This window comes from Streptomyces sp. NPDC090994 (assembly GCF_044768905.1).
Taxonomy (GTDB): domain Bacteria; phylum Actinomycetota; class Actinomycetes; order Streptomycetales; family Streptomycetaceae; genus Streptomyces.
In genome coordinates this window covers 1-225,739 of sequence record NZ_JBIVWS010000002.1, presented here as the reverse complement: position 1 = coordinate 225,739, position 225,739 = coordinate 1, and the positions used below count along the sequence as shown (strand labels likewise).

Annotated in this window: 201 protein-coding genes and 5 pseudogenes (1 of these 206 cut by a window edge); 100 read left to right on the top strand and 106 right to left on the bottom strand. The window is 72.3% G+C overall.

Annotated features, from left to right (window positions below; genetic code table 11):
* The 3 genes from ACIQR3_RS05545 to ACIQR3_RS05535 all read right to left on the bottom strand — a co-directional run.
* On the bottom strand, window positions 1-626 hold the 5' portion of the coding sequence (locus tag ACIQR3_RS05545; RefSeq protein ID WP_403534509.1) for an alpha/beta hydrolase. It extends 106 nt beyond the left edge of the window; only the first 626 of its 732 coding nucleotides appear in the window; the start codon lies at window positions 624-626; the stop codon falls past the left edge of the window.
* A 90-nt stretch (window positions 627-716) separates the two neighbouring features.
* Window positions 717-3,461: an ATP-binding protein gene (locus ACIQR3_RS05540; protein WP_403534506.1), complete on the bottom strand. Its 2,745-nt coding sequence runs from the start codon at window positions 3,459-3,461 to the stop codon at window positions 717-719.
* Window positions 3,462-3,765: 304 nt separating this feature from the next.
* Window positions 3,766-4,422, bottom strand: a complete 657-nt coding sequence (locus ACIQR3_RS05535; RefSeq protein ID WP_403534504.1) for a response regulator — start codon at window positions 4,420-4,422, stop codon at window positions 3,766-3,768.
* Between the two features lie 426 nt (window positions 4,423-4,848).
* On the opposite strand from ACIQR3_RS05535, the gene ACIQR3_RS05530 reads away from it, so the two are divergent.
* From ACIQR3_RS05530 to ACIQR3_RS05520, 3 genes are all read left to right on the top strand, one after another.
* Complete coding sequence (locus ACIQR3_RS05530; RefSeq protein WP_403534501.1) at window positions 4,849-5,757, top strand: NADP-dependent oxidoreductase; 909 nt, start codon at window positions 4,849-4,851, stop codon at window positions 5,755-5,757.
* Window positions 5,758-5,840: 83 nt separating this feature from the next.
* The gene (locus tag ACIQR3_RS05525) at window positions 5,841-6,917 is read left to right on the top strand and encodes an NADH:flavin oxidoreductase/NADH oxidase (protein WP_403534498.1); all 1,077 of its coding nucleotides are present in this window, start codon (window positions 5,841-5,843) and stop codon (window positions 6,915-6,917) included.
* A gap of 48 nt (window positions 6,918-6,965) precedes the next feature.
* Window positions 6,966-7,589 (top strand): DUF998 domain-containing protein, encoded by a 624-nt coding sequence (locus tag ACIQR3_RS05520; RefSeq protein ID WP_403534495.1) that lies wholly within the window; start codon window positions 6,966-6,968, stop codon window positions 7,587-7,589.
* A gap of 30 nt (window positions 7,590-7,619) precedes the next feature.
* On the opposite strand, the gene ACIQR3_RS05515 is transcribed toward ACIQR3_RS05520, so the two are convergent.
* Window positions 7,620-8,126, bottom strand: coding sequence for an NUDIX hydrolase (locus ACIQR3_RS05515; protein WP_403534493.1), 507 nt, complete (start codon window positions 8,124-8,126; stop codon window positions 7,620-7,622).
* 111 nt (window positions 8,127-8,237) lie between these two features.
* A complete protein-coding gene (locus ACIQR3_RS05510) occupies window positions 8,238-8,471 on the bottom strand; it encodes a hypothetical protein (protein WP_403534490.1) in 234 nt (77 codons plus the stop codon).
* Between the two features lie 146 nt (window positions 8,472-8,617).
* On the opposite strand from ACIQR3_RS05510, the gene ACIQR3_RS05505 reads away from it, so the two are divergent.
* The 5 genes from ACIQR3_RS05505 to ACIQR3_RS05485 all read left to right on the top strand — a co-directional run bounded on the left by ACIQR3_RS05505 (window position 8,618) and on the right by ACIQR3_RS05485 (window position 12,839).
* Window positions 8,618-9,160 (top strand): MOSC domain-containing protein, encoded by a 543-nt coding sequence (locus ACIQR3_RS05505; RefSeq protein WP_403534487.1) that lies wholly within the window; start codon window positions 8,618-8,620, stop codon window positions 9,158-9,160.
* A 315-nt stretch (window positions 9,161-9,475) separates the two neighbouring features.
* Window positions 9,476-10,768, top strand: coding sequence for a YeeE/YedE family protein (locus ACIQR3_RS05500; protein WP_403534483.1), 1,293 nt, complete (start codon window positions 9,476-9,478; stop codon window positions 10,766-10,768).
* Window positions 10,769-10,978: 210 nt separating this feature from the next.
* Window positions 10,979-12,172 (top strand): cytochrome P450, encoded by a 1,194-nt coding sequence (locus ACIQR3_RS05495; protein WP_403534481.1) that lies wholly within the window; start codon window positions 10,979-10,981, stop codon window positions 12,170-12,172.
* Window positions 12,173-12,270: 98 nt separating this feature from the next.
* Window positions 12,271-12,501, top strand: a complete 231-nt coding sequence (locus ACIQR3_RS05490) for a DUF2945 domain-containing protein (protein WP_403534479.1) — start codon at window positions 12,271-12,273, stop codon at window positions 12,499-12,501.
* Between the two features lie 5 nt (window positions 12,502-12,506).
* Window positions 12,507-12,839 carry a DUF3140 domain-containing protein gene (locus ACIQR3_RS05485; protein ID WP_403535433.1) on the top strand — a complete coding sequence of 111 codons (333 nt, stop codon included), beginning with the start codon at window positions 12,507-12,509 and terminating at the stop codon, window positions 12,837-12,839.
* 25 nt (window positions 12,840-12,864) lie between these two features.
* Here ACIQR3_RS05485 and ACIQR3_RS05480 read toward each other — a convergent pair whose 3' ends face one another.
* Complete coding sequence (locus ACIQR3_RS05480) at window positions 12,865-13,959, bottom strand: AI-2E family transporter (protein ID WP_403534477.1); 1,095 nt, start codon at window positions 13,957-13,959, stop codon at window positions 12,865-12,867.
* Window positions 13,960-14,275: 316 nt separating this feature from the next.
* Between ACIQR3_RS05480 and ACIQR3_RS05475 the strand changes: the two genes are divergently transcribed.
* Window positions 14,276-15,013 (top strand): sulfotransferase family protein, encoded by a 738-nt coding sequence (locus ACIQR3_RS05475; RefSeq protein WP_403534474.1) that lies wholly within the window; start codon window positions 14,276-14,278, stop codon window positions 15,011-15,013.
* Window positions 15,014-15,071: 58 nt separating this feature from the next.
* Here the strand turns inward: ACIQR3_RS05475 and ACIQR3_RS05470 are convergent, their stop codons facing one another.
* Window positions 15,072-15,599, bottom strand: a complete 528-nt coding sequence (locus ACIQR3_RS05470; RefSeq protein ID WP_403534471.1) for a GNAT family N-acetyltransferase — start codon at window positions 15,597-15,599, stop codon at window positions 15,072-15,074.
* A 227-nt stretch (window positions 15,600-15,826) separates the two neighbouring features.
* Here ACIQR3_RS05470 and ACIQR3_RS05465 point away from each other — a divergent pair, with 227 nt between their 5' ends.
* Complete coding sequence (locus ACIQR3_RS05465; protein ID WP_403534469.1) at window positions 15,827-16,873, top strand: LacI family DNA-binding transcriptional regulator; 1,047 nt, start codon at window positions 15,827-15,829, stop codon at window positions 16,871-16,873.
* Here ACIQR3_RS05465 and ACIQR3_RS05460 read toward each other — a convergent pair.
* Entirely contained in the window at window positions 16,854-17,228 is a 375-nt protein-coding gene (locus ACIQR3_RS05460) for a VOC family protein (protein ID WP_215166462.1), read from the bottom strand. The genes ACIQR3_RS05465 and ACIQR3_RS05460 overlap by 20 nt on opposite strands.
* A gap of 405 nt (window positions 17,229-17,633) precedes the next feature.
* Here ACIQR3_RS05460 and ACIQR3_RS05455 point away from each other — a divergent pair, with 405 nt between their 5' ends.
* From ACIQR3_RS05455 to ACIQR3_RS05430, 6 genes are all read left to right on the top strand, one after another.
* A complete protein-coding gene (locus ACIQR3_RS05455; RefSeq protein ID WP_403534466.1) occupies window positions 17,634-18,971 on the top strand; it encodes a family 43 glycosylhydrolase in 1,338 nt (445 codons plus the stop codon).
* A 98-nt stretch (window positions 18,972-19,069) separates the two neighbouring features.
* Window positions 19,070-19,540, top strand: coding sequence for a MarR family winged helix-turn-helix transcriptional regulator (locus ACIQR3_RS05450; protein WP_403534463.1), 471 nt, complete (start codon window positions 19,070-19,072; stop codon window positions 19,538-19,540).
* A gap of 198 nt (window positions 19,541-19,738) precedes the next feature.
* Window positions 19,739-21,334 (top strand): MFS transporter, encoded by a 1,596-nt coding sequence (locus tag ACIQR3_RS05445; protein ID WP_403534460.1) that lies wholly within the window; start codon window positions 19,739-19,741, stop codon window positions 21,332-21,334.
* A gap of 73 nt (window positions 21,335-21,407) precedes the next feature.
* A complete protein-coding gene (locus tag ACIQR3_RS05440; RefSeq protein ID WP_403534458.1) occupies window positions 21,408-21,707 on the top strand; it encodes a hypothetical protein in 300 nt (99 codons plus the stop codon).
* 202 nt (window positions 21,708-21,909) lie between these two features.
* On the top strand, window positions 21,910-22,902 hold the full coding sequence (locus tag ACIQR3_RS05435) for an endonuclease/exonuclease/phosphatase family protein (protein WP_403535431.1): 993 nt from the start codon (window positions 21,910-21,912) through the stop codon (window positions 22,900-22,902).
* Window positions 22,903-23,038: 136 nt separating this feature from the next.
* Complete coding sequence (locus ACIQR3_RS05430) at window positions 23,039-24,007, top strand: C45 family autoproteolytic acyltransferase/hydolase (RefSeq protein ID WP_403534456.1); 969 nt, start codon at window positions 23,039-23,041, stop codon at window positions 24,005-24,007.
* A gap of 1 nt (window position 24,008) precedes the next feature.
* Here ACIQR3_RS05430 and kdgD read toward each other — a convergent pair whose 3' ends face one another.
* Both kdgD and ACIQR3_RS05420 read right to left on the bottom strand, forming a co-directional pair.
* On the bottom strand, window positions 24,009-24,935 hold the full coding sequence (gene kdgD / locus ACIQR3_RS05425) for a 5-dehydro-4-deoxyglucarate dehydratase (RefSeq protein WP_403534453.1): 927 nt from the start codon (window positions 24,933-24,935) through the stop codon (window positions 24,009-24,011).
* Window positions 24,936-25,028: 93 nt separating this feature from the next.
* The gene (locus ACIQR3_RS05420; protein WP_403535429.1) at window positions 25,029-26,192 is read right to left on the bottom strand and encodes a mandelate racemase/muconate lactonizing enzyme family protein; all 1,164 of its coding nucleotides are present in this window, start codon (window positions 26,190-26,192) and stop codon (window positions 25,029-25,031) included.
* A gap of 83 nt (window positions 26,193-26,275) precedes the next feature.
* Between ACIQR3_RS05420 and ACIQR3_RS05415 the strand changes: the two genes are divergently transcribed.
* From ACIQR3_RS05415 to ACIQR3_RS05405, 3 genes are all read left to right on the top strand, one after another.
* Window positions 26,276-27,151 (top strand): LysR substrate-binding domain-containing protein, encoded by an 876-nt coding sequence (locus ACIQR3_RS05415; RefSeq protein ID WP_403534450.1) that lies wholly within the window; start codon window positions 26,276-26,278, stop codon window positions 27,149-27,151.
* A 165-nt stretch (window positions 27,152-27,316) separates the two neighbouring features.
* Window positions 27,317-28,654: a gluconate:H+ symporter gene (locus tag ACIQR3_RS05410; protein ID WP_403534447.1), complete on the top strand. Its 1,338-nt coding sequence runs from the start codon at window positions 27,317-27,319 to the stop codon at window positions 28,652-28,654.
* Between the two features lie 31 nt (window positions 28,655-28,685).
* A complete protein-coding gene (locus tag ACIQR3_RS05405; protein ID WP_403534444.1) occupies window positions 28,686-30,020 on the top strand; it encodes an enolase C-terminal domain-like protein in 1,335 nt (444 codons plus the stop codon).
* Between the two features lie 16 nt (window positions 30,021-30,036).
* Here ACIQR3_RS05405 and ACIQR3_RS05400 read toward each other — a convergent pair whose 3' ends face one another.
* The 5 genes from ACIQR3_RS05400 to ACIQR3_RS05380 form a co-directional block, all read right to left on the bottom strand.
* Window positions 30,037-30,822: an alpha/beta fold hydrolase gene (locus tag ACIQR3_RS05400; protein ID WP_403534441.1), complete on the bottom strand. Its 786-nt coding sequence runs from the start codon at window positions 30,820-30,822 to the stop codon at window positions 30,037-30,039.
* Between the two features lie 6 nt (window positions 30,823-30,828).
* On the bottom strand, window positions 30,829-31,680 hold the full coding sequence (locus tag ACIQR3_RS05395; protein ID WP_403534438.1) for an endo alpha-1,4 polygalactosaminidase: 852 nt from the start codon (window positions 31,678-31,680) through the stop codon (window positions 30,829-30,831).
* Window positions 31,681-31,820: 140 nt separating this feature from the next.
* Window positions 31,821-34,127 carry an FdhF/YdeP family oxidoreductase gene (locus tag ACIQR3_RS05390; protein WP_403534435.1) on the bottom strand — a complete coding sequence of 769 codons (2,307 nt, stop codon included), beginning with the start codon at window positions 34,125-34,127 and terminating at the stop codon, window positions 31,821-31,823.
* Between the two features lie 31 nt (window positions 34,128-34,158).
* Complete coding sequence (locus ACIQR3_RS05385) at window positions 34,159-34,644, bottom strand: SRPBCC family protein (protein WP_403534432.1); 486 nt, start codon at window positions 34,642-34,644, stop codon at window positions 34,159-34,161.
* Between the two features lie 88 nt (window positions 34,645-34,732).
* Window positions 34,733-35,911 (bottom strand): family 16 glycosylhydrolase, encoded by a 1,179-nt coding sequence (locus tag ACIQR3_RS05380; RefSeq protein ID WP_403534430.1) that lies wholly within the window; start codon window positions 35,909-35,911, stop codon window positions 34,733-34,735.
* 77 nt (window positions 35,912-35,988) lie between these two features.
* Here ACIQR3_RS05380 and ACIQR3_RS05375 point away from each other — a divergent pair, with 77 nt between their 5' ends.
* The 3 genes from ACIQR3_RS05375 (at window position 35,989) to ACIQR3_RS05365 (ending at window position 40,500) form a co-directional block, all read left to right on the top strand.
* Entirely contained in the window at window positions 35,989-37,293 is a 1,305-nt protein-coding gene (locus ACIQR3_RS05375) for an ATP-grasp domain-containing protein (RefSeq protein ID WP_403534428.1), read from the top strand.
* Between the two features lie 12 nt (window positions 37,294-37,305).
* The gene (locus tag ACIQR3_RS05370; protein ID WP_403534425.1) at window positions 37,306-39,339 is read left to right on the top strand and encodes a CocE/NonD family hydrolase; all 2,034 of its coding nucleotides are present in this window, start codon (window positions 37,306-37,308) and stop codon (window positions 39,337-39,339) included.
* Between the two features lie 108 nt (window positions 39,340-39,447).
* Window positions 39,448-40,500, top strand: coding sequence for a YncE family protein (locus ACIQR3_RS05365; protein WP_403534423.1), 1,053 nt, complete (start codon window positions 39,448-39,450; stop codon window positions 40,498-40,500).
* A gap of 4 nt (window positions 40,501-40,504) precedes the next feature.
* Here ACIQR3_RS05365 and ACIQR3_RS05360 read toward each other — a convergent pair whose 3' ends face one another.
* From ACIQR3_RS05360 to ACIQR3_RS05345, 4 genes are all read right to left on the bottom strand, one after another.
* Window positions 40,505-41,275, bottom strand: coding sequence for a GNAT family N-acetyltransferase (locus ACIQR3_RS05360; RefSeq protein WP_403535427.1), 771 nt, complete (start codon window positions 41,273-41,275; stop codon window positions 40,505-40,507).
* Between the two features lie 177 nt (window positions 41,276-41,452).
* Complete coding sequence (gene dacB / locus ACIQR3_RS05355) at window positions 41,453-42,811, bottom strand: D-alanyl-D-alanine carboxypeptidase/D-alanyl-D-alanine-endopeptidase (RefSeq protein WP_403534420.1); 1,359 nt, start codon at window positions 42,809-42,811, stop codon at window positions 41,453-41,455.
* A gap of 311 nt (window positions 42,812-43,122) precedes the next feature.
* Window positions 43,123-43,671, bottom strand: a complete 549-nt coding sequence (locus ACIQR3_RS05350) for a DinB family protein (RefSeq protein WP_403534417.1) — start codon at window positions 43,669-43,671, stop codon at window positions 43,123-43,125.
* A gap of 84 nt (window positions 43,672-43,755) precedes the next feature.
* Window positions 43,756-44,766: a helix-turn-helix transcriptional regulator gene (locus ACIQR3_RS05345; protein WP_403534413.1), complete on the bottom strand. Its 1,011-nt coding sequence runs from the start codon at window positions 44,764-44,766 to the stop codon at window positions 43,756-43,758.
* A gap of 159 nt (window positions 44,767-44,925) precedes the next feature.
* On the opposite strand from ACIQR3_RS05345, the gene ACIQR3_RS05340 reads away from it, so the two are divergent.
* The 4 genes from ACIQR3_RS05340 to ACIQR3_RS05325 all read left to right on the top strand — a co-directional run bounded on the left by ACIQR3_RS05340 (window position 44,926) and on the right by ACIQR3_RS05325 (window position 49,557).
* Window positions 44,926-45,348 (top strand): VOC family protein, encoded by a 423-nt coding sequence (locus ACIQR3_RS05340; protein WP_403534410.1) that lies wholly within the window; start codon window positions 44,926-44,928, stop codon window positions 45,346-45,348.
* 156 nt (window positions 45,349-45,504) lie between these two features.
* Window positions 45,505-46,536: an aldo/keto reductase gene (locus tag ACIQR3_RS05335; RefSeq protein ID WP_403534408.1), complete on the top strand. Its 1,032-nt coding sequence runs from the start codon at window positions 45,505-45,507 to the stop codon at window positions 46,534-46,536.
* A 4-nt stretch (window positions 46,537-46,540) separates the two neighbouring features.
* Window positions 46,541-47,674 (top strand): winged helix DNA-binding domain-containing protein, encoded by a 1,134-nt coding sequence (locus tag ACIQR3_RS05330; protein ID WP_403534405.1) that lies wholly within the window; start codon window positions 46,541-46,543, stop codon window positions 47,672-47,674.
* Between the two features lie 209 nt (window positions 47,675-47,883).
* Entirely contained in the window at window positions 47,884-49,557 is a 1,674-nt protein-coding gene (locus tag ACIQR3_RS05325; protein ID WP_403534403.1) for an RICIN domain-containing protein, read from the top strand.
* Between the two features lie 44 nt (window positions 49,558-49,601).
* On the opposite strand, the gene ACIQR3_RS05320 is transcribed toward ACIQR3_RS05325, so the two are convergent.
* The 4 genes from ACIQR3_RS05320 to ACIQR3_RS05305 form a co-directional block, all read right to left on the bottom strand.
* Window positions 49,602-51,419, bottom strand: coding sequence for a glycoside hydrolase family 2 protein (locus ACIQR3_RS05320; protein ID WP_403534401.1), 1,818 nt, complete (start codon window positions 51,417-51,419; stop codon window positions 49,602-49,604).
* A gap of 64 nt (window positions 51,420-51,483) precedes the next feature.
* Window positions 51,484-52,377 carry a carbohydrate ABC transporter permease gene (locus ACIQR3_RS05315; RefSeq protein WP_403534398.1) on the bottom strand — a complete coding sequence of 298 codons (894 nt, stop codon included), beginning with the start codon at window positions 52,375-52,377 and terminating at the stop codon, window positions 51,484-51,486.
* Between the two features lie 2 nt (window positions 52,378-52,379).
* Complete coding sequence (locus tag ACIQR3_RS05310) at window positions 52,380-53,330, bottom strand: carbohydrate ABC transporter permease (RefSeq protein ID WP_403534395.1); 951 nt, start codon at window positions 53,328-53,330, stop codon at window positions 52,380-52,382.
* Between the two features lie 21 nt (window positions 53,331-53,351).
* Complete coding sequence (locus tag ACIQR3_RS05305) at window positions 53,352-54,719, bottom strand: extracellular solute-binding protein (protein ID WP_403534392.1); 1,368 nt, start codon at window positions 54,717-54,719, stop codon at window positions 53,352-53,354.
* 272 nt (window positions 54,720-54,991) lie between these two features.
* Here ACIQR3_RS05305 and ACIQR3_RS05300 point away from each other — a divergent pair, with 272 nt between their 5' ends.
* From ACIQR3_RS05300 to ACIQR3_RS05285, 4 genes are all read left to right on the top strand, one after another.
* A complete protein-coding gene (locus ACIQR3_RS05300; protein ID WP_403534389.1) occupies window positions 54,992-56,089 on the top strand; it encodes a LacI family DNA-binding transcriptional regulator in 1,098 nt (365 codons plus the stop codon).
* 63 nt (window positions 56,090-56,152) lie between these two features.
* A complete protein-coding gene (locus ACIQR3_RS05295; protein WP_403534386.1) occupies window positions 56,153-56,686 on the top strand; it encodes a cell envelope biogenesis protein OmpA in 534 nt (177 codons plus the stop codon).
* Window positions 56,687-56,772: 86 nt separating this feature from the next.
* Window positions 56,773-58,671 (top strand): molecular chaperone HtpG, encoded by a 1,899-nt coding sequence (gene htpG / locus ACIQR3_RS05290; protein ID WP_403534383.1) that lies wholly within the window; start codon window positions 56,773-56,775, stop codon window positions 58,669-58,671.
* Window positions 58,672-58,751: 80 nt separating this feature from the next.
* Window positions 58,752-58,994: a hypothetical protein gene (locus ACIQR3_RS05285; protein WP_403534381.1), complete on the top strand. Its 243-nt coding sequence runs from the start codon at window positions 58,752-58,754 to the stop codon at window positions 58,992-58,994.
* Window positions 58,995-59,010: 16 nt separating this feature from the next.
* Here ACIQR3_RS05285 and ACIQR3_RS05280 read toward each other — a convergent pair whose 3' ends face one another.
* Together ACIQR3_RS05280 and ACIQR3_RS05275 are read right to left on the bottom strand one after the other, a co-directional pair.
* Window positions 59,011-59,274, bottom strand: coding sequence for a hypothetical protein (locus ACIQR3_RS05280; protein WP_403534379.1), 264 nt, complete (start codon window positions 59,272-59,274; stop codon window positions 59,011-59,013).
* A gap of 120 nt (window positions 59,275-59,394) precedes the next feature.
* Window positions 59,395-59,856 carry a MarR family winged helix-turn-helix transcriptional regulator gene (locus ACIQR3_RS05275; RefSeq protein WP_403534376.1) on the bottom strand — a complete coding sequence of 154 codons (462 nt, stop codon included), beginning with the start codon at window positions 59,854-59,856 and terminating at the stop codon, window positions 59,395-59,397.
* A gap of 92 nt (window positions 59,857-59,948) precedes the next feature.
* Here ACIQR3_RS05275 and ACIQR3_RS05270 point away from each other — a divergent pair, with 92 nt between their 5' ends.
* Window positions 59,949-60,323 (top strand): VOC family protein, encoded by a 375-nt coding sequence (locus ACIQR3_RS05270; protein ID WP_403534373.1) that lies wholly within the window; start codon window positions 59,949-59,951, stop codon window positions 60,321-60,323.
* A gap of 405 nt (window positions 60,324-60,728) precedes the next feature.
* Window positions 60,729-61,631 (top strand): alpha/beta fold hydrolase, encoded by a 903-nt coding sequence (locus ACIQR3_RS05265; protein WP_403534371.1) that lies wholly within the window; start codon window positions 60,729-60,731, stop codon window positions 61,629-61,631.
* 54 nt (window positions 61,632-61,685) lie between these two features.
* Here the strand turns inward: ACIQR3_RS05265 and ACIQR3_RS05260 are convergent, their stop codons facing one another.
* The 5 genes from ACIQR3_RS05260 to ACIQR3_RS05240 form a co-directional block, all read right to left on the bottom strand.
* On the bottom strand, window positions 61,686-61,934 hold the full coding sequence (locus ACIQR3_RS05260; RefSeq protein WP_403534368.1) for a hypothetical protein: 249 nt from the start codon (window positions 61,932-61,934) through the stop codon (window positions 61,686-61,688).
* Between the two features lie 18 nt (window positions 61,935-61,952).
* Window positions 61,953-62,420, bottom strand: a complete 468-nt coding sequence (locus ACIQR3_RS05255; protein WP_403534366.1) for a hypothetical protein — start codon at window positions 62,418-62,420, stop codon at window positions 61,953-61,955.
* Between the two features lie 37 nt (window positions 62,421-62,457).
* Window positions 62,458-62,598, bottom strand: coding sequence for a hypothetical protein (locus ACIQR3_RS05250; protein WP_403534365.1), 141 nt, complete (start codon window positions 62,596-62,598; stop codon window positions 62,458-62,460).
* Window positions 62,599-62,779: 181 nt separating this feature from the next.
* Window positions 62,780-63,682 carry a serine hydrolase gene (locus ACIQR3_RS05245; protein WP_403534362.1) on the bottom strand — a complete coding sequence of 301 codons (903 nt, stop codon included), beginning with the start codon at window positions 63,680-63,682 and terminating at the stop codon, window positions 62,780-62,782.
* Window positions 63,679-64,653 carry a LysR family transcriptional regulator gene (locus ACIQR3_RS05240; RefSeq protein ID WP_403534359.1) on the bottom strand — a complete coding sequence of 325 codons (975 nt, stop codon included), beginning with the start codon at window positions 64,651-64,653 and terminating at the stop codon, window positions 63,679-63,681. The genes ACIQR3_RS05245 and ACIQR3_RS05240 overlap by 4 nt, the downstream gene beginning before the upstream one ends.
* Window positions 64,654-64,737: 84 nt before the next feature.
* Between ACIQR3_RS05240 and bla the strand changes: the two genes are divergently transcribed.
* Window positions 64,738-65,667, top strand: a complete 930-nt coding sequence (gene bla / locus ACIQR3_RS05235) for a class A beta-lactamase (protein ID WP_403534356.1) — start codon at window positions 64,738-64,740, stop codon at window positions 65,665-65,667.
* Window positions 65,668-65,692: 25 nt separating this feature from the next.
* Here the strand turns inward: bla and ACIQR3_RS05230 are convergent, their stop codons facing one another.
* Window positions 65,693-66,304 (bottom strand): TetR/AcrR family transcriptional regulator C-terminal domain-containing protein, encoded by a 612-nt coding sequence (locus ACIQR3_RS05230; protein WP_403534353.1) that lies wholly within the window; start codon window positions 66,302-66,304, stop codon window positions 65,693-65,695.
* A gap of 81 nt (window positions 66,305-66,385) precedes the next feature.
* Between ACIQR3_RS05230 and ACIQR3_RS05225 the strand changes: the two genes are divergently transcribed.
* The 7 genes from ACIQR3_RS05225 to ACIQR3_RS05195 all read left to right on the top strand — a co-directional run bounded on the left by ACIQR3_RS05225 (window position 66,386) and on the right by ACIQR3_RS05195 (window position 75,211).
* Entirely contained in the window at window positions 66,386-67,852 is a 1,467-nt protein-coding gene (locus tag ACIQR3_RS05225) for an FAD-dependent monooxygenase (RefSeq protein ID WP_403534351.1), read from the top strand.
* A gap of 54 nt (window positions 67,853-67,906) precedes the next feature.
* Window positions 67,907-68,851: an RNA polymerase sigma-70 factor gene (locus tag ACIQR3_RS05220; RefSeq protein ID WP_403534348.1), complete on the top strand. Its 945-nt coding sequence runs from the start codon at window positions 67,907-67,909 to the stop codon at window positions 68,849-68,851.
* A 142-nt stretch (window positions 68,852-68,993) separates the two neighbouring features.
* Complete coding sequence (locus ACIQR3_RS05215) at window positions 68,994-70,193, top strand: NAD(P)/FAD-dependent oxidoreductase (RefSeq protein ID WP_403534345.1); 1,200 nt, start codon at window positions 68,994-68,996, stop codon at window positions 70,191-70,193.
* A gap of 148 nt (window positions 70,194-70,341) precedes the next feature.
* A complete protein-coding gene (locus ACIQR3_RS05210) occupies window positions 70,342-70,686 on the top strand; it encodes a DUF2218 domain-containing protein (RefSeq protein ID WP_403534342.1) in 345 nt (114 codons plus the stop codon).
* A 24-nt stretch (window positions 70,687-70,710) separates the two neighbouring features.
* On the top strand, window positions 70,711-71,556 hold the full coding sequence (locus tag ACIQR3_RS05205; protein WP_403534340.1) for an alpha/beta fold hydrolase: 846 nt from the start codon (window positions 70,711-70,713) through the stop codon (window positions 71,554-71,556).
* An 81-nt stretch (window positions 71,557-71,637) separates the two neighbouring features.
* Window positions 71,638-73,152: a coagulation factor 5/8 type domain-containing protein gene (locus tag ACIQR3_RS05200; protein WP_403534338.1), complete on the top strand. Its 1,515-nt coding sequence runs from the start codon at window positions 71,638-71,640 to the stop codon at window positions 73,150-73,152.
* Window positions 73,153-73,420: 268 nt separating this feature from the next.
* The gene (locus tag ACIQR3_RS05195) at window positions 73,421-75,211 is read left to right on the top strand and encodes an FAD-binding dehydrogenase (RefSeq protein WP_403535424.1); all 1,791 of its coding nucleotides are present in this window, start codon (window positions 73,421-73,423) and stop codon (window positions 75,209-75,211) included.
* A 24-nt stretch (window positions 75,212-75,235) separates the two neighbouring features.
* Here ACIQR3_RS05195 and ACIQR3_RS05190 read toward each other — a convergent pair whose 3' ends face one another.
* Window positions 75,236-76,090: a hypothetical protein gene (locus ACIQR3_RS05190; protein WP_403534335.1), complete on the bottom strand. Its 855-nt coding sequence runs from the start codon at window positions 76,088-76,090 to the stop codon at window positions 75,236-75,238.
* A 161-nt stretch (window positions 76,091-76,251) separates the two neighbouring features.
* Between ACIQR3_RS05190 and ACIQR3_RS05185 the strand changes: the two genes are divergently transcribed.
* Window positions 76,252-77,373, top strand: coding sequence for a lipid II:glycine glycyltransferase FemX (locus ACIQR3_RS05185; RefSeq protein WP_403534333.1), 1,122 nt, complete (start codon window positions 76,252-76,254; stop codon window positions 77,371-77,373).
* A 53-nt stretch (window positions 77,374-77,426) separates the two neighbouring features.
* Here ACIQR3_RS05185 and ACIQR3_RS05180 read toward each other — a convergent pair whose 3' ends face one another.
* The 6 genes from ACIQR3_RS05180 to ACIQR3_RS05155 all read right to left on the bottom strand — a co-directional run bounded on the left by ACIQR3_RS05180 (window position 77,427) and on the right by ACIQR3_RS05155 (window position 84,312).
* Window positions 77,427-78,116 carry a GntR family transcriptional regulator gene (locus ACIQR3_RS05180; protein WP_403534330.1) on the bottom strand — a complete coding sequence of 230 codons (690 nt, stop codon included), beginning with the start codon at window positions 78,114-78,116 and terminating at the stop codon, window positions 77,427-77,429.
* Between the two features lie 127 nt (window positions 78,117-78,243).
* Window positions 78,244-79,401, bottom strand: a complete 1,158-nt coding sequence (locus ACIQR3_RS05175; RefSeq protein WP_403534327.1) for an ROK family protein — start codon at window positions 79,399-79,401, stop codon at window positions 78,244-78,246.
* A gap of 99 nt (window positions 79,402-79,500) precedes the next feature.
* A complete protein-coding gene (locus ACIQR3_RS05170; protein WP_403534324.1) occupies window positions 79,501-81,000 on the bottom strand; it encodes a glycoside hydrolase family 36 protein in 1,500 nt (499 codons plus the stop codon).
* Between the two features lie 52 nt (window positions 81,001-81,052).
* On the bottom strand, window positions 81,053-82,402 hold the full coding sequence (locus ACIQR3_RS05165) for an ABC transporter substrate-binding protein (RefSeq protein ID WP_403534322.1): 1,350 nt from the start codon (window positions 82,400-82,402) through the stop codon (window positions 81,053-81,055).
* Between the two features lie 31 nt (window positions 82,403-82,433).
* Window positions 82,434-83,348, bottom strand: a complete 915-nt coding sequence (locus tag ACIQR3_RS05160) for a carbohydrate ABC transporter permease (RefSeq protein WP_403534319.1) — start codon at window positions 83,346-83,348, stop codon at window positions 82,434-82,436.
* Window positions 83,349-83,358: 10 nt separating this feature from the next.
* Window positions 83,359-84,312 (bottom strand): carbohydrate ABC transporter permease, encoded by a 954-nt coding sequence (locus tag ACIQR3_RS05155; protein WP_403534316.1) that lies wholly within the window; start codon window positions 84,310-84,312, stop codon window positions 83,359-83,361.
* Between the two features lie 136 nt (window positions 84,313-84,448).
* On the opposite strand from ACIQR3_RS05155, the gene ACIQR3_RS05150 reads away from it, so the two are divergent.
* Together ACIQR3_RS05150 and ACIQR3_RS05145 are read left to right on the top strand one after the other, a co-directional pair.
* Entirely contained in the window at window positions 84,449-86,464 is a 2,016-nt protein-coding gene (locus ACIQR3_RS05150) for a DUF4832 domain-containing protein (protein WP_403534313.1), read from the top strand.
* Window positions 86,465-86,522: 58 nt separating this feature from the next.
* Window positions 86,523-87,143: a TOPRIM nucleotidyl transferase/hydrolase domain-containing protein gene (locus ACIQR3_RS05145; protein WP_403534310.1), complete on the top strand. Its 621-nt coding sequence runs from the start codon at window positions 86,523-86,525 to the stop codon at window positions 87,141-87,143.
* A gap of 18 nt (window positions 87,144-87,161) precedes the next feature.
* On the opposite strand, the gene ACIQR3_RS05140 is transcribed toward ACIQR3_RS05145, so the two are convergent.
* A complete protein-coding gene (locus tag ACIQR3_RS05140) occupies window positions 87,162-88,400 on the bottom strand; it encodes an FAD-dependent monooxygenase (RefSeq protein WP_403534307.1) in 1,239 nt (412 codons plus the stop codon).
* A 164-nt stretch (window positions 88,401-88,564) separates the two neighbouring features.
* Between ACIQR3_RS05140 and ACIQR3_RS05135 the strand changes: the two genes are divergently transcribed.
* The gene (locus tag ACIQR3_RS05135; RefSeq protein ID WP_403534304.1) at window positions 88,565-89,161 is read left to right on the top strand and encodes a TetR/AcrR family transcriptional regulator C-terminal ligand-binding domain-containing protein; all 597 of its coding nucleotides are present in this window, start codon (window positions 88,565-88,567) and stop codon (window positions 89,159-89,161) included.
* A gap of 304 nt (window positions 89,162-89,465) precedes the next feature.
* Here the strand turns inward: ACIQR3_RS05135 and ACIQR3_RS05130 are convergent, their stop codons facing one another.
* The gene (locus ACIQR3_RS05130; protein WP_403534301.1) at window positions 89,466-90,251 is read right to left on the bottom strand and encodes an AraC family transcriptional regulator; all 786 of its coding nucleotides are present in this window, start codon (window positions 90,249-90,251) and stop codon (window positions 89,466-89,468) included.
* An 85-nt stretch (window positions 90,252-90,336) separates the two neighbouring features.
* On the opposite strand from ACIQR3_RS05130, the gene ACIQR3_RS05125 reads away from it, so the two are divergent.
* On the top strand, window positions 90,337-91,140 hold the full coding sequence (locus tag ACIQR3_RS05125; protein WP_403534298.1) for a TSUP family transporter: 804 nt from the start codon (window positions 90,337-90,339) through the stop codon (window positions 91,138-91,140).
* Window positions 91,141-91,257: 117 nt separating this feature from the next.
* Here the strand turns inward: ACIQR3_RS05125 and gap are convergent, their stop codons facing one another.
* The 5 genes from gap to ACIQR3_RS05100 form a co-directional block, all read right to left on the bottom strand.
* Complete coding sequence (gap, locus tag ACIQR3_RS05120; protein WP_215166412.1) at window positions 91,258-92,256, bottom strand: type I glyceraldehyde-3-phosphate dehydrogenase; 999 nt, start codon at window positions 92,254-92,256, stop codon at window positions 91,258-91,260.
* 192 nt (window positions 92,257-92,448) lie between these two features.
* Window positions 92,449-93,405 (bottom strand): GlxA family transcriptional regulator, encoded by a 957-nt coding sequence (locus ACIQR3_RS05115; protein ID WP_403534295.1) that lies wholly within the window; start codon window positions 93,403-93,405, stop codon window positions 92,449-92,451.
* Window positions 93,406-93,414: 9 nt separating this feature from the next.
* Window positions 93,415-93,651, bottom strand: coding sequence for a non-oxidative hydroxyarylic acid decarboxylases subunit D (locus ACIQR3_RS05110; protein ID WP_215166414.1), 237 nt, complete (start codon window positions 93,649-93,651; stop codon window positions 93,415-93,417).
* A gap of 52 nt (window positions 93,652-93,703) precedes the next feature.
* On the bottom strand, window positions 93,704-95,128 hold the full coding sequence (locus tag ACIQR3_RS05105; RefSeq protein WP_403534292.1) for a non-oxidative hydroxyarylic acid decarboxylases subunit C: 1,425 nt from the start codon (window positions 95,126-95,128) through the stop codon (window positions 93,704-93,706).
* 31 nt (window positions 95,129-95,159) lie between these two features.
* Window positions 95,160-95,741, bottom strand: coding sequence for a non-oxidative hydroxyarylic acid decarboxylases subunit B (locus ACIQR3_RS05100; RefSeq protein ID WP_403534290.1), 582 nt, complete (start codon window positions 95,739-95,741; stop codon window positions 95,160-95,162).
* A 120-nt stretch (window positions 95,742-95,861) separates the two neighbouring features.
* On the opposite strand from ACIQR3_RS05100, the gene ACIQR3_RS05095 reads away from it, so the two are divergent.
* Window positions 95,862-96,737: a helix-turn-helix domain-containing protein gene (locus ACIQR3_RS05095; protein WP_403534287.1), complete on the top strand. Its 876-nt coding sequence runs from the start codon at window positions 95,862-95,864 to the stop codon at window positions 96,735-96,737.
* Window positions 96,738-96,750: 13 nt separating this feature from the next.
* Here ACIQR3_RS05095 and ACIQR3_RS05090 read toward each other — a convergent pair whose 3' ends face one another.
* The 5 genes from ACIQR3_RS05090 to manD form a co-directional block, all read right to left on the bottom strand.
* Window positions 96,751-97,737 (bottom strand): sugar kinase, encoded by a 987-nt coding sequence (locus ACIQR3_RS05090; RefSeq protein ID WP_403534285.1) that lies wholly within the window; start codon window positions 97,735-97,737, stop codon window positions 96,751-96,753.
* Window positions 97,738-97,769: 32 nt separating this feature from the next.
* Window positions 97,770-98,846: an L-idonate 5-dehydrogenase gene (locus ACIQR3_RS05085; protein ID WP_403534282.1), complete on the bottom strand. Its 1,077-nt coding sequence runs from the start codon at window positions 98,844-98,846 to the stop codon at window positions 97,770-97,772.
* Entirely contained in the window at window positions 98,843-100,237 is a 1,395-nt protein-coding gene (locus ACIQR3_RS05080; protein ID WP_403534280.1) for an MFS transporter, read from the bottom strand. The genes ACIQR3_RS05085 and ACIQR3_RS05080 overlap by 4 nt, the downstream gene beginning before the upstream one ends.
* A 70-nt stretch (window positions 100,238-100,307) precedes the next feature.
* Window positions 100,308-101,753, bottom strand: a complete 1,446-nt coding sequence (locus ACIQR3_RS05075) for a mannitol dehydrogenase family protein (protein WP_403534277.1) — start codon at window positions 101,751-101,753, stop codon at window positions 100,308-100,310.
* A 5-nt stretch (window positions 101,754-101,758) separates the two neighbouring features.
* Window positions 101,759-102,979 carry a D-mannonate dehydratase ManD gene (manD, locus tag ACIQR3_RS05070; protein ID WP_403534274.1) on the bottom strand — a complete coding sequence of 407 codons (1,221 nt, stop codon included), beginning with the start codon at window positions 102,977-102,979 and terminating at the stop codon, window positions 101,759-101,761.
* A gap of 79 nt (window positions 102,980-103,058) precedes the next feature.
* On the opposite strand from manD, the gene ACIQR3_RS05065 reads away from it, so the two are divergent.
* Window positions 103,059-103,772, top strand: a complete 714-nt coding sequence (locus tag ACIQR3_RS05065) for a GntR family transcriptional regulator (protein ID WP_403534272.1) — start codon at window positions 103,059-103,061, stop codon at window positions 103,770-103,772.
* A 281-nt stretch (window positions 103,773-104,053) separates the two neighbouring features.
* Here ACIQR3_RS05065 and ACIQR3_RS05060 read toward each other — a convergent pair whose 3' ends face one another.
* From ACIQR3_RS05060 to ACIQR3_RS05035, 6 genes are all read right to left on the bottom strand, one after another.
* A complete protein-coding gene (locus ACIQR3_RS05060; RefSeq protein ID WP_403534269.1) occupies window positions 104,054-104,482 on the bottom strand; it encodes a hypothetical protein in 429 nt (142 codons plus the stop codon).
* Window positions 104,466-104,954, bottom strand: coding sequence for an RNA polymerase sigma factor (locus tag ACIQR3_RS05055; protein ID WP_403534268.1), 489 nt, complete (start codon window positions 104,952-104,954; stop codon window positions 104,466-104,468). Before ACIQR3_RS05055 ends, ACIQR3_RS05060 begins: the two co-directional genes overlap by 17 nt.
* A gap of 28 nt (window positions 104,955-104,982) precedes the next feature.
* Window positions 104,983-105,615 carry a class F sortase gene (locus tag ACIQR3_RS05050; protein ID WP_403534265.1) on the bottom strand — a complete coding sequence of 211 codons (633 nt, stop codon included), beginning with the start codon at window positions 105,613-105,615 and terminating at the stop codon, window positions 104,983-104,985.
* Window positions 105,612-106,010, bottom strand: a complete 399-nt coding sequence (locus ACIQR3_RS05045; RefSeq protein ID WP_403534263.1) for a sortase-dependent protein — start codon at window positions 106,008-106,010, stop codon at window positions 105,612-105,614. Before ACIQR3_RS05045 ends, ACIQR3_RS05050 begins: the two co-directional genes overlap by 4 nt.
* Window positions 106,011-106,133: 123 nt before the next feature.
* Window positions 106,134-106,793, bottom strand: a complete 660-nt coding sequence (locus tag ACIQR3_RS05040) for a response regulator transcription factor (RefSeq protein ID WP_215166426.1) — start codon at window positions 106,791-106,793, stop codon at window positions 106,134-106,136.
* Between the two features lie 21 nt (window positions 106,794-106,814).
* Window positions 106,815-108,080, bottom strand: coding sequence for a sensor histidine kinase (locus ACIQR3_RS05035; protein ID WP_403534260.1), 1,266 nt, complete (start codon window positions 108,078-108,080; stop codon window positions 106,815-106,817).
* Between the two features lie 162 nt (window positions 108,081-108,242).
* Here ACIQR3_RS05035 and ACIQR3_RS05030 point away from each other — a divergent pair, with 162 nt between their 5' ends.
* Genes ACIQR3_RS05030 through ACIQR3_RS05020 form a run of 3 tightly spaced genes read left to right on the top strand, consistent with a single transcriptional unit; the run spans window position 108,243 to window position 111,811 of the window.
* Window positions 108,243-108,518, top strand: a complete 276-nt coding sequence (locus ACIQR3_RS05030; protein WP_403534257.1) for a hypothetical protein — start codon at window positions 108,243-108,245, stop codon at window positions 108,516-108,518.
* On the top strand, window positions 108,515-109,267 hold the full coding sequence (locus tag ACIQR3_RS05025; RefSeq protein WP_403534254.1) for an ABC transporter ATP-binding protein: 753 nt from the start codon (window positions 108,515-108,517) through the stop codon (window positions 109,265-109,267). Before ACIQR3_RS05030 ends, ACIQR3_RS05025 begins: the two co-directional genes overlap by 4 nt.
* Before the next feature lie 3 nt (window positions 109,268-109,270).
* Window positions 109,271-111,811, top strand: a complete 2,541-nt coding sequence (locus tag ACIQR3_RS05020; RefSeq protein WP_403534252.1) for an FtsX-like permease family protein — start codon at window positions 109,271-109,273, stop codon at window positions 111,809-111,811.
* A 221-nt stretch (window positions 111,812-112,032) separates the two neighbouring features.
* Here ACIQR3_RS05020 and ACIQR3_RS05015 read toward each other — a convergent pair whose 3' ends face one another.
* Complete coding sequence (locus ACIQR3_RS05015) at window positions 112,033-112,920, bottom strand: LysR family transcriptional regulator (RefSeq protein WP_403534249.1); 888 nt, start codon at window positions 112,918-112,920, stop codon at window positions 112,033-112,035.
* Window positions 112,921-113,003: 83 nt separating this feature from the next.
* Between ACIQR3_RS05015 and ACIQR3_RS05010 the strand changes: the two genes are divergently transcribed.
* The 3 genes from ACIQR3_RS05010 to ACIQR3_RS05000 are packed head-to-tail and all read left to right on the top strand — an operon-like array spanning window position 113,004 to window position 115,545.
* Window positions 113,004-114,209 carry a thiolase family protein gene (locus ACIQR3_RS05010; protein WP_403534246.1) on the top strand — a complete coding sequence of 402 codons (1,206 nt, stop codon included), beginning with the start codon at window positions 113,004-113,006 and terminating at the stop codon, window positions 114,207-114,209.
* On the top strand, window positions 114,206-114,874 hold the full coding sequence (locus ACIQR3_RS05005; protein WP_403534243.1) for a 3-oxoacid CoA-transferase subunit A: 669 nt from the start codon (window positions 114,206-114,208) through the stop codon (window positions 114,872-114,874). Before ACIQR3_RS05010 ends, ACIQR3_RS05005 begins: the two co-directional genes overlap by 4 nt.
* Window positions 114,871-115,545, top strand: a complete 675-nt coding sequence (locus ACIQR3_RS05000) for a 3-oxoacid CoA-transferase subunit B (RefSeq protein WP_403534240.1) — start codon at window positions 114,871-114,873, stop codon at window positions 115,543-115,545. Before ACIQR3_RS05005 ends, ACIQR3_RS05000 begins: the two co-directional genes overlap by 4 nt.
* A 77-nt stretch (window positions 115,546-115,622) precedes the next feature.
* Here the strand turns inward: ACIQR3_RS05000 and ACIQR3_RS04995 are convergent, their stop codons facing one another.
* Window positions 115,623-116,510: a helix-turn-helix domain-containing protein gene (locus ACIQR3_RS04995; RefSeq protein WP_403534237.1), complete on the bottom strand. Its 888-nt coding sequence runs from the start codon at window positions 116,508-116,510 to the stop codon at window positions 115,623-115,625.
* A 116-nt stretch (window positions 116,511-116,626) separates the two neighbouring features.
* Between ACIQR3_RS04995 and ACIQR3_RS04990 the strand changes: the two genes are divergently transcribed.
* A complete protein-coding gene (locus tag ACIQR3_RS04990; RefSeq protein WP_403534234.1) occupies window positions 116,627-117,424 on the top strand; it encodes an SDR family oxidoreductase in 798 nt (265 codons plus the stop codon).
* Window positions 117,425-117,443: 19 nt separating this feature from the next.
* Here the strand turns inward: ACIQR3_RS04990 and ACIQR3_RS04985 are convergent, their stop codons facing one another.
* On the bottom strand, window positions 117,444-117,938 hold the full coding sequence (locus ACIQR3_RS04985) for an Lrp/AsnC family transcriptional regulator (RefSeq protein WP_403534231.1): 495 nt from the start codon (window positions 117,936-117,938) through the stop codon (window positions 117,444-117,446).
* A gap of 73 nt (window positions 117,939-118,011) precedes the next feature.
* On the opposite strand from ACIQR3_RS04985, the gene ACIQR3_RS04980 reads away from it, so the two are divergent.
* Window positions 118,012-118,977, top strand: coding sequence for a DMT family transporter (locus ACIQR3_RS04980; protein ID WP_403534229.1), 966 nt, complete (start codon window positions 118,012-118,014; stop codon window positions 118,975-118,977).
* Window positions 118,978-119,150: 173 nt separating this feature from the next.
* On the opposite strand, the gene ACIQR3_RS04975 is transcribed toward ACIQR3_RS04980, so the two are convergent.
* Both ACIQR3_RS04975 and ACIQR3_RS04970 read right to left on the bottom strand, forming a co-directional pair.
* On the bottom strand, window positions 119,151-119,618 hold the full coding sequence (locus ACIQR3_RS04975) for an SRPBCC family protein (RefSeq protein WP_403534227.1): 468 nt from the start codon (window positions 119,616-119,618) through the stop codon (window positions 119,151-119,153).
* Window positions 119,619-119,703: 85 nt separating this feature from the next.
* On the bottom strand, window positions 119,704-121,287 hold the full coding sequence (locus ACIQR3_RS04970; protein ID WP_403534224.1) for a hypothetical protein: 1,584 nt from the start codon (window positions 121,285-121,287) through the stop codon (window positions 119,704-119,706).
* A gap of 329 nt (window positions 121,288-121,616) precedes the next feature.
* Between ACIQR3_RS04970 and ACIQR3_RS04965 the strand changes: the two genes are divergently transcribed.
* The 5 genes from ACIQR3_RS04965 (at window position 121,617) to ACIQR3_RS04945 (ending at window position 128,236) form a co-directional block, all read left to right on the top strand.
* Window positions 121,617-122,105, top strand: coding sequence for a 5-carboxymethyl-2-hydroxymuconate Delta-isomerase (locus ACIQR3_RS04965; RefSeq protein ID WP_403534221.1), 489 nt, complete (start codon window positions 121,617-121,619; stop codon window positions 122,103-122,105).
* Between the two features lie 208 nt (window positions 122,106-122,313).
* The gene (locus tag ACIQR3_RS04960; protein ID WP_403534219.1) at window positions 122,314-122,526 is read left to right on the top strand and encodes a hypothetical protein; all 213 of its coding nucleotides are present in this window, start codon (window positions 122,314-122,316) and stop codon (window positions 122,524-122,526) included.
* Window positions 122,527-122,620: 94 nt separating this feature from the next.
* Complete coding sequence (locus ACIQR3_RS04955) at window positions 122,621-123,235, top strand: restriction endonuclease (RefSeq protein ID WP_403534217.1); 615 nt, start codon at window positions 122,621-122,623, stop codon at window positions 123,233-123,235.
* Window positions 123,236-123,600: 365 nt separating this feature from the next.
* Window positions 123,601-126,873: a GH92 family glycosyl hydrolase gene (locus ACIQR3_RS04950; protein WP_403534214.1), complete on the top strand. Its 3,273-nt coding sequence runs from the start codon at window positions 123,601-123,603 to the stop codon at window positions 126,871-126,873.
* 139 nt (window positions 126,874-127,012) lie between these two features.
* Window positions 127,013-128,236: a Gfo/Idh/MocA family protein gene (locus ACIQR3_RS04945; protein WP_403534211.1), complete on the top strand. Its 1,224-nt coding sequence runs from the start codon at window positions 127,013-127,015 to the stop codon at window positions 128,234-128,236.
* Between the two features lie 26 nt (window positions 128,237-128,262).
* On the opposite strand, the gene ACIQR3_RS04940 is transcribed toward ACIQR3_RS04945, so the two are convergent.
* Window positions 128,263-128,892 carry a response regulator gene (locus tag ACIQR3_RS04940; protein WP_403534208.1) on the bottom strand — a complete coding sequence of 210 codons (630 nt, stop codon included), beginning with the start codon at window positions 128,890-128,892 and terminating at the stop codon, window positions 128,263-128,265.
* The gene (locus ACIQR3_RS04935; protein WP_403534205.1) at window positions 128,889-130,169 is read right to left on the bottom strand and encodes a sensor histidine kinase; all 1,281 of its coding nucleotides are present in this window, start codon (window positions 130,167-130,169) and stop codon (window positions 128,889-128,891) included. The genes ACIQR3_RS04940 and ACIQR3_RS04935 overlap by 4 nt, the downstream gene beginning before the upstream one ends.
* Window positions 130,170-130,367: 198 nt before the next feature.
* On the opposite strand from ACIQR3_RS04935, the gene ACIQR3_RS04930 reads away from it, so the two are divergent.
* The 4 genes from ACIQR3_RS04930 to ACIQR3_RS04915 all read left to right on the top strand — a co-directional run bounded on the left by ACIQR3_RS04930 (window position 130,368) and on the right by ACIQR3_RS04915 (window position 133,424).
* Window positions 130,368-131,147: a class I SAM-dependent methyltransferase gene (locus tag ACIQR3_RS04930; protein WP_403534203.1), complete on the top strand. Its 780-nt coding sequence runs from the start codon at window positions 130,368-130,370 to the stop codon at window positions 131,145-131,147.
* Between the two features lie 125 nt (window positions 131,148-131,272).
* Window positions 131,273-132,283 (top strand): dihydroxyacetone kinase subunit DhaK, encoded by a 1,011-nt coding sequence (locus ACIQR3_RS04925; RefSeq protein WP_403534200.1) that lies wholly within the window; start codon window positions 131,273-131,275, stop codon window positions 132,281-132,283.
* Window positions 132,280-132,924 carry a dihydroxyacetone kinase subunit DhaL gene (gene dhaL, locus ACIQR3_RS04920; RefSeq protein WP_403534197.1) on the top strand — a complete coding sequence of 215 codons (645 nt, stop codon included), beginning with the start codon at window positions 132,280-132,282 and terminating at the stop codon, window positions 132,922-132,924. The genes ACIQR3_RS04925 and dhaL overlap by 4 nt, the downstream gene beginning before the upstream one ends.
* Before the next feature lie 296 nt (window positions 132,925-133,220).
* Window positions 133,221-133,424, top strand: coding sequence for a cold-shock protein (locus tag ACIQR3_RS04915; protein WP_037622929.1), 204 nt, complete (start codon window positions 133,221-133,223; stop codon window positions 133,422-133,424).
* Window positions 133,425-133,510: 86 nt separating this feature from the next.
* On the opposite strand, the gene ACIQR3_RS04910 is transcribed toward ACIQR3_RS04915, so the two are convergent.
* The 7 genes from ACIQR3_RS04910 to ACIQR3_RS04880 all read right to left on the bottom strand — a co-directional run bounded on the left by ACIQR3_RS04910 (window position 133,511) and on the right by ACIQR3_RS04880 (window position 141,463).
* Window positions 133,511-134,392 carry an anchored repeat-type ABC transporter permease subunit gene (locus ACIQR3_RS04910; protein WP_403534194.1) on the bottom strand — a complete coding sequence of 294 codons (882 nt, stop codon included), beginning with the start codon at window positions 134,390-134,392 and terminating at the stop codon, window positions 133,511-133,513.
* On the bottom strand, window positions 134,389-135,138 hold the full coding sequence (locus tag ACIQR3_RS04905) for an anchored repeat-type ABC transporter ATP-binding subunit (protein WP_403534191.1): 750 nt from the start codon (window positions 135,136-135,138) through the stop codon (window positions 134,389-134,391). Before ACIQR3_RS04905 ends, ACIQR3_RS04910 begins: the two co-directional genes overlap by 4 nt.
* On the bottom strand, window positions 135,131-136,678 hold the full coding sequence (locus tag ACIQR3_RS04900) for a TIGR03773 family transporter-associated surface protein (RefSeq protein ID WP_403534188.1): 1,548 nt from the start codon (window positions 136,676-136,678) through the stop codon (window positions 135,131-135,133). The genes ACIQR3_RS04905 and ACIQR3_RS04900 overlap by 8 nt, the downstream gene beginning before the upstream one ends.
* Window positions 136,678-138,210 (bottom strand): anchored repeat ABC transporter, substrate-binding protein, encoded by a 1,533-nt coding sequence (locus tag ACIQR3_RS04895; protein ID WP_403534186.1) that lies wholly within the window; start codon window positions 138,208-138,210, stop codon window positions 136,678-136,680. The genes ACIQR3_RS04900 and ACIQR3_RS04895 overlap by 1 nt, the downstream gene beginning before the upstream one ends.
* A gap of 44 nt (window positions 138,211-138,254) precedes the next feature.
* Window positions 138,255-139,931, bottom strand: a complete 1,677-nt coding sequence (locus ACIQR3_RS04890; protein WP_403534184.1) for a choice-of-anchor M domain-containing protein — start codon at window positions 139,929-139,931, stop codon at window positions 138,255-138,257.
* On the bottom strand, window positions 139,928-140,572 hold the full coding sequence (locus tag ACIQR3_RS04885; RefSeq protein WP_403534181.1) for a choice-of-anchor M domain-containing protein: 645 nt from the start codon (window positions 140,570-140,572) through the stop codon (window positions 139,928-139,930). Before ACIQR3_RS04885 ends, ACIQR3_RS04890 begins: the two co-directional genes overlap by 4 nt.
* A 141-nt stretch (window positions 140,573-140,713) precedes the next feature.
* Window positions 140,714-141,463, bottom strand: coding sequence for an SDR family oxidoreductase (locus tag ACIQR3_RS04880; RefSeq protein ID WP_403534179.1), 750 nt, complete (start codon window positions 141,461-141,463; stop codon window positions 140,714-140,716).
* Between the two features lie 163 nt (window positions 141,464-141,626).
* On the opposite strand from ACIQR3_RS04880, the gene ACIQR3_RS04875 reads away from it, so the two are divergent.
* Complete coding sequence (locus ACIQR3_RS04875; protein WP_403534177.1) at window positions 141,627-142,253, top strand: TetR/AcrR family transcriptional regulator C-terminal ligand-binding domain-containing protein; 627 nt, start codon at window positions 141,627-141,629, stop codon at window positions 142,251-142,253.
* A gap of 86 nt (window positions 142,254-142,339) precedes the next feature.
* Here the strand turns inward: ACIQR3_RS04875 and ACIQR3_RS04870 are convergent, their stop codons facing one another.
* Window positions 142,340-143,614, bottom strand: a complete 1,275-nt coding sequence (locus tag ACIQR3_RS04870; protein ID WP_403534174.1) for an MFS transporter — start codon at window positions 143,612-143,614, stop codon at window positions 142,340-142,342.
* A 261-nt stretch (window positions 143,615-143,875) separates the two neighbouring features.
* On the opposite strand from ACIQR3_RS04870, the gene ACIQR3_RS04865 reads away from it, so the two are divergent.
* Entirely contained in the window at window positions 143,876-145,327 is a 1,452-nt protein-coding gene (locus ACIQR3_RS04865) for a hypothetical protein (protein ID WP_403534171.1), read from the top strand.
* Between the two features lie 4 nt (window positions 145,328-145,331).
* On the opposite strand, the gene ACIQR3_RS04860 is transcribed toward ACIQR3_RS04865, so the two are convergent.
* The 3 genes and pseudogenes from ACIQR3_RS04860 to ACIQR3_RS04850 form a co-directional block, all read right to left on the bottom strand.
* Window positions 145,332-146,414 carry a hypothetical protein gene (locus ACIQR3_RS04860; RefSeq protein ID WP_403534168.1) on the bottom strand — a complete coding sequence of 361 codons (1,083 nt, stop codon included), beginning with the start codon at window positions 146,412-146,414 and terminating at the stop codon, window positions 145,332-145,334.
* Between the two features lie 710 nt (window positions 146,415-147,124).
* Window positions 147,125-147,520 (bottom strand): peptidase inhibitor family I36 protein, encoded by a 396-nt coding sequence (locus ACIQR3_RS04855; RefSeq protein ID WP_403535422.1) that lies wholly within the window; start codon window positions 147,518-147,520, stop codon window positions 147,125-147,127.
* A gap of 258 nt (window positions 147,521-147,778) precedes the next feature.
* A pseudogene (locus tag ACIQR3_RS04850) lies at window positions 147,779-149,187 on the bottom strand (alpha/beta hydrolase family protein); the annotation flags it as partial.
* Window positions 149,188-149,665: 478 nt separating this feature from the next.
* Here ACIQR3_RS04850 and ACIQR3_RS04845 point away from each other — a divergent pair.
* On the top strand, window positions 149,666-149,848 hold the full coding sequence (locus ACIQR3_RS04845) for a hypothetical protein (protein ID WP_403535479.1): 183 nt from the start codon (window positions 149,666-149,668) through the stop codon (window positions 149,846-149,848).
* A gap of 43 nt (window positions 149,849-149,891) precedes the next feature.
* Here ACIQR3_RS04845 and ACIQR3_RS04840 read toward each other — a convergent pair whose 3' ends face one another.
* The 5 genes and pseudogenes from ACIQR3_RS04840 to ACIQR3_RS04820 all read right to left on the bottom strand — a co-directional run bounded on the left by ACIQR3_RS04840 (window position 149,892) and on the right by ACIQR3_RS04820 (window position 153,965).
* Window positions 149,892-150,242, bottom strand: coding sequence for a UBP-type zinc finger domain-containing protein (locus ACIQR3_RS04840; RefSeq protein ID WP_403534165.1), 351 nt, complete (start codon window positions 150,240-150,242; stop codon window positions 149,892-149,894).
* A 181-nt stretch (window positions 150,243-150,423) separates the two neighbouring features.
* Window positions 150,424-151,395 (bottom strand): alpha/beta hydrolase, encoded by a 972-nt coding sequence (locus ACIQR3_RS04835; RefSeq protein WP_403535419.1) that lies wholly within the window; start codon window positions 151,393-151,395, stop codon window positions 150,424-150,426.
* A 387-nt stretch (window positions 151,396-151,782) separates the two neighbouring features.
* Window positions 151,783-152,319 (bottom strand): annotated as a pseudogene (locus tag ACIQR3_RS04830) (dihydrodipicolinate synthase family protein); the annotation flags it as partial.
* A 54-nt stretch (window positions 152,320-152,373) separates the two neighbouring features.
* A complete protein-coding gene (locus ACIQR3_RS04825; protein WP_403535417.1) occupies window positions 152,374-153,081 on the bottom strand; it encodes a B3/4 domain-containing protein in 708 nt (235 codons plus the stop codon).
* 47 nt (window positions 153,082-153,128) lie between these two features.
* Window positions 153,129-153,965, bottom strand: coding sequence for an EamA family transporter (locus ACIQR3_RS04820; protein WP_403534163.1), 837 nt, complete (start codon window positions 153,963-153,965; stop codon window positions 153,129-153,131).
* A 118-nt stretch (window positions 153,966-154,083) separates the two neighbouring features.
* Here ACIQR3_RS04820 and ACIQR3_RS04815 point away from each other — a divergent pair, with 118 nt between their 5' ends.
* On the top strand, window positions 154,084-154,668 hold the full coding sequence (locus ACIQR3_RS04815) for a helix-turn-helix domain-containing protein (protein ID WP_403534161.1): 585 nt from the start codon (window positions 154,084-154,086) through the stop codon (window positions 154,666-154,668).
* A gap of 69 nt (window positions 154,669-154,737) precedes the next feature.
* Here the strand turns inward: ACIQR3_RS04815 and ACIQR3_RS04810 are convergent, their stop codons facing one another.
* Window positions 154,738-155,376, bottom strand: a complete 639-nt coding sequence (locus ACIQR3_RS04810) for an HD domain-containing protein (protein WP_403534159.1) — start codon at window positions 155,374-155,376, stop codon at window positions 154,738-154,740.
* A 102-nt stretch (window positions 155,377-155,478) separates the two neighbouring features.
* On the opposite strand from ACIQR3_RS04810, the gene ACIQR3_RS04805 reads away from it, so the two are divergent.
* Window positions 155,479-156,438: a GlxA family transcriptional regulator gene (locus tag ACIQR3_RS04805; protein ID WP_403534156.1), complete on the top strand. Its 960-nt coding sequence runs from the start codon at window positions 155,479-155,481 to the stop codon at window positions 156,436-156,438.
* 129 nt (window positions 156,439-156,567) lie between these two features.
* On the opposite strand, the gene ACIQR3_RS04800 is transcribed toward ACIQR3_RS04805, so the two are convergent.
* On the bottom strand, window positions 156,568-159,240 hold the full coding sequence (locus tag ACIQR3_RS04800; protein WP_403534153.1) for an erythromycin esterase family protein: 2,673 nt from the start codon (window positions 159,238-159,240) through the stop codon (window positions 156,568-156,570).
* A 781-nt stretch (window positions 159,241-160,021) separates the two neighbouring features.
* Here ACIQR3_RS04800 and ACIQR3_RS04795 point away from each other — a divergent pair.
* A pseudogene (locus ACIQR3_RS04795) lies at window positions 160,022-160,201 on the top strand (helix-turn-helix transcriptional regulator); the annotation flags it as partial.
* Window positions 160,189-162,258: a telomere-associated protein Tap gene (tap, locus tag ACIQR3_RS04790; RefSeq protein ID WP_403535414.1), complete on the top strand. Its 2,070-nt coding sequence runs from the start codon at window positions 160,189-160,191 to the stop codon at window positions 162,256-162,258. The pseudogene ACIQR3_RS04795 and the gene tap (ACIQR3_RS04790), both read left to right, overlap by 13 nt.
* A 208-nt stretch (window positions 162,259-162,466) precedes the next feature.
* Here tap (ACIQR3_RS04790) and ACIQR3_RS04785 read toward each other — a convergent pair whose 3' ends face one another.
* Window positions 162,467-163,942 (bottom strand): magnesium transporter MgtE N-terminal domain-containing protein, encoded by a 1,476-nt coding sequence (locus ACIQR3_RS04785; RefSeq protein ID WP_403534152.1) that lies wholly within the window; start codon window positions 163,940-163,942, stop codon window positions 162,467-162,469.
* Window positions 163,939-164,232, bottom strand: coding sequence for a hypothetical protein (locus tag ACIQR3_RS04780; RefSeq protein WP_403534150.1), 294 nt, complete (start codon window positions 164,230-164,232; stop codon window positions 163,939-163,941). The genes ACIQR3_RS04785 and ACIQR3_RS04780 overlap by 4 nt, the downstream gene beginning before the upstream one ends.
* A gap of 409 nt (window positions 164,233-164,641) precedes the next feature.
* Between ACIQR3_RS04780 and ACIQR3_RS04775 the strand changes: the two genes are divergently transcribed.
* Genes ACIQR3_RS04775 through ACIQR3_RS04765 form a run of 3 tightly spaced genes read left to right on the top strand, consistent with a single transcriptional unit; the run spans window position 164,642 to window position 168,074 of the window.
* Window positions 164,642-165,388, top strand: a complete 747-nt coding sequence (locus ACIQR3_RS04775) for a TnsA-like heteromeric transposase endonuclease subunit (protein WP_403534147.1) — start codon at window positions 164,642-164,644, stop codon at window positions 165,386-165,388.
* Window positions 165,389-165,405: 17 nt separating this feature from the next.
* A complete protein-coding gene (locus tag ACIQR3_RS04770) occupies window positions 165,406-167,514 on the top strand; it encodes a helix-turn-helix domain-containing protein (protein WP_403534144.1) in 2,109 nt (702 codons plus the stop codon).
* Complete coding sequence (locus ACIQR3_RS04765; RefSeq protein ID WP_403534142.1) at window positions 167,511-168,074, top strand: hypothetical protein; 564 nt, start codon at window positions 167,511-167,513, stop codon at window positions 168,072-168,074. The genes ACIQR3_RS04770 and ACIQR3_RS04765 overlap by 4 nt, the downstream gene beginning before the upstream one ends.
* Before the next feature lie 50 nt (window positions 168,075-168,124).
* Here the strand turns inward: ACIQR3_RS04765 and ACIQR3_RS04760 are convergent.
* A pseudogene (locus tag ACIQR3_RS04760) lies at window positions 168,125-168,894 on the bottom strand (transposase).
* A 61-nt stretch (window positions 168,895-168,955) separates the two neighbouring features.
* Here ACIQR3_RS04760 and ACIQR3_RS04755 point away from each other — a divergent pair.
* The 3 genes and pseudogenes from ACIQR3_RS04755 to ACIQR3_RS04745 form a co-directional block, all read left to right on the top strand.
* A complete protein-coding gene (locus ACIQR3_RS04755; protein ID WP_403534139.1) occupies window positions 168,956-169,225 on the top strand; it encodes a YrhB domain-containing protein in 270 nt (89 codons plus the stop codon).
* 42 nt (window positions 169,226-169,267) lie between these two features.
* Entirely contained in the window at window positions 169,268-169,843 is a 576-nt protein-coding gene (locus ACIQR3_RS04750) for a hypothetical protein (RefSeq protein WP_403534137.1), read from the top strand.
* Window positions 169,844-169,979: 136 nt separating this feature from the next.
* Window positions 169,980-170,276, top strand: a pseudogene (locus ACIQR3_RS04745) (TniQ family protein); the annotation flags it as partial.
* 173 nt (window positions 170,277-170,449) lie between these two features.
* On the opposite strand, the gene ACIQR3_RS04740 reads toward ACIQR3_RS04745, so the two are convergent.
* Window positions 170,450-170,902 (bottom strand): hypothetical protein, encoded by a 453-nt coding sequence (locus ACIQR3_RS04740; RefSeq protein ID WP_403534135.1) that lies wholly within the window; start codon window positions 170,900-170,902, stop codon window positions 170,450-170,452.
* Window positions 170,903-171,199: 297 nt separating this feature from the next.
* Here ACIQR3_RS04740 and ACIQR3_RS04735 point away from each other — a divergent pair, with 297 nt between their 5' ends.
* From ACIQR3_RS04735 to tpg (ACIQR3_RS04725), 3 genes are all read left to right on the top strand, one after another.
* Window positions 171,200-172,189: a hypothetical protein gene (locus ACIQR3_RS04735; protein WP_403534133.1), complete on the top strand. Its 990-nt coding sequence runs from the start codon at window positions 171,200-171,202 to the stop codon at window positions 172,187-172,189.
* 76 nt (window positions 172,190-172,265) lie between these two features.
* Window positions 172,266-172,802 (top strand): hypothetical protein, encoded by a 537-nt coding sequence (locus tag ACIQR3_RS04730; RefSeq protein ID WP_403534130.1) that lies wholly within the window; start codon window positions 172,266-172,268, stop codon window positions 172,800-172,802.
* 146 nt (window positions 172,803-172,948) lie between these two features.
* Window positions 172,949-173,506, top strand: coding sequence for a telomere-protecting terminal protein Tpg (gene tpg / locus ACIQR3_RS04725; RefSeq protein WP_403534127.1), 558 nt, complete (start codon window positions 172,949-172,951; stop codon window positions 173,504-173,506).
* 32 nt (window positions 173,507-173,538) lie between these two features.
* On the opposite strand, the gene ACIQR3_RS04720 is transcribed toward tpg (ACIQR3_RS04725), so the two are convergent.
* Window positions 173,539-174,066, bottom strand: coding sequence for a 2'-5' RNA ligase family protein (locus ACIQR3_RS04720; protein ID WP_403534124.1), 528 nt, complete (start codon window positions 174,064-174,066; stop codon window positions 173,539-173,541).
* Between the two features lie 353 nt (window positions 174,067-174,419).
* Between ACIQR3_RS04720 and ACIQR3_RS04715 the strand changes: the two genes are divergently transcribed.
* Window positions 174,420-174,995, top strand: a complete 576-nt coding sequence (locus tag ACIQR3_RS04715) for an AAA family ATPase (RefSeq protein ID WP_403534122.1) — start codon at window positions 174,420-174,422, stop codon at window positions 174,993-174,995.
* 39 nt (window positions 174,996-175,034) lie between these two features.
* On the opposite strand, the gene ACIQR3_RS04710 is transcribed toward ACIQR3_RS04715, so the two are convergent.
* Window positions 175,035-175,976, bottom strand: coding sequence for a LysR family transcriptional regulator (locus tag ACIQR3_RS04710; RefSeq protein ID WP_403534119.1), 942 nt, complete (start codon window positions 175,974-175,976; stop codon window positions 175,035-175,037).
* A gap of 137 nt (window positions 175,977-176,113) precedes the next feature.
* Between ACIQR3_RS04710 and ACIQR3_RS04705 the strand changes: the two genes are divergently transcribed.
* The 8 genes from ACIQR3_RS04705 (at window position 176,114) to ACIQR3_RS04670 (ending at window position 184,302) form a co-directional block, all read left to right on the top strand.
* Window positions 176,114-176,197 carry a putative leader peptide gene (locus tag ACIQR3_RS04705; RefSeq protein WP_351532065.1) on the top strand — a complete coding sequence of 28 codons (84 nt, stop codon included), beginning with the start codon at window positions 176,114-176,116 and terminating at the stop codon, window positions 176,195-176,197.
* Window positions 176,198-176,402: 205 nt separating this feature from the next.
* The gene (gene sfnG, locus ACIQR3_RS04700; RefSeq protein ID WP_403534116.1) at window positions 176,403-177,521 is read left to right on the top strand and encodes a dimethylsulfone monooxygenase SfnG; all 1,119 of its coding nucleotides are present in this window, start codon (window positions 176,403-176,405) and stop codon (window positions 177,519-177,521) included.
* A 67-nt stretch (window positions 177,522-177,588) separates the two neighbouring features.
* A complete protein-coding gene (locus ACIQR3_RS04695) occupies window positions 177,589-178,806 on the top strand; it encodes an acyl-CoA dehydrogenase family protein (RefSeq protein ID WP_403534113.1) in 1,218 nt (405 codons plus the stop codon).
* A gap of 55 nt (window positions 178,807-178,861) precedes the next feature.
* Complete coding sequence (gene ssuE / locus ACIQR3_RS04690; RefSeq protein WP_403534111.1) at window positions 178,862-179,416, top strand: NADPH-dependent FMN reductase; 555 nt, start codon at window positions 178,862-178,864, stop codon at window positions 179,414-179,416.
* A 5-nt stretch (window positions 179,417-179,421) separates the two neighbouring features.
* Window positions 179,422-180,606, top strand: coding sequence for an SfnB family sulfur acquisition oxidoreductase (locus tag ACIQR3_RS04685; RefSeq protein WP_403534109.1), 1,185 nt, complete (start codon window positions 179,422-179,424; stop codon window positions 180,604-180,606).
* Between the two features lie 39 nt (window positions 180,607-180,645).
* Window positions 180,646-181,788, top strand: coding sequence for an LLM class flavin-dependent oxidoreductase (locus ACIQR3_RS04680; protein WP_403534107.1), 1,143 nt, complete (start codon window positions 180,646-180,648; stop codon window positions 181,786-181,788).
* A 148-nt stretch (window positions 181,789-181,936) separates the two neighbouring features.
* The gene (locus ACIQR3_RS04675) at window positions 181,937-182,701 is read left to right on the top strand and encodes a DUF6250 domain-containing protein (RefSeq protein ID WP_403534105.1); all 765 of its coding nucleotides are present in this window, start codon (window positions 181,937-181,939) and stop codon (window positions 182,699-182,701) included.
* A gap of 260 nt (window positions 182,702-182,961) precedes the next feature.
* Entirely contained in the window at window positions 182,962-184,302 is a 1,341-nt protein-coding gene (locus tag ACIQR3_RS04670) for a PLP-dependent aminotransferase family protein (RefSeq protein WP_403534102.1), read from the top strand.
* On the opposite strand, the gene dpgC is transcribed toward ACIQR3_RS04670, so the two are convergent.
* The 6 genes from dpgC to ACIQR3_RS04640 all read right to left on the bottom strand — a co-directional run bounded on the left by dpgC (window position 184,241) and on the right by ACIQR3_RS04640 (window position 191,972).
* The gene (gene dpgC / locus ACIQR3_RS04665) at window positions 184,241-185,614 is read right to left on the bottom strand and encodes a (3,5-dihydroxyphenyl)acetyl-CoA 1,2-dioxygenase DpgC (RefSeq protein ID WP_403534100.1); all 1,374 of its coding nucleotides are present in this window, start codon (window positions 185,612-185,614) and stop codon (window positions 184,241-184,243) included. The genes ACIQR3_RS04670 and dpgC overlap by 62 nt on opposite strands.
* The gene (gene dpgB / locus ACIQR3_RS04660) at window positions 185,605-186,318 is read right to left on the bottom strand and encodes an enoyl-CoA-hydratase DpgB (RefSeq protein ID WP_403534097.1); all 714 of its coding nucleotides are present in this window, start codon (window positions 186,316-186,318) and stop codon (window positions 185,605-185,607) included. Before dpgB ends, dpgC begins: the two co-directional genes overlap by 10 nt.
* A 63-nt stretch (window positions 186,319-186,381) precedes the next feature.
* The gene (gene dpgA / locus ACIQR3_RS04655; RefSeq protein WP_403534094.1) at window positions 186,382-187,482 is read right to left on the bottom strand and encodes a 3,5-dihydroxyphenylacetyl-CoA synthase DpgA; all 1,101 of its coding nucleotides are present in this window, start codon (window positions 187,480-187,482) and stop codon (window positions 186,382-186,384) included.
* A gap of 21 nt (window positions 187,483-187,503) precedes the next feature.
* Window positions 187,504-188,664, bottom strand: coding sequence for a glycine amidinotransferase (locus ACIQR3_RS04650; RefSeq protein WP_403534091.1), 1,161 nt, complete (start codon window positions 188,662-188,664; stop codon window positions 187,504-187,506).
* A complete protein-coding gene (locus ACIQR3_RS04645; protein ID WP_403534089.1) occupies window positions 188,655-190,016 on the bottom strand; it encodes a peptide ligase PGM1-related protein in 1,362 nt (453 codons plus the stop codon). The genes ACIQR3_RS04650 and ACIQR3_RS04645 overlap by 10 nt, the downstream gene beginning before the upstream one ends.
* A gap of 39 nt (window positions 190,017-190,055) precedes the next feature.
* Window positions 190,056-191,972, bottom strand: a complete 1,917-nt coding sequence (locus tag ACIQR3_RS04640; RefSeq protein WP_403535410.1) for a KedN5 family methylcobalamin-dependent radical SAM C-methyltransferase — start codon at window positions 191,970-191,972, stop codon at window positions 190,056-190,058.
* A 387-nt stretch (window positions 191,973-192,359) separates the two neighbouring features.
* On the opposite strand from ACIQR3_RS04640, the gene ACIQR3_RS04635 reads away from it, so the two are divergent.
* From ACIQR3_RS04635 to ACIQR3_RS04595, 9 genes are all read left to right on the top strand, one after another.
* Window positions 192,360-193,406 (top strand): methyltransferase, encoded by a 1,047-nt coding sequence (locus ACIQR3_RS04635; RefSeq protein WP_403534086.1) that lies wholly within the window; start codon window positions 192,360-192,362, stop codon window positions 193,404-193,406.
* 26 nt (window positions 193,407-193,432) lie between these two features.
* Entirely contained in the window at window positions 193,433-194,821 is a 1,389-nt protein-coding gene (locus ACIQR3_RS04630) for a DUF6002 family protein (RefSeq protein WP_403534083.1), read from the top strand.
* Window positions 194,818-195,930 (top strand): hypothetical protein, encoded by a 1,113-nt coding sequence (locus ACIQR3_RS04625; protein WP_403534080.1) that lies wholly within the window; start codon window positions 194,818-194,820, stop codon window positions 195,928-195,930. Before ACIQR3_RS04630 ends, ACIQR3_RS04625 begins: the two co-directional genes overlap by 4 nt.
* Complete coding sequence (locus tag ACIQR3_RS04620) at window positions 195,927-197,066, top strand: hypothetical protein (RefSeq protein ID WP_403534077.1); 1,140 nt, start codon at window positions 195,927-195,929, stop codon at window positions 197,064-197,066. Before ACIQR3_RS04625 ends, ACIQR3_RS04620 begins: the two co-directional genes overlap by 4 nt.
* Entirely contained in the window at window positions 197,063-198,424 is a 1,362-nt protein-coding gene (locus tag ACIQR3_RS04615) for a hypothetical protein (protein ID WP_403534074.1), read from the top strand. The genes ACIQR3_RS04620 and ACIQR3_RS04615 overlap by 4 nt, the downstream gene beginning before the upstream one ends.
* Window positions 198,421-199,341 carry a TauD/TfdA dioxygenase family protein gene (locus tag ACIQR3_RS04610; protein WP_403534071.1) on the top strand — a complete coding sequence of 307 codons (921 nt, stop codon included), beginning with the start codon at window positions 198,421-198,423 and terminating at the stop codon, window positions 199,339-199,341. The genes ACIQR3_RS04615 and ACIQR3_RS04610 overlap by 4 nt, the downstream gene beginning before the upstream one ends.
* Before the next feature lie 43 nt (window positions 199,342-199,384).
* Window positions 199,385-200,695: an MFS transporter gene (locus ACIQR3_RS04605; RefSeq protein ID WP_403534069.1), complete on the top strand. Its 1,311-nt coding sequence runs from the start codon at window positions 199,385-199,387 to the stop codon at window positions 200,693-200,695.
* 990 nt (window positions 200,696-201,685) lie between these two features.
* A complete protein-coding gene (locus ACIQR3_RS04600; RefSeq protein WP_403534066.1) occupies window positions 201,686-202,894 on the top strand; it encodes an NAD(P)/FAD-dependent oxidoreductase in 1,209 nt (402 codons plus the stop codon).
* A complete protein-coding gene (locus tag ACIQR3_RS04595; protein ID WP_403534062.1) occupies window positions 202,891-203,811 on the top strand; it encodes an RNA polymerase sigma-70 factor in 921 nt (306 codons plus the stop codon). The genes ACIQR3_RS04600 and ACIQR3_RS04595 overlap by 4 nt, the downstream gene beginning before the upstream one ends.
* A 470-nt stretch (window positions 203,812-204,281) precedes the next feature.
* Here the strand turns inward: ACIQR3_RS04595 and ACIQR3_RS04590 are convergent, their stop codons facing one another.
* The 7 genes from ACIQR3_RS04590 to ACIQR3_RS04560 all read right to left on the bottom strand — a co-directional run bounded on the left by ACIQR3_RS04590 (window position 204,282) and on the right by ACIQR3_RS04560 (window position 212,714).
* Window positions 204,282-205,058, bottom strand: a complete 777-nt coding sequence (locus tag ACIQR3_RS04590) for a TniQ family protein (protein WP_403534059.1) — start codon at window positions 205,056-205,058, stop codon at window positions 204,282-204,284.
* 71 nt (window positions 205,059-205,129) lie between these two features.
* Window positions 205,130-206,110 carry a TniB family NTP-binding protein gene (locus ACIQR3_RS04585; RefSeq protein ID WP_403535407.1) on the bottom strand — a complete coding sequence of 327 codons (981 nt, stop codon included), beginning with the start codon at window positions 206,108-206,110 and terminating at the stop codon, window positions 205,130-205,132.
* Window positions 206,111-206,160: 50 nt separating this feature from the next.
* Entirely contained in the window at window positions 206,161-208,296 is a 2,136-nt protein-coding gene (locus ACIQR3_RS04580; RefSeq protein ID WP_403534057.1) for a transposase, read from the bottom strand.
* Entirely contained in the window at window positions 208,290-210,074 is a 1,785-nt protein-coding gene (locus ACIQR3_RS04575; protein WP_403534054.1) for a transposase, read from the bottom strand. Before ACIQR3_RS04575 ends, ACIQR3_RS04580 begins: the two co-directional genes overlap by 7 nt.
* Window positions 210,071-210,211, bottom strand: coding sequence for a hypothetical protein (locus ACIQR3_RS04570; RefSeq protein WP_403534051.1), 141 nt, complete (start codon window positions 210,209-210,211; stop codon window positions 210,071-210,073). Before ACIQR3_RS04570 ends, ACIQR3_RS04575 begins: the two co-directional genes overlap by 4 nt.
* A 41-nt stretch (window positions 210,212-210,252) precedes the next feature.
* The gene (locus tag ACIQR3_RS04565) at window positions 210,253-211,089 is read right to left on the bottom strand and encodes a TnsA-like heteromeric transposase endonuclease subunit (protein WP_403534048.1); all 837 of its coding nucleotides are present in this window, start codon (window positions 211,087-211,089) and stop codon (window positions 210,253-210,255) included.
* Window positions 211,090-211,325: 236 nt separating this feature from the next.
* Window positions 211,326-212,714 (bottom strand): DNA-binding protein, encoded by a 1,389-nt coding sequence (locus tag ACIQR3_RS04560; RefSeq protein ID WP_403534046.1) that lies wholly within the window; start codon window positions 212,712-212,714, stop codon window positions 211,326-211,328.
* A gap of 187 nt (window positions 212,715-212,901) precedes the next feature.
* Here ACIQR3_RS04560 and ACIQR3_RS04555 point away from each other — a divergent pair, with 187 nt between their 5' ends.
* Both ACIQR3_RS04555 and ACIQR3_RS04550 read left to right on the top strand, forming a co-directional pair.
* The gene (locus ACIQR3_RS04555) at window positions 212,902-213,510 is read left to right on the top strand and encodes a hypothetical protein (protein WP_403534043.1); all 609 of its coding nucleotides are present in this window, start codon (window positions 212,902-212,904) and stop codon (window positions 213,508-213,510) included.
* Entirely contained in the window at window positions 213,507-214,928 is a 1,422-nt protein-coding gene (locus tag ACIQR3_RS04550) for a hypothetical protein (protein ID WP_403534040.1), read from the top strand. The genes ACIQR3_RS04555 and ACIQR3_RS04550 overlap by 4 nt, the downstream gene beginning before the upstream one ends.
* A gap of 176 nt (window positions 214,929-215,104) precedes the next feature.
* Here the strand turns inward: ACIQR3_RS04550 and ACIQR3_RS04545 are convergent, their stop codons facing one another.
* The 6 genes from ACIQR3_RS04545 to ACIQR3_RS04520 all read right to left on the bottom strand — a co-directional run bounded on the left by ACIQR3_RS04545 (window position 215,105) and on the right by ACIQR3_RS04520 (window position 225,170).
* Entirely contained in the window at window positions 215,105-215,656 is a 552-nt protein-coding gene (locus ACIQR3_RS04545) for a hypothetical protein (RefSeq protein ID WP_403534037.1), read from the bottom strand.
* A gap of 24 nt (window positions 215,657-215,680) precedes the next feature.
* Window positions 215,681-216,601 carry a hypothetical protein gene (locus tag ACIQR3_RS04540; RefSeq protein WP_403534034.1) on the bottom strand — a complete coding sequence of 307 codons (921 nt, stop codon included), beginning with the start codon at window positions 216,599-216,601 and terminating at the stop codon, window positions 215,681-215,683.
* 155 nt (window positions 216,602-216,756) lie between these two features.
* Window positions 216,757-219,957 (bottom strand): Helicase associated domain protein, encoded by a 3,201-nt coding sequence (locus ACIQR3_RS04535; RefSeq protein WP_403535405.1) that lies wholly within the window; start codon window positions 219,955-219,957, stop codon window positions 216,757-216,759.
* Window positions 219,958-220,063: 106 nt separating this feature from the next.
* Window positions 220,064-220,624 carry a telomere-protecting terminal protein Tpg gene (gene tpg, locus ACIQR3_RS04530; protein ID WP_403534031.1) on the bottom strand — a complete coding sequence of 187 codons (561 nt, stop codon included), beginning with the start codon at window positions 220,622-220,624 and terminating at the stop codon, window positions 220,064-220,066.
* 3 nt (window positions 220,625-220,627) lie between these two features.
* On the bottom strand, window positions 220,628-222,736 hold the full coding sequence (gene tap / locus ACIQR3_RS04525; RefSeq protein ID WP_403534028.1) for a telomere-associated protein Tap: 2,109 nt from the start codon (window positions 222,734-222,736) through the stop codon (window positions 220,628-220,630).
* A 55-nt stretch (window positions 222,737-222,791) separates the two neighbouring features.
* A complete protein-coding gene (locus ACIQR3_RS04520) occupies window positions 222,792-225,170 on the bottom strand; it encodes a Helicase associated domain protein (RefSeq protein WP_403534026.1) in 2,379 nt (792 codons plus the stop codon).
* Window positions 225,171-225,739 lie beyond the last annotated feature (569 nt).

The following is a 225,739-nucleotide window of genomic DNA, read 5'->3' as shown; positions in this document are numbered from 1 at the left end:
CGCTGTGCCATGAAGCGCTGGGCCGTGGGGTTGAGCATCCGGTCGGCGGTCGCGATGGCGTACCAGGACGGCCTGGAGGCCCAGGCCGGCGGTCCCGCTCGACCGGTCAGCGCACCGCACGCGATCGGGCGCTGTGCCACGGACAGCGACTCGCTCACGGCGGGCGACAGGTCAGCGGCGTAGACCTGCGGGAACAGTTCGGCGCGGAGGTACAGCTCGCTGTCCGGGCCGCCGGGGGACCGCGTGGGCAGAGCGACGGCGCGGGTCGCGCCGGCGGCCGGGGCGGGGGCGAAGCGGTTCAGGATGTCCAGGACGCACTCGCCGGCGTCGAGGCCGAACGCCGCGACGTAGCACAGGGCCACGACGTTGTCGGCGTCGGCGGCGGCCTGGGTGATGACCGCGCCACCGTAGTCGTGGCCGACCAGGACGACCGGCGCGTCGATGTCACGCAGCGTGCTCCTGAGGCAGGCGGCGTCCTGCGCCAGACCGCGCAGCGGATTCGCCGGGGCGCGCACGGTCAGTCCGTCGGCGTGCAGCAGACCGACGACCTCCGCCCAGCAGGAGGCGTCCGTGAACGCGCCGTGCACCAGCACGACGGCCGGCGGTGCGGAGCTGGGTCCGTGCATGCCTGGTGACCTCCGACGGCGTGGGAATGTCCCAGTCATACGCGTCCGGGCCCGGTACGGCATCGCGTGAACGTACCAACGGAGACGCCCTCAGCTGTCGGGCAGGGCCATGACCACGTGGGCCAGTTGCACCCGGGAGTTGATCGCCAGTTTGCGGAAGACCGCCGTCAGGTGCGTGTTGACCGTGTGCGGGGACACCACGAGCAGGTCCGCGGCCGACCGGTTGGTGTGGCCCTGGGCGATGAGGCGCGCGATCTTCTTCTCCGAGGCCGTGAGAGCATCCCACCCCTGTACCGGGCGCTGTACGGGCGCTGCCCCGCGGCCGGCGGCCCCCGCGTCCCGCAGGGCTCGCTGGACCCGTGCCGCCGCGGCGTGGGCGCCCGACTCGGCGAACGTGGCACGGGCGTCGGTCAGCGCGGCCACCGCCCGCCGCTTCCGGCCCGCCGCCAGGAGGGCCTGTCCCAGATCCGCGGACGCGGCCGCCCGGACCAGCGGGCGGGGGCTCGCGCCGAGCAGCTCCACGGACCGTTCGAGCAGGGCGGGATCGTTCCGTACGAGCCCGAGGGCCTGGGCCGCGAGGCCCGTGGCGGTCGGCACGGCGGGGTTGCGTCCGGCATGGGCGCCGGCCTGTGCGGCGAGGTCCTCGGCCAGCTCCTGGTCCGCCCCGCGCAGGGCCATGCGTATCGCGGAGTCGACCCAGTCGCGCAGCAGCCGCCAGCGCATGAAGGCCCCCTCCCGCTGCACCTGCCGCACCCTGTCGACGGCGAGGCCGAGGTCCCCGTCCGCCTCGGCGTGGACGGCTTCCAGGAAGCGCACCGCGGCCGTGTTGCCCGGGTTGGGTCTGGCCGCCAGTCTCTCCCGCGCCGCGACCAGATGCTCCCGCGCCGCTTCCCGGTCGCCGCGCAGCAGAGCGATCCGGGAGCGGATCACGCGGCCGTTCACCTGCTGGACGGGTACCCGCACCTCGTCCTCCAGGTGTTCCATGGTCGCGAAGCCGGCGTCGGCGTCGTCGAGCCGGCCCAGGCCCAGGTCGTGCTGGCCCTGGGCCCACAGCAGCATCGCCTGACGCGTCGTCCCGGCTTCCGTCGCCCGCAGGAGCAGCCGCCGCCCGGTCGCGAAGTCGTCCACATGCAGGTGCGCGACGATCTCTTCGGGCAGGAAGGCGGGGTCGATGGCGCTCAGCGCGGTGAAGCGCTCCAGCGCCACGGCGTTCTCACCCGCGTTCAGCGCGATCTCACCGAGCCCGGACAGGGCCAGGACGTGTGCCTCCCGGTCACCGACGCCGGTGGCGGCACGCAGCGCTGCCTCGCCCGCCTCGCGCGCCGCGGCCAGATCCTGCTCCCGGGACAGGGCCAGGGTGCGCAGGGCGGCCAGCCTCGCCGCGATCTCCGGGGCGGCGCCTCCCGTGGCGAGGGCGGCTTCGGTCCGGCGGCGCAGTTCGCCGGCGAGGTCCATGTTCCACAGCGTCCCGCCGAGGGCGGCCTGCAGCCGGCTGAACACCTCCAGCGGTGGCCGCCCGGCCAGCAGCCCGTCGCCGGTGGCCAGGGCCTCCCGGCTCCGGCCGGCCCGGGTCAGGCACAGGATCGCCTGTTCCCCCACCGCGAACCTCGACGGCCGTGCCGACGGCACCAGCTCCAGGGCCCGCGTCATGAGGTCGGCCGCGAGGTCCGGGGTGACCGGCAGCACGTCGTCGGCCGCGCGCCGCAGCAGCGCCACGGCTTCCTCGTCTCCGGGCAGGGCGCCCCGCAGGACGTGCGGCACCGCGTCGACCGGCCGGTGGCCCGCGGCGACAAGACCGCGCGCGGCCTCTCGGTGCAGTGCCTTGCGGGCCGACGGCAGGATGTCGGCGTAGACCGCCTGGCGCAGCAGATCATGCCGGAAGACCAGGTGATCGCCGTCGTCGTCCAGGAGCCCCGCGCGCACGGCCTCCTCCAGCGCCGCGATGAGGGTGGCGGGCGGCCGGTCGCAGAGCGCGGCGGCGTCGTGGAAGCCGAACCTGCGCCCCAGGACCGCGCCCATCCGGAGGAAGCGCAGGGTGTCGGGCTCCAGGGACCTCAGCCTGCCGCGCACGCCCACCACGAGCCCCGGGGGCACGAGGGTGTCCGAGGCCTCGGAGGTGCGCAGACCCGCGAGCATCTCGACGGCCAGGAACGGGTTCCCGCCCGCTCCGTCGAGCAGTTCCCGCACCCGCTCGCCGGCCGCCGCCCCGAGCGCGTCGTCGGCCAGTTGGGCGATCGCCGCGCCGGTCAGGGGACCCAAGGGCACGGTGACGGTCGTGAGGTTCCCGGCCGCGGCCGCGACGATCTCCTCCGACGGGCCCGCGGGCTCCCGCCGCCCGGTCAGCAGCCACAGCACCGGCGAGGTCCGCAGACGCGTCGGAAGCTGCTGCAGGGCGAACCGGCTCAGCGGATCGGCCCATTGCACGTCGTCCAGGCCGATCAGCACCGGCACGCCGCCCGCTCTGCCTTCGATCACTTCGGCCAGGCGTTCCACCAGCCAGATCCGCTGGTCGTGATGGCGGGCCAGATCGGCGAAGGCATCGCCGGACAGCAGGGGCCGCTCACCTCGCAGCACGCAGGCCGCCAACGACGACAGCGGCACGATGTGATGCAGCTCATCGGCCTTGCCGACACCGACGGAGAACCCCGCCGCCCTGGCCTTGGAGACGGCTTCGGCGAGCAGTGTGGTCTTGCCGATGCCGGGTTCGCCCTGAACGAGCGCCAACCCGCCGCCTCCGGTGCGGGCCACGGTGGCGATCAGTGCGTCGAGCTCTCCGAGCTCGGCCTCCCGGCCACGCAGACCGCTGCGGGACAGCGGACCGCCTGCTCCTGCCATCTCTACGATCCACCCCACGCGCATTGGCCCGCCGAGGCCGCTCTCCCACCGCGCCGACGGCCGGCACCACCTTCCGGGGGCCTTGTCTCTCCACGCACTCTAACCGTTCCCTGCGTGCACCCGGACGGCCGCCCGGCCGTGGCAGCGATGCGCTCAAGGGCCACACAGGGCGAGACGTCCGCCCTGGCGTGATGCCGTCCCGTGCCGCGCATGCCGCGGACGCCGGGCAGGCCCATCACCACTCCGCTCGGGCGGTGGCGCCGAAGCCGGCGCTCCTCCGGACTCGGCCCGTTCCTGGGCGGCGTCACGTGCCCAGGCCGGCGTCCCGCGCCCGGGTCATGGCGTCGTCGCGGTTGGTGACCTGGAGCTTGGCGAAGATGTGGGACACGTGGTTGCGTACCGTCTTGTCCGACAGGACCAGGTGGCGGGCGATCCGCCGATTGGTGTGCCCGCGGGCCAGCAGGTCGAGGATCTCCCGCTCCCGGTTGGTGAGGTTGGGAAAGGCGAGCCGGCCGGGGAAATCGTGGATGGCGGAGAAGTACGTGCCCAGCCGTTCGGCGATGGAAGCGCTGAAGACCGCCCCGCCCTCGGCCACCGTCCGTACCGCCCGCAGCAGTTCGTCCCGGGACACCTCCTTGGCCACATAGCCGTGGGCCCCCGCGCGCAGCGCCGCCACCACCTCGTCGTCGTCCTCGTACCGGGAGACGACGAGCACCCGCGGCCGGTGGCCGGCGGTTTCCGAGGTGATCGCGCGGATCGCCTCCACCCCCGGCATCCGCGGCAGCCGCAGGTCCATGAGGACCACCTGCACGGCGGGCCCGAGCCGGGTGACGGCCTCCACCGCCTCCTCGCCGCTGCCGGCCTCCCCGACCACCGCCAGATCGCCTTCGGAGTCCAGCGCGACCCGCAGCCCCTGGAGGAACAGGGGGTGGTCGTCGACGATCAGCACCCCGACGGTCATTCGGAATTCTTTTCGCCAAGTGTGGCCATAAGTCCCCCTTTTGTGCATGCTGCGAACAAGGCTAGATCTTCCGGCTCTCCGTCCGGAAAGTCATTTCCGGTCGGCTGCGTGGCCGTTCAAGGGCGTTTCCGGGCCCGGTGAAGGTCAGGGGAATCGAACGCCGGTAGCCAGTGGGCTCTGGTGTACGAGTGGTGTGACCGGTGCGGTCTGCTTGTCGTAGGAGTTTCCGCTGGTTCAGTTGCTCGTCGGGCGGGTGGGTCTTCCGGTGCGCTCTCCGTGTCGGGGCGCGGATGCGACGTGAATGTGACGTAGGGAACTCGCGCGGGGGAGGGCGGCCGGCGAACGCCTCGCGATGCTTGCGTGCGCGTTATATTGCGAATGCTGGTATCCGCGGAGTGGTAATATCTACGTGTGCAAGCTGTTGTGATGCGCCGATACGGATCGGCAGACGTTCTGGAGCGGGCCGACATTCCCGACCCCAAGGTCGCGCCGGGTGAGGTCCTGGTCCGGGTGAAGGCGGCCGGGGTGAACCCGGTCGACTGGAAGCTGGCCGCGGGCCACCTCGACGCGCTCATGGAGGTGCGCTTCCCCCTCGTCCCCGGTTGGGACGTGGCCGGGGTCGTCGAGGCCGTCGGGTTCGACGTCGACGAGTACGCGGTGGGCGACGAGGTGGTCGGCTACCTCCGCAAGGACCAGATCCAGTCGGGCGCGTACGCCGAGCTGGTCTCGGCCCACGTACGCCTGCTCGCCCCGAAGCCGGCCGCCCTGAGCTGGGAGGAGGCCGCCGCTCTGCCGCTGGCCGGACTCACCGCCCACCAGGCGGTCCGACGCGTCGGCGTGACCGCGGGCGACACCGTGCTGGTGCACGCGGCGGCCGGCGGCGTGGGATCGCTCGGCGTGCAGATCGCGAAGGCGCTGGGCGCCCGGGTCATCGGCACGGCGAGCGAGGCCAACCACCCCTTCCTCAGGGAACTCGGCGCCGAGCCGGTGACCTACGGACCCGGACTCGTCGACCGGGTGCGTGCCCTGGCCCCCGAAGGGGTCGACGCCGCGCTGGACTTCATCGGCGGTGACGCCGCCGACCTCTCCCTCCGCCTGCTCGGCAGCCCGCGGCGGCTCGCGTCGATCGTCGACGACGCGGTGCTCGCCAAGGGCGGTCACTACGTGTGGGTGCGTCCGGACAGTGCCGGCCTGGCCGCGCTCGGGGCCCTGGCGGACGCGGGGCGGCTGCGCGTCCCGATCGCCCGCGTGCTGCCGCTCGCCCGGGCCGCCGAGGCCTGGCGGCTCAGCCAGGAAGGCCACACCCGGGGAAAGATCGTCCTCCGGGTCGGCTGACGGCGCCGGTCCGGCGGCGTCCGCCGCCCCCGGAAGGCCGTACGACGCTTGATGTTCCTCCTCACCCCTACCAGGAGTTTTCTGTGAGTTCTCTGTTCGAGCCCTACACCCTGCGCTCGGTGACCATCCCCAACCGGGTCTGGATGCCGCCCATGTGCCAGTACTCCGCCGCCCCCGAGGGCCTGGCCGAAGGCGTGGCCACTGACTGGCACTTCCAGCACTACGGCGCCCGCGCGGCGGGCGGCACGGGCCTCGTCATCCTGGAGGCCACCGGCATCTCGCCCGAGGGCCGCATCTCCCCCCAGGACCTCGGCCTGTGGAACGAGACGCAGGCCGGCGGACTGCGCCGCATCACCGACTTCCTCAAGAGCCAGGGCACCGTCGCGGGAATCCAGCTCGCCCACGCCGGCCGCAAGGCATCCACCAGCCAGCCCTGGCAGGGCGACCGCCCGGTCGGGCCGGACGAGCACGGCTGGACCCCGGTCGGCCCGAGCGCCGAGCCGTACCCCGGTCTGAAGGTCCCGCACGAGCTCACCGTCGAGGAGATCCGCGAGACCCTCGACCAGTGGCGTGCCTCCGCCCGGCTCGCCCTCGCCGCCGGCTTCCAGGTCGTCGAGATCCACGGTGCCCACGGCTACCTGATCGGCAACTTCCTCTCCCCGCACAGCAACCGGCGCACCGACCAGTACGGCGGCGACTTCGACAACCGCATCCGCTACGCCGTCGAGGTCGTCGACGCCGTGCGCGAGGTCTGGCCGGACGACCTCCCGCTCTTCTTCCGCCTGTCGGCCACCGACTGGCTGGACGAGGGCGGCTGGACCCCGGACGAGTCGGTCGCCCTGGCCCGGGTCCTGACCGAGCACGGCGTGGACCTGATGGACGTCTCCACCGGCGGCAACGCCGGCGGCGTGACCATCCCGGTCGGGCCGAACTACCAGGTGCCGTTCGCCGCGCGGATCAAGCGGGAGACGGACATGCCGGTGGCCGCCGTCGGTGAGATCTCCGACCCCGGCCAGGCGGAGAAGATCCTCGCCGCCGGTGAGGCCGACGCGGTCCTGATCGGCCGGCAGCTGCTGCGCGAGCCCACCTGGGCCCGGCGCGCCGCCCGGGAGCTCGGCGGCGACGTGCGGATCCCCCCGCAGTACGGCTGGCGCCCCTGACCGACCCTGACCGGGCGCTGACCGACTTGTGCGCTTTATGGTGGTCCGGTGCGAATCGTTCCTCGCTGGGCTCTGCTCTCCTCCGGGTGCGCGCCCGTCCTGCTCATCGCGGGCTGGACGATCGCGGCGGCCCTGGAAGGGCCCGGCTACGACCCCCTCACCCGGACGATCAGCGTCCTGGCGGCTTACGGGGCGCCCGGGTACTGGGTGATGAACGGGGCGCTGGCCGCCCTGGGCGTCTGTCACCTGCTGACCGCCTGGGGGCTGCGGGCCGCCGCCAACGCCGGCCGCCTGGCACTGGGCGGCGGCGGGGTGGCGGCGTTCGTGGTGGTGGCGCTGCCCGCGCCGAGCAGCGGGGGGTCCCTGCGCCACGGCACCGCGACCGTGATCGGTTTCACGCTCCTCGCGGTGTGGCCGGTGCTGGCCGCGTGGGGCGGCGGCGCGGCTCCCTGGGCCCTGCGGCCCGGGCCCGCTGTCGCCGCGAGCGCCCTGATGGCGGTGGGCGGGGTCTGGTTCATGATCGAGATGCAGCGGCAGGGGGCCGCGGGGCTCGCCGAACGGGTGGTGACCTCCATGCAGTCCGTGTGGCCGTTCGTCGTGGTCACCTCGTGTCTCGCCCGCTCCGGGAGCCGCTCCCGGAGGCGGGACGAGCAGCCGGCCGGGCATCCGTAGGCCGTGCCGTTACCGCAGGGCGCCGGTCCGTCAGTGGTGCCAGGGCAACCGGCGCGGCTCGGCCGGGACCCGTCCGGCGAGCAGATCGGCGACCAGATCACCGAGGCCGAGCGGGCGAACGGCCTCGGTGCCGCCGGTCAGTTCGTCCACGGTCCACCAGCGGTGCCCCGCGTGGTGGCGGGCCTCGTGCTCCTCCTGGCCGCCGGTGTCGACCTCGTGGTCCGTGACCCGCAGATGGAAGAAGACGTCCTGGAAGAGGCCCACGGCCCAGCCCAGGTCGGCGTGTCCGGACGTCTGGGCCACGGGGGAGCCGAGCGCCTCGGGCGCGACGGACAGCCCGGTCTCCTCGAACAGCTCCCGCGCGGCGGCCTCCGCGAGGGTCTCGCCCTCCTCGACGCCCCCTCCGGGAGTGGACCAGTCGTGTCCCCTGCCGGGAGCGTCCGGGTCGGTGTGGGACTTGAGCAGCAGGACCCGGCCCGTCCCGTCGACGAGCACGACGCGGGCGGAGCGGCGGCGGTACGTTTCCTGATCGGGCACCGCGTCAGCCTAGGCGATCGGGCACCGCGTCGGGCCAAAGGATCGGGCACCGTGCCAGGCGAGAAGGCCGGGCACCGCGCCAGGCCGACGGCCTCATGAAGGCCGTAGAGGTCACGACCCGCTCGGCCCGCCCGCCGTCCACTCGCCCGGCCCGCCGCCGCGCCAGTCGATCAGCCGCGAGCGGACCACGTCCATCTCGTCCCAGCCCTGCAGCCCTGCCTCCTGAAGGAAACGGGCGACGTCCCGCACGCTGTACGCCCGGCCGAGTATCTCGCCGTCCACCCGCACGCGCCGGGCTCCGTCGTCGTCGGGCGGGTACACGGTCACCGGGTGCGTCGCAGCCATGTCACCAGCGTGCGGGCGGCGGCGACGGTACGCACGCGGAACGCGGGCCCGGCGGTCCGGGTCCCGAGGGCAGACCCTCTGCCGCAGGTGAGCGCGAGAGGGTTAGGGTCGTCATCGTCTTGTCGATGCGGAGGGGGACGCGGAGTATGCGCGGGACAGTGACCGCGGTCAGCAGCAACGGTGAGTACTCCTTCACCAAGCCCAACCGGCCGAGCATCACCCTGCTGGCCGGCCTGGGGGTGGAGGGCGACGTGCACGCCGGCGTGACCGTCAAGCACCGGTCGCGGGTCGCGCAGGACCCCACCCAGCCGAACCTGCGCCAGGTCCACCTCATCCACGAGGAACTGTTCACCGAGGTCGGCGAAGAAGGCTTCGAGGTCGCGCCCGGCGAACTCGGCGAGAACGTCACCACCCGCGGCATCGACCTGCTCGGCCTGCCGGCCGGCACGCTGCTGCGCCTCGGCGACACGGCGGTGCTGGAGGTGACCGGTCTGCGCAACCCCTGTCTCCAGATCGACGCGTTCCAGGACGGCCTGCTCAAGCGGGTGGTGGGCCGGGACGAGGAGGGCAGGATCGTGCGCAAGGCCGGCATCATGACCATCGTCCGGGAGGGCGGCGTGGTCCGCCCCGGCGACACGATCACGGCGGAACCGCCCACCGGGCCGCACCGGCCGCTCGACCGCGTCTGACCCGCCACGACCCGGTACGGTGCCGCCGCACGCGCCGCGTCGGGCCGGTCCGGCGCGGCGAGCCCCTCGCACCACCCGTCTCAAAAACTTGCCCGCATGGCGAGACGGCATGGCTTCCGGAGGCTCATGTTCCGTATATTCGCACGCATGTCTGTCTCGGCTCCCTTGCTGTGCCTCGCGCTGTTCGCGAACTCCGCGTGGTGCGTCGACGACGGTCTCTGTCGCCCCTGAGACCCGTCCCGTCCGCGCCACCCGCGCCGTCGGGCGCCCCGTGCCCCCGCCCGTCGCCCCCGTGCACCACCCCGGAGACCATCCGTGACCACCGCCCCGCCCGCCGGGCCGGCCGCGCCGCCGCGCGTGCCCGCCGGCCTGTTCACCCCTTCCCCCACCTCCTCGGCCCGGCCGGACGCACCGCCCCTGCCCCCGGTCCGGCGCACGCCCCTCGCCGTGGCCGGGCTGCTGGCCGTGGCCCTGACCGCCTACGTGTGGTCCGCGCACGGTGCCAAGCCCGGCGTACTGCTCCTGCTGGGGCTCGGCCTCGGCGTCGCCCTCTTCCACTCCCGTTTCGGTTTCACCTCCGCCTGGCGCCAGCTGGTCGCGGTCGGCAACGGCACCGGACTGCGGGCGCACACCCTGCTGCTCGGCACCACCGCCACCCTGTTCGCGGTGATCATCGGTACCGGTACGGGGCTGTTCGGCTCCCAGCCGGCCCCCTCGGGCGGCTCGCTCGGCATCGGCCTCGTCGTCGGCTCGGCGCTCTTCGCGGTCGGCATGCAGCTCGGCGGCGCCTGCGCCTCCGGCACGCTCTTCGCCGTCGGCTCGGGACAGACCTCGGTGGTGCTGACCCTCGCCGGGTTCATCGCCGGCGCCACGCTCGCCGCCTGGCAGTTCGACCTGTGGAAGGACCTGCCGGCCTGGGACCCGGTCGTGCTGTCCGACCACATCGGCTGGTTCGGTTCCTGGGCGGTGACCATCGCCGCGCTGCTGGCGGTGGTGTTCGTCTCGCGCCGTGTCCAGGCCCGCCGCAACCCGCCGCCGCTCGGCCCCGTCCCCTCGGCGCGCGGCGCGGCCGTCCGGGCACTGCGCGGCTCCTGGCCCCTGGCCGCCGGCGCCCTGGCGCTGGCCGTGCTGGGCGCGGGCGTACTGCTGGTCTCCGGCGGCGCCTGGGGCGTCACCAGCGCCTTCAGCCTGTGGGGATCGGAGCTGGTGGGAGCGCTGGGCGGCCACCCGGAGAACTGGACGTGGTGGCAGCAGCCCGGCAACGCCGACATGCTGGCGGGCCCGGTCCTCGCCGACAAGACCAGCCTCACCGACATCGGCATCATGATCGGCGCGGCCGTGGCCGCGGCCCTCGGCGGCAGCTGGGCCCTGCACCGCGGCATCCCCTGGCGCACGGCGGTCGCGTCGGTGCTCGGCGGTGTGCTGATGGGCATCGGCGCCCGCCTGGCCGGCGGCTGCAACATCGGCGCCTACCTCGCGGGCATCGCCTCGGGCAGCCTCAGCGGCTGGGTGTGGGGCGCCGTCGCCCTGGCCGGCACCTGGGTCGGTCTCAAGCTGCGTCCGCTGTTCGGCCTGGGCAACCCCAAGCCGGGCGACGGCGTCTGCTGAACGGACGGCAGCCGTCCGAGGAGTGAGACGGTACGCGGGGGCGGTACGGCTGACGGTCCGTACCGCCCCCGCTTCGGTGGACAGCGGCCGGTCGACCGGGCCGGCCGCCGTGCCCGCCGCCCGAGGGACTCCCTCTGGACCGGGCGACGGGCGGCCACCATCCTGGTGAGCGCCGTTTCCGCAACCGGCCTCCAGTGAGGTGGCAGCAGTATGACCGTCGTCGATCTCGCCGCGCTCGGTGAGTCCTTCACCCGCGACCCGTATCCCGTCTACGCGCGCTTACGGGCCCAGGGCCCCGTCCACCGCATCCGGATGCCGGAGGGCATGGACGCCTGGCTCGTCGTCGGCTACGAGGCCGGACGCGCCGCGCTGACCGACCCCAGGCTCTCCAAGAACTGGGACAACGCGGCGCCCGCCTTCCGGCACGGCGCGATCTCCGCCGGCCCGCACATGCTCCGCGCGGACCCGCCCGACCACACCCGGCTGCGGAAACTGGTCGCCCGCGAGTTCACCGCGCGGCGCGTGGAACAGCTCGCGCCGCGCGTCCAGAAGACCACCGACGAACTCGTCGACGCCATGCTCGCCGCCCCCGGCGGACGCGTCGACCTGGTCGAGGCGCTGTCCTTCCCGCTGCCGATCTCCGTCATCTGCGACCTGCTCGGCGTCCCGGACCTGGACCGCCGGTCCTTCCGCACCTGGTCGAACGACGCACTGGGCGCCACCGACCCGGCCCAGCGCGAGGCCGCCGCCACCGCCATGGTCGGCTACCTGACCGAGCTGATCGAGGACAAGCGCCGGCACCTCGGCGACGACCTGATGAGCGCCCTGATCCACGGCTCGGACGAGGACGGCGACTCCCTCTCGCCGAGGGAACTCCTCGGGATGGCCTGGCTGCTGCTCGTCGCCGGTCACGAGACCACCGTCAACCTCATCTCCAACGGCGTCCTCGCCCTGCTCACCCATCCGGACCAACTGGCCGCCCTGCGCGCCGACCCGGGCCTCATGGGCAACGCGGTCGAGGAGATGCTCCGCTTCGACTCACCGGTGGAGACCCCGACGTACCGCTTCACCACCGAACCGATGACGATCGGCGGCACCACCGTGCCCGGCGGCGGCGAACTCGTCCTCGTCGCCCTGGCCGACGCCAACCGCGACCCCGACCGCTTCCCGGAATCCGGCCGCTTCGACATCACCCGCGACGCTCGCGGCCACATCGCGTTCGGCCACGGCATCCACTACTGCCTGGGCGCGCCGCTGGCCCGTCTGGAGGCCCGTATCGCCATCGGTACGCTGCTGGACCGCTGCGCAGGCCTGGACCTGGACATCCATCCGGCCGCGATCACCTGGCGCACCGGCATGCTGATCCGCGGCCCGCACAGCCTGCCGGTGCGGGTCACCCCGTAGCGGAGGCCGCGCGGGTGCGGGACGGACCGCACTGGCCCACGCTGGAAGGGCGACGGCCGGGAGCGGTCCGGTACGCGGGAGCCACGAGGGAGCGGGCCATGGCCAAGAGCCGGGACGAGGGCAAGGGGCTGAAGAAGGGCGACAAGGTCGCCTGGAGCAGCCACGGCAGCGAGACCGAGGGCAAGGTGGAGAAGAGGATCACCGAGCGGACGGAGGCGGCCGGCCGCACGGTGGACGCCTCCCCGGACGACCCGCAGTACGAGGTACGCAGCGAGAAGTCGGGCAAGGCCGCCGTGCACAAGCCGTCCGCTCTCAAGAAGAAGAAGTGACCGGCGTGGGCGGCGACCAGCACGAGGAGATCAGGGCCGACTTCGATGACCTGGTGAACATGACACCGGCCGACCTGGAGAGGTGGCTGTCCACCGAGGAGTCGAAGGACGCGGGGCAGCACAAGGACGGGGGAGAGTCCACCGGCCACGCCTCCGGCCGCCGGATCGTGGAGATCCTGCGCGCCGGCGAGGCCGGCCTCACCGACGACGACTACGCCCACATGCGCAAGGTCGTCGGCTACGTCCGCAGGCATCTGGCCCAGCGGCCGTCGGGCGACGTGTCGGACACCAAGTGGCGGTACTCGCTGATGAACTGGGGCCACGACCCGCTGGCGTGACCCCGGCCGGCGGCCGCCCGCGCGCTCACGCGGCTGCCGCTGTCTCCGGCTCACGGGGCGGGTCGGTCAGCTGCTCGCGCAGGTAGTTCCACACCACCGCGATCAGCGCGGCGACCGGCACGGCCAGCAGGCTGCCCACGATGCCGGCCAGACTGCCGCCCAGCGTCACCGCCAGCAGGATCACCGCGGCGTGCAGCCCCAGCCCGCGGCTCTGGATGATCGGCTGGAACACGTTCCCCTCCAACTGCTGCACCACGATGATGATGGCCAGCGCGATCAGCGCGTCCGTCGGCCCGTTGGACACCAGCGCGATGAGCACCGCGACGAATCCGGCGAAGAGCGCGCCGATGATGGGCACGAACGCGGACACGAACGTCAGCACCGCCAGCGGCAGCACCAGCGGCACCCCGAGGATCCACAGTCCGAGGCCGATGAAGACGCCGTCCAACACCCCCACCAGGGCCTGGGAGCGCACGAAGGAACCCAGGGTGTCCCAGCTGCGGGACGCGACGGCCGGGACGTCGGTGGCGAGCCGGCCGGGCAACTGGCGGGTGAGCCAGGGCAGGAACCGGGGTCCGTCCTTGAGGAAGAAGAACATCAGGAAGACCGCGAGCACGGCGGTGACCAGTCCGTTGACGACGGTGCCCACGCCCGTGGCGACGGTGTCGACCACACTGCCGACACTGTCCTGGACACGGGCCATCGCGGAGTCCACGGCACTGGTGATCTGCGCGTCACCGATGTTCAGCGGCGGCCCCGCGGCCCACTCGCGCAGCCGCTGGATGCCCTCGACGACGCCGTCGGTCAACTCGTCGGTCTGCGAGGCCATGGGTACCGCGATCAACGCCACCACTCCGGCGGCGGCCAGCAGGAACATCACGGTCACGGTGGACGCGGCCAGCGCCGGGTGCCAGCCGTGCCGGCGCAGGAAGCGGGCCGGGGGCCAGGTGAGCGTGGTGAGCAGCAGACCGACGACCAGCGGCCACACGACCGACCACATCCGGCCGAGCAGCCAGAGGGTCACCGCGAGCATCGCGAGAAGCAGCAACAGGTCGACGGAGATGCGAGCCCCGGTGCGGAGCGCGGCGCGGGTTCTCGCGGAACTCAACGTGACAGACATGGGGTTCACCCTATGGCTCCCGCCTCCCCGATTCAGCCGTCCCTGTCGCCGGGCTCCTGCGACGCCGCGTCCCACTCCTGCTGTGCACCCACGCCTTCGAGGACCTGGGACAGGCCCGTGATTCATCGGATTCTCATCGCTCGCCCATGGCGGCCCCGGGGGCCACCCGCGTTATCGTCGAGCAGCCAACCGGGGGGTCCAGAGCCGCAGGTCGAGGGCAGGAAGCGCGGTGCCGATGTCGAACGGTACGGGAACGGACATGCGCCGGGTGGTGCGTGGTGTACGGCGGCGGCTGCGGAGGCTCGCGGAACCTCCCGTGCCCGAATCGGCCCGGCGGCTCGTACCGGAACCGGTGTTCGTCATCTCCTCCGTGCGTTCCGGCTCCACCCTGCTGCGGGTGCTGCTCAACAGCCACCCGGAGATCCGGGCCCCGCACGAGATGCATCTGCGGACCCTCACGGTCGACCTGGCCAAGCCGTACACCAAGAAGGCGATGGCGGAACTCCAGCTCGACCAGCGGGAGTTGGAGTATCTGCTGTGGGACCGGATCCTCCACCGCGAGCTGGTGCGCAGCGGCAAGAGGATCATCGTCGACAAGACACCCGGGAACGCGGGCGTCTGGGAGCGGCTCCACGAGGGCTGGCCGCGGGCCCGTTACATCTTCCTGCTGCGCCACCCGGCCTCGATGGTCAGTTCCCTGATCAACAACCGTCCGGACCGTGACCTCGACGCCACCGTCCGGGAGGTGCGCGGCTATGTCGAAGCCGTGCAGGCGGCCCGCACGGCGCTGCCGGGGCTGACCGTCCGCTACGAGGAACTGACCGAACAGCCGGAGCGGATCACCCGCGGGCTCTGCGCGTTCCTCGGCGTCCCGTGGACGTCCGGCATGCTGGAGTACCGCAAGGGCGATCACGGGCCGTTCGTGCCGTTCATCGGCGACTGGAGCGACAACATCAAGTCCGGGTCGGTCCAGAAGGCCCGCCCGCTGCCGCTCCCCGAGGACGTGCCGGCGCCGCTGCGCGACATCACGCGCGCCTGGGACTACCCCTGTTGAGAGGAGCCTGCCACCGGGGCCCGCGCCGAGCGGCCCGCAGCCGTGCCGGTGCCGGCCGTCAGCCGCGGTCCGCGATCGTGGCCGTTGCCGTGGCCGTGGCCGTGGAGAACGAGATCCACACGTCCGGCGGCACCTGTGGCCGGTGCGGCACCGGCCGGCGCTCCTCGGTCCAGGCGGCCCCGGCGATCGCCGTGGCGGCGCGGCGCCAGAACGCGGCCGCGGGCGCGTTGGCGTCCTGGAAGGGGATCTCCCACGCCCCCGGATGCCTGGCGACGACCTCCTGGACACCCCGCAGCCCGATCCCGGACCGACGGGCGCCCCGGACGACGAAGAAACTGTTCATGACCCGCGCCGGACCGCGCAGGGCGCGGACGAACGCGAATCCGGCCGGACCGCCACCGCTCAGCAAGAGGTACGGCGCCCAGTCGGCGTCCGTGAAGGCTGAGCGCAGCCGGTCACTGCGGAAGGTCCCGTCCCCTCCGGGCAGCGAACCGTCCAGCTCCGACAGGTCATGACGGAACATCAGCCACAGCCGTTCCACGGTCGGGCGGTCGGCGGCGAGGGCGGGGCGGACGATGCCGGACATACGGCTCCTCCATGGTGGGTTTCCGGGCATGAGAAAAGCCTCCCCGGCGGACGTCCGTCCCGGCCAGGAAGGCCTCTGCGTACTGGCCCGGACTCTACCGGACGGCCACGGAGGCGAGGCAATATTCCCGGACGCCGGCGACGGCACGCCGTACGATCGCCGTGTCGGTGTCACGGAGGCGGTGCTCCAGCGTGGCGCCCGGGTCGGTCGCTCCGGAAGGGAATGCCGTGCGGGTCAGTCTCAAGGACGTCGCCGCGCATGCGGGGGTCTCCATCAAGACCGTCTCCAACGTGGTGAACGACTACCAGCACGTCACCCCCGCCATGCGCGCACGCGTCCAGCGGTCCATCGACGCCCTCGGCTACCGGCCCAACCTGACCGCCCGGCACCTGCGCAAGGGACGCACGGGCATCATCGCCCTCGCCCTGCCCGAGCTGGGCAACCCGTACTTCGCCGAACTGGCCGCCGCCGTGATCGACAGCGCCGCCGAGCACGACTACATCGTGCTGCTCGACCACACCGGCGGACGCCGTGAACAGGAACTCCTGGTCAGCCAGGGCTTCCGGGCCCGGGTGATCGACGGACTGATCCTCAGCCCCATCGAGCTGGAGACCGAGGACCTGCGCGACCGCGCGGAAAACGTACCGCTGGTGCTGCTCGGCGAGCGCGCGTACGACCTGCCCTGCGACCACATCGCCATCGACAACGTCGCCGCCGCCCGCGCCGCCGTCCGGCACCTGGTCGCGGTGGGGTGCCGGGAGGTCGCGTTCATCGGCGCCCGGCGCGGCCGCAGCGAACCGGCCCAGCTCCGGGTGCGCGGCTGGCGCGAGGAGCTGACCGCCGCCGGGCTGGCCGCCGACGACGGCCTGGTGGCCGCCACCGACGGCTGGGGGCACGCGGACGGCGAGGCGGCCATGCTCCGCCTCCTGGACTCCGGGCGCCGCCCCGACGCGGTCTTCGCCTACAACGACCCGATGGCCATCGGCGCCATGCGGGTGCTGCACGCCCGCGGAGTCCGCGTCCCCGAGGACATCGCCGTCGTCGGCTTCGACGACGTGGTCGAGGGCCGGTTCGGCGCGGTGAGCCTCACCTCCGTGTCACCGGACAAGGCGGCCATCGGCCGGCTGGCGGTGGAGTCGGTACTGGCCCGGCTCGGCGGCGGGGCCGTCGAGCCCCGCCGCATCCGGGCGGGCTACCGCCTGGCCGTACGCGAGAGCACCCTGGGGCGCGCGGGCGAAGGCCGGGGCGGCCCCGTCACAGGTACGGACGGGTGATCAGCTCGATCGCGTGTCCGGCGGGGTCCTTGAAGTAGACCCCGCGACCGCCGTGCTCGTCGTTGGTCTCACCCGGGCGCCGCATCTGCGGATCGGCCCAGTGCTCGACGCCGCGCTCGCACAGCCGCCGGTACGCCCGGTCGAACAGCTCGTCGTCGACCAGGAACGCGTAGTGCTGCATCTGGATCTCCACCGGCGGTTCGGCGAACTGGAGCAGTACGCCGTCGCTGAGCTGGATGTTGGTGAACGGACCCCAGGACGGTGCCTCGGGGAGCTCCAGCAACTCCCGGAAGAAACGCGCCGACTCGGCGCGGTCCACGGCGGCGATGATGGTGTGGTTGAAGGTGACGGTCATACGGCTGATCTCGCTCTCGCTCGACATGGGAAGGGAACTCATGCGGGCGAGCACGGGGAGGACCACGTGGCCGGTGCGCGGGGTGCGTCGCGCGCACCCGCCGTGCGGTCAGTCCTCCACCGGATTGCCGTTCCGTGTATGGCGGTTCGTCGCCGGTCCGGTGTTCACGGTGGATCACCCTACCCCGCGTGTCACGAGATGTTCATGACTTCACAAATCCGCCCTGCCAGCGGGAACGGACCGCCGCACCGCGCCACGCGGCAGCGGAGCCCCCGGATTAATTATCCGGAGTGTTGACGTAATTCGCGGCCCGTTCGCATGCTGAGGACGTCCCCTCCGCGGGGGCTTTTCCGCATGTCACGGCCGGGCCACCGGTGTTCCCGACGACGAAGGAGAACGTGACTGATGAGCCACACCGAGAAGAGGTTCACCGTCGGCCGCCGCGCCCTGCTGGCGGGAGCCGCCGGCGTGGGCGCGGGCGCCGTGCTCCCGGCGGCCGGCGCGCGGGCGGAACCGGCCGCCGCCGTACCGGCCGAGGCGGCGGCGGGGCGGCGGTACCCGGCGAACTGGCCCGACCCCGAGCCCTACGGTCTGGCCGACACCCGGCTGGACCTGTGGCCGCGGGAGGACAACTCCTTCGTCCTCCCGCTGGAGTTGCGTCCCCGCGACGAGGAGCGCGGCGTGGTCTGGATCCGGGACACCTACGTCAACTGCTTCGTCGTCGACGGCCGTCCGCTCTATGTCGCCACCGGCACCACCCGGGTGCCGGGGCTCGATGTGGCCGCCCCCTGGAACGACGGCATCTTCGTCTGGACGGCCCGCTCCCTCGAGGGACCCTGGAGACTGGCCGACACCACCGGCATCCGGCCCGGCGCGGAGAAGGGGAAGGTGTGGTCGCCGGAGTTCGTCGACGAGAACACCGCCGGACGCACGGTCGTCGCCCCCTGGCAGGAGTACTGGTACGACGACACGTACGGCAAACGCGGCCACGCCTGGGCGCCGGAGCTGCACTGCTTCCGCGGCACGTGGTACCTCGTCGCGTGCACCGGCGACTACGCCCAGAAGGTCGGCTCGTTCATGCTGGTCAGCGAGGGCGGCGTCGAGGGGCCGTACCGGCTGGTCGAGGGCAACCTGGAGAAGCCCTTCGGCGACTCGTTCATCGGCGGGCCGGGTTTCATCGAACCAGGCGCCTACCACCACATCGACGGCGGCCTCTACACCGAGGGCGACGACGCGTGGCTCGTCCTGCACAACAACCTGTACGCCAAGTTCCGGGACGACATGGAGGACATCGTCACGCCGACGAACCTGCCGGCGTTCCAGCAGCAGCCGTACGCGCCCGAGCCGTACCTGGAGGGTGCGTACGTGTTCAAGTACAAGGGCACGTACCACCTCGTCCACGCCGCCTGGAACCGGGCGTCCCTCAACGCCGACGGCACCACCCGCCACGCCTACGACGTGGCCGCCACGGGGCGCGTGCAGTACCAGTACGACGCGATCGTCGCCGTGTCCGACAGATTCGAGGGCCCGTACTCGAAGCGGTACACCGCCGGTGTCGGAGCCGGGCACAACAACTTCTTCGTCGATCACAAGGGCGACCTGTGGGCGACGTACTTCCTCAACCCGGCCGCCGGCTACTGGTCCAACGCCTCGCGCGTCGGCGACGCCGCCGTGCCCGGTGTCGTACGGCTGGAGTGGACCGGCCCCGAGGGCGACCGGCTGTACGTCCGGCGTCGGAAGTAGTCCGCCGGGGGCGTGCCATTGGTGTCACCCCGCCGGCCGGCCGGGTGACACCAATGGCTCCTTTGACATAGGTATGACGATATATTTATGCTGTCCGTATGCCCGAGGAGAACACGTCCGCGCAGGACATCGACCACGTCGCCGCACGGCTCGTGGCGTGCCTGCCCAGGCTGACCCGGGCCCTCGACCGCCAGGTCGCGCGGGACTACGCGCGCCCCAAGCCGCCCGAGGCGCAACTCGCGCTGTTGCGGCACGTCGAGGAGAACGACGGCACCACCGTCCGCGCGGCGGCCGAAGCCCTGCTGATGAAGCCCAACAACGTCAGCGCGCTGGTCACCCAGCTCACCGAGCAGGGGCTGCTGGAGCGTCGCCAGGACGCGGCCGACAAGAGGGTCGCGCACCTGCACCCCACCCCGCTGGCCCGGCGGCAACTCGCCGAGGTCGAACGCCTGATGGGCGCCCACCTGAGCAGCGCCCTGCGGGCGATGACCGAAGGCGAGCTGGACGCCCTGGGCTCGGCCCTGGGGTCGCTCTCGGCACTCGAAGGGCATCTGCGCCCCCGCCACTGACCATCCGCCCCGGTTTCGCGCGGACCGGGGCCGCCAGGGCGTGGCGCCGGCCCTCGGGGGCCCTCCCTTTCCGGGCCCCCTCCGCGTATCTCCGCACCTTTCCCGTGCGCCGCCGACCGTTCCGTCACGTTCCGTGACCGGAGCGGTCGCCCGGTGTCACATCGTCTCTCACCGTACGATCGAAGGACACGCACAGTCATGCCCTCCGCCCCCACCGCATCCTCCGCCCCACCGACCCGCGTCCCGGCCGCGGACCGCCCGCGCGGACGGCGGGCCAACCCGTGGCTGACGCTGATCGCCGTCGCCTTCGGCCTCTTCATGGTCGGCCTGGACGGCTCCGTCGTCTCCATCGCCAACCCCGAGATCGGCCGGGACCTGGGTGCCTCCACCTCCGACCTCCAGTGGGTCACCAACTCGTATCTGCTGGCCCTCGCCGCGGCCCTGATCCTCGGCGGCAAGCTCGGCGACCGGTTCGGGCGCCGCACCTTCTACCTGATCGGTGTCGCGGGCTTCACCGTCGCCTCCGTCGCCATCGGACTGGCCGGCTCCATCGAGGGCGTCATCGCCTTCCGCGCCGTCCAGGGCTTCTTCGGCGCCCTGCTGATGCCCAACACCCTCGGCATGCTGCGAGCCGTCTTCCCGCCGAAGAAGTTCGGCATGGCGGTCGGCATCTGGGCCATGGTCTCCTCGGTCTCCACCGCCCTCGGCCCCATCGTCGGCGGGCTGCTCGTCCAGCACGTCAACTGGGAGTCCGTCTTCTACATCAACGCCCCCATCGGTGTCATCGCGCTGGTCTTCAGCATCGTCGTCCTGCCGCAGACCAAGAACAGTGCCGCCGCGGACGAGAAGTTCGACATCCTCGGCGTCGTCCTGCTGGCCCTCGGACTGCTCGCCGTCGTCTTCGGCGTCGTCAAGGGCGAGACCTGGGGCTGGACCTCGGGCGGCACGCTCGGCGCCATCGCGGCCGGCGTGGTGGTCCTGCTGGTCTTCGGCTTCTGGGAGAACCGGGTCGCCTCGCCCCTGCTGCCCATGCGGCTGTTCCGCAGCCGCGCGCTGACCATCGGCACGGGCGTCACCGCGCTGAACTTCTTCGTCCTGCTCGGCGTGATCTTCTTCGTCATGCTCTACCTGCAGAGCGTGCGCGGCTTCACTCCCGTCGAGGCCGGGGTGCGCACCCTGCCGCTGAGCCTCGCCTCGGTCGTCGCCTCCCCGCTCGGCGCGGCGCTCACCGACCGGTTCGGACCGCGGCTGACGATGCCGCTCGGCATGGCCCTCCAGGCGGTCGCCTGCTTCGTCATGCTCGGCTGGAGCGCCGACTCCTCGTACGCCACGATGTGGCCGCCGTTCATCGCCCTCGGCCTGGGCGTCGGCATGGTGATGTCGTCCTCCTCGGACGCCATCGTCGGCAACGCGCCGGTCAGGGACGGCGGAGTCGCGGGCGGCCTCCAGGCGACCGCCCTGCAGATCGGCGGCGCGCTCGGCACCTCGGTCCTCGTGTCGCTGATCAGCAGCCGCGTCGGCTCCACCCTCACCGGCGAACTCACCTCCGCCGGTGTGCCCGCGACCGCCGCCGCCGGGCTGGCGGAGGCCAAGGACGCGGTGGCCATGGGCGTCGCCCCCGTCTCCGACGGCATGCCCGCCCGGCTCCGGGACGCCGTCGTCGAGGGCAGCCACCAGGCGTTCATGAACGGCGTGCACACCGCCGTGCTCGTCGCCGGCGTGCTGTGCGTCATCGGCGCCCTGGTGGCCGCCGTCGGCGTGCGCCGCACCGCCGCGGAGCAGCCCGCCGCCTGAGTGCGCCGCACCGCCGCGCCCGCGTCTGCCCGTCGGTGGGCGCGGGCGCGGCGAAACGGGGTACCCGACGTGCATGAAGAATGAACGAGCACGCTCCGACGACGACCGGGACCCGGCCGTGGCGCGGGCGAAAGGGACCATGAGTCTCATGCGCTGGTTCCGGTGGGTCGCCTCGCTGCTGACGGTCAGTTGGGTCCTGTCCTGGGTGAACGGCCTGATCACGGGCGCGGACGGCACGGACCGCTGGTGGCCCCTGCTGAGCGCCTTCCTGTGGGCCGGCCTGTCCGTGTACGCGTTCGTCACCTACCGGCGCACCGGCCGCGACCTCTCCGGTACACGGCGCGGGACCGGCCGGCCGGTGGCCCTGCGGTGACACGGCGCCGCTGAGGACCGCCGCGGCCAGGTCCGGCGGGCGGAGCCGGCCGCGCCGGACCCGGCGTCCTGGAAGAGCGCCGCGACGAGCAGGAACTCTTCCGGCCGGACCGCGCGTTGACCGGGAACGGGGACCGCCGTCCGGGGGTCCCTCCGGGAAACGGGGAGGGGACCGCGTGGTGGGGGAGAGGACCGGCGCCGCGGTGTCCCGGTGGCGGGCGGCGCGGCGTGCTCCGGCCGGCCGGGCGGCAGACACCGGGCGGCGCGGCTCGGTCTGGAGCCGGGGACGGCTGCTCGCCGCACTCGCGGTGCTGACCGCCGCGCTCCTGCTGTTCCACCGGGCCGTGCCCAACTCCGTGGGCCGCCTCGGCAGTCTGCTGGAAAGCTTCCTGCCATGGCTCGGCCTGGTGAGCGTGGTCCTGCTCGCGCTGTCCCTGCTGCGCCGGTCGGCCACCGCGTCGATCGCCGTACTGCTGCCGATGGTGGCCTGGGTGGCACACTTCGGCGGGCTGCTCCGGACCGGCGCGGAGTCCGGTGCCCGCGGCCTCCTCGTGGTGCAGCACAACGTGGCCGACGACAACACCGACCCGGCGGGCACGGCCCGCGCCCTGGCCGACGCGGACCCCGACCTCATAGCCCTGGAGGAACTGGTCGCCCCGGCGCTGCGGGACTACGCGGAGGTCCTCGCCCCCGACTTCCCGTACCACGCAGTCCGGGGCACCGTCGGGATCTGGTCGAAGCACCCGCTCACCGGTACCCGGCAGGTCGACATCAGGCCCGAGGGGATCACCGGGTCCTGGAACCGCGGCCTGCGCACCGTGGTCCGCACACCCCACGGCGACCTCGCGGCGTACGTCGCCCACCTGCCCTCGGTCCGCCTCGGCGCGTCCGGCCTCGCCTCCGCGCGGCGCGACGAGAGCGCCGGTCTGCTGGGCACGGCCGTCGCCGCCGACGACCTGGACCGGGTACTGCTGCTCGGCGACCTCAACGGCACCGTCGACGACCGCGGTCTCGCCCCGCTGACCTCGCGTCTGGACGGACCCGACAGCGGCTTCGCCTTCAGCTTCCCGGCCGGCTTCCCGCTGGCCCGCATCGACCAGATCATGGCCGCCTCCGCCACCGTCGGCCCCATCCGCACCCTGCCCGCCACCGGCAGCGACCACCTGCCGGTCGCGGCCCGGGTCACGCTGCGCTGACACGGGGCGGCGGGAGTGCGCGTACTGTTGCCCGCGCACGCGGCGCGGACGGGAAGTCCGGCGTGCGGCGGGGGAGAGGAGACAGGAAGCGGTCGGGCAGGGCAGCCGGGTCGCCGGCGTGCCGAGGGGAGGGGACGTGCGCAGCGTGCGGTACACCAAGACGTTCCGGGCGATCGAGATCGGTGACGGGGGCGACGGGCGCTGGGCCGCGTACGCCGGGCCGGTCGTGGCGGGCGCCGAGGAGTTCTGGCTGACCGAGGAGGGCCGCACTCCCGAGGGCGCGGCCCGGGCCCGGGAACTGTTCGAGACACATCTGCCCGAACTGGTCCCGGCACTCGACCGGCTCGCCGGACAACTGCCGTCACCCAGGGCCGGGACACTGCTCACCCTGGCCGCGGTACGGCCGTTCTTCTCCGCCTGCACCCAGACCGGCACCGCCGGAACCCTGCTGCGCAACTACGACTACGCCCCCGAGCACTGCGAGGCGGTCATCGTCTCCTCCCGCTTCCTGCGGCCCGTGATCGGCATGCAGGAAGCGGGCTGGGGCCTGCTGGACGGGATGAACGACGCGGGGCTCGCCGTGTCACTGACCTTCGGCGGACGCCATGTGCACGGCCCGGGCTTCGCGATGCCTCTCGTCCTGCGCTACCTGCTGGAGACCTGCCGGACCGTCGACGAGGCGGTCGGCAGGCTGCGCACCCTGCCCGTGGCCATCCCCCAGAACGTCACCCTCGTCGACCCCGGCCGGGCCGTCACCGTCCACGTGGGACCCGACATACCGCTGACCGAGGCACCGGACGCCTGCGCGGCCAACCACCAGCATCTGCCGGTACCGGACGAACAGGAGCGGGTCACCCGGACCCTGGAGCGGCTGGCCGCCGTGCGCGCGGCCGGGACGGACGTGACGGCGCTGCTGCGACCGCCCCTCTACCAGCAGGCGTACGACCAGTGGCTGGGCACGGTGTACACCGCCCACTACCGTCCCGCCGACGGCTGTGTCACCTACCACTGGCCCGGCGCCCGCTGGGAGCAGTCCTTCGCGGACTTCTCCCAGGGCGAGCGCACCGTCGTCCTCGGACTGCCGGAACCGGCCGCGCGGCGGTAGATCAGACGGTGGGGGAGGGGAGCTTGGCGATCAGGGCCGACAGCTCGTCGAGTTCCGCCGGGGTCAGGTCGGTGAGCGGCGGGCGGACCGGGCCCGCGGTGTGACCGGTGGCGGTCATACCGGCCTTGACGATGCTGACCGCGTAACCGGCCCGGCGGTTGCGGATCCCGGTGTACGGCAGCACGAAGTCCGACAGCATCCGGGTGACGTCGGCCTGCCGGTGCTCGCGGACGGCGGCGTAGAAGGCGAGGGCGAACTCGGGCAGGAAGTTGAAGATGGCCGAGGAGTACGTCGTCACACCCAGCTGCAGGTAGGGCAGGGCGTAGGTCTCGGCGGTGGGCAGGCCGCCGATGTAGGTGAGGCGCTCGCCGAGCCCGGCGACGATCCGGGTCACCGTGTCGATGTCGCCGACGCCGTCCTTGTACCCGATGAGGTTGGGGCAGTTCTCGGCGAGACGGGCGACGGTCTCGGCGGAGTACACGGCGTTGGCGCGGCTGTAGACGACCACGCCGAGGGACGTGGCGCGGCAGACGGCCTCCACGTGCTGGGCCAGGCCCTCCTGCGAGGCCTCGGTGAGGTAGGGCGGGAAGAGCAGGATGCCGTCGGCGCCGGCCCGTTCGGCCGCGGCGGCGAACTCGACGGCGGTGGCGGTGCCGTAGCCCGCGGGGGCCAGGATCGGCGTGCCGTCGGGGGCGCTCTCGACGGCGGCGGTGACGACCCGCTCCACCTCGGCGGGCGTCAGGGAGAAGAACTCGCCCGTGCCGCCCGCGGCGAAGAGACCGCCGACGTCGTACTCGGCGAGGCGGACGATGTTCTCCCGGTAGGCGTCCTCGTCGAAGGAGAGGTCGTCGCGGAAGTGGGTCACCGGGAAGGACAGCAGACCCGAGCCGATGCGGCGGCCGAGTTCTGCGGGGGTGAAGGACGTCATGGGAAGGCTCCAGTGAGTGTCGGGAAAGGAGGGAGAGAGCCGGTGCGGGCGGCGCGGCTGTCCGTTTCGACGCCGCCCGCACCGGGGCCGGGGTCAGGGCCGGGAGCCCGCTTCGTGTGCGGCGACCGTCCAGGCACGGGCCCGGTCGCTGAGGGTGATGCCGAGACCGGGACGGGAGGGCACCAGCATGCGTCCGTCACGGGTCTCCAGGCGCTGGTCGAACAGGGGCTCCAGCCAGTCGAAGTGCTCCACCCAGGGCTCGATCGGGTAGGCGGCGGCGAGGTGGAGGTGGATCTCCATCGCGAAGTGCGGGGCCAGCTGGAGCTGGTGGTGCTCGGCGAGGGCGGCGAGCTTGAGGAACTGGGTGATGCCGCCGATGCGGGGCGCGTCGGGCTGGACGACGTCGGCCGCGCCGTGCCGGATCAGCTCGACGTGTTCGGCGACGCTGGCGAGCATCTCGCCGGTGGCGACCGGGGTGTCCAGGGAGGCGGCGAGCGCCGCGTGCCCGGCCGCGTCGTAGGCGTCGAGCGGTTCCTCGATCCAGACCAGACCGAACTCCTCCATGGCGCGGCCCATGCGCTGGGCGGCGGGCCGGTCCCACTGCTGGTTGGCGTCGACCATCAGCGGCACGTCGTCGCCGATGTGTTCGCGTACGGCGGTCAGACGGGCCAGGTCGTGCTTGCCGTCGGGGTGGCCGACCTTGAGCTTGATGCCGCCGATGCCGCTGGCCAGGGAGGCGGTGGCGTTGTCGAGGACCTGCTCGATGGGGGTGTGCAGGAAACCGCCGGAGGTGTTGTAGCAGCGCACCGAGTCGCGGTGCGCGCCCAGCAGCTTGGCCAGCGGCAGGCCGGCCCGCCTGGCCTTGAGGTCCCACAGGGCGATGTCGAAGGCGGCCACGGCCTGGGTGGCCAGTCCGCTGCGGCCCACCGAGGCGCCGGCCCACACCAGCTTGGTCCAGATCCTGCCGATGTCACTGGGGTCCTCGCCGATCAGCTCCCCGGCGATCTCCTTGGCGTGCGCGAACTGCCCGGGGCCGCCGGCCCGCTTCGAGTAGCTGAAGCCGATGCCCTCATAGCCCTGCTCGGTCGAGATCTCCGCGAACAGCAGGGCCACTTCTGTCATCGGTTTCTGCCGGCCGGTGAACACCTTCGCGTCACTGATCGGCGTGGCCAGCGGAAGGGTCACCGAGGACAGCCGTACCCAGGCGATCCGGTCCTGCGCGACCTCACTGACGGTGTTCACGGGCCCGACGTTCATGGTGGTCATGGCCCCGACGCTACGGTCGGCTTTAATGCACGTCCAACATAGATATTGGATGTACTGATACCTGGAGCGCATCGATGTTCACCCTCGCGCAGCTGACGAGCTTCGTGGCCGTCGCCGAAGAACTGCACTTCACCCGGGCCGCGGAGCGGCTCAACATGACCCAGCCGCCGCTCAGCCGGCAGATCCAGCTGCTGGAGAACGAACTGCGCGTCCAGCTGCTGGACCGGACCAACCGCACCGTACGGCTCACCCCGGCGGGCCGGGCCTTCCTGGTCGAGGCCCGCCGCATCCTGCGCCAGTCCGAGCACGCCACCCTCGCCGTGCGCCGCGTGTCCAGCGGCGAGGCGGGGACGATCGCGGTCGGGTTCACGGCCGCCAGCGCCTACTCCGCCCTCGGCGGCCTCCTGGACACCGCGCGGGCGGCCCTGCCCGGCGTGGAGATCCTGTTGCAGGAGCTCGTCACCCGCCGTCAGCTGGAGGCCCTGAGCGCGGGCTCCCTCGACCTCGGACTGATCCGGCCCTCGGCCACCGGGACCGACCTGTGCTCCCGCACCGCCGTCCGGGAAGCGCTGGTGGCCGCCCTCCCGGAAGGGCATCCGATGGCCGTCCCGGACGGACCGATGCCGATCGAGGACTTCGCCGGGCAGGACTTCCTCATGTACTCGCCCATCGAGGCCCGTTACTTCCACGAACTGCTGATCAGCATCTTCCGGGCCGCCCAGGTGCGGCCCGTCTTCACCCAGTACCTCACCCAGGTGCACAGCATCCTGGCCCTCGTCAACGGCGGCTGGGGCATCGCCCTCGTACCGGAGACCGCGGCACACATGCGCTACGGCGGGATCGTCTTCCGGCAGGTGGTCCTGCCGGACCCGCGGCCGGTCGAACTGAAGCTGGTGTGGCGCAAGAGCAACGACAACCCGGCCCTGGACGCCCTCCTGCACCACCTGTGACACATACATGACGCACGGGCGTCACACGCCAGTCATGCGCGCAAGGTATCGCAACCAACAAAATTCGACATGGACGGGAATCGGAACGATCTCTACGGTCAGCCGGTAACCGCAGTTCGGTGCCGTTCGGCGGTCACTTGTCCCACAGTTCAAAGGGGAACTGACATGCCACTTGTCGTAGTCGGCATCAGCGTTCTGGTCCTGCTGCTGCTCATGACCAGACTGAAGCTGAACGGTTTCGCGGCCCTCCTGTTGGTGGCGGTCGGTGTCGCCCTGGTGCAGGGCATACCGGTGAAGGACATACCCGACATCCTCTCGGAGGGCATCGGGGGCCAGGTCGGTGACACGATGCTCACCATCGGGCTCGGTGCCATGGTCGGCCGGGTCATGGGGGACTCCGGCGCCGCCCAGCGCATCGCCGGCCGACTCCTCGACGCCTTCGGGCCCCGCGGGGTCCAGGTCGCCATGGTCGTCACCTCGATGCTCATCGGCGTGACCATGTTCTACGAGGTCGCGTTCATCATCATCGTCCCGATCGCCTTCACCCTGGTCAGGGTCACCCGGGCGAACCTGCTCTGGGTCGGCCTGCCGATGTCGATCGCCCTGTCCACCATGCACAGCTTCCTGCCCCCGCACCCCGGCCCCACCGCCGTCGCCGCGACCTTCCACGCCTCCGTCGGACTGACCCTCTTCTACGGCCTGTTCATCGCGGTCCCCGTCGGCGCCTTCATCGCCCTGCTCTGGCCGCGCCTGCCGTTCGTGAAGGCCATCGGCCCCGCCATCCCCAAGGGCCTGGTGTCCGAGCGCGAGTTCACCGACGAGGAGATGCCCGGCCTCGGCTGGTCGCTGTCCGTGGCGCTGTTCCCCGTCGTCCTGATCGCCGGCGCCGCGGTGACCGACATGGCCGCCTCCGGCGAGACCCCGCTCCTGCACACCGTCGCGTTCATCGGCTCCGCGCCGATCGCGCTGCTGCTGACCCTGTGCCTGGCCATCTGGGCGTTCGGCCCGCGGATCGGCCGGAGCCTGGCGGACGTCGGCGCCTCCTGCGGCTCGGCGGCGCAGGCGATGGCGATGATCCTGCTGGTGATCGGCGCGGGCGGCGCGTTCAAGAACGTCCTCGTCGAGGGCGGCATCTCCGACTACATCCAGGACGTCACCGACACCTGGTCCATCTCGCCCCTCGTCCTGGCCTGGCTCATCGCGGTCATCCTCCGCATCGCCCTCGGCTCGGCGACGGTCGCCGTCGTCACGGCCTCCGGGGTCGTGCTGCCCCTGCTCGCCGGCAGCGGCACGCACGCCGAGATGATGGTGCTCGCCGTCTCCTGCGGCTCCATCGCCTTCTCCCACGTCAACGACCCCGGATTCTGGCTCTTCAAGGAGTACTTCAACCTCTCCGTCATCCAGGCCATCAAGGTCCGCACCAGCTACACCACGGTGCTGTCGGTGCTCGGCCTCGCCGGCGTCCTGGCCGGTGAGTGGGCCCTCGACATCCTCAGCCTGTGACCGCCCCCTACCCCAAGGAACCTGACACCACATGACCACGAGCCAGCCGACCGTCACCGCCTTCGCCGTCTACCCCGTGGCCGGCCGGGACAGCATGGAGCTGAACCTCTCCGGCGCCCACGCCCCCTACTTCACCCGCAACATCGTCGTCCTGACCGACTCCGAGGGACGCACCGGGCTCGGTGAGGTACCCGGCGGAGAGAAGATCATGCAGACCCTCAGGGACGCCGAGTCCCTGGTGGTCGGCGCGAAGGTCGGTGACTACAAGCGGGTGCTGCGCGAGATCGGCGACCGGTTCGCGGACCGGGACTCCGGCGGGCGCGGCGCGCAGACCTTCGACCTGCGCACCACCGTCCACGCGGTCACCGCCGTCGAGTCCGCCCTGCTCGACCTGCTGGGACAGCACCTGGACGTGCCGGTCGCAGCCCTGCTCGGCGACGGACAGCAGCGCGACTCGGTCCGGGTCCTGGGCTACCTCTTCTACGTCGGCGACCCTGACCGCACCGACCTGGAGTACGTCCGCGAACCCGACGCCGACGACACCTGGCACCGCATCCGGCACGAGGAGGCCCTCACCCCCGAGGCCATCGTCCGCCAGGCCGAGGCCGCCTACGCCCGCTACGGGTTCCGCGACTTCAAGCTGAAGGGCGGCGTCCTGGACGGCGCGGAGGAGGTCAAGGCCGTACGCGCGCTCAAAGAGCGCTTCCCCGAGGCCCGGATCACCCTCGACCCCAACGGCGCCTGGTCGCTGCGCGAGGCCGTCGAACTCTGCGCGCCCCTCGTCGGCACCCTCGCCTACGCCGAGGACCCCTGCGGAGCCGAGGGCGGCTACTCCGGCCGGGAGGTGCTCGCGGAGTTCCGCCGGGCCACCGGTCTGCCCACCGCCACCAACATGATCGCCACCGACTGGCGGCAGCTCACCCACGCCCTCGCCCTGCAGTCGGTGTCCATCCCGCTGGCCGACCCGCACTTCTGGACCATGCAGGGCTCGGTGCGGGTGGCGCAGCTGTGCAACGCGATGGGCCTGACCTGGGGCTGCCACTCCAACAACCACTTCGACATCTCCCTGGCGATGGTCACGCACTGCGGGGCCGCGGCGCCCGGCGAGTACAACGCCCTGGACACGCACTGGATCTGGCAGGAGGGCCTGGAGCGGCTCACCGTCGCCCCGCCCCGCATCGTCGACGGTGAGATAGCCGTGCCCGACGCCCCGGGCCTCGGGGTCCGCCTCGACATGGACCGTCTCCTCGCCGCCCACGAGCTGTACCGGGAGAAGGCGCTGGGGGCCCGGGACGACGCCGTCGGGATGCGCTACCTGGTCCCCGACTGGACCTTCGACGCCAAGCGGCCCTGCCTGGTGCGGTGACGGCCGCTCCGGCCGGTCAGCCCCACAGCTCCCGCAGCGCGGCGTTGACGGCGGCCGGCCGCTGGGTGTGCGGGTAGTAGCCGTCCACCCGCAGCAGGCGGGCGCCGACGGCCTCGGCCACGGCCCGCGCGCAGGCGACGAGCGGCTCACCGGCGTACGTGCGGTACGGCTCGGGGGCGTCCTGCCAGGTCCCGCAGATCACCAGCGTCGGCCACGGCGCGTCCCGCAGCGGTTCCAGCGGCACCCGCGCCTCCCAGACCGGGCGCTCCCGCATCGAGGTGGCCACCGCCCGCAGCCGCCGCTCGGTGGGCTCGGGCATGGGCAGCCCGATGCCCTCGGTCGAGGCCCGCAGGTACTGCTCCGGGGTCACCGACTCCGGTACGCCGGCGCTCCGAGCCACCCGCCGCAGCATGTCCCGCACCACCGGATCACCGGCGGCGGCCGAGAACGCCGAGGGCTGGATCAGGGTCAGGGAGCGCACCAGGTCGGGCCGTCGCCCGGCGGCGAGCATGGCCGCGAGGCCGCCGTTGCCGTGCCCGACCACATGGGCGCCCCCGTCCTGCCGGGCCAGCAGGTCCACGAGGTCGGCGGCGTCGGTGTCGAAGTCGCTGCGCCCGGTGCCGGGACTGCGTCCGTAGCCGCGCCGGTCCATCAGCAGCAGCCGGTACCGGTCGGCCAGCGGCCGCTGCGCCGCGAACCCGTAGGCGTCGTCGTCGCCCCAGGTGAAGATGTTGTGCACGAAGACGGCGGCGGCGCCCTCACCGCGCGTCTCGTCCCACACCGTGCAGTGGACGTCGGTCATGGCGCCTCACACGTCGTCGCAGGTCTCCCGGACGTGACCCGAGCGGCCGCCGGGCAGGACGTCGAGGTCACGCCGGACGATGCTGATGTCGTCGCCCCAGCCCTCGCAAGCCGACTTCAGGCCTTTCTCGTCGTACTCGATGACCAGGACGGCGTCGCCGAACGCGCTGACGTACTCCCCGCACTCGGCGTACTTCCCGCACTCCTCCGCCACGGCGAAGTCCAGGCCGACCTTCTCGCGGTCCCCGGCGAGCTGCGGGGTGTTCTTCTGGCCGATGGCCAGGCCCCGGTCGTGGGCGTGCGAGGCGAGCAGCGTGAGGAACGCCTCGGCGTCACCGGCGCTCAGCAGCCCCTCGGGGGCCCGGGTGTAGCTGTCGTAGTTGTCCGGCTCGACCGCGTCGTAGCCCTTGGCCGCGCAGCCGTCGATCCAGCCGTTCACCTTCTCGGCGATCCGCTCGCGCTTGCCGGCGGTACCGATGTCCAGCATCGCCTCGCCCCAGTCCTCGTCCATGACGACCTCGCCGTCCTCGTCGCGCAGCAGGAGGTCGGAGTCCCAGTCCCGTTCGGCGCCGGGCTGGGCCTGGAAGGCGTTGACGTAGCAGACGTTGTAGAGGCCGGCGGCGGGCTTCACCGTGTGGTCGCGTACGACGACCCGTACGCCGTCGGGCGGGGAGTACGGGCCGCCGAGCTGGTAGTCGAACCCGGTGTGCGCGGGAGGCGGGGTCACCGTCGTGGAGGCCGTGGCCTTCGGGTCGTCCTCGGCGCCGCTCGCACACGCCGTGGCGAGCAGCGCGGTCAGGGCGGTCGTCACGGCGAGGACGGCGGCGGACGGACGGGTGCGGACGCGGTGGCTGGGCATGACTGACGGGCTCCATCTGGCGGACACGGCCCCGCCTCGGACCGGCAGGGGTCCTGGCGACTCGGTCCGGGCTCGCGGCACGGGGCCGCACACCGGCTGGGCGCGTCTCACAGAAACCTAATCGACGCCAAAATCGCACGTCAAACCGGGGTCGCGGCGGCCTCCAGACGCACCACCAGCCCCTTGGACGCCGGTTGGTTGCTGAACTCGGCCACGCTGTCCAGCGGCACCAGGACATTGGTCTCGGGGTAGTACGCGGCGGCGCACCCGCGGGCACTGGGGTAGGCGACCACGGTGAAACCGGCGGCGCGCCGCTCCGTACCGCCGGGCCCCACACTCACCAGGTCCACCCGCGCCCCGTCGGCCAGTCCGAGCGCCGTGAGGTCGTCCGGGTTGACCATGACCACCCGACGGCTGCCGTGGATGCCCCGGTACCGGTCGTCATTGGTGTACGGGACCGTGTTCCACTGGTCGTGGGAGCGCAGTGTCTGGAGCAGCAGGTGCCCCTCGGGGGCCTCGGGCATCCGCCAGTCGTTGGGGGTGAACTGGGCCTTGCCGGAGGCCGTGCCGAACACCCCTTCGTTGACCGGGTTGGGCAGTCTGATGCCGCCGGGCCGGGCGACCCGCCGGTTGTAGTCGTGCAGCCCCGGCACGATGCGGGAGATCCGGTCGCGGATCGCCCCGTAGTCGGCCTCGAACCGGTCCCACGGGATCCGTGCCCCGCCGTCCAGGGTGTGGCGGGCCAGCCGGCACAGGATCGCCACCTCGCTGAGCAGCAGCCGGGAGGCGGGTTCCAGCCGCCCGCGCGAGGCGTGCACCTCGCTCATGGAGTCCTCCACCGTGACGAACTGCTCGCCGGTGGCCTGCACGTCCCGCTCGGTGCGGCCCAGCGTCGGCAGGATCAGCGCCGTCTGTCCGCACACGGTGTGCGACCGGTTGAGCTTGGTGGAGACGTGCGCGGTGAGGCGGCAGCGGCGCATGGCCTCCTCGGTGACCTCGCTGTCCGGGGCGGCCCGCACGAAGTTGCCCGCCACCCCGAGGAAGACCTTGACCCGGCCCTCGCGCATCGCCTTGATCGAGTTCACCGAGTCCAGGCCGTGGTGCCGGGGCGGCTCGAAGCCGAACTCGTCGCGCAGCGCGTCGAGGAAGGAGTCGGGCATCTGCTCCCAGATGCCCACCGTGCGGTCGCCCTGCACATTGCTGTGCCCGCGCACCGGGCAGGCCCCGGCCCCGGCCCGGCCGAGGTTCCCGCGCAGCAGCAGGAAGTTGACGATCTCCCTGATGGTGGGGACGCCGTGCCGGTGCTGGGTGACGCCCATGGCCCAGCAGACGACGATCCGCTCGCTCGCCAGCACGTCGTCGCGCACCTGCTCGATCTCCGCCCGGGTCAGCCCGGTCGCGCGCAGGATGTCCTCCCAGGCCACCGAGCGGGCGTGCCGGGAGAACTCCTCGAAACCGGCGGTACTGGACCGGATAAACTCGTGGTCGAGCACGGTGCCCGGCCGGGCGTCCTCCGCCTCCAGCACGAGCCGGTTCAGCCCCTGGAACAGCGCGAGGTCGCCGCCGACGCGGATGCGCAGGAACCGGTCGGCGATCTCGACGCCACGTCCGATCACGCCCCGTGGCTTCTGCGGGTTCTTGAACCGCAGCAGCCCCGCCTCCGGCAGCGGATTGACCGCGATGATCCGGGCGCCGCCCCGCTTGGCCGCCTCCAGGGCACTGAGCTGGCGCGGGTGGTTGGACCCGGGGTTCTGGCCCACCACGAAGATCAGGTCGGCGTGGTGCAGGTCCTCCAGGCTCACCGTGCCCTTGCCGGTGCCCAGCGTCTCGTGCAGGGCGAAGCCGCTGGACTCGTGGCACATGTTGCTGCAGTCGGGCAGGTTGTTGGTGCCGAAGGCCCGGGCGAAGAGCTGGAGGACGAACGCGGCCTCGTTGCTGACCCGGCCCGAGGTGTAGAAGACCGCCTCGTCGGGCGAGTCCAGTCCCCGGAGTTCCTCGGCGAGCAGCCCGAGGGCGTCCTGCCAGCCGATGGGCTCGTAGTGGTCCGAGCCCGGCCGTTTCACCATCGGCTCGGTGAGCCGGCCCTGCTGGTTGAGCCACAGGTCGGAGCGACGGCCCAGTTCGGAGACGGAGTGCCGGCGGAAGAAGTCGGCGGTGATCCGGCGCGTCGTCGCCTCGTCGTTGATGTGCTTGGCGCCGTTCTCGCAGTACTCGTTGACGTGCCGGTGACCGGGGGTGGGGTCGGCCCAGGCGCAGCCGGGGCAGTCGATGCCGCCGACCTGGTTCATGGTCAGCAGCGTCGTGCCGGTGCGCCGCGGCGAGGTCTCCGCCAGGGAGTACCGCAGCGCGTGCGCCACCGCGGGGGCGCCCGTGGCCCAGGTCTTGGGCGGTTCGACGGTGAGGTTCTCCGCGGGCTCGTCGCCCGGCGACTTCTGCGGCTTCGGCATCAGGCGGGTCTCTCGCTCTCTCGGGGTGGGGTCAGCCGTGCGGCCAGTGCGGGACCAGGCTCCTGGCCGGCACGGACTCGGCCGGCAGGACATGACCGTCGCGGATCGTGCCCCGCCAGGCCCCTGACTCTTCCCCCAGTCCCTCGATGAACTCCTTGAAGTGGGCGAGTCCGGACCCGAGGACGCGTCGCGTGATCCCGAGGGAGTCGGCGGGCCCCGTCCGTACCGTGACCGACGTCCGGTCCGGGGCGAGCGCGGCGAACACCGCCTCGCCGCGCATCCGCGTGCCGAGGACCCGCCAGCGCACCACCGTGTCCGGCCGCTGTTCGACGATCTCCGTCAGGTAGTCCCGGTGCACCGGGCCGAGCCCGACCCGCCAGCGGACGAGCGCGGGCTTGATCTGCTCGGCGCCGCGCACCACGGACACGAACCGCGGGAAGACCTTGAACTGGGTCCACTGGTTGTAGGCGGTGCGCACCGGCACCGCGATCTCGATGGTCTCTTCGATGGTGCCCATGACCCGCCTGTCTCCGAGCGCTCGTCCTCTTGCAGTCTCGGGTGCCCGCGCAGGGGCCGCCACATGTCTTGGTCCTGCCGCGTGGCCGTCATTCCGTCCAGACCCGGACCCAGTCGACCTGGAGGTCGGCCGGCACGAGCGTCGGGCCGCCGAAGGAGCCCTGGGTGTTCTGCATGACCAGATAGTGCGGGGAGCCGACGACGCCCGAGGTCTGGGTGTGCACCGGCTTCCCGTCGTAGAACCAGGTGATCTTCCCGGGCTCCCACCGGTGCCCGAAGGTGTGCCAGCCGGTGAGATCGCCGGACGGGCAGTGCCCCCGGTCGGTGTCCGTGGCGTGCCAGTACGAGCAGACCTCGCCGGACAGGCCCTCCATGGTGTCGGTCTCGCCGTCCCGGGGCCAGAACTCGCCGGTGTCCCACAGCGCCGGCCAGTTCGCGACCTCGCCGTCCGTCGACGGGACACGGGCCCGGTACTCGACGGCGCCATAGCTGTAGGAGAACTTGCCCATCGTGTTCACATGGGCGCCGGTGTGCCGGCGCGCCTTCCCCTTGCAGGAGGCGTCCTCACCGGTCAGCTCCAGGTGCAGCGCCCCGCCGGACACACCGACGTTGCGCGCGTCGTAGCAGGCGTCCTCGGCGCTGTTCACCGGGCCGGTGACGCCGGTGCCGAACCAGCCGGTGTTCCACTTCGAGGTGTCCAGCGAGTCCCCCTCGAACTCGTCGGAGAACCGGAGCTTCCACGCGCCGGACGGTTCCCACGACGGACCGCCGCCGCGCGGCTCCCGCGCCGGCTCGGGCGTCGGTTCCGGCTCCGGCTCCGTCTTCCGTGTCGCACCGACCTTCAAGGTGATCGACGGCAGCGGATGCCACACCCCGTCGGTGTCCTGCCACGAGCCGAACATCGTGTACGACCCCGCGGGGAACTCCCGCGCCCCCGAGGTGAAGGTGTGGCCCGACGGACACAGCCGTACGCCGGACTCCGCGCCCGGGAAGTCGAGGTTGCGGCCGGCGTCGTCGCGTACGGCGACCGTGACCCGGTCCGCCGTGACGCACCGGTCCGCGCTGATCTCCAGCCGCGCCGACGCGCGCTGCCCGGCGGTGAGGTAACCCGGTCCCAGGCCGAGTTGAGTGACCCGGGGAGCTGAGGGATCGCCACTGGCCGCGGTGGCGAGGGAAAGGGCCGTCGTCGTGACGGCCCCGGCGGTGACGAGAATGCCGATACGCAGTGAGCGCGGCTTCGGCCTGGCGTGCCGGGGCGTTGTTCGCATCGCGTGATTCCCCTCCGGTACGGCGAGGTTGGCCGGGACAGGGCAGGGTACTCCGCCCATTCTGGAAGGGAGAGCCGTTGTCTGCTGAGGAAAAGAAGAACATTTTCGTGATCGGCCTGGACGAGGCCAATCTGCCGACGCTGCAAGCCGTACCGGGCGCCGGATCACTGCGCTTCCACGGCCTGTTGACCATCGAGGAACTGCAGGACGGAGAGGTGTCGCTACCGGAAGTGATCAAGAAGGCGGAGAGCGTGCTCGACGCTTTCGACGGAAGCGTCGACGCGATCGTCGGCTACTGGGATTTCCCGGTCAGCACCCTCGTGCCGATCCTGGGCGAACGCTACGGCACCCGCACCACCAGCCTCGCGTCGATCGTCAAGTGCGAGCACAAATACTGGAGCCGGGTGGAACAGCGCAAGGTCACCGACGCGCTGCCGCGCTTCGGCCGGGTCGACCTGGAGGCCGATCCGCCGCCGGTCCCGGAGGGCCTGCGCTTCCCGATGTGGCTCAAGCCGGCCCTGTCCTACTCCTCCGAACTCGCCTTCGGCGTCAAGGACGAGCAGGAGTTCCGCAAGGCCGCGGCCGAGATACGGGAGGGCATCTCCCGGGTCGGCCGCCCCTTCGAGCACGTCCTCGACCGGGTCGACCTGCCGCCCGAGATGGACGGCGTCGGCGGCCGGGTGTGCCTGGCGGAAGAGGCGCTGACGGGCATCCAGGTCGCGGTGGAGGGCTACGTCCACCAGGGCGAGGTGACCGTCTACGGCACCCTGGACTCCATCGACTACCCCGACTCGCCGTGCTTCCTGCGCCACCAGTACCCCTCGACCCTGCCGCCCCAGGTGATCGACCGGCTGCACGACGTCACCCGGCGCGTGATGACCGGCATCGGATTCGACTCGGCGACCTTCAGCGTGGAGTACTTCTACGACCCGCAGAGCCAGGAGGTCAGCCTGCTGGAGATCAACCCCCGCCACTCCCAGTCGCACGCCGAGCTGTTCGAGTACGTGGACGGGGTGCCCAACCACCACTGCATGGTCGCCCTCGCCCTCGGCACCGATCCGGCGATGCCCTACCGGCAGGGCGAGTACGCCATGGCGGCGAAGTGGTACTACCGCTGGTTCACGGACGGCGTGGTGCGCGAGGTGCCCTCGGCCGAGGAGATCGCCCGGATCGAACGCGAGATACCGGGCGTGCGCGTCCACGTCGTACCGGAGCGGGGGCAGCGGCTCTCGGACCTGTCCCAGCAGGACAGTTACAGCTACGAGGTGGCGCACGTCTTCACCGGCGGTGACGACGAGGAAGACCTGCGCCGCAAGTTCGACCAGTGCGTGGCTGCCCTCGGGCTCGTGATCGACGAGCCCGGAGCGGGACCGCGCGCGTAAGGAGGCCGCCGCATGCGCCACGTGACCCATCTGCCGTACGCGACGAAGGAAGAGGAACACGTCGTCGTCCCCCTGTCCGACGGCGTCCGCCTGTCGGCGCGGATCTGGCGCCCCACCTCCTCCGACCACGACCCCGTGCCGGCGGTCCTGGAGTACATCCCCTACCGCAAACGCGACCTGACCGCCGTCCGCGACTCCGTCCACCACCCCTACCTGGCCGGACACGGCTACGCCTGCGTCCGCGTCGACCTGCGCGGCACCGGCGAGTCGGAGGGGGTGCTGAAGGACGAGTACCTGGAGCGGGAACAGCGCGACGCGGAGGAGGTGCTGGCCTGGCTCGCCGAGCAGCCCTGGTGCGACGGCTCCCTGGGGATGATGGGCCTCTCCTGGGGCGCCTTCGCGGCCCTCCAGGTGGCGGCCCGGCAGCCGCCCGGGCTCAAGGCGATCGTCATCGCCTCCTTCACCGACGACCGGCACGCCGACGACATGCACTACATGGGCGGGGCGATGCTCTCCGACAACCTCGCCGAGGCGGGCACCATGTTCGCCTACGCCACCTGTCCGCCCGACCCGGCCGTGGTCGGCGACAGCTGGCGCGAGATGTGGCGGGAACGCCTGGAGCACACCGAGCCCTGGGTCCTGCCGTGGCTGCGCCACCAGCGCCGCGACGACTACTGGCGGCACGCCTCCGTCGGGGAGCGGCCCGAGGACGTCCGCTGCCCGGTGCTCGCCTCCAGCGGCTGGGCGGACGGTTACTCCAACGCCGTCACCCGGCTCCTGGCCCGCCTCGACGTCCCCCGCAAGGGACTGATCGGCCCCTGGTCGCACAAGTACCCCCACCTCGGTGAGCCCGGCCCCGCCATCGGCTACCTCCAGGAGGTGGTGCGCTGGTGGGACCACTGGCTCAAGGGCGCCGACAACGGCGTCATGGACGGCCCGATGCTGCACACGTGGATGCAGGACAGCGTGCCGCCGTCCACCTCCTACGAGGAACGGCCCGGCCGCTGGGTGGCGGAACCGTCCTGGCCCTCACCGAACGTCCACCCCGTCACCCACCCCCTGGTACGGCACCGGATCGCACCGCCCGGCGAGCCCGCCGCCGACGGGGACGGCGAGGTGCTCACCGTGCAGTCGCCGCTGTCCGTCGGCCAGTTCGGCGGGAAGTGGGCCTCGTACAACGCGCCCCCGGACCTGCCCTACGACCAGCGGGAGGAGGACGGCGGTTCCCTGGTCTTCGAGACCGAACCGCTCACCGAGCCGCTGGAGATCCTCGGCTCGCCGACCGTGGACCTCGACCTCTCCGTCGACCAGCCGGTCGCCATGGTGGCCGCCCGGCTCTCCGACGTCCGCCCGGACGGGGCCGCGACCCGGGTGACCTACGGCCTGCTCAACCTCACCCGGCACGAGAGCACCGAGCACCCCGAACCCCTGGAGCCCGGCCGCCGTTACCGCGCCACCGTCCACCTCAACGGGGTGGCGCAGACCTTCCCGCCCGGCCACCGCGTACGGCTCTCCCTGTCGACGTCCTACTGGCCGCTGGCCTGGCCGCCGCCGAAGCCGGCCCGCCTCGGCGTCCGGGAGCACTCCAGCACGCTCACCCTGCCCGTCCGCCCGGTGGACGCGCCCGACGGCGCACCGGCCGCCCCGTTCGGCGAACCGGAGGGCACCGAGCCCCTCGCCACCACGCAGCTCACCCCGCCCGAGGAACGCTGGGAGGTGAGGCGCGACCTGATCGACTACCACGCCGCGCTGGACATCGTGAAGGACCGCGGCACGGTCCGCTTCGAGGAGCTCGGCCTGGACGTGGGCCGCCGCGCCCACGAGCGCTACGCGGCGGTCGCCGACGACTTCACCTCCGTCAGCGGGGAGTCGACCTGGACCATGACGTTCCGCCGCGCGGACTGGGACGTCCGCGTCGTCACGCACACCCGGCTCACCTGCGACGAGCGGGACTTCCACGTGGACGCCACGCTCGACGGCTACGAGGGCGACCGCCGGGTCTTCTCGCGCACCTGGAACGAGACGGTCCGCCGCGATCTGCTGTAGGGCGCCTCCGCGCTGAAGATCCCATTGGCTTAGGCTTACCTAAGCTTTACCTCGGGAATACCTTCAGCCTGCCCTCGTCCGTGGGGCACCCGCAGAAAGACCGCACACATGCCTACCCTCCACCGACGTGTCCCCCTGACCGCCGCGGGCGCCGCGGTTCTCGCGCTGGCCGGCGCACTCGTGCCGGCCGGCGCCGAGGCCGCGGCGCCCGCCTCGTCCGTCACCTCCGCACCGCTGGTCCAGGGGCTGTACCAGTCCGCGTACTCGGAGCGCAACGACGTGCTGTGGGCGACGGCGTCGGTGGGGCAGCCCCCGGCGGCGGTCACCCGGTCGCAGCTGGTGCGGCTCGACCCGGACACCCTGGCGGTGGAGGCGGCCTACGACGCCCCGCTCGACGAGACCGACGGCACCATCGAGGCGGTCTACGGCATCGACGTCGACGACGAGCACAACACGGTGTGGGTCACCAACACCCGCAACGACAGCGTCGCCGTGTACAGCCAGCGCACCGGACGGCACCTGGCGACCGTGCCCGGCGTCGCGCACGCGCGGGAGGTCGTCGTGGACGAGGAGCGCGACCTGGTGTGGGCGAGCGCCTACGGCAGCGGCTCCGTCGTCGCCTTCGACAGCCGTACGTACCAAGAGGTCAGGCGCGTCACGGTGGAGGGGGCCGGTCCGACGGGACTGGCGCTGGACGAGCGGACCGGCACCGTCCACGCCGCCGACTTCACCCACGACCGCATCCTGAGCATCACCCCCCGGTCCGACGTCCCGCGGACCGCCCCCACCGGGGACGGCCCCCTCTCGGTCGCGCTCTCCGCCGACGGCCGTACCGCCTACACCGCCGACCAGGGCGCGGGCACGGTGTCGGTCGTCGACCTGCGCAAGGGCGCGGTCACCCGGTCCATGACGACCGGCGAGGGCGCCAAGTCCGTGGCCACCGACCCGTGTTCCGGCCGGGTCCTGGTCGTCAACCGGCTGGCCGCGACCGTCTCCGTCGTCGTCCCGCGGCCGGGCACCGTCACGGAGACCATCGCCACCGCGGCGCTCCCCAACCACGTCCACGTGCGCGACGACGGCACCGCCTACGTCCTGGACAAGTCGGCCTCCGGGCCGGGCGGCGAGGACCGCGTCACGCGCATCACCCTCGCCGCCCGCTGAGACGTCAGCCGCCGAGCGCGTAGAAGCGGATCGGTGAGTTCGGCCGGAAGCCGATGCGCGGGTACACGGGCGCACCGGCTTCCGTCGCGTGCAGCGTCGCCCGCGTCAGCCCGGTGGCCCGCGCGCCCTCGTGCAGCGCCTTCCTGGTCACGGCCTCGCCGTAACCACGGCGCTGCCACTGCGGGTCCGTGGCGACGAGTGCCACGAAGAGACGGCCGTCGGCCGGCACGGCCCCGGCGCAGGCCACCGGGACACCCTCCCGCAGGGCGAGATAGGCGTACACGTCGTTCTTCCAGAGCGCGGAGCCGGCCAGCCCGTCGCGGCCCTCGTCCAGCGGGAAGCCGTACGCGCGGGAGTTGAGGTCCGCGTAGGCCGTCAGGTGGTCGTCGGTGCTCACGCGTACGAACGTCAGGTCGGGGTGGCCGGGGTCGGGCACGGGCAGCAGGTCACCGGCCATGCCGGTGCCGGGGAAGGCGAGCCGGAGCCCCGCCCGGCCGGCCGCGTCGTCCAGGGCCGCGCGGGCCCCGTCGTCCAGGAGGTCCTCGAAGAGCCAGAGGAAACCGGGGTGCCGCTTGGACCGCATGACGTCGGCGGCCTGGGCCAGCCGCCGGGCCAGCAGGGCGGCGTCGGCCTTCACCTCGGTCAGCGTGACACAGTTCCAGAAGGCGAAGCGGCTGTCCGCCCAGCGGACGGCGATGCCCGGCAGGTCACGTACGTCTGCCCCCGGGGTGCGGTCGAGGACCATGGCCCGCCACACCGTGGCGAGCTGCTCCATCGATTCGGTCGAGTCCGCGAGATCCTTCACTGAAACTCCTCGAACGGTCGTGTGCGTGGAGAGCTGTCGCGGAGTCAACGAGCGGAAGCGGCCCCGGGTTCACGCGTCTGCGCGCCGCCGGTGGGCGACGCGCAGACGGGCCGTGCGGGGTGAGGTGTCTCCCTCAGGTACGGCGGCTCAGGCCCAGCAGCCGTTCACGGTGGCGGCGAGGCCGTCCATGGCGTCCTTGATGTCGGCCGGGGCGGCCGTGGAGTTGTTCTCGATGAACGAGAAGATCCGCCACTCGCCGTCCTCGGTCCGCGTCACACCGCTCAGCGCGATGGCCCCGGTGAGGGTGCCGGTCTTCGCCTGCACCTTGCCGACGGCGCACTCGGAGTCGGGGTCGTCGAAGCGTCCCCACTCCGGGCCGAGGCTGGCACCGGCCTCGCCGGCGACCGGCAGACCGTCCAGGATCGAGCTGAGCGCGGGGGCCTCGGTGATCGAGTCGAGGAGCTGCGCGAGGGTGGCCGCCGGGATGCGGTCGGCACGGGAGAGACCGCTGCCGTCGTACATCTCGAAGTTGTCGAGCGAGATGCCGTACGAGCTGAGCACCTGGCGGACCAGCTCGACGCCGCCCTCGAAGGTGGCGGGCTTGCCCAGCTCCACGGCGGTCATCCGCAGCAGGGTCTCGGCGATGTTGTTGTCGCTGGTCTTGAGCATCTGCTTGACGATCGACGACAGCGGCGCCGACTTGTGCTGCGCCACCGGCACGTCGGACTGCTTCGCCGTCGCCCGGCTGACCTCGCCGGTGACGGTGACGCCCTGCGCCGCGAGCTTCTCGGCGAAGACGTTGCCGGCGTCGATGGACGTGTCGTTCACCGCGGCGCCGTCGACGACGAGTGAACGGACCGGGGCCACCTCGGTGGGGTAGTAGCCCTCGTTCCAGCCGTTGGCCAGGGTCGGCTCGGCGAACAGGCTGTCGTCCACGCGGACCTTGACGTCGGTGACGCCCGCGGCCTTGAGGCCGTCGACCGCCGTCTTCGCCATCTCGGCCAGGTCGTCGCTGGTGAGGGTGCGGTCACCGCCGCCGATCAGGGTGAGGGTGCCGTCGCCGTAGACGACCTTGGTGGTGAACTCGTGGTTCGCGCCCAGCAGCGTCAGGGCGGTGGTCGCCGTGGCGAGCTTGGCGTTGGAGGCCGGCATGAGCGCGGTGGAGCCGTTGTGGTCCCACAGGGCGGTGTCCGAGTCGGCGTCGAGGACCACGCCGCTGACGTCGGAGCCCAGGCGTTCGTCGGCGACGCGCTCGGTGAGGTTCTTCACCAACTGCGCGTCGTCGGCGTCGAGGCCGTCGACCGAGACGCCCTGCACCGCCGTCGCGGAGGCGCTGTCGGCGGCGAACGCCGACGTGCCGGCCAGCGTGGCCGAGGCCACCGGCACGGCCATCGCGAGCACGAGGGCCCGGCGCGCGCCGACGCGGCTCACTCTCGCCTTGCGGTGCCGGCGGCTGCCGCCGGGGGAGAAGGTGTTCGTGGGGGTTTCTTCTGGCGTACCAGTCATAAAGGAAATCCAGAGATCGGGTACATCGTTCTGTGGGGTGGAACGGCGGGCACGTTACCAGCCGTCAGATGAACAACTGAGATGCAGAATGATTGCGTGTGAACGACTTGCAACGAATTATGACCGATTCGTGACGGCGCAGCCCGGGAGGCCCGGGAATGAGCACCTCAAGAGGGGCTGCGACCCTTCCTTTTGACGAAAAGTAAATCGCGGAGGCGCTTTCCGGACGCCCTTGCGAAGGCTCTCTCCGGGTGCTGTCGGGCACGTTCTCCTGCCCTTTGGTGCAAGGGGTCGTGGCGGTGCCGGCCGTGTCACATCCCGACGGCGCCGTCGAGGCGTTCGCGCAGCAGATCGGCGTGACCGTTGTGCCGGGCGTACTCCGCGATCATCTGCACCATGATCGTGCGCAGCGACACCGGCTCCCCGGTACGCGCACGGATGCCCGTCTCGTCCAGCGTCGCCGCGGCGGCGGCGATCCGCCGCGACCGTTCGCACTCCGCGCGCCAGACGGCGAATGCCTCCTCGGGGTCGCCGTCGAGCCGGTCGAAGTCCTGGTTCGGGTCGTCGTCGGAGTAATGCAGCATCGGGATGTCCTCCCCGGCGAACTGCATGCGGAACCACCACCGTTCGGCACCGGCCAGGTGCCGCACCAAGCCGTGCAGGGACATCCCGGACGGCCGCACCGACCGTGTGGACAACTGCTCGGCGGACAGGCCGGAGCACTTCTGCTCGAACGTCGCCCGGTGCCAGTCCAGGAACACGCGGAGCGTCTCGCGCTCGGTGCCGACGGAGGGCAGCGCGGGGCGGGCGTCGTCGGCCCAACGGGGTGCGTAGTGCTGGGGTACGGGCGTGTCGCTCATGGTCCGCCTTCCGGTCCGGGGCCCCGGGGCGGCCGGGGTCCTGCGGAGTCTGGCACGCACCACTGACATCGCCCCGCCGCACGCTCACTCCGCCGGCGACGCGCCCGGCTCCTCGCCGGCCGCGACGGCACAGCGGCGGGCCAGCAGCGCGAACGCCTCCCGCAGCTCGGCGGGCCGGACGTCGTGGAGGCCGGCGTCGAACCGGCCCATCGCCGAGGCCAGGCCCATCCACGACCAGGAGCCGAGCACCACCCGGCAGCGGCCGGGGCCCAGCGCCTCCACCATTCCGTCCTGTACGTAGGGAGCGACGGAGGCTGCGGGCACGTCCAGGACCGCCTCGCCCCGGCAGGGCCAGGCGGCCGGACCGTCGGAGCCGCGGAACCGTCCGGCGACGAAGGCGGCCACATCACCGCCCGGCACCTCGCGCGGGGTGAAGCGGGGGCCGGTCGGCGTGCGCGGAAGGACGCGGTCCACGCGGAAGGTGCGCCAGTCCTCGCGGTCCAGGTCCCAGGCGAGGAGGTACCAGCGGCCCCGCCAGGCGATCAGGTGGTGGGGCTGCACCCGGCGCCGTGCCGCGCCGGTGGCCTCCGGGCCCGGGGCGGGGGAGGAGGCGGTGGTGTAGTCGAAGCGCAGTTCCGCACGGGCGTGGATCGCACCGCTGATCTCCATCAGCACCCCGCTGTCCGCCTGCACCGGCTCGGCCTCGGGCGGAGCGACCACGGTCACCTGGAGCGCGGCGATCCGGTGCCGCAGCCGGGCCGGCAGCACCTGCCGGAGGGTGGTGAGGGCGCGGGCGGCGGCCTCCGCGACACCCGCGCCGGTCAGGGTGGCCGTCTGGAGCGCCACCGCGAGGGCGACGGCCTGCTCGTCGTCGAACAGCAACGGGGGCAGCTGCGATCCGGCGTCGAGGCGGTAGCCGCCGTCGGGTCCTTTGACGGCCGTGACGGGGTAGCCGAGTTCCCGCAGCCGGTCCACGTCGCGGCGGACCGTGCGCGCGCTCACGCCGAGTCGGCCGGCCAGTTCCTCCCCGGGCCAGTCGCGGCGGGTCTGGAGCAGCGAGAGCAGCGCGAGCAGTCGAGCGGACGTCTTCGGCATGGGACACATTCTCTCCCGGGTAGCGGACACTTCCTGTCCGCTACCCCTGCGAGTGTGAGGTTACCGACGCCGGCCGGGGTCCGACAAGGACTGTCACCGACCGCCACCGACCGGCGTCCGGTCCGAAAGCGCACACGGAACCACAGGCCAGGAGCCCCCATGTCCATCAAGACCACGACCCACCTCAACTTCCGGGGCGACGCCCGCGCCGCGCTCGACTTCTACTCCTCCGTCTTCGGCGGCCAGGTCGTCGCGGTGACCTACAAGGACACCGGGAACGTCCCCGTCCAGGCCGAGGCGGACTGGGTGATGTGGGGCCAGGTGACCGCGGACAACGGCTTCCACGTCATGGCCTACGACGTGCCGTCCGCGATGCCGTACCACCCGGGCGAGAACCCCGTCTTCGTCTCGGTGCGCGGCGACGACGCCGACGAGATCACCGGCCTGTGGGAGAAGCTGTCCGCCGGCGCGACCGTCGTCCAGCCGCTGGCGCCCTCCGCCTGGGCACCGCTGTACGGCATGCTCAAGGACAGCTTCGGCGTCGTCTGGGTGCTGGACGTCGCCGCCCCGTACAACGGCTGACCTTCCCCCTTCCACCCGCGGGGTGGGGGCGGGCCGGCCGGCCCCCCCCCCCCCCCCCCCCCCCCCCCCCCCCCCCCCCGGGGGGGGGGGGCGGGCCGCCCCCCCCCCCCCCCGCCCCCTCCGCCCCTTCCGCCGCGAACCAAGGGAACCACCGCTGTGAGAATGCGTGAGCTGGGCCGCACCGGCATCCAGGTCAGCGCCTACTGCCTGGGCACGATGATGTTCGGCAAGCTGGGCAACCCCGACCACGAGGACTGCGCCCGGATGGTGCACCGGGCACTGGACGCCGGGATCAACTTCATCGACACCGCCGACGTCTACGGCTACAGCGAGACCGAGGAGATCGTCGGCAAGGCGCTGAAGGGCCGGCGCGACGACGTGGTGCTGGCCACCAAGGTCAACGGCCGGATGGGGGAGGGCCCCAACCGCGGCGGCAGCTCCCGGCGCTGGATCATCGCCGAGGTGGAACAGTCGCTGCGCCGCCTGCGGACCGACCACATCGACCTCTACCAGCTCCATCACCCCGACCCCACGACCGACATCGAGGAGCCCCTGTCGGCGCTGACCGACCTGGTGCGCGCCGGCAAGGTCCGCGCGATCGGCACCTCCAACCTGCCGCCGTCACAGATCGTCGAGGCGCAGTGGACGGCGCAGCGGCGCGCACTGCAACGGCCGCGCACCGAACAGCCCCCGTACTCCCTCCTCAACCGCGGCATCGAACGCGAGGTGCTGCCGGTCTGCCGGACGTACGGCATGGGCGTCCTGGTGTGGAGCCCGCTGGCCATGGGACTGCTGACGGGGAAGTACCGCAAGGGCGACCCGCGGCCGGACAACCAGAGGATGCGCTGGGTCCCCGGACACCTCACCGACGAGCGCAAACTCGACGCCGTGGAGCGGCTGGCCGCCGTCGCCGAGGAGGCCGGTCTGTCACTGCCCCGCCTGGCCATGGCCTTCGCCACCGCCCACCCCGACGTCAGCTCCGCCATCATCGGCCCCCGCACCGCCGGGCAGTTGGACGACCTCCTCGCGGGCGCTGCCACCACGCTCGGTGACGACGTCCTCGACCGGATCGACGAGATCGTCCCGCTCGGCACCGACGTGGGCCCCATCGACGTGTCCTACACCCCGCCGTCCCTCACCCGCCCCGCCCTGCGCAGGCGCCCGGCCGGCGAGCGGGCCGCGGCCTGAGACCATGACGACCGTCCTCGACACCCGCGCCCTGAACCGCGCCACCCTCGCCCGGCAGTTCCTGCTCGACCGGACCACCGCCCCCGCCCTCGACGTCATCACCCACCTGTGCGGCATGCAGGCCCAGGAACCGCAGGAGCCCTTCACCGGACTCTGGTCGCGGACACGGGCCTTCCGGCCCGCGCACCTGGACACACTGCTGACGCGGCGCACGGCCGTACGCACCCACCTGATGCGCCGCACCGTCCACCTCATGGCCGCCGCCGACGCCCTGGCCTGGCGCGCCCGGCACGACAGCATGCTGCGGCAGCGGGTCGTGACGACCTACCGCGCCGAACTCGCCGGCCTCGACCTGGAGGAGGTCGCGGCGGCCGGGCGGGCGGTGCTGGCCGACGGCCGGCCCCGCACCATGGCCGAACTCGTCCAGGCCCTCGACGGCCGCTGGCCCGGGCCGCCCCGCCGGGTCCTGGGCGAGCTGCTCGTCGCCGCCCTCGTCCCCATGGTCCAACTGCCCCCGCGCGGCCTGTGGCGGGCCAAGGCGGGCGTACGCAACCTGCCGCTGGCGACCTGGCTGGGACGGGAGCCCGACCCGCTCCCCGCCGACGGCTCCGACCCCGTGGGCCGGACCCTGGTCCGCCGCTACCTGGCCGCCTACGGACCCGCCGCCTCCGCCGACCTGCGCGCCTGGTGCGGCCTGACCGGACTGCCCGCCGCCGTCAAGGCCGTGCGCGACGAACTCGTCGCCTTCCGCGACGAGCGGGGACGCGAACTCCTCGACCTCCCGGACGCGCCGCGGCCCGACCCGGACACCCCCGCACCCGTCCGGTTCCTGCCGGCGTTCGACAACGCGATCCTCGGCTACCACGACCGCACCCGCGTCATCGACGACGCCCACCGCGGCCTGTCCGTCGCCGGCGAACGGGTCGTCCTGGTCGACGGCCGGGTCTCCGCCACCTGGTCCATGGACCACGGCACCCTCGTCGTCACCCCGCTCAGGACCCTCTCCCCGGCGGAGCGCGCCGACGTCACCGAGGAGGGCCGGGCGCTGGCCGCCTTCCTGACCGACGACGACACCGACACCGACACCGGCACCGGCACCGGCACCGGCGGCCGCGTACGGCTGGAGCGGCACGGCTGATCAGGGCCCGGCCGCCCAGCCGGTGGCGGCCACCGCCTCCCGCGCTGCCGGCGCCCCGGCGCCCGTCGTCCGTCGGCCCCTCGGCACACGCGCCACGGAACTTCCCCCTGTGCACGCGTATTTACATCGATGTACACGCGGCTCTAACCTGACGCGCGTTCCGCTTCCCAGCAGGTCCCGGGAAGCCCGCAGGAGAGGAGAACCCGCTGATGCTCCGCCTGTTCCACGCCCTCGGACGCCGCCGCCCCCACGCCCTGCTGCTCGCCCTCGCCGTCGCGTTGGCGAGCCTGGTGCTCGCCGCGCCCGCCGAAGCGGCCCCCGCCGCCTCCACGACGGACGCCGTCTCCACCGCGGCCACCGGCACCCCGCTGCGCGACGGCACCGGCCTGTACCCGCGCGCCGTCCGCCTCGCCCACAGCGGCGCCGCCAACGGCCGGATCCTCGCCAGTGTCGTCACCTTCGACGGAAACAACGGCATCGGCGCCATCCACGAGAGCACCGACAACGGCGCCACCTTCCGTGAGGTCGGCCGGGTCTCGGACCCCGAGTCGACGTCCGGCCAGGGGCTGTGCTGCACCACCCTCTTCGAACTGCCCCGGCAGGTCGGCGCGTTGCCCGCCGGCACCCTGCTCTGGGCCTCCTCGGCCGGACAGGACGAGACGGACCGCCGGATGGCGTTGCGCATCTGGCGGAGCAACGACGTGGGCCGCACCTGGTCCTACCTCTCCTCGTGCGCCGTCGCCACCGGCACCGGCGGCCTGTGGGAACCGGAGTTCTCCATCGCCTCGGACGGCGCGCTGGTCTGCCACTACTCCGACGAGACGGACTCCGCGCACAGCCAGAAACTCGTCGCCGTACGCAGCTACGACGGCGTCACCTGGCAGGGCCGCCACGACACCGTGGCCAGCGGTGTGCAGACCGACCGGCCGGGCATGCCGGTCGTCCGCGAGCTGCCCAACGGCACCTACTTCATGAGCTACGAGATCTGCACCCCCGGCGGCCAGTACCAGTGCGTGGTGCACTACCGCACCTCCGCCGACGGCTGGAACTGGGGGAGCGTCACCGACCTGGGCGTCCGCCCCGAGACGGTCGACGGCAAGTACTTCCGCGCCACGCCGACCATCGCCTGGGCACCGGACCCCGGCGGCGGCGCGAACGGACGGCTGCTGCTGATCGGGCAGCGACTGCTGAACAAGGACGGCAGCGTCGCCGCCGAGAGCGGCCGCACCGTCCTCGCCAACACCGAGAACGGCAGCGGCCCCTGGTACGAGATCGAGGCGCCGGTCGACGTGCCCGACCCGCAGATCAACTACTGCCAGAACTACAGCTCCCCGCTGCTGCCCTCCGCCGACGGCCGGACGGTGCTCCAGATCGCCACCGACTTCGACGGCACGGTCTGCAAGCCGTACTACGCCACCGGCTCCGTCACCGGCACCGGTGACGCCGCGGGAGTCGTCGACGGGGCGGTGTACCGGCTGGTCAACGCCAACAGCGGGCAGTGCCTCGACGTGGCCGCCGACTCCCGCACGGCAGGCGGCAACGTCCAGCAGTGGACGTGCAACGGCCTCGGCCCGCAGCAGTGGACCGTCAAGGCCCACGGCACCGGGTACTTCACGCTCACCGGCCGCAACAGCGGCTACTGCCTGGACGTGGAGAACGGCTCGGCCACCGCGGGCGCCAACGTCCGCCAGTGGTACTGCAACGCGGCCGCCGCCCAGGACTGGAAGCTGGAGAACGTAGGCCGGGGCTACTACCGCGCGGTCGTCCGCTCCAGCGGGCAGTGCCTGGACGTGGCCCAGGGCTCGCGGACGGCCGGTGCCAACGTCCAGCAGTACACCTGCAACGGGCTCCAGCCGCAGATCTGGCGGCTGGTGCGGGCATGAGAAAGGGGGGCGGGGCCGCGGCCCCGCCCCCCTTTCTCACACTCCTACGCCTGCTCCTCGATGGCCGCCGGCCGCAGCTGCGCGGCGCGCACCCGGGTGACGTCGAGCTTGGTGGAGCGGTCGAAGCGGTAGACGCCGTTCTGCTCCTGGAAGACGTCCGTCAACTGGGTGTAGCAGTAGCCGAACATGTTCGGGTCGCTCAGCAGCACCTCGGTCAGGCCGCTGAACCGGGCGTGGAACTCGTCCTCGTCCCGGACCCGTTCGCCGTAACCCCAGGACTGGGTGCGGTCCTCGCCGGACAGCTCGGCCGCCGCCTCGGGGTCCCACCAGATGCCGCCGAACTCGCTGACGAAGTACGGCTGTCCCCGGTACGGCTGCGAGTAGGCGGCGCCGTTCTCGTAGGCGTTGACGAACGGCTCGTCCTTCGCCAGCCCCGACATCTGCTGCCGGAAGGCCGCCGGGTCCTGCTCGTAGCTGTGCGAGTCGTAGATGTCGGTCTCGGCCACCCGGTGGGCGTAGCCGGAGGCGTCGATCACCGGCCGGGTGGTGTCCATCGCCTTGGTGGCCAGGAACATCGCGCGGGTGACGTCGTCGAGCTGGGTGATGCGGTCGTGCAGCTTCTGGTACGTCTCGTTGAGCGGGCACCAGCCGATGATCGACGGGTGGGAGTAGTCCCGTTCCAGGGCCTCCAGCCACTGGGCGACGTAGGAGGCGTCGGGCTTCTGGTTGTCGCCCGAGGAGCCGCCGGTCTCGCAGCCCCAGTCGCCGAACTCGCCCCAGACCAGGTAGCCGAGGCGGTCGGCGTGGTAGAGGAAGCGCTCCTCGAAGACCTTCTGGTGCAGCCGGGCGCCGTTGAAGCCCGCCTCCAGGGCCAGCTCGATGTCCCGGACCAGTGCCTCGTCGGTCGGCGCGGTCATCAGCCCGTCCGGGTACCAGCCCTGGTCGAGGACGAGGCGCTGGAAGACCGGGCGGCCGTTGAGGAGGACGGCCTTGCCGCGCAGGCCTACGGCGCGCAGACCGGCGTAACTCCCGGCGCTGTCGACGATGTCACCGGCGGCGTCGAGGAGTTCGAGCCGCAGCCCGTACAGGTGCGGGTCGCCCGGTCCCCACTCGCGGCGCCGGTCCTCGGGCACCGGCAGGTGCAGGCGCGGGGCGAGGTCGAGGTCGGCGCGGGCCTCGGCGCGGCTCACCTCGCCGTCGCCGTCGGTCAGCACGGCCCGTACGCGGTGGCCGGGGCGGTTGGCGGACAGCGGCAGTTCGAGGTGGAAGGCGCTGCCGGCGAGGTCCGGGGTGATCCGGGGGCGGCGCAGATGGACGTCGGGCACCGGCTCCAGCCACACGGTCTGCCAGATGCCGGTCACCCGCGTGTAGTTGCAGTCGTGGTTGGCGTACTGGACGGCCTGCTTGCCGCGGGCCTGCGGACCGGACTTGGGGTCCCGGGCCCGGACGGTGATCACGACCTCCTCGCCCGCTCCGGCGATGTCACCGAGGTCGGCGGTGAACGGCGTGAAGCCGCCGCGGTGCCGGGCGGCCTCCTCGCCGTTCACCCACACGGTGGTGTCGTGGTCGACCGCGCCGAAGTGCAGCAGCACCCGGCGTCCCGCCCACTGAGCGGGCAGGGTCAGGGCCCGCCGGTACCAGACGGCGTGCAGGAAGTCGGTGTCACCGATGCCCGACAGCTCGGACTCGGGCGGGAAGGGCACGAGGATCTCGCCGCGCAGTTCCCGGCCGAGCAGACCGCGTTCCAGGCCGCTGTCCCCCCGGTCGGTCTCGAACTGCCAGGCGCCGTTCAGATTGAGCCAGTCGCGGCGCGTGAACTGCGGTCGCGGGTACTCCGGGCGCGGTACGGAGTGAGTGGGCACACATGCTCCAGTGGATCGATCGGGCAGAGCGGAGGGAAAGGGTCAGGAACCGGTCAGGAACCGGTCAGGAACCGCCGAGGCCGGTGGTGGCCACGGAGTCGACGATGCGGCGCTGGAAGAACAGGAACACCACGATCAGCGGCAGCGCGGCCAGCAGCGCGGACGCCATCCCCGGCACGTACTGGACGCCGTGCGAGTCGCGCACCGTGGCCAGTCCGACCGGCAGGGTCATCAGGTCCGAGTCGTTGGTCACGATGAACGGCCACAGGAAGTTGTTCCACGCCCCGATGAAGACGAAGATCGACACGGCCGCCACGATCGGCCGCGACAGCGGCAGCACGACCGACCGGAACACCCGGAACTCCGAGGCGCCGTCGATCCGGGCCGCCTCCTCCAGCTCCCGGGGGATGCCGTCGAAGAACCGCTTGAGGATGAACACCATCATGGGCGCGACCACCTGCGGCAGGATCACCGCCGCGTAGGTGTCGACCAGGTCGAACAGCAGCATCTGCTGGAACAGCGGGACGATGAGCAGCTGCGGCGGGACCATGATGGCGGCCACGGTCACGGCGAGCAGCGCCCGGCGCCCGTGGAACGTGCCCCGCGAGAAGCCGTACGCCGCGAGTGTGGAGACGGCCACGGTGACGAGGGTGACCAGGCCGGCGATCAGGAAGCTGTTGAACGCCCAGACGGGCACGTCCCCGCGCTCCAGGATCCGCCGGTAGGCGTCCAGCGTGAAGGCGCCCTTGACCGGGGAGAGCCCGGGCTGGGAGACGTCCTGTTCGCTCTGCACGGACGTGGCGATCGCCCACCCGAACGGCAGCAGCCAGACCGCCGCCAGGACGACGAGCGCCGTCCCGGCCAGCACACGGGGCAGCCGGCCGTGGCCGAGGAGCAGCGGAGAGCCGGCCGCCTCCCGGGGACGCCGGGGGCGCGGGGGCGTTGCGGTAGCGGACACGGTCAGTCCTCCTGGCGGAAGAGGCGGAGCTGCACGAGCGAGACGACGACGATCAGCGCGAAGAAGAGGTACGAGACCGCCGAGGCGTAACCGAGCCGGTAACCGGTGAAGCCGACGTCGTACACGTACTCCAGGACGGGGCGGGTCGAGCCGTTGGGGCCGCCCTTGGTCATGATGTAGATCTGGTCGAACACCTTGAGCGAGGCGAGGACCTGGAGCATGGCCACCAGCGCGGTGGTCCGGCGCAGTTGCGGCAGGGTGATGGACCACAGCCGGCGCCACGCGCCCGCGCCGTCCAGTGCCGCGGCCTCGTCGAAGGTCGTCGGCAGGGACTGGAGAGCGGACAGGTAGAGCAGGAAGTTGAAGCCGACCGTCCACCACACGGTCAGGGCGGCGATCGACCACATGGCGACCGACTCGTCGGACAGCCAGCCGACGGGCTTCATGCCGAGGGTGTCCAGGAGCTGGTTGGCGAAGCCCAGATCCGGCTGGTACAGCCAGGTCCAGATCAGGGTCACCACCGTCACCGGCAGCAGATAGGGGGCGAAGAACGCCAGCCGCCAGGCCCACTGCCCGGCGATCCCGCTGTGCACCAGCAGGGCCATCGCCAGCGCGATCAGCACCAGCGGCACGCTGGAGATCACGGTGAAGAAGACGGTGTTGCCGAGGCTGCTCCACACGTCCGGGTCGCCGAACGCCTCGGCGTAGTTGTCGAAGCCGACGAAGGACGTGTCGCGCAGCGTCAGCGAGGAGTCGGTGAAGCTCATCCACAGGCCCTGTACCAGGGGCCAGACGAGAAAGAGCGCGAACAGCAGCAGGAACGGCAGGACGAAGACCAGGCCGGAGCCGGGAGAGCCGAGGCCGCGGCGCCGGCCGGTGCGGCGGGGGCCGTCCGCGCGGGCCGGGTCCGAGCCGGTGCGCAGGTCGCCGCCGGGGGGTGCGGTGGTGGTCACGTGGGTCACTCCTTCTGCCGGTCAGGCCACCGGGTCGGGCTGCTTCAGCAGCGTGTCGGCCTCGCGGACCATCTGCCGCACCGCCTTCTCGGCGGTGGTGTCGCCCAGCAGCGCCGACTGGAGCGGCTGGCACATCCGGATCTGGAAGTTCGAGGCGGCCCCGGCGAACCAGTTCGGCGGATCGAGCACCGCCACCTGCCCGGCGTCCGCGTACGAGGACTGCGGCCTCAGGGCGGCGTACTCCGGCTCGGCGAGGACGGGCTGGTACGCCGGGATGTGACCGGCGCTCGCCCAGGTCAGGCTCTGCTTGATGATCGACGCGACGTACCGGTGGGCCTCGCGCCGCCGGGCCGGGTCGGGGTCGTCCTGGTGCGGAAGGACGAAGCTGTGGCTGTCGGTGTACACGGCGGGCCGGTCGAAGACCTGCGGGAAGGGCGCGGCGCCGAGCGGGAAGCCGGACTTCTTCAGCGTCGGCAGCTCCCACTCGCCGAGCATGGCCATGCCGCCGCGGCGGCCGGTGAACATGGTGAGGCCCGCGTAGTAGTCCAGGTCGTTGGGGTTGGTCCGGCCGTCGAACAGCTGCTGCAGGAACGACACGACCCGGATCGCGGCGTCGACGTCGATCTGCGGCGGGCCGCCGTCCGGGAGGGTGAACTCGGCTCCGGTCTGGGCGTAGAGGCCCGCGAACAGCCGCCAGTTCTGCGCGGTGTCGTTGACGTGGCCGAACACGACGCCGGCCTGGCCGGTCGCCTCGGCGAGCGCCTTGCCGGCGTCCAGCATCGCCTCCGGGGACCCCATGGGCGCCAGTTCGCCCGAGGAGTCGAGCAGTCCCGCCTTGTCGGCGGCGTCCTTGTCGTAGAAGACGATGAACGGGTGGATGTCCAGCGGGATCGCGTAGACGGTGCCGTCGTGCCGGGTCCGGCTCCACACCGCCTGGGTGAAGTCCCGCTCCGTCACCCCGAACTCGGCGAGCACGTCCAGGTCGAAGGGGTCGAGCAGGCCGCCGGGCGCGTAGCCGGCCAGCCGGGACAGGTGCAGGACGGCCACGTCGGAGGCCCGTCCGCCGGCCGCCGACATGGCCAGCTTCGTGTAGTACGACGGACCCCAGTCGAGGATCGTCCGGTCGACGTCGAAGCCCCGCGAACCGCCCGACACGGCCTTGATCATGTCGTCCATCAGCAGGCCGTCGCCGCCCTGGAACAGGTCCCAGACGCTCAGTGCGGAGGCGCCGGAGGCCGAGGCGGGGGAGGCGCAGCCGGCCAGCGAGCCCGTGGCGAGCAGCGCGCCCGCCCCGGCCAGGCCGGTGCCCAGCAGACGGCGGCGGGTCAGGCCGCGGGCCGGATCGGACGCCGCCGCGGGCGGCGCGGGGACAGGGGATCGCGCAGTCATCATTGACCTTTCGACGGCCGGACACGCGTGCCGCAGCGGCGGGGGACCACGGGGCGCGTGGCCCCCGCCGGGTCCGGCAGGCGGGGCGCGCACCGGCTGACGCGGTGCGGTGGCACGTTTTTACATCGATGTACATTGGCTGTAAAGAGTCCGCGACGGATGGCCGGAGGCGGGGGACACCGCGGCGGGGGAGAGGGGGCGGGGGACCGCCCCGCCGGTCCTCGGCCTGCCGCGATCTACACTCGGGGCCGACGAGGGACGGGGAGGTTGCGGTGGTACGGCCCAGGATCAAGGACGTCGCCCGGCACGCCGGGGTGTCCGAGAAGACGGTGTCCAACGTGATCAACGACTACGTCCATGTCTCGGAGCGCACCCGGCGGGTGGTCCAGGAGGCCATCGACCAGCTCGGCTACAAGGTCAACCTGGCCGGCCGCCACCTGCGCAAGGGCCGCACCGGCATCATCGCCCTGGTCGTCCCCGAACTCGACGTCCCCTACTTCGCCGAACTCGCCCGGCACGTCATCCGCGAGGCCGAGCAGCGCGCCCTGACGGTCCTCATCCACCAGACCGGCGCCGACCGCGACCACGAACTGGCGGCGCTGGCCGGATTCGGCTCCACCTTCGTCGACGGGGTCATCCTCAGCCCGCTCGCGCTGACCGCCGACGATCTGCGCGACCGGGCCGGCGCCCCGCCGACCGTGCTGCTCGGCGAGCTGCTGGAGGAGGGCGCGGACCATGTGGCCATCGACAACGAGCGGGCCGCGCGGGAGGCGACCGAGCACCTCATCGGCCTGGGGCGCCGGGTGATCTGGGCCGTCGGCGGCCGGGACGACGCGGGCCTGGGCACCGCGGAAGCCCGCACCCGCGGCTACCGCGCGGCCCTCGCCGCGGCGGGCCTCGCCTTCGACCCGGCCGCGCTGCTGCCCGTGCCCTCCTTCCGGATGCCCGACGGAGCCGACGCCGTGGCCCGGGCGCTCGGCGCGGGGAACCGGCCCGACGCCCTGCTCTGCCTCAACGACCAGCTGGCGCTGGGCGCGCTGCGCACCCTGTACGAGTTCGGGCTGCGGGTGCCCGAGGACGTCGCCGTCATCGGCTTCGACGACGTGGAGGGCGGACGGTTCAGCACACCGACGCTGAGCACCGTCGCCCCCGACAAGGCGGCGGTGGCCCGGATCGCCGTCGAACTGCTGCTGCGCCGGATGGACGAGGCCGCGGACCCGGCCCCGGCGGACGCCGCCGCGGCCGGCGTCCGGTCGCCCCAGGACCTGGTCGTGGCCCACCGGCTCGTGCTCCGGGAGAGCACCGAGGGGGCCGTGCGGCGCACGCCGCGCGATCAACAGAACATGAGGGACGGAAAGTTGGGTAAATGAGATCAACATCTGATTGGATTGGGCAGGTGATCTTGCGTTCCTGTCCGTGAAAGGCGCTCGCTGATGTCTTCCGTCCTCGCCCAGGCCCCGACCGTCGTCCCGTCCGCCTCGCGCGCGGCGACGGACCATACCGGTGCGCCCGTGCGCGGTGGCAGGACGGCAGGCCGTTCCCCGGCCAGGCACCAGGGCGCCCTGCGGGTCGCCACGCCCAGTTACCGGCCCGACGCCCCGTACCCCGCCGTGCCGTTCGAGGCGGACGGCGCCGGCGTGCTCCGCGTCATCGCCGACCCCCGCACCCCGGTCTTCGTCACCGTGCACGCCGGCGGGCGCCGCCGCTACGGCTACTGGCAGCCGTACGACTCCCGGACCAAGCGGGGCGGCTGCTACGTCGCCCTGCCGAGCGCGGTCTGCGAGGAGCTGTACGCCGGGGGCCGTATCGCGCTCGACGGGCCGCTGGTGGACCCCGGCAAGACCACGTACCGCGTCCGCCCCGCCGGCGCCCCGGCGCCGCCCTCCCGCGTCCCGGCCGCGCCGGTGCGGACGCCGGTCCCGCCGGTCTCCCCGGCGCGCGCGGTGCCCCGGCCGCTGGCCGCCTGAGGTGCCCGGTACGTACGGTGTGACCGGCTGCTTTACAGTGTCTCCGTCAGTTCTCGGAGCAGTGACCTGTGAGGTGCCCAGCAACCATGCCGGCCGCAACGTTTGAGTTCCAGGTAGAAGCCCGTCAGCTGTTGCAGCTGATGATCCACTCGGTCTACTCGAACAAGGACGTCTTCCTGCGCGAGCTCGTCTCCAACGCCTCCGACGCGCTGGACAAACTGCGCCTGGAGGCGCTGCGCGACGACACGCTCGACGCCGATGTGTCCGACCTGCACATCGAGATCGAGACCGACAAGGAGGCCCGTACCCTCACGGTGCGGGACAACGGCATCGGGATGTCGTACGACGAAGTCGGACAGCTCATCGGCACGATCGCCAACTCGGGGACCGCCAAGTTCCTCCAGGAACTGCGGGAGGCCAAGGACGAGACCAACGCCGAGGGGCTGATCGGCCAGTTCGGCGTGGGTTTCTACTCCGGGTTCATGGTCGCCGACGAGATGACCCTGGTGACCCGGCGGGCCGGCGAGACGCAGGGCACCCGCTGGTCGTCGCGCGGCGAGGGCACGTACACCCTGGACACGGTCGAGGACGCGCCGCAGGGCACCTCGGTCACCCTGCACCTGAAGCCGGCCGACTCCGAGGACGCGCTGCACGACTACACCTCCGCCTGGAAGATCCGCGAGATCGTCAAGCGGTACTCGGACTTCATCACCTGGCCGGTCCGGATGGTGCCGGAAGCCGGCGAGGACGGTGCGACGCCGGAGCCCGAGACGCTGAACTCCATGAAGGCCCTGTGGGCCCGCTCGCGGGACGAGGTGTCCGACGAGGAGTACCACGAGCTCTACAAGCACCTCAGCCACGACTGGCGCGAACCGCTGGAGACGATCCGCCTCCAGGCCGAGGGCACCTTCGAGTACCAGGCCCTGCTGTTCCTCCCCTCCCACGCCCCGCACGACCTGTTCACCCAGAACTACCGGCGCGGGGTACAGCTCTACGTCAAGCGCGTCTTCATCATGGACGACTGCGAGGCGCTGCTGCCGCCCTACCTCCGCTTCGTCAAGGGCGTCGTGGACGCGGCCGACCTGTCGCTCAACGTCTCCCGCGAGATCCTCCAGCAGGACCGGCACATCCAGCTGATGCAGCGCCGGCTGACGAAGAAGGTCCTGTCCTCGGTCAAGGAGCTGATGACCGGCTCCCCGGACAAGTACGCCACCTTCTGGCGGGAGTTCGGGGCGGTCCTGAAGGAGGGGCTGGTCACCGACTCCGACAACCGGGACGCCATCCTCGCCGTCGCCTCCTTCGCCACCACCGGCTCCGAGGACGAGCCGACCACGCTGAAGAGCTACCTGGAGCGGATGAAGGACGGCCAGGACGCCATCTACTACATGACCGGCGAGTCCCGGCAGGCCATCGAGAACTCCCCGCACATGGAGGCGTTCCGGGACCGCGGCATCGAGGTGCTGCTGCTCACCGACCCCGTCGACGAGGTGTGGGCCGACGCGGTGGGGGAGTACGAGGGCAAGCCGCTGAAGTCCGTCGCCAAGGGCGACATCGACCTCGGCGCGGACGGCGACGGCAAGTCCGAGGAGGAGCGCGAGAAGCAGACCGCCGACTACGCGGACCTGCTCGGCTGGCTGAAGGAGCAGCTCGGCGCGGAGGTCAAGGACGTGCGGCTGTCGTCCCGGCTCACCGTCTCCCCGGCCTGCGTCGTCTCCGACGCGCACGAGATGACCCCCGCCCTCGAGCAGATGTACCGGGCGATGGGCCAGGAGGTGCCGGAGACCAAGCGCATCCTGGAGCTCAACCCCGACCACCCGGTGGTCAAGGGCCTGAACGAGGCGTACACCGAGCGTGAGGACCGTACCTCCCTCGTGGAGACCGCCGAACTGCTGCACGGCCTGGCGGTGCTCGCCGAGGGCGGCCAGCCGAAGGAACCCGCGCGCTTCGTCAAGCTGATGACGGACCGTCTGGAACGCACGCTGTAGTACGCACGTTGCAGCAGGAGGATCGGGGGTACCGGGAGGACGACGGTGACGGGACGGCCGGAAGGGTGACGATGGGTTCGGTGGCTCAGTTGCGGCAGCTCAGGGCCGTGTACACGGGCGGGGTGGCCGCCTGGTCCTTCTGCCTGCTGTTCGGCGTGGTCACGGGCGACGGGTCGGCGCGGCAGACGGTCCTGCTGCTGGCCCTGCTGGCCGCCTTCCTGGTCCTGCTGCTGTGGTCCACCTGGTGCCTGTGGGAGGCCGGGGCGCACCGCCCGGCGGACCGGGCCCGGGGCGCCGGGGGCGGGTACGCCGACCGGCCGTAGCGCACGGCCGGCCGGGTCAGCGGACGTGGTCGCGCAGATACTCGGTGAGGGCGGTGCCCGGCCGGAAGGCCGCGGTGCCGTCCTCGCTGTGGAAGCCGCCGAAGCTGCCCAGGGACACCGTCTCACCGCGGCGCAGGGCCTGGGCGATGGCGCCGGGCCGCTCCACGGTGCCGAAGACGGCGTCGAAGACCCTGCCGACCTCCTCCGGCGCCAGCGGCCGTTCGCCGCCGTGCCCGGCGGTCGCCTCGGAGGCCGCTGCGACCAGACGCGCCTTGTCCATGAGCCGTACCCGTCCGTTCCGTAGCTTTTCCGTAGCCGTGGAGCACCACGGCGGGACCACCGTGGCCGGCACTCCCCCCAGCATCCGGGCAGACCGCCCCGGGCGCACGTCGGACCCGGCTCACTCGCCCAGTGCCGCCGCCATGGTGTCGAGGTCGGCCAGGAGAGCCGCGAGGCGTTGGCCGGGGATGGCTTCGATCATGCGTTCCTCGATGGCGTAGACGGCGCCGCGGGCCGCGTGCAGGCGCTGCCGCCCGGCCGGGGTGAGGTGGACGGGCAGGGCCCGGCCGTGCTCGGCGCCGGCCGCCCGGGTGATGAGACCCGCGTCCATGAGGCCGCGCAGGACCACGTTGGCCGACTGCCGGGTGACGAAGGTGCCGCGGGCCAGGTCGGCGTTGGACAGGCCCGGCTGTTCGTCGAGGAGTTCCAGGCAGGAGTACTGCGGCACGGTGAGGTCGTGCTCGCGCAGGGCCCGGTCCATGGCGCCGCGCAGGGCGGCGGCGGCGCGCTTGAGGCGGTACCCCACGTGTTCGGTGACGTCCTTGGCCGGATGGGGCGAGGGTACGGGTGCGTGGTCTTCCATGTCAGCATTTTGACATGCGGGAGGAGCGGTGCCTACAGTCGGTGATGTCAAAGTCCTGACATCAATCTCTCTCTTGTTCCCGTGGAGGAACCATGCCGGCCACCGCCGCCGAAGGTCCCGATTTCGTCGCCCTCCAGGTGAGGGACGTGCCCGCCGCGGCCGCGTTCTTCGAGGAGCGCCTCGGCCTGCGCCGGGCCCCCGCCTCGCCGCCCGGCGCGGTCGTCTTCGCCACCAGCCCGATCGCGTTCGCCGTCCGCGAGCCGCTGCCGGGCGTCGACCTCACCGGTGACGCGCGCCCCGGCCTGGGTGTCGCGCTGTGGCTGCGCACCCCGGACGCCGCCGCGGTGCGCGACCGGCTCCTGGCGGCGGACACGCCGGACGTCGGCCCTCTCCAGGACAGCCCGTTCGGCCCGATGTTCTCCTTCACCGGCCCGGAGGGCTACCGGCTCACCGTGCACGGCGGCTGACCGCGGGCGCCGCCGCCCTCACGCGTTCTTGGCCGGCTCCGCCGTGCGGCAGGGGCGGACGCGTGAGGGGAGGGCCGGCATCACCGCCCACCCGGCCGGCCCGCGGGGTCCTGCGGGTCTCCTGCGAGTCCGTCGGCGCGGTCATCGGCGTGACGCAGCCCGGCGCCTGCGCGCGAGCGCCGGCGCACCGGTCGCCAGCGCGGCGTTCCCGGAGGTCAGTGATCGCCCGTCTCGGGCGCGACCAGCGCGCCCATGGCGTCACGCCAGGTCCGGACCCGGCCCGGTACGTCCTCCCGGGAGAGGTTCGCGCCCTGCTTCCCGCGCGGCAGGGCCCGTCGCAGTGACCGAGACGGGCCCGGCTCGTTGACCGCCGGTAAAGCGTGACGACCAGGTGCGGGAGCAGACGTGGAGTTCATCCATCACAGTGTCTTCGAAGGGTTCCGTTTCGGCTGCCGGGTGGTGGAGCAGCCGGCAGCCGAAACGGAACCGGTCGTGGTCCTGGGCGGGGCCTATCAGACCATGCATTCCAACCGGCGTTCCGAGCGGCCGTGGGCGCGGGCGGCGACCCTGGTTAACGTGGAACTGCCGGGACTGGGCACCGCGGACGACCTGCCGGCCGAGTACGGCTTCGACTTCATGGGCGACGCGCTGGGACACCTCCTGGACGAACTCGCCCTGGAACGGGTCAACATCATCGCCGTGTCCTACGGCACCGCCATCGCCTACCGCTACGCCCACCGCAACGCCGAACGGGTGGCCCGGCTGGCCCTGGTGGGGGCGACGCCCTCGTTGCCGGGGGACGCGCGGGCCACGGTGGAGGCGATGAGCCGGCTGCTGCGGACCGGCGACATGGCCGAGTTCGCGCGGCGCGCGGTCGACCTGCTGGTGTGCCGGCGCCCGGAGTGCCTGGCCGCGCATCCGCACAGCGCGGCCGAGGTGCTGCGCCGGGTCCTGGAGGCCGCCGACCCGCACGACGTGGAGCGCTACGCCGCCGCCAACGACCGCCTGCTGCGGCACCCCTTCGACCACCCGGAAGGCATCCGGGGAGTGCGGGCGCTGTGCGTGAGCGGGGAGCACGACCGGCTGTGCCCGCCGCAGCGCGCCCGTGCGGTCGCACAGAGCATCCCCGGCGCGGTGTTCACCACGATGAAGGGCAGCGGACACGTCGTCCACCTGGAGCGGCCCAAGGACTTCAGCGATGTGCTGGCGCGTTTCCTGACCGACCGGGAACTGGCGGGGCATCCCAGTCTGACCACGCTGGAGCACGTACCGGCGGCGGACGGGGGGAAGACGCCCGTACGGGTGTGACGGCGGCGGGCGGGCCCTCGACGTGGCCCGTGCGGCGCGGCCCGCGCCCCCGCTTCACCGGCCCGCGAGAGGCGGAGACCTGAGGAGCCGGAGCGCCGCACAGCAGCCGAGGAACGCGGCGCGGCAGGACCGCAGTCCGAGGGAGGCGAAGGGGACGAGGCTCGTGGTGCCGTCGGTGAAGACGCAGTCGACGTGCGGAGGCAGCAGGCCGCGGTCGGTGGCCGCGACCTCACCGGACGGTGCCGAGTGCGGAGGGGCCACCTGCCACCGGAAGCACGCGTGGTGCAGATCCGTGGCCGACATCCCCTTGAGCGGCGACACTTATGCGACCCACAGGACGGCGGCCACCGCGGGCGCCAGCACCAGTCCCGCTCTGGCCCGGCGCGGCGCGCGGGACGGCAGGGCGGTCGCCCAGGCGACCGTCCCCGCCACCAGGAGCGCCGCGCCCCACCACATCAGCCAGGTGCCGGCGGCCGTGGGACGGCTCGGTCCGTACACCGACGAGTCCGACCAGCAGCACGACAGGTCAGGGGGGAACACGTCGGCACGGGCCTGCCGCAGCGGGTAGTCGTCGTCGAGGGTCCGCGGCCCGCAGATCTCCGCGGGCCGCGTCAGCGCGAACCCGTAGGCGAGCGTGTGGGCGTACCCGAGCGCGACCAGGCACGCGCCCGGCACCCACCAGCTCAGATGCCGTGGCGGACGCCGGCGGCGTTTCCACAGCGCGCGACCGGCCACCCCGGCGGACAGCCACACCAGCAGCACCAGCCAGAGCGGAAGCCACGCGAACACCTGCCGCCTCCTTGGTCGCGCCATGAGACGGAAAAGGTCACGTCCGTGGTTCCGGCAGCCGCCGCGGTGAGCGGCGCCGGGGCGTCCAGGCGCGCATCCCGAACAGGAAACGGGTCACCCGGGTGCGGCGGACCAGCAGTTCGTGGGCGGCGACCGTGAGCGGCAGGGCGATCGCCACGAGGACGGCGTACTCGACCGGGATCGGGGCGGACCGAGGTCGTCGGCTACGCAGCCCTCGAAGGGGACATGTTCGAACACCACATGACGCTGCGCTGGACCGCGTCACCCGACCCGGCGCCCTGAGGCGGTCACCGGCCGGCCGGGCCGGGCGTCCGGTCGTCCGGGGAAGGGTACTGCCGTCATCCGCCGCGCAGGTGGTCGTGGAGGGTGCGTGCCACCCGGGCCATCAGCGCCTCGGCGGCCGGCTGGAGCACGGCCGGGACCGTGGACTCGGTCAGCGCGACCACGGCGAGCGTGTCGCCGTCGTCGTGCTCGACCACGCCCGCCTCGTGCCGGAGGTTCAGCAGGGTGCCGGTCTTGGACGACCACGTCGAGGCGTCGGAGGAGAAGTCGGGCGCCAGCCGGTGCCGGATGATGTTCTGGCCCATCAGGGAGCGCACCCGGCCGGCCACCTCGGCCGGGATGCGCGAAGGCGTCCACAGTGCCTGGAGCAGGTCGGCGAAGGCCCGCGCGGAACCGGAGTTGGCCCGGCTCACGTCGAGTTGCGGGACCGGATGCCCGCCGCCGGCCGTCCGGGACCCGATCGCCAGCGAGTGGGCGAGGTGCGCGTCATCGGGCCCGAGCCGCTCGGCGATGGTCTTCGCCAGGTCGCGCATGCGGTGCCGTACCGCGAGACCGGTGACGCCCGCCTCCCGTACGGTCCGGTGCACCTCGGCGGGCGGTACCAGGTCGAACAGGGCGTCCGCGGCGGCGTTGTCGCTGACGGACGTGGACAGGTAGAGCAGGTCGTCCACGGCCACCCGCGCGGGGTGCCGGAACCGGCTGAGTCCGGTCGGCCCCGGGGAGGTGACCTGCCCGGGGGCCACCTCCACCGTCGTGGCGCCGTCGAGCGCCCCGCGGTGGACCCGTTCCAGCACGGCGACGGCGAGGGCCACCTTCACCAGGGACGCGACGGGGAACTCCCGGTCCGCGTCGACGCCGATCTCCTCGCCCGTCGACAGGTCCCGGACCAGGAAGGAGCCCGACAGACCCGCGTCGGCGAGCATCCCCCGCGCCTGCCTGACCACGCGTTCGGTACTCAACCGCCGTCCTCCTCCGCGCCGTTCCGCCGCACGCCGTCCTCTGCCGCGCCGTCCGCCGGCGCGCCGTTCCCTTCCACGCCGCCCGCCGTCCCGCCGTCTGCCGTCGCGCCGAGCGCCCGTGCCACCTGCGCCCCCAGACCCTCGCGCACCCGTTCCGCGTCGTCGCCCGTCAGCGCCGCGACCCCGTACCCGCGCACGACGGCCTCGCCCGCGAGCGGACGCCACCGCAGCCCCAGTTCCGCCGCCTGTGGCTGGGGGCAGAGCAGGAGGTCGTCCGTACGCAGCGTCTCCGACACCGCCTCGACCAGGGACGCGGCGACGGTGATCTGGGCCGGGACGAGCGCGGCCCGGTGGCCGAGCTGCTCCAGCCGGTCCCGGATGTGCGGCACGTCGTCCTCCGGCTGGATCCGCAGCCGTCGGAACCCGTGCTGCGCCCGTCCGGGCCGCAGGGTCTCCAGCCGCAGCGGCTTGACCGGCGCGTCGCCACCGGCCCGGGACGCGACACCGAGCGGCACGGTCCAGTCGGCCTCGTCCCGGGGCAGCGCGAGGAGCGCGGCGCGCACGTCGTGGGAGCGCAGCAGCTCCGCGCGTTCCGCAGGCCCCGCGGGGCGCAGGTCCAGGACGGTGCCCTGGTCCCGGGCGGCCGCGTCGAGCAGTGCCAGCCGCCGCACCGGGCAGGTTTGGGGCACCGCGAGACCGAACGGCCGCAGCCTGGCCCGCTCGGCGTCGTACTCCATCGCCTCCGCGAGCCGCACCAGCCGCTTCGCGGACGGCAGCATGTCCCGCCCGAACACGGTCAGCGTGGCGCGCCGCGTCGTGCGGTCGAAGAGCCGCTCCCCGAAGTGCCGTTCCAGCGCCGCGATCCGCCGGCTGGCCACGGACTGCGGCACCCGGGCCGCCGCGGCACCGAGCGTGAAGCTGCCGCGCTCACTGACGTGCACGAACACGCGACAGGCACTGACGAGATCCACGGCACCCGAGCCTATGCCACAAACGCATGGGAACCCTCATTTCTGTCTTTGCCCGCATGACCGGGCCGCTGACAGGCTCCTCACATGCCTACTCCGAAGAACCGGGCGGCGCTGTTCGCGGTGCCCTTCCTGCTCGTACCGGACCTGCTGACCGGCTGCGCCGACGCCACCGGCGTCCAGGCGGCCTCCACCCCCTCCGCTTCCGCTTCTGCCTCCGCTTCCGCCCACCCGGCGGCGACCCGCGCGCTCGCCGAGGTCGAGAAGCGGTACGACGACGCCCGGCTGGGCGTGTACGCACTGGACACCGGCACGGGCCGCACCGTGACGTACCGGGCGGACGAGCGGTTCGCGCACTGCTCGACGTTCAAGGCCCTGGCCGCCGGAGTCCTGCTGAAGCGCGCCACCGACGACCAGCTCGACCGGGTGGTCTCCTACGACTCCTCCGACCTGCTGGAGTACGCGCCGGTCACCTCCGAGCACGTGGACACCGGGATGAGGGTGAGCGCCCTCGTCGACGCCATGCTGCGCTACAGCGACAACACGGCCGCCAACCTGATCCTGGAGGAACTCGGCGGCCCCGGGAAGGTCGAGGCGGCGCTGCGCGGCCTGGGCGACACCACGACCAGCCTCGACCGCGTCGAACCGGAGCTGAACGAGGCGACGCCCGGCGACGTCCGGGACACCAGCACCCCGCGCGCCCTCGCCACCGACCTGCGCCGGCTGCTGCTGGAGGACCATCTCCCCGAGGCCCGGCGGAAGATGCTCGGGGACTGGATGGCGCGGAACACGACCGGCGACCCCTACATCCGGGCCGGTGTCCCCTCCGGCTGGAAGGTCCAGGACAAGACCGGCGCCGGCGGCTACGGCACCCGCAACGACATCGCCGTCGTCCGCCCGCCGGACGGCGCCCCGATCGTCGTCGCCGTCCTGTCCGACCGCGGGGCGAAGGACGCCGCCTCCGACGACGCGCTGATCGCGGACGCGACGAAGGCGGCCGTCGCCGCGCTGCGCTGAGCGCCGTCGTCCGCTCCGGTCCGGTTCAGCGCCGCGCGAGGATCGCGGTGAGGCCGAACTCGAAGCGCTCCTCGAAGGAGCCCGGGCTGAGGTGGTCGCCCACCCGGTGCAGGGCCGGGTGGGTGGCCTCGGTGACCGCGTCCCGCAGCCGGTCGCCCAGGGACTGGCGCCGGGCGGCCTGTTCCTCCTGGGTGAGACCGAGGGTGAAGTACATGACCGTCCAGGTGGTCCAGGCGGCCCGGCGCTCGTCCAGGCCGTCCTCCAGGAGCGCGGCGACGAACGTCTCGGCGAACCGCAGGGTGTGGGGTTCGGCGGCGTAGGTGCCGACGACGAGCGCCGCGCCGTCGCGGTGGCCGAGCAGGGCGCGGCGGTAGCGGCGGGCCAGCTCTCGGGCGCGCGGGTCCGGCGCGTCCGGCAGGCCGTCCAGCGGGATCTCCCCGACGACCGCGTCCGCCATCAGTTCCAGCATCCGGGCCTTGGTCTTCACGTGCCACAGCACGGTGTTCATCCGGACGCCGAGCCGGTGGGCGACCGCCCGGGTGGAGAGCGCGTCCAGGCCCTTCTCGTCCAGCAGCTCCAGCGCGGCGCGGATCACGGTGCCGGGTTCGAGCCGCTCGGCCGTTTGCTTATTGGTCATTGACCTAGTTTACTGCGGACACAGCGCATTGGTCAGTGACCAAGAAGTCCTGGCCGGAACACGACCCGGAAAGGCCCAGTCATGCAGGCACACCACGTCGTCATCGCCGGAGGCGGCCCCGTCGGACTCTGGCTCGCCGCCGAACTGCGGCTGGGCGGGGTCCCCGTCACCGTCGTCGAGCAGCGCACGGAGGTCGACGGGCGCTCCAAGGCGCTCACCATCCACCCGCGCACCATCGAGGTCCTGGCCGCACGCGGGGCCCACCGGCCGTTCCTCGCCGAGGGACTGACGATCCCCACCGGCCACTTCGCGATGCTCGACGACCGGCTCGACTTCCGGGAGCTGGACACCCCGTTCCCGTACACCCTCGCCCTGCCGCAGGCCCGCACCGAGGAACTGCTCCAGGAGCACGCGCTCCGGCTGGGAGCGGTGATCCGGCGCGGGCACCGCGTCACCGCCTTCACCGAGCGCGCGGAGTCGGTGACCGTCCAGGTGACGGGGCCGGAGGGCGCGTACGAGATCGAGGCGGCGTACGTCGTCGGCTGCGACGGCACCCGCAGCACCGTGCGCACCGCCGCCGGCATCGACTTCCCCGGCACGCCCTCCACCGTCCTCGGCTGGCTCGGTGACGTCGCCCTCGACAACCCGCCCCGGCCCGGCTTCAGTTCCCTGAACACCCGCGGCGGGGTGATGGTCGCGCCGCTGCCCGGCGGACGGTTCCGCGTCGTCGGGGTCAGTCCCGACAGCCTCACCACCGAGTGGCCCGGCGACCTCACCTTCGACGAACTGCGGCAGAAGGTCACCGCCGTCACCGGCGACGACTTCGGCATGCGCGACCCGTCCTGGCTCTCCCGCTTCGGCAACGCCACCCGGCTGGCCGCCGCGTACCGGCGGGGCCGGGTCCTGCTGGCCGGCGACGCCGCCCACCAGCACTTCCCCGCCGGGGGAGTCGGCATGAACGTCGGCATCCAGGACGCGCACAACCTCGGCTGGAAGCTGGCCGCGACGCTGAACGGCTGGGCCCCGGACGGCCTGCTGGACAGCTACCACGCCGAACGGTGGCCGGTGGGCGCCCAGTTGGCGGAACACAGCCGCGCCCAGACCTCCCTCATGGCCACCTTCACTCCCGAGGCCCTCGATCTGCGCTCCCTGCTCAGCGGCATGATCGCCGACCAGCCGGCGTTCGCCCGCGCACTCGCCGAACGGCTCACCGCGCTCGCCGTGCGCTACCCCGCCGCCGACCCCGCGGCCCACCCGCTCACCGGAACCCGCGCCCCCGACCTGGCCCTCACCGGCACGGACACCGGCCTGTCCGGCCTGCTGCGGCCCGACGCGTACCTGCTGCTCGACCTCACGGCCGACGGCGCGCTCGGCGGCCTCACGCGGCCGGGGCTCGCCGTCCGCACCGGAACGCTCCACCAGCCCCCCGCCCCCTGGGCCGACGTGCGCGCCGCCCTGATCCGCCCCGACGGGCATGTCGCCTGGGCCGGCACCGGCCAGGACGACGCGGTCCCGGCCGTGGACACCTTCGTCCCTGATCGCCGGTGACGGGACGCCGCCACCGCGCAGCGCGCGGAACCCCTCCCGGCTAGGATCCGGGGCATGCCGCTCACCGCGCAGGACGTGGACCGGTTCGAGGCCGCCAGGCCCCGTATGGAGGCCATCGCCTACCGCCTCCTCGGCTCCGCGAGCGATGCCGAGGACGTCGTGCAGGAGACCTTCCTGCGCTGGCAGCACGCCGACGTCGAGCGCATCGAGGTTCCCGAGGCCTGGCTGACCAAGGTGCTCACCAACCTGTGCCTCAACCAGCTCACGTCGGCCCGCGCGCGGCGCGAGACCTACGTGGGGCAGTGGCTGCCGGAGCCGCTGCTCGCCCCGGACCCGATGCTCGGCCCGGCCGACACCGCCGAGCGGCGCGAGTCGGTCTCGTACGCGGTCCTCACCCTCATGGAGCGGCTGTCCCCCAAGGAACGGGCCGTGTACGTGCTGCGGGAGGCCTTCGGCTACTCCCACCGGGAGATCGCCGCGCTCCTCGACGTCACCGAGGCGGCCGGGCAGCAGCTCTTCCACCGCGCCAAGAAGCACCTCGCCGAGGGCAGGGCCCGCGGCGAGGTCGACGAGGCCGCCGCGCGGCGGGTGGTCGAGGAGTTCCTGGCGGCCGCCACCAGCGGGCGGACCGAGACGCTCGTGGAACTGCTCACCGCCGACGCCGTCGCGATCGGTGACGGCGGCGGCAAGGTGCCGGCCCGGACCAAGCCGTTCGAAGGCGCCCTCGCGGTCGCGAAGTTCCTGCGGGGCCTGTTCAAGCCCGCCCGCTCCAAGCGTGCCCTGGTCGGCGGCTCGCCGGCCATCCACCTCACGAGCGCCAACGGCGGCCCCGCGGTCGTGGCGGTCCTCGACGGCCGGGTCGTCGGCGTCATGTGCCCGGAGGTCACCGCCGACGGCATCGCCGCGTTCCGCAGCCAGGCCAACCCCGACAAACTCCGGCGCGCGACCGAGGTCTGGGCGGCCACCGAGCACGGGGAGCCCCTCTTCCACGCCTTCTGAACACTTCGGAACACATCAGGCCGGACACTCGTGATGTGAGGTGCTTCACATCGCGTTCCTGTCAGGAAAGGGCCGGCCGCCCGGTTCAAGGGGCGGAAGCACGCACGACACGTGCGGGACCCGCGCAGACAGGAGCAGGACCATGCAGCACCGCATCATCGTCCTCGGCGCCGGCTACGCCGGAACCGTCGCGGCCGGCCGCCTCGCCAAGCGGCTGCACCGCGACGACGTGAGCATCACCCTCGTCAACGCCGAGCCCGACTTCGTCGAACGCGTGCGGATGCACCAGCTCGCGGCCGGCCAGGATCTCAGGCCCCGGCCGTTGCGCGAGATGTTCGCCGGCACCGGCGTGCGGCTGCGGATCGCCCGGGTCACCCGGGTCGACGTCGACCGCCGGACCGTCACCGTCGTGGACCCGGACGGCGGCACCGGGGAACTGGCCTACGACACCCTCGTCCACGCCCTCGGCAGCGGCCGGCACGACCAGGGCGTCCCCGGCGCCGCCGAGCACGCCTTCGAGGTCGCGAGCCGGCCCGGGGCCCTCCGGCTGCGCGAGCGGCTGGCCGGCCTGGCCGCCGGGCGGCCCGTGGTCGTCGTCGGCGGCGGCCTCACCAGTCTGGAGGCGGCGACCGAGATCGCCGAGGCCCGCCCGGACCTCGCCGTCGCCCTGGTGACCCGCGGCGCCCTCGGTGACCGGTTCTCCGACAAGGGCCGCCGGCACCTGTGGAAGGCCGTCACCCGGCTCGGCGTCACCGTGCACGAGCACACCGCCGTCACCGCCGTCGAGGCCGACCGCGTCGTCACCGCGGAGGGTACGGCCGTACCGGCCGCGGTCACCGTGTGGACCACCGGCTTCGCGGCCCACCCGATCGCGCGGGCCACCGCCCTGGAGGTCACCGGCACGGGCCAGATCGTGGTCGACCGGACCATGCGCTCGGTCTCCCACCCCGACGTGTACGCCGTCGGCGACGCGGCCTGGGCGATGGGCCCCGGCGACAAGCCGCTGCGGATGTCGTGCGCCTCGGGCGGCCCCACCGCGTGGCAGGCCGCCGACGCCATCGCGGCCCGCCTGACCGGCGGGAAGCTCCCGGATCTGACGATCCGCTACTTCAACCAGTGCGTCTCCCTGGGCCGCGGTGACGGCCTGATCCAGTACGTCACCGCCGACGACCGGTCCGTCGGCGCGGCCCTGACCGGCCGGCTCGCCGCCCGCTACAAGGAACTGGTCTGCAAGGGCGCGGCCTGGGGCGTCGCCCACCCGACGCTCGGCCTGCCGGTGCGCCGCCGCCGCGTCGTGCGGAACCCGGACCGCACGGAGCCGGCCGTCGAGGCGGCGGCCTGACGCGCGGCGCCCTGTCAGGTGCGGACAGGGCGCACGCTCAGCTTGCGCCGGGCGAGGCATGGGGCGGGCCGGGGCCTGGTAGTCAGGAGCGGTCGGCGCGTGCCGCCGCCGACGCACCGCCCGCCGACCGTCTCCCAGGGAGTCGCCCGTGCCCCGCTCACAGGCCCGTGTCGTCACCGACCGCCCGCACCGCTATGCGAAACAGCTCGCCGCCCACCTCGGCAGGCGGGCCCGCACCGACTGGGACGAGGAGGCCGCCGAGGGCCGCCTCGTCTTCCAGGACGGGACCGGGACCCTCACCGCCACCGACGGGGCCCTGCTGCTGACCGTGGAGGCGCCGGACGACCGGCTGGCCCGGCTGGAGGACGTCGTCGGCCGTCACCTGGTGCGCTTCGGCGCCCGGGACGAACTGGTGGTGGTCTGGCACCGGGACACGGGCGAGCCCGGCACCGTCCAGCGCGGCACCGGTGACCCCGGCACCTCCGGCGCCTGACGGGACCCTGGCTACCATGCCGTCATGGAAGCAGAACACGAGCCGCCGCGACTGCCCGGCGCCACCCGGTACGCCGGGACACGGTACGGACGGATCGCCTACACGGACACCGACCCGTCAGGTTCCGCCGCCGCGCCGCCGCTGCTGTTCGTGCACGGCAACTCGTCCTCCCGGAAGGTCTTCCACGCCCAGCTCGCCGACGACTTCGGCGGGCGGCGGCTGCTGGCCCTCGACCTGCCGGGCCACGGGGAGTCGGACGACGCGACGGACCCCGGGGCGGCGTACACGCAGCGCGGTTACGCCGCCGCGATCGTCGAGTTCCTCGGCACGCTGGGCATCGACCGGGCCGTGGTCGTCGGCTGGTCGCTCGGCGGGCACATCGGCCTGGAGCTCATCCCCCTCTTCCCCGGCCTCGCGGGGCTCGTCGTCACCGGCACCCCGCCCGTCAACCGGGACACCCTCATGGAGGGCTTCCGGCCGGGCCTGGCGTACGCCGGCGCCGAGGACCTCACGCCCGCCCAGGCGGCCGAGTTCGCCGGGCAGATCGCGTTCTCCCCGCCCCCCGCCTGGGTCGTCGACGACGTGGTACGGACCGACGGGCGGGCCCGGCGCCTCATGTTCGAGTCGTTCAGCGCCGGCCGGGACTCGGACCAGAAGGCGCTCGTCGAGAAGTCCCCGGTACCGCTCGCGATCATCGACGGACGCGACGACCCGTTCGTCGACCACGGCTACGTGGCGTCCCTCCCGTACGCCGCGCTGTGGCGCGGAACGCCGACGGTACTGGAGGGCCGGCGCCACGCGGCGTTCCTGGAGGACCCCGTGCGGTACGACGACCTGCTCCGCGCCTTCCTGCGCGACCACGGCCTCTGACCCACCGTCAACTCCGTTGTCGGGCCCCTGTGGAAGAGTGCTCCGCGCCAACTCGTCCAACGACTGAAGCGGAGCACCTCCATGCGGGACCGGACCGACGCGCGACCGACCGGACGCACCGGGAATTCCCCCGGCGCCCCCGTCCTCGTCTACGACACCGAGGTGCGGGCCGGTGACCGGTGGTGGCACCGGGGCCCCCGGCTGACGGTCCGGCTGGACCGGGGCGAGCCCGGCGGACTGACCGAGCTGGCCTGGCGGTCCGCGAGCGGAGCCGAGGCCGTGATCGTGTTCGACGACGCGATGACGGCCTTCCGCGGACAGCGGCGCACCGCCGACGGCGTGACACGGGAGTACCGCGGAACCGAGTGCGGACGCCGCGCGGGCAAGGGGGAGATACCCGTCGCCCCGTCGCACGTCTTCGTCACCGAGGAGGACCGGATCGACGACGGCATCGACGACCGCATCGGCGACGGGATCGACGACGGGATCGACGACGGGGACGACGACGGGGACGGGGGCGCCGCCCGGCCGTGGGTCGGGCGGCTGCGCCTGGTCCTGGACGACGGCCAGGGCCCCGTGGAACGGGTCACCTGGCGTACGGGTCACGGCACCTTCGGGACCGTGACCCTGAGCCCCGCGCCCGCCCGGAACACCGTACCGGTGGCGGTCAGCGCGGTCGTGGCCAGCGACGAGCACCGCGACGCCGGCGAAGTCGCCGCGAACCTCCTCGGCCCCGGACCCGGCAAGTGGCTGACGCCCGAGGACACCGCGACCCTCGACTTCGCCCTGCCCGCCCCGGCCGCCGTCACCGCCTACCGGCTCACCTCCGCCAACGACTACCGGGACCGCGACCCCCGCGACTGGCGGCTGCGCGGATCGGCCGACGGCATCACCTGGTACACCCTCGACTCACGCGTGGACCAGGCGTTCCCCCGGCGCGACCAGAGCCGTGAGTACACCGTGGCCAACTCCACGGCCTACCCCCTGTACCGGCTCGACATCGACCGCAACTGGGGGCGGGCGCCCGAGACACAGCTGAACCGGGTGGAACTCCTCACCGACGCCGACCCCGGCCTGGTCGGCACCCCCGTCCCCGTCTCCCGGATCGAGGCCAGCGGCGAGCACGCGGGCGCCGGTGAGGTCGCGGCCAACCTGCTCCGCGCCGGCGCCGGCAAATGGCTCGTCTTCTCCGGGACGGCCCGGCTGGAATTCGTGCTGCCCGCCCCGGCCACCGTCACGGACTACGCGCTGACCTCGGCCGACGACCACTGCTCGCGGGACCCGAAGGACTGGCGGCTGGAGGGCTCCGACGACGGCCGTACCTGGGTGACCCTGGACCGCCGGACCGGTGAGATGTTCCCCGAACGCTTCCTGGTACGCGAGTTCACCGTGACCGACGCGGCGCCGTACGCCCGCTACCGGCTGCACATCACCGCCAACGCGGAGGGCGTGGGCGAGATCCAGCTCAACAGGGTGCAGTTGCTAAGGAAGGACAGTCACCCGACCCCCGCCTACGGGCAGTTCTCCGGTGTTCTCCGGCACGGCCACGGTCCCGCCGTCGGCTACCGGGGGAGCGCCGTCCGGCCCCTGGGCTGACCCCTCGCCGGGCAGCGGAACGCGCAGCCCCGACGTCCCGCCCCGGCCGCTACGGCGTCGTAGCGGCCGGGGCGGCAGCGGGTTCCCGTCGGCCACGTCAGGAGCCTCCTCCTCCTCCGCCGCCGTCCTCCTCGTCGAAAGTCTTGCGCACCCCACGCCGCGTGCTTACTTTCGAGTAACTCCGCACCACTGTCGTCGTGTTGTTGTCGTGGCCGCATCACATCGCAGGCGGCCTCTCGCCTACCGAAGGGGTACGACCGTGGAAGAGATCCAGCACCGCACCCCGCTCACCCGTCGCCACGCACTGCAGGTGGCGGGCGGTGTGGTGGCCGCCGGTACGGTCATGGGGGCGTCCCGTGCCGCCGCCGCGCCGCTGTCCGCGTCCGCCGCCGCCGCGGACGTCATCGTCGTAGGAGGCGGCCTGGCCGGTCTCGTCGCCACCTCCGAACTGGCCGCGGCGGGCCGCAAGGTGCTCCTGCTCGACCAGGAACCGGAGGCGAGCCTGGGCGGTCAGGCGTACTGGTCGTTCGGCGGTCTGTTCCTGATCGACTCCTTCGAGCAACGGCTGTGCGGCATCAAGGACTCCCTCGAACTGGCCCGGCAGGACTGGTTCGGCACGGCGGGCTTCGACCGAGGCGTGGACGACAGACTCGGCGAGGACTACTGGGCCCGCAGATGGGCCGACGCGTACCTGGAGTTCGCCGCGGGGGAGAAGCGCTCCTGGCTGGCGGGGATGGGCATGACCTGGGTCCCGGTCGTGGGCTGGGCGGAACGCGGCGGCCAGCTCGCCACCGGGCCCGGCAACTCCGTGCCCCGCTTCCACGTGACCCTCGGCACCGGACCGGCGGTGATGGAACCGTTCGAGAAGCGGGTGCGCGCCGCCGCCCAGAAGGGCCTGGTCACCTTCAAGTTCCGGCACCAGGTGGACGAACTGCTCACCACCGGCGGCGTGGTGAACGGGGTGCGCGGGTCCGTACTGGAGGCCAGCGACGCGCCACGGGGCACGGCGAGTTCGCGCACCGTCGTCGGTTCCTTCGAACTGCGCGCGCCCCTGGTGATCGTCGCCTCGGGCGGCATCGGCGGCAACCTGGACCTGGTCCGGCAGAACTGGCCGAGCCGCCTGGGGCCCGCCCCGCGCACCATGGTCACCGGTGTCCCCGCGCACGTGGACGGCCGGATGCTGGCCATCGCCGAACGGGCCGGGGGCCGGCTGGTGAACCGGGACCGGATGTGGCACTACACCGAGGGCCTGAGGAACCACACGCCCATCTGGCCGGGCCACGGCATCCGCATCCTGCCCGCCCCCTCCTCCCTGTGGTTCGACGCCAAGGGCCGGCGCTTCCCGACGCCCGCCATCCCCGGCTACGACACCCTCGGCACCCTGAAGATGATCAAAGACACGGGGTACGACTACTCGTGGTTCGTGCTCAACCTGCGCATCATCAAGAAGGAGTTCACGCTCTCCGGTTCCGAGCAGAACCCCGAACTCACCGACAAGAACCTGGTCGCCTACCTCGCCAACCGGCTCCTCAACCAGACCCCGGCACCGGTCCAGAAGTTCCTCGACAAGGGCGAGGACTTCGTCGTCGCGGACACCCTGGAGAAACTGGTCGCGGGGATGAACGAGCTGACCGGTGAGAACCTCGTCGACGCCGCGGAACTCGGCCGGCAGATCACCGCGCGCGACCGCGAGGTGGACAACCGGTTCGGCAAGGACGTCCAGATCATGGGCATCCGCAACTCCATGGCGTACGTGGGCGACGACCTCTCCCGCACGGTCGACCTGCACAAGATCCTCGACCCCGCCGCCGGGCCCCTGATCGCGGTCCGGCTCAACCTGCTCAGCCGCAAGACCCTCGGCGGGCTCCAGACCGACCTCTCCGGCCGCGTCCTCGACGCCGACGGCGCCCCGGTCCCCGGCCTCTACGCCGCCGGCGAGGCCGCCGGTTTCGGCGGGGGCGGCGTGCACGGATACCGGTCGCTGGAGGGCACCTTCCTCGGCGGCTGCCTCTTCTCCGGACGTCAGGCCGGCCGCGCCGCCGCCGCGCAGACCGCCTGAGGGCAGCCGCCCCCCGGCCGCCGGTCAGCCCTTGCCGAACAGCTCCGGGGGAAAGGCGCCCGCCGCCCGCACCAGCCGGGTGAAGCCGCCGGCCAGTTCGGTCAGCCGCGCGGTGGCGGCCGGGCCCAGGTGGTCGTACGGGGCGGCGTCGAGGCGGTCGGTGAGCGTCTCGGCGTCGCCGCGCAGGGCGGCGCCCGCCTCGGTGACGTCCCCCGCGTCGTCCAGCAGGCCGCGCTCCCGCAACCGGTCCGCGGCGGCGGCCCACTGCGCCGCGGACCAGCCGCGGGTCTGCTTGAGCACGGCCGACGTCACCGTCTCACCGGTGGCGTTGTGCAGGACCAGGGCCTCGATCCCGGAGAGCCCGGCGACCGCCAGCGCGGCGAGGTGACCGTCGCCCCGGTGTTCGCGCAGCAGCGTCGCCGCGTGCCACAGCGCCAGATGCGGTTCCGCGGGCACCGGGAGGGCGGCGTTCGCGGCGTACAGCGGCCGTCCCTCGCGGCGGCCCGCCCCGGCGGCGCGCAGCGCCAGGCCGGCCGCCTCGGCCATCTCCTCGGACACGAGCGCCTTCTCTCCGAGCAGTCTGCGCAGCGTCCTGTCCGCGCCGCGCAGCCGCGCGGCGAGCACGGCCTCCGGTGTGGTGACCGTCCAGGCCGCGGGCATGTACCGGGCCACGTGCGCGTGGTCGAAGTTGTAGAACGTCGCCGTGACCGCACCCGCCCCGACCGCCCCGAGCGGGGCCGCGCGCCCGGCGAGGTAGGACATGGGCCCGGGCTCCAGCCCGAGCGCGGCGAGTTCGCCCCGGTACTCCGGTGCGAAGTAGACGGCTGAGTGCAGCGGACTGACGGCGTTGTGGCAGCGACGGCCGGCGGTCGCATCCATGTCCATCTCTCTCTGTCTCTCTTTTCCCAGATAATCGATTATTGCGTGTGTGATCGATCGTAGGCGTCCATAGGTGGGGAACGCAAGGGCGCGGCCGTGTGCTGCGCGGCAGCGGGGCCGCCGCTCATTAGGCTGGTGCGCCCGACAAAGGAGCGCTGCGCATGAGCTACCGCCTGAAGGTGATCACCCGTCAGGAACACCTGGCCTTCGCCGCGGCCCGGCCCTCGGTGAGCCACATGCAGGTCCCCTCGTGGGGGGACGTGAAGCCGGACTGGCGGGCGGAGAGCCTGGGGTGGTTCGACGGGGACGGCCGGCTCGTCGGGGCCGGGCTGGTGCTCCTGCGGCCGCTGCCGAAGGTGCGGCGGTACTTCGCGTACCTGCCCGAGGGGCCGGTCGTCGACTGGACCGCGCCGGACCTGGAGCAGTGGCTCACGCCGATGCTCGCCCACCTGAAGGAGCGCGGTGCCTTCTCCGTGCGGATGGGGCCGCCCGTCGTCGCCCGCCGCTGGAGCGCCGACGCGGTCAAGGCGGCGATCGCCGACCCGGCGGCCGAGCGGCTCGGGGACGTGGAGGCCACCACGCGCGAGCCCGCGGCCGACGAGATCGCCGGCCGGCTGCACCGGGCCGGCTGGCGGCGGACCGAGCCCGGCACGGAGGACGGCTTCGCCGCCGGACAGCCGCGGTACGTGTTCCAGGTCCCGTTCGCCGGCCGGTCGCTGGACGAGATCGAGCGCGGCCTGAACCAGCAGTGGCGCCGCAACATCAAGAAGGCGGAGAAGGCCGGGGTCAAGGTGGTCGAGGGCGGCTACGACGACCTGCCGGTCTTCCACGCCCTCTACACCGAGACGGCCGAACGGGACCGCTTCGTCCCCCGCCCGCTGCCCTACTTCCAGCGGATGTGGACCGCCCTGACGGCGGAGGACCCCCGCCGCATGCGCCTCTACCTCGCCCACCACGACGGCGACACACTCGCCGCCGCCACCATGCTGACCGTCGGCGAGCACGTCTGGTACTCCTACGGCGCCTCCACCGCCCGCAAGCGCGAGGTGCAGCCGAACAACGCCCTGCAGTGGCGCATGATGTCCGACGCCCATGAACAGGGGGCCGCCGTCTACGACTTCCGCGGCGTCACCGACACCCTGGAGGAGAGCAACCACCTGGTGGGACTGCTCCGCTTCAAGGCCGGCGCCGGCGGTGAGGCCGTCGAGTACCTCGGCGAGTGGGAGTACCCGCTCAACAAGGTCCTGCACAGGGCCGTCGGCCTCTACCTGTCCCGGCGCTGATACCCCCGCGGACGTTCACCGCTCACCGCCCGTACGGCGACGGACCGGCTCCCTCAGACGGGCGCGGAACCGTCCTTCAGGTCGGCCGCGGTCCGGGTCAGGTGCTGGACCAGCACCTCGGCCGCCGCGTCGGCGTCCCGGGCGAGCGCCGCCTCCTCCAGCCGGCGGTGCTCCTCGACGCCGTCCCGGCCCGGATTGCGGTGCGCCGACCAGCGGCGTGCCAGCTCGCTCGCGGTCCACATCCGGTCGAAGGTCTCCAGCAGGACGGGGTTGCCGCACCCCTCCAGCAGGGTCCGGTGGAAGACCCGGTGGGCCTCGGCCCAGGCGGCGCTGTAGTACTCGCCCTCCTCCGGCGCGTACACCGGGGTGCGGGCCAGCCGGTGGTGGGCGGCGCGTACCCGGGCCTCCCAGTCGACGTCGCCGCGCTCGACGGACATCCGCAGCATCACCGGTTCGATGGTCCGGCGGGCCTCGGCGATCTCCTGCCAGCGGCGGTCGGAGAAGGCCGGGACGGCGAAGCCGCGGTTGGGCAGCCGGTCCGCGAAGCCCTCGCCGACCAGCCGCACCAGCGCCTCGCGCACCACGGCCAGACTGACGCCCTGCTCCTTGGCGAGGTCCTGCGGCTTGAGGGCGTCGCCCGGCGCGTGGTGACCGCGCATGATGGCGTCCCGCAGGTGCGCGTGGACCTGCTCGGAGAGCATCCGCTTCCCTGGTGAGGGGGAGGTGGGGGCCGGCTGCGTCATGGGGGCAGCATAGACGACCGACGATAAAATCGATTATTCGCCCGTTGTGTCGATGCGTCGGCCTACCGGTGTGTCGTGTGTCGGCATGTCGGTGTGCCGATACGTCGATGTGCCGCCGTGCCGCGCGTCAGCGGCGCGGCGCGGTCGGGGCCGCCAGGCCGTCGCTGAGCAGGCGGCTGTCGACCTCGTCCAGGGCCAGCCGTACCGCCCCCAGGGCCACGCTCTCGTCGCCGAGGGTGGAGGCGCGCAGCTCCGGCATGCGCAGGCAGTGCTTGGTGAGTTCGCGGCGCAGCGGGTCGAGGACCACGTCGGCGGAGCGGGAGAAGCCGCCGCCGTAGACGACGACCTGCGGGTCCAGGGCGAGGACCAGTGCGGCGACCCCGACGGCCAGGTCGCGGGTGTAGCGGCGGACGGCCACCCGCGCGTCCCGGTCGCCCTCGCGGGCCGCCTGGAACACCCAGGCCGCCGCCTCGCCCGGCGCGGCCGTCGCCGGTACGCCGGGGCAGTTCTGGAGATGCTCGGGAGCCGAGAGCCAGCGCACCGCCTTGAGGGCGCCGATCTCCCCGGCGGCACCGCCGTGGCCGCGGCGCAGGGTGCCGTCGAGGATGAGGCCGGCGCCGGTGCGCAGGCCGGCCAGGAGGTAGACGATGTCGTCGGCGTCCTGGGCGACGCCGTTCCAGCGTTCGGCCACGGCGGCGAGCTTGCAGTCGTTCTCCACCTGGACCGGGCAGGAGAAGCGGGCCGCGAGGTGGGCGGCCGGGTCGGTGGTGTGCCAGCCGGGCAGCGGGGTGAACAGGGTGGTGCGGCCGGTGGCGTCGACCGGGCCGGTCACCCCGACCGTCACCGCCCAGATGTCGGCCGGGGTCATGTCCGCGCCCCGCAGCACCTCGTCGATGACACCGTCGACCGCCGCCAGGCGTGCCTCGGGCGGCGCCTCGGGGTCGGCCGGACGGCGCACCGTCCGCACGAGCCGGCCCTCCAGGTCGCTCAGCATCACGAGGATCTTGTGCACGCCGATGTCGATGCCCAGCACATGGCCGGCGGTGGCCCGGAACCGGTAGCGGCGCGCCGGACGGCCCACCACACTGCTGGCCCCCGGCTCCTCGACCTCGGCCCAGCCGTCGGCGACCAGACCCCGCACCAGCACGTCGACCGCGGGCCGGGACAGCCCGGCCCGGCCCGCCAGCTCGGTGACGGTCGACGGCGGGTTGCCGCGCAGCGCGCTCACGATGGACAGCTGGTTCATCTCGCGCATCCGGGACATGTCTGTTCCGGTCGTCGGCATGCTGGTGCTCCCTGGAGGCGTCGCGGTCGGTGGCCACCGCCGGATAATGCTGAGCAGTTTACTAATTACCGCGGTGGCCATGCGGCCCGTCGAAGGGCGTCACGCGATCGGGTACCGCTGTTCCGACCCGGGGGTCACCGCCGGGCCGAAGTCCACCTCCCGTCCGTCCAGCGCGAACCGGTACCGGCCGAGCCTGCGCACGTCCGGCCGGGCGGTCAAGTACGCCGTCATCGCCTCCAGTTCGTCGGGGCGCAGCCAGCCCGGCGGGTCGGACACCGCCCGGAAGCCGCAGATGTCGGCCAGGTCGCGCAGCAGGCTCTGCTGCGGTTCGGTGAGCAGGTTGAGGCGGCTGCGGAAGTACACGACGTCCGGGTCGACCTCCAGGAGCGGCGCCTGCCACAGCCGGTGCACGGTGTTGACGACGGCGTTGCGGGCCAGCGCGTCCGAGGGGTCCTGGGTGGCGTAGTGCTCCCACATCGGCGCGACGTCGGGGCCGCTGCGGATGCCGTCGACCAGTCCGAGGGAGGGCAGCAGCGGGGCGCCGCTGCCGAGCAGGTAGGCGTCCGGCCCCGCGGCCTCCCGCATGATCCGCAGGCCGGTCCGGTAGGCCTCCTCACGGCCCACGTCCTCGGAGCGGACGCCGGTCACCGCGCCGGCCCCGATGAAGTCGAGCTTGAGGTAGGTGTATCCCCACTCCCGGCTGACCCGGTGGATCGTCTCCCGCAGGTGTTCCTGCGCGGCCGGCCGGGTCAGGTCGAGCGCCCAGTAGCCGGTGCCCCAGTTGTGCCCGGCCACCACCGGCTCGCCGGCGGCGTCCCGCAGCAGCAGTTCGGGCCGTTCCCGGGCGGTGCGGGAGTCGGGCAGGACGATGAACGGGGCGATCCACAGGCCCGGCCGCAGCCCGGCGTCCGTGATCCGGTCGGCGAGCGCCCGCATGCCGGAGGGGAACTTGTCGTTGGCCTCCCAGTCGCCCACCGCCCGCTCCCAGCCGTCGTCGACCTGGACGACGTCGAAGGGCAGGCCGCGCAGGGCGGTGATGTCCTTGGTGAGCTGTTCCTCGGTGATGTTCTCGTAGTACGCGTACCAGCTGCACCACACGTTCCCCGCCCGCTTGCGGCTGTGCCCCAGGCGGGCGGCGAGGTGCCGGGTGTAGGCGGCGAACACCTCCTCCTCGTCGCCGTAGGCGAGGAACCAGGGCGCCCCGTCGCGCTCGTACCACCCGGCGAGGGTGTCCCGGTCCGCGGTGAGGCGGGGGATGTCGAGGCCGAGGGCGCCGAGCAGCAGCACCCGGCCGTCGGGGCCCTCCAGTGCGGCGACGGCGGAGGAGTGGTGGCGGGCGGGGTCGTCCCACACGGTGTCGTCGGCGGTGAGGCGGCGGTCGGCGCTCTCGATGCGCAGCGGGGCGTCGGAGAGCCGGCGCCAGCCGCACGGGCTCCACGAGTTGTGTCCGTGGCGGTAGAAGAGCGCGTCACCGAGCCCGTGCAGCACGGCCGTCCGGCCGGGGGGCAGCAGCAGACCGCCGTCGACGGCCCGGGGCGGGGCGTCGCCTTCGAGCTCGACGGCGAACGCGCGCCCGCCGAGTTCTACGAGCTGGGCCATGGATCTCCTTGCGTATGAGGGTTTCCGGGTACCGGAGGGTGTGCCCGGGTGGTCAGTCGAGGAGGCCGTTGACCTTGTCGTTGGCCGACTTCAGGGCGGCCTCCGGTGTGGTCTGGCCGAGGATCGCCGACTGGATGGCGTCCTGGACGATGGGGCCGATCTCGGTGCCGCGCTCGGTGACGGGCAGCAGGAAGGTGCCGTTCTTCGCCGCCGCGGCGTCGGTGAAGACGCGCACGTCCTCCCCCTTGGCCTGGTGCCCGGCCAGCGCCTTCTCGGTGGAGTTCCTCAGCGCGGGGAAGACGACGCCGTGCTCGGCGACGATGTCCTGGCAGTCGGCGGAGGCGAGGAACTTGACCCACTTCCACGCCTCCTCCTTGTGGTCGGTGCCGGCCCAGATGGCGTCCGACAGACCGTTGATGGAGCTCTTGCGGCCGGTCGGGCCGATGGGCAGCGGGGCGTAGGCGAACTTCCCCTTCAGCTCCGGGTCGAGGTAGGTGGAGACGGTGAAGGAGCCGGCGAGGGTCATGGCGCCCTTGCCCGCCATGAGCAGTTCGGCGTTGTAGAGGCTCGACTTCTGGTCCAGGCGGGGCGCGTACCCCTTGTCGATCAGGTGCTTGAACCAGGCGATGGTCTCGACCAGCTTGGGGTCGTCGTACCGGTAGTGGGTGCCCCACGGGTTCTTGTCGAGGTAGGAGAAGCCGTTGGCGGCGGCGAACGGGCCCCAGCCGTTCTGGCCCGTGTTGCCGTCCTTCCACTCGGGCAGGAACCCGTAGGTCTTCACATGGTTCTTGTCGAAGGCCGGGTCGAGGCCGTTGCGGCCCTCGGTGTCGATGGTGGCCTTGGCGATGGTCCGCTCCAGGGTGCCGCCGTCCGACGGGTTCCAGGTGAGACCGGCGAGGTCGGCGGCGTCCACGCCCTGCTTCTTCAGCAGGCCGGTGTTGTAGACGATCGCGATGGTGTCCCAGTCCTTCGGCAGGCCGTACCGCTTGCCGTCCTTCACCCAGACGTCCGTCAGCCCGGACTGGTACCCGGACAGGTCGACCTTGTCCCGCTCGACGTAGGGCTGGAGGTCCAGGAGCTGGTTGCCGTCGGCGTACGTCGGGTAGTAGGTGCTCTGGTCGGTCCAGACGTCCGGGGCCTCACCGGAGACGATCTCGGTGGTGAGGTTCTGCCAGTACTGGGTCCAGGCGGTCTGGGTGATCTTGATGGTGATGCCGGGGTTGGCCTTCTGGAAGACGTTCGCGCACTCCTGGTAGGCGGGCAGTTGCAGGTCGTCCCACAACCAGTAGTCCAGGGTCGTCCTCCCCCCGGCCTCGGTGTCCGAGCCCGCGCAGGAGACGAGGGTGGCGGTGGCGGTCAGGCACAGCAGGGCCGCGCCGACGCGGGAGGGTCTGGGGCTCATCGCAAGGGCCTCTTTCGGGACGTGCGGGCGGTCACTTCACGCCGGTGAAGTTCAGGGACTCGACCAGCCGGCGGCCGAGCAGGGCCAGCAGCACCAGGACGGGCAGCACCGACAGGGCGGACCCGGCCATCAGCCCGGTCCAGTCGGGCTGGGCGTTCGGCGACTGCTGCTGGAAGATGCCGAGGGCGACGGTGAGCACCCGGGTCTGCTCCTCACGGCCGGACAGCAGCGGCCACAGGTAGTCCTTCCAGGCCCACACCGTGGTGGTGAGGCCGATGGTGAGCAGCGGCCCGCGGGTCATGGGCAGCACCACCCGCCAGAACAGACCCCAGGGGCCCACCCCGTCCAGCACGGCCGCCTCCTCCACCTCGCGGGGGATCGACAGGAAGAACTGCCGCAGGAAGAAGACCGCGAACGGGGTCATCAGCACACTCGGCGCGACCATGCCGGCGAAGGTGTTCAGCCAGCCCAGATCCTTCACCAGTACGAAGTTGGGCAGCACGGTGAAGATCGGCGGCACCATCAGCGCGGCGATCAGCACCCCGAACACCACGTCCCGCCCGGGGAAGCGCAGCCGGGCGAAGGCGTACCCGGCCATCGCGCAGAACAGCGTCTGCAGTACGGCGATCAGCCCGCTGTAGACCACGGAGTTGAGCAGGTACCGCAGGAAGTCCACCTGCGCGCCCGAACCCCCGGCGGCCACCGCCTCCTCCTGGCTGGTCAGCCCCAGCACCCGCAGAAAGTTGATCATCGTGGGGTGGTCCGGGACGAGCCCCGTGGAGTCGGTGTACAGGTCGGCCGCCGGGGTCAGGGCGGTGCGGACCATCCAGTAGAACGGGAAGACGGTCAGGAACAGCGCGCCGACGAGCACCGCCCATGCGGCGATCCGGCCGGGCGAGACCTTCCCACGGGCCTTCGTGCGGACCTTCGTGCGGATACGGGTCATGATGTGCTCCTCAGGCCAGGTCCGAGCGGGAGGCACGCAGCAGGCGCATCTGTACGGCGGTCAGCACGCCGAGGATCAGCGCGAGCACCACGGCGACGGCGGAGGCGTAGCCCATGTGGAAGTAGGTGAAGGCCTGTTCGTAGATGTAGAAGTAGATGACGCGCGTGGCGCTGACCGGTCCGCCCTGGGTGGTCACCGCGATCGTGTCGAAGATCTGGAACGAGCCGATCAGCGACACCACCAGGACGAGCGAGAGCACCGGCCGCAGCAGCGGCAGCGTGACCTTCGTGAACATCCGCCACTCGCCGGCGCCGTCCAGTGAGGCGCTCTCGTACAGGTACTGCGGGACCTGGAGCATCCCGGCGTACAGCAGCAGCGCCGTATAGCCCGTGTACGCCCAGGTGTTGGCGGCGGCGACGGACGGCATCGCCCAGTCCGGCGAGGTGAAGAAGCCGTTGGGGCTCATGCCGAAGGCGCCGAGGACGTGGTTGACCAGGCCGAGGTTGGCGTCCAGCATCCACATCCACAGCAGGCCGACGGTGACGTTCGGCACCAGCCAGGGCACCAGCAGCATCGCGCGCAGCGCCACCGACCGGGTCAGGCGGTGCATGAGCGTCGCCAGGAGCAGCGCCAGTACGGTCTGCGAGACGATGTTGAGGAACACGTAAGAGCCGGTGACCTTCAGCGCGTTCCAGAACTGATCGTCACCGATCAGTTGGCGGTAGTTGTCCGCGCCGACGAAGTCCGGTGCGGCGAGCAGGCTGTAGTCGGTGAGTGAGTAGTAGACGCCGCGCAGGGTCGGATACGCGTAGAACAGCGCGAACCCCAGCAGCGCGGGAACCAGGAACAGCCACGCCGCCTTCCGGTCGTCGCGGGGCCGGCGCGCCCCGCCCGGTGCCGGGGCCCCGTCCGGGGGCGGGCCGACGCTCTTGTGCGGTGGCGCAACTGCGGTCTCCGCGCCCATGGTTCCCTCCGAAGGGATTCGCGCCGCACCTCTTGCCAGTGGGGCACCGTGGACAACATATTGATGAGCAACAGCGAAACTTTGTCAATGCTGTCGCATAACTTCGCTTCCCTCTCACTCTCAGGAGGCCGTCACCATGCGCACCTTCGCACCACGACGCGGCAGAGAACTGCTGGCCGCGCTCTGTTCCTCCGCCCTGGCCCTGTCCCTGGCCGTGCTGCCGCTCACCGCCCAGGCCGCACCGGCCGCCGACACCGCAACCGCTTCGGCCGCCACGGCCGCCGCCGCCCAGGGCGTGCCCGAGCGCCCGGCACCCGGCCCGGACCCCGATCCCTCGCTCCCGGTCCACACCCTCACCCGCGCCGACGCGCCGCTGGACAACCCGCTCAAGGGCTTCGCCCGCTTCTACCAGCCCGGCGCCGACCAGAACACGGGCTACCCGCACGCGCTGACCTGGAGCTACTTCGGTCTCTCCGAGGTCATGACCAACGCGTCGGACTGCGGCAGTTACGACTGGAGCGTGCTGGACGAGGCGCTCGACGAGTCCGCCTCGTACGGCAACCAGACGGCGCTGCGCTTCTACCTGGAGTACCCCGGCGACCCCGGCGGCAGCCACCCCTCCAACGCCGTCCCGCACTGCTTCGACGGCCACGTCGACTACCGCACCGACGCCGTGAACGGCACCACCCGCCCCGACTACGACAACGCCTACCTGCTGGACGGGCTGAAGGACTTCATCGCCGCGTTCGGCGCCCGCTACGACGGCGACCCGCGCATCGGCTACATCCACATGGGCCTGATCGGTCTCTGGGGCGAGTGGCACACCTACCCCTACGACACCGACACCGGCGACGGCTACCCGAACCACATGCCCACCGACGCCCACGGCGCCGAGATCATGCGGGCCTACACCAGCGCCTTCACCCACACCAAGGTCGAGGTGCGCTACCCGGACTCGGCGGGCGGCGCCGCCGCCGAGCTGCCGTCGGTCGGCTTCCACGACGACTCCTTCTGCTTCCGCGAGGGCAGCCCGCTGGCCGGCGTCACCCTGCCGTCGTCGCTGGGCGGCGCCTCGTACTCGCAGTTGCAGCGGGCCGTCGAGCGCGGAGTGGAGAACCGCTGGACCACCGCGTCCATGGGCGGTGAGGTCCGCCCGGAGATCCAGCCCAGGGCCTTCAGCTTCTGGCCCGGCGGCTCCGGCGACGTGGACGACATGAAGGCGTGCCTCGAACTGGAGCACACCACCTGGAAGATGAACGAGGGCAGCGCCGGCTACTCCTCCTCCGACCCGAACGTGGCGGCGGCGGTCCGGCTCATGGGCTACGACCTCACCGTCGACGACGCCTACTTCCACGACACCGCCGCCGGCAGCACCACCGTCGGGGTGCGCATCAGCAACAACGGGGTCGCCCCGTTCTACTACCCCTGGACCGTCAGCCTGGGCCTCAAGGACGCCGCCGGCAACGTCGTCAAGAGCTGGGACACGCCCTGGGACCTGCGCGAGGTCATGCCGAAGAAGATCCGGGCCTTCCCCGACTGGGGCGTGGGCTCCGACCCCACCTACCTCGACTACGGCTACGCCCGGTACTTCGACGCGGACATCGACCTGACCGGCGTCACCGCCGGCGGCTACCGGCTCGTCATGAAGGCCAAGAACCCGCTGGAGGACATCAGTTCCAACGCCAAGAAGCTGCGGTTCGCCAACACCGGCCAGAACGCGGACGGCTGGCTCGACCTGGGCGCCATGACCGTCGGCACCGACGGCAGCGCCGACCCGGCCGGCTACGAGGCGGAGGCCGGCGGCAACACTCTCACCGGCACCGCCGTGGTCGCCGACTGCGCCGACTGCTCCGGCGGCGCCAAGGTCGGCTACCTCGGCAACGGCGCGACCCTCACCTTCCCCCGGGTCGACGGCGGCGACGGCGGCACCCGGCAGGTCACGGTCCACTACACCACCGCGGTCGCCCGCTCGGCCACCGTCCAGATCAACGGCGGCACACCGCGCACCGTCGACTTCGCCCCCACCGCCGACTGGACGACCCCGGGCTCGGTCACGCTGAGCCTCGCCCTGGACAGCGGCACGGGCAACAGCATCACCTTCGCCAACGATGCCGGATGGGCACCCGACATCGACCGGATCACGGTGACCTGACCCCGCGCCGCGTCGTAATCCGCTACCGCGGGGGCGGCGAACGGCGCAGACTGGCCCCATGACCGACGACATGGGGCCCTTCCGGGAGGCGGTCGCCGCGTGGGCGGCCGGCGGGTCCGGCGACCCCGCGCGGGAGCTGGCCGCGCGGCTGCCCGTCCGGGCGGCCGTCCTGCTGGAAGGCCCGAGCGACGTCGCCGCGGTCCGCGCGCTGGCCGAGCGGCGGCGGCGGAACCTGGACGCCGAAGGCGTCTGCGTCCTGTCGATGGGCGGAGCGATGAACATCGGCCGCTTCGCCCGCCTTCTCGGACCGCCCGGCCTGGGCCTGCGCCTCGCGGGCCTGTGCGACGAGCGGGAACACCCTTGTTACGCCCGCGGCTTGGCACGGGCCGGTGCGGCCCAGCAGGGCTTCTTCGTCTGCGCGGCGGACCTGGAGGACGAGCTGATCCGCGCGCTCGGCGTGACCCGGGTGGCCGAACTCGTCCGGGCGCAGGGCGACCAGCGCGCCCTGGAGGCCTTCCTGCGCCAGCCCGCCCAGCGGGGCCGCACCCCGCGACAGCAACTGCGCCGCTTCCTCGGCACGAAGAAGGGCCGCAAGATCCACTACGGTCGCGTCCTGGTCGAGGCCTGCGACGCCGACCGCGTACCCGCCCCGCTCGACGGCCTGCTCGCCTGCCTCTGACCGGCGGACGACCGTACGTCAGCGCGCCGCCGCCCGCCCGGCGGCAGCGGTGCCCGGGCCGTCGGCGGAGGGGTCCTGCCCGTGCCGGGCCGCGACGCGGCCGACGGCCTTCCGCACCGGCCGGGACTGCAACTGCCGGATGATCCAGGCGTTGACGCGGATACCGCGCTCCGTGACCGGCGCCGCCTGCCGCACCCGGCCCGGGAACAGCCGCTGCGCGGCGCGGGTACGGGGCCGCATCGACCGTTCGAACGCCGCGAGGGCGCCGGACAGCCGGTCCGGGTGCTCGCTCACCGCCGCCGAGCCGAGGGCGTCGGCCAGTTCGGCGGCGCCGCGCAGGGCGAGGGCCGTACCGAGCCCGCTCAGCGGACTGGCGCACCAGGCGCTGTCGCCGAGCAGGACCACCCGGCCGTCGTGCCACCTCGGCACATGGACCTGGTCGAAGGTGTCGAGAGCGAAGTCGGGCGCGACGCGTGCGGCGGCGAGGAACTCCGCCGCACGCCAGCCCACGTCCGCGAAGACCTCGTCGAGCAGGGCGAACCGGGCGGCCCGGTCGTGCCGCGGCGGCAGCTCGACGGCGGCGAAGGTCAGCCCCACCTCCTGCGTGCCCGGATGACCGGGCCGCGCCTCCACGGACCGTCGACCGGGCGCGTTGTGGGTCAGGAACCAGCCGTCGAGACCGGGCGTGGACGGTGTCTCGGTGAGGGTGAACCAGGCGTGGGCGAGGCCGAGCGGGCGACGGAAGGACGCCTCGGGGCCGAAGCGCAGCCGCCTGACTCGAGAGTGCGCGCCGTCCGCGCCGACGACGAGGTCGAACTCCTCGGGCGGCGCGCCGCGGAAGTGCGCGAGCACCCCGTGCGGGGTGTCCGTGAGCTCCTTCACGGTCTCGCCGAAGCGGTGCGTGACGGTGGGGCCGGCCGCGTCGTGCAGCACCCGGGCGAGGTCCTCGCGCAGGAGTTCCTCCTTCGACACGTACCCGTTCCCGTCGAACGCCTCGACCGGCATGGTGGCCAGGGGACGGCCGGTGCGGTCGATCCAGGCGGCGCCGCGCTGCGGGACGAGCCGGCCGAGCACCTCGTCCAGCAGGCCGAGCCGCTCCAGGACGTCACGGCTGTCCCCGCGCAGGTCGACGGTCTGCCCGCCGGTGCGCAGGTCCGGCGCGATCTCCGCCACCGTGACCTCCCAGCCGGCCCTGCCCAGCAGAAGCGCGACGGTGTCACCGGCGATACCGGCCCCGACCATCAGAACACGTGCCATGTCCGTTCCTTCCCCACCACTGACCCACTGACTGACGCACTGACTGACGCACTGACTGACCCACTGGCTGACCCACTGACTGAGCGCGCTGACGCGAAAGTCTCGCGTTAGACGCTACACCCGTCCGTCCGCCTAACGCGAGTTGCTCGCGATAGGCTGGTGTCATGACACAGGCAGGGGGAGTGACCCGTCCCGGAGGCAGATCGGCCAGGACGCGCGCGGCGGTGCACGCCGCCGTGCGGTCGCTGCTGGACGAGTCGGCGGACGGCACGGTGACGGTCGCGGAGGTGGCCCAGCGCTCCGGCGTGCACGCCGCCACGATCTACCGGCGCTGGCGCGGACCCGAGGGCCTGGTCCTGGACACCCTGTTCGAGGAGCTGAGCCGCCGCTCGCCCCTGCCGGTCACCGGGGACCTGCGCGGCGACCTGCTCACGTACACGCGCCGGCTGCTGGCGGACCTTCAGGCTCCCGCCAACCGGGTCTTCGTCCGGGCGATCGCCGCCACGGCCCGCACCGACGGCCTCACCGGCCTGGCCGACTTCGCCGAGCCCCGCGTACGCCAGGTCGAGGCGGTCCTCGCCGCGAGCGGCACCACCGAGATCGGCTTCCTCGACATCGGAGAACTGATCCTGGCCCCGGCCTATGCGCACGCCCTGCTGGGCGGGCCGCTCACTGCGGACGCGGACGCCGAACGCCTGGTGGAGAACGTTCTCGCCGTACTGGCCCACCGCCGGTCGCGCGCCTCGTCCACGCCGGACTGACCGCGTCCGGCGGCAGGCCGCGGCGCCAGGGTGGGCCCGCCGGCCCTGTACCGGGTGAGGTGACTCGCCGGCGCCGTCCGGTGCCGATGTCGAGGAACCGCCTGATCCCCTGGGCCGCCGCCCAGGAACCAGTCGTACACGCGCGCGGGGCACGGTCTGCCGGTGCCGATCCGTGGGGTCTTCGGCGAGTCGTCCAGTGCGGACATCGTGAACTCCTGGGACGCGCGACGCGGATGGTCCTCGACGAGGCTTGCTCCCAGGAGTGCCGGTGTGCGGGCGTGCCGGATCGGTGCGCGGGTTCCGGTCACGGCCGCGGGCCGCCGCCGGCCCGGTGCGCGGTGAACCGGGAGGGCGGCGTGCCGAAGGTGCGCGTGAACGCGGCCGTGAACGCGGCGGGGGAGGAGTAGCCGAGGCGGCCGGCGACCTCGCTGACCGGCGCCGAGCGCAGCAGCGCAACAGCGGCGAGCAACCGGGCGCGGGACCGCCACACGGCGGGGCTGACGCCGGTCTCCGCGCGGAAGCGCCGGGTGAAGGCCCGCTCGCTCATGGCCGCCCGCGCCGCCCACGCGGCGTTGCCGATCCCCACGTCCGGGGCGTCCAGATACGTACGGCACAGCGCGGCCAGGTCCGGGGAGGCGGGGACCGGGACGTGGAACGGGAGCGGAGTCAGGGCGGCGATCTCGTGCAGGAGGAGCGCGGCGATGGCCCCCGCCCGCCCCGCCATGCCGTAGTCGGGCTCGAACTCGGCACTGGCGAGCAGCAGTTCGTGCAGCAGGGGCGGTACGTCCACGACCGTGCAGGTCGCCGGCCACCAGGGGACGGCGCCCGGTTCGACGTACAGGCTCCGGGTGCTCACGCCCAGCATGTGTACCCGGTGCCGGGTGGCGGGCGGGATCAGGACCGCGCGGTCGGGCGGCACCGTCCAGGTGCCCTCGGCGGTGTCGACGACCATGACGCCGGTGGCGCCGTGCAGGAACTGCGCCCGCCGGTGCTCGTGCCAGTCCAGCAGGTGGCCGGGCGGGTAGTCGGTGGCGATCGGCAGGACGGCCCGGTCGATGTGGTCGACGTCGGCCAGGGGGACGTTTCTCACCCCGCCACGGTAGCGGCCGAGACGCGAAGGAAACGTGCCGACCTTCGCATGCGGGACGGTCGGGAGACCTGGTGAGGTGGGTCCCATGAGTCTTGTGGCGTTGGCCGGGATCGGAGTCCTCACCGGGCTGACCACGGTGTTGTTCGGGTTCGGCGGCGGGTTCGTCGCGGTGCCGGTCGTGGTGTGGGCCGACGCCGCGCTGGGCGCGGACGCGATGCGGGTGGCGACGGCCACCTCCGCCCTGGTGATGGTGGTGAACGCCGGGTTCGCGACGGCCGTCACCCCGCGGCGGGTGCTCGCGGCCCTGCGCGGCAGCGGCGTCCTGCTGCTCCTGCTCGCCGCCGGCGCCGCGGCCGGCGCGCTGGCCGGCCGGGTCGCCCCGCCCGGCCCGGCCCGGTGGGCGTTCGTCGGCTACGTCGCCCTGACCGTCGTGGACCTGCTGCTGCGCCCCGGCTTCCTGCGCCCGCGCGCGGAGCACGGGGACGCGTCCGGCGGACCGCGTCCACTGCCGCCCCTGCTCGGCGCCCCGGTCGGAGCGGTCGCCGCCTTCCTCGGTGTGGGCGGCAGTGTCATGACCGTCCCCGCGATGCGCCGGGCCGGGCACCCCATGCGGGTGGCGACCGCCCTGGCCAATCCGCTCACCTTCGCCATCGCGCTCCCGGCGACCGCGGTGTCCCTGTCCGGACCCGCGCTCACGGCGGTCCCGGACACGCACCAGCGCCTGGTCGGCCTGGTCGACCCGGTGGCCGCCGCGGCGCTGCTGCTCGGCGCGCTGCCGGTGATCGCCGTCCTGCGGCGGCGCCCGCCCCGGATCCCGGACCGGGCCCATTCCTGGGCGTACATCGGCCTGCTCGCCCTGGTGGCGGTCGCGATGCTGCCGCTGGGCTGAACGCCGACCCCGCGCCGCCGAAGACCGAGAACCCGGCCTGCCCGCCCAGGGCACCGCCGGGTTCTTCTTCAGCCGGCCGCGCCGGCCGTGCCCGCCGCTGCGGCAGGCGGAGCGGGGTCAGCCGCGGGCGAGGAGCTCCAGCGTGTCGATCACACGGTTGGAGAAACCCCACTCGTTGTCGTACCAGGCGACCACCTTGATGTGCCGGCCGTCGACCCGGGTGAGCGCCGAGTCGAAGATCGACGAGGCCGGGTTGCCGGTGATGTCGGAGGAGACCAGCGCCTCCTCCGAGTACTCCAGGACACCGGCGAGCGGGCCCTCGGCGGCGGTGCGGTACGCCGCCAGCACCTCGTCGCGGGTCACGTCGCGGGCGACGGTCGTGTTCAGCTCGACGATCGAGCCCACCGGCACCGGCACCCGGATCGAGTCGCCGGACAGCTTGCCGTCCAGACCCGGCAGGACCAGGCCGATCGCCTTCGCGGCGCCCGTGGTGGTCGGCACGATGTTGACGGCGGCGGCGCGGGCCCGGCGGGCGTCGCGGTGCGGGCCGTCCTGGAGGTTCTGCTCCTGGGTGTAGGCGTGCACCGTCGTCATGAACCCGTGCTCGATGCCGGCCAGGTCGTCCAGGACCTTGGCCAGCGGCGCCAGCGCGTTGGTCGTGCAGGAGGCGTTGGAGACGATCGTGTGCAGTTCCGCGTCATAGGCGTCGGTGTTGACGCCGTAGGCCAGGGTGACGTCGGCGCCGTCCGACGGGGCGCTGACGAGCACCTTCCGCGCGCCCGCGTCGAGGTGGGCGCGGGCGGCCTTGGCGGAGGTGAAGCGGCCGGTCGCCTCCAGGACGATGTCGACGCCGAGTTCGGCCCAGGGCAGCCGGGCCGGCTCCCGCTCGGCGAGCACCTTGATCCGCCGGCCGTCGACCACCAGGGTGTCACCGTCGACGGTCACCGGACGGCCGAGGCGGCCGGCTGTCGAGTCGTAGGCGAGCAGGCGGGCCAGACCGGCGGGCTCCGTGAGGTCGTTGACGGCGACGACCTCCAGGGAACTGTCGCGCTCCAGCAGCGCGCGCAGCACGTTGCGTCCGATGCGGCCGAATCCGTTGATGGCGATGCGGGTCATGAAGGGTGTCCCTTTCCGTCGGTTCGCCACCAGACTCGCGCGGGCCGCCGGTTGTCGACAGCGGCGCGAGAGCCAGGGTTCGAAAGTATCGCGCCACCCTCGCGCCGCCCCTCGCGCCGCCCCTCGTGCCACCGTCGCGCCGCCCCTCGTGCCACCGTCGTGTCACCGTCGTGCCACCCGCGGCCGGCCGGGTCACTCGCCCCTGGTGAAGGTGCGCCGGTACTCGCTGGGCGTGGTGCCCAGGACCCGCTGGAAGTGCAGCCGCAGATTGGTGCCGGTGCCCAGTCCGACGTCGGCCGCGATCTGCTCGACGCTGCGCTGGGAGCGCTCCAGCAGTTCACGGGCCAGGTCGAGGCGGGCCCGCATCACCCACTGCATCGGCGTGTACCCGGTGTCCTCGGCGAACCGCCGGGAGAACGTGCGCGGCGACACCGCCGCGTGCCGGGCGAGTGTCTCCAGGGTGAGGGGTTCGCCGAGCCGGTGCAGCGCCCACTCCCGGGTGGCGGCGAACCGCTCGCCGAGCGGCTCGGGCACACTGCGCGGCACGTACTGCGCCTGCCCGCCGCTGCGGTAGGGAGCCGCCACCAGCCGCCGGGCAGCGTGGTTGGACGCGGCGACCCCGAGGTCGCCGCGGAGTATGTGCAGGCACAGGTCGATCCCGGAGGCGGCGCCCGCCGACGTCAGCACGCTGCCCTCGTCGACGAAGAGGACGTTCTCGTCGACCCGGACCCGCGGGTACCTGGCCGCCAGCGCCCGCGCGTAGTGCCAGTGGGTGGTGGCACGCCTGCCGTCCAGCAGCCCGGTGGCGGCGAGGGCGAAGGCACCCGTGGAGATGGCGGCGAGCCGCGCGCCCCGCTCGTGCGCCGCGACCAGCGCCTCGACGACCGCCTCCGGCGGGTCCTCCCGGTCCGGGAACCGGTACCCGGGGACGAAGACGGTCTCCGCCCAGGCGAGCGCGTCGAGGCCGTCGGCGACGTGGTACGACAGTCCCTCGCCGCCGGAGACGAGACCGGGCCGCGCGCCGCACACCCGTACCTCGTACGGCATGCTCGCGCGGGTCGCGAACACCTGGGCGGGGATGCCGACGTCGAGCGGCTTCGCGCCCTCCAGGACCAGGACGGCCACGCGGCGCAGACGGGAAGCTGACACGGGGACAGATTATGCGGACCCGAGCAGCGGCGGGACGGCCGGCACCTCCGACGCCGAGGCGATGTCCTCGGCGGTCAGCCGGAACCGCTCGGGGTAGGCGTCGCGGCTGGTGCGGCGGGCGGGTTCGGTGGTGCGCCACATGTACAGGCAGCGGGCGCACTGGAGCACCTGCCAGACACCGGGCACGGGGGAGTGCGCGACGGTACGCACGGTCCGGTCGGCGCAGCGGGGGCAGAGGTCGGACATCAGAGGGTGTTCCTTTCCAAGGAGTTGTCCAGGGAGCTGTCCAGGGAGTCGCTCAGCGGGTGGCGAGCAGGGTGCGCAGCCGCGCGGTCCACTCGGCGGTCTCGGGCAGGTCCTTGACGGGCGTGCTGAAGTTGCCGCGGACGTCGGGGGCGACCGGGGTCGTCGCGTCGATGATCATCTTGCTGGTGACACCGGCCGGCTGGGAGGCGGGGGCCAGCTCCACCACCGACAGGTTCGGCAGGACGAGCACGTCCTCCTTCGGGTTCACCTTGGCGGACTGGGCCCACATCACCTGCGGCAGGTCGAACGGGTCGACGTCCTCGTCGACCAGGATGACCTGGGAGACGTAACCGAGGCCGTGCGGTGTGGTCATGGCGCGCATGCCGACCGCCTTGGCGAAACCGCCGTACCGCTTGGCCGTGGAGATGATCACCAGCAGGCCGTGGGTGTACATGGCGTTGACGGCGCGCACCTCCGGGAACTCGGCGCGCAGCTGCTTCAGCAGCGGCACGCTGGTGTTGGGGCCGACGAGGTAGTCGCACTCGGTCCAGGGCATGCCCAGGTAGAGGGACTCGAAGACGGGCCGGGTGCGGTACGAGATCCGCTCGATCCGGATGACGGGCATGCGCCGGCCGCCCGAGTAGTGCCCGGTGAACTCGCCGAAGGGGCCCTCGATCTGCCGTACCCGGGACTCGACGACGCCCTCGATCACGACCTCGGCGCCCCAGGGGACGTCCAGGCCGGTGTGCGGGGCGGTGGCGATGGGCATCGGCGCGCCGCGCAGGGCGCCGGCCATCTCGTACTCGGACTGGTCGTAGCGCAGCGGCATGCCGGCGACGATCGGGATCACCGGGTCGTTGCCGAGGGTGATCGCGACCGGGAGGTCCTCGCCGCGCTCCTCGGCGGTGCGCAGGTGCTGGGCGATGTCGTGCACGGGCACCGGCTGGAGCGCGAGCCGGTCGCGGCCGATGACCTCCATCCGGTACGTGCCCAGGTTCTGCTTGCCGAAGTGGTCCGGGTCGGCGGGGTCGCGGGAGACCACGGCGGCCTTGTCGAGGTAGAAGCCGCCGTCGCCGTCGTTGAGGCGGAACAGCGGCAGCACGTCGAACAGGTCGACGTCGTCACCGGTGACGGTGTTCTCCGTCCAGGGCGCGTCCGCGCGCCGCTCCGGGGCGATGGGGAACGCGTCCCAGCGGCGGGCGAACTCCTCGACCTGCTCGCGCGGGGAGGTCTCCTTCGGCAGGCCGAGGGCGAGGGCGTGGTTGCGCCAGGAGCCGTGCACGTTCATCGCGATCCGGGCGTCGGTGAAGCCCTTGACCCGGTCGAACCACAGGGCCGGCGCCCCCTCGCCGATCCGGCCCGCGGCGTTGGCCGCCGCCGCGATGTCGGGCTCGGGCAGGACCTCGTCCGTGACCCGCAGCAGCTGTCCCTCCTTCTCCAGCGTGTCGAGGAACGAGCGCAGGTCGTCGTAGGGCATGGGGGTTCTCTCCTCGTGTGGGGCGGTGGGGTCAGGACGCGCCGCGGGCCGCGCGCAGGCCGGTCCAGCGGCGGGCGCCGGCGGCGGGCAGGTCCAGCTGGTCCAGGACGCGGGAGACGATGTGCTCCACGACGTCGTCGACCGTCTCCGGGTGGTTGTAGAAGGCGGGCACGGGCGGCACGATGCGGACCCCCATGCGGGCCAGCGCCAGCATGTTCTCCAGGTGGATCTCGCTGAGCGGCGTCTCGCGGGGGACCAGCACCAGCGGCCGGCGCTCCTTCAGCGTCACGTCCGCCGCCCGGCCCACCAGGCCGTCCGCGTAACCGGCGCGGATGCCGGCCAGTGTCTTCATCGAGCACGGGATCACGACCATGCCGTCCGTCCGGAACGAACCGGAGGAGATGGTGGCGCCCTGGTCCTCGGGCCGATGTGCCACGTCGGCCAGCTCGGCCACCTCCCGCATGGTGCGGCCGGTCTCCAGCTCGACGGTGGCCCGCGCCCAGCGGCTGGCGACGAAGTGGGTCTCCACGTCCGGCAGTTCGGCGAGGCGCTCCAGCAGCCGCACCCCGAAGGGCGCGCCGGTGGCCCCCGTCATCGCCACGATCACCCGCACGGCACACCTGTTCCTTTTCGGTCAGCTCCCGGTCCGTTCTCCGTCCACGCTAGGAGCCGCCACTGGCCCGGGGCGGTATGCTGAGGACAGCTGATGGGGAAAAACGGACAGGTGCGCGGTATGGCTTCCACGATCACCGACGTGGCGTACCGGCCCGCGCTGAGCGCGCCGATCGGCATGGACGTCGTCGACTTCGCGGAGCTGCGGGCCCGCGGCCGGCGCCGCGGCATCGACCTGTCCAGCCCGCAGCGCCCGGACTTCCACCACCTCATCCACGTCCACCCGGACTCCGCGCCGCTGCCGCACACCGTGGACTTCACCCGGTACGTCGTCCCGGCCGGCGGCTGGCTGTGGGTGCGGCCCGGCCAGGTCCACCAGTACGGCGCCGGACCCGAGGGGCCCTGGGCGGTCGCGACCGGGGACATCGTGATCTGGCGCCCCGGCTTCGTCCCCGACGACCCCCCGGACACGGCGGGCCCCGTCGTCCCGGCGGGCCCGCACGCCCGGTCGGTGGACCTCGCCCGCCGCCACCTGGTCGCCGAGTACGCGGACGTGGGCACGATGCCCCTGGAGGCGCACAACAAGGCGCTGCGGATGCTGCTGACGGTCCTGCTGCTGCGGCTGGCCCACGCCGCGCCGCCGGAGACCGCCGGCGGCGGGACGGCCGGCGACGGGCCCTTCCCTCGCTTCCGGGCCGCCGTGGAACGGGACTTCACCCGCACCCACCGCGTCGCCGACTACGCCGCCGCCCTCGGCTACAGCGTGCGCACCCTCACCCGTGCCGTCCACGCCGCCACCGGCACGACCGCCAAGGCGTACCTCGACGCCCGCATCGTGCTGGAGGCCAAACGCCTGCTGGTGCACACCGACCGGACCGCCGCCGACGTCGCCCGCCACCTCGGCTTCGCCGACCCCAGCGACTTCGGCGCGTTCTTCCGCCGGCACGACGGGCGCACCCCGCTGGAGTTCCGGGCGGCGGCCCGGGGGACGGCCTGACCCCCCGCGGGGGTCAGCGCGGTGGCAGGGCCGCCCAGGCGTCGTCGTCCAGCGCGAGGAACTCCTCCGTCTCCGCGCGCGACGGCATCACCGGCACGTCGTCCCGGGTACGCAGGGCCGCCGCGGCGGCGAGGTGCCCCAGCCGCAGCCGGGAGCGCTCGTCGCGGCCGTCCAGGACGCCGGAGAGGTAACCGGCCGCGAACGCGTCGCCCGCGCCGACCGGTTCGACCACCTTGACCGGCAGCGACGGCACGAACGTCCGGACACCCCCGGCGTACGAGGTGGCACCGTGCTCCGCGTCCTTGACCACCACGGCCGGCGCCGGCCCGAGCAGCGCGGCCACGTCCTGCGCGCGGGGCGTGTCCCACAGCCCCTCGGCCTCGTCCCGGCCCACGAACACCAGGTCGGCGGCGCGGGCGAGGGCCAGCAACCGGGGCGCCGCCTCGTCCCGGCCGCCGCGCCACAGGGCGGGACGGTGGTTGACGTCGAAGGAGACGACCGGGCCCGTACCGGTGACCCGGTCCACGAGCAGCGCGTCGAGCAGCCGGGCGCAGCCGTCCGAGAGCGCCGCGGTGATGCCCGTCAGGTGTGTCAGCCGGGCCCGGCGCAGCAGCGGCAGCCGGGCCAGCTCCGGGCCCATGCCCGCGGCGGCCGACTCCCGGCGGTAGTAGTGCGTACGGGTGCCGTCCGGCCCCGGGTCCTTGAAGTAGACGCCGGTCGGCCGGTCCGGGTCGGTCTCGACCGCGCCCACGTCGACGCCGCGCGCGGTGAGTTCGGCGCGGACCCGGCGCCCGAACGGGTCGTCGCCCAGCCGGCTGAGCCAGGCGGCCCGGTGGCCGAGCCCGGCCAGCGCGCAGGCGACGTTGGACTCGGCGCCGCCGATGCCCAGCCTGAGCCGCGCCTGCTCGGCGAGCGGCCGGTCGTCCGACGGGCCGAGGACGGCCATCGTCTCGCCGACGCACACGACGTCGGGGGCGGGCGGCGGGGTGGGCAGGGCCACGGGAACCTCCTGGGGATCGGTGTCGCGCGGGCTCACGCGCCGGACAGACGCAGCATGACCTTGCTGCTGCCGCTGCCCGGGTCCGCGGCGGCCGACAGCGCTTCCTCGGCCCGGTCCAGCGGGAACCGGTGGGTGATCAGCGGGCGTACGTCCACGCCGTCCCGCAGGGCGAGCAGCGCGTCGTCGATCTCCTCGACGAAACGGTACGAGCCCGTCCAGGTGATCTCGCGGGTCACCAGGTCACCGAGGACGGCGCTGACCGCCGTGCCGGGCAGGTTGCCGACCTGGACCAGGGTGCCGCCCCGGGCGGTGGCCCGCAGCACCGCGCCGAGCGCCGCCGGGGCGCCGGACGCCTCGAAGACGACCTCCACGTCCTCGGGCAGCACCTCGCCGCGGGAGAGGTCACGGGTCTCGGCGGCACCCATCGCACGGGCTACGGCGAGGGCGTCCGCCGACAGGTCGGCGGCGATCACGGTGTCCGCGCCGCGGTGCCGGGCGGCGGCCACCACCAGGGAGCCGATCGGCCCGGCGCCGTTCACCAGGACCGTCCGGCCGCGCAGATCCGGTACCCGGCCGACCGCGTGCAGGGCCACCGCCAGCGGTTCGGCGAGCGCGCCCTGTTCGGTGTCCACGCCGTCCGGCAGCGGCCTGACCTGGTCGGCGTCGACCACCCGGTACTCGCTGAACCCGCCGTCGGTGTGCGGGGTGAACGCCGCCGAACCGAAGTAGCGGACGTGCGGGTAGAGGTTGGTGCGGCCGGCGATCCGGTCCGGCAGGACGCCGTCGCCGACCAGCCGGGCCGGGTGCACGGTCACCGGCAGCCCCTCGGCCAGGCCGGTGACGCCCGGGCCGAGCGCGGCGATCCGGCCGGCGACCTCGTGCCCGAGCACCAGCGGATGGGCGAGCGCGGCCGTGCCGGACGCGCCCTTCTTCCAGTACGCGATGTCGGAGCCGCAGATCCCGCCCCACTCCAGGGCCAGCAGCACCTGACCGGCGCCCGGCACCGGGCGGGGCCGCGCGTCGACCCGTACGTCACCGGGGCCGTGCACCACGACCGCCCGCATGGTGCGCCCCTCGGTGGCGGCGCGTTCTTCGGTCACGGCGGTCATACGGCATCCTCCAGGCGGACCAGGTCGCGTCCGCGGGTCTCGGGCGCGAGGTACGCGCTGACGAAGGTGATGAGCGAGTAGACGACGAGCATCGCGGCGATGGGCCACCAACTGCCGGTGACGGCCGTCAGGGTGGCGGCGAGGACGGGACCGATCGCGGTGGCGAGGATGCCGCCGATCTCCTTGGCGAGGGCCAGCTGCGTGAACCGGGTGCGGGCGCCGAAGAGTTCGGCCATCGTCACGCTCTCCAGCGAGAACAGGCCCAGCACACCGACGTTGAGGCCGAGCACCATGCCGATCATCACCCCGGGCGTCGAGCCGGACGTGATCAGCAGCATCACCGGGAAGGCGATGACGGCGGTGAGCAGCGTCAGCGCCAGGTAGACCACCCGGCGTCCGAGCCGGTCGCCGAGCAGCCCGACCAGCGGCACGGTGGCGAAGCCGAGCAGCGAGCCGTACACGATCGCGTCGGTGGGCACGGACCGGCCGACGGCGAGGTTGGTGGCGATGTAGCCGACCAGGAACGTCTGGATCACGCCGGAGTTGCCCGCCTGGCCGAAGCGCAGCCCGAGGGCGAGGAAGAACGCCTTGCCCTTGCGCTGCCGGATACCGGCCGCGAGCACGTTCTCCGTGCCCTCGCCGGTGCCGGCGATCGCGGCCTCCACCTCGTCGCGGGCCAGCGCCACGCCGTCCACCACGTCGGGGCGTTCCTCGAAGACGGGGCTCTCCTTCAGGCCCCGGCGCAGCCAGACGGCGAAGATCATCAGGCCGAAGCTGAGCAGGAACGGCAGCCGCCAGCCCCAGGACAGCAACTGCTCCTCGCTGAGCACGGCGAGCAGCACGGCCCACAGCCCGGAGGCGGCGAGCGTCCCGGAGTTGGTGCCGAGCGACACCAGCGAGGAGATCAGACCGCGCCGCTTGGCCGGGGCGTACTCGGCGAGCAGCACGGTCGCGCCGGCGATCTCGGCGCCCGCGCCGAACCCCTGGACGAGCCGCAGCGCGACCAGCAGGACCGGCGCCATGATGCCGATCGTGGCGTAGGTGGGCAGCACGCCGATCAGGGTGGTCGAGGCGCCCATCAGCAGGATGGTCAGGTACAGGACCTTCTTGCGGCCGATCCGGTCGCCCATCCGCCCGAAGTAGACGGCGCCGGCGAGCCGGGCCACGTAGCCCACGCCGTAGGTGGCCATCGCGGCGATCAGGCCGATGGCGGGGCTGACGTCCGGGAAGAAGAGCTTGTTGAAGACGATCGCGGCGGCCAGCGAGTACAGCTGGAAGTCCATGAACTCCATGGCCGTGCCCAGCCAGCCGGAGACGGCGGCTCTGGCCAGGTCGCCCGTGGTGCGCTCCGCGGGGCGGGTCTGCTCCGCGGCGGTGGCACTGTCCTTCATCGTGAACTCCGTTGTTCGAGGGGACGGGAGCGGTGAAACGGAAGGGGAGGGGAGGTGAGGGGAGGGAGTGTCAGATCTCGACGCGGCCCGCGCGCAGCGCCGGCAGCCGGTCCGCGACGGCCGTGACGAGGGCGGTGTCGTCGGCCAGGTCGGCCGCGCCGACGGCCCGCAGCAGCGCGGCCACCGTCCCGGCGGGCCGGCCCCCGGCCTCCCAGCAGGCGGCGAGCGCCTCGGCCGCGGGGTCGGACCGGCCGGGCGCGCCGGGCCGGGTGCCGTACGCCCAGGCGGCGACGGCGAGGGCGAGGACCGGGGTGTCCGCGCCGGCCGCGCGCAGCTCGCGCAGGGCGGGCAGCCAGCGTTCGGTGATCTTCAGCGAGGCGTCGGAGGCGATCTGCTCCAGCCGGTGGCGCATCGCCGGGTTGCGGAACCGCACGACGAGGTCGTCGGCGTACGCGCCCGCGTCGGGACCGCCCTCCGGCAGGGTCGGGGCGACCTCCGCGCACAGGGCACGGACGAGCCGCTCGCCCCAGTCCGTCGCCATCGCGTCGGCGACGGTCTCGCGGCCGGTGGCCAGGCCCAGGTGGGCCAGGGCCGAGTGGGAGCCGTTCAGCAGCCGCAACTTGGTGAGCTGGTACGGGCTCGCGTCCGGCACGAACAGCGCGCCGTCCCGCTCCCAGGGCGGCCGGGGCGCGGCGAAGGAGTCCTCCAGCACCCACTGGCGGTAGGGCTCGCCGGCCACCGTCAGGGCGTCCGCCAGGCCGAGCGCGGCGCGGGCGGCGGCCCGGTCGGCCTCGCTCGTCGCCGGCACGATCCGGTCGACGACCGTCGAGGGGAAGGCCACCGCCCGGGCCATCCGGTCCAGCACCAGGTCGCGGTCCGGCCAGGCGGAGGCCCGCACGAAGTCGGCCACGACCCGGCCCAGCACGGCGCCGTTGTCCGCCATGTTGTCGCAGGACACGACGGTGACCGGGGGCGCGCCGGCCCGCATCCGGGCGGCCAGTCCGGCGGCCAGCCGGCCCACCACCGTGGTCAGCGGGCCGTCCGGGCCCGCCGCGAGGTCGGCGGCGACCGGCGCCGCCGCCGTGTCGAGCCCGCCCGTCACGGCCGACCGGTGGTACCCCTTCTCGGTCACCGTCAAGGTCACCACCGTCACCTCGGGACAGGCGAGCAGCGCGTCCACGGCGCCGGCGTCCGGGCCCATCGCCAGGGCGCCGACGACCGAACCCACCACCCGGCAGGCGTCCCCGTCGGGACGGCGCTCCACGAGCGAGTAGAGACAGTCCTGCTCGCGCAGGGCGCGCACCGGGCCGGCCGAGCGGGGGGCCACGGCGGTGATGCCCCACGGCTCACCGGACAGCGCGGCGGCGTTCTCGGTGTAGAGCGCCTGGTGCGCCCGGTGGAAGGCGCCGAGCCCGAAGTGCACCACGCGGGGGCGCAGCCCGGCCGGGTCCACGGCGGGCCGCAGCCCCGGCGCCAGCCGGGACAGCGCCGCACGGTCCAGACGGGGAGGTGTCACGGCGCTCACCAGTCGTGCACCGAGCCGTCGAGGCGGCGCGCCACGGGCAGATAACGCCGCTGGTACGGGAAGCGCCCGGCCGCCTTCTCGTCGTACTCGACGCCGAGGCCGGGAGCGTCCGACGGGTTGAGGTACCCGTCGGCGAAGGTGACACCGCTGCGGAACACCTCGAAGGTCTCCTCCGCGTGCCCCATGTACTCCTGGATGCCGAAGTTCGGCACCGTCACGTCCAGGTGCACGGCGGCGGCCATGGAGACGGGGGAGAGGTCCGTCGCGCCGTGCGAGCCGGTCCGTACGTGGTACAGGGCCGCCAGGTCGAAGATCCGCCGCAGATGGGTGATGCCGCCCGCGTGCACGACGGTCGTGCGTACGTAGTCGACGAGCTGCTCGGTGATGAGGTGCTGGACGTCCCAGACCGAGTTCATCACCTCGCCGACCGCGATCGGCGTGGTGGTGTGCTGCCGGATGAGCCGGAACGCCTCCTGGTTCTCCGCCGGGGTCGGGTCCTCCATCCAGAACAGCCGGCACGCCTCGACGCTCTTGCCGAACCGGGCCGCCTCGATGGGGGTCAGGCGGTGGTGCACGTCGTGCAGCAGGTGGAAGCCGAAGCCGAACCGCTCCCGGACCGCTTCCAGGTAGGCGGGCGCGAAACCGAGGTACGCCTCCGTGTCCCAGGGCTGCTCCTCCGGCAGGTCGGTCGCGGCCGGCTCGTAGATCGTGCCCTTGCGCACCCCGTACGTGCCGCCGACGTCCGGCACGGCGGCCTGCGCCCGCACCGCCTTGTAGCCCAGCTCCAGGTGGCGCTGCACGTCGTCCAGGAGGGAGGGGACGTCGGTGCCGCTGGCGTGCGAGTAGACCAGGACGCCGTCGCGGGACCGGCCGCCGAGGAGCTGGTACACGGGCAGGCCCGCGACCTTGCCCTTGATGTCCCACAGTGCCGTGTCGACGGCCGACACCGCCGTCATCGTCACCGGACCGCGACGCCAGTACGCGCCCTTGTAGAGGTACTGCCACATGTCCTCGATGCGGGCCGGGTCCCGGCCGATGAGCAGCGGCACCACGTGGTCGCGCAGATAGGCGGCGACGGCCAGTTCCCGGCCGTTGAGCGTGGCGTCGCCCAGCCCGGTCACCCCGTCGCTGGTGGTGATGCGCAGCGTGACGAACGTGCGCCCCGGGGAGGAGACGAACACCTCGGCCCGCTCGATTGTGCTCACTTGCGGCTCCATCCTGTCGTGCAGAGCTTGTATACAAGCATCTGTCGCGCAGGGGTGCAATACCCTTTCCGCAGGTACGTAGGATGGGCCCATGCCTCAATCGAACGGGCGGCGGACCAGTCGGCGCGACATCTACCTGAAGCTGCGTCAGATGGTCCTGACCCTGGAACTCGCCCCGGGCGCCGCCCTGTCGGAGAACGAGCTGGCCGCGTCGCTGGGGGTCAGCAGGACTCCGGTGCGGGAGAGCCTGATCCTGCTCGGCCAGGAAGGGCTGGTGCAGGTGTTCCCGAAGATCGGGTCCTTCGTGTCGCGGGTGGACCCGGCACAGGTCGCCGACGCCCAGTTCCTGCGCGAGGCCGTGGAACTCGCCTCCCTGGAGGACCTGCCCGAACGGCTCGACGCGGGGATCGTCGCGGAGCTGCGGGACAACCTGGAGCGCCAGCGTGCCACCGGCCTCGGCCGGGAGGAGTTCTTCGCCCTGGACGAGGCGTTCCACCAGGCCCTGCTGCGGCTGAGCGGCCACGGCAACGCGTGGACCACCGTCGCCGCCGCCAAGGGTCACCTGGACCGGGCGCGCCGGCTCGGCCTGCACGGGCACGAGTCCCCGGCCGTCTTCGCCGACCAGCACCAGGAGATCTTCGCGGCGGTCGAGAGCGGTGACGTGCCGCTGGCCCGCTCGCGCATGCGCGACCACCTGCGGGCCGTCTTCAACGACATCGAACGCATCCGCGCCCACGCGCCCGAGCTGTTCGCCTCCGGCTCCTCGACGGTTCCGGTGCGGCGCAGCGTGGTGGTCTGGGAGTAGGGCCTGTCGTTCGGATCACGCCGCAGACGCGGGGCCCGTACGCGCTCCCTTACTGCCTGAACGGCGTGGGGACCCCCAGCGGCGTTGTCGTCGGTTGTCGACTCCCCCGGACTCGGCTGCGCTCGCGCGGAGGACCCCCAGCGCGTTGCCGCCCTCCTCCGCCTCGCAGCCGCACGCACCAGGCCCCGCTCACCGGCATGGACAAGTCCCCCCGATGTCCTGCGTCCTGATCCGGACGACAGGCCCTGGCCCCGGGCCGCCGGCCGGCTCCGGGGCGCCGGTCACGGCCGTCGGCTCTCGCTCACGGTCGGCGGGGCACTGGCGGTGGGCGAGGCCGACGGTGCCTCGGAGGGGGCGGACGAGGCCCGCCCCGGACCGGAGGGCGTCGGCGTGGGCGGCTCGTCGGTGGCCGGAGGAGAAGGCCACGAGGCCGTCGCGGAGGGCGGCGCCATCGGCACCGTCGGGGACGCGGGCCGCTCGGGCGCCGCCCGCAGGAACGGCAGCGCGACCAGGCCGGCCACGGCGACGGTCAGACCGGCGCCCGCGGCGGTGCGCAGCAGGCGGCGGCGGGACGCGGCGCGGCGGATCTGCTCGTAGCGGCCGGGGGGCGCGGAGAGGTGCCCGGGGGCGGGGCGCAGGACCACCAGGAACGGGTCGTCGGGGCCGGACTCCGGGCCCTCGCCCTCGCCTTCGTCAACGCGTGTGGTCAAGGCTTCTCCTCAGATGGACACGGAGCAGTTCCCGGGCCGCGTGCAGATCGGCCTTGACGGTCCCTTCCTTCCGTCCGGTCAGCGCGGACACCTCCCGGATCGGCATGTCAGCGTAGTAGTGCAGCAGGATCGGCACCCGCAGCCGTTGGGGCAGCGACTGCACCAGCAGGCGTACGGAAGGGTCGTCCTGTTCGGCGTGCGGGCGCACGGCGGCCTCCGTGCCGGCCCGGCGCACGGCCCGGCGCTCGCGCTCCAGTTTCCGCCAGTGGTCCCGGACCAGGTTGGCGGCGGTGACGTAGAGGAAGCCGCGCGGCTCCTCCACCGATGTCCACCGGGCCCAGAGCCGGGTGAACGCCTCGGAGGCGATCTCGTGGGCCGTCTCGTCGTCGACGAGCTGGCGGCACCAGCCGGCCAGGCGCGGGTAGAGGGCGGCGAACAGTTCGGACGCCGCCCTGTCACGGGAGCGTTTCAACGTACTCCAGGGTCGTGGGGGCGAGGGGTCAGCGGCCGGCGGGGACGCGGGCCGCGAAGACGATGACGTTGTCGGCGTAGCCGTCACCGGTACGGGCGCCGCCGCAGGTGATCAGCCGCAGCTCCGGGCGGTCCACGTCCCCGTAGACCTCCTCGGTCGGGAAGTCGGACTTCGCCACCGTGCGCACGGCGGTGACCTGGAACGTGACGGCCGTGCCGTTCTCCAGGCGGGCCACCGCCCGGTCGCCCCGGCGCAGTTCGGCCAGGCGCCGGAAGACCCCGTCACCGTACTCGCCCACGGTGACGTGGCCGAGGACGACGGAGGGGCCGACCTGGCCCGGGGTGGGCGAGTGCTCGTACCAGCCCGCCGGGTCGTGCGCCCTGACCGGCGGCACCCGCACGCTGCCGTCCGGGGCCGGCCCCAGCCGGACGACCGGCGTGTCCACGCCGATCGCCGGGATCCGCAGCCGCACCGGGACCGAACGGGCCACCGCCCGCGCCGGGTCGCCGGGGTGGGCCGACGCGCCGGGGGAGGCGGGCGAGGGCGGCCGCGGCGTGCGGCCGGCCGTACTGGTGCGCAGACCGGTGCCACCGTCGCCGCAGCCCGTGAGCAGCGCGGCCGTCGCCGCGGTCACGAACGCCCGCCTGGAGAACGTGGTCACGCCCCGTTCGCCCGACGGCGGCGGACGACGAGGACCGTCGCGCCGCCCGCGAGGGCCACCGCGGCGGCGCCCCCGCCGACCAGCGCCCCGCCCGGCCCGGACGACGAGGAGGCGGCCGTGCTCACTCCGGTGTCGGCGGCGCCGGACGGGACGACGGAGACCTGCCCCGGGGAGGGGGCCCGCTCCTCGGCGGGCACCGCGCTCGCGGTCGGCGCCTCGGTCGGCGCCTCGGTCGGTTCCTCCGCGGGGGCGGCCGTGCCGGGGGAGGACGGCACCGGGGTCGGCGGCTTGCTCTCGGTGGGAACGGGGCTCGGGGAGGAGGCGAACGCGGGCACGGCGGTCGCCAGGACGGCGGTGCCCGCGAGGGCCAGGGAACTGAGGGTGGTCCGGCGCATCGGTCGCTCTCTTTCGTCGGTCCGCCCGGTCGGCGTGACGGGGCGGCGCGGGAATCGACCGGAGAGACGAGGCAGGAGGAGGACCGGTTGTAAAGAACTGGCAAAGTCGAACGGGTGGTGCCGTCAGCCGCGGCGGCGGGCGTCCTCCAGGTAGCGCAGGACCGCGGCCACCCGCCGGTCGACCTGGTCGGCGGGCGAGAGGTCGAGCTTGGCGAAGATGGAGCGGATGTGCTTGTGCACCGCGCCGTCGGTGACGACCAGCCGGCGCGCGATCGCGGTGTTGCCGAGCCCCTCCGCCATCAGCGCCAGGACCTCCCGTTCGCGGGGGCTGAGCCGTTCCAGCCGGGTGTCCTGACGGGAGCGGGTGAACAACTGGGCGACCACCTCGGGGTCGATGGCGGTGCCGCCGGACGCCACCCGGTGCAGCGCGTCGAGGAACTCCTCGACCCGGCCCACCCGTTCCTTGAGCAGATACCCGAGGCCGGTCACCCCGCCGGTCAGCAACTCGGTGGCGAAGGACTGCTCGACGTACGCGGACAGCACCAGCACCGCGAGTCCCCGGTGGCGCCGCCGGGCCTCGACGGCGGCGCGGATGCCCTCGTCGGTGTGGCTGGGCGGCATCCGCACGTCGAGGATGGCCACGTCCGGCCGGTGCTCGTCGATGGCGTCGAGCACGCCGTCGGGGGTGCCGGCGGTGGCGACCACGTCGAGGGACTCGGCGCGCAGCAGGAGGGCGAGCCCCTCGCGCAGCAACGGGTCGTCCTCGGCAATCACGATGCGCATGTCACGTTCCGCAGTTCGAGTTCACGTTCCGCACGGCAGGTCCACGTCCAGGACCGTGGGGCCGCCCGGCGGGCTGGCCAGGGTGAGCGTACCGTCGTGGGCCGCGACGCGGTCACGGATGCCGGTGAGCCCGGAACCGCCCTGCTCGTCGGCCCCGCCCCGCCCGTCGTCCTCGATCCGCAGGCGCAGCCGGCCGCCCCGGGCGCGGGCGGTGACGGTGGCCGCCCCGGCGCCGCTGTGCTTGGCGACGTTGGTCAGGGCCTCGGCGACCACGAAGTAGGCGGTCGCCTCGACGGAGGCGGCGCACCGCTCGGGCACGTCGACGTCGGTCCGGCAGGGCACCGCGCAGTGCGCGGCCAGCCCGGCCAGCGCGCCCGCCAGCCCCCGGTCGGCCAGCACCGGGGGCAGAATGCCGCGGGCCACGGTGCGCAGTTCGGCCAGGGCCTGTTCGGCGGCCGACTGGGCGCGCTCCAGCAGCTCCCCGGCGCCCTCCGGGTCGCGGGCCACCATGCGGCGGGCGGCACCCAGCAGCACCGTGACGGTGACGATGCGGTTCTGCGTGCCGTCGTGCAACGAACGCTCGATGCGCCGCAGTTCGGTCGCGTGCGCGTCCAGGGCGGCGGCGCGGGTGGCGGTCAGCTCGGCGACCCGCAGCGACAGGTCGGTCTCGGGGCCGGCCGCCAGCAGCAGCCGTCCGGGCGCGGACTGGACGCGGGCCAGGGCGGGGAACAGGCCCAGGATGATGGCGGTCCAGCCCAGCCCCAGCAGGGCCACGGCGGCGGCCTGGGGCCAGGTGTGCGCGGTGCCGACACCCAGGGAGGTGCTGGTGGCGTCCGGGGGCGCCAGCGGCCACAGCAGCGGGAAGACACAGTCCCGGACGGCGGCGATCGGCAGCAGCACCCCGAGCAGCCCCAGGACGAACCCCAGGGTGGCGTGCCGGGCCAGCCAGCGCAGCTCCCGGCGGGTGACGGGATCGGCGAGCGCCGCCCGCAGCCGGACGGGCGGCGGCTCGGGGGCGATCACCTCGGGCCCGCGGCGGCCGAGCCGTGCGCGTTCCCGGCGGGCCAGGGCGTGCAGGGCGCGCGGCACCGGCTGTCCGATCAGCAGGCCCACGCCGAGCGGCGCGGTCACCGCCGCCACCGCCGTCAGCAGCAGCAGGCCGAGGGCGGGTACGGCGGTGCCGAGCCCGCCGGCGAGCTGTGCGATCGCGGCGCGGGCGTCCCTGAGGGCCCGTACCGCGATGTCCTTGAAGCCGGTGGTCCCGGCCGCCGCGTCGCGGGTCGTCATCCGCCCTCCTCCACTGTGTCGCGCACCGACCCTAGGCCGCCCGCGGGGCGACCGTCAGCCGGGGGCCGGAAAGGTACAGCCTGCTGTACCTCCGACCGGGCGGACCGCTGGATCGGCGGCGAGGGGTGCCGGTCCCTAGCGTCGGGGGCAGCAAAGACGGCCGTGGAGACCGGCCGTCACGAACCCCTGGAGGCAGCCGCCATGCCGCACACCGACCCCTACCGGCTGAGCGACGCCGGCGACGGCGACCGTACGGACGGCGTCAGCCGCTCGGACATCGTCCGGACCCTGCTGTGGGCCGTGGTGGTGCTCAGCGCCGTCGCCAACATGGCGGTCTCCTACGGCGACACCCCCGTCGTGGCCAACCTGGCCTGCGGCTTCGTCACCGTGCTCGCCGCCGGCACCCTGGCCGTGCGCGCCCTGCGCGGGCGCCGATGAACACCGCCGTCGCGCCGGACACCGCGCGCACCGCACCCGCCGTCGCGCTGACCGGCGTCGGCAGGACGTACCCCGGCGGCGTACGGGCCCTGGACGACGTGTCGCTGACCGTGGAACGCGGCACGTTCCTCGCCGTGATGGGCCCCTCGGGCTCCGGCAAGAGCACCCTGATGCACTGCGCCGCCGGACTGGACTCCGCCACCTCGGGCAGCGTCCGCGTCGGCGGACGGGAGATCACCGGGCTGACCGAGGCCCGCCGCACCGAACTGCGCCGCGAACACGTCGGCTTCGTCTTCCAGGCGTACAACCTGATCCCGTCGCTCAGCGTCGAGGACAACATCACCCTGCCGCTGCGGCTGGCGGGCCGCGCACCGGACCGTCCCTGGCTGCGCACCCTCGTCGAACGGGTCGGCCTCAGCGACCGGCTCGCGCACCGCCCCGCCGAACTCTCCGGCGGCCAGCAGCAACGCGCCGCGCTGGTACGGGCGCTGGTGGCCCGGCCCGCGGTCGTCTTCGCGGACGAACCGACCGGGGCACTGGACCTGCGCAGCGCCCACCAGGTGCTGGACCTGCTGCGCGACCTCGTCGACGACCTCGGCCAGACGGTGGTGATGGTGACTCACGACCCGGCCGCCGCGGCCCGCGCGCACAGGGCCCTGGTGATGGCCGACGGCCGGGTGGTGGAGTCCCTCGACTCACCGACCGCGCCCGAACTCGCCAAGCTGCTGGTCGCGTTGGGGGAGAGGTAGCCGATGCTGTACCTCGCCCTGCGCACGGCCCGGCACCGGATCACCGCGCTGCTCGCGGTGGCCTGCGCCGTCCTCGGCGGCGCCGTGCTGATCACCGGCACCGGTGTCCTGGCCGACACGGGACTGCGCTCCCGGCTGCCGCCCGGCCGGCTCGGCGGCGCGGACGTCGTGGTCGCCGCCGACCAGGAGCACCACCCGGCGGCGGATCTGCCGATCGCCCTGCCGGAGCGGGCCGCGGTCCCGGCCCGGGTCGGCGACCGCCTGGCCGGACTGCCGGGCGTCACCGCGGTGGTCGGCGACATCACCTTCCCGGCCGCCCTGCTCGACGACACGGGCCGCCCCCTCCCGTCCGCCGCCGACCCGGCCGCCGCGGGCCACGGCTGGTCCTCCACCGAACTGCTGGCCGCACCACGCGTCGAGGGCCGCGCACCGGCCGGCGCGGACGAGATCGCCGTACCGGCGGGGACCGGCCTGAAGCCCGGTGACCGGGTCCGGGCCGTCGTGCACGGCCGGGCCGCCGCGCCCTACCGGGTCACGGCCGTGGTCGACGCCCCGGACGCGGGCGTCTACCTCGCCGACGCCACGGCCGCGCGGCTGGCGGGCCGGGCGGACGGCGGCGACGGACCGCGGGCCGGCACCGTCGACCTGATCGGACTGCGCGCCGAACCCGGCACCGGGGCCTGGCTCGCCTCGGCGGTCCGCAACCGCCTGGCCGGCACCGGTCTGGAGGTCCTCACGGGCGCGGACCGGGGGGAGGCCGTGGAGCCGGGCATCGGCTCGGCCCGCTCCCTGCTCGTCCTGCTCGCCGGTTCGCTCGGCGGCATCGTCCTGCTGATCACCGGGTTCGTCACGGCGGGCGCGCTCGGCCTCGCCGTCGCCGGACAGCGCCGCGACCTGGCGCTGATGCGGGCCGTGGGAGCGACACCGAAGCAGATCCGCCGCCTGGCCGCCGCCCAGTCGACCCTCGTCGCGGCGGTGGCCCTGGTTCCGGGCGTGGCCCTCGGCTACCTGCTGGCGGACGCCTTCCGCGACGTCCTCGTCGACCGCGGCGTCCTGCCCGCCGGCCTGCCGCTGACGCTGAGCCCCTTCCCGGCCCTCGCCACGCTCCTCCTCACCGCCGGCGCGGTGCAGCTCGCTGCGCGCTGCGCGGCCTGGCGCACCTCCCGGATGCCGGCCACCGAGGCGGTCGCGGAGTCCCGCACCGAGCCCCGGGCACCGTCCCGCGTGCGCACCCGGGCCGGCCTGCTGCTGATCCTCGGCGCGAGCGCGCTCTCCACCGTCCCCCTGTTCTCCCGTACCGCGCTCGGCGCCTCGGCCACCTCGATGGCGGGCATCGTCGCCGCGATCGGCCTGGCCCTGGCCGGCCCGGTCCTCGTCCGGGCGGCGGGACGGACGGCGCTGCGGCGGCTGCGCCCCGGGGCGGCGGCCCCGACCTGGCTCGCGCTCTCCAACGTACGCGCCTACGCGCAGCGGCTCTCCGGAGTCGTCAGCCCGCTGGCGATGGGCGTCGTGTTCGTCCTGACCTACACCCTCGCCCAGACCACCGTGCTCGCCGCCGCCTCCGCCGACACCCGCGCCGGCACCCTCGCCCAGTACCGGCTGACCGCGCCCGCCCTGGGCGGCCTCCCGGCGGACACCCTGGCCCGGGTGCGCGCTGTGCCGGGCGTCCGGGCGGCCGAGCCGGTCGGCGCGACCACGGTGGTGTGGCCGTACCGGCTGTTCGGCGAGACGGAGACCGAGGCGTCCTCGGCCATGATCCTCGGCGGGCGGGCGGCGGACGTCCTCGACCTCGGGGTGGAGCAGGGCTCCCTGGACCGGCTCACCGGGGCCACGGTCGCCGTCAGCGGCGAGGTCGCGGGGCAGCGCGACGCGCGGCCGGGCCGGCGGGTGCGGCTGGTGCTGGGCGACGGGGCGCGGGTCACCGCCGAGGTCGTCGCCGTGTACGCGCGCGGGCTCGGCTTCGGCCCCGTGGTCCTCTCCCGGGACCTGGCCGCGGGCCACACCACGGCCGCCCCGGCGGCGCAGAGCGTCCTCGTACGCACCGACGGCACGGCCGCCGCCGGACAGCGGCTGGCCGCGTTCGCCGCCGCCCGCCCCGGCCTCGCCCTGACCGGCACCGGTGCGGACCGCGCCGCCGGGCAGGACACACCGCCCGAGGTGTGGATCAACCTCGTCGTCATCGTCGTCCTCCTCGGCTATCTGCTGCTCAGCATCGCCAACAGGCTGGTCGCCGCCACGGCCCAGCGCCGCACCGAGATCGCCGCGCTCCGCCTGGTCGGCACGGCCCCGCGGCAGATCCTGGCGATGACGCGCCGCGAGTCCGCGATGACGGCCGCAGCCGCCCTCGCCGCGGGCCTGGCCCTCTCCGCGCTCCCCCTCGCCCTCCTCGGCCAGGGGTTCCTCGGCCGCCCCTGGCCGGCCGGCCCGGCCTGGCTGCTGCCGGCGGCCGCGGCGACGGTGGCGCTGACGTCCTTCCTGACGGTGGAACTGCCCACCCGACGAGCACTGCGGACGGCACCGGCGGAGGTGGTACGGGCGGTGTGAGGGGCCTCGGCCGGGGGGAGCTACGGGCGGCGTGAGCGGCGTTGGCCGGGGCGTGGCGGTACGGGCGGTGTGAGGCGTCGGGCGGGCGGGGTGTCCGCGTGGCCGCCCGGCGACGTCAGGAGGACACGGCCGACGCGATCATCCGGCGGCGCGCGGCCGTGCCGTACCGCGAGTCGGCGGCGTACGGCGCCCCCCGCCGCCACGAGCCGGACCCGCCGCTCTCAGCCGCGCACGCACTCCTCGATGACCGAGGCGACCTGCTGCGTCGCCGGCGAGTTGCGGTGCGCGCGACGGGCCAGCACCAGGTCGATCGTCTCCGTCTCGGCGAGCGGCACGTACGTCACGCCGTCGAGCCGCAGGCTCTGCACCGACCGCGGCACGAGCGCGACCCCGTGCCCGGCGGCCACGAGGACGACGAGCGTCGCGGTCTCGCCGACCTCGACGAGGGCCGAGGGCCGGAACCCGGCCCGGTCGCAGGCGGCCAGCACCCGGTCGTACATCGCGGACCGCGGCTGCGAGGGATGGATGACGAACGGCTCGTCCGCCAGCGCCGCCAAGGGGATCTCCCGGCCGGCCGCCAGCGGATGGTGGGCCGGCACCACGGCGACCAGCGGCTCGGCCCGCAGCGGCGTGATGCTCACCCCCTCGGTGCCGGCCGCGCCGGCCCGCGACACGGCGAGGTCGTAGGCGCCGGTGAGCAGGCCCTCCACCAGCTGCGGGGTGAGCAGCTCGCCGCGCAGGTCCAGCGTGATGTGCGGCAGCCGCGACCGCACCATGCGGGCGACCTGGGGCAGGACGTCGTAGGTGGCGGTGCCGATGAAGCCGACGGAGACCCGCCCGGTGTGGCCGCTGGCCAGTTCCGCCATGTGCACGCGGGCGCGCTCGGCCTCGGCGACCAGCGTGCGCGCGTACCCGGTCAGGTGCCGGCCGGCCTCGGTGAGTTCGACGTGCCGGGTGGAGCGGTGGAACAGCGTCGTGCCCAGCTCGTGTTCCAGCTGCTTGATCTGCTGGGACAGGGCGGGCTGGGCGACATGCAGCCGGGCCGCCGCCCGCCCGAAGTGGCACTCCTCCGCGAGCGCGAGGAAGTAGCGGACCTGACGAAGCTCCATACGGACAGCTTATAAGAGAGCCTTATCAATCGATCCGGATTAGGTCTTGGACGCGATGAAGGCCGCGGGCCTAGCGTGAGGACGTGACCGACAGTTACGTGTACGCAGCGGCAAGAACACCCTTCGGACGGTTCTCCGGTGCCCTCGCCGGCGTCCGGCCCGACGACCTCGCGGCGCTGGCCGTGCGAGGCGTCCTGGCCAAGGCTCCGGAGCTGGACCCGGGCGAGATCGGCGACGTCGTCTGGGGCAACGCCAACGGCGCCGGCGAGGACAACCGCAACGTCGGCCGGATGGCCGTCCTGCTGGCCGGGCTGCCCACCTCGGTGCCCGCCACCACGGTCAACCGGCTGTGCGGATCCTCGCTGGACGCGGCGATCATCGCCTCCCGCGCCATCGAGACCGGCGACGCGGACATCGTGCTCACCGGCGGTGTGGAGTCGATGAGCCGGGCCCCCTGGGTCCTGCCCAAGCCCTCCCGCGCGTTCCCCGCCGGGGACGTGACCGCCGTCTCCACCACCCTCGGCTGGCGCCTGGTCAACAAGAACATGCCGAAGGAGTGGACGGTCTCCCTCGGCGAGGCCAACGAGCAGCTCGCCGAGCGGTTCACCATCCCCCGCGAGCGGCAGGACGAGTTCGCCGCCCGGTCCCACCGACTCGCCGACGCCGCCTGGACGGACGGCTTCTACGACGACCTGGTCGTACCGGTCGGGACCGACGCCAAGGGCACCACCCTCACCCGGGACGAGGGCATCCGGCCCGGCTCCACACCCGAGAAGCTCGCCGGGCTCAAGCCGGCCTTCCGGCCCGACGGCGCGATCACGGCGGGCAACGCCTCACCGCTGAGCGACGGCGCCTCGGCCGTCCTGCTCGGCTCGGAGGCCGCCGCGGCCCGCATCGGCTCCGCCCCGCTGGCCCGCGTCGCCGGGCGCGGCGTCTTCGCACTCGATCCGCAGGACTTCGGGTTCGCGCCGGTCGAGGCGGCGAACCGGGCCCTGCAGCGCGCGGGCATCACCTGGTCCGACGTAGCGGCGGTCGAACTCAACGAGGCGTTCGCCGTGCAGTCGCTGGCCTGCGTGGACGCCTGGGGGATCGACCCGGACATCGTCAACACCAAGGGCGGCGCCATCGCGCTCGGCCATCCGCTGGGCGCCTCCGGCGGCCGCATCCTCGGCACCCTCGCCCACCGGCTCACGAGGTCCGGCGAGCGGTGGGGCGTCGCCGCGATCTGTATCGGCGTGGGCCAGGCGCTCGCCGTGGTCCTGGAGAACGTGACGGAGGCCAAGGGATGAGCACGCTCCTGTGCGCCGACGCCGACGAGGCGGTCGCCGGGATCGAGGACGGCTCGACGGTGCTGGTCGGCGGCTTCGGCATGGCCGGCATGCCGGTCGACCTGATCGACGCCCTCATCCGGCAGGGCGCCACCGACCTGACCGTCGTTTCCAACAACGCCGGCAACGGCGACACCGGCCTGGCCGCGCTGCTGGCCAAGGGACGGGTCCGCAAGGTCGTCTGCTCCTTCCCCCGGCAGGCCGACAGCTACGTCTTCGACGAGCTGTACCGGACCGGGAAGATCGAGCTGGAGGTCGTGCCGCAGGGCAACCTCGCCGAGCGGATGCGGGCGGCCGGGGCCGGCATCGGCGCCTTCTACTGCCCCACCGGTGCCGGCACCCTGCTGGCCGAGGGCAAGGAGACCCGCGTCATCGACGGGCGCACCTACGTCCTGGAGTACCCGATCAAGGGCGATGTGGCGCTGATCGGCGCCCACCGGTCCGACCGCATGGGCAACCTCGTCTACCGCAAGACCGCCCGTAACTTCGGACCGGTCATGGCCACCGCCGCGACCACCGTGGTCGCCCAGGTCCGCGAGATAGTCGACACCGGCACCATCGACCCCGAGACCGTGATCACCCCGGGCATCTATGTCGACCGCGTGGTGCAGGAGGCGACCGCATGAGCACCGATTCCCTCGTCACGGACACCGGGCGCGGCCCGCTCGGCAAGCACGACATGGCCGCCCTCGTGGCCCGCGACATCCCCCACGGCGCCTTCGTCAACCTCGGCATCGGCCAGCCGACCCTGGTCGCCGACCACCTGCCGGCCGACTCCGGCGTGGTCCTGCACACCGAGAACGGCATGCTCAACATGGGGCCCGCCGCGCAGGGCGACGAGATCGACCCCGATCTCACCAACGCCGGCAAGGTCCCCGTGACAGAGCTGCCCGGCGCGGCGTACTTCCACCACGCCGACTCCTTCGCCATGATGCGCGGCGGCCACCTGGACATCTGCGTCCTGGGCGCCTTCCAGGTCTCGACCGCCGGTGACCTCGCCAACTGGCACACCGGGGCGCCGGACGCCATACCCGCCGTCGGCGGGGCCATGGACCTGGCGATCGGGGCGAAGAAGGTCTTCGTCATGATGACGCTGTTCACCAAGACCGGCGCGCCCAAGCTGGTCCCCGAGTGCACCTACCCGCTGACCGGGCTGGCCTGCGTCGACCGGGTCTACACCGACCTCGCCGTCTTCGACATCACCGAGCGGGGCGTCTCGGTGCGGGAGACCTTCGGCACCACCGTCGACGAACTCGCCGGCCGCCTGGACCTGCCGCTGCTGCCCGCGGGCGGCTGACGCCCGCCTCCTCCGGTCCCGGCACGGTGACGGGACCGGAGGAGACGGCTGCCCGGGAACCGGCCCGACCGGTTCCGCTACCCGCGCGGGCGCGGCGGCCGCCCGGCCGGGTGCCGCTGCTGCCCGGCGTCCTGCGAGGACTCCGCCGCCAGGCTGCCGAGGAGGGCGAGGGCCTCGGCGGAGGGGCTGCCGGGCTCGGCGTGATAGACGACGAGCTGCTGGTCGGGGGTGCCGTTCACGGTCAGGGTCTCGTAGGACAGGGTGAGTTCGCCGACGAGCGGGTGCCGCAGGCGCTTGGTCTCGTGGGTCTTGTGCCCGATGTCGTGACGGGCCCACAGCCGCCGGAAGGGTTCGCTGCGCAGGCTCAGTTCGCCGACGAGCCGGGTCAGGGACGGGTCGTCGGCGTCCCCGGCCGCCGCCCGCAGCGCGGCCACGGCGTTCAGCGCCGCCCGGTCCCAGTCGACGTAGAACTCGCGGGCGTCCGGGTCCAGGAAGACCAGCCGCATCAGGTCGTCGCTGTACGTGTGACCGGCGAACAGGGCCCGGCCGAGGTCGTTGTGGGCCAGCACGTCGAGATACGGACCGAGGATCACCGCCGGGAGGTGCTGCCAGCCGGCCATGATCCGCAGCAGTCCGTCGCTCACCCGCTGATTCCGCCCCGCCCGGCGCCGACGGCGCGGAGCCGGAGCCGCGAGCCGCCGCAGATACGCGGTCGCCTCCTCGTCGAGCACCAGCGCCCGGGCGATCGCGTCGACGACCTGCGCCGAGGGACGGCGTTCCCGGCCCTGCTCCAGGCGCACGTAGTAGTCGGTGCTCACCCCCGCCAGCATCGCCACCTCTTCGCGCCGCAGGCCGGGCACCCGGCGCCGGACCCCCGGGGCGAGCCCGAGGTCCTCCGGGCGCACGAGCTGACGGCGGGCCCGCAGATACTGCCCGATCGGGTTGTCACTCTCCACGCGGTCCATGCACAGGAGCGTAGAACGAGCGGAGCCGGCGAGGGTGGCCGTGCCACTCCTACGATGAGCGGTCCCCGGTGAGCGGCTGCCTGGTGCGGTCGCCGGACCGGCACGACGGTGGGGACATGACTTCTTCGATCACTTCCCCTTCCCCGGCCACCCCCGACGGCCCGCTCGCCGGGCGGGTGGCCGTCGTCACCGGCGCCACCAGCGGTATCGGTGCCGCCACCGCCCGCCGGCTGGCCCGCGGCGGTGCCGCCGTCGCCTTGTTCGGGCGCCGGGAGGACCGGCTCACCGGCCTCGCCGAGGAACTGCGCCCCACCAGCGAGGGCAAGATCCTGCCGGTGGCCGTGGACATCACCGACTCCGCCGCCCTCACCGAGGCGGCGGCCTCGGTACGCGCCGTGCTCGGCCGGCCCGACCTGGTCGTGGCCAACGCCGGCGTGATGCTGGGCGCGCCGTTCGAGACCGCCGACACCGCCGAGTGGGACCGCATGCTCGACGTCAACCTGCGCGGACTGCTGCTCACCGGCCGCGCGTTCGTCGACGACCTGCTCGCCGCCGCGCGGACCGGTGGTCCGGCCGACCTCGCGTTCGTGGGATCCGTCGGCGGTCACAGCCTGTACCCCGACTGGTCGGTCTACTGCGCGACCAAGGCCGCCGTGGCCCACCTGACCCGCAACCTGCGGGCCGAACTGGGCCCCCGCAACGTCCGGGTACGCAATATCGAGCCGGGCGTCACCGTCACCGAACTGGGCGCGGACATGCTCGACGACAACCTGCGCACCGCCCTGGCCCGGATGCGCACCGACCTGCGGCCGCTGGCCGCCGAGGACATCGCCGAGACGGTGGCCTTCACCGCGGCGGCACCGGCCAACGTGAACATGGCCGAGGTGGTCGTGGTCCCGGTGCGGCAGGGCTGACGGGGGCCGCGGCCGGCCGTCAGCGGGCCGTGCGCGAGGAACGGGGGCGGTCGGGGGCGGCCGGCTCGATGCAGCGGGACCGGACGTGCTCGTAGACCATCGTGGTCTGCACGTCGGCGACCTCACGGCGCTCGGTGAGACGGTCGATCACGAAGGCGTACACGCTGTCCACGTTCGGGACGGCCACGTGGATCAGGAAGTCGTGGCTGCCCGAGGTGACGAACAGGCCGATCACCTCGGGCAGCCGCGCCGCCCATTCCCGGAAGCCTTCGATGACGGGCCGGGCCGGCGGCCGGATGCGTACGGAGATCAGCGCCTGGACGGGCCGGCCGGCCGCGTCCAGGTCCAGGGCCGCGTGGAAGCCGGTGAGCACGCCGCGCTCGCGCAGCAGCCTCACCCGTTCCAACGAGGTGGACGGCGAGACCCCGGTCCTGGCCGCCAGGTCGCGGTTGGTCTGCCGTGCATCGTTCTGCAGTTCCCGCAGCAGAGCCCGGTCCAGCGCATCAAGTTCCATGAAACCCACTGTATGCCGCACGAAGTTCGGCCGAGCTCCACGGGCCGCGCATCTCTGCTTAGCCTCCCCGGTCATGGATGTACGAAAGAACGGTTCCCGTTCCGGTGTGTACCTGGTGCTGGCGGCCGCGGTGCTGTGGGGCACCGTCGGACCCGCCCAGGTCCTGACGGCCGGTCCCATGACACCGGCGGCCCTCGGCGGCTGGCGGCTGGTCGCCGGAGGGCTGGTCCTCGCGGCGTTCACCGTCCGCCCGCGGCGGCTCCGCGATGTCGTCCCGCGCGGGGCCGTGGGGCCACTGCTGATCTGCGCGTTCTCGACCGGCCTCTATCAGGCGGCGTTCCTCTCCTCCGTGGCGCGGACCGGCGCGGCGCTGGCCACGGTGATCGCCCTGGGCATCGCCCCCGCGGCGACCGGGGTGTGCGCCCGCTGGCTCACCGGTGAGCGGACGGGCCCGGTCTGGCTGGCCGGCACCGTCGCGGCCGTGGCCGGCTGCGCCCTGCTGCTGGCGCCGGGAACCGCCCGCGTGGACCCGTTCGGCCTGCTCCTGGCGGTGGCCGCCGGCACCTGCTACGGCCTGTACACCGTCGTCGCCAAGCGCACGGCCGACGCGCATCCCGGCGCCCACCTGCCCGCCCTCTCCGCGCTCACCCTGCTGGTGGGTTCCGTACCGCTGCTGCCCTGGATGCTCCAGGACACCGCCCCGCTGCGGGACGGCGGCACCCTGGCCCTGATCGCCTGGCTGGGCGTGGCCACCACCGCTGTCGCCTACTGGCTGTTCACCACCGGGCTCAGCCGGGTACGGGCGACCACGGCCGGGACGCTCAGTCTCGCCGAGCCCCTCGCGGCCGCCCTGATCGGCGTGCTCCTCCTGCGCGAGCGTCTCAGCCCCTCGGCATGGGCGGGCTGCGCCCTGATTCTCACTGGGATGATCATCATCTGCCTGCCACCACGGCCGGGCCGTCGGTCCACCGCACCGCCGACGGAGGCCACGGCGGCTCCGGGCGGGGACCGCGCCAAGCCCCGTGAGGTCAGGGCCTGAGCCGTCCCGGCGCCGTACCGGACCCGTCCCGCCGCACGGTTCCGGCCGGTGGTGCCGGCGCCGTTGCACTCACGCCGACGGGCTCGTACGCCGGCCCTGACCCGACGCACCCGGCTCTCCGACGGCTCGGCGAGTGTCGTCTCCCGGTCCGAGCGCGGCCGCGCCATCAGGGGTCAGGCCGGGTGGTGGTCGGCGACCGCGCCGAGTTCGATGCCGTGTTCGAGGAGGGCTTTCAGTGCGCACAGTACGGTGGTGAATCCGCCGACGGTGTCGTCGAGCCAGGCGACGACGTCGTCCCCGGAACCCTGGAAGCCGGTCTCGGTGACGCGCACGAGCGTGGCGTCCGCCGCGTACGGTGCGAACGTCATCTCGACCAGCGTCGGCTGATCCTGGTCGCCCCATGCGAACCGGATCAGCCGGCCGGCCTCCACCGCCTCGACCCGCACCTGGACGGACGCCCCGTAGACCGCCCACTCCCAGCGCAGCTCGGCCCCCGGGACCATCCTCCCGCTGCTCTCGCTGTACCAGAACCGCGTGGTGACGGACGGATCGGCGAAGGCTTCGAAGACCTCGGCCGGGGGCCTGCGGACGATCATGGACGCGGAGGCGGCCGGGGGCCGGGTGAGTTCGAGTCTCTGCACAGGCACGATGATCAGGCACCGCCCGCCTCCCCGCACCCGTGAACGGCCCCCGTGACCCGCGTCCGTGCCGCCCCCCGGACGGGGCTCACGGCAGCGGGCAGCTCAGCGGCCACACCCGCTCGGACAGCCGTCCGGTGAGGCGCTCGCCGGACAGCTCCGCGTCGGTGAGCCATCCCGCCGCCGTCAACTGGTCGACCAGCGGCTGCAGCGCGCCGGGATCACCGGCGCACAGGGCGGCGAGCACGCCGACGTCCACCCCCTCCCCTGCGGGGCCGAGCGTCTGCCCGTCCAGGCCGGTGCGCGTGGCGAGGGAGAGGGCCAGCAGCCGGGCTCCGGCACTCGTCCGCGACTTGCGCAGCTTGCGCTCGGTGACGACGCGTTGTGTCCAGCCGCTCAGCTTGGCCCGGGTGTTCTTCCCGAACGGGAGCGGACGGCTGCCGTCCGGACCGGGTACGAGGGAGGGCACGGTGACCGGGGTGGGGTTCTCGGGCCGGGAGGCGAGCACGTCGGCGGCAGAACCGGGGATCCGCAGCCATCCGCACTCCGTCAGCCGGCTGATGAGCTGTTCGGGTTCCTCCAGGTGCAGCGCGGTCAGATCCTGCCCGGTCAGATTGCCGGCACCGGTGCGGGCGGTCCGCAGGACGAGCAGCAAGGTGAGCAGGCGGGCCTCCGGACCGGGCAGCGGCGCGTGGTCGCGCGCGTAGGCGAGGACGGTACGGGCGTGCTCCCACAGCTGCGGTCCGGACAGCACGCGCGGAACGGCGGGTTCCTGGCCGTCGACGGTGTGCCCGGTGCGCTGCTGGTGCTGACTGCGGGCGGTGGCCGCGGCCTGTTCCGCCCGCACCGCGTCCGCGCGCAACTGGACGTCGCCGACGACGTCGGCCCACTCGTGGAAGGCGCGGGCCTTGCGGGCGTGCAGGTCGGCGAGGAGCGACAGGTCGGGCTCGGCGCGCTTCTGGTAGGCGCGGAACTGGTTGCCCAGCTCGATCAGTTCGTCGCGCAGACTGGTCGGCCGCAGATGGTGCGGCACGATGCGCTGCGCGATCTTCCCTTGCTTGCCGTACGGCCGGTTCCCGGAAGGACGCGGGGCGGGCAGTCCGGCCCGAGCGCCATCCGTTCGCGAGGTACCGCCGGGCTCGCTCGGGGGCGCGGGAGCGTGGGAGAAGCTCGGCCCCACCGAGGCCCGGGCGGGCCGGGCGCCGGCCGGGGGCGTCATCGGGCCGGTCGGCACCGGGGCGGTGGCCACGACCCGGGCGCCGGGACGAGCGGCCGCGCAGCGCGCACAGCACTCGAACGCCTGCCACCAGCGCCCGGCCCGGTCCGCGACGACCGCGAACACGACCCCGCCGCCGCACCGCCACGCCGCGGCGCCGGCCTGCCGGCCACCGGCGGCGGTGTCGCCGTGTCCGGGACACCCGTCGGCCCGGCACGCGCAGTACGCCTCGCCCCGCGGGCCGGCGGCGGCCCGCAGATGCGCGGTGAGGTGCGCGACGGCGAAGGACCGGCCGGCCGCGGCGGAGGGCAGACGCCGGGCCGGGCACGCCGGACGGGCGCAGGAGAACCGCACCGCCGTGCTGCCGCGACCGACGGGATCGAGGCGTACCAGCCAGGCCCGCCCCGGCACCCTCTCGACCGGCCCGCCCGCCGCCGTGTGGGCCTCCAGCTCCATCCTCGTCCCCTTCCCTCGCGTTGCCGCCGCACGCGGTGATCTCGTCGCTGCGCGGCAGAGCAGTGTGCCGCAGTCACGTTACGGTCTGGAACCGGCCGATCACGGCAGGGTGGCCGGCAGGCAGGCCCCCCGGTGTCCGCGCCACCGCGTCACCCCTGGGAGGCACCCCGGTGACGCGGCCGGCCCGGCCGTCCCGCGCCGAATCTCGTACGGGTGACCAGTCCGGCGCGCTGTTGACGTGAGGTGACTGAAGTGGCCGGTGGGAGGACGTGTCTCGCGGTGCGAGAAAATAGTTGCCTGTAGAAACCAGGTCGCGTGAAAGGCCCTCCATGCCCCACCTCACCATCGACTACTCCGCACACCTGGCCGACGTCTTCGACCGTGCGGCCCTGGTCAGGGAACTGCACCCGCTCGTCCTGGAGGAGAGCGGATCGGCGGGCGTGTGCAAGACGCTGGTGCGTCCGGCCGAGACGTACGTCGGTGACGGGTCGGGGGCGGGGGCCGCCTTCGTGCACGTGGAGGTCGGTCTCAAGCCGGGGCGGTCCGAGGCGCTGAAGGGGCACCTGGCCGAGAGCATCCTGACCCTGGTCGGCAAGCACCTGCGGGCGGACGGCGTGGTCCTGTCGGCGGAGGTGCGGGAACTGGCCGGCTCCTACCGCCTTTCGCCCGCCGCGCCCCGGATACGACGCCGGCGGACCCGTCCGGCGCCGTCGGCGTCGTCGCCCGCCGGGTCCGGACGGCTGTCGAACACGCCCGCCGTATCCGGCCATTTCCCGCGAGGCGGCCTTTGCCGTGAAGCATCCCGTTCATGCGGGTGACGCGCAACCGGTCGCACGCCGCCGACCTCGGACGATGTCCCTCCCGGCCACCGTGCCCCGGCCCTCCCGGGCCCGGCGCGGCGGCCCCTGGACCGTGTCCGGATGGCTGCCCGTCCGGTGGCGGCACCCCGAGGTGTTGTCAGTGCCCGCTGCTAGACCCCTTCCTCAAGGTGGGCCGCGCCCGGCGGCCGCGATCGGGAGGGGAAGCATGGCGAAGGTACCGGACGGGTTCCACACCGTACGCGCGCACATCCGCCGCAATCCGAGGCCTCGGAGCGCCAAGCGGATGAGCGGATGGACGATCGCCGGCCTGCTGGCGGGGGTCTGGCTGTGGGGGCAGCTGTTCGGCTTCCAAGAGGCCGCGCCCGCCACTTCGCAGGATCCGAACCCGGCCGTCAGCGCACCGGCCGAGGGCCGGTGAGGCGGCGGTGCCGGTGAGGCGCCCAGCACGTCCGGGCCGCCCGATTCGTCCGTGCCTCCCGCGCGGCCCGGTCGAGTCGGCCTCGGCCGCCGTCGTGGCGCTGGCCGCCGTGGTGCTGGTGGTCCGGGCGGTCGGCGTGGCCGTCGAGGCTCTGGCCGAGGTGTGGCCGGTGCTGCTGCTCCTCGTTGTGTCGGCGGGGGCGGCAGTGGCGTGGCGGATCCGTCGGGCCGTCGCGGGCCGGCGCCGGGACAGGGCGCGGCTGGCCGCGTTGCGCCTCACGCTCGCCGAGGTCGACGCCATGGACGACCGGGACTTCGAGTACGCGCTGCGGGACCTCCTCGTCCGTGACGGCTGGCCGGCCCGGCGGGTGGGAGGCGGCGGCGACCAGGCCGCCGACGTCATCGGTGACCACGCGGTGCGCGGCCGGATCGTCGTGCAGGCCAAGCACACGCGGGTCGCCGGGAAGGTCGGCTCGTCGGTGATGTACGCGGTGAAGGGGACGGCCGGGCCCGCCCACGGCGCGGACCACGCCGTCGTCGTCACCAACGGGTCGTTCACCCGCGACGCCATGGCCTGGGGCGACCGGCACGGCGTCCACTGGGTCGACCGGCAGAGACTGCGGCGCTGGGCGGAGGACGGTCGCGCGCTGCACGAACTCCTCGGCCTGCCCGCCCGCCCCCGCGGCGCCCGGTTCCGGCGCGCTGCCTGACGGAGCGTGGAGAGGCCCGCACGAGGACGGGCCGCACCCTCATTGAGGAGTGCGGCCCTCGCTGTCTCACGGGGCCGACGGGGTGAACCGCCCCGCACGGTGAACGGCTTGTGGCGACATCACGGTGCGACAACGTTGTCGTAATGGTCCGCCGAGACTACCGCGCGTACGGACAACGATGTCAACCCCACGGGCCGGCCGCGCGCCGCTGATCCACTCCCTCCGAACGATGCTCCGCTCTCCACCCGTGGCACGCCCCACCCCACCGGCCGACGCACCCTTCCGCCGCACCGCCCGCGCACGCTACTGTCCCTGCGGCTTGTGCGACCCGTGGTGCGCGACCCGTCCGAAGGAGGGGCCGCGTCATGCGTTTCCGTCCGATGTCCCTGCTGCTGGCCGCGGCGCTCGCGGTCGGCGGTGCCACCCCCGCCCTGGCGGCCCCGGCCGCCCCGCCCGACACCGCCCTCGTCAAGGACCCCACCGCCTACGTCGACCCCCTGATCGGCACCGCCAACGCCGGCAACGTCTTCCCGGGAGCCGTCGTCCCCTTCGGCATGCTCTCCTGGAGCCCGGAGAACACCAAGGGCGACGCCACCAGAACCGTCGCCCCCGGCGGCTACCACTACGACGCCACCCGTATCCGCGGCTTCAGCCTGACCCACATGTCCGGCACCGGCTGCGCGGGCGGCAGCGGCGACATCCCGTTCTTCCCCTACGCCGGCGAGGTCACCTCGTCCCCGGCGAGCGACACCGAGGACGCGGTCTACGCCGCCGACTTCAGCCACGACGACGAGACGGCCGAGCCCGGCCACTACACGGTGGGCCTCGCCTCCGGCGTCACGGCCGACCTCACCGCCACCGCCCGTACCGGCTCCGCCCGGTTCACCTACCCGGCCGGCAAGCCCGCCAGCCTCCTGGTGCGCACCGCCAACTCCGAGGTCGGCTCCACCGACTCCACGGTGCGGATCGATCCGGAGACCCGGACCATCTCCGGCTCCGTCACCTCCGGCAACTTCTGCGGCTACCTCGACCCCGAGGGCCGGCGCGCCTACTACACCCTGTACTTCACCGCCACCTTCGACCGCGCCTTCAAGGCCACCGGCACCTGGCAGGACGACCGGCTGAACCCCGGTTCCACCACCGCCTCCGGTGGCACCGGCGGCTTCGCGAACGGCGGCCGGCCCGTCGCCGGCAAGGGCGCGGGCGGCTACGTCGAGTTCGCGCCGGGCACCGGACCGGTGGGCGTCAAGGTCGGCATCTCCTACGTCGACCAGGCCGGCGCCGAGGCCAACCTCAGGACGGAGAACCCGCCCCGCCGCTCCTTCGCCTCGGTCGAGCAGGCCGCCCACGACGCCTGGCGGGAGCGCCTCGACGCGATCCGGGTCGGCGGCGGCACCGACGAGGAGCGCACCACCTTCTACACCGCGCTCTACCACGCCCTGTTCCACCCCAACGTCATCAGCGACACCGACCGCCGCTACCGCGGCCCCGACGGCAAGGTGCACCGCGTCGGCCGCCGTCACCAGGCCCAGTACGGCACCTTCTCCGGCTGGGACGTCTACCGCGGCCAGGTCCAGTTGCTGACCCTGCTCGACCCGCGCGTGGGCTCCGACATCGCCCAGTCGCTGTACGAGTTCGCCGGGCAGAACGGCGGGATCTGGGACCGCTGGCTGCACGGGGCGAGCGGCACCCACGTCATGAACGGCGACCCGTCGCCCATCGCCCTGGCCGGCATCCACGCCTTCGGCGGCACCGGCTTCGACCTGAAGGGCGCGCTGAAGTCCCTCGTCGAGGCGGCCACCGTACCCACCGAACAGGACCTCTCACCCGCCGGGAAACCCGTGCTGTCGGTCGGCCAGCGCCCCTCCCTCGACAAGTACCTGAAACTGCACTACATGCCGTCCGTATCCAACGCCTGGGGCGGCGCCGCCGAGACACTGGAGATGTCCGGCGCCGACTTCGCCCTGTCCCAGCTCGCCTCCGAGGCCGGGCAGGAGGACACCGCGAAGACCTTCGCCACCCGCTCCCAGTACTGGCAGAACAACTTCAACATCGCCGCCGACCCCACCGGCGGGTACATCGCCAACCGCAAGGCCGACGGCAGCTGGGTCACCGGCTTCACCCCCGCCACCGGCAACGGCTTCGTGGAGGGCACGGCGGCCCAGTACAGCTGGATGGTCCAGCACAATCCGGCCGGCCTGTTCGCGGCCATGGGCGGTACCGAAGAGGCGCTGGAGCGACTGGACACCTTCTTCCACGACGCCGACGGCGACTGGGTCTTCAGCGGCGGCGGTGGCGACAAGTCCGGCATGGACAACGAGCCGTCGATCAACGTGCCCTACCTGTACGACTACGCGGGCGCCCCGTACAAGGCGCAGGAGACCGTCCGCGCGGCGATGAGCGCACTCTGGTCGACCGAGCCGGGCGGCATCCCGGGCAACGACGACCTCGGCGCGATGTCGTCCTGGTACGTCTTCTCCGCGCTCGGCATGTACCCGCAGGTGCCCTCCCGCGCCGAACTCGCCCTCGCCTCGCCGCTGTTCCCCCGGGTGGAGATCGACCGGCCGGGCGGCAAGGACATCTCCGTCCGGGCGCGGGGCGCGGCGGCCGGCGCGCCGTACATCCACTCCCTGAAGGTCGACGGCCGCACCAGCGACCGCCCGTGGCTCCCCGCCTCCGTCGTCGAACACGGCGGCCGGCTCGACTACACCCTCTCCGCCACCCCCGACACCGCCTGGGGAGCCGACCAGGCCCCGCCGTCCTTCCGCGACGGCGAGCAGCCCTACCAGATCGGCGTCGGACCCACCGCCGCGACCCTCGCCCCCGGTGACAGCACCACGGTCGGCATCCGCGCCCTCGCGGTCAGCGGCGGTGAGGGCCCCGACGTGCGCTTCCGGGTCGCCACCCCCGACGGCATCACGGCGAGCCCCGCCGAGGGCACCGTCATGGACGGCGCCCAGCAGATCGCACTCACCGCCGCCGACGGCACCGCCCAGGGCTTCTACGACGTGCAGGTCACCGTCACCTCCGGCGACAGCTCCTACGAGCAGCCCGTCTCCCTCACCGTCGCCGCCCCCGGCACCCTCCTCGCCGCCTACGACAACACCGGTGTCTCCGACGACGAGGGCGCACACGACGAGGCCGACTACGACGGCGGCGGCTGGAGCTACTCGCGCCAGGCACTGGCGGCGGCGGGCCTGACCCCGGGGGAGCGGGGCACGGTCGACGGCCTCGCCTTCACCTGGCCGGACTCCCCGTCGGGCCGCCCGGACAACGCCTCCGCCACCGGCCAGACCATCGAACTCACCGACCCGGCGGCCCGGTTGTCGTTCATCGGCAGCGCCGTCAACGGCAACCAGAGGTCCGCGGCCACCGTCACCTACACCGACGGCACCACCGCCACCGTCGACCTCGCCTTCACCGACTGGACCGTCGGCGGCGGGGGCGGCACCGTCCAGTACGGCAACCGGACCGTCGCCAAGACCGCCTACCGCAACGTCGCGGGCGCGGACAGGGACCCGGTGGCGACGTACGTGTTCGCCACCGAGCCGTTCACCGCGCCGGACGGCAAGCGGGTGAGCGGCGTACGACTGCCCGACAACGCGAACCTGCACGTCTTCACCCTCGCGGTGAGCTGACGCCCCGGGGCGGGGCAGGCGATCGACTGCCCCGCCACCACGGGCACCTCTGCGCACACGTGCTCGTTACGGCCATTGATCGAGCACTTTCAAGCATCTATCGTCAGACGTGATCGCCCTGTCCGCAGAAGGGATGACCATGTCGGAAGCCCCAGCCGCGTCCGAGCTGCGCGTCGGCGTCGTCGGCGTCGGCCAGCGCGCCCAGCTGGCCACCCTCGCCGACCGCCCGGGAACCGCCCGGGTGGTCTCCTGCGCCGACCCGGCCCGGCGCGGCCGGGACGACGCGCACAAGCTCTTCGGGGACGGTGTCCACGTCCACGAGCGGTACGAGGACATGCTTGCCGACGGCCTCGACGCGGTGTTCGTCCTCACCCCCGACGACGCGCACACCGCGCCGGCCCTCTTCTTCCTCGAAGCAGGCGTCGCCGTGTTCGTCGAGAAACCCCTGACGGTCGACCTCGCCGACTGCGACCGCGTCCTGACCACCGCCGCCCGCACCCGCACCCGCCTGTACGTCGGGCACAACCTGCGCCACCTGCCGGTCCTGCGGCGCATGCGGCGCCTCATCGACGAGGGCGCCGTCGGCCAGGTGCGCGCGGTGTGGTGCCGGCACTTCGTCGGCCACGGCGGCGACTACTACTTCAAGGACTGGCACGCCGAACGCGCCCGCACCGGAAGCCTGCTGCTGCAGAAGGGGGCGCACGACCTCGACGCCATCCACTGGCTGGCGGGCGGCTACTCCCGCTCGGTGACCGCGCTGGGCGACCTCGCCGTCCACGGCGGCAACCCGCACCGGCGCACCCGGCCGCAGGGAGCACAGCGCGTCCAGGACTGGTTCGACGCCGGCGTATGGCCGCCGTCCGCCCTGCGCGACCTCAACCCCGTCATCGACGTGGAGGACATCAGCATGATGCTCACCCGCCTCGACAACGGGGTGCTCGCCAGCTACCAGCAGTGCCACTTCACCCCCGACTACTGGCGCAACTACACGGTCATCGGCGACGAAGGCCGCCTGGAGAACTTCGGCGACGGCATTGAGGGCGACGACCCGGTGATCAAGGTCTGGAACCGGCGGCGCTCCGGCTACCGGCCCGACGCCGACCTGCACCTGACCGTCGCCGAGGAGGGCAGCGGGGAGCACGGCGGCGCGGACGGGGCCATCGTCGCGGAGTTCCTGCGGTTCGCCGCCCGCGGCGGAGCCACCGACACCTCGCCGGTCGCCGCCCGCGAGGCGGTCGCCGCGGGACTGGCCGCCACCACGTCACTGCGCTCGGGAGGCACCCCCGTCGACGTCCAGGCCCTCGACCCGTCCACCGCCGCCTACTTCGCCGCCCACCAGCCCGGCTCCCGGGGCCCGGCCTGACCGCTGCGGCCGACCGGAGGCGCCGGTCACGGCAGCAGCCGGTGGCGGGCCGCCGCGGCCACGGCGCCGGCCCGGGTGCGCACGCCCAGCTTGGCGTAGACACGGCTCAGATGGGTCTTGACCGTGGCCTCGCTCAGGAACAGGGTCCGGGCGATCTCCCGGTTGCCGAGCCCCTGGACGAGATGGCCGAGGACGTCGCGCTCGCGCGGGGTCAGGCCGGGGCCGGGGGCGCGCAGACGGGAGACCACCCGGTCGGCGACCGACCCCGACAGCACGGCGCGTCCGGCCGCGGCGTCCCGGACCGCCGCGAACAGCCGCTCCGGCGGCTCCGCCTTGAGGAGGTACCCGGTGGCGCCCGCGGCGACGGCCCGGGCGATGTCGGCGTCGGTGTCGAACATCGTCAGGACCAGCACGCGCGGCACATGACCGCCGTCCGCCGAGGTCAGCCGGCGGGTCGCGGTCACCCCGTCCAGGCCGGCGCCCAGGTGCAGGTCCATCAGCACCACGTCCGGCCGCAGCCCCGCCACCATGCCGAGGGCCTCCTCGCCGCTGCCGGCCTCCCCGACGACGTCGATCCCCTCGGTGCTGGACAGCAGGGCGCGCAGTCCGGCGCGGACGACGGCGTGGTCGTCGCAGAGCAGCACCCGCACGGTCATGGCGCCCCCGTCCCGGCGCCGTCCGCCGCGAGCGGCACGGACATCGTCACCACCGTCCCCTCACCGGGCGCGGACTCGACGGTGAGCGTGCCGCCCGCCTGCCGGGCCCGCATCCGCATCAGCGCGAGACCGTGGCCGCGGCCGGCGGCCCGGTCGCGACGGGCCGGCCGGCCCGGGCCGAGGGCACGCGGGTCGAAGCCACGTCCGTCGTCGGCGATGTCCACGGTGATCCGGTCCTCCAGACAGGTGAGGGTGACCACGGCCCGGGTGGCCCCGGCGTGCTCCCGCGCGTTGGCCAGGGCCTGCTGCGTCACCCGCAGCAGCGCGGCCTCGGCCTGCCCGGTCGGCGGACCGGTGGCCCCCGGCGCGCCGTCCGCGGTGTCCAGGCGGAACTCGACGGCCGGCCCCGGAGCCCCGCCGTCCCGTGCGGCGAGGTCGCGCAGCGCCTGCACCAGCGAGCTCTCCGCCAGGTCGAGCGGTGTCAGGTCGCGGACGAACCGGCGGACCTCGGCGAGCGCCCGGTCCGCGCTCGCGGCGGCGTCCCGGACATGCCCGTACGCGGTGTCCGGGGCGGTGTGCCAGTGCCGCTGCGCGGCCTGGAGCAGCATCTGCTGGCTGGACAGGCTCTGGGCGAGGATGTCGTGGATGTCCGCCGACAGCCGCTGGCGCTCGGCCAGCACGCCCGCGCGCCGCTCGGTGGCGGCCAGCTCGTCGCGGGCGCGCACCAGGTCGCCGATGAGCACCCGCTGCCGGGCGGTCAGCCGCCGGCTGTGCACCAGGACGGCCGTGGCGACGACGCCGACGGCGACCGGGGCGATCACCAGGTTCGGATTGAACCCGCCCTCGGCGATCCGCACCTCGGTGACGACGACGAGGACGACGAGTACGGCGGCGAGCGGCACCGCCAGCCGTACCGGCAGCCGGTGCGGCCCGGTGAACAGCAGCGGCATGGTGCACCAGGTGGCACTGGGCTCCAGGGCGAGCAGCGCCAGCCAGAGCGCGAGCACCGCCCCCAGCCACAGCAGGTACCGGCCGGCGGGCCGCTCGCCGGGCCGGGGCGCGGGCGCCCGCACCTGCCCGAACAGGTAGAGGGGCCCGAAGGCCAGGAACAGGGCGAGGACCCCTCCGGTGCGCACGCCGTCGGCGGGACCGTGGGTCAGCAGACGGGCCACCGCGCCGCCCAGCAGCAGGACGAAGGCGGTGTGCACGGCCGCCGTCAGCCAGCGCGCGTCGGGGTCCGGCTCCGTGCCGTCTCGCTCCACCGCCCGCGTTCCCATCGCCTCGCCCGTGCCTGCCCCACCACGTATACACGCCGGCCCCGCGAGGCACATCATCCGAACGGCCGACATGGCATGGCCCCCCGCGGCCCCCCGGGGATGACTGGACGTGGGACGACCCCGACCGCCCCGCCCGCGAGACTGCCGGGACCGGCCCCGGCCGCACCCCGGGGAACCCTACGGAGAACGAGCACCGCCATGCCCAAGAACCTCACCGCCAACCGCGCCGCCCTCGGCCACCGCCTCTCCTACGCGCTGCGCCACCCCGCCCGGATACCCCGGCACCTGCGCCGCACCGCCCGCGACGCCTGGCTGCGCCACCGCTCGCCGGACCACGTCGCCTACTACCGCGCGGTCATGCGCTCGGACACCCGCCGCGACCCGGACGCCGCCGTCGGCAGCCGCAGCCGCGAACGCTGGCTGGCGCTCGGGGCGATGCAGTTCGACTACCTGCTGGGCCACGGACTGCGCCCGGAGCACCGGATGCTGGAGATCGGCTGCGGCAACCTGCGCGCGGGCTGGCGGTTCATCGAGTACCTGAACCCCGGCCACTACTACGGCGTGGACATCTCGCCCGACATCCTGTTCGCCGCGCAGGACACCCTCCGCGACCAGGGACTCCAGGACCGGCTGCCGACGCTGACCCCGGTACGCGACCTGACCCTGGGTTTCCTGCCGGAGGGCCGGTTCGACGTGGTGCACGCGCACAGCGTGTTCTCCCACTCGCCGCTGCCGGTGATCGAGGAGTGCTTCGCCCACATCGGCCGCGTCCTGGCGCCCGGCGGCTGGTTCGACTTCACCTTCGACCGCACGGAGGGCGAGGAACACCACGTCCTGCGGGAGGACTTCTACTACCGCACCGGGACGCTGACCGCCCTGGCCGCCGACCACGGCCTGGCGGCCCGCTTCATGGACGACTGGGAGGAACTCGGCCACGGCCAGTCGAAGATCCGTGTCACCCACCGGACGGACGGGTAGGCGCCACCCCGGGCGCCGCCGTGGCCTCCCGCCGCGCCCGCCACGACACGGCCGGGCCGGGGTGAGGCCGGCCCGGACCGGGCGGATACCGTGGCCGGGCGCACCCCCGAAAGGAACGCAACGCCGTGAACCGTCTCTTCCTGCCGGCCGACGCGCCCGTGGACGCCGCCCTGCGCGGCTTCGCGCTCGCCCACCCCGGCCTCGTCCGCCTCCACGAGGACCCGCTCTACGTCACCGCCCGCGACCGCCACCCCGGCCGCCGGGTCGGCCTGCTGTCCGGCGGCGGCTCCGGACACGAACCCCTGCACAGCGGGTTCGTCGGCCGCGGCATGCTCGACGCCGCCGTACCGGGCCGCGTCTTCGCCTCCCCGCACAACCGTCAGGTCTACGAGGCGTCCCGCGCCGTCGCCGGCCCGGACGGCGTGCTGCACGTGGTCAAGAACTACACCGGCGACCGCATCAACTTCGGCATCGCCGCCGAACGCCTGCGCGCCGACGGCATCCCCGTACGCCGCGTCCTGGTCGACGACGACCTCGCCACCGACGACACGGAGACGGCGACCGGCCGCCGCGGCACCGGCGCCACGGTCGTCGTGGAGAAGCTCCTCGGCGGCGCCGCCGACGCGGGCCTCGGGCTGGACGAACTGGCCGAGGCGGGCGCCCGGTTCGCGGCCGCCTCGCGCAGCATCGCCGTCGCCGCCCGCGCCCAGACCGCCCCCGGCCGCGGCGGCGAGGCCTTCGAACTCGCCGACGGGGAGATCGAGTACGGCGTCGGCATCCACGGCGAACGAGCCGCCCGCACCGTGCCCCGCCCCGACTTCGCCGACCTCGTCGACCGCATGACCGAGCAGGTCCTCGCCGCGCTCCCGGACGGCGCCCCGGACACCGTACTGCTGCTGGTCAACGGCCTGGGCGCGACCACCCTGCTGGAGCTGTACGCCGTCCACGACCGGGTCCGCCACGTCCTCGGCGAGCGCGGTGTGAGCGTCGCCGGGCAACTCGTCGGCACCTTCGTGCCCGCGCTCGACATGAGCGGGTTCTCGGTGACCGTGACCGCGCTGCGCGACAACTGGCTCGACTGGTGGCACGCGCCCGCCCTGACCCCCGCCTTCCCCGTTTCGGAGACCGCCCGATGACCACGACCGCCGACCAGGAAAAGGTCCTGCGCACCTACGCGGAGGCCGCCCGCACCGCCCACGACGCGCTGACCGCCCTCGACCAGCTCTCCGGCGACGGAGACTTCGGCGACAACCTCCGCGGCGGCCTCGACGGCGTGGTGGCCGCCCTCGACGCACGCCCCGCCGACGCCCCGTTCACCGTCGCCGCCGGCGTCTTCCTCGACGAGGTCGGCGGCACCAGCGGCCCGCTGATCGGCCTGCTGTTCCAGGAGATCGGCCGGGCGCTCGCCGCCCACGGGGACGGCCGTGAGGGCTGGGCGGAGGGCGTGCGCGAGGGCCTCGCCGCCATCCAGCGCGTCGGCGAGGCCGAGCCCGGCGACCGCACCATGGTCGACGCGCTCGCCCCCGCCCGCGACGCCCTCGCCGCCGGCGCGGGGTTCGCCGACACGGCCCGGGCCGCCCTCGCCGGAGCACGCGCCACCGCCGGCATCAAGGCCCGCCGCGGTCGCGCCTCCTACCTCGGTGAACGCGCCCTCGGCGCCCCCGACCCCGGCGCGACGGGCGTCGCCCTGCTCTTCTGGTCCCTCGCCCGGGCCGCCGAACCGGACGCGGACCTGGGCACGGTGGCCGACGTGATGGGCGGGCCGGCGACGTCCTGACCCGCGCCGGAGGGGCGCGCACGGCGGCGACGCCGAGGGGGCGCGGTACCGCGCGCCACCCGGTTTCGCCCGCGTCGCCCGGAACGAGCCCTCGTGACCAGGTGTAACTACGGCTGGTGACAATGGCGTTCCCCGTTGGCAGGGCACCGTGCCGCCGTGTAGCGTCAGCAGCAGATGTCGTGGTTCGCCGTACCAGCCCGCGCCTGGCGCGGGCGTTCTGCTGTGTGCCCGAGGACCAGGACGACCACCTCCGGGAACGCACCGTGCGGACCCGTCACCGATCGGAAGGCACCAACATGGCCAGCGGCACCGTCAAGTGGTTCAACGCGGAAAAGGGCTTCGGCTTCATCGCCCAGGACGGAGGCGGCCCCGACGTCTTCGCGCACTACTCCAACATCAACGCCACGGGCTTCCGTGAGCTCCAGGAAGGCCAGGCCGTCACCTTCGACATCACGCAGGGCCAGAAGGGCCCGCAGGCGGAGAACATCACCCCCGCCTGATCGCCGCGGCAGGACCGCAGCACGAGGCCCCGCCGGCCGGCAGGCCGGCGGGGCTCGCTGTCACCGGCGCCCCCGTCGGACGGGACTCAGCGGCCGGCCACGGCCGGCGCCGTGCCCTCCGGCCGCCGGACCAGCTTCGCCAGCAGCCCGTGGCGCGGCGCCAGACACCAGGTGAGGACGAACAGCCCGGTCAGCACCACGACCACCGACCCGCCCGCCGCCAGGTCGTACACGTACGAGACGTAGAGCCCGGCGATGCTCCCCAGGCACCCGACGGACGAGGCGAGCAGGGTCATGGCCCACAGCCGCTCGGTCAGCATGCGGGCCGTGGCGGCGGGGGTGATGAGCAGCGCGAGGACGAGGATGTTGCCGACCGCCTCCAGGGACATCACGATCGTCGTGGTGACGAGGACGTACAGGGTGAGGTCGAGGCGGAACACCGGCAGGCCCGCGCACCGGGCCGTCTCGCGGTCGAGACTGACGGTGACGAGTTCCTTGCCGATCGCCAGGACGACCAGGACCAGTACGGCCCCGACGACGGCCACGGTCCACACGTCCCCGGCGCTGACCGCCAGTACCTGCCCGAACAGGAACGACGACAGGTCCGTCGTCCAGCTGTCGCGGGTGGAGACCAGGACGATGCCGAGCCCGAACGCGAAGGCGAAGAAGACGCCGATGACGGTGTCCTCCTTCAGCCGCCGGTTCTGCGAGACGAACGCGATCAGCACGGCCGTGGTGATCCCGGCCGCGGCCCCGCCGAGCAGCAGGTTGCCCTCGAAGGCGTAGGCCAGCGCCACGCCCGGGAAGGCGGAGTGGGCGACGGCGTCACCGATGAACGCCATGCCGCGCAGCACGACGTGGACCCCGACCACGCCGCACACCGCGCCGATGACCGCCGCCACGGCGAAGGCCCGCTGCATGAAGGGAAGTTGCCAGGGGTCCGTGAGGAAGCCGGCGAGAGCGTTCACGGCGCGGTCACCGTGCCGATCGCACGGTCCAGGCCGAAGGCCCGCAGCATCTGGTCCGGGTCGGCGAGGAGTTCCGGCCCGCCGTCGGCGACCACGGTGCGGTTGAGCAGGGCCACCCGGCCGCAGGTGCGGGCGGCCGCCGCCAGGTCGTGCGTGGTCATCAGCAGCCCTCTGCCTTCCGCGGCCAGCCGGCCGAACAGCTCGTTCAACAGTTCCTGAGTGGGGACGTCGACCCCGGTGAACGGTTCGTCCAGGAGCAGGACGCGGGGCCCGGCCGCGAGCGCCCGGGCCACCAGGACCCGTTGCCGCTGACCGCCGGACAGCTCGCCCACCGGACGGCGCCGCAGACCGGTGAGCCCGGTCAGCTCCAGCGCCTCGTCCACCGCCGCCCGGTCCGCTGGGCCCGGCCGGCGCAGCCAGCCGATCCGCCGGGTACGGCCGGTCAGGACCGCGCCGGCGATGTCGATGGGGAAGTCCCAGGCGAACTCGTGCCGCTGCGGCACGTAGCCGACGCCCTGCCCGGCCCGGCGCCCGGTCCGGCCCTCCACGGCGACCTCCCCGGCGGCCAGCGGCACGAGGCCGAGCGCGGCGCGCAGCAGCGTCGTCTTGCCCGCGCCGTTGGGGCCGATGAGCCCGACCAGTTCCCCCGCGCCCACCGACAGGTCGGCCCGCTCCAGGACGGTGCGTCCGCCGAGGACCACCGTCGCGCCGGTGACCCGCAGCAGCGGGTCCGTGCCGTCAGCCACGGGTGGTCCTTCTGCGCCGGGCGGCCAGGAAGGACAGGGCACCCGCCACGGTGAGGGCGGCGGCCGCCGTGCCGGCGAGCACGGTTCCGCCGGCGCCGGTGGAGGCCATCGACCCACCGGACCCGTCCGACGCCGAGCCGCCCGAGGCGTCCGAGGCGTCCGACCCGGAGCCGGAGCCGGACGCCTCCGAGGAACCCGCCGAATCAGAGGCGCCGTCGGAGCCCTGGTCCGAGCCGTCGCCCGGGGACACCGTCGAGGGATCGGCGTCCCCGACCACGAAGGTCACCGTCTCGGTGTCACTGACGGCCTTGCCGCCGGCGAGCTTCCCGCTCATCTTGAACGTCAGCCGGTAGGTGCCCTGCGCGGTGAACGCCCAGCCGCCGTGCGCGTGCGTGTTCCGCGCGACGTCGAAGGAGTCCGGCGTCCCGTCCCCGCTGTCGAACAGGACGTTCGCGCCCGACATGGCGTCGTAGGTGTAGAGCGCGTAGGTGCCGGGGCCGTCGACCGCGGTGAGCGAGAACGTCACGCCTCCCTCGGTCGCTCCGGCCGCGATGTTGTCGGTCGACCAGCCGGGCCACAGCAGGCCGTCCTGCTGCACCTGGTCGAGCAGCCACACCGGGTCGCCGGCCTTGCCCAGGAAAGCGAACTGGTCGTTGTCCGGGATGGAGTTCTTCGCCGCGGGCTTGACGTGCAGGACGACGGAGGACGGCTCGCGCCAGACGGTCCGCCCCGCGACCGTGCCGTCCTTGAGGTGGATCCGCAGCTTCCCGCCGACGACCCGCGCGGCGAAGTCGACGTGCCCCTCGTCGAGCACCGTCCGGTCGGACACGACCTCACCCGCGTCGTCGGCGGCGGCGAGGGAGCCGGCCGTCCCGGTCCCGGCCGTCCGCGCCGCGGCCTCAGGCACCCGTGCCGTTGCGGTCCCGGTCCCCTCGGCGGCGTCCGCGGACGCGGAATCCCCGGCGGCGGGCACCTCCACCGGCTCCGTGGCCCGCCCGGCCGTCGCGTCCCCGGCCGGGGACGTGTCTCCCACCGTCACCGTGTACACGGTGCCCACCGAGAGGTCACGTCCGTCGGCCGCGGTGGCGTCCGCCTCGAAGATGACCTGGTAGGTGCCTTCCTCGCTGAACTCCCACCGGGTCTGCTCGCGCGCGCCGACGGGCAGTTCCCGTACGTCCGGCCGCGCGTCACCGCTGTCGAAGACCGGCGCGTCGGCGTCCCCGGCGAACACCTTCACCTCGCCCGGACCCTCCAGCCCGGCCAGAGACCACCGCACGGTGTCCCCGGCGACCGCGCCCTCGGGCACCCCGGTGGTGTCCCAGCCCGGCGCCGAGCCGTCGAGGGTCCCGGCCCGGCCGACCCGGACCCGGTGCGAGGCGTCCGCCGGGTCCAGCGTCAGTGTGCCGTCCCGCCAGGCGATCCGGCCGAGTCCCGCGCCGGCGCCGGTCACGTCGTCCGCGACGGCGAACCCGCCCTGCGTCACGGTGGCCGCGAGGACCACCGCCACGGCGATCCGCCGGTTCGCGCGCATGCTGTTCATCAGGCCGATCCCCCCAGGCACTTCGCGAGTTCCTTCGCGTTGTGCCGCATCATCGAGACGTAGTCGTGGATCTTGTCGTCGAACGAGTCGCCGTACAGCGTGCAGACGCCGACCCGCTGGTCCTCGGCGACCCTGCGCAGCACGTCGGCGCGGGCCGCCAGGTTCGGTTCCAGGAAGACCGAGGGCACCCGCTTGTCGCGGATGGTGTCGCCGAGCTTCTCCACCTCGGCGGCGCTGGGCTCCTGGTTCGGCACGGGGACGACGAAGCCCACCACCTCCATGCCGTACGCCTTGGCGAGGTAGCCGAAGGCGTCGTGCGTGGTGACGAGCTTCCGGTTCTCCTCCGGCACCGTGGCCAGCGTCCGGGCGACCTCCTCGTCGAGCGCGCCGAGCGTCCTGAGGTACGCGGCGGCGTTCTTCTCGTACGTCGCCCTGCCCTCCGGGTCGGCTCTGACCAGCTCGGCCTCGATCCGGCGGACGTACGCCTCGGCGTTGGCGACGTCCTCCCACGTGTGCGGGTCCAGGTCGCCGTGCACGTGCTGGCCCAGCACCGCCTGCGGCAGCACCCACAGGTCGTCGCCGGGGGCACCGAGGAAGGCGTACGGCTTCTCCTCGGGCACCGACTCCCGGGCCCGGTCGGGTACATGGAGCACGACGTCCTCGGCTGCGACGCGCCTGGTCTCACCGCCGGCGCCGTCGGCGCGGACGTACACCTCGCCGGTCTCCGCGTCGAGGGCGACGTCGGCGTGCCCGCTGTCGAGGACCTCGGTCCCGGCGGGCGGCTCGGCGTCGTCCCCGACGGTGAAGGTGAAGGTGCCGCTGCCGATCTCCTCGCCGCCTCCGTCGAGGGTCTCCGTCCGTCCCTCGACGGTGAGCCGGTAGACGCCGGGTTCGCTGAACGCCCAGTTGACGTGGGTGTGCGCCTCGGGTGGCAGGGTGAAGGAGTCGGCGTCGTCGAACCCGTCGGAGGAGTCCACGTACACCTTGGGCCTGCCGAGCGTGTCGGTGAGGTACACCCGCAGGTCGCCGGGGCCCTCCAACTCGGTGGTCGTCGTACGGACCTGGGACCCCGGGCCGGCGACCTCGCCCTCGACGGCCCAGCCGAGCCAGAGCACGTCGAGCCCGAGGTCCTCCTCCAGCTCGATGACGGTGCCGCCGTACTCCTCCAGCCGCTCGCCCAGCTCGATCTTCGGGGCGGATTTCCCGGCGTTGGTGTGGACCATCTTCATGATGCCGGGCTCTTCGAGCAGCAGGCCGTTGCTGAAGACGACATCGGCCCGGGTGACCGCGGTGGCGTCCCCGGGGCTCGGCTCGTACGAGTGGGGGTCGCCGTTGCGCGGCACGATCGACGTGACGTCGACGCGGTCACCGCCGACCCGGCCCACCAGGTCGGCGAGGATCGCGGTGGTCGTCGAGACCGCCAGCTCCGCGTCGGAACCGCTGTCCTCGCCGAGCCGGCCGCATCCGGTGAGCAGGGCGGTCGCCGCGAGCAACGCGGCGGTGAGGGTGGTACGTCTCGGGTGGCCCCGCATGGGGCTCCTCCTTTACTGGGACAGGACGTGTGCCGCGTGCGTTCTCAGGGAGCGGTGCGCCGACGGCGTACGAGGAGCAGCGCGCCGCCGCCCAGGACCAGGGCGGCCCCGGCGGCCCCGGCGATCACCGCGACCCGCGTGCCGGTGGCGGCGAGTCCGCCGGTCACCGTCGTGCCGTCGCTCCCGGACGACGAACCGCCCGCCGTACCCGGGGTGTCGGCCACCGAGCCCGTCGGGCCGGTGGTGCCGGCCGTGTCCGGTGCGTCCGGCACGGACGACGGCGGAGCCGGCGAACCGCTCGGTGCCGCGGTGGACGTCGCGGTGGACGTCGGGTCCGGCGTGGTCGTCGGTGTCGCCGTGGGCTCCTCGCCCGCGCCGGGTACGACGGTCGCCGGGTCCACGTCGTCCCCCACCACCCAGGCGAGGGTCTCCGTGTCGGACACCCGCGTGCCGTCGGCGAGCGTGGCACTCACCGTGAAGGTGGTGCGGTAGACGCCTTCCGCGGCGAACGCCCACACGGTGTGCCGGTGGGTGGGAACCGACAGGCCGAAGCTGTCCGGCAGCCCGTCCCCGCTGTGCGCGTGCGTGGTCACCGAGCCGACCGAGCCCTCCGTGAAGACGCTCACCGCGCCCGGCCCCCGCACGGCGTCGAGCGAGAAGGTGACCCGTCCGTCGACCTCGGAACTCTTGAACTGGTCCGTGCTGAAACCCGGCCAGACCAGACCGTCGACCTGCTGGATGGGCAGCCACCACACCGCGTCGCCGACCGCGCCGAGGAACTCGTACCCCTCCGTGATCTTCCGCCGGGCCTGCGGCCTCACGTGCAGCACGACCGCGCCGGGCTCGTGCCACTCGTACGCCTGCGAACTCCCCTCCTTCACCTGGAACTGCATGCCCCCGTCGACCGGACGCGCGGCCAGGTCCAGGTGCCCGTTGTCGATGACGTGCGAGGAGGGAGCCGTGGGGGGTGTGCTCGTGCTCGGCGGGGGAGTGGGGGAGGGGGCGGGCGTGGAGCCGTCGCCGGGCAGGACGTCCGCCGGGTCGACGTCGTCACCGACGACCACGGCCAGCGTCTCGGTGTCGGCCGAACCGCCGGCCCGCACCGTGAACGTCAGCCGGTAGACGCCCTCCGCGGTGAACTGCCAGGTGGGCAGGGCGCGTTCCGCGTCACCGGGCAGGGTGAAGGAGCGCTGGACGGAAGCCGCGGTACCGAGGTACGGGACCGCCGGGGCGTTCACGTCGTCCATGCCGCGGGTGTACGAGGCCATGCCGAAGTCCCCGGGCCCGTCGAAGCCGGACAACGCGACCTCGGTGTCACCGCCCGCCTCCGTGCCGTTCCAGCCCGGCTCCGGGGCGAAGATGTTCCCCGCCTCCCAGCCGTTGAGCTGCCAGCTGTCCAGGGTGCTGGTGCCCAGCGCCGTGGCCAGGGGATCGACGGTGTACTGCAAGGTGGACGGCACCGCGTGCAGGACGACGTCGGACGGCTCCCGCACGACCGTCGTACCGCTGCCGCGGTCGTCGACCTGCAACTGGAGCGCGCCGTCGACGAGCCGGGGCGTGAGGTCGAGTTCGCCTTCGTCCAGGACGACGGCACCGCCGGCGGCGCGGGCGTCCCCGCCACCGCCGGCGACCAGCCCTGCCGCGCCCAGGAACACCGCGGCCGCCACGGTCAGCGCCGCACCTGTGAGAGCGCGTCCGTCACGCGCCAGGGCCGGGGTCACGAGCCGACGACCACCGTGTACGTCTCGGTGGCGGACTCGGTCACGCCACCGGCCGTGCCCTGCACCCGGAAGGTGAGCCGGTAGGTACCGGCCTCCTCGAAGGCCCAGTTGGCGTGGTTGTGGGCACCGACCGCGAACGTACGGGACTTGTAGGAGCCGGTGGCCGTGTCGCTGTCGTACCAGCGCACACCGCTGCCCGTGTAGACGCTGAAGTCGTCGGTGGCGGCCCCGTCGCGGGTGGCGCTCAGCAGCTGATAGGCGACGCTGTCGCCGGTGAAGACGCCGGTGGTGAGGTGCTCGGTGGAGACGCCGGCGAACAGCACGCCGGCGGCGTCCGCCTCGGCCTCGGTGTCGGGCAGCAGCCAGATCTGGCTGCCGGAGCCGAGGAAGCCGTAGCCGGGGTTGGTGACCTTGGCGGCGTCCGGCACGGACAGCGTCACGTCCGCGGGCTCGTACTCGGTGTCGTTCTCCTCGTCGTGGACATGGAGGTGAAGCTCGGCGCCGTCCCACTCGGCGTCGAGGACGTCGACATGTCCGCTGGTCAGAGTGGTGGCTGCGAAGGCGGAGGTGTTCAGACCGGCTGTGGCGAGCGCGGCGGCCGCGAGGCCGGTGACGGTGAGCAGACGTCTGTGGGTACGCAAGGGAGACCCCTCTAAGTCATGTTCATGCCCCCTCGGACACAGGCAGGGACGATAATCGTTTTCAATAGGCTTGGCAATGGCCTGTCCTGCCGTGGGGGGCCCGGGCCGGGCGGGCCACGGGGTGGAGGGGGCGGCCCGAGGTCAGGCGACGCCGCCGTTGGCGAACAGGACCTGACCGTTGACCCACCGGCCGTCGGGGCCGGCCAGGAAGGCGACGGCGCGCGCGATGTCCTCCGGCGTGCCGAGCCGCTCCAGGGGTGAGAGCGCGGCGAGCCGGTCGACCACCTGCTCGCTCTTGCCCTCGAGGAAGAGCGGGGTGGCCGTCGGCCCGGGCGCCACGGCGTTGACGGTGACGTCCCGGCCGCGCAGCTCGCGGGCGAGGACCAGGGTCATCGCCTCGACCGCGCCCTTGGTCGCCGCGTAGGCGGCGTAGGCGGGCTGCTGGAGCCGGGTGACGGAAGTGGAGAAGTTGACCAGCGCGCCGCCGGGGCGCAGGCGCCGGGCCGCGAGCTGGGAGACGACGAACGTGCCGCGCACGTTGACCCGGTGCATCCGGTCGAAGGTGTCCAGGTCCATCTCCGCCACCGGCGCGAGCCGCATGATCCCGGCGGTGTTCACCACGACGTCGACGCCGCCGAAGCGCTCCTCGGTGGCGTCGAACAGCGCCGTCATCGCCGTCTCGTCGGCGACGTCGCCGGGCAGGGCGACGGCCGAGCCGCCGGCCTCCTGGATCGACGCGACGACCTTCTCGGCGCGCTGGGCGCTGCCGGAGTAGTGCACGACGGCCGCCGTGCCCCGCGCGGCCAGCTCGGTGGCGACGGCGCCGCCGATTCCGCCCGAGCCCCCGGTCACGATCGCCGTACGGGTGGCGGACTGCTCCGTGGTGGTCATGGCGACCTTCCTCTCGTCATCGTCCACCGGCTTTGTGGACGATGAGTACATTAGCAATATGTAGACCGGTCGTCCATATCTATATGGCCCTCGCGTCCATATAATGAGTCACGGAGCCGCGCCGACCAGGCCGGCCGACCGCGCAGCAGGAGGAGACGGACACGTGGAGCGAACAGAGGCCGAGGGACCCGGGCGGCTCAAACCGGGGCGTGGCCGCCGCCGGGCGGAGGACGTCCGCCGTGCGACGCTGACCGCGGCGGCCGAACTGCTGCTCGCCGAAGGAGTCCACGCCTTGACCTTCTCGAAGGTCGCCGCCCGCGCGGGTGTCAGCAAGATGACCCTCTACAAGTGGTGGCCCTCCCCCGGGGCCCTGGCCTTCGACGCCTACTTCAACGCCTTCCAGGCCACCCTCGCCTTCCCCGACACGGGCGACATCAGGCGCGACCTCACCACGCAGCTGCGTGTGTTCGTCGACCTCCTGAACCGCAACGGCGCCGTCATCGCCGGGATCATCGGGGCCGCGCAGGGCGACCCCGATCTGGCGGAGGCGCTCTCGACGCATTACGTCACACACCGCCGCCGCCTCGCCGTCGAACGTCTGGCGAGCGCGCGGCAGGCCGGCCAGATCCGGGCGGAAGCCGACCTGGAGTCGATCGTCGATCAGCTCTGGGGCGCCGTCTACCACCGGCTGCTGATGCCCGCCCGACCGCTGACCGCGGAGTTCGTGGATCAGCTGATCGCCAACCTCTTCCGGGGCGTCTCCCCGGACCCTCATGACCAGGCGACGTGAACCATGGCCGCCGGCCTCGCGGGTATCACCTTGCGCGAGGCCGGCGCGCGGCCAGTGAGGGTGCTTTTCGGTGCGAGTACGGGCTGCTAGCCGCGCTCACCAGGGGCGGCGGAAGGCAGGAGCGAGGCAGCCGGCTCCTGCTCGCGCCGTTGGGCCGAGGTGTCTCCGGCCGCGGTCGACGTCTCCTGGCCGGGAGCGGAGATCACGTCGGAGCGCCTGCCGCCCCGGTCGATGAGGCCCCCGGTGAAGGCGAGTCCGAGGCCCGCCAGGGCGAGTGCCGCGCCGACCAGGTTGGGTGAGGCCCAGCCCCAGCCGGCCGAGATGGTCAGGCCGCCGAGCCACGCACCGCCCGCGTTGGCCAGGTTGAAGGCGGAGTGGTTGGAGGCCGCCGCCATCGTCGGAGCGTCCTTGGCCTTGGCCATGAGGAGCATCTGCACGGGCGTCGTGATGAAGGATCCCATCGCCCCGAGGAAGGCGATGGTCAGGAGCGCGGGCACCGTGCTGTGCACGGTGAAGTAGAACGTCACCAGCGCGGCGGCGAGCAGGACGAGCCCCACGTACAGGGTCGGCCGCAGCGCGCGGTCGGTGAACGGGCCCGCGATCAGTGTGCCGAGCGTCATCCCGACGCCGTAGAGGGCGAGGACCAGGGTGGTCGAGGAGTCGGAGATGCCCGTCAGGTTGGTCAGCATGGGCACGAGATAGCTGTACACGGCGAAGAACCCGCCGAATCCCACGACGGCCGTGGCCAGGCCGATCGCGACCTGCCGGTTGCCCATCGCCCGCAGCTCGTGCCGGATGCCGGACTGCCCGCCGCGCGGCTGGTGCGGAACGAAGAGGGCCAGCGAGGCCAGGGCGACCAGGCCGATGACCGCGACCGCCCCGTACGCGAACCGCCAGCCCAGCTGCTGGCCGAGGGCCGTGCCGGCCGGGACGCCGACGATGTTGGCGACGGTGAGTCCCAGGAACATCTTGGAGACGGCCCGTGCCGCGCGTTCGGGCGCCACCAGCCGGGAGGCCACCACGGCGCCGACACCGAAGAGCGCGCCGTGCGGCAGCCCCGCCAGGAACCGGGCGGCGAAGAGCGAGCCGAAGCCCGGAGCGACCGCGGAGGCGACGTTGCCGACCACGAACAGTCCGGTCAGGAGCAGCAGCAGCCGCTTGTGCGGTATGCGCGCTCCGATGCCCGTGAGGACGGGGGCACCCACGACGACACCGAGCGCGTAGGCCGAGACGAGGTTGCCGGCCTGTGGTACGGAGACACCGACGCCGTCGGCTATCTGGGGCAGCAGCCCCATCGTGGCGAACTCGGTCGTGCCGATGCCGAACGCGACGACGGCGAGGGCCAGCAGGGCCAGGGGCATGGTGCGGGCGACCTTTCGAGGATGTGCGGTACGGGGACGGAGGCGCGGGCGGTTGTGTCAAGCGCCGCCGCCATCCGGCGCACCTGACCGGCCCGAGCCCCTCGGTGTGCAGCGGTGACGAGGCAACGGACATTCCAAGATCGAGCCGCTTTCGCGGTGAACTGTGTCACGCCTGGTGGGACGGGCCGCGGACCCCGGTGCGTGACGGCGAACGGGGTAGCTCCGCGTGCACGGTGCCGGACCACGTTCGACTCTGTGGTCATGAACATCCGTCCATGGGTCGTCGTGGAGCCGCCGGACAGCCGTGGTCTTCGCCGCGTCACCATCGACGGACAGCTGGCCGGCAGCGCATGGTCACGGGCCGAGCTGGCCAGAGTGCTCCGCCGCCGGGGTTGCGCGGAGTACGTCGACCTGGACGATCCGGCATCCGTGCATTGGCGCGGGGGTGACAGCGGAGACTGGCCCGACCGACCCTGGAGACGGCGCTCGACCATGTCACTCATGGTGGCCGGGCTGCTCGTATCCATGGTCTTCAACGTGGTCATCGGATGGCCGGACGCTTCGGGTGCCCTGACGTTCGCGCAACGGATCACCGGAGTGCTGTTCGTCCTCTCGGGCGTGCTGCTCGGGATCTCGGCGATATCGGCGCTCGACCACTGGGGAAGGCAGCAGTTCAAGGCATCCGGGGCGATTGTCCTGCTCGGCGCGTTCACTGTACTGGCCACTGACGGCCTCCTCCTTCTCCTCTGGTTCGAGGAGAAGGAGTACACGCGCCATCTGCTGGTCTGTCTGCCGGCCTTCTGCTGGTCCATATGGGCACTCTGGATTCTGGTGCGCCACACATCGTGGAAAGGGGTGCCGCAGCCCAGGAAGTTCGCGGCCGGGGTGGTTGTCACAGCGCTTCTGACGGCTGTCAGCCTGGCCTACTCCACTATGTACCAGCCTGCGGCCGCCCCCATGCACTTCACCCTGAAGGCAGAGTTCGGGAAGGCCCGGGAGGACAGCAGGCTTCCCTTCGTGCACGTACCACTGACACTGCATGTGAAGAACACCGGAGGAGTCCCGGTGTACATCCTCAATGACATCTACACGGTCCGCGGCAGGGGAGCCTTGTATTCCTTGGGGGAGGAAGACCTGATGGCCGAGTGGCGGGAGAGCGTCGGGAAACAGGGGACGCGCGAAGGGGAGGCCGAACTCTATGTCGACCGGCTCGCCTACACCACCATAAGCAGTGGAAGGTTCTCCGAGTCCGGTAATTCGCTCGACGTCGGGCAGGAGTACGCTCTGACGCGTGTGTTCCAGCTTCCCCGGGCTGTCGAATACGACACCGTGAGTGTCGAGTTGCAGATCTCCTACATGAGGAAGGACCGCGGGAAGATCGATGTGCAGGAGTTCAGGTCCGCTCATCCGTCGTGGAATGAACGTGATCGATCCTATTATTGCGACCCGGCGATGTGCGGCAGCCAGCTCATATACCGTGCAAGGGTACGGCACAACAACAATCTCATCAACGTCACGCGCAAGCCGCGTTATGTGACTGCTGTCTGGTCCCCCAGGGGCCGGTTCATCTCTTCGATATCTTCCTTCCCTTTCAGTTTCTCCGTGCTCGGTGACTATGCCGAAGAAAGAAGGGAACTGGAGAGATATGGAGCTGCGGGGGCCCGGGCTGATGCGGAGATCGCCGTGGCCGAACTGCTGAGGTCTGCCGGCTGACCGGTCACCCACCGCCCTTCGTGAGCCAACTGCCCACCATGACCCCGAACCTCTCCTCCAGGTACGTGGCAGTCTGCTCGCAGGACAGGGCCGCGGCCCCCAGGGTCCCGAACAGCCTGTCGTGCGGCACGAGTTCCGCGAGTTCGGTGATGAGCGGTACGACCTTGAACGGGCCGTGGGTGTGCTCGTTGTTCCTCAGCTGGGCGAGGACGTCGAGCGTGTCGTTGCTCTTTTCCTCCGCCTTCCAGAAGTCCTTGACCCCCTCCTCCTCCCACTGCGCGGGAACCAGTTCCTTCAGCCCGTGCACGAGGTCGGACTCGGGCACGGACTCGAAAACGGCGCTGCTGCAGAACGCGGCGGCCTTGCCGAGGGATTCCTTCGGGCGTTCCTGGGCGGAGGCAGCTCGTTCCTGTTCTTTCTTCATGCGGGCGGATTTCTCGTCCAGCTCTTTCGCGGTCTCCGACCGCTCCTCCTGCGATGTCCCGGGGTCGCTGATCTTCCTCAGCAGCGAACTGACCAACTGAGTGATGTCCGAGAGCTGTTCTCGTTCCCTCGACGGCGTCTTCGAGTCGTGCATGATGTCCGCGGAAGACCCCAGCAGCATGAGGGTGGATTCGGTCTCCGGCCCGTTGCTCTGCTCGACAGCGTAGACCGTGTTCGTCGTTGACGTGACCATCTCACCACGCAGGCCTTGCGGTGTCTTGGGGTCGCAGATGATGTCCAGGGTGGAGGTGGCCCGTTTGACCACCAGGATGAGCGTGGACCTCTTCTCGGCCGGCACTCGGGGCTCGCTGACCGTCTTGAGCGCCGAAGTCACCTGCTCCACGATCGTGGTCAGTTCCTCACGCAACTCGGGAGGGGTCTTCGGGTCGTTGATGGCTGCCAGCGCGGTGGACATGTTCTTCGCACTCTCGACGACTCCCTGTCTGTCCTGCGGCATCGTCTCGGGGTCCTCGACCGCGCCGACGAGGGTGATCAGTGTTTCCACGGCCGGCACGAGTGCTTCGGGGACTCGCTCCTTCTCCTCGTCCAGGGCCGTCGTCGCCTCGTCGATGTCCCCTTCCTGCTCCGGCGGGGGTTCGGACACCTGTCCGTCCGTGTCGCCGGGGTCAGGCGGTTCAGTGGCGCCGGGCGTCTCGCCCGGTGAGGAGGGAGGCGTCGTGGTGTCCGTCGGACCGGCCGGATCGGAGTCCGGCGGTGGGGGAGGGGTCGTTTCGCCTTCCGCCGGACCGCTCGGCTCGGAGGGAGGAGGCTCCGGAGGGTCCGTGGTCCGAGCCGCTGCCCCGGCTCGGTCACCGTTCACGCTCTGAGCGTGCGCCGAGGAAATCGTCGGACCGGCCGGCAGCGCGAGCGCCGCGGCGAGAAGGGACGCATTGGCCGCGTGAACGATGTGTCTCCGGGGAGTCCGGGGAGTTCTGGCCATGGCGGGTCCCGATGCGCTCGACGCCGAGGTGTCGTCCGTGGGGAAAACGACCGTTGCCGGCCGGCTCCGGAAGATGTCGGAGCCAGAAGAATGCCGGAGGTCGATACGGATCCACTCTTCACCCGTCCGGCGCGTCCCGCAAACGGGACGGCCGAGCCGCAGCGCGACCGGCGTTCGGCCGCTCGGCCGACCAGGAGCCGTCCGCTCGGCCGGGCGGCGTCGGCGCCTGCCCTGGGGCGGGCCGGTGGTCCGGGCGCACCCGGACCGGTGCGCCGTCGGGCCGGGCAGGCCGGACCGAGCCCGGGGCGCCGTGCTGCCACGACCACCCGGAGGGTCACGTCGCCTGCCCGCCGACAGAACGGGACAGCGCGGGATCAGCCGCAGTTGTTCCGGTTGATCTTCAGGGAGCGGGTCTGGTCGTTGAGGTTGTAGCCGCGCAGGTCGTGGATGGAGCCGCCGCTGCGGGTGACGCACACCCACCGGCCGGCGTAGTCACGCCTCTCGTAGACGCGGGCGGTGCGGTCGGAGTTGTTGCGGATGGAACTGCCACGGTTGCGGATCGACGAGGGCAGGTCCTTCACGCTGCCGTCGACGGCACGGCGCACCCAGGGCTGCCCGCCGAAGTTGATCTCGGGGTAGACGCAGACGTAACCGGAGGGGCAGTCGATCGCGATGTGCGTCGAGTGGGGGTCGCCGGAGGCGGACGCCGGAACGGCCAGGGGCGCAAGCGTGAGGGCGGCGGCGGCCGCGGCACGCATCAGGTTGGTCATCACGCTCTACTGATACGGGGTGACGGCGGCGGCCGGGGCGGCTTGCGCCAGGGTTCACTCCAGCGGAGGACTCATCCGAACCGGAAGGGCCCGGACCTGACACCGGCCCGGCGACGGAGGTGACCGAGCGGCCGGGACCCACGGAGGCCGGCCACAGGCGACGTCCGCACGGTGAGGCGTCCCTGAACTGTGCCGTACGCGACGGGAACACACACCGTGTACGGCACTCCGGCGGGGAGGGCAACGACCGTGCCTGGTCGCGACGACGACGCGCGCGCCCTCGGTACGGCCGAGGGACCCGAGGAGCGAGGGCACCGGCGGCAGGTACAGGGGGGCGTCCATGAAGGTGAGGTGTGCGGCACCGGGGAGGGTGAGCCGGTAGCTCGTCGCGGTGCTGAGTCCGAGTACCTCGGCGAGGCGGGGCAGGTAACGCGTCGGTGTCCGGGCCGATGGCCTGGGTGAGCGCGAGTACGGGCTGGTGGAAGGCACGCGGGCCGGGGTCGCGGGGGTAGCCGTCCAGATCGATGACGGCGTCGAACCGGCGGTGCTGGCGGGCTGCCCGCAGGGCGGCGGCGCCGCCCAGGGAGTGTCCGGTCACCGCCGCTCGGCCGGTGTCCAGGCGTCCGGTCAGCGGGCCCGCGATCCTGCCCCGGTCCAGACGGCCCAGCTGAGTGAGGACGAAGCCGAGGTCGGCGGCCCGGACCACCGCCGTCTCGACGGCCCGTTCATTGTCCTCCTCGTCGTCGCCGGTGGAGGCGACCTCGGTGTCGATCGTTCGGCCGTCGGCGAGGACGACTGCGGCGGAGTCGTAGGGGTGGTCGAGGGCGGCGACCACATAGCCGTGACTGGCCAGTTCCTCCGCCCAGGCGGTGTTCTGGGTGCGCACGCCTCCCCGCCCCGGGGAGAACAGCACGACCGGGAACCGTCCGCCCCCGCCGGCCACCGGGGCGTCGAAGACCGCGTGGGTGTGGGCACGCATGACGCCGTCGAGGAGGAAGCCGGGCAGCCCGGAATAGCGGCCGAGGGCTTCGGAGACGATGCGCGCCTCGTGCTCCGTGCGCCCGAGGTACGGGGCCCGCTGAGCGCCCGCGGGGCTCCGCCGCGCGGGGTACCAGAGCTGGACCACGACCGTGCGCCGGTCGTGCGGGTCGGCAGTGGCGGTCTCGGGGCGGCGCGGGTCGGCCCACTGCACCACACGGGTGCCGACCGCGAAGCGGCCCGACGGTTCGGGAAACACGGGCACGGGAAAGGCCCACGCGGCCAGCGGGCCAGCGGGCCAGCGGGCCAGCGGGCCAGCGGGCCCGCGGCCATCAGGCCGACGCAGGCCACCGATCCCGGCAACGCCGTCCACCAGCGGGCCCGCCTCGTCGGCCGGCCGGTACGCCGCCGCAGCAGAGGCACGACGGCGAACGGCAACACGGTGGCCGCCCCTGCCAGGACCGGCAGCATCTGCCAGCGGATCCCCGCCACGCACAGCACCGTCGCGGACAGTACGAGAACCGCTCCCGCCGCGAACGTGACGCGTGGGCGGGCGGCGGGGGAAGCCAGCGCGCCACCACCAGCGCGACGGCACCCAGCAAGGCGAGTATTTCCGACGGGGACATCCGAAGTCCCGTGATGATCTCGTTCACCCGGCCATGCTCGGCGCGGAGCACCCCGTGCCGCATCGGCCCACGGCCGCCATCGCGCGCGACCGCGGTCGCAACCGGACGCACATCCCCGATGCGACCGGAGCCGCGACAAGACGTACCGCCCGTGCGACCGGAGTCGCGATCGCGCACACCACGTCAGCGGCCGCTGCTGCGACCGCGGGAGGCAGGGGGACTCCTCCTGTGGTCGTATCCCGGCACGGTGGCATCAGACGGTGGACTCATGTGGCCCGCCGCACCGCGTCCTACCGTGGACCCGACGAGGCCGCGGTACACGCCGGGGCCGCCCGGCCCGTCGTCCCCGTACTCGACCTGGCTCCGGCTGTACGCGGTGGCGACCCGGCCGGGGCTGCCCTGACAACGAATCGACGGGAACGTGTGATGACCGAGGCGGCCGCGGAGTCCGGCGATGCCCATCCGGTGCGCGACCAGCGCCGAACGCGGCCGACGAGGTGTGCCGACGTTGCCGCCGCACATGCGGTACGCCTGGTGAGTGATGCCCGGCGCCGGTCCCGGCTGCCGCCCCTGGTGTGGGACGCGCTGCCGCCGGCGCCCCCGGACCACCGCGGAACAGGTCAGCGGCTTCGCCCTGTCCGCGGGCCGCAGCGTCCTCACCGGCGGGGTCGGACGCATGATCCACCTCGCCCGCACCAACCTGCGCAACATCCCGCGCCCCTGAGAGAGGTGGCGCGGCGGACCCGCCGTGCCGCCGACGGGCCCGATCAGCCCAGACGGTCGGCCCAGTCGGCCGGCACCCGCCCCGCCGGTCCCGGGACCGGCGGGGCGGCCGGGTGACTGTGCGGCGGCGCCAGGCGCGGTCCCGTCTCGTACAAGGTGGACGTTCCGTAGTCCCAGAACCAGTCCTCGCCGGGTTCGAAGCTCTGGATGAACGGGTGACCGCTGGTCCGGGCGTGCAGGGTCGCGTGCCGGGACGGGGAATCGTCGCAACAGCCGACGTGGCCGCAGCTCGCGCAGCGGCGCAGGTGGAACCACCAGCCACCGGTGGTGTCGCACTCGGCGCAGCCGGGGCCGCTGGGCGGGACGTCGGGGGAGATGCCGTCGGGTGTCGTCACTGGGTCTCCATGTGCGGTGGGTCGAAGGAGGCGGTGAGCGCCTCGCGGTGCGTGGCCACGCCGGTCGCTCACGGGCCCCGGAGCGGTGTCATACCGAAGGCGGCCGGCCACCTGGCCGGCCGCCTTCGGCGCGTGCGTCACCCGCTGTGCGCACGGCGTTCCGTGACGGACGCGCCCGAGGTCACCGGGTGTGCAGCGCGGAGTGCAGGGTGCGGGTCGCGATGGTGATGGCGGCTTCGGCACCCTGGGTCTCGCGCAGGGCATTGAGCATCACGAAGTCGTGGATGACCCCCTCGACACGGAGGGCGGTGACGGGCACGCCGGCCTCGCGCAGCTTGGCCGCGTAGGCCTCGCCCTCGTCGCGCAGGACGTCGGCCTCGGCGGTGATGACCAGGGCCGGGGGCAGGCCGGTGAGCTGCTCGGTGGTGGCGCGCAGCGGGGAGGCGGTGATCTGGGCGCGTTCGGCCTCGTCGGTCGTGTACTGGTCCCAGAACCACTGCATGCCGTCGCGGCGCAGGAAGTAGCCGGTGGCGAACTGGTGGTAGGAGCCGGTGTCGAAGCTCGCGTCGGTCACCGGGTAGAACAGCACCTGCTGGACGAGCGGGACGTCGCCGCGTTCCTTGGCCATCAGGGTGAGGGCGGCGCTCATGTTGCCGCCGACGGAGTCGCCGGCCACCGCGAGGCGGGCGGCGTCCAGGTCGTGGGCGGCGCCTTCGGTGACGATCCAGCGGGCGACGGCGTAGTTCTGCTCGATGGCGACCGGGTAGCGGGCCTCGGGCGAGAGGTCGTACTCGGGGAAGACGACGGCCGCCCCGGCGCCGACGGCGAGTTCGCGGACCAGGCGGTCGTGGGTGTGGGCGTTGCCGAAGACCCAGCCGGCGCCGTGGATGTAGAGGATCACCGGGAGGGTGCCCCCGGCGCCGGCGGGGCGGACGATGCGGGCCCGTACGGAGCCGGTGGGGCCGCCCTCGACGGTGATCCACTCCTCGTCCACCGCCGGCTTGGCGATGTCACCGGACTGCACCTCGTCCACCGCCTTGCGGCCCTCGGCCGGCGGCAGGTCGAACAGGTACGGGGGGTTGGCCGTGGCCTCGGCGAACGCGGCCGCGGCCGACTCCAGCACCGGCTCGACCGGCTCGAAGGTGTGAGACATGCGGACTCCTGAGTACATCGTGTGCGTGCCGGATGCCGGTGGTTCCGGCGCGGCGGGCCCACCGGAAACGGACCTCCGCCGGGCAATGCCCACCTTAGGGACGCCTCGGAACCGGTTTTGCGTGCGTGCGCACCGACTCTGGTCTCCCCGTGCACAGCGCCTCGGCCGGTGTTGCCCCTGCTTCGCTTCACCGAACCGGCCGTCACCCCCTGCACCAAATGGCGTGTCAGGTCCGGAGCCCGAGCTGTTCGACGACCGCGGCGAGGTGTGCGGCGGCCGCCGCGACGACCCGCAGGGATCCGTGCCGGGCAGGAGCCGGCGCAGGTGCTCGACACGCGTCCGGGCCTCCGCCGGGTCGGCGGGGAGCGCGGGAATCTTGATGGACGCCACCCGCGGCAGCCGGGCCAGGCGGGTGTACAGCTCGTCGGTGAAGGTGAAGGTGAAGGTGAAGGTGAAGTGCGTGGTGCCGGGGTTGTCGTAGATCACCAACGGGACCGACAGGTTGGCGGTGACCTCCTCGAACAGTCCGAAGACGTCGTCGTCGGTCAGCGGCTGGTAGGACACCGGGGCCAGCTGTACACCGGAGGCCCAGGCCTTCTGCGCGTCCTCGGCGGCCTGGAGCACCTGGCGGGTGCGCAGTGCCCCGATGCCGACGACGACCGGCACTCCGTCGGCGTGCTCGACCACGACGCGGGCGACGCGGGCCCGTTCCTCACAGGTCAGGTAGGCGCAGGAGCCGGTGGAGCCCAGCGCCCCGATGGAGTCGGCCCCGGCGGTGGCGAGCCGGTCGACCAGCGTGGCGAACCCCCTCTCGTCGACGCTGCCGTGGCCCGGAACGGGGGTGAGCGGGAAAGCGCTCAGACCGGTGAACAAGACAGACCTCCGAGGGGCGGCGCGGGTGATCCTCCAGCGGCGGTGGGTCACGGCCTCACCGCCGCCGAGTGCCTGGTGCGGGCAGGCGGACCGAGCCGGTGGCGGTCAGACGGTGGTGTCGGGGTGTGCCGGGCCGAGGTAGTGCACGGTGCTGTGGGCGCAGTGCTGCCGGAGCAGGCTCCGCAGGTCGTCGGCCGCCGTCCTGAGCAGGTGCCCGTCGCGGCTGGCGGCGACGGTCTCCAGGACGAAGGCGACGCGGGTGGAGTCCTCGGTGACGCGGGTGCGGTGGGCGTCGCGGTGGTTCCAGTGCCGGGTGAGTACGTCCGTGCTGTCGGTGTAGACGATCTCGCCGGGCTTGGGGTTCTCGACGGTGTCCGGCTCGCCGAGCGGGGTGAAGGTCTCGCTGCCGTCGGCGTGGCGGATCTCGACGTCGCCGGTGACGTGGTCGAGGTCGAAGGCGCCGGCGGGCAGGCCGTGCCGGACGGAGACCGCGTTGTACGAGTCGACGGCCGGGTTGATCCGGGGCAGGGTGCCCTTCTTGGCCATGCGGCGGCCCAGGGCGTCGACACTGGGCCGTACGCGGCGGGGGTTGGTGCCGAAGGAGCGGTAGGCGGCATGCCACGCCTCGATCCTCGGGTCGCTCTCGTCGGCGGGCTGCCAGGCGCCGTCCGCGAGCCGGGCCTCCAGGTCGTCCAGGGCGGCGGTGGCGGCGGGCCAGGGCTCGCCGCCGCGCAGGCCGGCGGCGGCGACGACCGCGATGAGCGTATCGGGGAAGGCGTCGGCGACAGCGGGGCTGATACGGAAAGTGGTCATCATGTGTCCGATTCGGTCAGTGGGTGGGGCGGGCTGGAACGGCGGGGTCAGGTGAGGGCGAGGAGGCTGACGGCGACGGCGGCGGTGCCCAGGCCGATCAGCTGGCCCCGGTGGATCCGCTCGGCGAGGACACCGCGGGCGAGCAGGACGGTGCCGGCCGGGTACAGGGCGGTGATCACGGCGACGACGGCCAGGTCGCCGCTGCGGGCGGCGAGCAGGAACAGCAGGTTTGCCACGGAGTCCAGCACACCGGCCGTCGCCGACATCGCGTACGCCGGTTTCTCCGGTCCCAGCCGCCGGAACATCAGGCCGGCCGCGGCCAGCGTGACCGCGGAGGACACGGCGCGGCCGACGATCAGCGGCCCGACACCGCTGTCGGACGGCGCCTGGTGCAGGAAGACCAGTTGCAGGGCGATGGCGGCCCCGGCACCGAGAGCCAGCGACAGCGCGGTCCGCGACGGCCGGGCGCTGCCGGCGCCGTGTCCGGCGCTGACCAGCACCACGGCCGTCAGCGCCAACGGCAGGCCGATCAGCCCGGCCGGGCCCAAGTGCTCGCCCTGCACCAGCCCCACGCCCACCGGCAGCATCGCCGAGACCAGCGCGGTGACCGGGGACAGGACGTTCATCGGGCCGATCGCGAGCGTGCGGTAGAGCAGCGCGAACGCGGCGGCCGACGCGACGCCCGAGGCGGCGCCCCAGGCCAGGGTGGCCGGGACGAAGGAGGCGCCGAGGAACGGCCACAGCACCAGCTCGACGGTGAGCGAGGCCGGGGCGGCGATCATCACGGTGCGCAGGACGTGGGCCTTGCGGGCACCGAGACCGCCGAGGAAGTCAGCGCATCCGTAGGCCAGGGAGCTGCCCAGGGCCAGCAGCAGAGCGATCACGGGTACATCCCTTACTATCAATGGAACGACCACACCGTACAACGCATCGACCGAGAGTCGTCAACCGAACGACCGTGTGGTGCAATGCACTGAACTACTGCCTGGAGGGGTGACAGCGATGGCCGAGACCGAGGCGGCACTGCGGACGCTCGCGCACAACGTCCGCGCGGCCCGTACCCGCGCCGGACTGTCCCTGGACGAACTCGGCCGCCGCGCCAAGGTCAGCAAGGGTGCCCTGGTCGGCCTGGAGAAGGCCCAGGGAAACCCGAACTTCGCCACCCTGGTCCGCCTCGCCGACACCCTCGGCGTCTCGGTGTCCGCGCTGATGGAGGGGCCGGCCGAAGGTCGGGTCCGGGTCGTGGCCGCCGACGCCGTCATGCCCTTGTGGGCCGGGGAGAAGGGCGGCGAGGCCCGCCTCATGCTGACCACGTCGGGACCGGCCCCGGTCGAGGTCTGGCGCTGGAGGCTGGAACCGGGCGAGGAGTACCCCAGCCACCCGCACCAGAGCGGCGTCGTGGAGACCGTCAGCGTCACCGCGGGGCGGATGGTGCTCGTCGTCGACGGCACCGAGCACGCGGTCGAGGCCGGGCAGACCGCGGCGTTCGACGGCGACGCCCCCCACACCTACCGCGGCTCGGGCTCCGGGACATGCCACCTGATCATGACCGTGCACCTCCCGCCCGGCCCCGGCTCTGCGGCTTGACCGCACGTTCCGAGGAGGTGCCGGGGCGCCGCCGTGCCCGGGCCGGTTTTCGCCGGTCGCGGGTCCGGGCTATTCGGGCCAGGCCGAGTCCTTGATGACCTCGACGAAGTCGCCGCGGACGAATCCGGGTACGCAGTGGGCGAGCACGTCGGCCTTGACGTTGCCGAACGTCGTGTCGGGGCGGTCCTTGATGCCCTCGGTGAACGCGGCCAGGATCCCGTTCTTGAAGTCCGGGCGGGGATGGGCGTCCACCACGGCGGCGCGCTGCTCGTCGGAGACGGCGTGGTAGCCGATGCCCAGCACGTCCAGTTCCACTCCCCGGGTGACCAGGGCCACCTCGGGGGCCATGTGCAGCGGGATCTCCGGTGTGGTGTGCAGGGCGATCGCCGTCCAGACCCGGTCGGCCGCCTCCCCGGTGACACCGTGGGCGTGCAGGAACCGCCGCGCCTCGTCGGCGCCGTCGATCTCGAAACGCTGATCGGTACGGCGGAACCGTTCGGTCAGCCCCAGGTCGTGGAACATCGCTCCGACGTACAGCAGCTCCGGATCGAACCGGAGCCCCAGTTCGCGGCCGCGCAGCGAACCCCACAGGAAGACGCGCCGGGAGTGGTCGAACAGCAGCGGTGAGGCTGCCTCACGGACCAGTTCGGTCGCCTCCCGCGCCAGAGCGCTGTCCGGGATCCGCACGTCCGCGATCGTCTCGTTCATGTTCCCTCTCCGTTCCCTCGTCCGACGGTTCGACTCCCAGGGTGGCCGGGGCGCGTATCCTGGCGCCATGTCCTTTCTGACGAACAAACCACAGATTCAGACATGACGCACCGCGTGGGCTTCGTGGTGTTCGACGGTGTGACCCTGCTGGACGTCAGCGGCCCCGCGGAGGTCCTGCACCAAGCGGGCCGACTCGGCCACCCCTACGACCTGATCCTGATCTCCCCGCACGGAGGGGAGGTCACCACCTCGACCGGAATGCCGCTGAGCGGCACCGTGACGGCGACCGGAGCCGGCCCGATCGACACCCTGCTCGTGGCCGGAGGGGACCGCCTGGCGGAGCGGCCGGTGGACGCGGAGCTGCTGGCGGCGATCAGCGCCGTGGCCCCGCGCGCGACGCGGGTCGCCTCGGTGTGCACCGGTGCTTTCGCCCTGGCCGGCCTCGGCCTGCTCGACGGACGCCGGGCGACCACCCACTGGCGGCATGCCGGCACACTCGCACGCCGTCACCCCCGGGTACACGTCGAGCCGGACGCGATCCATGTCCGGGACGGGCGGTACATCACCTCCGCCGGTATCAGCGCGGGCATCGACCTGACCCTGGCCCTCGTCGAGGACGACCACGGAGCCGACGCGGCCCGCCGCATCGCACGTGAACTGGTGGTCTTCCTGCGGCGTCCGGGCGGACAGGCGCAATTCACCACGGCCACCACGCCACCCGCCCGCAACGACCTGCTGCGCACCCTGATCAATTCCGTGCTGGCCGACCCGGCCGCCGATCACGGCCTGCCGTCCATGGCCCGCGCCGCGGCCGTCAGTCCCCGCCACCTGACCCGGCTGTTCCACACCGAACTGGGCACCACCCCCGCCCGCTGGGTCGAACGGGTCCGTCTCGACCACGCCCAACAGCTCCTCCTCGACGGACACAGCGTCACCTCGGCAGCCCGGCACAGCGGGTTCGGCAGCGACGAGACCCTCCGCCGTGTCTTCGTCCGTCACCTGGGCATCACCCCCACCGCCTATCGCCAGCGCTTCGCCACCACCGGCACCGCCCGACCGTGACCCCGGGAACCGAGGACGGACACGCGGTGCCGCGGCCGAGGGGGCCGGCGCCGGCCCACAGACGGGGAGCGATCCCGTGGACCGGCTCCTGCGCCGCGGCAGAGGAGCGGCCGGCACCCGGCCGAGGGGTCAGCCGCGCGGAAGCAGGCGGCTCGGCCGGATCTCGTGCAGGTACACCATCGCGTCCGCCGACCGGAGCAGGTCGACCCGGTCCAGGTCCCGGGGCCAGTGCGTGCCGATCTCTCGTTTGGGCCGGGTGACGTCCAGCCAGGCGCGGGCGGCGGGCGGCGCGGTGCGCAGGTCGACGTACCAGTCCCGGTGACTGACCCGGTCCAGGGTGTGCTCGACCGAGCCGGGCGCGGCGGGCCCCACCTCGAACCGCTTGACGTCCTCGTCACGGGGATCGGAGACGCCCCGGTCGGTGGCGTGGAAGGAGCCGCGGCCGAAGGCCAGACCCACGGCCCGGTAGCCGTCCCCGAGCGCGCGGCGGAGCAGACCGCCCTGGATGACCGGGTAGCCCGGGTCGAAGCCCTCCAGGTAGACGTGACCGTTGTGGGCGGCCAGCACGGTCCGGTCGCCGGTTCTCCGGAGCCACCACAGGGTGTTGTCCACCATGACGGTGTCGCGGTAGGCCATGGCCTCGCGCTCCTGCCCCGGATCGTCGTAGTCGAAGGCGTACTGGCGGGCGACCTGGTCGACGGCGGCGGCGTGCTGGACCGCCCAGGCGTGGTCCTCGTCCGTCCCGGCGGGCTCGCGAGCGCGCAGCAGCGCGAGGACGCGCCCGGTGCGCTCGGCCTTCTCCCGCCGTACGGCCAGGGGCTCCGTGATGTAGTCCACCATGTACTCGCCGGCGGGCCGGGCGGGGCGCAGGCCCCGGTACAGCTCGGTGACGGTGGGCAGCAGGTCGGGGTGGGCGCGCCGGACGTGTCCGACGACCCGGTCGTACAGCTCGGGGCCCGCGTAACTGCTGTCGTTGCCGGCGAACCCGACCGGGTCGTCGGGGTGGGCGACGTTGTACGCGCGCATCCACCGGATCACGTCCAGGACCTCGCCGGTGTGCATGAACAGGTAGGCGTTGTGGAACTCCTCGGCCATGATCCGGGCCGGGTCGCCGCCTCCGGTGAGCAGGTGATCGTTCAGCCGGAGCCCGGCGCTCCAGGGAGCTTCGAGCACGAAGGAGCGGAAGCCCTTCTCCTCGACCAGGTACCGGAACACCCGGTGCTGGAGGGCGAGGAACTCGTGGCCGCCGTGGGCGGCCTGCCCGACGCCGACCAGCCGGGCGTCGCCCACCGTCATCCCGAGGGGGCGCAGGTCGTCGAAGGGGCCGGTGGGCTCCACGGTGCGCAGCGGGCGGGCGGCCCTGCGCAGGGCGGGCAGCGGGTCGGCGCCCGCCTCGGACGCGCGGGGCCGCTGTCCGGCCCCGGCCGTCTCGCGGTCGAGCCTCCGGCTCGGCCGGATCTCGCGCAGGTGCACCATCAGATCCGCCGACCTCAGCGGACGGACCTGATCGCCGGGCGGGGGGAAGTCCGTGCCGATCTCCCGCTTGGGCCGGGTGACGTCCAGCCAGGCGCGGGCGGCGGGCGGCGCGGTGCGCAGGTCGAAGTACCAGCTCCGGTGACTCACCCGGTCCAGGGTGTGCTCGACCGAGCCGGGCAGCGGAGGCGCCACCTCGAACCGTCTGACGTCGTCGTCGGTCGGGTTCTGCAACCCCTTCTCCGTGGCGTGCACGGCGCCCCGGCCGAAGGAGAGCCCCACCGCCAGGTAGCCGTCGCCCAGCCGCCGCCGCAGCACCTCTCCCTGGGTGACGGGGAGGTCGGGGGTGGAACTGCTGGTGTACAGGTGGCTGTTGTGCCCGCCGAGCACCGTCCGGTCGCCGGTGCGGCGCTGCCACCACAGGGTGTTCTCCGCCATGACGGTGTCGCGGTAGACCATGGCCGCCGGCGCGGCCTGCGGATCCGCGAGGTCGAAGGAGTACAGCCGCGCCACCTGGTCGATGACGGCGGCGTGCTGGACCGCCCAGGCGTGGTCCTCGTCCGTCCCGGCGGGCTCGCGGGCGCGCAGCAGCGCGAGGACCCGCCCGGTGCGCTCGGCCCGCGCCCGGCGCTCCTCCAGGGGCGCGGTCATCGTGGCGCGGATCCACTCGCCGACCGGCAGGGCGGGGCGCAGCCCCCGGTACAGCTCGGTGACGGCGGGCAGCAGGTCGGGGTGGTCGCGCCGGACGTGTCCGACGACCCGGTCGTACAACTCCGGCCCGGCGTAGCCGTTGTCGTCGCCGGCGAAGCGGACCGGGTCGTCCGGGTGGGCGACGTTGTACGCGCGCATCCAGCGGATCATGTCCAGGTACTCCTGGCTGTGCAGCAGCAGGAAGGCGTTCTGGAACTCCTCGGACATGATCCGGACCGGGTCGCCGCGCCCGGTGAGCAGGTAGTGGTCGAGGCGCGCGCCGGCGCTCCAGTTGGCCTCCAGGACGAAGGAGCGGAAGCCCTTCTCCTCGACCAGGTACCGGAACACCCGGTGCCTGAGGGCGGCGAAGTCGCGGGAGCCGTGGGCGGCTTCGCCGACGCCGACCAGCACCGCGTCACCGACCGCCGTCCCGAAGGGGCGCAGGTCCTCGTAAGGACCCGAGGGGTCGGTGGTACGCAGCGGACGGGCGGCCTCCGCCAACGCCGGCAGCGGGTCTCCGGCGGCCGTGGGAGACCCGTCCGCCTCCCCGGACCCGCCGCCGGCCACGGCCGTCCCGGGCAGGACGGCGAGCCAGACGAGCAGCGCGGCGGTGAGCCGCCGTGTCAGGAAGGGTGCCATGACGCCAGCATTCCCGTCCGGGCGCGGGACCGCGCTCCGGGTGTCACCCGGCCGGAGCAACGCCGCGGTCAGGTCCCGGCGGCGGAGGAACCCCGCCGGTGACCGTGTGAACGCCGGGCAGGTTCCACGTCAAGTGCCGCACCGATCGGGACCTCGTCGTCGCGGGGGTGATTGCAGATGGACGTCTCCGTGGTGAGCGCCGAGGCACTCCCCCCGTGCCCCTCACTCCTCGGGCCGCCATCACCGTCACCGTCGCCATGGAAGTGACCCCCTGCTGACCGGGGCCGGTCCGTACACGGCGGTCCATCATCCCGTGCGTGTCGCTCGGGGACGGGCAGCGCACGTAAGGACGGGCAGCGCACGTAAGCACGAGTCGCGGTCGTTGCCGCTGCCGCCACGTTGTCTCCACCCCCACACACGGCTCCCCGCTGCCGCACGTGGCGCAGGCCGCGCCTGCCTCCGACGGTTCCGGGACCGTGGAGGAGCCCAGGAAGAGTCCGCCGCGGCCGGGCGGGCGGGGAGGTGCCGTGCTCACAACTGTTGGCCTCCAGAGCCTGCGGCAGTTGCTGCTGCACGGCCGGCACGATCACCAGGATCAGAAGCCGCCCCGGACGTCATTCCACCGCCCGCGGAGCACCGTCCCCGTGCCTGAGGCTCCGGCTGTACCGCGTCCGGCGATGTCCACCCCGACCACCACCCGCGGAAAGGGCGCGATTCATGAGCGATCCGATGCGCGTCACAGGCCCTGTCTCCGTTACGATGCCGCACGGAGGTTACCCCTGTGCCCACTGAGGATCAGCTGTTCGGCGCCGTCGACGCGCTGCTGGAGCAAGTCGCCCAGGACGAGCTTCCGCCCCCGGCGGAGCGCAAACGGCTGCGCGAGGCCGCCGGCCTGAGCCAGGACCAGATCGCCAAGGCCCTGGGCACCCGCCGGGAGGCGGTAGGGAACTGGGAGGCCGGCCGCACCGAGCCCCGCCCGCCCAAGCGCGCCGCCTACGCCCGGCTGCTCGAAGGACTCGCCGCCCGGTTCCCGGCCCCGGCACCCACCGCCCCGCTCCCGGCCGGCACACCGGCGACCGCGCCCGCACCGCAGACACCCGCACGCCCCGAGACGAGGGAAACGACCGCGCCCGCGCCCAGGACCGCGCCCGCGCCCAGGCCCGCGCCCGCGCCCAGGCCCGCGACGCCGCCCAGGGCGCCGACGCAGAAGGCGACGCAGAAGGCCACGGGGAAGGCGACGGGGAAGGCCGCGAAGCGCCCCGCCACCCCTGCGGCGTCCGACCCCCGCTTCGAGAACGGCCCGCTCGCGGTCGTCGACTGCGCGGACGGGCACGTGTCGGCGTACTGCGTCGCCGGCCTGGTCCTGGACGTGCCCGCCAAGACCCTCCCGCCCTGGTCGACTGGACGCTGACGGAGGCGAGGCTCGGCCAGCCCCGCCTGCACCGCAACGGCCGCGACGCCGACCCGGTCCTCGTCCTCACCCCGGCCGCGCTGGAACGCTACGGCCTGCCCACCGCCCTCTCGGACGAGGAACGCCGCGCCGGCCGCCTCCCCGACAGCCACAAGGCGGTCCGGCAGCTCACCAGGGCCGGCTGGCAGCTCACCCGGCGCGGTTTCGGTCCGTGGGCCCGGATCTACCGCCCGGCCGAAGGCGCCCGGCGCAACTGCGTCCAGCTCTGCGTCCCCGCCTGGAACGCGCTGGACGTCCGCGAATGGGACCGCAAGGACGCCCCGGTCCTGCCGACGATGCACCCGGCCGACCTCGCCCGCTACCTCGGCGCCTACGCCGAGCGCGTGATGACCCCGCGCGGCACCGCGGCCGTCACCGGCCTGGAGCTTATGACCGCGCTGCGCCCGCCGACCCGCGCGGAGAAGGACCCGGCGACCGGAGAGTTCAAGCAAGCCCTCAACGACGACGCCCTCACGCAGGTCCACGACGTGGTGGAGTGCGAGGTGCCCGACGAACACCCCGTCCTCAAGGGCAAGTTCGCCCGGCACCACCTGCGCACCCCGGCCGAGATGCTGATGGAGGAGCCCTACGACTGGTGCCGGCCGCTGACCGACGAGGAGTGCGCGCACCGCTACCTGGTCGCGGTCGACATCAACATGTCCTTCGCCGCCGCCGCCAACGGCCTCACCATCGGCCTGAACGGCCCCACTCACCTGACCGGCGGCCCGTCCTTCGACCCCGCGCTGCCCGGCTCCTGGCTGGTCGACCTGAGCCATGTCGACCTCTCCCGCGCGGACACCGGCGGCCGTCCGGTCGACGCCGGCCGGCTGCCGAACCCGTTCACCCCCGACGGGGCCCGCCCGACCGGCCCCGCCTGGTACGCCACCCCGACCGTCGCCTACGCGCGGGAACTCGGCTTCGACGTCGCCCCGCTGGAGGCGTACGTGCGCACCCGCACCGGCCGCTACCTGGACGGCTGGTACAAACGCCTGCGCGACGCCTACGTGGCGACCATGGCCGACCTCGGCGTCACCACCGGCATGACCGGCCAGGAGTTCCTGGACGCGATGGCCCGCTCCCAGCAGGCCGACCCGACGATGGCCCTGCTGGCCGGCGCGATCAAGGCGACCGCGAAGGGCGGCATCGGCGCACTCCGCCAGCGCAACCGGGGCCAGGTGCCCTACTACGAGCCGTGGCCCGCCCTCGCCCGCGAGACCTGGCGCCCGGACATCCGCGCCGCCGTCCTGGCCAACCAGCGCGTCGGTATCCACCGCAAACTGATGAAGACGGCCGCGGCGGCCGGCCTCTACCCGGTCGCGATCGGCACCGACGCCATCGTCTACCCTTCCCACGGCCCGTCCCCCCCCTCGATGTCCTGCCGCACACCCCCGAGGGCAGACCGGTACCCGGCACCTTCCGCCTCGGCGTCTCACCCGGAATGGTCAAACACCAGGGCACCCGGACCGTCCTGTGGGCCGAGGAACAGTTCGAGAAGGCGGGCGGCGTCTTCAACCTCGCCAACCTCATCAAAATGTAGGTTCTCAGATTCCGCGCCATGTTCTCTCTGATGGTGTCATCTAAGTGACATATGTGACGAGGAGTTGAGAGGCGATGCCCGCCGCTTGAGACCGGCACGGCCGGCCTTTCGGCAGCAGGGCACGCAGATAGGGCCTCCTGAACAGATCGCCGGTGCAATCCGTCCGAGCGATAGGAGGCCCTATGAAGATTCCGTGCAATGGCGCTCACTAGCCTCAATGTTGCCGAGGAGCGATAGATTCACTGAAAGCACGATTGATCTTTGTTGCGGCGTTCGTGAAGGCTCTCCATGAGGGCCATTGCCCAGGTGCGCCAGGCCCATCGCCGTATTGGCGGGAGTTTTTCATACAGGGCCTGCTTGGTCTCATTGAGAGGGCCCTGGAGAATAGCCCATGTGAGCCATGGGTGGGTCCAGGTCATCACTTGCCTGGCTTGCCGCGCGGGCATGACTGCGACCAGTTTATCGAATTGGTCACCTGGCATGGTCCAGGCCAGCGCGCGGAGCCTCCGTCCAGAGGTGTTGGCGAGCAGTTGTGCCCCACGGCCGGGGTGCACCATCGCCAGTAGCGCCTGTACCTGTTCATCCGGCCACTGCGCCAAGGCAGCCCGGAGCTGCTCGTCTGGCCATGACAGCATCGCCGCAGTGGCTCCGATGTGTGGATCCGGAAGCTGAGCCTTCAAGGCGCTTTGTCGGTTCTCCATGACCTCGGCAGCAGCCTTAGGGGGCAGCGTGGTTACGAGCCAGCGGGCCAGCTCGTCGGTCAGGCCCATCAGTGCCTTGCCGATGCGCTCATTGCGCATCCGCACAGTCCAGTAGTCATCACTGGTGTCGCTGTAGCCCATTGTCAGCAGCCGCTGGGCGTTACTCGGCGGCAAGAGTCTCAGCACGCTGCCCAAGAGATCCGCCTCCAATTCGTCAATCATGAATCCAATGAGGCGCCCCCCTCCATTGGCCTCAACCTGTACCCAGTAATGCGACAGCACTTCGGTCGCATTGGGGAGGCTGCACATCACAGCTGCCGCCTGAGTGTGATCGAGTACTGCGCACAGCCTGGCGGCCTGGTCAGGTGGGAAGTGGGCAGTAATCGACCTGAGCCAGTCCTGCGGCATTAGCCGGAGGACCTGAGCAGCCTTGCTGCGGTCGGGAAGAGCCTGCCACGTCGCGAAACGGAGTTCCTCGGGCAGCGCCTGGATGACCTGTGCAATTACAGGAGGTTCGTTATCTGAGATTGCATGGGCTGCCGTGGCGGCCGGCAGAAGGGGAAGCAGCGCGAGGAAGTGTTCCGTACCGAGGATGTTCGCCAAATTTTCGTAGGGCAGCGCTGTCAACAGGAGACGTGCCCTATCAGTTGGCATCTGCCGCACAACCTCGGCAGCAGAAGTACTGATCATGTGGGCTAGGCGAACGCCTGCAGCCACTTCATCCATATTGGTCAGCACATACGCGGCCCGGTCCGGGGGCATGGCGCTCAGACGATTACTTGCGGCGGGCGGGTCCATGGCCGCCAGGACGGTAACCGCCTCGTTCGCCGGCATTTCGGACAGACGCCGCGCCGCCTCGGCGATGGGAAGGGACAGGATCTCCCTGGTTTTGGCCATGTCATCGACGCCGATGTACATGTTGCCTTGGGCGACCTGGTACACGCGGCCGTGCCCGGAGGCGTCGGCGTGCAGGTTGGTGTCCCCAGCGAAGCGCGGCTGATCGTCGTCACTCATGACTCGGTGATGTTCAGGTTGCCCTGACCCAGTTGGTAGACCTTCCCGTGGTCGGACGCGGTGCCGGTCATGGTCACCGAACCGGACCATGTCTGCCCGCCTTCCGCGAGCGCGGGGGCAAGCTCATCCTCCAGCAGCCGACGGAGTTCCGTTGCGATGGCAGGATCAGCCGCGAGCAGGCGCCGTAGCTTCAGCTGCCACTCGGTGACCAACTCCCTTTCCATCGAGTCATTCCCAGCGGCCCGGGCAGACACGATCTCGTCGTGTGCCTGGACCAGCTCAGCTTCCACAACTTCGGCGTGCTCGGGGCGAGCTCGCCGCCACAGAGAGCCGACAGCCGACTTTGCCCGGTCCCACGCGTCGGTCGCTAGGAGCCCCACAAGGGTGGTTCCAGCGGTGTTCGCTAGGGCCAGAAGTTCCGCGTCCAATCCCAACCACCGTGTCTGAGAGCCGCATCGTCAAGGACACGAGAATAGAAGCGGACCTGACGTTGCGACAGCTCTTTCACGTCAATGCCTGCTAGCGATGCCACTACGACACCCTTCGAGGGGTCCAGGTTCAACGCGTTCACCCCTTCGAGTGATATGCCTCTCGATCAACCGTCCGGTTCTCTCGTGTTCGTGTGACTGTCTTCGCGATCAAGGAAGTTGGCTGCGATGGGGGCGGTTCATGCACGTGGAGGTCTGCGTTCGGCTTGGCGTGGACGAGGTGTCCGAGGGCCTCGCCTGGGAGTCGGTGCCGTTGGAGATGCTGTACGCGGCTGAGCCGTGGCGGACGTTCCGCTGGTACATGGGGCAGAAGCACTATTCGGGTTCGTACTGGTCGAGTACGCAGTCGGATCACGTGATCTACGAGTCGCGGCTGGAGCTCGCGCGGCTGCTCTACGCCGACTTCGACCGGGACGTGACGGCGATCGTGGCCCAGCCCTTCTTACTGAGGGCCGAAGTGGACGGCGCGCTGCGTCGGCACATCCCGGACTACCTGATGGCCACCACCACGGGTCCGTTGGTCGTTGACGTCAAGCCGCGCCACCGGGTGGCTCGGCCAGAGCACGCGTTCACCTTCGCCTGGACCCGCGAGGTGGTCGAGTCCCGCGGCTGGCGCTACGAGGTGTGGAGTGAACCGCCGGACGCCGAGATGGCCAACGTCCGGTTCCTCGCGGGCTACCGCCGCGACTGGCTGTTCGAAGCGGACGCGTCCGAGGAGATACACGACGAGGCGGTGGACGAGGAGCCGTCGGAGCGGCTTTTCGATCCGGTCATCCTCGACGAAGTCCGCGACCGGGTCGCGGACGGGGACACGTTGGGAGAGGCGTTCGCCTGCCTGCCGGACCGTCCGGCTCCGCTGGTGCGGGCCGCCATCCTGCATCTGCTGTGGAAACAGCAGTGGCTGACCGACCTGGGCGTCCCGCTGAGCGCCCGCAGCGTGCTGAGGGCGGCGTCGTGAGCCGGGCCGCGGTGCGCGTGGGAGTAGGGAGTCGCTTCTCCTACGACGGCGAGATCGTCGAGGTGGTCGAGCTCGCCAGCACGCAGGCGGGCGGTGAGGTGGTCCTCAAGGACGGCCGGGGACGACTGCTGCGCCTGGCCGTCAAGGAGCTGCTGCTCACCGACCGGGCCCGCATCATCCCGGACGGGCCAGGCCCTGCCTCCGACGACCCGCAGGAGACGGCTGCGGTCGTGCTGGCCCGCCTGGACGCCGGGGAGCGGGAACTGGTGCTGGAGCGGGCTGCCCACGTGAGGGAGGTGCTCACTGGGTTCCGCAGCGGGAGCGAGGAACTGGTGGCCGTGGGGGAGCCCCGCGCCGCCTACACGGCGAGCGAGCCGATGGAGAGCCGGTACGCGGCGAAGGCGGCCGAGCTGGGGGTGGCCGCGCGCACGGTCAAGCGGTGGGCGGCTGCCTTCCGCCAGGACGGCGAGGCGGGACTGGTGCCGGCCCGCAGCGGGCCGCGGTCCGGGCACCGGAACGCGGAGGTGTGGTCGGAGGCGGCACTGGAGGTGATGGTCGAGCACACGGGCCAGTCCAAGCCGTCGCGCAAGATGGTCATCGAGCGGACCCGGGCCCGGCTGCTGGCCCGGGGGTTCGAGGAGGAGGACCTGCCCAGCCGGGCGACGGTCTACCGTCTCCTGGAGGACCTGGAGCGGCGTCATCCGACGTTCCGGCTGAGCACGAAGCGGAACCGGGACATCGCCTCCCGGCCCGGCGGGGTCTATGGGAAGCTGCGGCCGACCCGGCCGGGTGAGTACCTGCTGATGGACACCAACCGCCTCGACGTGTTCGCCCTGGACCCGGTCACGCTGCAGTGGCTGCAGGCGGAGCTGACCGTTGCGATGGACTGGTACACCCGCTGCGTCTGCGGGATCAGGATCACCCCAGTATCGACGAAGGCCGTCGACGCCAGCGTCGCCCTCTACCAGGCGTTCCGTCCCCGGTCCGCCGGGGAGGACTGGCCGGCGCACGCGGTCTGGCCCGAGCACGGCATCCCGAGGTCGGGCCTGGTGGAGGCCACGACGCTGGAGGGGCCGATGCGTTCGGCGGCGTCGCCCGCGCTGGTGCCGGAGACGGTGCTGGTCGACCACGGCAAGGTGTTCGTCTCGGAGCATCTGACCAGCGTCTGCCGCCGGTTGGGGATCTCGGTTCAGCCGGCCCGGCTGCGGACGGGCCGGGACAAGGGCCCGCTGGAGATATTCTTTCTGACCCTGCGTGAGGATCTGCTGCAGGGCCTGCCCGGCTACAAGGGGCCCGATCTGCACTCGCGCGGCGAGCGCCCGGAGGGAGAGGCGTTCTTCTTCCTCCACGAACTTGAGGCGATCATCCGCGAGTGGGTGGCCTGCGTGTATCACGTGAGGCCGCACACTTCTCTGGTCGACCCGGGCGTGCCGGGGCTGCGGATGTCGCCCGCGGCGATGTTCGAGCACGGCCTGAACAGGGCCGGCTATATCGCGGTGCCGCGCGATCCGGACCTTGCGTTTGAGTTCCTGCGGGTGGAACGGCGCAAGATCCAGCACTACGGCATTGACCTGGACGCCCGCCGCTACAACGGCGCCGCCCTGGACCCCTACCGCGGTCTGCTCAGCGGCGAGCGGGACGGCAAGTGGCCCATCGCGGTGAACCCGGACGACATCAACACGGTCTACTTCCGCGATCCCGCCGACCGCAGGTGGCATGCGCTGGCCTGGGAACATGCACCGGGGCGGGACATGCCGGTGAGCGAGGAGGCACTGCAGTTCGCCCGCCGCCTGGCCGCGTCCCGCGACCGGTTCCCGGACGACAAGGCCGCGATCCGGGACCTGTTCGAACGCTGGAACCTCGGCCTGGGCACCACGCTCGTCGAGCGTCGCATGGCGCTGCGGCTCGCCCGGGAACAGGCGGCCTTGGACCTCCCTGAGCCCGAAGAGAGCGTCGCGACACTGCCGAGCGTGAGACGCCTCATGGACTTGCCGGACGCGGCAGAACCACAACTCGCGTCCGAGGCCGCACAGGAAACGGGCGACGACGACGCAGATGACGAGGCCGAACTCGTGGAGTTCGAAGACGACAGCGACTTCTACACCGACGCTCTGGAGGACGCGTGAACAGCGAAGACACCTGGACGCCGGGAGACTCCCACCGGCTGGATGCGCTGACGCTCTCGCGCAAGGAGGGCTGGGCGGCGTTCGCGCAGGCCGCACCGCGCGTCCAGCCGGAACTGCTGCCCCGCAGCGAGTACGTGGCACTGGGCGAGCGCGCGAAAGCGGAGTACGACCAGGCCCGGCGGATCTGGCACGCGAACCTCGGACCTCTGCGGACCCCGCAGCTGGCCGAACTGCACGAGGACTTGTGGGACATCCTCGACAGCAACCAGCAGGACGGCGACCAGGCCAAGGGCGCCGTCGCGGTGGACGCCTTCCCCGGACTTGGCAAGACGACCGCGGTGCTGGCCTTCGCCCGGGACTTCCACCACCGGGAGATCGCCGAGGGCGGCGCGTTCACCGCCGGCGGGCACGAACGGCTCCCCGTCTGCCGGGTGGGCCTGACCGGGAACACCGGGATGAAGGACTTCAACCGGGCGATGCTGGAGTTCTTCGGCCACCCCGGCCACACCACCGGCACCACCGCGCAGTTCGCCCAGCGAGCCCTAAGGGCTGTCCCGTAAATGATCTCCGAGTCGTCTCCGCATGGTGGGCCGCCGTGCGGCCCACTGGCCTATCCGGCGAGGGCGAGGTTGTGCATCCGTGCGATGCCGAGCATGGCGTGGTGGACGCCGTCTCCTTTGAGGCGGCAGTCGCGCAGGATCTTCCAGGTCTTCATCCGGGCGAAGACGTGCTCGACGCGAGCCCGGACTTGCTTGTGGGAGCGGTTGTGTTCCTCTTTCCAGGCCGGAAGTTCAGTCTGGCCGCGCTCGCGGCGGTGCGGGATGACGAGTCCGGTGCCGGGTAGCCGCCATCGGCGATCGTGAGGGTCTTGCCGACCGCGGTCTTGGCGCCGGACTCCGCCCACGCCTTGCAGTCGTTGCGGTTCCCGGCCAGCGGCTGGCCGACCACGACGACCATGCGGGTGTTGGCGTCGACGACGACCTGGTGGTTGGTGGAGTACCTGTAGTTCTTCGACCGCTCGGCGATCGTGTGGTCGCGGGTGGGTACCAGGGTGCCGTCCACGACGAGCACAGTGTCCCTCGCGAACCGCTTGCGGGGCTGGAGAGCGAGCTTCGGTCCGAGGTGATCGATGATGCGGTCCGCCGTCGACTTCGACACCCCGAACAGCGGCGCGATCTGCCGCATCGTGAGGTTCGTCCGCCAGTACGCCGCGACCAGCAGGGCCCGGTCCTCCAGCGGGAGCCTCCACGGCCGGCCCTTGCGGGCCGCGTCCGCACCTGCGCGTCGCAGCACTGTCACCAGCTTGCCGAACTGCCGTGGGTTGAGCCCGGTGAAGGGGGCTATCCAGGAAGGCTCCGACGCCGTGATCACACCAGCCACACCAAGATCATCTCAGGCCGGTTAGGGTTCCTCCTTCGAGCCGACGGACTGGAGACGGACCATGGAGCAGGATGAGGCTCTGCAACTCGCGATGGCGTTTCTCGCGGACAGCCAGCGCGATGATGAGCCGCCTCTCGCTATCGACGCAGAGCGGGTTCGTGCGAGCAACGGGTTGCTGATCGTGCCCTACAACTCTGTGCAGTACCTCGCCTCGCGTGATGCGAGAGAGCAGCTGTTGGACTGCTGGCCCATTCTCGTCGACCTTGCACGCGGCGAGGTGTGGTTCGGGACCCTGGACGAGCGACATCTGTGGAGGAACCCGAGCGCCTGACACCTGTCCGAAGCCCCAGTTACGGGACAGCCCTTAGACTGCGTGCTCTCCTGCGATGTGAAGCTGCTGATCGTGGACGACCTGCACTTCCTCCGCTGGCGGGCGGCCGGTGGCGTTGAAGTGAGCAACCACTTCAAGTACGTCGCGAACGAGTTCCCGGTCACGTTGCTGTTCGTCGGGGTCGGCCTGGCCAAGCGCGGACTGTTCTCCGAGGGCGAGTCCTACGACAACGCGGTCCTGGCTCAAACGGGCCGGCGCACGACCCGCCTGGACATGGGGTCCTTCGAACTGGCCACCGACCAGGGCCGCAGCCAGTGGCGCCGGCTGCTGCTGGCCCTGGAAAAGCGCCTGGTCCTGCGCGGCATCTACCGGGGCATGCTAGCCGACGACCTGTCCGACTACCTGTTCATCCGCTCCAGTGGCCACATCGGCTCGCTGATGACCCTCATCAACCGCGGCTGCCAGCGGGCGATCCGCACCGGCGCCGAGCGTCTGGACGAGGAACTTCTGAGCCGCGTCAAGATCGACCAGGCGGCACATTTGGCCCAGGACGACGTACGCAATCTCCTGAAGGGGCAACGCTCCCGACGGACCCGCCAGAAGGCGGCTCGCCGGTGACGCACGCGCGGACCCTGCCGATCCGACTCGCCCCGCAGCCGGGCGAGGCACTCGACTCCTGGTGGGAGGCGATCGCCCACCGGCTGGGGACGACCACCGGTGACGTCCTGGCCTCGATGGGCGTGCTGCCCCGCGGATTCGCCCGGCCGGTGGACTCGGGCATCCTGAGACGCCTGGTTACCTTCTCGACGCGGACCAGGCGGCAGCCATCGCATGGTCAGCCGGCCCTACCCCGACGCAGGCACACGCCATGACTCTGGCCCGCTACGACGGCCGGGCTCACCTGGTCGATGCACAGCGCCGAAGGGTGGAGGCGAGGCATGTCTGGGGGCGGGCCCGCGGGTCGCGCTACTGCCCGGCCTGCCTGGCCGCGAGCGGCGGCAGATGGCGACTGAGTTGGAGGCTCGGCTGGTCCTTCGTCTGCCTCGATCACCGACTGCTGTTGGTGGATGCCTGCCCGCGCTGCAGCCGCATGCCGCGGCACTTCCCGGCGACCACCCGGCACCCGCTCGCTCCGGGCCGTTGCCACAGTCCTTCGGAGATCGGTGCTCCGCCGGCTCGCTGCGGGCAGCCGTTCGAGGAGGTGTCCACGCTCACGCTCGCCGCTCAGGGATCGGTGATCGTGGCCCAGAACCTCATCGAGAAGGCGATCTCCAGTGGGCAGGTAGGCTTCGGCGTTACCAGGACCACCCCCAGCCCAGTCTTGCGCTGTTCGGGGACCTTCGGGCGCTGGCCTGCATCCTGCTTCGCCGGGTCCCCGACACCGGCCGGCTGGCGGGCTTCGTCCCACCGGAGATCCTGGCACTGCACCAGCAGCCGTTGCCCGAGAAACGGCGGTCCTTCGACCCTGTCGAGGAGACCCGTCCGGGACGCCTCGCTCCGAGGCGGGCCGCGACCGCCGCACTCGCCACCAGCGCGGCCCTGCACGTTCTCCAGCAGAGCGACGTCCACGCGGCCGGAGCCGCCCTTCGTGACCTGATCAGCGACACTGACGGCAGCATTCCGCTCAAGGTCGGGCTCCGGTGGGCCCACACCAGTTCGGTCTTCGACGCGATCCATCTCGCCACGCTCGCACCGCGTCTGGGAGGCCCTGATCAGCTGCGTTACCGCACTGCGGACCGGTTGCCCCGCAGGCCCGGCCGCTCGGCGGCAACGCGGGTCGCTGAGCGGGCCCGCAGGACTCCGACGCAGCTCTGGCCCGCCTGGTCCGCCCGGCTCAGCCCCCTGGACGGGGCTCTCTCTCGCACGATCCGCCCGGCCCTGTCGTGCTACCTGCTGCTGGTCGGAGGCACGGGGGACTTCACCACGAGGGCCCGCCTCCTTCGTGCACCGGTGGAGGACCGGCTGGGATCTCACATGACCTTCCGGCTCACGAAGCGGGGCCACTTCCACGGCATCAGCCTCGGCCTGCTCGCGTTGGCGAACTACCTTGACCAGGAAGGATCACCGATCGACTACACCCGTCGCCGCACGGTCGACTACCGCGACCTGCTGCCGCTGGACACCTGGACGCAGCTCTGCCGGGACATCGACTTCGAAGCCGGCGGAGTACGGCGCCACCAGTTCGCCCGAGCGCTGCTGTTCGAACGGCTCAGCGGACTCCCCGCAACCCTCGCCCCGGCCGCCTACGCGCCCAGCACCACGGAACTGCGGACCATGCTACGGACCTTCGAAACAGATCTCACCCCGGCGCTGATGAGCCAACTCGAGGAACACGCAGCCGAGTTCCTCATCCGGCAGGGAATCCGCGACGAACCTGTCTCCTGGCAGCCCCCGACAGACATCGTCCGCGATCTCAAGGTGCCCGGCTGCGACCTGCGGGACATCGACCCCGACATGCTTCACCGGCTCATCAGGGACGAACGCCTGACAACAGCACAGGCCGCCCGCCGCCTCGGCGTCAGCCATGATGCCGTCCGCTTCGTCCTGCAGGAGCAGCCAGCCCCTCCCGCAGAGGCGAAGAGCGCGAAGTGGGAGAGAGGAGCCACTGTTCGACGGGCTCGTGCAGCGCTCCCCAGGGACAAATTCGCACGCTTCTACCTCGACGAATACCGCACGCTGAAGTGGATCGCGGAGCACGCTGGCGTGAACGAGGAAGCCATCAAGGTCCTCGTCCGCGAATACGGCATGAAGCGCGACGGCAAAGCGACCCGCTGGCGCCAGATCGATCTCGACTGGCTCCGCGACCAACGCGTCGCTGGACGCACCTGCCGCGAACTCGCAGAGGAGACCGGCTTCTCACTCGGAATGATCAGCTACCTGAGCCGGCGGCACGACCTGCCCGGTCGCCGCCCAGGGAGGAACCCATCGACTCTCGGAAAGGCGGCCAACAACACCCCGTTATAGCGGGGGTGCATGGTCTATCCTGAACAGGCCACCTCGGATCTCCCAACCATCCGAGGCGGCCTCACAGGGAAGCGCGATGATTCAGATCACCCTCGGCAAGAAGAAGAACGTCGACCCGAACAGCGATCCCCTCCAGCGCTCGCAGATCGGCTGGAGCGACGGGCTTTCCGGCAAACAGCTCCACGACATCGCCCGCGGTGTCTGGGTCACGCCTGGATCACGCGTCGAACGAGAGCGGTTCGCGGTCGTCAACGGCGGCGGGATCATCCGCCAGGCCATGGAGATCGAGCGGATCATCGACGTCCCTGGCGGGCGACGGGCCTTCGAAGGCCGCATCCTCGGCCCCGGGCACCCCGTCCACGACCACTACGTCGGCAAGCCGGCTCCTAACGGCGCTCAGCAGAACCCCATCACCTACTTCGACTCCCCCCTGGGCAACCGCGAGTGCAACTGCGGATGCGGCAAATCCATCAGCCGAGGCGACTTCCTCCCCGGTCACGACCAGCGGGCCATCCACGAGAGAATCGCTCGCATCGGAACCGTGAAGGACTTCATCGCCTGGTTCGACCAGACCTGGAATCCCGACGAAGCCCAGCAGGGCGAAGCCGCGTGAGGAAATGCCACCGAACTGAGACGGAAACCGCGGGACATCTGATGAGACGCCAGCACAAGCAGCAGGTCATCGCGGTCCGGAGTGACACTGGCGGTGCGAACCTACACAAAACCGACCCGGCAGCCGGAGAAGGGGAGTAACGAGCCATGGCCGACCCCATCGGCGACGGCCTGGACCGCGCCCTGGAAGGCACGTTCACCCGTCCCCTCCCCAAAAGCGCCCCGGCACAGATGAGATACCTGGTCCGACAGCTCAAGGGCACCCGGGCCACCGCGCGACTCCTCGGCGTCTCCCAGCGCACCGTCGAACGCTACGTCAAGGGACAGCTCAAGCACCCCCGCCCCGACCTGCGCGACCGCATGGAACGCGAGGTCAGACGCCGTTGGCAGCCGCAGATCCGGGCGCGGGCCAAGAAGAAGGCGGTCACCACCGACGGCCTGGTCGTCTCCACCCGGGCCCGCTTCGGCTTCACCGCCGCACCCGGCACCACCGACGACGCCCGCGTCCGCGACATCACCCAGGCCCTCACCCCCCAGTGGGCCGACCGCCTCTTCCAGGCCCGGGACACCGGCGCCACCGAACAACAACTCCAGCGCATCGCCGCCGACGGCCTCGCCGAGATGTACTTCCGCGCCGCCAACACCCGCGCCCCCGGCCTCGGCGTGGAATTCACCGACGTGGAACACGTCGACATCGAGCTGTAGACCTGGACGGGCGAGATCGGCGCCGGCGGCTGTCAGGGACCGCCGCCGGTGGGAAGGGGCCGCAGCACCTCGACGGTGCCCGTCTCGGTGTCGTAGCTGCGCAGGGTGGTCAGCCGGGCCGGCAACGGCGGCGCCGGCAGCAGTCCGGGGACCCACCGGCCGGCGAAGGCACCGGCCCGCCGGGAACGGCCGAGGGTGATGTGCGGACTCCAGCGCGCGGGGTCGTGGAACGGGTTGAGGGACGCGGGCGGACTGTCCGAGACCACCGCGTCCCACACCCGCTCGTGCAGACCGGCCAGGGCGGGATCGAGGTCGAGTGCCCAGGCCAGCACCGAGGTCGGCCGCTCGAAGCGGACCACGCCGGTGAACCGCACCGGCAGGGGCAGGGCGGCGGCCACCCCGGCCAGCTCCCACCGGATCGGAGCGGTCAGCTCCGGACAGGCGGCCAGGGTGAGGTGCGGCCTGTTGGCCGGCGAGCGGTGCCGCGCCTGACTGGGCAGGCCCGCGTCCGCGAGCCGCCGCCAGGCGTCCCGGACCACCTGGTCTGCCGCATCGTCCAACAAGAGCTCGACCGTACGCACCGACGCAGCCTATCGCCGCGCCGCTCCCGGGCGGTCTCGACCGGACGCCGTGACGAAGAGAGGCAGTACCGCGTGCCGGACGGGTGAACCTGCCGGTCCCCGGGACCCCCTCCACCCTGCGCGCCCAAAGCGGCGGGTAGCGTACGAGACGACATCTCATCTGGACAAGATCAGTTGAACGCCTCCCGGACGCCCGACATCCTGAACGCCGGGCCCAGCCAGCCGCCCGGACCCCCGCGCCAGGCCCCTCGCACCCGTGCCGGTGCACCACACCACCGGGAGGGGCTGATCCATGGCAGCAGCGAGCACGAGCAAGGACCTCCCTTCCGCCCATGACCGACATCACCAGCCCCGCCTCCGCCCCCGTCGGCGGCACCCCCGGCGTCATCGTCATCTCGGGCATCTCCGCCTCCGGCAAGTCCACCGTCGCCCAGGCCCTCGCCGAGCGCCTGCCCCGCTCGGCGCACGTGCGCGGCGACACCTTCCGCCGCATGATCGTGAACGGCCAGGCGCCCATGACCGCCGACGCCCCGCCGGAGGCCGTCGCCCAGGTGCGGCTGCGCTACCGTCTGGCAGCCACCGCCGCGGACGCCTACGTCGAGGCCGGCTTCACGGCCGTCGTCCAGGACCTCTTCCTCGGCGAGTACCTGGCCGACATGCCCCGCCTGATCCGCAGCCGCCCGCTCGCCGTGGTCATGCTGGCCCCCGACCCCGAGGTCGTGGCCCGGCGCGAGGCACAGCGCGCCAAGACCGGCTACGGACCCGACTGGCAGCCCGCCACCATGGACAAGGTCCTGCGGGACAGCACACCCCGCATCGGGCTGTGGCTCGACACCTCCGGGCAGACCGTCGAGGAGACCGTCGACGAGATCTTCGCACGCGCCTGGACCGAGGGCGCCGTCTCCTGACCGCGCCCCGCGCGGGTTCCTCGCCGCCGGGGGAGGGGGTCAGCCCGCCCCCGGCGGCCGTCGCTCCGACGGGCTCAGTGTCCCGCCCAGTTCCCCGGCCCGGCGCACGAACTCCTCCCGCAGTCCGCGCGCCGCCCGGGGCACGGACACGGACCGGCGCCGTTGCAGCATCAGCAGTACCCGCGTCCCGGCGTCCGCCAGCGGCCGGTAGGTGATCGCGCCCAGCCGCTCCAGCGGGTCCCCGACGACGCTGAAATCCGGCAGGACCGTGGCCCCGAGTCCCTCCGCCACCATCAGCTTGCCCATCTCCGCACCGTCCGTGGAGTACGAGAAGGACGGGGTCCGGCCGTCCAGCAGCCGGTGCACGTACCGGTGCATGAGGTAACCGGAGCGCATCGCGATCAAGGGCTGGTCCAGCAGGTCGTCCACGCTCACCGCGGCCCGGGAGGCGAGCGGGCTGTCGGGCCGTACGCACACCACCGGCCGGCCGCGCAGGAGCGGTGTCGACTCCAGCGCGGCCGGTGTGTCGTCGCCCTCCAGGTGGTTCACCAGGCCGAGGTCGAAGCCGCCCTCGGTCAGGGCCCGGTGGATCTCCGTCTGCTGTGCGGCGACCACCTCCACCTGGGTGCGGGGGTGCGCGGCACGGAAGGCGCGTACCACCGGAACGAGCAGCGGCACGGTCGCCGCGTTCACCGTGCCCACCCGCACCATGCGGCTGACCCGGTGCTGCTCGCCCGCCGCGGACCGCAGCCGGTCCACGGCCTCCAGTACGCCGACGATGTGCGGCAGCAGTTCCCGGCCCTCCGCGCTCATCGTCGCCCCGGAGCGTTTGCGTTCCAGCAGGGCGACACCGAGTTCGCGTTCCAGGTTCCGGACGGTTTCGCTCAACGCGGGCTGGGAGAGGCGCAGTTCCTCCGCGGCCCGGCGCAACGAGCCGAGCCGGGTGACCGCGGCGATGTATTCCAGCTGTTCCGTTCGCACGACAGCAGAATTCTCCGCGCGGGCGCACCCGTTCAAGGGTTTCCCTGTCACACCTTCGTGAAATCCAGTGGTCCGGGCCGCGGAACCGGTCGGGTTTCCCTTGACGGCCCCGACCGGTGACTGCCACGATCGACCGTATGAAGATGCGACTGGACCTCACGCGGCGACGCCATGTCGACCTCGCGCGCGTCTCCAGCGCCTCCTGTTGCTCAGCGGCCTGAATTACCGCGATCCGCCGCTTCCTTTCCACGCCACGCCTGTCGTCACACAGGCCGCTGCCGCATTCCCGCCGTGCGGTCTGATCCGCGCGAAGGCGCGTCATGTGGCGTCTTGAGGCGTCATACAGCGTCGTGCGGCGTCATGTGGCCTCGTACGGCGTCATGAGGCGGCCCGAAAGAATTGCCCACTCAGCAACAGGAGTTCCGCATGCCCGAGCCCGTGAAATTCGCCTATTGGGTTCCCAATGTCAGTGGGGGACTGGTCACCAGCAAGATCGAACAGCGCACGGACTGGGGGTACGCATACAACCGCGAACTCGCCGTCCTCGCCGAGAACAACGGCTTCGAGTACGCGCTCAGTCAGGTCCGCTACATGGCCAGCTACGGTGCCGAGTTCCAGCACGAGTCGACCAGCTTCAGTCTCGCCCTGCTGCTCGCCACCGAGCGCCTGAAGGTGATCGCCGCCGTCCACCCCGGCCTGTGGCACCCGGGCGTCCTCGCCAAACTGGGCGCCACCGCCGACCACCTGTCCGGCGGCCGGTTCGCCGTCAACGTCGTCAGCGGCTGGTTCAAGGACGAGTTCACCGCCCTCGGCGAGCCCTGGCTGGAGCACGACGAGCGCTACCGCCGCTCCGAGGAGTTCATCCGCGCCCTGCGCCAGATGTGGACCGAGGACCGCACCCGGCTCGCCGGCGACTTCTACCGGTTGCGTGACTTCTCGCTCAAGCCCAAGCCGCTCAGCACACCCGGGCGCCCCCACCCCGAGATCTTCCAGGGCGGCAACTCCACCGCCGCCCGTGAGATGGCCGGCCGCGTCTCCGACTGGTACTTCTCCAACGGCAAGGACTTCGACGGCGTGACCGAGCAGATCGCGGACGTCCGCGCCGCGGCGGACCGGGCGGGCCGCACGGCGCCCCGGTTCGGCCTCAACGGCTTCCTCATCGCCCGCGACACCGAGGCCGAGGCCCGCGACACCCTCCGGGAGATCGTCGCCAAGGCCGATTCCGAGGCCGTCGAGGGCTTCGGCGCTGCCGTACGGCAGGCGGGCCGGTCCACCGCCGACGGCAAGGGCATGTGGCAGGACTCCGCCTTCGAGGACCTCGTCCAGTACAACGACGGCTTCCGCACCGGCCTGATCGGCACCCCCGAACAGATCGCGGAACGCGTCGTCGCCTACCGCCGCCTCGGCGTCGACCTCCTGCTCCTCGGCTTCCTGCACTACCACGAGGAGGTCGCCTACTTCGGCGAGCGCGTGCTGCCCCTGGTCCGCGAACTGGAGGCACAGCTCCCCGAGGACGAGCCCCGCCCCGCCCCCGCGCACGCCTGACACCCGCCTGCCCTCCCCGGACGCAACCCCCACACCGCTCCGCACTGCCGCGAAAGAGGTCACCCGCATGAGCACCACCACGGCCACCACCTGGGAAAACCGCCCCGCCCCGACGACCGCCCAGGACTGGATCGACCGCGCCGCCGAGGTCGCGGCGGTCCTCGCCACCGACGCCGCCGCCCGCGACCGCGCCGGAGCCACCCCGTACGCCGAGGTACGGCTCCTCAAGGACGCGGGCCTGGTCACCCTGCTCGGCCCCGTCGAGCACGGCGGCGCCGGCCAGGACTGGCCCACCGCCTACCGGGTCGTCCGCGAGGTCGCCAAGGCCGACGGCTCCATCGGCCAGCTCCTCGGCTACCACTACCTGTGGAACTGGGCCGCCCGCCTGGTCGGCACCCGCGAGCAGTGGGAGCACGTCGAGGCCGAGGCGGCGCGCAACCGCTGGTTCTTCGGCGGCGCCGTCAACCCGCGCGACCACGACGTCGTCGTCACCGAGGACGGCGACGACCTCGTCTTCACCGGCCGCAAGACCTTCTCCACCGGCAGCAAGGTCTCCGACGTCACCGTCCTCGAAGGCGTCCTGGCCGGCACCGACCAGCACGTCTTCGCGATCGTGCCCTCCGACAGCGAGGGCCTGACCTTCCACGACGACTGGGACAACATCGGCCAGCGGCTCACCGAGAGCGGCAGCGTCACCATCGACGGGGTACGCACCCCGTGGTCCTCGGCGGCCGGCTACGTCGACAAGCGGTTCCAGGCGCGCACCTACAACACCCTCAACGTCCCCACCATCCAGTTGGTCTTCGTCAACTTCTACCTCGGCATCGCCGGCGGCGCGCTGGAGACGGCGGCCACCTACACCCGCGGCAAGACCCGGCCCTGGCTGCACGGCGGCCACGAACGGGCGGTCGACGAGCCGTACGTCATCGACACCTACGGCGACCTCACCGCGAAGCTCTGGGCGGCCGAGGCGCTCGCCGACGCCGTCGCCGCCGAGGGCCAGAAGCTGCACGACGACCCCGACGCCGTCACCGAGCAGGCCCGCGGCGACTTCGAGGTGCGGGTCGCCGCGGTCAAGGCCCGCGCCACCGACGTCGCCCTGGAGGTCACCAGCCGCATCTTCGAGGTGACCGGCGCCCGCGCCACCACCACCGCCGAGGGACTGGACCGCTTCTGGCGCAACGTACGCACCCACACCCTGCACGACCCGGTCGCCTACAAGCGCCGCGAGGTCGGCCGCTGGGTGCTCGAAGGCGAACTGCCCGAACCCACCTGGTACTCCTGACCCGCCCCGGGGCGCCCGCCGCACGCGGGCGCCCCGCCTCCCCGAAAGAGGACCCATGGCCACCGTCCTGTCCGTCTCCGGCAGTCCCTCCGCCTCCTCCCGCACCGACCGCCTCCTGCGCCACCTCGACGAACGGCTCCGCGCACAGGGCCACGAGGTGATCCCGCTGGACATCCGCACCGTGCCCGCCGAGGCCCTGCTCGGTGCCGACTTCCGGCACCCCGCCATCGCCGAGGCCACCGAACTGTTCGCCGGTGCCGACGGTGTCGTCGTCGCCACCCCCGTCTACAAGGCGTCGTACTCCGGCGTCCTCAAGGCCCTGCTGGACCTGCTCCCGCAGTACGCCCTCGCCGGGAAGACCGTGCTGCCGCTGGCCACCGGCGGATCGACGGCCCACGTCCTGGCCATCGACTACGCCCTCCGCCCGGTCCTCAGCTCGATGGGCGCGGCCCACATCGTGCAGGGCTGGTTCACCCTCGACACGGACCTCACCGTCCGCGACGACGGCTCCCTCGCCGTCGCCGCCGGTGCCGCCGAGGCCCTGACCCGGGTGGTCGACCAGTTCGCGACGGCGCTGGACCGCGGCCCCGTCCTGGCCGCGGCGGGCTGAGCACCGTGGCCGCGCACGTGATCGCCGGCGACGCCGAGGCCCTCGCCGTCGCCGCGGCCCTGGCCGAGGAGTTCCGCGCCGGTGCCTCCGCCCGGGACACCGGACGCCGGCTGCCGCACGCGGAGGTGGCGAAGCTGTCCGCGTCGGGACTGCTCGCCGTCACCGTGCCCGCCGAGCACGGCGGCGCCGACGTCGGCACGCTCACCCTCGCCGAGATCTTCCGGCTGCTGGCCTCGGCCGACGCCAGCCTCGCCCAGATCCCGCAGAGCCACTTCGTCTACGTCAACGTGATCCGCCGCCAGGGCACCCCGGACCAGCGGAAGTTCTTCTTCGCCGAGGTCCTCGCCGGACGCCGCTTCGGCAACGCCCAGTCCGAGGCGGGCACCCGGCACGTCCAGGACATCCGCACCCGCCTCGCCCCCCGCCCCGACGGCTCCTACACCCTCACCGGCGTCAAGCACTACGCCACCGGCGCGCTGTTCGCCGACTGGATCCCGGTCCTCGCCCGCGCCGACGACGACGAACTGCACGTGGCGTACGTCCCGCGGGACGCCCCCGGCCTCACCGTGATCGACGACTGGGACGGCATGGGCCAGCGCACCACGGCCAGCGGCACCGTCCGGCTCGACGCCGTGCCCGTACCGGCCGACCGGGTCCTGCCCCACCACCTGACCTTCCGCGGACCCCAGCTCCACGGGGCCGTCGCCCAGTTGCTGCACGCCGCCATCGACACCGGGATCGCCGGCGGCGCCCTGGCCGAAGCCGCCGCGTTCGTCCGCACCAGAAGCCGCCCCTGGTTCGAGAGCGGCGCCGAGACGGCGGCCGAGGACCCCCTGCTCATCCAGCGGTTCGGTGAACTGGCGGTGCGGGTGAGGGCGTCCGAGGCGCTGCTGCGCGAAGCCGCCCGCACGGTGGACACGGCCCGCGCCGGTCTCACCGACGACTCCGCGGCCGAGGCGTCGATCGCCGTGGCCACCGCGAAGGCCCACGCGGCCCACACCGCGGTGGAGGTGGCCGACGCCCTGTTCGACGTGGCCGGCACCCGCTCCGCCCTGGACTCCCTCAACCTCCACCGCCACTGGCGCGACGCCCGCACCCACACCCTGCACGACCCGGCTCGCTGGAAGATCCAGCACATCGGCAGATACGTGCTCAGCGGCACCCGACCGCCACGCCACGGCCTGCTCTAGCGAACGGCTGAACCGCGAGCCCCCGAGATCGGAGACCCCGTGTCCCTCACTTTCCACTGGTTCCTCCCCACCAACGGCGACAGCCGCCATGTCGTCGGCGGCGGCCACGGCACCCCGGCCACCGCGTCGGGGCGGGACCGGCCGCCGACGGTGGCCTACCTGAGCCAGATCGCCCGCGCGGCCGAGGACCTGGGCTTCGTCGGAGCGCTCACCCCCACCGGTGCCTGGTGCGAGGACGCGTGGCTGACCACGGCGATGGTCGCCCAGCACAGTGAGCGCCTGAAGTTCCTGGTCGCCTTCCGCCCCGGCTTCGTCGCACCGACGCTCGCCGCCCAGATGGCCGCCACCTTCCAGCGGCAGACCGGCGGACGGCTCCTGCTCAACGTCGTCACCGGCGGCGAGAGCCATGAGCAGCGCGCCTACGGCGACTTCCTCGACAAGGACGCCCGGTACCGCCGTACCGGCGAATTCCTGCACATCGTCAGGGCGTTGTGGCAGGGCGGGACGGTCGACCTGGCCGGGGAGCACCTGAGGGTGGAGGACGCCAGGCTGGCGCGGGTGCCCGACCCGGTGCCGCAGGTGTACTTCGGCGGTTCCTCTCCGGTGGCGGGCGAGGTCGCCGCCCGGCACGCCGACGTGTACCTCACCTGGGGCGAGCCGCCCGCCCAGGTCGCCGGGAAGATCGCCTGGATCCGGGAGCTGGCCGCGAAGGAGGGCCGTACCGTCCGGTTCGGCATCCGCCTGCACGTCATCACCCGCGACACCTCCGCCCAGGCGTGGGCCGAGGCCGACCGTCTGCTGGCGGGTTTCGACCCGGAGACGGTGCGGTCCGTGCAGGCCGGGCTGGCCCGCAGCGAGTCCGAGGGGCAGCGGCGCATGCTCGCCCTGCACGGCGGCAGCCGGGACGGCCTGGAGATCCACCCCAACCTCTGGGCCGGCATCGGACTGGTCCGCGGCGGCGCGGGCACCGCACTGGTCGGCGGCCACGACGAGGTCGCCGAACGGATCCGGGAGTACCACGCCCTCGGCATCGACGAGTTCGTGCTCTCCGGCTATCCGCACCTGGAGGAGGCGTACTGGTTCGGGGAGGGGGTGCTGCCGCGGCTCGCCGCACAGGGCCTGTGGCGCCACCCGCACCACCCCCGGCCGGAGCAGACGGCGCAGGTGCCGTTCGCGAGCTGAGGACGAGGGCGCGCTCCTCGCCGTCCGGATCCAGAGACGGACCCGGCACGGCGGCGTCCCGGCCGCGTCACCGCCACCGACTACTGACCGAACACCGAGCGCCGTTGCCCAAGCCGTTGCCCGCCACCCCTTCGAGGAGCCCTCCCCCATGAGCAGCACGTCTTCCGTTCCCACCACCTCCTCCGCGCCCACCACGCGCAGGGCCTTCACCGCGCTGGCGGCCGGTGCCGCCCTGGCCGCCGTCGTCCCCGCCGGTGCCGCACAGGCGTCCTCGGTCCGCCACCGCGGCGGCAGCCGTCTCGTCGCCCATGACGACTTCCGGCACGGCCTGCGCAAGTGGGCCGTCGAACTGCAGGACGGCGGCACCGTCACCGCCTCCCGCGGCGTCCTGGAGATCGACGTCCCGAGCGGCGCGACGGTGTGGTTCAGGCAGCGCCTCCAAGGGCCGTACGTCCTGCGGTACACCGCCACCCCGGTCGCGGCGGGCGGCGCCAACGACCGCGTCTCCGACCTGAACAACTTCTGGAACGCCACCGACACCCGCTCCCCGCACCACCTCTTCGCCACGCGCCGGGGCGGCGCCCTGGAGGAGTACGACCGGCTGAGGACGTACTACGCCGGCTACGGCGCCAACACCAACACCACCACCCGGCTGCGCAGGTACGTCGGCGAGGCAGGAGTCCGCCCGCTGGTCTACGACTACACCGCGCCGCTGCTCGTGCCGAACCAGCCGCACCACGTCCGGATCGACTCCGACGGATCGACGGTCCGGTGGTGGAACAACGGCCGTCTCGTCTTCGACTTCCAGGACCCCGAGCCCTACACGGCCGGCCACTTCGCCTTCAGGACCACCTGGAGCCACTTCCGGATCAGCGACTTCGAAGTGCGGCGGCCGCCGTCCCGGACGGACTGACCGGCTGGTCCCGCGTCCGGAGGCACCGGCGGGACATCCCGTCGCAGCCGGTTGTCGCGGAGTACGTCACGTCGGTGACGTCGCCGCTGGACCACCGGCCGGCCGTCATCCGCGGCAACGCCGGCGAGCTGATCGCGCCGGCGGCGGCGACAGCACCGGCGGGGGAGTGCGCTTCGGGAAGGCGGAGCCCGCTGCCCGCCGCGCTTGTCCGAGGCTGTGCGAGGGTAGGGAGTGACCCATGAGCCGGACAAGGGGGGATCGTGTTCGAGCTGCGACAGGGGGAGCTGCACAGCGCGTTCGGTGATCCGGTGCTCGGTTCGATCAGTTTCCTCAACGAGATCATGAGCCGGTACCCCGACGCGATCTCGTTCGCGCCCGGCGCCCCGCATCTCGCCTTCCTCGATGACCTCGACGTGTCCCGTCACGTCGGCACATGGATCGCCCACCAGGTCGCTGAGCGCTCCCTGAGCCGGGACCAGGCCCGGCGCCTGCTGTACGAGTACGGACCCAGCCGGGGGCTGATCAACGAACTCGTGGCAGACGCGCTCCGCCGCGACCACGGCATCGACGCCGGGCCGGAGGCCGTGGTCGTCACGGTGGGCGCGCAGGAGGCGATGCTGCTCACGGTGCATGCGCTGTGCGCCAGGCCGGGGGACCGGCTGGCCGTCGTCGACCCGTGCTTCGTCGGCATGCGCGGCGCCGCCCGGTTGCTGAACGTCGACGTGGTCTCCGTGGACGAGACCGAGGACGGCGTCGACATCGACGCGCTGCGGGAACAGTGCCGCGCCGCGCGGTCCCAGGGCGAGCGGATACGGGCTGTCTACCTCTCCCCGGACTACTCCAATCCGTCGGGAAGCCTGACCAGTCTCGCCGCCCGTCGGCGCCTGCTGGCCCTGGCCGAACAGGAGGACCTGCTGCTGCTGGAGGACGGGGCCTACGGCTTCACCGCACCGCCGGGGGAGGAGATTCCGCCGCTGAAGGCACTGGACACCGAGGGCCGGGTGGTACATCTGGGCACCTTCGCCAAGGTGTGTCTGCCGGGCGCCCGGGTCGGCTACGTGATCGCGGACCAGGTGATCCGCACCGGCGACGGCGGTCGGCGGCTGCTCGCGGACGAACTGGCGGTGAGCAAGAGCATGGTGACCGTCAACACCTCGCCGATCTGCCAGGCCGTGGTGGGCGGCATGCTTCTGGAACACGGCGGATCGCTGAAGGCCCTCGCGCAGCGCAAGTCCGAGCTGTACCGCCGCAACCTCGCGCTGTTGCTGGACGCGCTGGACCGGCATCTCTCGCCCGACGCCGGGCTGCCGCCGGGAGTGAGCTGGTCGCGTCCGGCCGGGGGTTTCTTCGTGCGGATGCGGCTTCCGGTGCCGGCCGACGCCGCCCTGCTGGAGATCTCCGCGTCGGAGCACGGCATCCTGTGGACGCCGATGTCGCAGTTCTACGCGAGCGGCAGGGGCGACAACGAGTTGCGGCTGTCGTGCAGTTACCTGGAGCCGGACCGGATCGAGGAAGGGGTGGCCCGGCTCGCCGGGTTCCTCAGGAAGGAGGCCGCCTCCGGGCGGCCGAGCGGGACCAGGCCCGGTCCACCTTGCCGATGACGTCCTCGCCGTACAGCCTGCACGCCTGGGTGAAGGCGAACTCGGCCATATAGACGCGGAACTGGTCCGCCGGCTCCTCAGCGAGGGCGAGCATCGCACGGTTGGCGACCACGGCGGGGTTGTCCAGTTCTCGCACGGCGGCCTCGACGGCGTCGTCCATGGCGTCCACGGCCACCACGTCGTCGCAGACGAGGCCCGACTCCGGGTCGGTCGCCCGGATCCTCCTGCCGGAGAGGATGACCCGGCGGGCCAGCCGGGAACCGGTCATCCGGCCGAGCCGCAGGTTGCCCGCACCGGGCACGATGCCCTCCTGAGCGGCCGGGAGGCTGAAGTAGGCGTCGTCGGCGGCGATGACCCGGTCGAAGACCAGCAGCAGTTGCATCCCGCCGCCGATGGCGAACGAGTCGACCGCCGCCACCCACGGCTTCTGCACGGACGGCGCCTCGAAGGTGGCTTCGGCGGGCGGAAGCAGCAGACCACGGAGAATCTTGCTCAGGTAGGTCAGTTCCCTGCGCACCAGGAACTCGATGAACGAGATCCGGCCGTCGCGCAGGTCCGACAGATTGATCCCGGCGCTGAAGACACGCCGGCCGGCGTAACGGGGGTGGGTCATCACATCGCCCCGGAGGACGCCTACGTGGGTCCGGTCGTCCAGGAGGACCAGGTCGACGGCCGTCTCCATCGCGTCGATCAGCGCGTTGTCCTCGGCGTTGAGACAGTGCGGGTTGCGCACGGTGAGGTGTCCGGCCGCGGCGCGGCGTTCCAGCAGGACCGGTCCCAGATCGACCCGTCCGTCACGGCGGTAGCGGTCGACGAGGGCGAGCGCGCGGGGCGAGGCCATCAGCATGGTGTCCGTCAGATGCGCCCCGGCCGTCGGGGAGCGGAGGATGCCGCGGAGGAAGATCCCCTGGTCGATCTCCCTGCCTTCCTTGTGGGCCTGGACTCGGGCGCCCTCCTCGTTCATCTGCCTCCGGTCGGGCACCAGGCCGGGGAAGCGCTCGGCGGCGGCGAACACCAGCTCCGTCAGCCGGAGCCGACGTGCGCAGCCGTCCGTCAAGGCGTCGTAGACCGCGTCCGCGTGACGGCGCATGAACTGCTCGCGGGTCTGCCGGCAGGAGCCGAACACGGTCGCCGCCAGGTCCCGCTGCCCGGCGTCACGGTCCACCGGGGCCGGCAGGCGCGCCAGGATCCGTTCACCGCGCTCCGCCTCCTCCGCCAGCACCGAGGCGTCCTTGTCGAGGATGCCGGCCAGCGGGGGCGCTGCGGGCGGTGGGACGGCTCCGGCGGCCGTTCCGTCGGGTGTCATGACCATGTGGCGGACTCCTCGTCGCGGGCCAGTCGGCGCAACTCGCGGTCACAGGCCGCCAGATGCGAGCCGATGGCCTCTTCGTAGGGGGTGGCGGAGGCCTCCAGGATCAGGCTGCGCCGTATCGCGACCTCGGCCCCGCTGAGACGGCCGAGCATCACGACGGCCGCGCGCAGCGCCTCCTCCAGGTCGTGCCCGATCTCGTTCACCAGGCCGAGGGACACGGCCTGATCCGCGGTGATCTCATGTCCCCACAGCACCAGCCGGCGGGCCTGGGCGGCTCCCAGCTGGCCGACCAGCCGGTGGACCGCCATGCCTGGCCAGAAGTGTTCGTCGTTGACCGGCAGCAGCAACCGGAAGTCGGGCGAGGCGATTCGGAAGTCGGTGGTGAGCAGCAGATCCAGTGCGGGACCGCCGCACACTCCCTCCGGCACCGCGACCGTCACCGCCGCCAGCCGTTCGACCCTGCGGACCGCGCGCTCCCACCGGTTCACCTCCCCGATGCGCACCCGGCCCGGCCAGGACCGGTCGGGCGGGGCCGACCGCAGGCGCAGGACGACCACGTTGCGACCGCCGTCTGCCTCCGCCCGGGCGCACACCGAGGTCACCGCCGCCGTCAACTCATCGAGAGGGCGGGTTCCGTCGACCGTCAGAATCAGCCCGAGCCCGTCGATGAACTCGGCGACGTCCCGGGTGACATGCTCGTTCACACTTCCCCAATCCCGCGCCCCCGTGCTCGCCGCGGCCACGGGGCCGCGGCGGCGGTGCGCGTCTCACCAGCGCAGCAGTGCGGTCTCGATCGTCGAGCCGGGGCCCATGGTCATCATCACGCCGTGGTCACCGGGCCGAACGGTTCCCTCCTCCCACAGCTGCCGGAAGGAGAACAGGAAAGCGCCGCTGGAGAGGTTCCCGTAGTCCCTCAGCACCGACAGGGTGTGGCGCAGGTCGTGGCGGGTGAGGCCGAGGTTCACGCGGACCGCGTCGATGACCTTCTTGCCGCCCGAATGGACCAGCCAGTGCACGATGTCCGAGCGGTGCAGGCCGACGTCGCCGAGCAGACGGCTGACCGTCTCCTCCACGTGCGCCCCGACCACGTACGGGATCTCCGGGTCGAGGAAGAAAGAGAACCGTCCGTGGTCCTCGTCCCAGTCGTAGCGCATCGCCTCGATGGCCTCGGGGATGATGCGGCTCGCGTAGCCGAGCACCGCGGGGCCTTCGCCGGAGTACGGCGGCTGCGAGCAGGCGCTCGCTCCGTGCCCCGGCGCCTGCGCGACCACCGCGGCGGCTGCCGCGCCGTCCCCGAAGAGGCTGTTGACGACGGAGGTGCGCATGGTGCCGTCGAAGACGTACGCGGCCGAACAGACCTCGATGCTCACCACGAGGGCGAGCCGTCCGGGGTGTGCGCTCGCCCAGCCGGTCACCGCGGCGAGCGCGTTGAGGCCGGCGTTGCAGCCCATGCCGACCACATCCAGCCGGCCGCACGAGGGCCGCAGCCCCATGTCCCTGATCAGCAGCGCGCTGAACCCGGGCGTGAGGAGCCCGGTCGACGAGACGCAGCACAGGAACGCCACCTCGTCCGGATCCGCGTCGAGCCGTTTCAGACACGCCTCGATCGCCTCGCGGCCGATGACGAGCCCGCTGGAGGAGTGCTTGCGGAGCAGATCACCCTGCGTCTCCGTCCGCGGTGTGCCGTCCGGGCCGCGGGGCGGCAGGGTGAGGTGGCGGCGCTCGATCGCGCTGTTCAGGAAGACGGACCGGATCCTGGGATCGGTGATCCCGAAGACCGAGAGCAGCTCCTCCTGTGTGTACGAGGCCGACGGCACGGCGGTCCCCACCGATACGATCCGTGGGAGGGAGCCGCTGGTCCGGGTCATGGTCCGCTCCTCTCCTCGATGTCAGCCGAGACCGAGGTAGTCTTCGGGACCGCCGTCGCGGACCGTGTCGAGCGTGAAGCAGTGGAAGCCGCCTCCGAAAAGCCGTCGATGGCGGTGACGTACCGGGACGACGGTGAACCGGTTCTGCTCCAGGGTCCGCACGAGTTCCGGGCAGGCACTGTTGACCAGCACCGTCGAGGGATCGACCGACAGGACGTTGAGGTCGATGAACGGGCTGGTGAGCACCAGATCGTCGTCCTCGTACTGCGGGAAGTTGTTCTTCCCGGGGGGCGGCGCCACGATCAGGTCCCAGCTCCGCAGCGCCTCCGGGAGGAAATCCAGCACTTCCTTGTTGCGCACCAGCAGCGTGCCGGGTCGCAATGCCAGCACCATGCTGTCGATGTGGCTGTCGCTGAGCCGGTGCACTCGGTGGATGCGGAATCGGCCCTCCAGATGCCGCTCCAGCCAGTCACAGGCCATGGCATGGTTGGCCGTGGAGATGTTCACGATGACGTCCTGGCCCAGCCGCAGGCACTGTGCCGCGTCGAACATCATCTCGAAGCCCACGTCGTACACGGAGGCCTGCGGGTCCTCGATCGGTTCCGTGGGGCCGCCCACGTTGCTGGTCCGGGCGTACGACAGGTCGAAGGAGGCGTCCGTCATCAGCGGCCGGGGCATGACGGTCCACCGGGCGCCCTGCCGGAAGTACTCGGCGAAGACCGGGGTGAGGAACTGGGTCTCGAAGTAGCGGGAGCGGATCATGGGCGGCGTCTCGATGATCTCGTCCCCGAGGACCAGGGTGTTGTCCCGGATGTTCAACGGGGGGACGACGGCCGCCGACCAGGCCGGGGTGCGTACCTCCGTGGTGGACGCGTCGACGTCCATCGGCCGGTGCACCTTCACCGACAGGGACTCCAGGGTGGCGACGATGCCTTCGACGTCCTCGATGAGTTCATCCACGTACCGCTGCTTGATGGGGGAGCGGTCCGCCGCGGCGCCCCGGTCGGCCCCGTCGGGGGAGCCGCCGGCGCTGAGGCGCGGGTAGTACCACTCGGATCGGGTGATGTTGTCGTGGAAGAACAGGTCGAACGACAACTCCCGTTCGTGCGACGTGTAGTTCACGGCCGATCCGACGACAATCTCCTTGAGCGGGGACCATTCGTCGAAGCTGTTCAACCGCATGCTGCGTTCTCCTTGCCGGTGGAGTCGGTGCGTGAGGCGGTGCCACCGGGACCGAACAGCTCCTTGAGCCGGTGCTCGTAGGCGGCCGCGCGCGTCAGGTCCTCGGCGATCACGCACTGCATAATCGAGTGGTCTCTCAGATCGAGGGCACTGCTGAAGATGACCCCGGTACGGGTCGACGGGTCGTAGGCGAGGCCGGCGTCGGTGAGCGCCGAGACGGCGGAGGCGAAGGAACGGGCGGACCAGCCGTCAGGCCAGATGCGCTCGACGACGACCCGGTCGTCCGCGTGGTCCAGGCCGGCCAGCCGGGCGCCGATGACGGCGTAGGTGTGGGTCGACATGGTGACACGGCCGTTGTACTCGGTGAAGAACAGCTCGCTGTCACGGGTCAGGACGGCGTCCGCGCTGAGGCGTCCGCGATACCCCATGGCGTGCAGCGGGACGCACAGCCTCCGTCCGTGCTCGGCGAGTCCGGCGGCGGCGTCCGGTTTGAGTCCCTGTGCGGGCACCACTTGCGCCTTGGCCAGCGGCGCCATGATCATCTCGCCGGTGCCGCCGGACTCGACGCCGTCGTCAGTGATCAGGTACTCGGCGAACAGAGAGGTGCTGTCCGGGTAATAGCGTTCGACGACGACCGGGTCGCGACTGTTCCGGCTCAGTTCCGCCCACCGCTCGTCGAGATAGCCCCGCACCTTGGACGTATCCGTGAGCGTCAGGGTCCGGCGGGCGCCGACGGGCTGGATGCCGGGAACGCGGCTGAGGATCTCATTGCCCTTGCCGCCGAGCGAGTAGTCCTGCTTGACGACGACCGGCGTGTTCGAGTCGAGCAGTTCCGTGATCGCGGACTCGGCGCGTTCCCGGGTGGCGCAGACCGCGCCCTCGGGGATCGGCACGCCGACGCCCGCCGCCACCGCCCGGAACACCGCCTTGCTGTTGACCAGGGCACCACCGCTCTGGGCGGCGAAGCCGAGGCCCGGGACCGCGTGCTCGGCACCGAGCGCGCGGGCCAGCGCGGCCACCGAGGTGTCCGGCCACAGAGCGAGGACGTCCGTGACGGGACGGCCCGCCAGCGCCCGGCGCAGTGCGGTGAGGAAGGCCGGGGCCGACAGCCGGTCGGCGGTCAGCAGGTCCTCCCCGGCACGCCCGGCCGCTGGGACGACCACCTCGATGGCCGAGCGCCGGGTGCCGGTGAGCGAGGTGACGTAGGCGAGGAATTCCTCCTCGGGGCGGACGGGGAGGACGAGGACATCGCCGTCCTGGGCGAACCACGCCAGCCGCTGCACCGACCAGGAGGCGGCGATCCGGGTGAAGAGGTCTTCGTTGAAGTCGTTGCCGATGAGTAGCCGTGTCAAAGGCGTTCCCTCCGTGGAGACGCTTCGGTGTGCCCGAGGTCAGCCGCAGCCGCCCCGGATGCCGCCCGCGTCGCCGGCCGCGTCGGCCGCCGGGCCGCCCGCGTTGGCGTTGGCGAGGAGATGCTCCTTCGTCGTCCCCATGAAGTGGATGACGATCTCGTGGTTGGTCGACGTGACGGCGGACTCCGAGCCGGTCCGGTAGTAGAGGTCGAGGACGCGCGGCGAGGGGGAGAGGTCCGGTTCCCTGTCCGCGCGGAGAGCGGCGACGATGCCGGGCACGTCGTAGGCCAGACGGACGTCCCTGCGTACGTAGTACCTCTCGTCGCGGATCTCCTCGACCTCCAGTCCCTCGTGCGCGGCTGCGGACTGCTCCGGGCGGAAGACGGGCTGGGTGAGCAGGTCGTAGCGGAACACCTCGTCGAGGACCGGCCGGAACCGCTCGGGGACGAGGGGGCCGATCGACTCGTCCCACCACCGGTGCAGCAGGCGCGCGGCCTCCGGATCGGTGTAGAAGTAACTGATCGCCGCGCCGAAGGATTCGGTGCCTCCCGCAGCGGTCGCGCAGAACTCCCGTAACGGCACCGCCGCCGGATCGTCGATCTCCGCCAGCCAGTCGCCCAGGTTGATCAGCACCCGCGACTGGGTCAGGCCGGCGAAGTGCCGGAGCGGGCCCCAGATGTAGCGGAATACCGCGTTCTCGGCGACGACCCGGGCCCAGAAGAGGAACCGCTGCATGTACTGGTTGTCGGCGAAGGTCATGGTGTCGTGCGCGAGCACGTACTCGAAGTCGTCGTGGTCTCCGCGGACCGCCGTGATCCCGAAGAGTTCCTTCTTCTCCATGTAGTCGGTGTTGGGGAGCAGCAGAATGGGGTAGACGGCGATCCTCGACACGCGCCGGGCGAGGCGGTCGTAGCCCTCCATGAAGGACTCCACGGTCTCCCCGGGGGCACCCCAGATCAGCTCAGCGTAGCAGTCCAGGCCCTCCCGGTCGAGCCAGGCCGCCAGGTCCTCCCACTCGTTGACCTTCATGTTGCGCCTGTTCATGGTCTCCAGCGCGCTGTCGCTGAGCGTCTGGAGGGCCAGCGTGAAGGAGCTGTGCATGCCGGCCTCCTTCATCCGCTGGACGATCTTGAAGAACGTCCTGGACTTGTTCTTGGCCCAGGAGGTCTCCAGGGCCCGCGGGAAGCCGTAGGTGTCCCGGGTCTCGATCAGCGCCTCGACGAACTCCAGGTCGCTGGGCAGCAGCCCGAAGTTGGCGTCGCAGGCCACGATGGTGTGCACCTTGAGCTTGGCGAACAGCTCCAACTCGCGGCGGAGCCGCTCCTGGGAGAAGGCGCGCACCTTCTGGCCGACGGCGCCGCCCCAGTAGCAGAAGGCGCACTTGTAGGGACAGCCGCGGTTGGTCTCCATCAGGGCCACGTCGTACCGGAACTCGCCGTTCTCATCGGTCAGTTCCAGCGCCCCGGTGAGGAAGGGCGAGGGGATCTGCTCGAGGTCGTCGAGGCGCGGGCGCTCCTCGGTGGTGACGGCCTCGCCGTCCGGCCCACGGTAGGAGATCCCGGCGACCGAGCCGAGGGCAGGCCGGCCCACGCCCGCCAGACAAGCCCTGACCAGCTCTCTGAACGTCAGCTCACCCTCGCCGTTGACCACCACGTCCACCTCTGGAAACATGCGGAAGACGCGGGCTGCCTGGTTGGCCACGTGCGTGCCGCCGAATACGACGAGGCCGGCCGGGTTCAGTTGCTTGAAGGTGGCGGCGAGAGCACCGAAAGACTGGTAGTTCCACCCCAGTACAGAGAAGGCAAGAATGTCCGGCGGGCCGGCGCCGAACAGTTCGTTGCCCATGGCCGCATTCGTGGTACCGCCCCGGAAGTTCTTGATGGAGACTTCCACGTGGGGGCTGATTTCTTCGTCGGCCATGAGGGTCGACTTAAGATACCCGGAAGCCAGCGGCATTGACTCCAGTGGCATTTCCCAGACGCCCTGCTGCACAAGGGAAATGGTGGTTTTGCAGTCTTCTTCGGAAGCTGTCACGCGTGCTCCTCGCATCGAGCGTCGGAACAAACCAAGATGAGTCGCAGGCTTCGCGCTATTTCCTCATGCTCAAGGGGTGTTGATCTCGGTGTCAACCCTGTCATCCCTATGGATCAGGGAGTCCTGGAGAATGGCTTGATTCAAGCACCGGCCGGTTCTGTGGTGGATTGATTCCGGTCATGAAACCTGGGATCTGGTCAACTTTCGCGGCGGTTGAGCGCGTTGACCTTGTCTGAGATGGCGTGTTAGCCTCCCGTGGTCTTGCCGATATCAACATCAGTCGCACCCTTGGAAGGGGACACATAACTGATGGGCGATTCGCAGGAATTCGACCGCGTATACGAGAGATTCCAGCTCATCGTCAATGGACCGGCTCTTTTCAATGCCGTCATCACGGCTCTGGAGCTCGATGTCCTCCCGTTCGTATCGCGCCACCCGGGCGCCACGTTCGAGGAACTGCGCCGGCACGTGGGAATCGAGCCGCACAAGCTGCGTGTGCTGATGCTCGCGCTGTGCGCCACCGAGCTGGTGGAGCGGCGCGACGGCGGATATGTGAACTCGCAGGTCGCCGAGGAGCATTTGGTGACGGACCGCCCCGAGGGATGGCGGGACACACTCCTCGGTTGGCGAAGGTTTCAGTATCCGGCCTTCCCTCATCTGACCGACGCCCTGCGGACCGGAACGAACGAGGCAGCGCTCGCTTCCTATCCCGAGCCGGGAAACACGCTCTACGACCGGCTGGCGAACGAACCGGAACTGGTGGCGAGCTATCACGACTCCATCGGGCCGTTCACCCATCTGTTCGCCCACGCCCTCCTGGACAACGCCGAACTCGCCGAGGTCGGCCGACTGCTCGACGTCGGCGGTGGCGACGGCACGACCGCGATCAAGTTCGTCCGGCGGCACACGCACGCCACGGTGACCATCTTCGACATGCCCAGCGTGTGCCGGCACGCGGAGAACGGGCTCCCGGACGATGTCAAGGGGCGCGTGCTGACCCACCCCGGCGACATCTTCGAGGACGACTTCCCCAGCGGCTTCGACGGCATCCTGTTCAGCCACTCCATGGAGGTCTTCTCCCCCGAGCACAACGTCAAACTGCTGACGAAGGCATACAAGGCGCTGCCCCCGGGCGGGAAGATCTTCCTCTACAACATGTGCGCCCCCGACGACGAGAACAGCGGACTGCTCTCCGCTCGGCTCTCGCTCTTCCTCAACGTCCTGGCGAGCGGCGAGGGCATGGCCTATCCGCCCAAGGACTACGAGCAGTGGCTCACGGAGGTCGGCTGCCGCAGCGTCCGTTCGTACACCGGGCTGCCGTACGAGCACGCGCTCGTCGTCGGCGTCAAGGGATGACCACCAAGCAGGGGAGGACCCCGACGATGACGTCGCCCCCACTCACCGCCGCAGCCGGCACCGAGGCCGCGACGGGAAACCTGATACTCGATCACTACGAGCGCCTGCCCGAGGTGGTGGCCGCCTGTGTCACCGACCAGGGCCCCTGCCCCGAGCCCGAGGCCTTCCGCCCGGCGTTCGCCTTCCCCGCGCTCGACCCTGCCACCCGCGCGTACTACTCCGCGGCCACGGCCCGCTGGCAGCCCCTCGGAGACTACCGAGGCCGCCCGCTCACCCTCCTGGACCTCACCGGCAACCCGGCGACCGGGACGACGAAGACGTTCGCCTCCCTCCTCATCGTCGCGCGGGCCGTCGAACACATCCGGCGCACCGGCACGCCCGTCATGCTCTGCACCCCGACCTCCGGGAACAAGGGCACCGCGCTGCGCGACGCCGTCCTGCGGGCGCTGGAAGCCGGACTGGCCGAACCGCACGAACTGCGGATCACGACGCTCGCTCCCTTGTCCAGCCGCGCCAAGCTGCGCCGCTCCCGGCTGTCCGCGGACAGCCGGCTCAAGGCCCTCAACCCCCTGCTGCTCCTCGACTCCAAGCGGCCCGAGGACGTCAAGCCTCTCGCCCGCGCCTTCGCCGACGCCCACGCGCGGGCCTGGGCGCGGGAGACCGGCGGACGGCTGTGGTTCTCCTTGGAACTCGAGAACTACCTGGTGGCCGACGCCGCCCGGGCCTTCTTCGAGAACCGTGTCGCCCCCTGCGACCACGGCCCCAAGAGGCTGCACGCGCACGCCGTCTCCAGCGCCTTCGGGCTGCTCGGCTACCACCGGGGCCGTACCGTCCTGGAGGAGTCCGGCGACTCCTCGCCCGAGAACCGCCCCGCCTCCCTCCTCGTGCAGCACCTCAACACCCCCGACATGGTGCTCAGCTGGAAGTACGGCAGCTTCGACCGGTCCCACCTGCCCCGCTACACCCTGGACCCGGCCACCGGGCTCCACGTCCAGCACGCGGACCCCGCCTTCCCGCGGACCGTTCACCGGCTCGACGAAGTGCTGGACCCGACCTTCTACACCCACCGGCCCGCGACCTCCCCGGCCATGAACGAGCTGATCGGCCGGCATGGTGGGGCAGGCATCGTGGTCTCGCTGCAGGAGTGCCTGGAGCGTTACCCCCTGATCTCCGGGCTGCTCGCCGGCACCGCGGCCCGGCTCCCCGACGACCCGCGCACGCTCACCGAGTGGTCGCTCGTCATGGCACTGACGGGTGTCCTCAACGCCATCGACCGTGGTCTCGTGGACGACGGCCCTGTCGTCGTGCACGGCAGCGGCACGTACGCGCGCGGTGATTACGACGCTGTCGGTGCGGCCGACTGTCACGTGGTGCGGTCGGTCGAGGACGTGGCCGCCGTGGTGTGGAAGCGTTGAGCGGCGCGCCCCACCTGGTCGTGCTGGGCACCGGGTCCCTGGCCCGCTCGGTGTGCTGCTCGCTGGCCGGCCTCCGGTCGGGGCCGCTGTGGGTGACCGTCGTCGGCCGCGACGCGCGGGCGGCCGGTGAGGTCGCCTACCTGGCCGGGAGCAGAGCTCTGCTGTCGGGTGCACCTGTCCGTTTCGACGCGGCGGGTACCGATCCGGGCAGCCGCGCTTTGGAGGAACTGCTGGTGCGCACCCGCCCCCGGCTGCTTCTCGTGTGCGCTTCCTCCCAGTCGCCGTGGGAACGCACCCGGCACCCCAGTGGCTGGACCGACCTGATCGCCGAGGCGGGGTTCGGTCTCACCCTGCCCCTGCAGGCCGAGATCCCGGTGTGGGCCGCTCGCGCCGTAGCCGATGCGGCCCCCAACACTTTGCTGATCAATGCCTGTTTCCCCGACGCGGTGAACCCCGTGTTGAAGGCACTGGACCTCCCGGTGCTCTGCGGCATCGGCAACGCCGGCCTGGTGGCGGCATCCCTGGGCCACGCCCTCGGCCTCGGCCCCACTCCCCGGCTCAAGGTCCTCGCCCACCACGTTCACCTGCACGCACCCGCCGCCCCCGCCGACGAAGCGCGGGCCTGGCTCGACGGGGCACCCCTCATCGATGTGACCGCGCTGCTGACGCGGCAGCGCACCACCGATCGGGAGCGGCTGAACCTCGTCACCGGACACACCGCGGCTCTCCTGATCGACTCGCTGGCGCACGGCTGCGGGCTGCACACCTCGCTCCCCGGCCCGCACGGACTGCCCGGCGGCTACCCCGTGGTGACCGGCGGCGGGACGGTGACGCTCGACCTTCCGCCGGGCCTCACCGAGCGGGAAGCCACCGAGTGGAACCACCGCGTAGGGGCCGGTGACGGAGTGACCGTCCACGACGGCCGCGTCCGTTTCACCGGACCGGTTCGGGCCGCCGTCACCACGCACGCCCCCGCCCTCGCGGAGGGCTTCGCCGCCACCGCGCTCGACGAGGCACAGGCGGAAGTGAAGGCCCTGCGCGACCGGCTGCGCCGGCGGGCGGCAGGACGTGACGGGCAGGGCACACCGCTCCGGCTGGAGGAACGATGACCTTGAGTGTCCTGTGGGACGGGCTCGGTTACCGCTGGCGCAACGGTGACGGACGGGTTGTCCTCGGCGCCCACCGTGCCGTCGGCGCGCTGCGCGGGGGGCGCCTGACCGGCGTCGTCTCCCATACGGCCGAGGGGGAGCTGAGCGTCGGCTGCCGGGGTTCGGCGGAGAGCGTCGGGCTGACCCTGCCGTTCCTGGAGGAGCGGCGTGCGGTGCACGTGGGTCCCGCCGTCCGGCGGACCACCGCTGCCGAGGGCGGCGCCGGCCTTCCCGATCTGCTGGTGGTCGCGTGCACCGCGGCCAGGGCGCGGCGTCTGCCGAGCCGCCACGCGCTGCTGTTGCCGCTGCGCCTCTCGCTCCAGGTCCCTCTCGGCGGGGGCACCCCACCGCTTGAGCGCGTGTCGGCGAAGGACCGCGGGTACTACCGCCGTCAGCGCACCCGCCGTTCATGGACGCTGGAACGCGCCACCAGCACGGCCGACTTCGACTTCTTCTACGACCGCATGCACCGGCCCACCATGGATCACAGGCACGGTGCAGCGGCCCGCTCCGAACCCCGCCGCAGTGCCTACTCCTGCATTTTCCGCGGGGGAGCCCTTCTCTTCCTGCGCGAGTCCGGCACACGCGTGGCGGGCATGCTGTGCAAATGGGAGCCGGCCCGGCGCAAGCTGGTGATCCGGCTGGCCGGAGTGCTCGACGGCGACACCGCCCACTACCGCTCCGGCGTCTGGATGGCCCTGTACATCGAAGTGCTCGACTGGGCGGCCCGCCACCGCGCGGACATCGTGGACCTGGGCGGCTGCGAACCCTTCCTCAGCAAGGGCACCTTCCAGTTCAAGCGGAAGATCCACCCCGAGGTCTCGCTCCCCGCCAACCACTGGGGCGGACAACGGGTCTGGCTCCGGGCGTGCCGCGACAGCGCGCCGCTGCGCGACTTCCTGGTGAGCAATCCACCGGTCTGCGTCGACGGCCGGGGACGGTTGCGGCCCGTCTACTTCCACGACCACGGCCGTCCGCCCCGGACCGGGCTGCGCTGGCGGACCCCGGGCTTGGCCGAGCCGTTGTTCGTCGATCTCGACCAGTTCCTCGCCGGCATGCCCACCGCCCGGCCGGCCCGGCGGGGGGAGTTCCGGTGACGGGACGGCCACCCGCACGGCCCGGTACCGGCCGCCCCGCCCTGGTACGCCGCCACCCGGTGTCCGAGGTGCTGCGCACGCTCCGGCACGAATTGCGTGACTGCGGCACCCGCATCGACACCGAGCGAGCGCCTCTGGAGCCGTTCATCCTTCCCGGGCCTGTGTACGACGAACTGTTCACCGCCGCCTCCAGGCTTCTGGCACTGCTGCGACGTGCGGTGCTGGAATCGGCGCCGACGTGGGCCGGGAGACTGGCGGAGCTCGGACTCGCACCCGACGGCGACGACTACCCGCTCTTCACCGACGACGACCCGTTCGAGGAGCGCTACTGCGCCGTGATGGCCCGCCCGGACGTGATCATCGGCCCGCACGGCCCGCGGTTCATCGAGTTCAACGTGAGCGGCGCGTTCGGCGGCCCCGCCGAGACCCACCTGCTGTCTCGCGTCTGGACCGAGGTGTACGGCGGTGGCCAGGGCGCTCCGTTCACCGGTCACGATCCGCTGGAGGCGCGGGCCGCTTTTTTCGACCAGGTCTGCCGGGACCTCGGGGTGCCGCGTGCGGTCGCCTTGGTGGGCAGTCCGTACGAACAGGACCGGGCGGCCACCTCGCGTTATTACGACATCGAGGTCGATGTGCTGCGGCGCCGGGGTCTGCGCGCCGAGTTCTTCGATCCGGACCGGCTGCCGCACGGTCTCGGCCTGCCCGAGCGGCTGGATTTCCCGGTCGGTCTGCGTTACTTCGCCACCGCTGACTGGACCGGCCGCGGGCAGTCGCTGGAACCGGTGCGCGCGGTGCTGGACGCGGGATGTCTCCTGCTTCCGCCGCAGAGCAGCTATCTGCTCGCCAACAAGAAGGTGCTGGCCTGGCTCTCCGAGGGGCTGCCGTGGATGTCCGAGGCGGACCGGGCGCTGACCAGGCGGTACGTTCCCTGGAGCAGAGTTGTGGCAGACACCGAGGCGCACTGGCGTGGTCGCCGGGCCGGCTTGCCCGAACTTGTCGTGTCCGCCCGGGAACGCTTCGTGCTGAAGAAGGCCATCGGCATGATGGGCCGTGAGGTCCTCATCGGCCGGCTGAGTACTCCCGTGCAGTGGGCGGCCGAGGTGGAGCGGGCCCTGTGCGAGGGGGACACGATCGTCCAGGAGTACACCGAGTCGGTGCCGTACGAGCTGGAGATGTGCGACGCGTCCGGGACCCGCGCCGAACGGGTCGCTGTCGCCCCCGTCCTGAGCCCCATGGTGTTCGGTGGCCGGCCGGGTGGCTGTTACGCCCGCTATTTCCCCTCGGGGCAGAGCGGTGTGGTCAGTGTCTACGGGCAGGGCGCCATGGAGAACGCCGTGCTGAGAGGAGTTCACGGATGAGGCGGAGCACCATCGCAGATGGAACCGGCCTGCGGGTCAGGCGGCTCACCGGCAGCATCGGCGCCGAGGTCGCCGGTGTGGATGTCCGCGCGGCGGACGGCGCGACGGCCGACGCGGTCGCCCGGCTCGTCGAGGAGCACGGAGTGCTGTTCTTGCGCGGCCAGTCGACGGACCCGGCGGACCTGACCCGCTTCGCCTCCCTGCTCGGCCCCCTGCAACCCGCCCACCCCCTCAAGCCCGGGCTCGCCGGCCATCCGCACGTGCTGGCCAACCAGACCGGCGGAGTGAGCGCGGATGACATCCGCTGCCGTGACCGCTACAACCGGCACGCCACCAACTGGCACGTGGACTGCACCTTCGTCCGTGACGTCCCGGTCTATTCGCTGCTCCAGGCCGTGACCGTGCAGCCGTTCGGCGGGGACACCCTCTTCGCGGACCTTTCCGGCGCGTACGGCGGCCTGTCCCGTCCCCTGCAAGACCTCGCCTCCCGGCTGAGCTGCCGGCACGACGCGAAGATGCTCTACGCGGACTGGCTGCTCCCCGGCCGTGACCAGGAGAGCAGGGACCGGCTGCTGGCTCTGCCCGTCGTCGCCCACCCCCTGGTGGCCGTCGCCCCGCGAACCGGCCGCAGGTCCCTCGTCCTCAACCCGAACTGCGTCACCGGCATCGAGGGATTCTCCCAGCTGGAGAGTGACACGCTGCTGGACCTGTTCCTCGCCCACACCCTGGTCCCCGAACGCACCGTCCGCTGGAAGTGGGACCAGGGCGACATCGCCGTCTGGGACAACGTGCGGCTGCTGCACAACTACGTACTCGATAATGGGCCGGGTGAGAGGCTGATCCAGCGCGCGATGGCGGGTGCCGCCCCGATCGTGGGACCGGAGGGCGGCACCAGCGGCGCGCTGCCGAGTGCCTGAGCCGCTCCGGAAGCCGCGTGTACGCCAGAGTGACGGAGCAGAAGTGGACGAAACGAAACCTTCGAAGCGGTCGCCCCGCCGACGCTTACTGGCCGACATCCGCCCGCTGAGGGTGTCTCCCGAGTACCGCCGGCTGTGGGCCGGGCAGTCGCTCTCGGCGGTCGGCAGCCAGATGACGGCCGTGGCACTGCCCTTCCAGGTGTACTCCCTCACGCACTCCACGCTGGCCGTCGGCGCGCTCGGCCTGACCACTTTCGTCCCCCTGGTGGTCCTGGGGGTGCTGGGCAGCACGCTGGCGGATGCCTTCGACCGGCGCAAGCTCGTCCTGATCACCAGCAGCGGTCTCACGGCCGTCGCTCTCCTGCTGGCCGCGCAGGCGATGCTGGACCTGCGCAGCCTGCCGCTCCTGTACACGCTCTCGGCCCTGCACTCCTGTCTGTTCGCCCTCGACCAGCCCGCCCGGCGGGCCTTCGTCCCCCGGCTGTTGCCTGCCGAACACCTGCCCGCCGCCGGCGCGCTGTCCCAGCTTTCCTTCCAGGCCAGTATGACCGTCGGACCGCTGGTGGCCGGTGCCGTCATCGCGGCCGCCGGCCTCGAAGCGGCCTACGCGCTGGACGCCGTCACGTTTCTCACCGGCCTGTACGCCGTGCTCCGGCTCGGTGCGATGCCTCCCGAGGGCGGTGGCCAAGGCCCCGGTGCGGCCGCGGTGGTGGACGGCCTGCGGTTCGCCCGCCGGCATCCGCTGATCGCCGCCGTGTTCCTGGTCGACCTGAACGCGATGGTGCTCGGCGCGCCACGAGCGCTCTTCCCCGCGCTCGCCGAGACCCGCTTCGACGGCGGCTCGCAAACGCTGGGCATGCTCTACGCCGCCCCGGCCGTGGGAGGCATCCTGGCCTCGGTGTTCTCCGGGTGGCTGGGCCGTACCCGCCGCCAGGGCAGGGCGATGATGGCAGCGGGCGTGCTCTGGGGCCTGGTCCTGACGGGCTTCGGGCTCAGCACCGCCCTGTGGGCGGCGCTGCTGATGCTGACGGCGGCGGGTGCGTGCGATGTCGTCAGCGATGTCTTCCGCACGACAATTCTCCAGGTCAGCACACCCGACCACCTGCGAGGCAGGCTCAGCGGCCTGGACTTCGTGGTCAGCGCGGCCGGCCCGCGGCTCGGTGAACTGCGGGCAGGCGCGGTGGCCCAGGCCACCTCCCCCGTGATCGGGGTGGTCAGCGGCGGCGTCTGCTGTGTCGTGGGTGCGGTGATCCTGGCCTGCACCATCCCGGCGCTGCGCCGGTATGACGCCCGGTCTTCCACGGCTGGTACGACGACGGGGGAGGCGGGGAGCGAGGTGGCTGTGCAGGGATGAAGGGCAACGGTGTCCGCCGTGACCGGTGGCTGGTCGCCATGGGCTGTGTCCGCGTCATTCGCAGGGGCTGGCCGCAGTGCGGTGCTGCTGCCTGCGGCGCCATGCCGAAACCGGTGGAGGATGTGGCCGGCCAGTGGAGGATGTGGCCGGCCGGGGCGGGGCGGGGCGGTGGTCGGCGAGGCGGGTGACCAGGCGTCTGGTCTCTGCGAGACCGAGGTGGATGAGCGGGGAGGATCCGTTTGTGTTCTGCCCGCATCCAGTTGGCGGGCCGGCCGGCCCGCCAACTGGATGGTCAGGCAGGCTGCGGCGGTGTCCGGGGCAGCTGCCGCCGCGTACGGCTGTCGGGAGTTCCCTGGGGCGGCAGTGCCTCCGCACACGCGCCACCGTGCCGCCGTCCGCTGCCGGCCACGTCCAGCTGCGGGACGTCGGCTTCCTCGCAATACCGCGTCCGGCGCCCGTCCCAGGGATCCGTGAGCAGCCGGAGCGCACCGGTCACGCTCGACGTGCCCGCGTGGATCTCCCCGGCCGCCCACACCGTTCGCCCCCGCCCCTGACCTGTCACCTGGAGCAACGGTGAGCAGATGACATCAGACGCCGGATCACGCGGTCTGCCTGCGGTTCCAGCGTTCCCGGCACAGCCCTGCACGCACCCGGGCAGGCCTGCCCCGCCGCGGGACCACGTGGCGGACCGGCCGCGACTGCCTGGCGGATCGCGCCCTCTGCACGACAAGGACGCCGCCGACGGCTCTGAGCGGCGTCCCGGGCTTGTCCTGGCCGTCGTCTCTTGACCGGGGACTTCCTGCCGGCCTCTGCCGCGAGAGGGCTGCTGACAGTCTTCACGGCCGCCGAGTCATGACGGCTCGCGGCCTTCGGTCGTCTCCCGGCGGGCCCGGGTTGCGGGTGTGCCGCGCATCACAGCCGGTTCGTGTCACGTCCGGGCCGCCTGCTCCCGTCCGGCGGGCGTCGGTAAGCGAGCCGAGGAGGAAAGCGATGAGCGCAGGGCAGGAGACCACCAGCACGGTGACCGCGCACCGCGTGGTGGTCCTGGGGGCGGGATACACGGGCATGGCGGCGGCCGTCCAGCTCGCGGCCCGGGTCGGCCGGCACGAGGGCGTACAGGTGACCGTGGTGAACGCGCGGGAACGGTTCACCGAGCGTATGCGGCTGCACATGACAGCGACCGGCCGGCGGCTCGCCGAACTGAGCATCCCGAAGATGCTGGAGGGCACGCACGCGCGGTTCGTGCGCGGCCGGGTCACCGCGGTGGACGCGGACGCCAGGACCGTGCGGACCGACGACGACCGGGTCCTGCACTACGACACGCTGGTGTACGGGCTGGGCGGGGTGGCCGACACATCCGCGGTGCCGGGGGCCGAGGACCACGCGTACACCCTCAGCAGTGCGCAGGACGCCGAACTGCTGGCCGACCGGCTGGGCCGGCTCGGCAGCGGCACCGTGGTGGTCGCCGGCAACGGGCTGACCGGCATCGAGTCGGCCGCGGAGATCGCCGAGCGGCATTCGGAGCTGAACGCCGTGCTGCCGGGCCGGGCCGAGCCCGGCGCGGCCCTGAACCCGAAGACCAAGGCGTACGTGCGGGCCGCGCTCGACCGGCTGGGCGTCCGGGCGCGCGCCGGGGCCGAGCTGGCCAGGGTGCTGCCCGGCACGGTCGAACCGGCGGGCGGGGAGAGCATCGCCGCCGACGCGGTCCTGTGGACGAGCGGCACGCGCGTGTCGCCGCTGGCGGCCGCCGCCGGGCTGGCCGTCGATGACCGCGGACGCATCGTCACCGACGCCGCGCTGCGCTCGGTGTCCCACCCCGACGTGTACACGGTCGGCGACGCGGCCGCGATCCGCCAGGGCTACGGCGTCATGCACGGCACCTGCCAGGGCGGCATGCCGGCCGGGGTGCACGCCGCCCTGTCGATCACCCGTGTACTCAAGGGCAAGCAGCCCAAGCCGTTCCGCTTCGGCTACTACCACACGCCGGTGAGCCTGGGGCGCGACGACGCGGTGGTGCGGTTCACCCGCCCCGACGACAGCCCGCGCCGGATCTGCCTGACCGGACGCACGGCCGTCCGGTACAAGGAGACGGTGACTGCCTCACCTTGGCCGGCCTACGGCCGTATGAAGAAGATGCCCGCCTCGGGCGCGTTCTGGCCCCGCGGGGGCCGCTTCACCCGGGTCCGGCAGGCCCGGTGACCGACCTGACCGCCCACCCCGGCCAGCGGGCCTTCCACGAGCACCGGCGGCTGCTGTTCTCTGTGGCCTACCGCCTCCTGGGCACCGCGGCCGACGCCGAGGACGTGGTCCAGGATGCCTGGATCACGTGGTCCGCCGCAGACCGCTCACAGGTGGCCGACCCCAAGGCGTACCTGACGCGGATCGTGTCGAACCTGGCACTGGAACAGCTGCGCTCCACCCGGCACAAGCGGGAGACCTACGTGGGTCCGTGGCTGCCGGAGCCCATCCTCACCGGCGGGGACGCCTCCGAGGCCGTCACGGAAGCCGAGTCGGTGTCGATGGCCATGCTGGTGGTGCTGGAGACGCTCAGCCCGCTGCAGCGCGCGGTGTTCGTGCTGAGGGAAGTCCTCGGCTGCAGCCACGCCGAGATCGCCGGGGCGGTGGAGCGTTCCGAAGCCGCGGTGCGGCAGGCCGCGCACCGGGCCCGCGAGCACGTGCGGGCCCGGCGGCCGCGTTTTGCCGCGGACCGGGCGCGGCAGCGCGAGACCACCGAGCGTTTCCTCGCCGCCGCGACCGGCGGGGACGTCAACACCCTGATGGAACTGCTCTCCCCGGACGTCACCCTGTGGACCGACGGCGGGGGCAAGATCCGTCAGGCCCTGCGCCCGGTCACGGGCGCGGCCACGGTGGCCGCCTGGTTCGCGGCCATCGGCACCGTCACCTACCAGGGCGTCGAGCCCGCCGACATGAACGCCGGACTCGCCGACATCAACGGCGGGCCGGGCATGGTGTTCAGCGGGCCGCAACGCGTGATCGCCACCGTCACCTTCGACTTCGACGCCGACGGCCGTACCACCGCCATCCACAACGTGGCCAACCCGGACAAACTCCAGGCCGTCGCCGGCGGCACCACTTACGGCATCGGCACGCGGTGAGCGTCGTCACCGCGTGCTGCCCCGGATGCCGGCAGCCTGGCGAGCCCGGCGATCGCCCCGGGGGACGGCTCGCAGCAGCGGCGGACGTTCCCCGGTTCCCTGTCCCGGGCCTTCGCCATGAGCATCAGCGGCGAGGTGCCCTGCTGTGGCGTAGCTGACGCGTCTGCTTATTGATCTTGGTTGTGGCCTGGTGTTGCTCAGGTGTATTGAGCGGTGTGTTCGTTTCGTGGGGGAGGTCTACGCGAAGCCCAGTGTCCGGCGCTGGACGATACGTGGGCTGAGCTGGGTGTTTGGTGTTGCGCAGTGTGCTGGGTGGGGCAGCGGTTTTTGCGCAGGGTGGTTGGCGCGCCTATAGGTACGGGAGTTGTCGGGCGATGTGACGGGGTTGGCGCTCCGCCGGAGCGTGTTTCAGCGGGTGGTGAGGCGTTGCCAGAGCAGGTCGTGGTCGGCGGGCGCGAGGCGAGGCAGGTTCAGGCGGTTGGCCAGGTCGTAGAGGAAGGCGCTGTGCTGGGTGCGTGTGTGAGGGCGCGGGGGCAGTGGTCGAGGGCCGCGGCGAGGGTGAGGGTTTCGGGGTAGGTGATCAGGTTCCGGCAGGTCAGGGTGGGGGAGGCCGGGCCTGGGGGGATGTGGGGGTTGGCGGTGGTGAGCCGGCTCAGGCGTGTGTGCCAGCGTTCGTGCAGGTGTTGGTGGTGGTCGTACCAGCGGGTGGTGATCGTCGATGCCCAGGTCAGGGAGGTCGCTGTGGGGCGGCGGCGGACGCCGAGGTGGGTCCGCGTGAGTTCGGGGACGGGGCGGATGTCGAGGGGCGTGGGGTGTCTGGGGTCGCTGGCGGCCTGTTGGTGGCGGGTGCAGATCATGATTCTGGGCAGGTCTGGTGCCGGGTGGACCCATGCGGGGTGGGCTTGGTGCGGGCTGCGGCGGATGGTGCAGGTGGTGCAGGCCGGCAGCGGCTGTAGGGCGGGCGGGGCGGGCTGCCAGCGGGCGGCGGCGGCGTGGGCCGTGCCGATGGCGGCGGGCGGGGGCCGGCGGGGCAGGGCGCGTGCGAGGTGTGCGGGCGGGATGCGGGTGAAGTCGGACAGGCGGCGGGCGGCTTCGTTGCTGAGGTGGATTTCGGTGGCGGGCGGGGCCGCGGGGGTGCCGGTGGCGGTGATGTGCAGGCCGTCGAGGAGTTGGGCGGCACTGAGGTGGTAGGCGGCTGCGAGGCGGGTGAGGTAGGAGGCGGCGCTCTCGCGGGGCAGTGGCCTCACGTGCAGTGCGCCGGGCGGGGTGGGCCACATGATGCCGGCTCGCACGGCGGGGCGGTTCGCGGTGTGGGCGTTCACCGGGTGCCGGGCTGGGCGCGGCGTCCGGGGGTGCGGGGCCGGTAGTGCTCTTCGGCGAGGTGGTCCAGCGCGATGGAGTCCAGCAGTGTTTTGGTGATGCGTTCGCTGCTGTCGAGGATGGCTTCGATGGCGGCTTGTCGGATCAGGCGGGCCAGGCTGCCGATGCGTCCGCCGGTCCGTTCGTGGAGGTAGGGCGCGAGTCTGGGGAGGCTGCCCGGTCGGTGCGCGGTGAGGTCGAGGGCTTGTTCCAGGGCGGTGATCAGTTCGCGGAACGGCTCTCGGTCGCCGGCGCGGGCGGGTAGTGCCCCGCAGTCGATCAGGGAGGCTCGTCCGGCGAGTTGCGCTCCGCGTACGCCGGTGAAGACGGCGCTGGTGGTGACGTCGATGCCGGCGTAGACGAAGGTGGCGGGCACGCGTTCGGTGAGGTCTTTGAGCCAGTCGGCGGCTTCCGCGCCGGTGGACGTGCGGGGGTTGAGCCGGTGGATCTCGTCGATCAGTACGAGCTTGACCCCGGCCGCGGTGTAGGTGTGGCAGACGGCGGTGGTGATCTGCGCGGTGGTCATGCGTGAGGTGATGGGGATGCCGAGGTAGCGGGCGAACTCCCCGGCCAGGGTCTTGGCGGTGGCACCCGGCGGGACCAGCACATACGCCACCGGCACACTGTCGTCGCCCGGGGCGGCGCGGCGGGTGTGGGCGAGGTGGCAGGTCCGGCCGACCTGCAGCAGTGCGGTGGTCTTGCCGGTGGTGGCCGGCCCGGTGACGATCAGGGACGGACGTGCGGTCACTTGCTGATGCCGGCCGAGGATCATCAGCGTGCGGACCTGGCGGGCCAGTGTCTCGATGGCCGGGGTGCGCACGGTGACGAACTGCGAGTGGTAGGCCAGGCGTTCCTCCAACGGCCGTGGTGCCTGGCCCGGCTTTGGTGGCGTCGGGGGCGCGGTGGCGGCGAAGCGGGCGAAGGCGTCGAACGTCGTCACCGCCCCCGCGGCTGCCTCCCTGTCACTGGGGGCGGGGGGATCGGTACGGGTCACCACAGTTCGGCCTCCTGGTCGGCGTCGTACAGCGTGAGTGCGCCGGTCACCGGCAGCGGGTGCGCGCCGGGCTCGTCGGCGCCGACGTCGGCATGGGCCTCGGCCCGGGCTCGGGCTTCCAGTGCGTCGATGCTGTCCTCAGCCTCGGCCTCGTAAAGGCTCGTCGCTGGTTGGTCGCCCGCTGCCTGGAGGGCTGCCTTTGCGGTGTGCGTGCCCGGCGTCGTCTTGGGCGGTGCTGGTTGTGCCGCAGTGGTGGGCCGGGCGCGGCGCAGGACCTGGTCGGCGGCGTCGGCGAGGGCTGCCTCGTGTGCCTCGCGGTCGCCGCGCCGGCCCAGGGCGGCGCGGATGTGACGCCAGGCGGTCTCGCCCATGGGGGCGTGGACGTGGTCGCGGTGGATCCACGGGATTTCGTGCAGGTGCCCGTCGGTCAGCCGGATGTAGATCTGCCGCACGTCGTGCGGGTTGAGGTGGACCTCCCACTTGCCGCCGGGTTGCCCGGTGGGGGAGGGGCGGCCGCGGTGTTCATTGAGGCAGGCGTGGTCGTAGGTGCGGTGGTTGATGCGGATGCCGCGGCCGGTTATGGGGTGGAAGCGCACGGGCAGCAGTTCCAGGTAGTCGGCGCCGGTCAGCGGCAGCGGCACGTACCCGGACGCGCCCAGCAGCGCGCCCCACATCTCGTTCGGGGTGAGGGCCTTCTTCGGCAGGATGGGATGGCGCAGTCCTTCGTGGGGGCGGTGCTGCCAGCGGGCGGTGATCCACTCATCGAGCAGTTCCTGCAACTGGGCCACGGTGAACCGCGCTTCGTCTTCCGCCGCCTTGCCGCGCTCAAGGATGTGGGAGCCGGTGTAGCCGGCGATGTGCTGGGCGACGAGCGTGTTGATACTGCCGAAGGTCCGCTCGACGGCGCCTTTGGCAGCCGGCGAGCGGGGCGGCGTCGGCTGCACGCTCACTCCCAGGGTCTCGCAGGCGGCGAGGAAAGCGGCGGAGACGAAGATGGCCCCGCGGTCGATGACGATCGTCTCCGGCACCACCACCGGCCGCGCCGCCGCCTGCTTCAGCCGCGCGTCGAGGGCGAGGAGCCGGTCGTAGGGGACGGCGGCGTGGGACAGGCGCAGGTGGTCGGGCCAGCCGGGCCGTGCGGGATGGGGCACGGCCATCTCTGCCAGCAGCAGGGCGGCGTCCACGGCCTTGGTGCCCTCCTCGCGCAGCACGGCCGCCACTACCGAGCGGGTCGCCACATCGAGAGCGATCGTCATCTCTGGGCGCACCGGCTTCCCGTCCTCGCCGATGGCCATCACGTCGAGGCGGGTGGTGTCGACCTGCACCAGCTCGCCCGGCCGCAGCGCCACCGTCGGCGTGTAGGGCCGTACCGGTGTGGTGGTGGCGGTGCGGGCTGGCCGTCCGGGATGCTCCAGCGGATCGGCGAGCACGCGCACCAGTCGGTTGAACGTCGACGGCGGCGGCAACTCGACCGCGCCCGGCCCGTGGGTGTCGGCCAGGATCTGCCCGGTCAGCTCCCGCAGCCCTTTCAGTGTGCCCTTCGAGCGGCTGCGCTGGCGGCGCAGCGCCTCCAGCACGGCGGCCACCACTCGCTCATCGGCCCGTCCTGTCGCACGCGAGGGTTTGCGGCGGGGGATCAGCTCGAGCAGGCCGTTCGCGTGGTAGCGGGCGCGCATGCGGCGCACGGTGGCCCGGCTGACCTGGGGCCAGCCCAGCCGGGCGAGTTCGTCGGCCTTGGCCTGTTCCCGCTCGGCCATCGACTGCCGGGCCGGGTCGTATTCGGGCCGGGGCGTCCCACCGTCTGCCGGTCCGCCGGGCAGCCCGGTCTCGACCTCGCGGATGTGCCGCTGCCAGGCCAGGGCCCGCTCGCGTTCCCGTTCGGGCACCGACTCCAGCAGCCCCCACGGCGGCACGGCCGCGGCGGGGGAGTCCACCACGGCGAAGGTGGGGTCGGCGAACAGGAAGGAGGCGAGCACGGAGGCGGTCTGACCGCAGGTGTCGATGAGGCGTACCGAGGCCCCGGCCACGGCGGCCACCTGCCAGGTGCGGCCTTCGAACGTCACGTACGCCCCCAGCTTGACCTGCCGGTGCCGGGCGCCGGCCACCGGGCGGCCGCCGTGTGCGCTCACCACAGCTCGGCCTCCGCCTGCGGGTCGTACACCCCGCACCCGGCGGTATCCCGGGCTATGTGCCCACCGGCACCGCCGCCATCAGCGTCGTGCACCGTCATGGCACCGGCGATCCCCTCCAGGGCCGCGACGTCTGCGGTGCGCCCTGCCTCACCGGAGCCGCCGGTCGTCTCGCTGACCGGCTGTGCGCCCGCGCCGCGGAGCGCAAGGGCGCCGCCGGTGCGGCGCCGGACCATCTCGTCGAACGGGCGCAGGGTGTGCTCGCCCTGCGTCCACCCGACCGCGTGGAGCAGGCCGTCTGGCAGCCGGATGAAGACCTGCCGCGGGTCGTGGGGATGGTGGTGGACCTCCCACCGCTGGCCGCGGCCGCGGTGTTCGTCCAGACACGCATCGTTGTAGAGGCGCCCGCCCAGCCGGATTCCGGAATCGGTGAGGGCGCACCGGCGCGCCGGCAGCAGTTCGCCGTAGTGCTGCCCGGCCAGCGGCAGCGGCACCATCCCGGTCACGCCCAGCAGCACCTCCCACATCTCCTGGGGGGCGAGCCCCGCCCGGGGCAGCAGCGGATGGCGTAGCTGCTCTTGGGGGCGCTGGTGCCACTTGACGGTGATCCACTCGTCCAGCAGGTCCTGCAGCTGCGGCATGCTCCAGTACGCCCCGACCGCCTCTCCCGCTCCGCATGCCTCTTCCGCCGTGGTGGCGTACCGCGCGAACAGGCCTGCGAGGACCTCCAGCGTGCGCACGGCACCGCGCTTTGCGCCCGCCGTCCGCAGCGGGGCAGGCTCCAGGCTGATGCCCAGGCCCTCGCACACGGCCAGGACAGCGGAGGTGACGGCGGCTGTGGACTGGTCGACGACGAGCGTCTCGGGCACGGCCGCCGGACGCGCCGCCGCAGCCTCGATCCGTGCGGGCAGTGACACCAGCCGCCGGGCAGGCCCGCCCGCATGGGCCTGCTCCAGCAGGGCCGGCCAGCCCGGGCGCTGCGGCCTGGGCACGGCCATCTCGGCCAACAGCACCGACAACTGAACCGGCCCGTCCTGCTGCGGATGCAGTACGGCGGCCAGCACACAGCCGCTCGCCGAGTCCAGTGCCGCCGTCACCGCCACCGGCATCACACCCCCGTCCTCGCCCACCGCCCGCAGACCCAGGCGGGCGGTGGCGATGTGGACCCGCTCGGCGGGCCGCAGCGCAGGCGGCGGGCCGCCCGAGCGGGCCGGGCCGGTGGCGGTGCGCGCCGCACTGCCCGGCGGCTCGGCCGGATCCGCCAGCGCCTTCACCAGCCGGTACAGCGACGAGCGGCCGGGCAGCTTCACCCGGCCCGGCCCGTAGGTGTCCGCCACGATCTGCTCGGCCAGCTCGATGACCTGCCCGGTGGTGGTCTTCGACCGGCCGCGGCGCCGGCGCAAGGCCTCCAGCACGGCGGCCACCACCCGCTCGTCAGTACGCCCGGTCGCCGATCCGGTGCGCAGGTGGCGCTTGTCGACCAGTCCCCACAGCCCCTGCCGCTGGTAGACCAGCCGCATCCGCTGCACCGTGGTCCGGCTGGCCCTGGTCCAGCCCAGCGCGGCCAGTTCACGTGCCTTGACCTCTTCCCGCTCGGCGAGGGTGAAGCGCTGCGGGTCGTATTCGGGCTGGGGCGCGCCGCCGCTTGCCGGGCCGCCGGGCAGCCCGGTCTCGACCTCGCGGATGTGCCGCAGCCAGGCCAGGGCCCGTTCCTGCGCGGCCAGCGGCACCGTCTCCCACAGCGCCGGGGCCGGCGGCTCCGTGGCCGCGGGACCGGTCACGAGAAGCCGGGCGCGGACACCAGATGGGCGGCCAGCACACACCCGGTGGCCCCGTCCTTGGCGGCCAGGTGCACCCGCCCGTCGATCAAGCCGGTCACCTGCCAGGTGCGGCCCTCGAACGTGACCTGAGCGCCCACCTCAACACACCGCCCACCAGGAGCGGTCACCACGTGCTTGCTCAACTCTCCTGCTGCTCCCGCCGTCTCCCGTTGCCTGCGGCCGGACCGGGCGCAACCAGGATGTGCTCGCCCAGCGGCCGTGTCAGGTCCGCGGCCAGCCGTCCGCTCCACAGCGCGTGGTAGAGCACCGGCAGAGCGGTGAGGACCTCGCCCGCCGCCGCGGCCCCGGCCATCAGCGGCCGTTCGGCGGCGAACGCCTTGAGCACCGCCTGCTCAAGGCCGCCGGCGTCGCGGTGGCGGGGATGGCGGTAGCCGGCCAGCCACCGCACGTTCGCCGCCACCACTGTCTCGGGCGGCGCCAGGCGCCGGTAGGTGAACCCCACCGCCGCACAAGCCGCTTCAAGCGCCGCGGCGGCGCGCTCGGCCCGGCCGGCGGCGGGAGCCGTCGTGGCGGGGCAGTCGGCGAGCAGGGCGCGGCCGTCGGCGTAGCGGGCGAACAGTTGCGGCACCCACGTCAGCGTCCGCCGGCTGTCCGGATCCCGCCAGATCAGCCGCACCGGCCGCGCCGACAGCGCCACCACTTGCGGATCGCGGTCCAGGATCATCAGCTGCATGCACATCGCCTGCGATCCGTGCATCACATGCCGCCCGGTCGTGGCCGACCACCACCAGCCCGGCCCCCACCGCCGCCCCGGCACCACCGGGAACGCCGCCACCGGCGCCATCTGCTCGAACCTGACCGCCACGGCCGCCTCCACCCAGCGGCGCTGCACCAGCGTGCCGTCTGCCCCGGCGAACTCCGCCTCCACCGTGCCCGGCTCCGGAACCCGGCAGGTATTGCCCGCGACGGCGGGTAAGCCGGCCTGCGTGCCGTCCTGGCTGCTGTCGGTGATCACGAACTCCACATAACGCCATGCCTGCCCTGCCGCGCAGGCGAACCGGCCGGTAACCCCAACCGTGGTGCTCAGTACGCCCGTTGGGGTCGCAGGGGGTCAAGATGCCACCCGGACACACTGGTGTCAGTGCGAAGTCCTGCACTTTCCGGCTGCCTGGCCGCCCTCCTTCGGCACCACCCGCCGAACCCAGAGCGGACCGTGGTGCCAGGGCCGTTGCCCGGCCGCCGCAGGGAGCGTCAGTCTTCGCTACGGCCTGCGGCGAGTATCTGTGACAGCTCTTCGGCGGGCAGGCGGGACCACTGGGCTACTTCCTCCAGCGCCACCCCGGCAGTGACGGCTGCGGCGGCGGTATGCAGCACGGCCCGGTCGATCAGATCGGCACTCTGGCTGAGGTGCTCCAGCAGCGTGCGGGCCACCTCGGCGGTGGTGCCGCTCTGCACGCCGCGCAACTGCACCAGCCCCTCCCGTGCCTCGTCGAGCAACTGCGTGATGTGGAAACGGTGTTCGGCGGAAACGGTGGCACGCCACCGGGTGCCCGAGCCGCCCGCCTGTGTCTCCGCCGCCAGGACGCGCAGCTGGCCGGCCATCGTTGCGGGCTGCTGCTCCCGCTTCAGGTGCCACGGATCGTCCCGCCATCCCGGCGGTCCGCCGACACGGCGGGCGCGCACGATCGAGCCCCTCCAGCCGCTCAGCGGGCCGCCGTAGTCGGCCGCGATCAGCGGCCCCAGCCAGTCCCGGTCCACCCGCTCGCCCAACCGGTGGCAGAACGGGTCGTCCCCGCCCCGTGGCCGAGGCCGCGTCCCGCCGCTTGCGCGCCACGCCAGCTCGGCCATGGCAGGGTCCAGCAGCGCTTCGGCCACGGCCACGACCTCGGGGAAGACGACCGCGTCCCGGCCCACGATCCGCCACCGCTCCAGGTCCGTCCCGGCGTTGCCGCCCGCGACCTGATGCAGCCGCCGCGGCCAGACCGTCTCGCGCTCCCAGTGCAGGGCCTGTTCCCACCACCGGACCACCACCGCATAAGCCAGAGCGAACACCCTCTCCGGCTCTACTCCAGCCCGTGCTGCCCGCCGCGCCACCCTGACCCACCGCCGCTGCGCCGCGGTTACCTCCGGCACGCCGCGCAGGTCGAGGTGCTCGAGGGGCTGGCCGGCGTCCGCGTCCAGCAGCCACCGCCCGTGCCGGACACACGCCCGCTCCCATCGCGGCGCGTACCGCACCACCCGCACGGCCGTCCCTGTGCGCCGGGCCGCGCACAGGCGGCAGCCGAAGGCGACCGGTCCGGCGACCGCGCCCCCGGTCCGCCACGCAGCCGCCGGCACCCCGTTCTTTCCGGCCGACAGCTTGGCGTCCTCCTGCCCCCAGGACGGCAGCGCCCGCGCCAGGACGTCTTCCTCGACGCCGCACAGGCTTGCCAGATGCTGCCATCCGGCTGCGTTCAGCAGCACCTCGGCGTCGGCCCGCGCGCCCCCGCCGTCGTGTCCCGGCGGGTAGTTGCGCCACTGCCAGTACGACCGCAGCACCTTCGCTTCCATCCCGTAACGGCTCGCGATGCGGCAGATCAGCGACGAGGTGGTCTCTCCCTGCAGGGGAGCTGTGCGCAGGAGGCCTGGATGATGGGTCACTCCACTACGGTCTCGTGTTCGCCGATCCGGGCGGGCGTTTTCGCAGTAGCCGTCCGGTCCTCGGCCCGTCGTCTGCTTACTTCCCGAGGCCGTGTGTCTCCCTTTCCTGGAGCCGGCAGGCGTCGGTGTGCCGGGCATTCGGCCATTCGAGCGCACCGTGATGATCCGATCGCACTAAGCTACGCCTGTGGTGGTTGGCGAAGACGCTCAGGTGAAGGGCTTCTCGGGAGCCCGCAGAGCCAAGCAGTGGCTCGAGGGCACGATGCGCATCTTCGGCGCGTACGCGAACACGGACTCGGAGTCCTGCGGCCGTCGGCTGACACTGTCCTGGCCGTACGGAGGCCGGACGTTCTCCTTCGATCTGGGAGGCGCCATGCGCGGTGACCCCTACCAGAACGACATGTTCTGCGCGGAGGTCAAGAACTACACACAGCCGAGCGATCAGGGAACGCAGTTCGACGAGTTCCTCGCCAAATGCTACGTAGCTGCCCAGGCCCAGCACCACCTCAGCGATCACTTCATGTGGATCACCTGGGCCCCGTTCCGGGCGAACTCCTGGTCCACCCTCAACTCACCTGATCAGGTGGAGACCGCGGTCCTTCAGCACAGCAGCCGTGTTTTCGGCACCAGCGACGCCGAGGAAGCCCGGAAACTCCTGGACGCTGAACTCGTCCGGTCGGTCGCCGCACGCCTGTGGTTGATCGTGCTCTCGGACAAGCAGGAAACTCTCCTGCCGCTCAAGGACTGGGCCGCCATTGTCGCCGCCGAACTCACCCGCAGAGAGGGCTCGTGGTGAACATCGTCGAACAGTCGATCTCCCAGGCCATGGACGAGCCCGACGACCGGATCATGTTCACCCGGGTCAAAGACATCGTCGCCCGCCACCTGCGCCGCATGGACCCCGGTGCCACCGTCACCAAGACCGAGTTCTTCAACCACACCCACGTCCCCGACATGGTCCTCGAATGGCCCGGCAGACCCCGCACACCGCGCCGGTTCATCTATCTGCGCACCACATCGGACCAGCGCGAACTCGAGGACGACCTCCACCGCCTTCCCCGTGACGACCGACCGGTGCTCCTGGCTCTCGGCCAGCTGCCCAGCGCCCGGCAACAAGAAGATCTCCCCCCGCTGCCCGGCAGCAGCACCGCGCTCCTCCTCGACGCTTGCGCGCTCGGCGCACTCCAGCCGGCCGACGACTCTCCCGGCATCCCCCATCTGGTGTCCCGCTCCGTCCTAGAAGGAGGCCGCGGCACCCTCGACAAGGCGGCGACGGAGGAGTTCCTGAACACGGTCGTTCAGGGAGCCGAGGCCGCCCGTGCGGGAGAACGCGTTCCCACCCGCGACGCAGTCGACGCCCTCACCGCACGGATGACCACCGACGTCGCCGACCGGATGTCAGCCTTCCTCGCCGCGCTCTGGCAAGGCGGCGGATCCACACTCGCCAGCTTCCCCGCACCCCAGCGAGGCGTCGGCCATCTCGACGAGACGGCCCTGATGTACCTGCTGGAATCCGAAGACATCGCCGACGCCGCGTTCTGGAACCGGGTCGTCCGCATGATCAGCCTCTCAATCCTGCTGCGCACCCCGGCCGCCGGCACCGGCAACCTTCAGCACCTGATGCGTGAGGCGATCCGGCTCTGGACCAGCCGCGTCTGCATGATCGTGCCCGGCGCGGCAGACGCAGACATCAGCCCGTGGCGCTGGGCGGTGAAGGCCGGCCAGCTGATCCTGCAGACCCCGCGGTTCCATGTGCTCGTTGCCCAATCCCGGCGCCAGCTCCCGCAGGGACAGGAGCACGACCTGCCCCGCCTCGACGAGGTGCGGAACAGGGCCGACCGCTTCGGCATCCCGCTGACCTCTCTTCGCATGGTCGTCACGGACCGCCACGTCGGATACGGCGGCCCCGGGGACGACATCTCCCACGACACCCAACTCGACGGCATCAGTGACGCGCTGGGACAGGCTGAGGGAGTCATCGAGGCCGATGCCCGCATCCCCTCCGGCGAGACCCTCCAGTGCCTGTTCGGCATCAAAATCGCCAGCGCCCGCGGCGCACGTACCCAGGTACCGCTGGACACCCTCCTCGGCACCACGGCCCGCCTGCTCTCCGATCTCTCGAGCGACGAAGCCGAGAAGATCACCCAGCTCCTCGGCGCCCAGGGTCCACCCCCCGACCAGCCATGGAGCCAGCCCACCTTCGACGACGTATAGGACTCGTCGAAGCGGTGGCCGCCTCAAGACCAGGAGGCCGTCTGGACCGTCCCAGGTACGGCGATGGCCGACTACACGGGCTCACCTACGGGGTTGTCCAGGATGGAGCCCATGAGGTCCTGCTGCCCAGCCCAGGGCCACAGGCCAGCTGGGCAGTGCAGCAGCGAGCATCTTGTTCACGATGTGTTCTGGTGTCGACGCAGCCAGTCAAGGTCCCGTACTGGTGTGACTACTGGCTCAGGCTCAGCTGAATCCGCGTCTGATACTCGCATCATCCTGTCGAACAGCCAGATGAGGCGGAAGAAGCGTAGTGCTGCGAAGGCCATGGCGAATTCGAAGATGAACCGTGCGGATGCGGGGTCCTTGTCTCTGTCGAGTGCGAGTGCGCTCAGCAGCAGGGCGCATACCAGCGCGGTGCCGCACAGCAGACTGCGCCAGCTTCGCCGGAGACCCACCTGATGGTGACGTCGGACAGCGCGTAGGCGTTCTCCGTTAGCCGCGGTGTAGATGGAGATCGCGATCGCACTCAGCCCGCCGATTGCTGACACCACACCGGCAGCAGCGGCATACAGGTCAGTTCGCTGTGATGAGTCGATCCACGACAGCCAGTCTCCTGACCCGGTCGTGCGGATCGTCAAAATATGAGCGCAGAGGACGAGCGCTGCTGCGAGGTAGTCGATCCAAAGATGTTCTGCCCACCGATCCGCGATGGTGTCGCGTACCTCCACAGGCCCCCCTCGTCTATGCCCAGGTCACGAACCCCCGGCATCCACTGCGAGTCGCAAAGCGTCCTCATGTTCGGCCGCTGCTCCCAGGATGGCATCCACCGCTGACATGATCCGGATTGACCTACCTTCGCCATCTGTAGCCGGTACGCGCTTTTTAGCCGTAATGCTGTGTTCTACTAGCTCGACGAGCCGAGTCTGCTCCGGCCCGCCCGGCTCGGAGAAGACCAGTCGGGCCCGGGCCCGCTCGGCTCCTGTGACCACATCGGAGATCTCCTCCAGGTCAGCAAGAAGATGTTCACGGTGCTCCCTGAGCTCCTTCTTCTTGGGCACAGAGATGATCATGGTCACACTGATCTCCCCGTACGATTCCCCGGCTACACGGAGCGTCCTGGCCAGCCCACCGCGACGTTCCCTCAGCGCACCCATCTTGTTGGCCATGATCTTCACTTCTACCCGGCTCGCGCCAGAGGCGGTCTTGAGTTTTTCCACCTCGGCATGCGTCACTACTGGGCGGATCTGCAACTGCCTGCCAGGGAAGATCTGGATCCCGTTGAGCCAGGTCTCCAACGCCTTATGCGACGGCGCCGACACACCTCCCTGCATGATTCCCACAACGTTGCCGAAGGGCAGGAAGCAGATCACCGACGTGTCCAGGTAACCCTCCTGCGCCGACTGTTCCAGCTCGCGCAGAGTTCCTGTGTCGAAGTTCATGACAGACAACCACTCGCCAGCGTCCTTCACACGATGCAGGAGCAGATGGTCCTGCATGTCGTAGGTGGCGATGGTGCCCACCATCTGTGAATCGGCTTCGAAGGTCCGGGCTGCGACAGGTGCCCGTGAGAGATCCGAGAGTGCGCCGTCCCAGTCCATCAGCTCGGGGATTCGTCGGGCTTCGCCGTCCTTGAGGACAACCACCTCGTAGAAGCCAACCGTGCGTTCCTTCATGTGGCCCAGCGTTGCCAAGGCGCCCCCTCACTCGTGCCGACAGCAGCAAGCCATGCGGCCGACCTAACAGTCGGTCACGGTCTGCTGTATAGATCGTAAACCTGTGCAGTAGGCCAAAAGGGCGCGAACGAGCGAACCGGTGTCGCTGGTCATTTTCAGGATTTCATGTCCGAACTGCTCCAGCCTGCGGTGAAGCTGGCAGTGGTGAGGAGTTGTTGTTGGCCGGGGTGGAGGGTGCTCCATTGGCTGCGTTGGGCTTTGGCCCACCGTTGGAGTGTGCCGGGGAGGGGTTGGTTCCTGCTGATCGTGGTGCGGTATTGCTGCCAGGTGCGGTGCCAGGTGTAGGGCCAGGGCGGGTTCCACCACGGGTCCAGGCTGGTGAAGGCGGTTGCGGTGGTGGTGGAGAGGGTGCCGGCGCGGGCTTTGCGGCGTTGCTGGCACAGCCATTGGCCGAGGGGGAAGCCGTCTTGTCGGGTGTGCTTGTCCGGGGTGAGGTGGCCGTGCTGGGCGGCGTAGGCGCGTGCGTGGTGGAGTCCGGGGCTGGCGGGGTAGGAGCGTGTGGTCGGGGCGGGTCGTGCGTCTACGGCAGCGTGGGGTGTGATGCCGAGGTCGGTCAGGAGGTCCTGCTGGCCGGGGTGGAGATGTTCCCAGGACTCCTGCTGGACAAGGATCCAGCGGCACAGGCCTCGGGGGAGGTTCGTGGTCGCTACGCCCTCGGCGCCCGTGGCTGCTGTGCGGAGGCGGTGGTAGGTCTGTTGCCATTGCAGTGGCCAGGGCGGGTTCCACCACGGGTCGATCATGGTCAGGGCTTCGGCCCGGGTGGGGGAGAGGCGGTCCTGACGGGCGCGTCGTCGTTGCCAGGCCAGCCACTTTCCCAGCGGGAACCCGTCGAGGACGGTGCTGGCGGGCGAGGCGATATGGCCGTATTCGGCGGCGTAGGCGCGAGCTTGTGCGAGCGCAGTGTCCAGGAGACCGGGCTCGGTGCGGTCAACCGGTGGTTGGGTGGCTCGGGCTGTTTCGGCAGTGATGCCGATCTTGGTCAGGAGGCGGTGCTGTTCGGGGTGGAGTGTGCCGTATTCGGCGCACTGACGCTTCAGCCAGTCGGCCAGCTCCTTCTCAAGGCCGGCAATGCCGGTCCCACCGCCGTCGGCGGCGTACCGGGCCTGTGACCGCTGCCATACGCGGCTCCAAATGCGCTGCCACTCCAAGGGCCAGGTCGGATTCCACCATGGGTCGAGCGCTGTGAGGAGCGTGCTGACCGGCCATGTCCCGCCTGTCCTGCGATGGTGCTCCCGCGCCTGGTGGCGTTGTTCGCTCAGCCACCGGCCCAGCGGAAACCCCTCAGGACAAGCTTTCAGAGGGGTGGCGAGGTGGCCGTGTGCGGCGGCGTACGTGCTCGCGTGGGCCAGCCCGGGGCCCGTACCGCAGAGCTGGGCGATGATCTCGTGGGGGCGGGCGGCGGTCTCGGCGGTGATGCCGATCTCCGCCAGCAGCTGCTGCTGAAGCGGATGCAACTGCTTGTAGCCGGTGCACTGTGCGGACAGCCACGTGGCCCAGCCGTCACTGCCCTCCGGCCAGCCCCTTTCTGCAGCCCCCTGGTGCCGGTCTCGGGCATGAGCGCGGATCCGGTGCCAGGTGCGCTGCCACGCCAAGGGCCACGGCGGGTTCCACCACACGTCGATCGCGTCGAGCACCTGAAGGTGCGCTGGTTCGTCCTGGCGGCGGGTGAGGCAACGCTGGGCAGTCAGCCACTTCCCGAGCAAAAACCCCTGGTAAGAGATGCTTTTGGTGGCCAGGGCCAGGCATCCGTGTTCGGCGACGAAGGCGCGCGCACAGGCAACAGCCTTATCGATGCCCGCTGTCCGGCTCGTTCGGCGCGGGCGTGCGCTGTCGGCGGCCTGGGCCGTGAGGCCGATGTAGGCCAGCAGACGGCGCTGTTCGGGGTGGAGTGAGCTGTAGTCGGTGCACTGCAGGTACAGCCACTCCCCGGTCAGCACGTGGGTGTCGGCAAAGCCGTCGGCGGCGTTGAGGGGGCCGTGGCGCTGGACGTGGTCGCGGGCGCGGTAGTAGGAGCGCTGCCACTTCACCGACCAGGGGATGTTCCACCACGGATCCACCTCCTTCAGGGCGGCGGCCTTTTCTTCGGGCAGGGCCAGGGCGTGGGCCTGCTGGTTGTGCACCCATTTCCCCAGGGCGAAGGAACCGACTCGGGTGTCGCGTTGGGTGGCGAGGTGGCCGTGCTGGGCGGCGTAGGTGCGCGCGTGGGCCAGGCCGGCGGCGAAGGCCCCGTCGGCGTGCACGCTGTGGCCCCGCAGCCGTTTCTGAGCCGGCAGACCTTCTGTGCCCGCAGTCTGCCGACGATGGTGGCCCGCAAGAACGTCGGTGAGAGGCTGGGGCCGGAGCGCCAAGGGCACCTGCCACAGCCGCTGTTCGTCGTCTCCACTGCCGCCGTTGGTGCGGATGCACTGGTACGTCCAGGCAAACAGCGGTCCGTGGGTGCAGGCGGCCAGACGCTCGGTGAGCCACGGCCGCCGCAAGCGATGGCCCAGCTCGCTGGGCACGCACGGCACATCAGCCAACCGGTAAGGGAGGTGACCACCTCCGTCAGCAGCGACACGGAGCCGCCAGGCCCGGCTGGCCAGAAGCGTGGCGAGGGCGACGGTCTCTGGGTAGGTGACCAGATCCCGCGCCAGAATCCGCCACCGCTGAGGATCCTCGCCCGCGGGCATGACCGCATCCAGCCGCACCGGCCACAGACGCTCCTCGGGCCACTTCTGCGCCCACCACCAGGCGGTGACCGCCTCAGCAACCTCGAACGCCGAACCAGCGACGGGGGAGCGGCGCAGCAGCCTGCGGTGATCCTCCTGCGCCTGGGCCACCTCCGGGCATCCGGCCAACCCGACGACACGTCCCCCGCTGTCAGGCACGCTCATCAGCCAGTACTTATGGCGTGGGCAGACTCGCTGGTGCGCCGCCAGGTACGCCCGGGCTGGTGCAATGCGGCCGGTCCGCGCGGCCACACAGCTCGGGCATGCCGGGCCCCAGGCGGCAACCGTCTCGACCCCGTTGTGGAGCCGGGCCGCCGGCCTTTCCTTCGAGGGGCCCAGCGGCTCCTCCCGCGTCCAGGCCGGCAACGCGCGGCGCAAGCCTCCCTGCGGCACACGACACAACGCCGCGACCCGGTCCCGGGCCGCGGCGTTCAAGAACACCTCACTGTCGTCCTGGAGAGCTCCGCCGACGCCCTGCTGGCCGGCCACTTCGGCAACCGATGACAGCAGACTCCGCACCGTCAGGCCGTACCTGTCCGCGATCCGCCCCAGGAACGACAGCGTCATCTCACCCTGCAGGGGAGCCACCCGAAAGGCGCCCGAGGCCAGCAACAGCTTCCTCCCATCCCGTCGCTTGTGACAACTGCGTGCTTCGGCTCAACAAACAGGTGCTGGGCCTGCGGCCAGCGCCAGGTCAGTAGTCGAGGTCGAGGTAGTCGATGTCGTTGAGGGTGACGTCGGAGAGGCCCATGGCGCGGCTTCCGCCGTCTTGGAAGTAGATCTCCTTGAATCCCTCGGCGATGATCGCGCGCATCTCCTGGTCGCTGGCTCCAGCCTGGCGGGCGTCGAAGAGGCGTTGTGCGTAGGTGGGTGGGAGGTGGACGGTGAGGCGTCGGAAGCGTCCGTCGTCGGTGGTGCCGACTGGTGCGGTGTATCCGAAGCGGGCCCTGGTCTCCACTGTGATCCCGGTCGTGGCGGCAGCTTGCCGCTGCCGGCGTTTGCGGACCTGTGGCTGCCACCGCTGCCGTACGGCGGCGTCGATCCGTTCGGCGATGGCCTGGGGCGGGTGCTTGCGTTCGCCCTTGCGGTAGCGCTCCACCGATCGCTGGCTGACCCCGATCTCCTGGGCAACGGCTTTGGTCGTCTTGAGCTGCTTGATCAGGAAGTTGATGCGTGCCTGGAGTGTCTTGGGCGGCTGGCGGGTGAAGGCTTCCCGGTCGGCGCGTTCGATGGCGTCGTCGATCTCACCGGACACGGCTTACTCTCCTTCGTCCAGGACGGCGTCGCCGCCCTTGATGTGGCGGGCCGGGTTGAGGCCCTTCTCCATGAGGTCGATCGCCCAGAGCATCTCCTGGACGCCTTCCACCTTGGCCAGGCCGGGCGTGGGCCCGAGGCGGAACCCTCCGGGCTGCGGCTTGCCCGAGGCGGCATACGGCAGGAAGTCCAGCGGCGAGGCGCCCGGCGAGGGGTAGACGACGCAGTCGGAGAGCACGGCGAGCGGGAACAGCCCGGTCATCTTGGCCATGTTGTTGAGCTTGCGGTGCATGTTGACCCGGGCCTTGCTGATGACGGCGGCCCGGATGTCGGGGCGCCACGTCGGCCGGGCGAGGGCCGGCCACCGCTCCCCCGCCTTGTACTGGCGTCCCTGGGGGCGCTCGCGGAGCTTGCCGACGCCGCCCTTCACCGTGGCCTTGATGGCCGCGAGGACGGCGGCCAGAGCCGGGGCGACCTGCTTGTGCTGCTCCATCGCGGCAAGGAACTGGCGGTCGTCCAGGTCCTTGGTGACGCCGAGGTCAGCGAGGGTGTCGACGTACGCGGTTTTGAGCCGGTCGTGCCACGGGTCCAGGTACGCGCCGGTCTCCCGGCGCAGATACGCCTCGATCGGGTGGACGTCGTAGCCGAGCTCCTGGGCGTAGGTGACGGTGTGCGTCTGGTACCAGGCCGGGCCCGTCGGGCGGGAGCCGTCCGGCGTGAACGGCGAGGGCAGGCGCGGGTCCAGCTCGATGTGGGACAGGTCGACCAGCCACGAGCCGGGGATCTTCGGGTTGAACTTCGGCCCGACGAAGTGGTCCGGGGCGCTGAGACCGACGACCAGGCGGGCCGCGGCGGCGAGGAAGGCGGTGTTGAGGTCCAGGCCGACCGCGAAGGGCATCAGGCACTCCTCATCGGAGAGCGAGTCCACCGGCCGCACCCACTGGTACGCCTCCTCGTTCAGGAACCCGCCCGTCCAGCCGGACTGCACGACGACGGGGTGTTCCGGGGTGGCCTCCGGCGGCGCCGGGTCCATCGGCTCCGTCCCCAAGCTGCCGGGGTTGTGGCCGGAGATCCAGTTCCCGGTCTCCGGATCACGCTCCGGCTTCGTCGGCGGGCGCAGCGCCGTCATCAGCTCCAGGCCCGAGACGGCCGTCGACCCGCGCGGGGTGATGACCCGCTGGGCGTACACCCCGAGGACGCGGGCGATGTCGGCCGGTTCCATCTCCGCCACGCCGGGCCAGGACCGCTCATCGAGGGCGTCCCACGACAGGATCGCCAGCTGCACGCACTGCCGCTCGTGGCCCTGCGCCTTGCGGTAGATCCGCGCCCATGGGCCGAAACCGCGCTGGGTGAGCTGCCACTTGGCCTTCGCGACCTGCTTGACGACGGGGTGGTCCTCCGGCAGGCGCAGGGAGCGGCGCTGCTCGTGGCCCTCCAGACGCTCGGGCAGCCCGAGCTTCACGGTGGCCGCCGCCGTGAGGACGATCAGCGGGTCGGAGTCCTTGCCATAGCGGTTCAGCTTCGGCGCACCGAGGCCGGACTCGCGCAGCGTCCACTCCACCAGCTCCACGATCGTGGTCGCCGGGCAGTCCAGCACCAGGCCGCTGACGCCGTACGCGCAGCCGTCACCGTCCAGGACCGCGAGCGGGCCGTGCGGGAACCGCGGGTCGGTCGCGGGCTTCGCCGCCTTCTTCGTGGCCGGACGCCGCGATGACGCAGCGGGCCGGATAGCGGGGCGCGCCGGCGCCGCAGCCGGAACGGCGGAAGCCTGCGGAGCATCTGCCGTCTCCACCCTGGACGCGGCCAGCTCGGTAGACGCTGCGGGCGCCGTCGCGGCAACCGAGGCTGCCGGAGCCGCGCCGGGGGCGGGGTACTTCGCAGCCCACCCCTTCAGCAGCCGCTGGTAGGCATCCAGGCGCGGCGACTTCGGCTCGCTGCGGCCGTTCTCCCAGTTCTTCACCGACTGGGTCGTGGTCTTCAACGCAGTGGCGAGGCGGGCCTGGGTGATGCCGGCCGCCTCACGCAGCCGGGCGCGCTCCGCCGGAGGCGGCAGGTGCGGCTCCTCATTCAACAGAGCGTCGACGGACGCGAACAGCTCTTCCTCAGATGCCATGACCCCGCACCCTCACTCCAGGCCAGCTTGCTTAACCACAAACTTATCCCAGACTTTAACCTTCCAGGGCCCATTCCAGCCCTAGCGCGGCGAGCGCGGCGAGTTTGTCAGTGGTGAGCTTCGCGCGGCGGCTCTTCTGGTTCATGACCCACACTCCAAGCCGGACTTCGACCCCGTCCTCCAGCAGCTCTACGTGGGCCCTGGGGACCTTCACAGAGCCTGTGCGGGCTCTGTACTGCGCGAGGGCCGCCGCGCCCCGCTCGAACGTCGTGGAAGCCCTTGTGGGCCTCTCCGCTTCCGGGGCGAGCGGTGTGATGCCGAGCTGCTCCAGGCGCTCGCGCTGTCCGTCGGTCAGGGCCTGCCAGACCTTCGGCGTCCGCTGCCGGGCCAGCCACTTCCCGATGTCCATACCGTGAACCGTGAATCCGGGCAGGACTTCCGCCTGGCCCTCTTCGTCGGACACCAGCTCGCGAAGGGCGGCGTAGTGCCGCTGCCACTCCGCCGACCACGACGGGTTCCAGTCCTCGTCCACGGCCAGAAGCGCGGCCTCCCACTCCGGGTGACCGTCCAACGCGCCGGGACGCCGCAAATTGCTCAACCACTGTCCCACCGGCCTGGACAAAGCCACTGCGGACCTCGGAGCACAGAGGGTCCAGTACTGGTCGTAGTACGCCTTCGCGGCCTCCAGGTTCTCCTGGAACCGCTCATCGGCCAAGGACCACACCATGCCGAGCTTCTCCAGCCGCCGGGCGCGCTGCCCGGTCATCTGCCCGGCCCCGAACGCCCGCCGCTGTTCCGCCACCCACGTCCCCAGCGGAAATGCGCCCTCCTTGTGCCCGTACGGCACTCGGGCATGACCCTCACGCTCCGTGAACTCCTTGAGCTTCGCCCAGCCGCGCGCCCAGTCCTGCCGCTCCGTGTCGATCACATTGAAGGACACCCAGTTCGCGACCATCACCGGATCACGCGGAGCCGCAAAACGAAGCAGCAATCTGGTTTCTTCCTCACCATCACCGGGCGCGACACCAATGGATTCGGAGGGCTGCACGACGTCCTTCTGAGGCTCCTGCGGGATCGCCAGCAACTCCACTGCCTCTTCGTCGTGAGCCCGCAGACCTTCCAATACCTTCACCAAAGGTCGGTATGAACCCGAGGTGAACATATCCTCCGGCGATTCATCGGGCTGGAGAAATACCGGCACGATCAAAGAGGCGAGCTTTCCCTCTCCGGGCTTCTGACGCAGTGCGCGGCCGATCGCCTGCACGATGTCGTGCGGCGCGCCCTTGGGGTCCAACAGTGCCACGGAGTCCACGGCCCGGATGTCCACGCCCTCGCCCAGGACGCGGCAGTTGGAGAGCACGGCCCGCCGGGCGGTGGTACCGAACCTGCCCAGCACCTCCCGCCGACGCTCCGGGACGTGCTCGCCGCACAGCCAGTCCGCCCAGATCTCCGCCGGGTACTTCTCCGGCTGGTCGGCGTGCAGCCGCTTGGCCACACGCTCCAGGCCCTCCGCGTACGCCTGTGCCTCTATGGTCCGGTGATGGAAGGTGATGCAGGTCTGGAGGTTGTGCTGCTCCATCGTGTGCAGCAGCGCGGCCTGGAGCGCACCGAGGCGCTGCCCGCGCACCTCCTCGGTGTGCCGCTCCTCGCCCATCAGCCGCTCGGGCGTCACGACCGGGTCCTGAAGCTCCAGGACGATGATCTGGTACCGCGCCAACAGCTTCCGCGACACCGCCGACGCCAGCGACAGCTTGTACAGGACCGGCCCGAAGACCTTCTCGTCATCCATGGAGGCCGCCATCTCCCGCGGCAGCGGGTCACGCACCCCCTCGGCGACCTCGCGGTTCAGCCGCTCCTCCCAGATCCGCGGCGTCGCCGTCAGATACAGCCGGCGGTGCGCCGGGATCTTCGTCTGGTCGTGGATGTCCGCCCACGCCTTACCCATCGACCCACTGGTCCGGTGCGCCTCATCCACCACCGCCAGGTCCACCGGGGCGAGCTTCTGACCGTAGGCACCCTCGAACGCCTCCACCAGCACGCCTAGCGACGCGTAGGTGGCGTAGATGGTCACCGGCCCTGCCGAGTGCCACAGCGCCAGCTGCACCGGGTTGGTGGTGGACCGCACCCCCAGGCGCCACAGCTCCGGATCGTCCAGCGGCGAACACACCATGACCGCCGGCCCCTTGTGCCCGACCCCGCTCCACGCCTTCACCGTCTGCGCCAGGAGATCCAGGGTCGGCACCACAACGAGAACGCGGCCCTTGGGTACAATCCGCTTTGCGGAGGCCGCCGCGATGATGGTCTTTCCCGTCCCACACGCGGCGTGCACCTGTCCGCGCAGACCATTCCAGGGAATGCCGCCCGGCGGGATATCGAGGCCGCGCACGATGGCGGCTACAGCCTCAATCTGGTGTTCACGCAGTTTCACGGCCATTCCCGTGTTCTCCTTTTCGCGGAATGCGGCTTGTAACAGGAATGAGAGTCCGGCGCGGTGAGTGGCGGGCCAGGGTGGTGGTGTCTGGTCCCAGACTCTACACAGTCAGCATCAGTGATGCATTACCCATGCGACAGCTTCCCCCTGTAGGCTGATACTTGGCCAAATCTCGCCCTGCTGACACGGTTCATGGGGTATACTGACGGGGGATTGGTCAACGTGAGCGGCTGATTTCGAGGATGAGGAGAGGTTCGGGTGGAGCGCAGCGGAGCCCGTCACTGCGGTTGGGCCGGCACCCTGTCAGGCCGATGGTCCGTCACTCTCGTTGCCGGGGTGGTGCGTAGTAACCCCAAGCCCTACACAGGTCCGCGTGTGATGCACCTCCCCTTACTGCCAGCCCAGGCACCCGCGCTTGCGCGGGTGCCCACAATTCGCGCTTGCGCGAATTACCCTGCCTTTTGAATTCCGCTTGCGGAATTCTATTCCGGCGCCTGCGCCGGAATCCGAATTGCGCTTGCGCAATTCCTGCTTTATGCCCCGGCTTGCCGGGGCATATCCCGCTCCGCGGG

What these genes read in the sequence shown, in the direction of transcription:
- ACIQR3_RS04895 (WP_403534186.1), bottom strand. Translation starts at nt 138,210, where the DNA reads ATGCGGGGCCACCCGAGACGTACCACCCTCACCGCCGCGTTGCTCGCG.
- ACIQR3_RS05150 (WP_403534313.1), top strand. Translation starts at nt 84,449, where the DNA reads ATGCGCACCTTCGCACCACGACGCGGCAGAGAACTGCTGGCCGCGCTC.
- gap (WP_215166412.1), bottom strand. Translation starts at nt 92,256, where the DNA reads ATGACCCGCATCGCCATCAACGGATTCGGCCGCATCGGACGCAACGTG.
- dhaL (WP_403534197.1), top strand. Translation starts at nt 132,280, where the DNA reads ATGACCACGACCGCCGACCAGGAAAAGGTCCTGCGCACCTACGCGGAG.
- ACIQR3_RS05015 (WP_403534249.1), bottom strand. Translation starts at nt 112,920, where the DNA reads ATGGAGCTTCGTCAGGTCCGCTACTTCCTCGCGCTCGCGGAGGAGTGC.
- ACIQR3_RS05510 (WP_403534490.1), bottom strand. Translation starts at nt 8,471, where the DNA reads ATGGCTGCGACGCACCCGGTGACCGTGTACCCGCCCGACGACGACGGA.
- ACIQR3_RS04815 (WP_403534161.1), top strand. Translation starts at nt 154,084, where the DNA reads ATGGCCGAGACCGAGGCGGCACTGCGGACGCTCGCGCACAACGTCCGC.
- dpgC (WP_403534100.1), bottom strand. Translation starts at nt 185,614, where the DNA reads ATGGTCATGACACCCGACGGAACGGCCGCCGGAGCCGTCCCACCGCCC.
- ACIQR3_RS04520 (WP_403534026.1), bottom strand. Translation starts at nt 225,170, where the DNA reads ATGGCCGTGAAACTGCGTGAACACCAGATTGAGGCTGTAGCCGCCATC.
- ACIQR3_RS04965 (WP_403534221.1), top strand. Translation starts at nt 121,617, where the DNA reads ATGCCCCACCTCACCATCGACTACTCCGCACACCTGGCCGACGTCTTC.
- ACIQR3_RS04835 (WP_403535419.1), bottom strand. Translation starts at nt 151,395, where the DNA reads ATGTCTCACACCTTCGAGCCGGTCGAGCCGGTGCTGGAGTCGGCCGCG.
- ACIQR3_RS05390 (WP_403534435.1), bottom strand. Translation starts at nt 34,127, where the DNA reads ATGCCGAAGCCGCAGAAGTCGCCGGGCGACGAGCCCGCGGAGAACCTC.
- htpG (WP_403534383.1), top strand. Translation starts at nt 56,773, where the DNA reads ATGCCGGCCGCAACGTTTGAGTTCCAGGTAGAAGCCCGTCAGCTGTTG.
- ACIQR3_RS05200 (WP_403534338.1), top strand. Translation starts at nt 71,638, where the DNA reads ATGCGGGACCGGACCGACGCGCGACCGACCGGACGCACCGGGAATTCC.
- ACIQR3_RS05095 (WP_403534287.1), top strand. Translation starts at nt 95,862, where the DNA reads ATGGCTTCCACGATCACCGACGTGGCGTACCGGCCCGCGCTGAGCGCG.
- manD (WP_403534274.1), bottom strand. Translation starts at nt 102,979, where the DNA reads ATGGAGCCGCAAGTGAGCACAATCGAGCGGGCCGAGGTGTTCGTCTCC.
- tpg (WP_403534127.1), top strand. Translation starts at nt 172,949, where the DNA reads ATGGCCGACCCCATCGGCGACGGCCTGGACCGCGCCCTGGAAGGCACG.
- ACIQR3_RS05260 (WP_403534368.1), bottom strand. Translation starts at nt 61,934, where the DNA reads ATGTCGGCCACGGATCTGCACCACGCGTGCTTCCGGTGGCAGGTGGCC.
- ACIQR3_RS05160 (WP_403534319.1), bottom strand. Translation starts at nt 83,348, where the DNA reads ATGACCCGTATCCGCACGAAGGTCCGCACGAAGGCCCGTGGGAAGGTC.
- ACIQR3_RS04980 (WP_403534229.1), top strand. Translation starts at nt 118,012, where the DNA reads ATGGATGTACGAAAGAACGGTTCCCGTTCCGGTGTGTACCTGGTGCTG.
- ACIQR3_RS05405 (WP_403534444.1), top strand. Translation starts at nt 28,686, where the DNA reads ATGACCACGAGCCAGCCGACCGTCACCGCCTTCGCCGTCTACCCCGTG.
- ACIQR3_RS05440 (WP_403534458.1), top strand. Translation starts at nt 21,408, where the DNA reads ATGAAGAATGAACGAGCACGCTCCGACGACGACCGGGACCCGGCCGTG.
- ACIQR3_RS04845 (WP_403535479.1), top strand. Translation starts at nt 149,666, where the DNA reads ATGCCCGGCGCCGGTCCCGGCTGCCGCCCCTGGTGTGGGACGCGCTGC.
- ACIQR3_RS04970 (WP_403534224.1), bottom strand. Translation starts at nt 121,287, where the DNA reads ATGGAGCTGGAGGCCCACACGGCGGCGGGCGGGCCGGTCGAGAGGGTG.
- ACIQR3_RS04810 (WP_403534159.1), bottom strand. Translation starts at nt 155,376, where the DNA reads ATGAACGAGACGATCGCGGACGTGCGGATCCCGGACAGCGCTCTGGCG.
- ACIQR3_RS05270 (WP_403534373.1), top strand. Translation starts at nt 59,949, where the DNA reads ATGCCGGCCACCGCCGCCGAAGGTCCCGATTTCGTCGCCCTCCAGGTG.
- ACIQR3_RS04735 (WP_403534133.1), top strand. Translation starts at nt 171,200, where the DNA reads ATGACCTTCCGGCTCACGAAGCGGGGCCACTTCCACGGCATCAGCCTC.
- ACIQR3_RS05340 (WP_403534410.1), top strand. Translation starts at nt 44,926, where the DNA reads ATGTCCATCAAGACCACGACCCACCTCAACTTCCGGGGCGACGCCCGC.
- ACIQR3_RS05370 (WP_403534425.1), top strand. Translation starts at nt 37,306, where the DNA reads ATGCGCCACGTGACCCATCTGCCGTACGCGACGAAGGAAGAGGAACAC.
- ACIQR3_RS04675 (WP_403534105.1), top strand. Translation starts at nt 181,937, where the DNA reads ATGAGCAGCACGTCTTCCGTTCCCACCACCTCCTCCGCGCCCACCACG.
- ACIQR3_RS05190 (WP_403534335.1), bottom strand. Translation starts at nt 76,090, where the DNA reads ATGGATGCGACCGCCGGCCGTCGCTGCCACAACGCCGTCAGTCCGCTG.
- ACIQR3_RS05225 (WP_403534351.1), top strand. Translation starts at nt 66,386, where the DNA reads ATGCAGGCACACCACGTCGTCATCGCCGGAGGCGGCCCCGTCGGACTC.
- ACIQR3_RS05535 (WP_403534504.1), bottom strand. Translation starts at nt 4,422, where the DNA reads ATGACCGTCGGGGTGCTGATCGTCGACGACCACCCCCTGTTCCTCCAG.
- ACIQR3_RS05345 (WP_403534413.1), bottom strand. Translation starts at nt 44,766, where the DNA reads ATGCCGAAGACGTCCGCTCGACTGCTCGCGCTGCTCTCGCTGCTCCAG.
- ACIQR3_RS05025 (WP_403534254.1), top strand. Translation starts at nt 108,515, where the DNA reads ATGAACACCGCCGTCGCGCCGGACACCGCGCGCACCGCACCCGCCGTC.
- ACIQR3_RS05365 (WP_403534423.1), top strand. Translation starts at nt 39,448, where the DNA reads ATGCCTACCCTCCACCGACGTGTCCCCCTGACCGCCGCGGGCGCCGCG.
- ACIQR3_RS05305 (WP_403534392.1), bottom strand. Translation starts at nt 54,719, where the DNA reads ATGACTGCGCGATCCCCTGTCCCCGCGCCGCCCGCGGCGGCGTCCGAT.
- ACIQR3_RS05295 (WP_403534386.1), top strand. Translation starts at nt 56,153, where the DNA reads ATGTCTTCCGTCCTCGCCCAGGCCCCGACCGTCGTCCCGTCCGCCTCG.
- ACIQR3_RS04855 (WP_403535422.1), bottom strand. Translation starts at nt 147,520, where the DNA reads ATGACCAACCTGATGCGTGCCGCGGCCGCCGCCGCCCTCACGCTTGCG.
- ACIQR3_RS05395 (WP_403534438.1), bottom strand. Translation starts at nt 31,680, where the DNA reads ATGCCCAGCCACCGCGTCCGCACCCGTCCGTCCGCCGCCGTCCTCGCC.
- ACIQR3_RS04930 (WP_403534203.1), top strand. Translation starts at nt 130,368, where the DNA reads ATGCCCAAGAACCTCACCGCCAACCGCGCCGCCCTCGGCCACCGCCTC.
- ACIQR3_RS05385 (WP_403534432.1), bottom strand. Translation starts at nt 34,644, where the DNA reads ATGGGCACCATCGAAGAGACCATCGAGATCGCGGTGCCGGTGCGCACC.
- ACIQR3_RS04990 (WP_403534234.1), top strand. Translation starts at nt 116,627, where the DNA reads ATGACTTCTTCGATCACTTCCCCTTCCCCGGCCACCCCCGACGGCCCG.
- ACIQR3_RS05105 (WP_403534292.1), bottom strand. Translation starts at nt 95,128, where the DNA reads ATGCCCTACGACGACCTGCGCTCGTTCCTCGACACGCTGGAGAAGGAG.
- ACIQR3_RS05000 (WP_403534240.1), top strand. Translation starts at nt 114,871, where the DNA reads ATGAGCACCGATTCCCTCGTCACGGACACCGGGCGCGGCCCGCTCGGC.
- ACIQR3_RS04995 (WP_403534237.1), bottom strand. Translation starts at nt 116,510, where the DNA reads ATGGACCGCGTGGAGAGTGACAACCCGATCGGGCAGTATCTGCGGGCC.
- ACIQR3_RS05420 (WP_403535429.1), bottom strand. Translation starts at nt 26,192, where the DNA reads ATGAACGTCGGGCCCGTGAACACCGTCAGTGAGGTCGCGCAGGACCGG.
- ACIQR3_RS04985 (WP_403534231.1), bottom strand. Translation starts at nt 117,938, where the DNA reads ATGGAACTTGATGCGCTGGACCGGGCTCTGCTGCGGGAACTGCAGAAC.
- ACIQR3_RS05170 (WP_403534324.1), bottom strand. Translation starts at nt 81,000, where the DNA reads ATGGCCCAGCTCGTAGAACTCGGCGGGCGCGCGTTCGCCGTCGAGCTC.
- ACIQR3_RS04610 (WP_403534071.1), top strand. Translation starts at nt 198,421, where the DNA reads ATGAGGCGGAGCACCATCGCAGATGGAACCGGCCTGCGGGTCAGGCGG.
- ACIQR3_RS05185 (WP_403534333.1), top strand. Translation starts at nt 76,252, where the DNA reads ATGAGCTACCGCCTGAAGGTGATCACCCGTCAGGAACACCTGGCCTTC.
- ACIQR3_RS05035 (WP_403534260.1), bottom strand. Translation starts at nt 108,080, where the DNA reads ATGACGACCCGCGACGCGGCGGCCGGGACCACCGGCTTCAAGGACATC.
- sfnG (WP_403534116.1), top strand. Translation starts at nt 176,403, where the DNA reads ATGCCCGAGCCCGTGAAATTCGCCTATTGGGTTCCCAATGTCAGTGGG.
- ACIQR3_RS05175 (WP_403534327.1), bottom strand. Translation starts at nt 79,401, where the DNA reads ATGCCGACGACCGGAACAGACATGTCCCGGATGCGCGAGATGAACCAG.
- ACIQR3_RS04870 (WP_403534174.1), bottom strand. Translation starts at nt 143,614, where the DNA reads ATGCCCCTGGCCCTGCTGGCCCTCGCCGTCGTCGCGTTCGGCATCGGC.
- ACIQR3_RS04915 (WP_037622929.1), top strand. Translation starts at nt 133,221, where the DNA reads ATGGCCAGCGGCACCGTCAAGTGGTTCAACGCGGAAAAGGGCTTCGGC.
- dpgA (WP_403534094.1), bottom strand. Translation starts at nt 187,482, where the DNA reads ATGACCCGGACCAGCGGCTCCCTCCCACGGATCGTATCGGTGGGGACC.
- ACIQR3_RS05165 (WP_403534322.1), bottom strand. Translation starts at nt 82,402, where the DNA reads ATGAGCCCCAGACCCTCCCGCGTCGGCGCGGCCCTGCTGTGCCTGACC.
- ACIQR3_RS05080 (WP_403534280.1), bottom strand. Translation starts at nt 100,237, where the DNA reads ATGAAGGACAGTGCCACCGCCGCGGAGCAGACCCGCCCCGCGGAGCGC.
- ACIQR3_RS05230 (WP_403534353.1), bottom strand. Translation starts at nt 66,304, where the DNA reads ATGACCAATAAGCAAACGGCCGAGCGGCTCGAACCCGGCACCGTGATC.
- ACIQR3_RS05110 (WP_215166414.1), bottom strand. Translation starts at nt 93,651, where the DNA reads ATGTCCGACCTCTGCCCCCGCTGCGCCGACCGGACCGTGCGTACCGTC.
- ACIQR3_RS05145 (WP_403534310.1), top strand. Translation starts at nt 86,523, where the DNA reads ATGACCGACGACATGGGGCCCTTCCGGGAGGCGGTCGCCGCGTGGGCG.
- ACIQR3_RS05445 (WP_403534460.1), top strand. Translation starts at nt 19,739, where the DNA reads ATGCCCTCCGCCCCCACCGCATCCTCCGCCCCACCGACCCGCGTCCCG.
- ACIQR3_RS04715 (WP_403534122.1), top strand. Translation starts at nt 174,420, where the DNA reads ATGACCGACATCACCAGCCCCGCCTCCGCCCCCGTCGGCGGCACCCCC.
- ACIQR3_RS05140 (WP_403534307.1), bottom strand. Translation starts at nt 88,400, where the DNA reads ATGGCACGTGTTCTGATGGTCGGGGCCGGTATCGCCGGTGACACCGTC.
- ACIQR3_RS05125 (WP_403534298.1), top strand. Translation starts at nt 90,337, where the DNA reads ATGAGTCTTGTGGCGTTGGCCGGGATCGGAGTCCTCACCGGGCTGACC.
- ACIQR3_RS04865 (WP_403534171.1), top strand. Translation starts at nt 143,876, where the DNA reads ATGAACATCCGTCCATGGGTCGTCGTGGAGCCGCCGGACAGCCGTGGT.
- ACIQR3_RS05280 (WP_403534379.1), bottom strand. Translation starts at nt 59,274, where the DNA reads ATGGACAAGGCGCGTCTGGTCGCAGCGGCCTCCGAGGCGACCGCCGGG.
- ACIQR3_RS05275 (WP_403534376.1), bottom strand. Translation starts at nt 59,856, where the DNA reads ATGGAAGACCACGCACCCGTACCCTCGCCCCATCCGGCCAAGGACGTC.
- ACIQR3_RS04825 (WP_403535417.1), bottom strand. Translation starts at nt 153,081, where the DNA reads ATGACCACTTTCCGTATCAGCCCCGCTGTCGCCGACGCCTTCCCCGAT.
- ACIQR3_RS04635 (WP_403534086.1), top strand. Translation starts at nt 192,360, where the DNA reads ATGGGCGATTCGCAGGAATTCGACCGCGTATACGAGAGATTCCAGCTC.
- ACIQR3_RS04540 (WP_403534034.1), bottom strand. Translation starts at nt 216,601, where the DNA reads ATGAAGGAACGCACGGTTGGCTTCTACGAGGTGGTTGTCCTCAAGGAC.
- ACIQR3_RS05360 (WP_403535427.1), bottom strand. Translation starts at nt 41,275, where the DNA reads ATGGAGCAGCTCGCCACGGTGTGGCGGGCCATGGTCCTCGACCGCACC.
- ACIQR3_RS05505 (WP_403534487.1), top strand. Translation starts at nt 8,618, where the DNA reads ATGCGCGGGACAGTGACCGCGGTCAGCAGCAACGGTGAGTACTCCTTC.
- tap (WP_403534028.1), bottom strand. Translation starts at nt 222,736, where the DNA reads ATGGCATCTGAGGAAGAGCTGTTCGCGTCCGTCGACGCTCTGTTGAAT.
- ACIQR3_RS05470 (WP_403534471.1), bottom strand. Translation starts at nt 15,599, where the DNA reads ATGTCCGGCATCGTCCGCCCCGCCCTCGCCGCCGACCGCCCGACCGTG.
- ACIQR3_RS04945 (WP_403534211.1), top strand. Translation starts at nt 127,013, where the DNA reads ATGTCGGAAGCCCCAGCCGCGTCCGAGCTGCGCGTCGGCGTCGTCGGC.
- ACIQR3_RS04755 (WP_403534139.1), top strand. Translation starts at nt 168,956, where the DNA reads ATGGAGCAGGATGAGGCTCTGCAACTCGCGATGGCGTTTCTCGCGGAC.
- ACIQR3_RS04630 (WP_403534083.1), top strand. Translation starts at nt 193,433, where the DNA reads ATGACGTCGCCCCCACTCACCGCCGCAGCCGGCACCGAGGCCGCGACG.
- ACIQR3_RS04940 (WP_403534208.1), bottom strand. Translation starts at nt 128,892, where the DNA reads ATGACCGTGCGGGTGCTGCTCTGCGACGACCACGCCGTCGTCCGCGCC.
- ACIQR3_RS04600 (WP_403534066.1), top strand. Translation starts at nt 201,686, where the DNA reads ATGAGCGCAGGGCAGGAGACCACCAGCACGGTGACCGCGCACCGCGTG.
- ACIQR3_RS04730 (WP_403534130.1), top strand. Translation starts at nt 172,266, where the DNA reads ATGATTCAGATCACCCTCGGCAAGAAGAAGAACGTCGACCCGAACAGC.
- ACIQR3_RS05410 (WP_403534447.1), top strand. Translation starts at nt 27,317, where the DNA reads ATGCCACTTGTCGTAGTCGGCATCAGCGTTCTGGTCCTGCTGCTGCTC.
- dacB (WP_403534420.1), bottom strand. Translation starts at nt 42,811, where the DNA reads ATGACTGGTACGCCAGAAGAAACCCCCACGAACACCTTCTCCCCCGGC.
- ssuE (WP_403534111.1), top strand. Translation starts at nt 178,862, where the DNA reads ATGGCCACCGTCCTGTCCGTCTCCGGCAGTCCCTCCGCCTCCTCCCGC.
- ACIQR3_RS04960 (WP_403534219.1), top strand. Translation starts at nt 122,314, where the DNA reads ATGGCGAAGGTACCGGACGGGTTCCACACCGTACGCGCGCACATCCGC.
- ACIQR3_RS05480 (WP_403534477.1), bottom strand. Translation starts at nt 13,959, where the DNA reads ATGTCTGTCACGTTGAGTTCCGCGAGAACCCGCGCCGCGCTCCGCACC.
- ACIQR3_RS04800 (WP_403534153.1), bottom strand. Translation starts at nt 159,240, where the DNA reads ATGGCACCCTTCCTGACACGGCGGCTCACCGCCGCGCTGCTCGTCTGG.
- ACIQR3_RS05325 (WP_403534403.1), top strand. Translation starts at nt 47,884, where the DNA reads ATGCTCCGCCTGTTCCACGCCCTCGGACGCCGCCGCCCCCACGCCCTG.
- bla (WP_403534356.1), top strand. Translation starts at nt 64,738, where the DNA reads ATGCCTACTCCGAAGAACCGGGCGGCGCTGTTCGCGGTGCCCTTCCTG.
- ACIQR3_RS05495 (WP_403534481.1), top strand. Translation starts at nt 10,979, where the DNA reads ATGACCGTCGTCGATCTCGCCGCGCTCGGTGAGTCCTTCACCCGCGAC.
- ACIQR3_RS05005 (WP_403534243.1), top strand. Translation starts at nt 114,206, where the DNA reads ATGAGCACGCTCCTGTGCGCCGACGCCGACGAGGCGGTCGCCGGGATC.
- ACIQR3_RS04805 (WP_403534156.1), top strand. Translation starts at nt 155,479, where the DNA reads ATGACGCACCGCGTGGGCTTCGTGGTGTTCGACGGTGTGACCCTGCTG.
- ACIQR3_RS05045 (WP_403534263.1), bottom strand. Translation starts at nt 106,010, where the DNA reads ATGCGCCGGACCACCCTCAGTTCCCTGGCCCTCGCGGGCACCGCCGTC.
- ACIQR3_RS05540 (WP_403534506.1), bottom strand. Translation starts at nt 3,461, where the DNA reads ATGGCAGGAGCAGGCGGTCCGCTGTCCCGCAGCGGTCTGCGTGGCCGG.
- ACIQR3_RS05215 (WP_403534345.1), top strand. Translation starts at nt 68,994, where the DNA reads ATGCAGCACCGCATCATCGTCCTCGGCGCCGGCTACGCCGGAACCGTC.
- ACIQR3_RS04935 (WP_403534205.1), bottom strand. Translation starts at nt 130,169, where the DNA reads ATGGGAACGCGGGCGGTGGAGCGAGACGGCACGGAGCCGGACCCCGAC.
- ACIQR3_RS04640 (WP_403535410.1), bottom strand. Translation starts at nt 191,972, where the DNA reads ATGCCGCTGGCTTCCGGGTATCTTAAGTCGACCCTCATGGCCGACGAA.
- ACIQR3_RS05490 (WP_403534479.1), top strand. Translation starts at nt 12,271, where the DNA reads ATGGCCAAGAGCCGGGACGAGGGCAAGGGGCTGAAGAAGGGCGACAAG.
- ACIQR3_RS05450 (WP_403534463.1), top strand. Translation starts at nt 19,070, where the DNA reads ATGCCCGAGGAGAACACGTCCGCGCAGGACATCGACCACGTCGCCGCA.
- ACIQR3_RS05350 (WP_403534417.1), bottom strand. Translation starts at nt 43,671, where the DNA reads ATGAGCGACACGCCCGTACCCCAGCACTACGCACCCCGTTGGGCCGAC.
- ACIQR3_RS05020 (WP_403534252.1), top strand. Translation starts at nt 109,271, where the DNA reads ATGCTGTACCTCGCCCTGCGCACGGCCCGGCACCGGATCACCGCGCTG.
- ACIQR3_RS05330 (WP_403534405.1), top strand. Translation starts at nt 46,541, where the DNA reads ATGACGACCGTCCTCGACACCCGCGCCCTGAACCGCGCCACCCTCGCC.
- ACIQR3_RS05180 (WP_403534330.1), bottom strand. Translation starts at nt 78,116, where the DNA reads ATGACGCAGCCGGCCCCCACCTCCCCCTCACCAGGGAAGCGGATGCTC.
- ACIQR3_RS04705 (WP_351532065.1), top strand. Translation starts at nt 176,114, where the DNA reads ATGAAGATGCGACTGGACCTCACGCGGCGACGCCATGTCGACCTCGCG.
- ACIQR3_RS05455 (WP_403534466.1), top strand. Translation starts at nt 17,634, where the DNA reads ATGAGCCACACCGAGAAGAGGTTCACCGTCGGCCGCCGCGCCCTGCTG.
- ACIQR3_RS04880 (WP_403534179.1), bottom strand. Translation starts at nt 141,463, where the DNA reads ATGACCACCACGGAGCAGTCCGCCACCCGTACGGCGATCGTGACCGGG.
- ACIQR3_RS05040 (WP_215166426.1), bottom strand. Translation starts at nt 106,793, where the DNA reads ATGCGCATCGTGATTGCCGAGGACGACCCGTTGCTGCGCGAGGGGCTC.
- ACIQR3_RS05380 (WP_403534430.1), bottom strand. Translation starts at nt 35,911, where the DNA reads ATGCGAACAACGCCCCGGCACGCCAGGCCGAAGCCGCGCTCACTGCGT.
- ACIQR3_RS04650 (WP_403534091.1), bottom strand. Translation starts at nt 188,664, where the DNA reads ATGCGGTTGAACAGCTTCGACGAATGGTCCCCGCTCAAGGAGATTGTC.
- ACIQR3_RS05415 (WP_403534450.1), top strand. Translation starts at nt 26,276, where the DNA reads ATGTTCACCCTCGCGCAGCTGACGAGCTTCGTGGCCGTCGCCGAAGAA.
- kdgD (WP_403534453.1), bottom strand. Translation starts at nt 24,935, where the DNA reads ATGACGTCCTTCACCCCCGCAGAACTCGGCCGCCGCATCGGCTCGGGT.
- ACIQR3_RS05155 (WP_403534316.1), bottom strand. Translation starts at nt 84,312, where the DNA reads ATGGGCGCGGAGACCGCAGTTGCGCCACCGCACAAGAGCGTCGGCCCG.
- ACIQR3_RS04695 (WP_403534113.1), top strand. Translation starts at nt 177,589, where the DNA reads ATGAGCACCACCACGGCCACCACCTGGGAAAACCGCCCCGCCCCGACG.
- ACIQR3_RS05205 (WP_403534340.1), top strand. Translation starts at nt 70,711, where the DNA reads ATGGAAGCAGAACACGAGCCGCCGCGACTGCCCGGCGCCACCCGGTAC.
- ACIQR3_RS05220 (WP_403534348.1), top strand. Translation starts at nt 67,907, where the DNA reads ATGCCGCTCACCGCGCAGGACGTGGACCGGTTCGAGGCCGCCAGGCCC.
- ACIQR3_RS05065 (WP_403534272.1), top strand. Translation starts at nt 103,059, where the DNA reads ATGCCTCAATCGAACGGGCGGCGGACCAGTCGGCGCGACATCTACCTG.
- ACIQR3_RS04900 (WP_403534188.1), bottom strand. Translation starts at nt 136,678, where the DNA reads ATGAACAGCATGCGCGCGAACCGGCGGATCGCCGTGGCGGTGGTCCTC.
- ACIQR3_RS04620 (WP_403534077.1), top strand. Translation starts at nt 195,927, where the DNA reads ATGACCTTGAGTGTCCTGTGGGACGGGCTCGGTTACCGCTGGCGCAAC.
- ACIQR3_RS05135 (WP_403534304.1), top strand. Translation starts at nt 88,565, where the DNA reads ATGACACAGGCAGGGGGAGTGACCCGTCCCGGAGGCAGATCGGCCAGG.
- ACIQR3_RS05530 (WP_403534501.1), top strand. Translation starts at nt 4,849, where the DNA reads ATGCGCCGATACGGATCGGCAGACGTTCTGGAGCGGGCCGACATTCCC.
- ACIQR3_RS05400 (WP_403534441.1), bottom strand. Translation starts at nt 30,822, where the DNA reads ATGACCGACGTCCACTGCACGGTGTGGGACGAGACGCGCGGTGAGGGC.
- ACIQR3_RS04950 (WP_403534214.1), top strand. Translation starts at nt 123,601, where the DNA reads ATGCGTTTCCGTCCGATGTCCCTGCTGCTGGCCGCGGCGCTCGCGGTC.
- ACIQR3_RS05460 (WP_215166462.1), bottom strand. Translation starts at nt 17,228, where the DNA reads ATGACCGTCACCTTCAACCACACCATCATCGCCGCCGTGGACCGCGCC.
- ACIQR3_RS05085 (WP_403534282.1), bottom strand. Translation starts at nt 98,846, where the DNA reads ATGACCGCCGTGACCGAAGAACGCGCCGCCACCGAGGGGCGCACCATG.
- ACIQR3_RS04785 (WP_403534152.1), bottom strand. Translation starts at nt 163,942, where the DNA reads ATGAGTGACGACGATCAGCCGCGCTTCGCTGGGGACACCAACCTGCAC.
- ACIQR3_RS04740 (WP_403534135.1), bottom strand. Translation starts at nt 170,902, where the DNA reads ATGGATCGCGTCGAAGACCGAACTGGTGTGGGCCCACCGGAGCCCGAC.